This window comes from Rhodococcus sp. JVH1 (assembly GCF_000280725.2).
Taxonomy (GTDB): domain Bacteria; phylum Actinomycetota; class Actinomycetes; order Mycobacteriales; family Mycobacteriaceae; genus Rhodococcus_F; species Rhodococcus_F jostii_A.
The window spans coordinates 7,060,001-7,287,685 of record NZ_CP166289.1 but is presented as its reverse complement, the minus strand read 5'-3'; the positions used below and the strand labels follow the sequence as shown (position 1 = coordinate 7,287,685).

At 67.0% G+C, this 227,685-nt stretch carries 212 protein-coding genes, 2 tRNA genes, 2 rRNA genes, 18 pseudogenes and 1 riboswitch (2 of these 235 only partly in view); of the genes and pseudogenes, 95 read left to right on the top strand and 139 right to left on the bottom strand.

Annotation, left to right across the window (positions count from 1 at the left end):
* The 4 genes from JVH1_RS34190 to JVH1_RS34175 form a co-directional block, all read right to left on the bottom strand.
* Positions 1-60, bottom strand: partial view of a MaoC/PaaZ C-terminal domain-containing protein gene (locus JVH1_RS34190; protein ID WP_009473379.1) — the 5' portion only. Its footprint begins 351 nt before the window's first position; 60 of the gene's 411 nt are visible here — the first part of the coding sequence; the start codon lies at positions 58-60; its stop codon lies beyond the left edge, outside the window.
* Positions 61-609 carry a MaoC family dehydratase N-terminal domain-containing protein gene (locus JVH1_RS34185; RefSeq protein ID WP_009473380.1) on the bottom strand — a complete coding sequence of 183 codons (549 nt, stop codon included), beginning with the start codon at positions 607-609 and terminating at the stop codon, positions 61-63.
* Positions 593-1,765: a CaiB/BaiF CoA-transferase family protein gene (locus tag JVH1_RS34180; protein WP_009473381.1), complete on the bottom strand. Its 1,173-nt coding sequence runs from the start codon at positions 1,763-1,765 to the stop codon at positions 593-595. The genes JVH1_RS34185 and JVH1_RS34180 overlap by 17 nt, the downstream gene beginning before the upstream one ends.
* Before the next feature lie 521 nt (positions 1,766-2,286).
* The gene (locus JVH1_RS34175; protein WP_011594009.1) at positions 2,287-2,841 is read right to left on the bottom strand and encodes a 2,4'-dihydroxyacetophenone dioxygenase family protein; all 555 of its coding nucleotides are present in this window, start codon (positions 2,839-2,841) and stop codon (positions 2,287-2,289) included.
* Positions 2,842-2,976: 135 nt separating this feature from the next.
* On the opposite strand from JVH1_RS34175, the gene JVH1_RS34170 reads away from it, so the two are divergent.
* Positions 2,977-3,717 carry an IclR family transcriptional regulator gene (locus JVH1_RS34170; RefSeq protein WP_009473383.1) on the top strand — a complete coding sequence of 247 codons (741 nt, stop codon included), beginning with the start codon at positions 2,977-2,979 and terminating at the stop codon, positions 3,715-3,717.
* Between the two features lie 60 nt (positions 3,718-3,777).
* Here the strand turns inward: JVH1_RS34170 and JVH1_RS34165 are convergent, their stop codons facing one another.
* The 3 genes and pseudogenes from JVH1_RS34165 to JVH1_RS34155 all read right to left on the bottom strand — a co-directional run.
* Complete coding sequence (locus JVH1_RS34165; protein WP_009473384.1) at positions 3,778-4,422, bottom strand: TetR/AcrR family transcriptional regulator; 645 nt, start codon at positions 4,420-4,422, stop codon at positions 3,778-3,780.
* A gap of 125 nt (positions 4,423-4,547) precedes the next feature.
* Positions 4,548-5,132 carry a hypothetical protein gene (locus JVH1_RS34160; RefSeq protein ID WP_043777921.1) on the bottom strand — a complete coding sequence of 195 codons (585 nt, stop codon included), beginning with the start codon at positions 5,130-5,132 and terminating at the stop codon, positions 4,548-4,550.
* A gap of 26 nt (positions 5,133-5,158) precedes the next feature.
* A pseudogene (locus JVH1_RS34155) lies at positions 5,159-5,392 on the bottom strand (TetR family transcriptional regulator); the annotation flags it as partial.
* A 140-nt stretch (positions 5,393-5,532) separates the two neighbouring features.
* Between JVH1_RS34155 and JVH1_RS34150 the strand changes: the two are divergent.
* The 8 genes from JVH1_RS34150 to JVH1_RS34115 all read left to right on the top strand — a co-directional run bounded on the left by JVH1_RS34150 (position 5,533) and on the right by JVH1_RS34115 (position 14,941).
* Positions 5,533-6,666: a VOC family protein gene (locus tag JVH1_RS34150; protein ID WP_009473387.1), complete on the top strand. Its 1,134-nt coding sequence runs from the start codon at positions 5,533-5,535 to the stop codon at positions 6,664-6,666.
* Positions 6,663-7,601: a fumarylacetoacetate hydrolase family protein gene (locus tag JVH1_RS34145; protein ID WP_009473388.1), complete on the top strand. Its 939-nt coding sequence runs from the start codon at positions 6,663-6,665 to the stop codon at positions 7,599-7,601. Before JVH1_RS34150 ends, JVH1_RS34145 begins: the two co-directional genes overlap by 4 nt.
* Positions 7,598-9,487 carry an acyl-CoA synthetase gene (locus JVH1_RS34140; RefSeq protein WP_009473389.1) on the top strand — a complete coding sequence of 630 codons (1,890 nt, stop codon included), beginning with the start codon at positions 7,598-7,600 and terminating at the stop codon, positions 9,485-9,487. The genes JVH1_RS34145 and JVH1_RS34140 overlap by 4 nt, the downstream gene beginning before the upstream one ends.
* The gene (locus JVH1_RS34135) at positions 9,484-9,840 is read left to right on the top strand and encodes a DoxX family protein (RefSeq protein ID WP_009473390.1); all 357 of its coding nucleotides are present in this window, start codon (positions 9,484-9,486) and stop codon (positions 9,838-9,840) included. The genes JVH1_RS34140 and JVH1_RS34135 overlap by 4 nt, the downstream gene beginning before the upstream one ends.
* Positions 9,837-11,375: a bifunctional 3-(3-hydroxy-phenyl)propionate/3-hydroxycinnamic acid hydroxylase gene (locus tag JVH1_RS34130; protein ID WP_009473391.1), complete on the top strand. Its 1,539-nt coding sequence runs from the start codon at positions 9,837-9,839 to the stop codon at positions 11,373-11,375. The genes JVH1_RS34135 and JVH1_RS34130 overlap by 4 nt, the downstream gene beginning before the upstream one ends.
* A 281-nt stretch (positions 11,376-11,656) precedes the next feature.
* Positions 11,657-12,892, top strand: coding sequence for a fatty acid desaturase (locus JVH1_RS34125; RefSeq protein WP_009473392.1), 1,236 nt, complete (start codon positions 11,657-11,659; stop codon positions 12,890-12,892).
* Positions 12,893-13,298: 406 nt separating this feature from the next.
* Positions 13,299-14,126 carry a hypothetical protein gene (locus JVH1_RS34120; protein ID WP_009473393.1) on the top strand — a complete coding sequence of 276 codons (828 nt, stop codon included), beginning with the start codon at positions 13,299-13,301 and terminating at the stop codon, positions 14,124-14,126.
* A 569-nt stretch (positions 14,127-14,695) separates the two neighbouring features.
* Positions 14,696-14,941 carry a hypothetical protein gene (locus tag JVH1_RS34115; RefSeq protein WP_237735102.1) on the top strand — a complete coding sequence of 82 codons (246 nt, stop codon included), beginning with the start codon at positions 14,696-14,698 and terminating at the stop codon, positions 14,939-14,941.
* Between the two features lie 210 nt (positions 14,942-15,151).
* Here the strand turns inward: JVH1_RS34115 and JVH1_RS34110 are convergent, their stop codons facing one another.
* Positions 15,152-15,445, bottom strand: coding sequence for a hypothetical protein (locus JVH1_RS34110; RefSeq protein ID WP_009473395.1), 294 nt, complete (start codon positions 15,443-15,445; stop codon positions 15,152-15,154).
* A gap of 212 nt (positions 15,446-15,657) precedes the next feature.
* Between JVH1_RS34110 and JVH1_RS34105 the strand changes: the two are divergent.
* Positions 15,658-15,881 (top strand): annotated as a pseudogene (locus tag JVH1_RS34105) (phosphatidylserine/phosphatidylglycerophosphate/cardiolipin synthase family protein); the annotation flags it as partial.
* 405 nt (positions 15,882-16,286) lie between these two features.
* Here the strand turns inward: JVH1_RS34105 and JVH1_RS34100 are convergent.
* The 5 genes from JVH1_RS34100 to JVH1_RS34080 form a co-directional block, all read right to left on the bottom strand.
* Entirely contained in the window at positions 16,287-16,469 is a 183-nt protein-coding gene (locus JVH1_RS34100; RefSeq protein WP_009473397.1) for a YidH family protein, read from the bottom strand.
* A gap of 150 nt (positions 16,470-16,619) precedes the next feature.
* The gene (locus JVH1_RS34095; protein ID WP_009473398.1) at positions 16,620-18,635 is read right to left on the bottom strand and encodes a hypothetical protein; all 2,016 of its coding nucleotides are present in this window, start codon (positions 18,633-18,635) and stop codon (positions 16,620-16,622) included.
* A 35-nt stretch (positions 18,636-18,670) separates the two neighbouring features.
* Complete coding sequence (locus tag JVH1_RS34090; protein ID WP_051004113.1) at positions 18,671-19,942, bottom strand: acetyl-CoA carboxylase biotin carboxylase subunit family protein; 1,272 nt, start codon at positions 19,940-19,942, stop codon at positions 18,671-18,673.
* 284 nt (positions 19,943-20,226) lie between these two features.
* Positions 20,227-20,952: a LuxR C-terminal-related transcriptional regulator gene (locus JVH1_RS34085; RefSeq protein WP_009473401.1), complete on the bottom strand. Its 726-nt coding sequence runs from the start codon at positions 20,950-20,952 to the stop codon at positions 20,227-20,229.
* Positions 20,949-21,296 carry a hypothetical protein gene (locus tag JVH1_RS34080; RefSeq protein ID WP_009473402.1) on the bottom strand — a complete coding sequence of 116 codons (348 nt, stop codon included), beginning with the start codon at positions 21,294-21,296 and terminating at the stop codon, positions 20,949-20,951. Before JVH1_RS34080 ends, JVH1_RS34085 begins: the two co-directional genes overlap by 4 nt.
* Before the next feature lie 224 nt (positions 21,297-21,520).
* Here JVH1_RS34080 and JVH1_RS34075 point away from each other — a divergent pair, with 224 nt between their 5' ends.
* Entirely contained in the window at positions 21,521-22,762 is a 1,242-nt protein-coding gene (locus JVH1_RS34075; protein ID WP_009473404.1) for a UPF0158 family protein, read from the top strand.
* 5 nt (positions 22,763-22,767) lie between these two features.
* On the opposite strand, the pseudogene JVH1_RS34070 reads toward JVH1_RS34075, so the two are convergent.
* Positions 22,768-22,935, bottom strand: a pseudogene (locus JVH1_RS34070) (ABC transporter ATP-binding protein); the annotation flags it as partial.
* Positions 22,936-23,114: 179 nt separating this feature from the next.
* Positions 23,115-24,035 carry a LysR family transcriptional regulator gene (locus JVH1_RS34065; protein WP_009473406.1) on the bottom strand — a complete coding sequence of 307 codons (921 nt, stop codon included), beginning with the start codon at positions 24,033-24,035 and terminating at the stop codon, positions 23,115-23,117.
* A gap of 435 nt (positions 24,036-24,470) precedes the next feature.
* Between JVH1_RS34065 and JVH1_RS34060 the strand changes: the two genes are divergently transcribed.
* The 3 genes from JVH1_RS34060 (at position 24,471) to JVH1_RS34050 (ending at position 28,079) form a co-directional block, all read left to right on the top strand.
* Entirely contained in the window at positions 24,471-25,868 is a 1,398-nt protein-coding gene (locus JVH1_RS34060) for an SLC13 family permease (protein ID WP_009473408.1), read from the top strand.
* A gap of 206 nt (positions 25,869-26,074) precedes the next feature.
* Positions 26,075-27,190: a PrpF domain-containing protein gene (locus JVH1_RS34055; RefSeq protein WP_081437406.1), complete on the top strand. Its 1,116-nt coding sequence runs from the start codon at positions 26,075-26,077 to the stop codon at positions 27,188-27,190.
* A gap of 43 nt (positions 27,191-27,233) precedes the next feature.
* The gene (locus tag JVH1_RS34050; protein ID WP_009473410.1) at positions 27,234-28,079 is read left to right on the top strand and encodes a CoA ester lyase; all 846 of its coding nucleotides are present in this window, start codon (positions 27,234-27,236) and stop codon (positions 28,077-28,079) included.
* Between the two features lie 19 nt (positions 28,080-28,098).
* Here JVH1_RS34050 and JVH1_RS34045 read toward each other — a convergent pair whose 3' ends face one another.
* Entirely contained in the window at positions 28,099-29,019 is a 921-nt protein-coding gene (locus JVH1_RS34045; protein WP_009473411.1) for a LysR family transcriptional regulator, read from the bottom strand.
* A gap of 211 nt (positions 29,020-29,230) precedes the next feature.
* Between JVH1_RS34045 and JVH1_RS34040 the strand changes: the two genes are divergently transcribed.
* Both JVH1_RS34040 and JVH1_RS34035 read left to right on the top strand, forming a co-directional pair.
* Positions 29,231-30,499: a CaiB/BaiF CoA-transferase family protein gene (locus JVH1_RS34040; RefSeq protein WP_009473412.1), complete on the top strand. Its 1,269-nt coding sequence runs from the start codon at positions 29,231-29,233 to the stop codon at positions 30,497-30,499.
* The gene (locus JVH1_RS34035) at positions 30,499-31,290 is read left to right on the top strand and encodes a CoA ester lyase (protein WP_043777909.1); all 792 of its coding nucleotides are present in this window, start codon (positions 30,499-30,501) and stop codon (positions 31,288-31,290) included. The genes JVH1_RS34040 and JVH1_RS34035 overlap by 1 nt, the downstream gene beginning before the upstream one ends.
* Positions 31,291-32,144: 854 nt before the next feature.
* On the opposite strand, the gene JVH1_RS34030 is transcribed toward JVH1_RS34035, so the two are convergent.
* Positions 32,145-33,050, bottom strand: a complete 906-nt coding sequence (locus JVH1_RS34030) for an AraC family transcriptional regulator (RefSeq protein ID WP_009473416.1) — start codon at positions 33,048-33,050, stop codon at positions 32,145-32,147.
* A 476-nt stretch (positions 33,051-33,526) separates the two neighbouring features.
* On the opposite strand from JVH1_RS34030, the gene JVH1_RS34025 reads away from it, so the two are divergent.
* Positions 33,527-34,033, top strand: a complete 507-nt coding sequence (locus JVH1_RS34025; protein ID WP_009473417.1) for a cupin domain-containing protein — start codon at positions 33,527-33,529, stop codon at positions 34,031-34,033.
* A 504-nt stretch (positions 34,034-34,537) separates the two neighbouring features.
* On the top strand, positions 34,538-35,299 hold the full coding sequence (locus JVH1_RS34020) for an NADP-dependent oxidoreductase (protein WP_237735104.1): 762 nt from the start codon (positions 34,538-34,540) through the stop codon (positions 35,297-35,299).
* A gap of 210 nt (positions 35,300-35,509) precedes the next feature.
* Here JVH1_RS34020 and JVH1_RS34015 read toward each other — a convergent pair whose 3' ends face one another.
* Positions 35,510-36,124, bottom strand: coding sequence for a maleylpyruvate isomerase family mycothiol-dependent enzyme (locus tag JVH1_RS34015; protein WP_041811033.1), 615 nt, complete (start codon positions 36,122-36,124; stop codon positions 35,510-35,512).
* 58 nt (positions 36,125-36,182) lie between these two features.
* Between JVH1_RS34015 and JVH1_RS34010 the strand changes: the two genes are divergently transcribed.
* Positions 36,183-36,752: an ABATE domain-containing protein gene (locus tag JVH1_RS34010; RefSeq protein ID WP_009473421.1), complete on the top strand. Its 570-nt coding sequence runs from the start codon at positions 36,183-36,185 to the stop codon at positions 36,750-36,752.
* A 469-nt stretch (positions 36,753-37,221) separates the two neighbouring features.
* Here the strand turns inward: JVH1_RS34010 and JVH1_RS34005 are convergent, their stop codons facing one another.
* Positions 37,222-39,543 (bottom strand): LuxR C-terminal-related transcriptional regulator, encoded by a 2,322-nt coding sequence (locus JVH1_RS34005; RefSeq protein WP_009473422.1) that lies wholly within the window; start codon positions 39,541-39,543, stop codon positions 37,222-37,224.
* A 595-nt stretch (positions 39,544-40,138) separates the two neighbouring features.
* Between JVH1_RS34005 and JVH1_RS34000 the strand changes: the two genes are divergently transcribed.
* Together JVH1_RS34000 and JVH1_RS33995 are read left to right on the top strand one after the other, a co-directional pair.
* Positions 40,139-41,221, top strand: coding sequence for an anti-sigma-D factor RsdA (locus JVH1_RS34000; RefSeq protein ID WP_043777914.1), 1,083 nt, complete (start codon positions 40,139-40,141; stop codon positions 41,219-41,221).
* Positions 41,222-41,225: 4 nt separating this feature from the next.
* A pseudogene (locus JVH1_RS33995) lies at positions 41,226-41,414 on the top strand (dihydrofolate reductase family protein); the annotation flags it as partial.
* Positions 41,415-41,450: 36 nt separating this feature from the next.
* Here JVH1_RS33995 and JVH1_RS33990 read toward each other — a convergent pair.
* The gene (locus tag JVH1_RS33990; RefSeq protein WP_009473426.1) at positions 41,451-41,753 is read right to left on the bottom strand and encodes a hypothetical protein; all 303 of its coding nucleotides are present in this window, start codon (positions 41,751-41,753) and stop codon (positions 41,451-41,453) included.
* Between the two features lie 409 nt (positions 41,754-42,162).
* Between JVH1_RS33990 and JVH1_RS33985 the strand changes: the two genes are divergently transcribed.
* On the top strand, positions 42,163-42,807 hold the full coding sequence (locus JVH1_RS33985) for a dihydrofolate reductase family protein (RefSeq protein WP_009473427.1): 645 nt from the start codon (positions 42,163-42,165) through the stop codon (positions 42,805-42,807).
* 177 nt (positions 42,808-42,984) lie between these two features.
* Here JVH1_RS33985 and JVH1_RS33980 read toward each other — a convergent pair whose 3' ends face one another.
* On the bottom strand, positions 42,985-43,539 hold the full coding sequence (locus tag JVH1_RS33980) for a TIGR03086 family metal-binding protein (RefSeq protein WP_009473428.1): 555 nt from the start codon (positions 43,537-43,539) through the stop codon (positions 42,985-42,987).
* A gap of 45 nt (positions 43,540-43,584) precedes the next feature.
* Here JVH1_RS33980 and JVH1_RS33975 point away from each other — a divergent pair, with 45 nt between their 5' ends.
* Positions 43,585-43,785 carry a hypothetical protein gene (locus JVH1_RS33975; protein WP_009473429.1) on the top strand — a complete coding sequence of 67 codons (201 nt, stop codon included), beginning with the start codon at positions 43,585-43,587 and terminating at the stop codon, positions 43,783-43,785.
* Positions 43,786-43,839: 54 nt separating this feature from the next.
* Here JVH1_RS33975 and JVH1_RS33970 read toward each other — a convergent pair whose 3' ends face one another.
* Positions 43,840-45,201 carry an MFS transporter gene (locus JVH1_RS33970; protein WP_009473430.1) on the bottom strand — a complete coding sequence of 454 codons (1,362 nt, stop codon included), beginning with the start codon at positions 45,199-45,201 and terminating at the stop codon, positions 43,840-43,842.
* 397 nt (positions 45,202-45,598) lie between these two features.
* Between JVH1_RS33970 and JVH1_RS33965 the strand changes: the two genes are divergently transcribed.
* Positions 45,599-46,108: a DoxX family protein gene (locus JVH1_RS33965; RefSeq protein ID WP_009473431.1), complete on the top strand. Its 510-nt coding sequence runs from the start codon at positions 45,599-45,601 to the stop codon at positions 46,106-46,108.
* A 158-nt stretch (positions 46,109-46,266) separates the two neighbouring features.
* Here JVH1_RS33965 and JVH1_RS33960 read toward each other — a convergent pair whose 3' ends face one another.
* Both JVH1_RS33960 and JVH1_RS33955 read right to left on the bottom strand, forming a co-directional pair.
* The gene (locus JVH1_RS33960; RefSeq protein ID WP_009473432.1) at positions 46,267-47,022 is read right to left on the bottom strand and encodes a nitroreductase; all 756 of its coding nucleotides are present in this window, start codon (positions 47,020-47,022) and stop codon (positions 46,267-46,269) included.
* 23 nt (positions 47,023-47,045) lie between these two features.
* Positions 47,046-47,558, bottom strand: coding sequence for a DUF4863 family protein (locus JVH1_RS33955; RefSeq protein WP_009473433.1), 513 nt, complete (start codon positions 47,556-47,558; stop codon positions 47,046-47,048).
* A 188-nt stretch (positions 47,559-47,746) separates the two neighbouring features.
* Here JVH1_RS33955 and JVH1_RS33950 point away from each other — a divergent pair, with 188 nt between their 5' ends.
* The 3 genes from JVH1_RS33950 to JVH1_RS33940 all read left to right on the top strand — a co-directional run bounded on the left by JVH1_RS33950 (position 47,747) and on the right by JVH1_RS33940 (position 50,097).
* Entirely contained in the window at positions 47,747-48,979 is a 1,233-nt protein-coding gene (locus JVH1_RS33950) for an MFS transporter (RefSeq protein WP_009473434.1), read from the top strand.
* 23 nt (positions 48,980-49,002) lie between these two features.
* Positions 49,003-49,644 carry a TetR/AcrR family transcriptional regulator gene (locus tag JVH1_RS33945; RefSeq protein ID WP_009473435.1) on the top strand — a complete coding sequence of 214 codons (642 nt, stop codon included), beginning with the start codon at positions 49,003-49,005 and terminating at the stop codon, positions 49,642-49,644.
* A gap of 264 nt (positions 49,645-49,908) precedes the next feature.
* A complete protein-coding gene (locus JVH1_RS33940; RefSeq protein ID WP_009473436.1) occupies positions 49,909-50,097 on the top strand; it encodes a hypothetical protein in 189 nt (62 codons plus the stop codon).
* A gap of 129 nt (positions 50,098-50,226) precedes the next feature.
* Here the strand turns inward: JVH1_RS33940 and JVH1_RS33935 are convergent, their stop codons facing one another.
* On the bottom strand, positions 50,227-50,796 hold the full coding sequence (locus JVH1_RS33935; RefSeq protein WP_009473437.1) for an alpha/beta fold hydrolase: 570 nt from the start codon (positions 50,794-50,796) through the stop codon (positions 50,227-50,229).
* A 154-nt stretch (positions 50,797-50,950) separates the two neighbouring features.
* Positions 50,951-51,799, bottom strand: a complete 849-nt coding sequence (locus JVH1_RS33930; protein WP_009473438.1) for an NADPH-dependent oxidoreductase — start codon at positions 51,797-51,799, stop codon at positions 50,951-50,953.
* Positions 51,800-51,965: 166 nt separating this feature from the next.
* On the opposite strand from JVH1_RS33930, the gene JVH1_RS33925 reads away from it, so the two are divergent.
* Complete coding sequence (locus JVH1_RS33925; protein ID WP_043777918.1) at positions 51,966-52,712, top strand: SDR family oxidoreductase; 747 nt, start codon at positions 51,966-51,968, stop codon at positions 52,710-52,712.
* Between the two features lie 43 nt (positions 52,713-52,755).
* Here JVH1_RS33925 and JVH1_RS33920 read toward each other — a convergent pair whose 3' ends face one another.
* Entirely contained in the window at positions 52,756-53,526 is a 771-nt protein-coding gene (locus tag JVH1_RS33920) for a FadR/GntR family transcriptional regulator (RefSeq protein ID WP_009473440.1), read from the bottom strand.
* A 164-nt stretch (positions 53,527-53,690) separates the two neighbouring features.
* Here JVH1_RS33920 and JVH1_RS33915 point away from each other — a divergent pair, with 164 nt between their 5' ends.
* Both JVH1_RS33915 and pxpA read left to right on the top strand, forming a co-directional pair.
* Positions 53,691-55,199 carry an amidase gene (locus JVH1_RS33915; RefSeq protein ID WP_009473441.1) on the top strand — a complete coding sequence of 503 codons (1,509 nt, stop codon included), beginning with the start codon at positions 53,691-53,693 and terminating at the stop codon, positions 55,197-55,199.
* Positions 55,199-55,930, top strand: coding sequence for a 5-oxoprolinase subunit PxpA (gene pxpA, locus JVH1_RS33910; RefSeq protein ID WP_009473442.1), 732 nt, complete (start codon positions 55,199-55,201; stop codon positions 55,928-55,930). Before JVH1_RS33915 ends, pxpA begins: the two co-directional genes overlap by 1 nt.
* Before the next feature lie 50 nt (positions 55,931-55,980).
* Here pxpA and JVH1_RS33905 read toward each other — a convergent pair whose 3' ends face one another.
* The 6 genes from JVH1_RS33905 to JVH1_RS33880 form a co-directional block, all read right to left on the bottom strand.
* On the bottom strand, positions 55,981-56,199 hold the full coding sequence (locus JVH1_RS33905) for a hypothetical protein (protein ID WP_009473443.1): 219 nt from the start codon (positions 56,197-56,199) through the stop codon (positions 55,981-55,983).
* Between the two features lie 144 nt (positions 56,200-56,343).
* Positions 56,344-56,727: a RidA family protein gene (locus JVH1_RS33900; protein WP_009473444.1), complete on the bottom strand. Its 384-nt coding sequence runs from the start codon at positions 56,725-56,727 to the stop codon at positions 56,344-56,346.
* 59 nt (positions 56,728-56,786) lie between these two features.
* A complete protein-coding gene (locus tag JVH1_RS33895; protein WP_009473445.1) occupies positions 56,787-57,551 on the bottom strand; it encodes an amino acid ABC transporter ATP-binding protein in 765 nt (254 codons plus the stop codon).
* Positions 57,548-58,483, bottom strand: coding sequence for an amino acid ABC transporter permease (locus JVH1_RS33890; RefSeq protein WP_009473446.1), 936 nt, complete (start codon positions 58,481-58,483; stop codon positions 57,548-57,550). The genes JVH1_RS33895 and JVH1_RS33890 overlap by 4 nt, the downstream gene beginning before the upstream one ends.
* An 11-nt stretch (positions 58,484-58,494) precedes the next feature.
* The gene (locus JVH1_RS33885) at positions 58,495-59,418 is read right to left on the bottom strand and encodes a transporter substrate-binding domain-containing protein (RefSeq protein WP_009473447.1); all 924 of its coding nucleotides are present in this window, start codon (positions 59,416-59,418) and stop codon (positions 58,495-58,497) included.
* Positions 59,415-60,608: an alpha-hydroxy acid oxidase gene (locus JVH1_RS33880; protein ID WP_009473448.1), complete on the bottom strand. Its 1,194-nt coding sequence runs from the start codon at positions 60,606-60,608 to the stop codon at positions 59,415-59,417. Before JVH1_RS33880 ends, JVH1_RS33885 begins: the two co-directional genes overlap by 4 nt.
* 228 nt (positions 60,609-60,836) lie before the next feature.
* Here JVH1_RS33880 and JVH1_RS33875 point away from each other — a divergent pair, with 228 nt between their 5' ends.
* Entirely contained in the window at positions 60,837-62,489 is a 1,653-nt protein-coding gene (locus JVH1_RS33875) for a CdaR family transcriptional regulator (RefSeq protein ID WP_009473449.1), read from the top strand.
* 53 nt (positions 62,490-62,542) lie between these two features.
* Here JVH1_RS33875 and JVH1_RS33870 read toward each other — a convergent pair whose 3' ends face one another.
* The 3 genes from JVH1_RS33870 to JVH1_RS33860 are packed head-to-tail and all read right to left on the bottom strand — an operon-like array spanning position 62,543 to position 65,712.
* Complete coding sequence (locus JVH1_RS33870; RefSeq protein WP_009473450.1) at positions 62,543-63,733, bottom strand: YbfB/YjiJ family MFS transporter; 1,191 nt, start codon at positions 63,731-63,733, stop codon at positions 62,543-62,545.
* A gap of 45 nt (positions 63,734-63,778) precedes the next feature.
* Positions 63,779-64,678: a LysR substrate-binding domain-containing protein gene (locus JVH1_RS33865; protein WP_009473451.1), complete on the bottom strand. Its 900-nt coding sequence runs from the start codon at positions 64,676-64,678 to the stop codon at positions 63,779-63,781.
* Positions 64,679-64,683: 5 nt separating this feature from the next.
* Positions 64,684-65,712: a nitronate monooxygenase family protein gene (locus tag JVH1_RS33860; RefSeq protein WP_009473452.1), complete on the bottom strand. Its 1,029-nt coding sequence runs from the start codon at positions 65,710-65,712 to the stop codon at positions 64,684-64,686.
* A 105-nt stretch (positions 65,713-65,817) separates the two neighbouring features.
* Here JVH1_RS33860 and JVH1_RS33855 point away from each other — a divergent pair, with 105 nt between their 5' ends.
* Positions 65,818-66,687 (top strand): LysR family transcriptional regulator, encoded by an 870-nt coding sequence (locus tag JVH1_RS33855; RefSeq protein WP_009473453.1) that lies wholly within the window; start codon positions 65,818-65,820, stop codon positions 66,685-66,687.
* Here the strand turns inward: JVH1_RS33855 and JVH1_RS33850 are convergent.
* Complete coding sequence (locus JVH1_RS33850) at positions 66,675-67,007, bottom strand: hypothetical protein (RefSeq protein WP_009473454.1); 333 nt, start codon at positions 67,005-67,007, stop codon at positions 66,675-66,677. The genes JVH1_RS33855 and JVH1_RS33850 overlap by 13 nt on opposite strands.
* A 13-nt stretch (positions 67,008-67,020) precedes the next feature.
* Positions 67,021-68,283 (bottom strand): annotated as a pseudogene (locus JVH1_RS33845) (MFS transporter); the annotation flags it as partial.
* Between the two features lie 105 nt (positions 68,284-68,388).
* Here JVH1_RS33845 and JVH1_RS33840 point away from each other — a divergent pair.
* Entirely contained in the window at positions 68,389-69,480 is a 1,092-nt protein-coding gene (locus JVH1_RS33840; protein ID WP_043783116.1) for an IS630 family transposase, read from the top strand.
* Here the strand turns inward: JVH1_RS33840 and JVH1_RS33835 are convergent.
* Positions 69,477-70,395 (bottom strand): annotated as a pseudogene (locus JVH1_RS33835) (nitronate monooxygenase). The gene JVH1_RS33840 and the pseudogene JVH1_RS33835 overlap by 4 nt on opposite strands.
* Positions 70,396-70,815: 420 nt before the next feature.
* Between JVH1_RS33835 and JVH1_RS33830 the strand changes: the two are divergent.
* Together JVH1_RS33830 and JVH1_RS33825 are read left to right on the top strand one after the other, a co-directional pair.
* Positions 70,816-71,463, top strand: coding sequence for a hypothetical protein (locus tag JVH1_RS33830; protein WP_009473459.1), 648 nt, complete (start codon positions 70,816-70,818; stop codon positions 71,461-71,463).
* Positions 71,463-72,104: an RES family NAD+ phosphorylase gene (locus tag JVH1_RS33825; RefSeq protein WP_009473460.1), complete on the top strand. Its 642-nt coding sequence runs from the start codon at positions 71,463-71,465 to the stop codon at positions 72,102-72,104. The genes JVH1_RS33830 and JVH1_RS33825 overlap by 1 nt, the downstream gene beginning before the upstream one ends.
* Before the next feature lie 139 nt (positions 72,105-72,243).
* Here the strand turns inward: JVH1_RS33825 and JVH1_RS33820 are convergent, their stop codons facing one another.
* Positions 72,244-72,606 carry a cupin domain-containing protein gene (locus JVH1_RS33820; RefSeq protein WP_009473461.1) on the bottom strand — a complete coding sequence of 121 codons (363 nt, stop codon included), beginning with the start codon at positions 72,604-72,606 and terminating at the stop codon, positions 72,244-72,246.
* 157 nt (positions 72,607-72,763) lie between these two features.
* On the opposite strand from JVH1_RS33820, the pseudogene JVH1_RS33815 reads away from it, so the two are divergent.
* Positions 72,764-72,925 (top strand): annotated as a pseudogene (locus tag JVH1_RS33815) (IS256 family transposase); the annotation flags it as partial.
* Here JVH1_RS33815 and JVH1_RS33810 read toward each other — a convergent pair.
* The 3 genes and pseudogenes from JVH1_RS33810 to JVH1_RS33800 all read right to left on the bottom strand — a co-directional run bounded on the left by JVH1_RS33810 (position 72,922) and on the right by JVH1_RS33800 (position 73,767).
* On the bottom strand, positions 72,922-73,263 hold the full coding sequence (locus JVH1_RS33810) for a hypothetical protein (protein WP_009473462.1): 342 nt from the start codon (positions 73,261-73,263) through the stop codon (positions 72,922-72,924). The pseudogene JVH1_RS33815 and the gene JVH1_RS33810 overlap by 4 nt on opposite strands.
* Positions 73,260-73,568 (bottom strand): annotated as a pseudogene (locus JVH1_RS33805) (DUF6308 family protein). Before JVH1_RS33805 ends, JVH1_RS33810 begins: the two are co-directional and overlap by 4 nt.
* The gene (locus JVH1_RS33800) at positions 73,465-73,767 is read right to left on the bottom strand and encodes a DUF6308 family protein (protein ID WP_009473464.1); all 303 of its coding nucleotides are present in this window, start codon (positions 73,765-73,767) and stop codon (positions 73,465-73,467) included. Before JVH1_RS33800 ends, JVH1_RS33805 begins: the two are co-directional and overlap by 104 nt.
* Positions 73,768-74,037: 270 nt before the next feature.
* Between JVH1_RS33800 and JVH1_RS33795 the strand changes: the two are divergent.
* Together JVH1_RS33795 and JVH1_RS33790 are read left to right on the top strand one after the other, a co-directional pair.
* Positions 74,038-74,238 (top strand): annotated as a pseudogene (locus tag JVH1_RS33795) (SDR family NAD(P)-dependent oxidoreductase); the annotation flags it as partial.
* A gap of 61 nt (positions 74,239-74,299) precedes the next feature.
* Positions 74,300-74,839: an SDR family NAD(P)-dependent oxidoreductase gene (locus tag JVH1_RS33790; RefSeq protein WP_272943923.1), complete on the top strand. Its 540-nt coding sequence runs from the start codon at positions 74,300-74,302 to the stop codon at positions 74,837-74,839.
* On the opposite strand, the gene JVH1_RS33785 is transcribed toward JVH1_RS33790, so the two are convergent.
* The gene (locus JVH1_RS33785) at positions 74,808-75,107 is read right to left on the bottom strand and encodes a hypothetical protein (RefSeq protein WP_009473467.1); all 300 of its coding nucleotides are present in this window, start codon (positions 75,105-75,107) and stop codon (positions 74,808-74,810) included. The genes JVH1_RS33790 and JVH1_RS33785 overlap by 32 nt on opposite strands.
* Before the next feature lie 116 nt (positions 75,108-75,223).
* Here JVH1_RS33785 and JVH1_RS33780 point away from each other — a divergent pair, with 116 nt between their 5' ends.
* On the top strand, positions 75,224-75,559 hold the full coding sequence (locus JVH1_RS33780) for a hypothetical protein (RefSeq protein ID WP_009473468.1): 336 nt from the start codon (positions 75,224-75,226) through the stop codon (positions 75,557-75,559).
* Between the two features lie 424 nt (positions 75,560-75,983).
* Here JVH1_RS33780 and JVH1_RS33775 read toward each other — a convergent pair whose 3' ends face one another.
* The 8 genes from JVH1_RS33775 to JVH1_RS33740 form a co-directional block, all read right to left on the bottom strand.
* On the bottom strand, positions 75,984-76,289 hold the full coding sequence (locus JVH1_RS33775; protein WP_009473470.1) for a helix-turn-helix domain-containing protein: 306 nt from the start codon (positions 76,287-76,289) through the stop codon (positions 75,984-75,986).
* A 58-nt stretch (positions 76,290-76,347) separates the two neighbouring features.
* A complete protein-coding gene (locus tag JVH1_RS33770; protein ID WP_009473471.1) occupies positions 76,348-76,944 on the bottom strand; it encodes a hypothetical protein in 597 nt (198 codons plus the stop codon).
* A 346-nt stretch (positions 76,945-77,290) separates the two neighbouring features.
* A complete protein-coding gene (locus JVH1_RS33765) occupies positions 77,291-77,572 on the bottom strand; it encodes a hypothetical protein (protein ID WP_157173938.1) in 282 nt (93 codons plus the stop codon).
* Positions 77,573-77,682: 110 nt separating this feature from the next.
* Positions 77,683-78,285 (bottom strand): TetR/AcrR family transcriptional regulator, encoded by a 603-nt coding sequence (locus JVH1_RS33760; protein ID WP_009473473.1) that lies wholly within the window; start codon positions 78,283-78,285, stop codon positions 77,683-77,685.
* 393 nt (positions 78,286-78,678) lie between these two features.
* Entirely contained in the window at positions 78,679-79,545 is an 867-nt protein-coding gene (locus JVH1_RS33755) for an alpha/beta fold hydrolase (RefSeq protein WP_009473474.1), read from the bottom strand.
* Positions 79,546-79,650: 105 nt separating this feature from the next.
* Positions 79,651-80,646, bottom strand: coding sequence for an NADP-dependent oxidoreductase (locus JVH1_RS33750; protein WP_009473475.1), 996 nt, complete (start codon positions 80,644-80,646; stop codon positions 79,651-79,653).
* Between the two features lie 985 nt (positions 80,647-81,631).
* On the bottom strand, positions 81,632-82,540 hold the full coding sequence (locus JVH1_RS33745; RefSeq protein ID WP_009473476.1) for an SDR family oxidoreductase: 909 nt from the start codon (positions 82,538-82,540) through the stop codon (positions 81,632-81,634).
* Positions 82,541-82,883: 343 nt separating this feature from the next.
* Positions 82,884-83,591, bottom strand: coding sequence for a TetR/AcrR family transcriptional regulator (locus JVH1_RS33740; protein WP_009473477.1), 708 nt, complete (start codon positions 83,589-83,591; stop codon positions 82,884-82,886).
* Between the two features lie 176 nt (positions 83,592-83,767).
* Here JVH1_RS33740 and JVH1_RS33735 point away from each other — a divergent pair, with 176 nt between their 5' ends.
* From JVH1_RS33735 to JVH1_RS33710, 6 genes are all read left to right on the top strand, one after another.
* The gene (locus tag JVH1_RS33735) at positions 83,768-84,079 is read left to right on the top strand and encodes an enoyl-CoA hydratase/isomerase domain protein (protein WP_009473478.1); all 312 of its coding nucleotides are present in this window, start codon (positions 83,768-83,770) and stop codon (positions 84,077-84,079) included.
* Between the two features lie 5 nt (positions 84,080-84,084).
* Positions 84,085-84,732, top strand: a complete 648-nt coding sequence (locus JVH1_RS33730) for an enoyl-CoA hydratase/isomerase family protein (RefSeq protein ID WP_237735106.1) — start codon at positions 84,085-84,087, stop codon at positions 84,730-84,732.
* Between the two features lie 8 nt (positions 84,733-84,740).
* On the top strand, positions 84,741-85,688 hold the full coding sequence (locus tag JVH1_RS33725) for an alpha/beta hydrolase (protein WP_009473480.1): 948 nt from the start codon (positions 84,741-84,743) through the stop codon (positions 85,686-85,688).
* Between the two features lie 11 nt (positions 85,689-85,699).
* Positions 85,700-87,169 (top strand): class I adenylate-forming enzyme family protein, encoded by a 1,470-nt coding sequence (locus JVH1_RS33720; RefSeq protein ID WP_043777979.1) that lies wholly within the window; start codon positions 85,700-85,702, stop codon positions 87,167-87,169.
* Between the two features lie 29 nt (positions 87,170-87,198).
* A complete protein-coding gene (locus JVH1_RS33715) occupies positions 87,199-88,443 on the top strand; it encodes an NADH:flavin oxidoreductase/NADH oxidase family protein (RefSeq protein WP_009473482.1) in 1,245 nt (414 codons plus the stop codon).
* Positions 88,444-88,593: 150 nt separating this feature from the next.
* Complete coding sequence (locus JVH1_RS33710) at positions 88,594-89,460, top strand: alpha/beta fold hydrolase (RefSeq protein WP_009473483.1); 867 nt, start codon at positions 88,594-88,596, stop codon at positions 89,458-89,460.
* Positions 89,461-89,669: 209 nt separating this feature from the next.
* Here the strand turns inward: JVH1_RS33710 and JVH1_RS33705 are convergent.
* Positions 89,670-90,341, bottom strand: a pseudogene (locus JVH1_RS33705) (LuxR C-terminal-related transcriptional regulator); the annotation flags it as partial.
* Here JVH1_RS33705 and JVH1_RS33700 point away from each other — a divergent pair.
* Positions 90,342-90,521 (top strand): annotated as a pseudogene (locus JVH1_RS33700) (aldehyde dehydrogenase family protein); the annotation flags it as partial.
* Positions 90,522-90,855: 334 nt separating this feature from the next.
* On the opposite strand, the gene JVH1_RS33695 reads toward JVH1_RS33700, so the two are convergent.
* From JVH1_RS33695 to JVH1_RS33670, 6 genes are all read right to left on the bottom strand, one after another.
* Entirely contained in the window at positions 90,856-91,083 is a 228-nt protein-coding gene (locus tag JVH1_RS33695) for a DUF2332 family protein (protein WP_009473485.1), read from the bottom strand.
* Positions 91,084-91,400: 317 nt separating this feature from the next.
* Positions 91,401-91,874 (bottom strand): hypothetical protein, encoded by a 474-nt coding sequence (locus JVH1_RS33690; protein ID WP_157173940.1) that lies wholly within the window; start codon positions 91,872-91,874, stop codon positions 91,401-91,403.
* Between the two features lie 34 nt (positions 91,875-91,908).
* Positions 91,909-92,043: a hypothetical protein gene (locus tag JVH1_RS33685; protein WP_009473488.1), complete on the bottom strand. Its 135-nt coding sequence runs from the start codon at positions 92,041-92,043 to the stop codon at positions 91,909-91,911.
* Positions 92,044-92,589: 546 nt separating this feature from the next.
* Positions 92,590-93,606: a 4-hydroxy-2-oxovalerate aldolase gene (dmpG, locus tag JVH1_RS33680; RefSeq protein WP_009473489.1), complete on the bottom strand. Its 1,017-nt coding sequence runs from the start codon at positions 93,604-93,606 to the stop codon at positions 92,590-92,592.
* Positions 93,603-94,586, bottom strand: a complete 984-nt coding sequence (locus tag JVH1_RS33675; RefSeq protein WP_009473490.1) for an acetaldehyde dehydrogenase (acetylating) — start codon at positions 94,584-94,586, stop codon at positions 93,603-93,605. The genes dmpG and JVH1_RS33675 overlap by 4 nt, the downstream gene beginning before the upstream one ends.
* Positions 94,587-94,591: 5 nt before the next feature.
* Complete coding sequence (locus JVH1_RS33670; protein ID WP_009473491.1) at positions 94,592-95,422, bottom strand: 2-keto-4-pentenoate hydratase; 831 nt, start codon at positions 95,420-95,422, stop codon at positions 94,592-94,594.
* Positions 95,423-95,572: 150 nt separating this feature from the next.
* On the opposite strand from JVH1_RS33670, the gene JVH1_RS33665 reads away from it, so the two are divergent.
* Positions 95,573-96,337 (top strand): IclR family transcriptional regulator, encoded by a 765-nt coding sequence (locus JVH1_RS33665; RefSeq protein ID WP_009473492.1) that lies wholly within the window; start codon positions 95,573-95,575, stop codon positions 96,335-96,337.
* A 97-nt stretch (positions 96,338-96,434) separates the two neighbouring features.
* On the opposite strand, the pseudogene JVH1_RS33660 reads toward JVH1_RS33665, so the two are convergent.
* Together JVH1_RS33660 and JVH1_RS33655 are read right to left on the bottom strand one after the other, a co-directional pair.
* Positions 96,435-96,635 (bottom strand): annotated as a pseudogene (locus tag JVH1_RS33660) (WhiB family transcriptional regulator); the annotation flags it as partial.
* Positions 96,636-96,772: 137 nt separating this feature from the next.
* Positions 96,773-96,948: pseudogene (locus tag JVH1_RS33655) on the bottom strand (glycohydrolase); the annotation flags it as partial.
* On the opposite strand from JVH1_RS33655, the gene JVH1_RS33650 reads away from it, so the two are divergent.
* Positions 96,893-97,375 (top strand): hypothetical protein, encoded by a 483-nt coding sequence (locus JVH1_RS33650; protein WP_009473493.1) that lies wholly within the window; start codon positions 96,893-96,895, stop codon positions 97,373-97,375. The pseudogene JVH1_RS33655 and the gene JVH1_RS33650 sit on opposite strands and share 56 nt — an antisense overlap.
* Before the next feature lie 262 nt (positions 97,376-97,637).
* Here JVH1_RS33650 and JVH1_RS33645 read toward each other — a convergent pair whose 3' ends face one another.
* Positions 97,638-98,222 carry a TetR/AcrR family transcriptional regulator gene (locus JVH1_RS33645; RefSeq protein WP_009473495.1) on the bottom strand — a complete coding sequence of 195 codons (585 nt, stop codon included), beginning with the start codon at positions 98,220-98,222 and terminating at the stop codon, positions 97,638-97,640.
* Between the two features lie 104 nt (positions 98,223-98,326).
* Between JVH1_RS33645 and JVH1_RS33640 the strand changes: the two genes are divergently transcribed.
* From JVH1_RS33640 to JVH1_RS33615, 6 genes and pseudogenes are all read left to right on the top strand, one after another.
* Positions 98,327-99,562 (top strand): NADH:flavin oxidoreductase/NADH oxidase family protein, encoded by a 1,236-nt coding sequence (locus JVH1_RS33640; RefSeq protein ID WP_043777965.1) that lies wholly within the window; start codon positions 98,327-98,329, stop codon positions 99,560-99,562.
* A complete protein-coding gene (locus JVH1_RS33635; protein WP_043777967.1) occupies positions 99,562-100,464 on the top strand; it encodes an SDR family NAD(P)-dependent oxidoreductase in 903 nt (300 codons plus the stop codon). The genes JVH1_RS33640 and JVH1_RS33635 overlap by 1 nt, the downstream gene beginning before the upstream one ends.
* Positions 100,461-101,294 carry an alpha/beta fold hydrolase gene (locus JVH1_RS33630; RefSeq protein WP_009473498.1) on the top strand — a complete coding sequence of 278 codons (834 nt, stop codon included), beginning with the start codon at positions 100,461-100,463 and terminating at the stop codon, positions 101,292-101,294. The genes JVH1_RS33635 and JVH1_RS33630 overlap by 4 nt, the downstream gene beginning before the upstream one ends.
* Positions 101,295-101,634: 340 nt before the next feature.
* A pseudogene (locus JVH1_RS33625) lies at positions 101,635-102,735 on the top strand (IS256 family transposase); the annotation flags it as partial.
* On the top strand, positions 102,715-104,178 hold the full coding sequence (locus JVH1_RS33620; protein ID WP_371113100.1) for a transposase: 1,464 nt from the start codon (positions 102,715-102,717) through the stop codon (positions 104,176-104,178). The pseudogene JVH1_RS33625 and the gene JVH1_RS33620, both read left to right, overlap by 21 nt.
* Before the next feature lie 217 nt (positions 104,179-104,395).
* Positions 104,396-104,650: pseudogene (locus JVH1_RS33615) on the top strand (transposase); the annotation flags it as partial.
* A 395-nt stretch (positions 104,651-105,045) separates the two neighbouring features.
* Here the strand turns inward: JVH1_RS33615 and JVH1_RS33610 are convergent.
* Together JVH1_RS33610 and JVH1_RS33605 are read right to left on the bottom strand one after the other, a co-directional pair.
* Positions 105,046-105,257, bottom strand: a pseudogene (locus JVH1_RS33610) (ABC transporter substrate-binding protein); the annotation flags it as partial.
* Between the two features lie 417 nt (positions 105,258-105,674).
* A complete protein-coding gene (locus JVH1_RS33605) occupies positions 105,675-106,415 on the bottom strand; it encodes a lipoate--protein ligase family protein (protein ID WP_009473501.1) in 741 nt (246 codons plus the stop codon).
* Between the two features lie 239 nt (positions 106,416-106,654).
* Here JVH1_RS33605 and JVH1_RS33600 point away from each other — a divergent pair, with 239 nt between their 5' ends.
* The gene (locus JVH1_RS33600) at positions 106,655-107,092 is read left to right on the top strand and encodes a cupin domain-containing protein (RefSeq protein WP_005256250.1); all 438 of its coding nucleotides are present in this window, start codon (positions 106,655-106,657) and stop codon (positions 107,090-107,092) included.
* A 21-nt stretch (positions 107,093-107,113) separates the two neighbouring features.
* On the opposite strand, the gene JVH1_RS33595 is transcribed toward JVH1_RS33600, so the two are convergent.
* The 4 genes from JVH1_RS33595 to JVH1_RS33580 are packed head-to-tail and all read right to left on the bottom strand — an operon-like array spanning position 107,114 to position 110,614.
* Positions 107,114-107,857: a cobalt-precorrin-6A reductase gene (locus JVH1_RS33595; RefSeq protein WP_009473502.1), complete on the bottom strand. Its 744-nt coding sequence runs from the start codon at positions 107,855-107,857 to the stop codon at positions 107,114-107,116.
* A gap of 2 nt (positions 107,858-107,859) precedes the next feature.
* Positions 107,860-108,609 carry a precorrin-4 C(11)-methyltransferase gene (cobM, locus tag JVH1_RS33590; protein ID WP_009473503.1) on the bottom strand — a complete coding sequence of 250 codons (750 nt, stop codon included), beginning with the start codon at positions 108,607-108,609 and terminating at the stop codon, positions 107,860-107,862.
* On the bottom strand, positions 108,606-109,841 hold the full coding sequence (locus JVH1_RS33585) for a bifunctional cobalt-precorrin-7 (C(5))-methyltransferase/cobalt-precorrin-6B (C(15))-methyltransferase (protein WP_009473504.1): 1,236 nt from the start codon (positions 109,839-109,841) through the stop codon (positions 108,606-108,608). Before JVH1_RS33585 ends, cobM begins: the two co-directional genes overlap by 4 nt.
* Entirely contained in the window at positions 109,838-110,614 is a 777-nt protein-coding gene (locus tag JVH1_RS33580; RefSeq protein ID WP_009473505.1) for an SDR family NAD(P)-dependent oxidoreductase, read from the bottom strand. Before JVH1_RS33580 ends, JVH1_RS33585 begins: the two co-directional genes overlap by 4 nt.
* A gap of 30 nt (positions 110,615-110,644) precedes the next feature.
* Between JVH1_RS33580 and JVH1_RS33575 the strand changes: the two genes are divergently transcribed.
* Entirely contained in the window at positions 110,645-111,058 is a 414-nt protein-coding gene (locus tag JVH1_RS33575) for a TIGR03618 family F420-dependent PPOX class oxidoreductase (RefSeq protein ID WP_009473506.1), read from the top strand.
* Here the strand turns inward: JVH1_RS33575 and JVH1_RS33570 are convergent.
* Both JVH1_RS33570 and JVH1_RS33565 read right to left on the bottom strand, forming a co-directional pair.
* Positions 111,018-111,776 (bottom strand): polyprenol monophosphomannose synthase, encoded by a 759-nt coding sequence (locus JVH1_RS33570; RefSeq protein ID WP_009473507.1) that lies wholly within the window; start codon positions 111,774-111,776, stop codon positions 111,018-111,020. The genes JVH1_RS33575 and JVH1_RS33570 overlap by 41 nt on opposite strands.
* A 118-nt stretch (positions 111,777-111,894) precedes the next feature.
* Positions 111,895-113,034: a Xaa-Pro peptidase family protein gene (locus JVH1_RS33565; RefSeq protein WP_009473508.1), complete on the bottom strand. Its 1,140-nt coding sequence runs from the start codon at positions 113,032-113,034 to the stop codon at positions 111,895-111,897.
* Positions 113,035-113,070: 36 nt separating this feature from the next.
* On the opposite strand from JVH1_RS33565, the gene JVH1_RS33560 reads away from it, so the two are divergent.
* Positions 113,071-114,027, top strand: coding sequence for a 5'-3' exonuclease (locus JVH1_RS33560; RefSeq protein WP_009473509.1), 957 nt, complete (start codon positions 113,071-113,073; stop codon positions 114,025-114,027).
* A gap of 7 nt (positions 114,028-114,034) precedes the next feature.
* Here the strand turns inward: JVH1_RS33560 and JVH1_RS33555 are convergent, their stop codons facing one another.
* The 8 genes from JVH1_RS33555 to pafA all read right to left on the bottom strand — a co-directional run bounded on the left by JVH1_RS33555 (position 114,035) and on the right by pafA (position 123,476).
* On the bottom strand, positions 114,035-114,724 hold the full coding sequence (locus JVH1_RS33555) for a DUF4333 domain-containing protein (RefSeq protein ID WP_009473510.1): 690 nt from the start codon (positions 114,722-114,724) through the stop codon (positions 114,035-114,037).
* Positions 114,725-114,826: 102 nt separating this feature from the next.
* On the bottom strand, positions 114,827-117,562 hold the full coding sequence (locus tag JVH1_RS33550) for an RNA helicase (RefSeq protein WP_009473511.1): 2,736 nt from the start codon (positions 117,560-117,562) through the stop codon (positions 114,827-114,829).
* Between the two features lie 18 nt (positions 117,563-117,580).
* Positions 117,581-118,621 (bottom strand): twin-arginine translocase subunit TatC, encoded by a 1,041-nt coding sequence (tatC, locus tag JVH1_RS33545; RefSeq protein ID WP_009473512.1) that lies wholly within the window; start codon positions 118,619-118,621, stop codon positions 117,581-117,583.
* A 71-nt stretch (positions 118,622-118,692) separates the two neighbouring features.
* Positions 118,693-118,968, bottom strand: coding sequence for a Sec-independent protein translocase subunit TatA (gene tatA, locus JVH1_RS33540; protein WP_005563470.1), 276 nt, complete (start codon positions 118,966-118,968; stop codon positions 118,693-118,695).
* A gap of 72 nt (positions 118,969-119,040) precedes the next feature.
* Positions 119,041-120,105, bottom strand: a complete 1,065-nt coding sequence (locus JVH1_RS33535) for a 2-dehydropantoate 2-reductase (protein ID WP_009473513.1) — start codon at positions 120,103-120,105, stop codon at positions 119,041-119,043.
* Entirely contained in the window at positions 120,102-121,082 is a 981-nt protein-coding gene (locus tag JVH1_RS33530) for a YafY family protein (protein WP_009473514.1), read from the bottom strand. Before JVH1_RS33530 ends, JVH1_RS33535 begins: the two co-directional genes overlap by 4 nt.
* Complete coding sequence (locus JVH1_RS33525; RefSeq protein ID WP_009473515.1) at positions 121,075-122,070, bottom strand: YafY family protein; 996 nt, start codon at positions 122,068-122,070, stop codon at positions 121,075-121,077. The genes JVH1_RS33530 and JVH1_RS33525 overlap by 8 nt, the downstream gene beginning before the upstream one ends.
* Positions 122,071-122,117: 47 nt before the next feature.
* Positions 122,118-123,476 carry a Pup--protein ligase gene (gene pafA / locus JVH1_RS33520; RefSeq protein ID WP_012687833.1) on the bottom strand — a complete coding sequence of 453 codons (1,359 nt, stop codon included), beginning with the start codon at positions 123,474-123,476 and terminating at the stop codon, positions 122,118-122,120.
* 73 nt (positions 123,477-123,549) lie between these two features.
* Here pafA and JVH1_RS33515 point away from each other — a divergent pair, with 73 nt between their 5' ends.
* Positions 123,550-125,016 carry a phosphatase PAP2 family protein gene (locus JVH1_RS33515; protein ID WP_043778000.1) on the top strand — a complete coding sequence of 489 codons (1,467 nt, stop codon included), beginning with the start codon at positions 123,550-123,552 and terminating at the stop codon, positions 125,014-125,016.
* On the opposite strand, the gene prcA is transcribed toward JVH1_RS33515, so the two are convergent.
* The 5 genes from prcA to JVH1_RS33490 all read right to left on the bottom strand — a co-directional run bounded on the left by prcA (position 125,007) and on the right by JVH1_RS33490 (position 128,980).
* Positions 125,007-125,786 carry a proteasome subunit alpha gene (gene prcA / locus JVH1_RS33510; protein WP_011594076.1) on the bottom strand — a complete coding sequence of 260 codons (780 nt, stop codon included), beginning with the start codon at positions 125,784-125,786 and terminating at the stop codon, positions 125,007-125,009. The two genes, JVH1_RS33515 and prcA, sit on opposite strands and share 10 nt — an antisense overlap.
* A complete protein-coding gene (gene prcB, locus JVH1_RS33505; protein ID WP_037229527.1) occupies positions 125,783-126,667 on the bottom strand; it encodes a proteasome subunit beta in 885 nt (294 codons plus the stop codon). Before prcB ends, prcA begins: the two co-directional genes overlap by 4 nt.
* Positions 126,664-126,858, bottom strand: coding sequence for a ubiquitin-like protein Pup (locus JVH1_RS33500; protein WP_007299058.1), 195 nt, complete (start codon positions 126,856-126,858; stop codon positions 126,664-126,666). The genes prcB and JVH1_RS33500 overlap by 4 nt, the downstream gene beginning before the upstream one ends.
* A 170-nt stretch (positions 126,859-127,028) precedes the next feature.
* Complete coding sequence (gene dop, locus JVH1_RS33495; RefSeq protein ID WP_007299057.1) at positions 127,029-128,528, bottom strand: depupylase/deamidase Dop; 1,500 nt, start codon at positions 128,526-128,528, stop codon at positions 127,029-127,031.
* A 74-nt stretch (positions 128,529-128,602) separates the two neighbouring features.
* On the bottom strand, positions 128,603-128,980 hold the full coding sequence (locus JVH1_RS33490) for a nitroreductase family deazaflavin-dependent oxidoreductase (RefSeq protein ID WP_009473519.1): 378 nt from the start codon (positions 128,978-128,980) through the stop codon (positions 128,603-128,605).
* 82 nt (positions 128,981-129,062) lie between these two features.
* Here JVH1_RS33490 and JVH1_RS33485 point away from each other — a divergent pair, with 82 nt between their 5' ends.
* Complete coding sequence (locus JVH1_RS33485) at positions 129,063-129,611, top strand: NUDIX domain-containing protein (RefSeq protein WP_009473520.1); 549 nt, start codon at positions 129,063-129,065, stop codon at positions 129,609-129,611.
* A 63-nt stretch (positions 129,612-129,674) separates the two neighbouring features.
* On the opposite strand, the gene arc is transcribed toward JVH1_RS33485, so the two are convergent.
* The gene (gene arc, locus JVH1_RS33480; protein WP_009473521.1) at positions 129,675-131,450 is read right to left on the bottom strand and encodes a proteasome ATPase; all 1,776 of its coding nucleotides are present in this window, start codon (positions 131,448-131,450) and stop codon (positions 129,675-129,677) included.
* A 182-nt stretch (positions 131,451-131,632) separates the two neighbouring features.
* On the opposite strand from arc, the gene JVH1_RS33475 reads away from it, so the two are divergent.
* Positions 131,633-132,136, top strand: coding sequence for a hypothetical protein (locus tag JVH1_RS33475; RefSeq protein ID WP_009473522.1), 504 nt, complete (start codon positions 131,633-131,635; stop codon positions 132,134-132,136).
* Between the two features lie 49 nt (positions 132,137-132,185).
* Here JVH1_RS33475 and JVH1_RS33470 read toward each other — a convergent pair whose 3' ends face one another.
* Positions 132,186-133,040: a tRNA (adenine-N1)-methyltransferase gene (locus tag JVH1_RS33470; RefSeq protein WP_009473523.1), complete on the bottom strand. Its 855-nt coding sequence runs from the start codon at positions 133,038-133,040 to the stop codon at positions 132,186-132,188.
* Between the two features lie 94 nt (positions 133,041-133,134).
* Between JVH1_RS33470 and JVH1_RS33465 the strand changes: the two genes are divergently transcribed.
* Positions 133,135-134,040: a RecB family exonuclease gene (locus tag JVH1_RS33465; protein WP_016880756.1), complete on the top strand. Its 906-nt coding sequence runs from the start codon at positions 133,135-133,137 to the stop codon at positions 134,038-134,040.
* Positions 134,037-134,873, top strand: coding sequence for a thioesterase family protein (locus tag JVH1_RS33460; RefSeq protein ID WP_009473525.1), 837 nt, complete (start codon positions 134,037-134,039; stop codon positions 134,871-134,873). Before JVH1_RS33465 ends, JVH1_RS33460 begins: the two co-directional genes overlap by 4 nt.
* Positions 134,874-134,937: 64 nt before the next feature.
* Here the strand turns inward: JVH1_RS33460 and hisG are convergent, their stop codons facing one another.
* From hisG to metH, 6 genes are read right to left on the bottom strand one after another with little or no spacing between them, the layout of a single operon-like run.
* Positions 134,938-135,789 carry an ATP phosphoribosyltransferase gene (hisG, locus tag JVH1_RS33455; RefSeq protein ID WP_009473526.1) on the bottom strand — a complete coding sequence of 284 codons (852 nt, stop codon included), beginning with the start codon at positions 135,787-135,789 and terminating at the stop codon, positions 134,938-134,940.
* A gap of 47 nt (positions 135,790-135,836) precedes the next feature.
* Complete coding sequence (locus JVH1_RS33450; protein ID WP_009473527.1) at positions 135,837-136,118, bottom strand: phosphoribosyl-ATP diphosphatase; 282 nt, start codon at positions 136,116-136,118, stop codon at positions 135,837-135,839.
* A gap of 25 nt (positions 136,119-136,143) precedes the next feature.
* Positions 136,144-137,037 carry a pseudouridine synthase gene (locus JVH1_RS33445; protein WP_009473528.1) on the bottom strand — a complete coding sequence of 298 codons (894 nt, stop codon included), beginning with the start codon at positions 137,035-137,037 and terminating at the stop codon, positions 136,144-136,146.
* Position 137,038: 1 nt separating this feature from the next.
* Complete coding sequence (locus tag JVH1_RS33440; protein ID WP_009473529.1) at positions 137,039-137,896, bottom strand: rhodanese-related sulfurtransferase; 858 nt, start codon at positions 137,894-137,896, stop codon at positions 137,039-137,041.
* A gap of 15 nt (positions 137,897-137,911) precedes the next feature.
* Complete coding sequence (locus JVH1_RS33435; RefSeq protein ID WP_009473530.1) at positions 137,912-138,604, bottom strand: HAD family phosphatase; 693 nt, start codon at positions 138,602-138,604, stop codon at positions 137,912-137,914.
* The gene (gene metH / locus JVH1_RS33430; RefSeq protein ID WP_009473531.1) at positions 138,597-142,166 is read right to left on the bottom strand and encodes a methionine synthase; all 3,570 of its coding nucleotides are present in this window, start codon (positions 142,164-142,166) and stop codon (positions 138,597-138,599) included. Before metH ends, JVH1_RS33435 begins: the two co-directional genes overlap by 8 nt.
* A 51-nt stretch (positions 142,167-142,217) precedes the next feature.
* Here metH and JVH1_RS33425 point away from each other — a divergent pair, with 51 nt between their 5' ends.
* From JVH1_RS33425 to JVH1_RS33400, 6 genes and pseudogenes are all read left to right on the top strand, one after another.
* Positions 142,218-143,159 (top strand): PAC2 family protein, encoded by a 942-nt coding sequence (locus JVH1_RS33425; RefSeq protein WP_009473532.1) that lies wholly within the window; start codon positions 142,218-142,220, stop codon positions 143,157-143,159.
* The gene (locus JVH1_RS33420) at positions 143,156-144,307 is read left to right on the top strand and encodes an MFS transporter (RefSeq protein ID WP_009473533.1); all 1,152 of its coding nucleotides are present in this window, start codon (positions 143,156-143,158) and stop codon (positions 144,305-144,307) included. Before JVH1_RS33425 ends, JVH1_RS33420 begins: the two co-directional genes overlap by 4 nt.
* 90 nt (positions 144,308-144,397) lie before the next feature.
* A complete protein-coding gene (nirB, locus tag JVH1_RS33415; protein WP_009473534.1) occupies positions 144,398-146,893 on the top strand; it encodes a nitrite reductase large subunit NirB in 2,496 nt (831 codons plus the stop codon).
* Positions 146,890-147,216 (top strand): Rieske (2Fe-2S) protein, encoded by a 327-nt coding sequence (locus JVH1_RS33410; RefSeq protein WP_009473535.1) that lies wholly within the window; start codon positions 146,890-146,892, stop codon positions 147,214-147,216. Before nirB ends, JVH1_RS33410 begins: the two co-directional genes overlap by 4 nt.
* A 124-nt stretch (positions 147,217-147,340) precedes the next feature.
* Entirely contained in the window at positions 147,341-149,527 is a 2,187-nt protein-coding gene (locus JVH1_RS33405; RefSeq protein ID WP_009473536.1) for an acyltransferase family protein, read from the top strand.
* Positions 149,528-149,692: 165 nt separating this feature from the next.
* Positions 149,693-150,002: pseudogene (locus tag JVH1_RS33400) on the top strand (carboxymuconolactone decarboxylase family protein).
* 14 nt (positions 150,003-150,016) lie between these two features.
* Here JVH1_RS33400 and JVH1_RS33395 read toward each other — a convergent pair.
* Positions 150,017-150,457, bottom strand: a complete 441-nt coding sequence (locus tag JVH1_RS33395) for a DUF3224 domain-containing protein (protein WP_009473539.1) — start codon at positions 150,455-150,457, stop codon at positions 150,017-150,019.
* A gap of 65 nt (positions 150,458-150,522) precedes the next feature.
* On the opposite strand from JVH1_RS33395, the gene JVH1_RS33390 reads away from it, so the two are divergent.
* Positions 150,523-151,323: an AraC family transcriptional regulator gene (locus JVH1_RS33390; RefSeq protein WP_043778008.1), complete on the top strand. Its 801-nt coding sequence runs from the start codon at positions 150,523-150,525 to the stop codon at positions 151,321-151,323.
* A 16-nt stretch (positions 151,324-151,339) separates the two neighbouring features.
* On the opposite strand, the gene JVH1_RS33385 is transcribed toward JVH1_RS33390, so the two are convergent.
* On the bottom strand, positions 151,340-151,552 hold the full coding sequence (locus JVH1_RS33385; RefSeq protein WP_009473542.1) for a hypothetical protein: 213 nt from the start codon (positions 151,550-151,552) through the stop codon (positions 151,340-151,342).
* Between the two features lie 11 nt (positions 151,553-151,563).
* Positions 151,564-152,145, bottom strand: coding sequence for a helix-turn-helix domain-containing protein (locus tag JVH1_RS33380; RefSeq protein WP_043778011.1), 582 nt, complete (start codon positions 152,143-152,145; stop codon positions 151,564-151,566).
* A gap of 47 nt (positions 152,146-152,192) precedes the next feature.
* Between JVH1_RS33380 and JVH1_RS33375 the strand changes: the two genes are divergently transcribed.
* From JVH1_RS33375 to JVH1_RS33350, 6 genes are all read left to right on the top strand, one after another.
* Positions 152,193-153,044 (top strand): trans-aconitate 2-methyltransferase, encoded by an 852-nt coding sequence (locus JVH1_RS33375; protein ID WP_009473544.1) that lies wholly within the window; start codon positions 152,193-152,195, stop codon positions 153,042-153,044.
* A 171-nt stretch (positions 153,045-153,215) separates the two neighbouring features.
* Positions 153,216-154,337 carry a helix-turn-helix domain-containing protein gene (locus JVH1_RS33370; RefSeq protein WP_009473545.1) on the top strand — a complete coding sequence of 374 codons (1,122 nt, stop codon included), beginning with the start codon at positions 153,216-153,218 and terminating at the stop codon, positions 154,335-154,337.
* Positions 154,338-154,519: 182 nt separating this feature from the next.
* Entirely contained in the window at positions 154,520-155,683 is a 1,164-nt protein-coding gene (locus tag JVH1_RS33365) for a hypothetical protein (RefSeq protein WP_009473546.1), read from the top strand.
* Between the two features lie 302 nt (positions 155,684-155,985).
* Complete coding sequence (locus tag JVH1_RS33360) at positions 155,986-157,437, top strand: TIGR02677 family protein (RefSeq protein WP_009473548.1); 1,452 nt, start codon at positions 155,986-155,988, stop codon at positions 157,435-157,437.
* On the top strand, positions 157,434-158,828 hold the full coding sequence (locus JVH1_RS33355) for a TIGR02678 family protein (RefSeq protein WP_009473549.1): 1,395 nt from the start codon (positions 157,434-157,436) through the stop codon (positions 158,826-158,828). Before JVH1_RS33360 ends, JVH1_RS33355 begins: the two co-directional genes overlap by 4 nt.
* Positions 158,825-162,982 (top strand): TIGR02680 family protein, encoded by a 4,158-nt coding sequence (locus JVH1_RS33350; protein WP_009473550.1) that lies wholly within the window; start codon positions 158,825-158,827, stop codon positions 162,980-162,982. Before JVH1_RS33355 ends, JVH1_RS33350 begins: the two co-directional genes overlap by 4 nt.
* A gap of 39 nt (positions 162,983-163,021) precedes the next feature.
* On the opposite strand, the gene mshC is transcribed toward JVH1_RS33350, so the two are convergent.
* The 5 genes from mshC to JVH1_RS33325 all read right to left on the bottom strand — a co-directional run bounded on the left by mshC (position 163,022) and on the right by JVH1_RS33325 (position 167,480).
* Entirely contained in the window at positions 163,022-164,269 is a 1,248-nt protein-coding gene (gene mshC, locus JVH1_RS33345; RefSeq protein WP_016880769.1) for a cysteine--1-D-myo-inosityl 2-amino-2-deoxy-alpha-D-glucopyranoside ligase, read from the bottom strand.
* 73 nt (positions 164,270-164,342) lie between these two features.
* Complete coding sequence (locus JVH1_RS33340; RefSeq protein WP_009473552.1) at positions 164,343-165,146, bottom strand: SCO1664 family protein; 804 nt, start codon at positions 165,144-165,146, stop codon at positions 164,343-164,345.
* Between the two features lie 3 nt (positions 165,147-165,149).
* Complete coding sequence (locus JVH1_RS33335; RefSeq protein ID WP_005243068.1) at positions 165,150-165,743, bottom strand: DUF3090 domain-containing protein; 594 nt, start codon at positions 165,741-165,743, stop codon at positions 165,150-165,152.
* A 152-nt stretch (positions 165,744-165,895) separates the two neighbouring features.
* The gene (locus JVH1_RS33330) at positions 165,896-166,594 is read right to left on the bottom strand and encodes a histidine phosphatase family protein (protein WP_043778016.1); all 699 of its coding nucleotides are present in this window, start codon (positions 166,592-166,594) and stop codon (positions 165,896-165,898) included.
* Between the two features lie 40 nt (positions 166,595-166,634).
* Positions 166,635-167,480: an undecaprenyl-diphosphate phosphatase gene (locus JVH1_RS33325; protein ID WP_009473554.1), complete on the bottom strand. Its 846-nt coding sequence runs from the start codon at positions 167,478-167,480 to the stop codon at positions 166,635-166,637.
* 234 nt (positions 167,481-167,714) lie between these two features.
* Between JVH1_RS33325 and JVH1_RS33320 the strand changes: the two genes are divergently transcribed.
* From JVH1_RS33320 to JVH1_RS33300, 5 genes are all read left to right on the top strand, one after another.
* On the top strand, positions 167,715-168,644 hold the full coding sequence (locus JVH1_RS33320; protein ID WP_009473556.1) for an aldo/keto reductase: 930 nt from the start codon (positions 167,715-167,717) through the stop codon (positions 168,642-168,644).
* Between the two features lie 96 nt (positions 168,645-168,740).
* Positions 168,741-169,427, top strand: coding sequence for a heme oxygenase (biliverdin-producing) (locus JVH1_RS33315; RefSeq protein WP_009473557.1), 687 nt, complete (start codon positions 168,741-168,743; stop codon positions 169,425-169,427).
* Positions 169,424-170,464 carry a hemin ABC transporter substrate-binding protein gene (locus JVH1_RS33310; RefSeq protein ID WP_043778018.1) on the top strand — a complete coding sequence of 347 codons (1,041 nt, stop codon included), beginning with the start codon at positions 169,424-169,426 and terminating at the stop codon, positions 170,462-170,464. The genes JVH1_RS33315 and JVH1_RS33310 overlap by 4 nt, the downstream gene beginning before the upstream one ends.
* Positions 170,461-171,534 carry an iron ABC transporter permease gene (locus tag JVH1_RS33305; protein ID WP_009473559.1) on the top strand — a complete coding sequence of 358 codons (1,074 nt, stop codon included), beginning with the start codon at positions 170,461-170,463 and terminating at the stop codon, positions 171,532-171,534. Before JVH1_RS33310 ends, JVH1_RS33305 begins: the two co-directional genes overlap by 4 nt.
* Positions 171,531-172,409: a heme ABC transporter ATP-binding protein gene (locus JVH1_RS33300; RefSeq protein ID WP_009473560.1), complete on the top strand. Its 879-nt coding sequence runs from the start codon at positions 171,531-171,533 to the stop codon at positions 172,407-172,409. Before JVH1_RS33305 ends, JVH1_RS33300 begins: the two co-directional genes overlap by 4 nt.
* Positions 172,410-172,419: 10 nt before the next feature.
* Here the strand turns inward: JVH1_RS33300 and JVH1_RS33295 are convergent, their stop codons facing one another.
* The gene (locus JVH1_RS33295; protein WP_009473561.1) at positions 172,420-172,773 is read right to left on the bottom strand and encodes a hypothetical protein; all 354 of its coding nucleotides are present in this window, start codon (positions 172,771-172,773) and stop codon (positions 172,420-172,422) included.
* Positions 172,774-172,957: 184 nt separating this feature from the next.
* Between JVH1_RS33295 and JVH1_RS33290 the strand changes: the two genes are divergently transcribed.
* Genes JVH1_RS33290 through JVH1_RS33280 form a run of 3 tightly spaced genes read left to right on the top strand, consistent with a single transcriptional unit; the run spans position 172,958 to position 175,289 of the window.
* A complete protein-coding gene (locus JVH1_RS33290) occupies positions 172,958-173,968 on the top strand; it encodes a hypothetical protein (protein ID WP_009473562.1) in 1,011 nt (336 codons plus the stop codon).
* On the top strand, positions 173,969-174,208 hold the full coding sequence (locus JVH1_RS33285) for a DUF5703 family protein (protein ID WP_009473563.1): 240 nt from the start codon (positions 173,969-173,971) through the stop codon (positions 174,206-174,208).
* 10 nt (positions 174,209-174,218) lie between these two features.
* Positions 174,219-175,289 carry a quinone-dependent dihydroorotate dehydrogenase gene (locus JVH1_RS33280; protein WP_009473564.1) on the top strand — a complete coding sequence of 357 codons (1,071 nt, stop codon included), beginning with the start codon at positions 174,219-174,221 and terminating at the stop codon, positions 175,287-175,289.
* A gap of 77 nt (positions 175,290-175,366) precedes the next feature.
* Here JVH1_RS33280 and JVH1_RS33275 read toward each other — a convergent pair whose 3' ends face one another.
* Both JVH1_RS33275 and JVH1_RS33270 read right to left on the bottom strand, forming a co-directional pair.
* Complete coding sequence (locus JVH1_RS33275; RefSeq protein WP_009473565.1) at positions 175,367-175,897, bottom strand: YbhB/YbcL family Raf kinase inhibitor-like protein; 531 nt, start codon at positions 175,895-175,897, stop codon at positions 175,367-175,369.
* A gap of 34 nt (positions 175,898-175,931) precedes the next feature.
* Positions 175,932-177,284 carry a M20/M25/M40 family metallo-hydrolase gene (locus JVH1_RS33270; protein ID WP_009473566.1) on the bottom strand — a complete coding sequence of 451 codons (1,353 nt, stop codon included), beginning with the start codon at positions 177,282-177,284 and terminating at the stop codon, positions 175,932-175,934.
* Between the two features lie 111 nt (positions 177,285-177,395).
* Here JVH1_RS33270 and JVH1_RS33265 point away from each other — a divergent pair.
* The 9 genes from JVH1_RS33265 (at position 177,396) to JVH1_RS33225 (ending at position 187,904) form a co-directional block, all read left to right on the top strand.
* Positions 177,396-177,481 (top strand) — tRNA-Leu (locus tag JVH1_RS33265).
* 72 nt (positions 177,482-177,553) lie between these two features.
* Positions 177,554-179,008 carry an SDR family oxidoreductase gene (locus tag JVH1_RS33260; protein WP_009473567.1) on the top strand — a complete coding sequence of 485 codons (1,455 nt, stop codon included), beginning with the start codon at positions 177,554-177,556 and terminating at the stop codon, positions 179,006-179,008.
* 104 nt (positions 179,009-179,112) lie between these two features.
* Positions 179,113-179,529, top strand: coding sequence for a universal stress protein (locus JVH1_RS33255; RefSeq protein ID WP_009473568.1), 417 nt, complete (start codon positions 179,113-179,115; stop codon positions 179,527-179,529).
* Between the two features lie 77 nt (positions 179,530-179,606).
* Positions 179,607-180,014, top strand: a complete 408-nt coding sequence (locus JVH1_RS33250) for a DUF2784 domain-containing protein (RefSeq protein ID WP_009473569.1) — start codon at positions 179,607-179,609, stop codon at positions 180,012-180,014.
* 36 nt (positions 180,015-180,050) lie between these two features.
* Positions 180,051-181,295 carry a trans-acting enoyl reductase family protein gene (locus JVH1_RS33245; RefSeq protein WP_009473570.1) on the top strand — a complete coding sequence of 415 codons (1,245 nt, stop codon included), beginning with the start codon at positions 180,051-180,053 and terminating at the stop codon, positions 181,293-181,295.
* A gap of 262 nt (positions 181,296-181,557) precedes the next feature.
* Entirely contained in the window at positions 181,558-182,523 is a 966-nt protein-coding gene (locus JVH1_RS33240; RefSeq protein WP_009473571.1) for a sulfite exporter TauE/SafE family protein, read from the top strand.
* Between the two features lie 122 nt (positions 182,524-182,645).
* Positions 182,646-184,829, top strand: a complete 2,184-nt coding sequence (locus JVH1_RS33235; RefSeq protein WP_371113060.1) for a malate synthase G — start codon at positions 182,646-182,648, stop codon at positions 184,827-184,829.
* Between the two features lie 136 nt (positions 184,830-184,965).
* The gene (locus JVH1_RS33230) at positions 184,966-186,753 is read left to right on the top strand and encodes a substrate-binding domain-containing protein (protein WP_043778039.1); all 1,788 of its coding nucleotides are present in this window, start codon (positions 184,966-184,968) and stop codon (positions 186,751-186,753) included.
* Positions 186,750-187,904 carry a metallophosphoesterase gene (locus tag JVH1_RS33225; RefSeq protein WP_009473575.1) on the top strand — a complete coding sequence of 385 codons (1,155 nt, stop codon included), beginning with the start codon at positions 186,750-186,752 and terminating at the stop codon, positions 187,902-187,904. Before JVH1_RS33230 ends, JVH1_RS33225 begins: the two co-directional genes overlap by 4 nt.
* Positions 187,905-187,946: 42 nt before the next feature.
* Here the strand turns inward: JVH1_RS33225 and gcvP are convergent, their stop codons facing one another.
* The 15 genes from gcvP to JVH1_RS33150 form a co-directional block, all read right to left on the bottom strand.
* Entirely contained in the window at positions 187,947-190,799 is a 2,853-nt protein-coding gene (gene gcvP / locus JVH1_RS33220; protein ID WP_009473576.1) for an aminomethyl-transferring glycine dehydrogenase, read from the bottom strand.
* A gap of 174 nt (positions 190,800-190,973) precedes the next feature.
* Positions 190,974-191,097, bottom strand: a riboswitch (glycine riboswitch).
* 69 nt (positions 191,098-191,166) lie between these two features.
* Complete coding sequence (locus JVH1_RS33215) at positions 191,167-191,787, bottom strand: MerR family transcriptional regulator (protein WP_005243116.1); 621 nt, start codon at positions 191,785-191,787, stop codon at positions 191,167-191,169.
* Between the two features lie 284 nt (positions 191,788-192,071).
* Complete coding sequence (locus JVH1_RS33210) at positions 192,072-192,545, bottom strand: bifunctional nuclease family protein (protein WP_011594116.1); 474 nt, start codon at positions 192,543-192,545, stop codon at positions 192,072-192,074.
* A gap of 142 nt (positions 192,546-192,687) precedes the next feature.
* Positions 192,688-193,428: a MerR family transcriptional regulator gene (locus JVH1_RS33205; RefSeq protein WP_009473578.1), complete on the bottom strand. Its 741-nt coding sequence runs from the start codon at positions 193,426-193,428 to the stop codon at positions 192,688-192,690.
* Positions 193,425-193,949 (bottom strand): FHA domain-containing protein, encoded by a 525-nt coding sequence (locus JVH1_RS33200; protein WP_370183841.1) that lies wholly within the window; start codon positions 193,947-193,949, stop codon positions 193,425-193,427. Before JVH1_RS33200 ends, JVH1_RS33205 begins: the two co-directional genes overlap by 4 nt.
* A gap of 295 nt (positions 193,950-194,244) precedes the next feature.
* A complete protein-coding gene (gcvH, locus tag JVH1_RS33195; protein WP_005562897.1) occupies positions 194,245-194,649 on the bottom strand; it encodes a glycine cleavage system protein GcvH in 405 nt (134 codons plus the stop codon).
* 42 nt (positions 194,650-194,691) lie between these two features.
* The gene (locus JVH1_RS33190) at positions 194,692-195,438 is read right to left on the bottom strand and encodes a DUF881 domain-containing protein (RefSeq protein WP_005264198.1); all 747 of its coding nucleotides are present in this window, start codon (positions 195,436-195,438) and stop codon (positions 194,692-194,694) included.
* Positions 195,439-195,445: 7 nt separating this feature from the next.
* Positions 195,446-195,808 (bottom strand): small basic family protein, encoded by a 363-nt coding sequence (locus JVH1_RS33185; protein ID WP_005264197.1) that lies wholly within the window; start codon positions 195,806-195,808, stop codon positions 195,446-195,448.
* 32 nt (positions 195,809-195,840) lie between these two features.
* Positions 195,841-196,704: a DUF881 domain-containing protein gene (locus JVH1_RS33180; RefSeq protein ID WP_043778046.1), complete on the bottom strand. Its 864-nt coding sequence runs from the start codon at positions 196,702-196,704 to the stop codon at positions 195,841-195,843.
* Positions 196,704-197,327: a CDP-alcohol phosphatidyltransferase family protein gene (locus JVH1_RS33175; protein WP_009473581.1), complete on the bottom strand. Its 624-nt coding sequence runs from the start codon at positions 197,325-197,327 to the stop codon at positions 196,704-196,706. The genes JVH1_RS33180 and JVH1_RS33175 overlap by 1 nt, the downstream gene beginning before the upstream one ends.
* A gap of 114 nt (positions 197,328-197,441) precedes the next feature.
* Positions 197,442-198,500, bottom strand: a complete 1,059-nt coding sequence (locus JVH1_RS33170; protein ID WP_009473582.1) for an SMP-30/gluconolactonase/LRE family protein — start codon at positions 198,498-198,500, stop codon at positions 197,442-197,444.
* Positions 198,501-198,541: 41 nt separating this feature from the next.
* Positions 198,542-199,159: a CoA pyrophosphatase gene (locus tag JVH1_RS33165; protein ID WP_025432828.1), complete on the bottom strand. Its 618-nt coding sequence runs from the start codon at positions 199,157-199,159 to the stop codon at positions 198,542-198,544.
* A 73-nt stretch (positions 199,160-199,232) separates the two neighbouring features.
* The gene (locus JVH1_RS33160) at positions 199,233-200,753 is read right to left on the bottom strand and encodes a long-chain fatty acid--CoA ligase (RefSeq protein ID WP_009473583.1); all 1,521 of its coding nucleotides are present in this window, start codon (positions 200,751-200,753) and stop codon (positions 199,233-199,235) included.
* Between the two features lie 34 nt (positions 200,754-200,787).
* Positions 200,788-201,909, bottom strand: coding sequence for a DUF5938 domain-containing protein (locus JVH1_RS33155; protein WP_009473584.1), 1,122 nt, complete (start codon positions 201,907-201,909; stop codon positions 200,788-200,790).
* A 40-nt stretch (positions 201,910-201,949) separates the two neighbouring features.
* Positions 201,950-202,753 carry an SDR family NAD(P)-dependent oxidoreductase gene (locus JVH1_RS33150; RefSeq protein ID WP_043778049.1) on the bottom strand — a complete coding sequence of 268 codons (804 nt, stop codon included), beginning with the start codon at positions 202,751-202,753 and terminating at the stop codon, positions 201,950-201,952.
* Between the two features lie 209 nt (positions 202,754-202,962).
* On the opposite strand from JVH1_RS33150, the gene JVH1_RS33145 reads away from it, so the two are divergent.
* Positions 202,963-203,598 carry a TetR/AcrR family transcriptional regulator gene (locus JVH1_RS33145; protein WP_009473586.1) on the top strand — a complete coding sequence of 212 codons (636 nt, stop codon included), beginning with the start codon at positions 202,963-202,965 and terminating at the stop codon, positions 203,596-203,598.
* Between the two features lie 6 nt (positions 203,599-203,604).
* Here the strand turns inward: JVH1_RS33145 and JVH1_RS33140 are convergent, their stop codons facing one another.
* Complete coding sequence (locus JVH1_RS33140) at positions 203,605-204,045, bottom strand: SRPBCC family protein (protein WP_009473587.1); 441 nt, start codon at positions 204,043-204,045, stop codon at positions 203,605-203,607.
* A 152-nt stretch (positions 204,046-204,197) separates the two neighbouring features.
* On the opposite strand from JVH1_RS33140, the pseudogene JVH1_RS33135 reads away from it, so the two are divergent.
* Positions 204,198-205,469, top strand: a pseudogene (locus JVH1_RS33135) (MFS transporter); the annotation flags it as partial.
* Positions 205,470-205,687: 218 nt separating this feature from the next.
* Here the strand turns inward: JVH1_RS33135 and JVH1_RS33130 are convergent.
* Positions 205,688-206,566 (bottom strand): sigma-70 family RNA polymerase sigma factor, encoded by an 879-nt coding sequence (locus JVH1_RS33130; protein ID WP_009473589.1) that lies wholly within the window; start codon positions 206,564-206,566, stop codon positions 205,688-205,690.
* Positions 206,567-206,749: 183 nt separating this feature from the next.
* Here JVH1_RS33130 and JVH1_RS33125 point away from each other — a divergent pair, with 183 nt between their 5' ends.
* Positions 206,750-207,511, top strand: a complete 762-nt coding sequence (locus JVH1_RS33125) for a L,D-transpeptidase family protein (protein WP_009473590.1) — start codon at positions 206,750-206,752, stop codon at positions 207,509-207,511.
* 65 nt (positions 207,512-207,576) lie between these two features.
* Here JVH1_RS33125 and JVH1_RS33120 read toward each other — a convergent pair.
* The 20 genes from JVH1_RS33120 to JVH1_RS33025 form a co-directional block, all read right to left on the bottom strand.
* Positions 207,577-207,653, bottom strand: a tRNA-Pro gene (locus JVH1_RS33120).
* An 86-nt stretch (positions 207,654-207,739) separates the two neighbouring features.
* A complete protein-coding gene (gene der / locus JVH1_RS33115; RefSeq protein WP_009473591.1) occupies positions 207,740-209,167 on the bottom strand; it encodes a ribosome biogenesis GTPase Der in 1,428 nt (475 codons plus the stop codon).
* Positions 209,164-209,853, bottom strand: coding sequence for a (d)CMP kinase (cmk, locus tag JVH1_RS33110; RefSeq protein WP_009473592.1), 690 nt, complete (start codon positions 209,851-209,853; stop codon positions 209,164-209,166). Before cmk ends, der begins: the two co-directional genes overlap by 4 nt.
* The gene (locus tag JVH1_RS33105; protein WP_009473593.1) at positions 209,850-210,911 is read right to left on the bottom strand and encodes a pseudouridine synthase; all 1,062 of its coding nucleotides are present in this window, start codon (positions 210,909-210,911) and stop codon (positions 209,850-209,852) included. Before JVH1_RS33105 ends, cmk begins: the two co-directional genes overlap by 4 nt.
* A gap of 16 nt (positions 210,912-210,927) precedes the next feature.
* Positions 210,928-211,620 carry an SMC-Scp complex subunit ScpB gene (gene scpB, locus JVH1_RS33100; protein ID WP_009473594.1) on the bottom strand — a complete coding sequence of 231 codons (693 nt, stop codon included), beginning with the start codon at positions 211,618-211,620 and terminating at the stop codon, positions 210,928-210,930.
* Positions 211,617-212,492, bottom strand: a complete 876-nt coding sequence (locus JVH1_RS33095) for a ScpA family protein (protein WP_011594127.1) — start codon at positions 212,490-212,492, stop codon at positions 211,617-211,619. Before JVH1_RS33095 ends, scpB begins: the two co-directional genes overlap by 4 nt.
* Positions 212,493-213,497 (bottom strand): ParA family protein, encoded by a 1,005-nt coding sequence (locus JVH1_RS33090; RefSeq protein ID WP_016880789.1) that lies wholly within the window; start codon positions 213,495-213,497, stop codon positions 212,493-212,495. It abuts the gene before it with no gap.
* 58 nt (positions 213,498-213,555) lie between these two features.
* The gene (gene xerD / locus JVH1_RS33085; RefSeq protein ID WP_043778055.1) at positions 213,556-214,482 is read right to left on the bottom strand and encodes a site-specific tyrosine recombinase XerD; all 927 of its coding nucleotides are present in this window, start codon (positions 214,480-214,482) and stop codon (positions 213,556-213,558) included.
* A gap of 1 nt (position 214,483) precedes the next feature.
* Positions 214,484-215,152 carry an NUDIX hydrolase gene (locus JVH1_RS33080; RefSeq protein ID WP_009473598.1) on the bottom strand — a complete coding sequence of 223 codons (669 nt, stop codon included), beginning with the start codon at positions 215,150-215,152 and terminating at the stop codon, positions 214,484-214,486.
* 12 nt (positions 215,153-215,164) lie between these two features.
* Positions 215,165-216,940 carry a CTP synthase gene (locus tag JVH1_RS33075; RefSeq protein ID WP_011594131.1) on the bottom strand — a complete coding sequence of 592 codons (1,776 nt, stop codon included), beginning with the start codon at positions 216,938-216,940 and terminating at the stop codon, positions 215,165-215,167.
* 141 nt (positions 216,941-217,081) lie between these two features.
* Positions 217,082-218,032 (bottom strand): copper transporter, encoded by a 951-nt coding sequence (locus tag JVH1_RS33070; protein WP_009473600.1) that lies wholly within the window; start codon positions 218,030-218,032, stop codon positions 217,082-217,084.
* Entirely contained in the window at positions 218,029-219,213 is a 1,185-nt protein-coding gene (gene steA, locus JVH1_RS33065; protein ID WP_009473601.1) for a putative cytokinetic ring protein SteA, read from the bottom strand. Before steA ends, JVH1_RS33070 begins: the two co-directional genes overlap by 4 nt.
* Before the next feature lie 110 nt (positions 219,214-219,323).
* Complete coding sequence (gene recN, locus JVH1_RS33060) at positions 219,324-221,096, bottom strand: DNA repair protein RecN (RefSeq protein ID WP_009473602.1); 1,773 nt, start codon at positions 221,094-221,096, stop codon at positions 219,324-219,326.
* Between the two features lie 2 nt (positions 221,097-221,098).
* A complete protein-coding gene (locus JVH1_RS33055; protein ID WP_009473603.1) occupies positions 221,099-222,061 on the bottom strand; it encodes an NAD kinase in 963 nt (320 codons plus the stop codon).
* Positions 222,058-222,888, bottom strand: a complete 831-nt coding sequence (locus tag JVH1_RS33050; RefSeq protein WP_043778058.1) for a TlyA family RNA methyltransferase — start codon at positions 222,886-222,888, stop codon at positions 222,058-222,060. Before JVH1_RS33050 ends, JVH1_RS33055 begins: the two co-directional genes overlap by 4 nt.
* A 1-nt stretch (position 222,889) precedes the next feature.
* The gene (locus tag JVH1_RS33045) at positions 222,890-223,117 is read right to left on the bottom strand and encodes a hypothetical protein (protein ID WP_050787244.1); all 228 of its coding nucleotides are present in this window, start codon (positions 223,115-223,117) and stop codon (positions 222,890-222,892) included.
* Between the two features lie 77 nt (positions 223,118-223,194).
* Positions 223,195-224,190 (bottom strand): HAD-IIA family hydrolase, encoded by a 996-nt coding sequence (locus JVH1_RS33040; RefSeq protein WP_009473605.1) that lies wholly within the window; start codon positions 224,188-224,190, stop codon positions 223,195-223,197.
* Entirely contained in the window at positions 224,187-225,155 is a 969-nt protein-coding gene (locus JVH1_RS33035; RefSeq protein WP_011594135.1) for a M48 family metallopeptidase, read from the bottom strand. Before JVH1_RS33035 ends, JVH1_RS33040 begins: the two co-directional genes overlap by 4 nt.
* Before the next feature lie 60 nt (positions 225,156-225,215).
* Positions 225,216-225,332: ribosomal RNA gene (rrf, locus tag JVH1_RS33030) — 5S ribosomal RNA — on the bottom strand.
* 135 nt (positions 225,333-225,467) lie between these two features.
* Positions 225,468-227,685, bottom strand: a 23S ribosomal RNA gene (locus JVH1_RS33025) (it continues 918 nt past the right edge of the window).

The window sequence follows — 227,685 nt, the reverse complement described above, 5'->3', positions numbered from 1 at the left end:
GGGCGTACCCGTGTGCTCGAGCGGTGGCAGCCTGTCTCCGGCCTGGAAGCTGATGGACATTTAGGACTCCTGGAGGGGGTTGCGCAGCACGACGGTGCGCCGGTTCCGGTTGAGGACGGCACCCTCGGCAGACATGAAGGTGTTGATGGTGGTGACGAACACGCAGCTGCCCGCCCGGGTCTGTTTTGGGGTGACCGCCTCGAGGGTGGTCTCGAGCACCACCTCCGTGCCCGCGACCACGGGGTTGACCAACTCCATTTCTTCACCGGCGCCCATCACACGCAGCCCGAGGTCGCCGTCTCCGAGGGGCATGTCCCCGTCGTGCGGGGTTCCGTCGGGCTGGAGCCGGGCCTCGGGGGTGCCGAGACCCCACTCCACGATCGCGGCGAGCATGTTCGGTGGGGCCACGACATCGGCGTACCCGGCCGAGCGTGCGTGCGCCGGATCGTAGTGCTTCGGATCGGTTGCGCCGATGGTCATCGCGTAGCGGCCGATGGTCACCGCGTCGAGCGTGCCGAGGCTGCGCCGTGCGAGAACCTCTCCTGTCCGGGGTTGTGTCTGGGCGTAGTACTCCGCCAGAGGAGTGCCGGATTCAAGCAGTGGGGACATGCTGGGGCTCCTCACCGGACACTTCCGCCAAGATCTCCTCTGTCGACTGACCCAGCAGCGGGGCGGCGCGCAGTGGTCCCACCGGCGAGTCACTGAGTCTGAGCGGACATCCCGGTACCGGCACCCGACCCCTCGCCGGGTGCTCGACGTACCGGATCATGCCGCGCTCGATCAGGTGCTCGTCCGTGTCGATCTCCCGGATCGACTTGACCGGCGCACACGGCACACCGGCGGCCTGTAGGTCCCGCACCAGTTCGGCGCGTGTGCGGGTCTTGGTGCACGCCGACATCTCTTCGTCGACCGCGTCGATGTTTGCGGCCCTGTCGCTCTCCTTGGAGAATCTGGGGTCGTCGACCAGCTCGGGCCGGCCCAGTGCGGTCGCGACACCGCGCCAGTGCCGTTCGGAGATGCAGATGATTGCCAGCCATCCGTCGCTGGCCTCGTAGATGTTGTACGGCGCGAGCGCCATGCCCGAATGCCGATTTCCGGTGCGCTCGGGCAGTTTTCGGTCGGGATTGTTGTGCAGGCCGCCGAGGCTGGAGGCAAGCATGGGATAGATGGTGTCGTGCATCGACACCTCGACGAGCTGCCCCCGCCCCGTGCGTTCACGTTGGAACAGGGCCGCGCTGATCGCCCCGAACAGGTGGATGCCGCCGGAGAAGTCCACGAATGCGGCGCCCGCCTTGGTCGGTGGGCCGTCGGGCATTCCGGTGGCCGCGGCGCTGCCGGACATCGCCTGGACGGTGATGTCCATGGCCGACATGTGTGCGTACGGGCCCGTCGACCCGTAGCCCTTGCCGCGGGCCACGATCAGACGCGGATTATGCTCGAGGAGTTGTTCCGGGCCGAGCTGGAGCCGCTCGATGGTGCCCGGCGCGAAGTTTTCGATGAGTACGTCGGCGGTCTCGGCCAGGTCGAGCAGCGCGTGGCGACCGGCGTCGGTCTTCAGGTCGAGGACCACACTGACCTTGTTGGAGTTGAGCATCACGAACTCGTGGGACTCGACCGGTTGGTGTGAGCGGAAGCGCAATTGCTCGCCGCCGGGTGGCTCGATCTTGATGACCTCGGCGCCCAGCTGCGCGAGAAGAAGTCCGCAGTACGGACCGTTGTAGATTTGGCCCAATTCGAGGACCCGGATGTCGTCAAACGCGGACATGATTGCTTGCCTCTCCGATCAGGAGTTGTTGACCGCGGCATCGCCGCAGTGGTCGTCTCGTCGCTGCGCGCGTCTTCACCGGAGCAGCACCTCCCTGTTTCCTTTTGGCGCCCAACAACTCTGGTGCGCAGAAGTTTCGGTGATTTTGACGATGAAATGTGCCTCGCGGTCCTACTCGACACTGCATACAGGCCAGACATCTGGCGGCGAGCAGCACCCGCACGGCCATGTCCGAGGCCACCAGCCCGGTCAGTTCGACAATTGTTCCTCGACGGGAACCCACGGTGGATCGCGCGCACATCAGGTCGGGCCGAGCCGCTGAGCCCCCGGGCGCCGGCTGCAGCCAGGACGGTAAGCGCAGCCGACGCTGCGACATGTCGTCCGACAAGATCGTGGAGCTGCTCACCTGCACGACAGCGTCTTTCGGCCTTCTTGAACTGCCGTCGCGGGTGGCCCGGGTGGCTCCGCCCGGCGCGGGTGTGATGCCGCGCGCGGGCGGCAACCGTGGAGGTAGGGAGATGTCAGGATTTGATGACGCCGGCGGAGCCGCCGTGGATGTAGCCGACCGGTCCGGTGCCCTGAGCCACCGCCACCGTCTCGGTCACGTGCTGAATGGAGGTCGCGTCATTGATCGAATGCAGCGTGCCGTCCTGGTTGAATCCGATTTGCGCGCCTTCCATCCACAGCAGCACGACGGTGTCCTCGGTGTTGTCCTCGGGGCAGTAGAACGTGTGGACCGAGCCGCCGGGCTCGTAGAGGTAGGAGCCGGCGACCTGAGGCTGATCCGGGTACTCGGCGTACTTCCAGCAGCCTGAGAACGTCCACACCTCGGCTGTACCGGTGTGGTAGTGGACGGGCAAGAGGCAACCGGGCGCCATGGTGGCCATGAGCACCACCTGCCCCTTCTCGGGATCCAGGCGCAGCGGCTGAATGTGGATCCCCGGGCCCATAGCGTGCTCGAGCAGCGGGATCTCATCGATATTCACGGTCAGAAGGTCATCCTGCGGCAGAGCGACCAACGGCAGCGGGACACCGGTCTTGGTGCGGATCATCCCTGGAGAGACTGGTGCGGTCATGGTTTGACCCCTTCGTACGTACGGATTTACGGATGTAGAACCGGATTTCCGGATCCGATTTGAGAGTACTGTGACGCGCGCCTCGCCGCAAGGTGCGGAGCTCATCTGTTTGAGGCGTTTGCTAGGGTCACCGGCATGCCTGCTCGCCCGCATCGCACAGTCGACCGCGTGATCGAGATCCTCGAGACCGTGTCTTTGAGCCCGCGCGGCGTGACGTTGGCCGAGCTGACAACCGCCCTGGACGCGGCGAAGAGCTCCGTGCAGGAGCTGACCAACGGACTACTCGCCCGCGGCTATCTTCTCGAGGAGGAGCGCCGGTTCCACCTCGGACCGGGACCGTTCGTCCTCGCCGCACGCGCGAACAAGCTGGCCGCACTCTCACTCGATCACCAATTCGTCGCCGAGCTGGGCGAGGTCCTCGGATGCACCGTCCTCGTCGCAGTACGCGTCGGGGACGCCATCGTCTTCACCGACCTCGCGGGTGAAGAATCACCCAGCCTCACCTTCGTCGCCCGCACCCACGCACGGCGCCCGTTGTACACGACCGCCGCCGGAAAAACCGTGCTCGCCAACGTCCCCGACGACGAGATGTACCGCCTCCTCGACCTCGCCGCCCCCGAGCAGGCAGGCGAAGTCCGACAATTCCTCACCGAGCTCCCCGAGATCCGCTCCCGCCGACTCGCCTTCAACCGCGGAGTCACGCTCGCAGACGCATACGCCGTGGCCACGCCTCTGCTGGCACCCGACGGCAGTCTGATCGCGGCGATCAGCGCGGCCGTCGACGCGTCGGCGGCGGAGGGTCTCGACGATATCGGCGAAAAGCTCAAGAAGGCCATCGCCAGCCTCGGCCCGCGATACGGGCTCAAACTGGGCTGAAAGCCTGAACACCAGGCGCGCGCCAGGCGAGATTCCGAGCGGCTATGTGGCGGTTGCGCCTCAGGGTTGATCGTCAGCGTCGGGTAAGGGGCGTCGGCAGATTTCGTGGGCTTCGTCGGCCGAGACGCCGAACATGCGCAACAGGTCCTCGGTGACTTGGTCGGTGTCCTCCGCGTCGTCACGTTCGGGGTGCTCGTGCAGCAGTTGACCCAGACAGAGTGCGGCCCCCGCTGTGATCGTCAGGGCCAGTTCGGGATCGCGCACGCTGAACCTGCCCGCACGGGCGGCTGCCTCGATGTCGCGGCGAGCTCTCGACGCCAGGCCCTTGTCCGAGCTGACCAGACTCGGCCCGTCGCGGAGCAGAACTTTGCTCAGTTCTGGATTTCTGCGATGCAGGCGTCCGGTCAGACGGAAGCTCTGCGCAAATATCTGGGCAGGGTCGTCCAGATCGGCGGTCAGTTCGTCGAGTATCGCGCCGTGGCGGTCGAGGGCCTCCTCCACGGCCGCGTGAAAGAGCTCCTCTTTGGTCTGAAAGTGGTTGTAGAACGACCCCATTCCGACATCAGCGGCCTGGGTGATCTCGAGAATCGGGGCGGTCAGCTTCCCGGCCGCCATGAAGGACTGGGCTGCGCGCACGAGTGCGGCGCGGGTCCGCGCTTTGCGCCGTTCCAGACGGTTCGGTGCATCGGTGATCTGCTCGGTCATGCCTGCGTGCCCTTCTCCTGATCCGTCCGATCTTGCCCCACCCTACCCGCGCGTCATCAATATTGACGAATTCCTCAAAATTGGCAGCAACTCCAGTCCGCAAGCAGCAGCCACACACGGACCAGCTAATGGCCGAGGATCTTGATGCCGACCACAAGTACGCCCACACCGACCAAACCTGCGATAGTGAACAGCTGTTGCCACCAACGTAATTGGGCCATTCTCACGGCAAACAGAGCTATGACCCCGAGTTCGACGACGAGGATCCACATCGCGATCCACATCGCCGTGGATAGGCTCAACAGCCCGACGGCGGCGGCGACCAATATCAGCAGAGGCAAGACCGCGGCCTCCACAATCTGGCCGGAGGCCTGCAGCATCCGCAGCGCTGCCCGTCCGCGCGGAGCACTGTGGTGCGCGCCGAGGTGCGCTACCCAGTCGGCCAGCAGGCTCGCCGCCCAGAGCCCGCCGGTGGCCACCGCGACATCGAGGACCCGAGACCATGGGCTCGTCTCGGGAGCCGTATAGCGGACGAGGACGGCGAGCGTCGCCAAACACGTCATCGCGCCGTACACACGCTCCCGCAGGAGCGCGACGACCTGCTCCACGGGAATCTCTTCTTTATTCGCCTCACTGGCAGCACTCACGCCGGTCACCACACGAATCGGTTCGAATCTGCCTTGTCCGAGCAACCGCTGCATCAAACCCATTCCAGCCATCAGCATCCCGCCGACGACGCGTCGTGGCGGCCGAGGGCTTCCTCCACGGCCACGTGGAAGAGCTCCTCCTCAGCCTGAAAGTGGTTGTAGAACGACCCCATTCCGACTTCAGCGGCCTGGGCGACCCCGAGCATCGAGGCGATCAGCTTCTCAGCCGCCACGAATGATTGGGCTGCGCGTACGAGTGCGGCGCGGGTACGCGACTCGCGCCGGTCAAGGCAGTTCGGTGCATCGGTGATTCGCTCGGTCATGTCTGCGTGCCCATCCCCTATCTCGTCTGAGCTGGCCCGACACTACCGCATGTCATCAATATTGACGAATTCCTCAAAACTTCTTGACTGACGATATCCTCTTGAGTGACGATATCCTCACAAATTGAAGGGAGTGGTCAATGACTGCCCACCATGACCCGCATACCGGTCTGCACAGTGAGCAGGGCGCGCTGGCGGGCGAGCACCGGGGTCGGGCCGCCGAGCCGATCATCAAAGTGCATGACCTCGCGTGGCTGGAGTTCGAAAAACCCGACCTCGATCGGGCGGAGGCGTTCGCCCATGCCTTCGGTTTTGCGACAGCGCTTCGCACCGCACACGAACTGCAGTTGCGCGGGACAGACCCCGGTTCGCCCTGCGTGCTCATCCGCCGGGGTCCACGGTCGCGGTTCGTCGGTCCCGCCTTCCGGGCGGCCGACGCGACCGACGTGCTGCGACTGGCGGACGCGGTCGGGGGTGCGGTCGTCCCCCTGCCCGAGAGTCTGGGCGGGATCACTGTCGATCTCATGGATCCCAGCGCTCTGGGAGTGCGCGTCGTGTCCGACACGTTCGAGTTGCCCGCGCTGTCCGACCAGGCTCCGCTTCCACTGAATTTCGGACACGACGGCGGCCGGGTGAACGCTCCCCAGCGGCCGCCCCGCGCGCCGGCCACCGTGCAACGGCTCGGGCACGTCGTGCTCCAGACGACGACGTATCTCGAAACACTCAACTGGTACCTCGAGCACCTCGGACTGATCGTCAGCGACTTCCTCTACTACCCCGGACAACGGGCCCAGGGCCCGATCATGAGCTTCATCCGCTGTGACCGGGGCGCCACGCCCACCGACCATCACACGCTCGCAATGGTTCTCGGCCCGGCCAACCGCTATGTGCATTCGGCATATCAGGTCGCCGACCTCGACTGCCTCGCCGCAGGTGGCGAATACCTGCTCGACCGGGGCTACCGCCGGTCCTGGGGCATCGGCCGACACATCCAGGGCAGCCAGATCTTCGACTACTGGCGCGACCCTGACGGATTCATGGTCGAGCACTTCAGCGACGGCGATCTCTTCGACGACACCCTCGATGCGGGCTGGGCACCGATGACCGCGTCCGGACTGTCCCAGTGGGGGCCGCCCGCCACCAAAGACTTCCTCGGATTGAACCCCGGTCGGGAATCACTCCAGGAACTGCGCGCCATTGTCAATGCGCTGCGCGCCGACAACGAATTCGACCTCCACCGCCTCCGCGGCCTTCTGAAAGTTGCCAGCTCATGACCATCTCCGTCCTCCGCACCGCCGATGCCTGGTGGGTCGACACACCCACGGGTGCCGCACGGGTAGACACCGAGGCCACCACCACCGCCCAACTGCTGGCCGACCGACCGGCCGTCGAGGCCGCGGCGTCCAGCAAGGGCGCCGCGCCCGTCGAGACCCTCTCGTTGCTCTCTCCGGTCACCGCCCCGTGCCGGGTGGTCGCACAGATGACGAACTTCGCCTCGCACGTCGAGGATGCCGGGATGAACCCCGACACCATTCCGTTGACCTTCTTCCGAAAGGCATCCGGTTCGATCAGCGGCCCCAACGACGACGTGATCCGTCCTGCCCATGTCCGGCTACTGGACTACGAGGTGGAGATCGGGCTCGTCCTCGCCCGCGACATCCCGGTCGGGACGGCGATCACCGCAGACAATCTCGCCGATTACGTTGCCGGGCTGGTCGTCACCAACGACATCTCCGCGCGCGACATCCAGCTTCCGAAAACGCAGTTCTACGAGAGCAAGTCATACCCGACGTTCACCCCGGTCGGCCCCGCGCTGGTACTGCTGGACGGCGACGAGCTGAAGCGATTCACCGACCTGCGCCTGCGGCTCTGGGTCAACGGTGAGCCGCGCCAGAACATGACCGTTGCCGACATGATCTACCAGCCGACCGAGACTCTGCAGGCACTGACCCGGTTTCAACGCCTGGATGCCGGGGACTTGCTGCTGACCGGAACACCGGTCGGGACGGCGCTGAGCGCCCCACCGAAGCCGATCGCAATCCTCTCCTCCCTGCTGCCGCCGGCAGTCAAATGGAAGCTCTTCTTCAAGGGGCAGGCCAAGAATTCGAACTACCTGCAGGACGGCGACCTCATCGAAGCCACCGTCGCCACCGACGACGGGACCATCGACTTGGGGCGCCAGCGCACGGTGGTGAGGTACGCGCGATGACCACCGACCTGCTGTGGCCGTGTTATGCGGTTCCCACGGATCTGGCGACGATCGAGGCCGTGCCGCTGCGCGATCGGGGGCTTCCGGAGTCCACCTATGCGTTGCTCACCCGAGCGGCCCGCATGTGGCCGGATCGCCTCGCGCTCACCGTCCTACCGGACGGTGCACGGTGGCGGGAGCCGTTGCAGCGCAGTTTCTCCGAACTACTCGACGATGTTCATCGTTACGCGAACCTGCTCCATCGTGTGGGCGTGCGGCGCCGGGACGCGGTCGCCGTGATGGCGCCCAACTGCGCCGAGTTGATCCCCGCGACTCTCGCCGCACAGCTTGCCGGCATCGCTGCTCCCATCAACGCCGCGCAGTCGCAGCAGCACATCGCTGAATTGCTGCGCCGCTCAGGTGCCCGGGTACTCGTCGCGGCCGGACCGGAACTTGCGCCCGAGACATGGGAGGCCGCGCACCAGATCGCCCTGAGCGGGAAGGTGGACGCCGTGCTGGTCTTGCGGCCCACCGGTGCCGCCGGCGCTCCTGCGGACCTGCCCGAGGTCGACGGAGTGCGGATCGGCTACCTCAGTGTTCTGTCGGCCGATATCGATTCCTCCGGCTTCGTCGGTGATCCCCCCGGCGGGTTCGACATGGCCGCACTGTTTCACACCGGTGGTACCACCGGTGTTCCGAAGCTGGCCGCCCACACCCACGACAACGAGGTCGCCGATGCCTGGATGCTGGCCGCGAACTCGTCGTGGGACTCGGACGCCGTCGTTTTCGCCGCCCTGCCGCTGTTCCATGTCAATGCCTTGATGGTCACGCTGCTGGCGCCGCTGTTCAAGGGTCAGGGTGTGGTGTGGGCCGGCCCGCTCGGCTATCGCGACCCGGCACTGTCCAGCGAATTCTGGAAGATCGTCGAGCACTACCGCATCGCGTCGATGAGCGCGGTGCCCACCGTCTACGCGGCCTTCGCGCAGCGCCCGGTCGATGCCGACGTCAGTAGTCTGCGCTTCGCCATGGTGGGAGCGTCGCCTCTAGCGACCGCGGTTGCCACGAAGTTCCAGGACCACACGGGTGTGCCCCTGCTCCAAGGCTACGGACTGACGGAGGCAACCTGCGCGAGTGCACGCAGCTTTCCCGACGCACCACGACCTGGATCGGTCGGGCTACGGATGCCCTATCAGCAGGTCAAGGTGGTACGCGTCCGCGAAGACGGCACCTGGGACGACCTGCCCACCGGAGCCACCGGAGTGCTGGCGATCAGCGGTCCGACGGTGTTCGCCGGCTATGTTTCCGGCCACGACGAACACGGGCCCGTTCTCGACGGCATGGGCAAACTGGTCGACGGCTGGCTCGACACCGGCGACCTGGCGCGCATCGACAGCGACGGTTTCATCTACCTGGTCGGACGCGCGAAGGACATCATCATCCGGGGCGGGCACAACATCGATCCAGCGGTCATCGAAGACGCTCTTCTAGCCCATCCACAGGTCACCGCGGTCAGCGCGGTGGGACGCCCCGATGCCCACGCCGGCGAAGTGCCCGTTGCCTACGTCACCGTCGTCGCAGACGCCGGTGTCACCGCGCACGAGCTGCAAGCCTGGGCGGGCGAGCGCGTTCCCGAACGGGCCGCGGCACCCAAGGCGGTCACCATCCTCCCGGCGTTGCCCGTCACAGCGGTAGGCAAGCTCTACAAACTCGCTTTGCGCGCCGACGCGACACGGCGCGAGCTCGAGCATGCCCTCGCCACCCTCGCAGGCATCGGCAGCATCCAGGCGTCCGTCGAGGACGGTTCGATCCTTGCCACCGTCGAGATCGACGGAACTGCCGGCGAACCGGCGGTCAAGGCGATCTTGAACCGATATGCGATCAATTGGAAGGTCACGGTGCTCACATGACCACCGCATCACAAGCTCTGGCACTCTGCCTCGCAGTCTTCTACCTCCTGCTCGGCGTCGGCAAAATAGCGGCAACCTCGCCGATGCGGGAACGGGCAGCCCACGTCGGTATGCCCGTCAGCACGTATCGGGGCATCGGTGCGCTCGAAGTCGCCGGTGCCGTCGGTCTCCTGATCGGCGGTCTCGTGCCGGCGCTCGGCGCCGCAGCCGCCATCGGGTTGCTACTCCTGATGGTAGGTGCCGTCGTCGCACACGTACGGAACGGTGACGGACTGCGTGAGATGGCGCCCGCCATCGTCGTCGGCGTAGCGATCGTGGCCTACCTCGTAGTCCTGTTCGGATCGATCCGATGAGCGAACGGGTCGTCCCAGTCGTCATCGTCGGTGCCGGACCCACCGGACTGACCGCCGCCACGCTGCTGGCTCAGTACGGTGTCGAGTGCCTGCTACTCGAGCGCTGGGAGGGCGTCTATGCGCAGCCGCGGGCGGTCCACCTCGACGGTGAGATCCACCGGATCGTCGCGCACCTCGGAATCGCCGAGGAGTTCGCGGCGATCTCCCGGCCTTGCCTCGGGTTGCGGCTTGTCGACCGGAACATGCGCGTTCTCACCGAGTTCCACCGAGACCCCGGTCCGGGCGTCCACGGCTACCCCGAGGCCAACATGTTCGACCAGCCGCAGTTCGAGGAGATCCTGCGCGCCAACCTGACACGGCACCCGAAGGCCTCCCTCCGCGGCAACGTCGAGGTCACCGGGCTGGCCGACGACACCGGCAGCGTTCGCGTCGACTTCACCGACCGAAACACCGGTGTGCAGGAATCGGTCCAGGCCAGATACGTCCTCGGCTGCGACGGCGCAAACAGCCTGGTCAGAAACCAGATTCAGGCCACGATGCGGGACCTGAAGTTCGACCAACGATGGCTGGTTGTCGACGTCGCGACCACCGCCGACCTCGGCGCGTGGGAGGGCGCCCACCAGGTGTGCGACCCGGTGCGCGCGGCAACATACATGCGCATCGGACACACTCGCTACCGCTGGGAGTTCCGGCTCGAACCCGGCGAGACCGCCGACGACTATCGCGACGTGGCTCGACTACGACCCCTCATCTCGCCCTGGACACGGAACACACCGGTCGACGAATTGACACTTGTCCGCGTGGCCGAGTACACGTTCCGAGCCCAAATCGCGGACCGATGGCGCGACCGGCGCGTGTTCCTACTCGGCGACGCCGCCCATCTCACACCGCCGTTCATCGGACAGGGGATGGGGGCCGGGATCCGCGACGCGATGAACCTCGCCTGGAAACTTGCCGGCGTCCTCACCGGAACTCTGCCCGATAGCGCACTCGACACCTACGAGATCGAACGCAAGCCCCACGCGCTCGCACTGATCCGGCGCGCCAAGCTGGTCGGAATGGCCATGACCGAAGGCGGCGAACTCGGTAACCTCATCCGTCGCATCGTCGTACCACTGCTGCACCGTATCCCGGGCCTCGGCGACAAGATCATGGACGGCGAAACCCCGGCCCTTCACCGCTCCACACTGATAGAACGACCTCGACTACGCAGAAGCCGAGCGGGCCGCCTGATCCCGAATCCGGACCTCGACCAGGGCCGCCGATTCGCCGAGGTCGTCGGCGGCCGGTTCGCGGTCGTCACCTCCCTCTCCCCGACCCCGACGCAACGCACCGACATCGAACAACGCGGTGGCACAGTCCTGCTGGCTCGACCCGGCACCGATCTGCACCGCTGGCTACGCCGCGGCCGCGCCCGCGCCGCCATCATCCGGCCCGACGGCACCGTCCTCAGTAGCGGCAACGACCTGTCCGCCCTCGCCGCCGCCCTCCCCCGCTTCCAGACCAACCGCACGCCAACCTTCCTCGCCCAGTGACCCACCCCTGACGAAGCCTCCACTGCTCACGCATGCCGATGCTGCGAGCCACCGGCCCGATGTGTGACCCTCGCATTCCGACCGGGCCCGCAGCGATACGACCGTCCGCGCTGTCCTGCAGGACGGTGCGGTCGGTCGTCGCCGCAGGCCCGGAAGCGCGGCATGTGGCTCGTCCAGCGCACTTTCGACATCGAAAGATGCTGTGCACCAGTCGAAGTGATTCGCATCATAAAATACCCGCCCGTAACCTACGGAGGCGTAACTTACGATACCGTAGGTTCATGGCGATATCAGACATCAAGGAATACGCGCACCTCACGGATGCCGACGTCGAGGCCATCGGCCGCGACCTGGATGCGATCCGACGAGACATCGAGGAATCCCGCGGTGCACGCGACGCCCGGTACCTCCGCAACACCATCCGGCTGCAACGGGGCCTGGAACTCGGCGGCCGGGCGGTGCTCTTCGGCTCCCGCAAGCGCTCGCTGTGGGTCCTGGGCACCGGGATGCTCTCGTTGTCGAAGATCATCGAGAACATGGAGCTCGGGCACAACGTGATGCACGGGCAATGGGACTGGATGAACGATCCCGAGGTGCACTCCGTGAACTGGGAATGGGACAACGCCGATCCGTCGGCGCACTGGAAGCTCACCCACAACTACGCCCACCACAAATACACCAACGTCCTCGGCATGGACGACGATGTGGGCTTCGGCCTACTCCGCGTCACCCGTGACCAGCGCTGGAAGCCGTTCTACCTCGGCAACCTCGCCTACAACGCGATTCTCGCGGCGCTGTTCCAATACGGCCTCGCCATCCAATTGCTCGAGCTGGGCAAAGTAACCCGAGGCCGGGACGAGCGTGAACTCACCAAGACGCGCGGCAAGGAAGTGCTCGCCAAGCTCGGCAGGCAGACCCTCAAGGACTATGTCGTGTACCCGGCACTGACAGGCAAGGCATGGAAGTCCACTGCAAAGGCGAACGCGACCGCTAACCTCGTCCGCAACCTGTGGACCAACGCCGTAATCTTTTGCGGCCACTTCCCGGACGGCGCCGAGAAGTTCACCAAGACCGACGTCGACACCGAGACGCACGCCCAGTGGTACCTGCGGCAGATGCTCGGTTCCGCAAACATCTCGGGCGGCCCCGTCATCGACTTCATGACCGGCAACCTGAGCTACCAGATCGAGCACCATATCTTCCCGGACCTGCCCTCCAACCGCTACCACGAGATCTCGATCCGCGTGAAGCAGCTATGTGACAAGTACGACCTGCCGTACACGACCGGCCCGCTCGCGGTGCAGTACTGGAAGTCGTGGCGGACCATCGCGAAACTCTCTCTCCCCGACAAATACCTCTCCGACACCCGCGACGCCGCACCCGAAACCGCGTCCGAAGCCGGGTTCGGCGGTCCCCCCGCCACCGATCCACTCACCGGCCGCCGCATCGGCCTGGCGACGACGATCAAGAAGACGCGCAAACGCGGTCCCGTCCGCCGAATCCTCGGAATGCGCTGACCGGCAACTATTCCGGGCTGCTACGGAGAACGCGGTCGGCTAATCGTCACGGAGCATGTCGATTAGCCGAACCGTTCTGCTGCTTGCGGGGGCAGCGGTGAGAATGGTCCGGTGCGGTCGCCCACATGCACGGCTACCAGCCCGGCGAGATCGTCCCGACCACCGCATTATTGTTGTCCCCCAAGCATCCCCAGGACCACGCACGTGGCGCGGTTTCTGGAACGGATGATCAGCGCCTCCGGTACATTCGCAGCCCAGGAAGGCTTGCCGCACTCGCCGAACCCTACAGTTCGCGCCGATCACCGATGTCGACCCCTCCGCCTTCCCACAGGAGGGAGATGCGGACCTGTTCAACGGGTCGACCAACGCCCGCGTCTCGCTGGTCCGAGACGGACACATCGGAACCTTGACCGTCGATGTTCAGGCCTGGGACCGCCCCGTCCTGCCGTGCGTGGCAGGAGCGCTGGATCGACGCGACACCCGCCCGGACGGCACGGTGCTCGACTTACTGGACACCTGGTACGAGATCAACGGTGTCCGCACGCTCGAACGCACCGTCGTCGCGTACTTTCCCGACGGCACCCGGATCGTGGCCACGGCCAATGACGCCGACAACACCGACCCAAGGACGGGCAGCCGGCACAGCGGACAGATCCCGTTGACCCTCGACGAGTTGACCGCGATCGCGACAACCCCGTCCCTGGCGGTGACGGCACCCGTCATCCCGGCCGTGCCGCTGATGCGATCCTGTGGGGCCTACACCGATTGGAACGGCCCGGAGCTGACCCGGGACAAGGTGACCCGGCTCGACCGGGCACTCGAAGCCCGGTGGGCGAGCATGCCGGGGAATGCTGACCTCACCCTGGATCGGCCGATCAGATCACTCCGGTTGACCGACTTCGGCAAGGACACCGTCTGTGAGGTGGTCACCGTGACATCGGCTGCCGGGGAAGGGCGCCTCGAGATCGTCGTCGTCAGTGGTCAACCCGCATCCTCACGACAGGACGAGTACCTGAACGAGATCGACCCGAATCGTGTCACGACGGTGTCAGCAGACGGGTCCACCGTCACCCGCGGGTTCTACCCCGCTCACGGCAGCGCCTACTTCTCGCTAACTCTCCCCTCCACCCAACAGATCCTCATCAGCACCACCCCTATGAAGGGTTCCACCGTGCCGATCACGTTGGAACAGATCGAGTGCATCGCCACCGCACCCGAATTCGACCTGAACTGATCACCGTCGGAACGGGATTCGCACGCACGGTGGCAGCCAATGCGACTGGCTGACTACGACCGTCGGTTTTGTTCCCTGACGCGCCGGAAGACGGATGTCGGCGGGACAAGCCGGCTGGAGAATTGAGCCGGTGAACAGGGCATACGAAGCCAACGCCCTGCAGTTCGCCGAGCTCAAGTTGAGTAGCTGGTGGGCGCTCAGCGAGTACGCTGACACTGCAGCAGGGTCGGGACAGGTCCCACATTGGAGGGCGCACCATGCGGTGGGTTTCGCTTCCTCGTTCGTCCGTCGCCTGGACTGTGGGGTCCGTGGCCATCCTCGCTGCGCCGCTAGTCTCGTCCGCTGCGGCGACTGCGAACCCGCCGCCGGTCCCGGCGACGACGACGATGTTTCAGGCCCCGGTGACGTTCGTCTCCGCATGTAGCACAGTGGGATTCAGATGCTGGGTACCGTACCTGCTGGCAACCGTGACTCCGTCCGCAACCACGGGTGCACCTGGCGGGGTGACTCTTGCGGCAGAGCCCTCGACCACGATCGCGATCACCACGCTCGACTGTATCGATGTGTCGGTGAACTGGCGAAACCTGACCACCGGCGCCACCGGCACCACCGTGCTCCAAGCCGTGCGGCCCGGCGACTTCAGTGGCCCCATCGCGCCGGATGAGAGGTGCCGATATACCCCGGCGACAGTGGGCACCGGCAGCGGAACGGTCGTCGCGACCGCCGATGTCAACGCCCACGTCCTGCCGCCCGCGAGCGACCGATGGCCTCAAGTACCGGTCAACCCTGGGTTCGGATCCTTCCCGGTTCCCTAGAGCGAGTCGACAACTGTGTGGGTCGGTAGCAGCTCACTCCGGACAATCCCCACGTGGTGGCCGGCGCGTAGTACACGGGCGAGTTTTCCCCTGCTACGTACCGCATCCGTACCTGCCGGGCGCTGACGGTATCCACTGGATCCGTAGAAGAGGATGAGCCCAAAAAATCACTTCTACCTGGACTGACGACACAGCGGAGGCTGCTGTCGGTTAACCGCGTGAGAGTCCGGGCTGGGTCTGGATCTGCCCGAGGCTGCCCTTGGTCTTGCCGACTGACCATTCACCGTCCGCACCGCACACCAGGGCGCCATTGCGATCGCCGGGGTTGCCGTACGTCACCGTCTCGTTGCCTTGGGAGTCCGTGTTCACGATCGGACACGGACCACCGGCGGGACCGTTCGGACCGATCGGCTCGGCCTGAACGACGGACGCCGCCCCGACCGCGCCCAGAACCGATGAGGCAGTGAAGGCGATAGCGGCAACCGTTCGGCGGGCGTTGATCATTCAGTTCTCCTGAGGATGTCGGGGGAAGTGCGTCGGTGACAGGTACAACTCTGCCCACTCCAGCGCCCGATCTGAAGCAACCCCAGGGGTCCGTTCGCCCACCCCAGGAAGGTCAAACACCCCACCCCAACACGAAGTTAGAAGTTGACCGGTCGATACCGAATCCGGATACACCAAGCCGCGCGTGCATACCCGCTACCGTTTCCGGGTGTATGGCGACCACCTTCCACGGGCCGAGCCCATGGCCGCACATCACCCGCGCCATCCGCACCCGCGGACCCCGGCACGCCACGATTGCCCACCTCGGCCAAGACGCACCGCTGTGCTGCCGCTTCGGGCCGGGGACGTCCTCGTCGTCAACGCCTCCCGCGCCGCGGGGCGCGCCCACCTGACCTCCCCGATCGCGCTCGCCTACCACGGAGAGGCCGGGGTTAGGCCCGGCGCCCATCATTAAGGTGATCAATTCGACGGGAGGCAAGCAGCAGGTTACCTGCGAAAACAATGTCGGGGTGGCGGACAGGGACTCCGGCGATCCGGTCGATCGTGACCGTGCGTGAGTTGTCGGTCAGCAGTGTCAACGACGGCCGAAAAGCGATCCACGCGACGAACAAAAATCAACCACCCTGACTTTGGTCAGTCGTTGCTAGCTCGGGTGTTCTTGCCGAGCAACTCGTGCCGTTGTCTTGTGCGGTAGGAGTCACCGGTGAGGGTGAGGACCTCGGCGTGGTGGACGTGCCGAAGCGCGCGGGTTCGCCGATTCTCGCCGTTTGAAACTGCGAAACCCGCGTGTGCTCAGGCGTTCTTCGGCCGGTATGGGGCGAATTCGGACTTGGGCCAGCGGTCAACCAGCGGAACCCGCGAGCATTCCGATCACCAGCACCGTGTGGACCGTCGGGCCGACCAACTCGGCCCCAAAGGCTTGGAACCCTACGGCGGCCGCGAGAAGCCCTAGCGACGTCCGGATCCAGGCCAGAAACGTCCGCTCGTTCGCGAGGGTGAAACGTGGATCCGGATCTGTACCCACGCGGAAGGCTCGGGGTCGCCATCTGCCCGCACGAACCTAACTCAAAAACAGACACGGCGTCAGCAGGCCGGTGAGCGCACGCCAAAGAGCTGATCCGTGCACGCCCGGGCATCGTCCGGACCGGCACCATGATTGCGGCGTGAAGTCGAGTCAACAGTCTGCGTGTGTCTCGAGTTCCGGCAGCCGATCCGCACCCCAACTGCGGTGGATGTGCCCCACCACGCGATCGAGCTCGCCTCGGGTGACCCCAGCTACTTCGCCTGGCTCCAGTGGATCGAAGTGGAATATGTACAGCCGGGAGGCAAACTGCTCGAACGGTAGCGAAGATTCGCCGAATCTTTCGCCGTGACCTGCGGTGCTCACGACGACGCCGTCACCCCAGTCCTGTCCGCTGTCGTTGTTGGGGTTGTAGAAGTAGACGCGCATCACCTCTTGCGGGTCCAAATTGACCCGCAGCACGGTGATCGCATGCCAGCCGATGAATCGGGCGGCGCTGTCGGTGACAGCGATACCGGCCGGTTGGGGGTGAATGAGCGGTTGGTTGCCGTTGTAGAAGGGGTGATAGCTGGCATAAAAATGACGCAGGAACTCGTCGAGTTCGGTCAGTTTGCCGGTTGGCACGTCCACGTTGATACGGAACCCGCGGCCCGACCACCAGCCGTGGAACTCCGGGTTGACCCAGCGGTGCGGGTCGCCTTCGCGGTCGGCGCACCGCCTCCCCATCTCCGCGTAGATGCGGTCGAGGTGCGGCACGACGAGCAGCGATACCGGGTCGAGGTCGACTGGCAGCACGGTCGCAACACCGGACGCACTGTCGCGAGACGATATCGGTTGCCCTTCGAAATGCATGACGATCTCGTCGTCTCGTGCCGCCCACACCAGGGTCTGGAGCAGGTAGTCCGGATCGTTGTACGCCCACATAGACAGCGCCCTCGCCGACTGGCACGTCGGGTTGTCGCCTTGTCCCACTCCCAGCGGCAAGCCCAGGATCGACAGCATTCCGGACAACAGCCAAGCCCGAGCGTCCAGCGTCGGCCCGAAGGTCTGGGTCAGGCGTTGCCGCGAATACGCCGACAGTGGTTGCGCCAGTTGGCGCCACATGGCGGGGGCGACGGCCGGTTGATAGAGAATGCCCCGTTCCAGCATCAACGCGAGACCGTAGATGCATTGGGCGGTCTCGATATGGACCGCATTATCGATGAGGCTGCGCACCAGGTCGTGGTAGCAGAGCAGGCAGTCGCGGCCGGTGCTGGACAGCCCCAGGGCTTCCCCGATCAGGTACTCCCCTTTTTCGAGCAGGTACCGCAGCAGTACGGCGTGGTACGGCGAGACCAGTCCGGTGTCGTGCATTGCGCGCGCGAATCCGGCCGCTTCGTACTGGAGGCCGCTGCTGTCCATTGCTTCCAGGCGACTGCGGTAGACGTCGACGCCCGGGTCTTCCCGGCAGGCATCCGTTGTGCCGAAAAGACTGCTGATCAGACGATCGGCGCCGACCCCGCTGGCACCCGGTTCGATGTCCGGACTGTTCCTGTATACGGCGATCTGTGTGATCATCTGCTTGACCTGATCGACCTGTATTGGCCGCTGCCGCAGGATCCTCCAGATCTCCTCCACGAGGTGTTCGAGGATGTTGTCGTACCCGACACCCTGTCCCAGATGACGGAACAGTGCCCGGGTCGCCTGCGCCAGGCGTCCCTGTTGTTCACGCTCCGCTTCACTGGGGGGTGTCAACAACAGCGACATGTTGACGGCCAGGACTTGCGAAAGATGTTGCCTGGCTTGCTCGGCGGAGATCAACGGGTGCGCATACTCGCCCTTGGCGACGGCCAGCAGGCGCAATTCGTTGACGGCCTCCAGTACCACCGTGTCCGCATTGGCGCTGCTCAATGCTCCGGTGCTCAGCGCCGGGATGAGAATCTGTGGTTCGGCCCAGTCGGTGCCGACGAACAGGCCCGCTTCGTCCAGGTCCGCCGCGCGGGCCTGCACCGCTGCGGCGCCCCCCGGCTGCAACAGAACCAGACGCAGGGCGTCCAGCACCGGGCGTAGCTTGACGTGTTTACCGAAATCGCGGGTCACTGCCAACGATCGGGTGGCATCGTCGAGCCCGGCCAGACGTTTCTCCAACGTCGTGCTGTCGGTATTCGTATCGCTGCTGGTCGATTTCAACCGGGGATCCTCACGTATGAACGGACCTGCTCGACTCAAACGTAGAAGTCGAGTTCTTCCTGTTTCTTCAGTAGATCACGCATCTCGTAGGGATCGTCACCGAAGAAGTGGAGGAGTCCCCAGTGCGTGCCGAATGCAGTTCGCTTGGTGACCGTCTCTTCCAAAGGCGCTGTGAGCTCGTGGGATTCGAAATAGATGTGGTCCTCGGTCTCCTCTGGCATACACAGTTGGCTGACGACGCGTCGTCGTGGATAGACACCGAAACAGCCGGCATGCCCCTTGGCGTCCACCACTTCCTTCGGGAAGAAGTCCTCGATTTCTTCTTCCGTCGTCTTGGGATCGAATGCCAGCACCAGGCCCTGATATGCGTTGAACCCGTAGGCACGTTCCAGCAACTCGAACACCTTGAAGCCCGGCGGACGGTACGCGACCTCTCCGAAGTACATCTCTCCGTCGCTGGTGACGAAGTACTCGGGATGAACGAACCCGAATTCGATGTCGAAGGTCTTGATCAGTTTCTCGATCTGACGAGTGATCTCCGGACGGTACTTCTCCAACTCCGGTGTGGCCGGGACGAACACGGAGTATCCGAGGGTCACGTACTCCGAGATGTTGAGGAAGCGGATCTTTCCGTTGTGAATCCATGCCTCGACTGCGAACTCCCACCCGTCCAGATGAGACTCCATCAAGACCGGGAACTCCTCGTCCGGGATGGTGTCGACCTCATCCGGGGTGCGGATCACCCGGTGCCCGAGACTGCCGGCCTTGTCGAAGGCTTTGAGATGGATCGGATCGTTCGGGTCGCCGTCCAACTTGAGCAATGTCTGGTTGACTCGCTTGAGGAATCGGATGACGTCGTCGCGTTCGTGGGCTTCCTCGAAGATTCCCACGCGGATGCCGCCGAGTTGGGCGCGACGTTTCATCAAGGCCTTGTCGCGCAGCAGCAGAGACTGGCCGAAGAGTCGTGGATTGTCGAGAAGAACGGAGTTGATCGCGCCCGCCCACTCGACGGTCTCCTCGAACAGTGGGATCGCGACGTCGACACCTTTCTCCTTCAGCGTCTCGGCGATCTCCATGGAACGATCGTTCAATCGCTCGAAATTCCACGGCACATACGGAATTCCGTGTTCCTTGCAATAGTCTTCGGCCCAATCGGGCGCGACGACGAGATATCGCCTGTCGAAACGGTCAACAGCTTCGATAGCATTCAAACTCCAACCCAGAAGGGCGACATACCCTTTCTCTGGGTTTCTGGTTTTCGATTCGGGCTTCGATACCGACAACTCTCTGCTCCTCTCGAAAGGCATTCGGAACGCATGAGCGGGCAGACGAAATTCGGGCGTGGCCGCAGCGTCGTTGGCAGCGCGGTAACGCTCGATTGCGTCGATCTTCACCGCATCCATGCAGTGAAGGCTACCTGCAGGCGGTTTTCGGCCCGTTCCCACACCGGTTCAGTACCGTCTCACACCGGCCTGACCAGCCGAGACGTTGTTTGGGTTGTTTCAGATCGATGCACGGGGTGTGCTCGGTGAGAGGGGTATCGATGCGGCGGTGTCGGTGTGTGTGGTCACTGCATGGCAGCAGGCGGTGACTACGTTGTGGTGTAAGGCACCACCTGGTTGCCGCCGATGCCTCCGTTTTCCAACGGCCGAGGACGTTTCCGCTCTCGTCGAAGACGAACACCAGGGTCCGACCACGGAAGGTTTCGACCGCGCGGTCGCCGAGCGACACGGTTCCTACTGCATTCGAGGGCAGTGTTTCGATGTTCGCATCCGTGTACTGCGGTGCGGTGCTGCAGGAGGCAGCGGCCATCATCACCGCCACCAACGCCGCAACATGGGCCACAGAATCTTCTCTGCGTGTTTCGACGACCCATGCCGCGACCTGTGCGCGTGAAGTGAATCCCAACTTCGTAAGTAGGTGTTCGACATGGCCCCTGAGCGGTGCGAGGGGAAATTGCCAAGCGAGCAGCGATCTCCTTATTCGTCAGGCCCTCGGCAATCAGATCAGCAACCTCCAGCTCACGCTTTGTCAGGTGTGCGGCGGGACCGCAAGGGATCGCCTCCGGAGGATGAAGTTGCTCACCCAAGGCATAGGCGACCGCGGCGTCGAAACCTAACGCCGCGCCGTCACGATGCGCAGATGCATAAGCCTCCGTACTCGAGGCACGCTGCGTCGCGCCTTCACAGGCTTTCTGGTACTCGCTCAAAATTGGGCAGTACCACAATCGGGCTTCCCACAGACCGGCTGAGCTCCTCCGATGCCCGATCCATGCCAGCGCCTGCAGACACAGGCGTGCGTTGAACCGGTCGTTCACTTTGAGGTCGATTTGCAGCGCCTGTTCGAGCAGCTGGACGCCTCGTTCACCATCGCCGCGTCGCCACACGGCGACCGCCACTCCGGGACGATGGGGGTCGACTGGAAGTATCCCTTCGGGGCGAATTCGAGCATTGTCTCCAGCTCCATCGAGGGATGAGCCATCGCACCCGTGACACGGGCGATGTCCGACCAGCGCAGCCACCGCGTATGCCCGCCGTCGTCGACCGACTGCACCGGGTACAGCACGCGGCCATAGGCTTCGAACCGGGCGGGCACGAGTGAGACCACCGTGGTTTTCCGCATCACCTCGACTCCGTCGCGAACCCAGTACCCAGCTGACATGTCGTTCCGAATCCTGCCATTCGCTTGCCATACAGCCAGTCTCCGCAGGCGGCCGAATCACCACACGTGTTTGCAGGAACCCGCACCGGGACGAAGTCACGTCCCAGAGCATGCTGGCGGCAGTCCGCCTTCGTTCCGTAAGCGGATCCGTTAGCGGTGAACCGCTGTGCGCGGTTTGCGGCTGTGAGCAGGCGGCGCCGCGGCCCGCATGCCATCCTCGAGGAATGGCACGAACGTGGTGGTCGGTGACGGTGGAGCTGCTCGGCGGGCGCGGCGAGGAACTGTGGCCATGGCCCGGCCGCGTCTTCGCGGTCGGACCGTCGCATACCTTCCTGGATCTCACGAATGCGATCAACGACGCCTTCGCCCGGTGGGACCGCTCGCACCTGTCGATGTTCACACTTGCCGATGGACGAATGGTCACCGACACGGAGACTGGGGCCGAGATGGTGGAGTCGCTCGGCGGGCCCATCACCGAGGCGGTGAACATCGAGTCGGCCAAAGTCGCCCGGCTCCTGAAGCCCGGGGCGGAGTTCCAGTTCACCTTCGACCTGGGTGATGACTGGACCCACCGCTGTCTGATCGGCGGCGACAAGGTCGACCCCCTGGAAGTGCTGGGGATCACGCCAGGGAAGCCTCTGCCGTACTGGGGGTGGGGCGCCATCCCGGATCAGTACGCGCGCCGGTGGTCCGACGACGACGGGCAGAGCCGAGCACCGCGCAGACCGAGCCATCCGCACCCGATGCTGCTGCACGCGTGGCCCGCACAGGACCAGGTGCCCGCACTCGAGGTGTCCGAGCTGCGCGCAGCTATCGCGACAGCAGATGCCGCCCGGTTCCTCACCGCGGTGCGGGGACATGACGTCGACGACGCACTGCAACAGGTAGGGGCCGGAATACCGATGGCACTGAAGCAGCGACGGGAGCAGGCCGAGCCGGTGGCGGTGTCGGTCATCAACCGGCTGACCTGGCGCGCCGGCGCGGGTGACGGGGTGCTGGCCGAGGACCTGCTCGCGTGTCTGCGCGGCGAGCCGCTGGCCGGGCGGGTGGTGCCAGTCGACCTCGAGATGCTCGGTGCCGAATGGGAGGGGGATCTGGGCATGTCCACCGGTGGCTACCTCGACCTGCGCACCGGACAGGTGTACGACGCCAGCAGCACTGATCCGATGATGGTCGGCGAGGACGCCGCCGTCGACGTGGAGACCGAGCCCGACCGTTGGCTCCGGTTCGACCGCACCGGCTCGCGGGATGGCTGGCGGGACATGGCGGCCTTCGCCGAGCGGCAACAAGATTCGGCGCTGCGGGAGCGGCTGGAGCGGGCGATCGAGGGCAAGGGCGCGTTCGGCCGATTCCGCGACCTCGTCCACCAGGAGAGCCTCACCGACCCGTGGTACACCTTCGCCACCGACCGTCAACTGGGTCGTGCCCGCGAGTTCCTCGCCGACAACGGCATCCGCGTGGGCTGACGGGCACCACACAGGAACTGCTTGACCACCGGCTCCTCACTGGTGAGCAGCACCTCCCGCGGACCGAACATCACCAGATGACGACGGAACAGCATGCCGATGTTGTCCGGCACCGTCCGCGCGAGGTTGATGTTGTGCGAGACGATCAGGATCGTCGCGACGATCTCGGCGGCGGTCCGCAAGATCGGGCGAGAACTCGTAGGATCTCGGGCAGGGGCGAGTTCGCTCCAGATTCTCGTGCGCTGGCGCGCAGGTATACAACGCGGACGACGTCCTGGTGATCCCGGCTGGACTGGCTCGGCTGGTCGATGCTGCATCGATACCTGTCCTCACTCCAGGGCGGAGACGAAAGTCAGCGTCGCGCGGTGATGGTGTCGGCGGCGTCGTGCAGCGCCCGGGAGACGGCATGCATGCTCGGGGTGTACTGCCGACGCGCGAGCGAAGCGATGTAAATCGATCGTGTCGGAACCCGGTCGGTGGTAAGAAATCGCACAGCGTGGACGTCCGGGCGATGGTGTGCGACGGCCAGACGCGGAACCATGGCGATGCCCACCCCCGCGGCGACCATCGCTTCGATCTCTTGGTAGTCATGGGCCTCGTAGACGACGTTCGGGGTGAACCCTGCCGTCTCGCAGCTACGGTAGAGCACTTCGGCGGCCGGGTGGTCTGCGTTGCGGATGATCCACTTCGCCGATCGCAGCGATGCCACCGCGACATTGTCGATGTATGGCCCCTCGAGCGGGACGAGCAGGACCGTTTCGTCCTCCATCAGCGGTATGAGGGCCAGGGATTTCTCGGTCTCCTCGGTCCAGTCGTAACTCCAGAGCAACGCCATTTCGACCTCGCTCGAATGGAGCATTTCCAACAGTCGCGGGCGAACCGCGGATTGGACCCGCACGTCGATGCCTGGCCAGTGGGCGTGATAGTCCTTCAGCGCGTCCGAGAGCAGTGAGGCGCTGACGGTCGGGAAGGAACCGAGTCGGACGGTGCCGCGCTCGAGCCCCAGCAGAGCTTCCAAGTCACCACGGGCAGCGCGCATTTCCTGGCGGAACAGCCGCGCACGCGTGACGAGAATTTCACCGGCCTCCGTCAACCGGACGCCGCGAGGCAGGCGGGTCAGTATCGGCTGCCGGATCTCCTGTTCCAACTTGGCGATGCGTTGCGACGCGGCGGATGGCGTGACGTTGGCGCGTTCGGCGCCGCCGGTGAGGGATCCGGCCTCGGCGATGTCGAGGAGCAGGAACAGCGTCACCACATCGAACGAGTTGCGCATCGATACCTCCCACAAGCCTTTAATTCTGCTAAACCCCGCCGTAGAAATACGACATTGTCATAAACATAACCCGCTCATAGTGTGATCTGGGTAATGATCAAGCGAAGGATGTGACATGCAGACGATCGCAACTCCCTCACCACCCGGGATCACAGCACCGAATCGCCCTGTCGATCCCGTCGGTCGCCCAGCGCGCTCACTTCGGCGCCCCTCGGCCGGCATCGATGAGGTACTGCAACCCGGTGCGGGGTGGGCGGCCGACGCCGTCGACAGTCACCTCGGGCGGCGGCGATATGCACCGTGGAGTGCGCCGGCGGGAGTGACAGCTCCCGATCCGTATCGCGTGGCTCCGAACCGTATTCATGTCTGTCCGTCGCGACCGGCCGCCGTCCAGGCGCCGTTCGACCGGCCCCGCAGCGAACCGAAAGTACGCCCATGACTTCCATCGAGATACTGCCACTGATCGCGTTGGTGGCAATGTTCGTGATAGCCACCTTCTTCCCCATCAACATCGGCATCCTGGGGTTTATCGGCGCGTTCGTCGTGGGGTACTTCCTCCTCGGCTACGACGACAAGGAAATCCTCGCCGAGTTCCCCAGTTCGATCGTGCTGACGATCATCGGCGTCACCTACTTCTTCGGTATGGCGAAGAAGAACGGGACTATCGATCTGCTCGTCAACGCCTGTATACGTGGCGTTCGCGGACGGGTGACGGTCATCCCGTGGGTGTTCTTCTTCTGCGCCTCGGTGCTCACCGCCCTGGGCACGTTCAGCCCGGCCGCCGTCGCTCTGATCTCACCGGCCGCGATGTCGTTCGCCGCCCGGACCCGGATGAGCCCGCTGGTGATGGGCATCATGACGATCAACGGGGCGCACGCTGGCGCGTTCTCGCCGATCTCGGTCTCCGGCGTCCTCGTCCGTGACATCGTCGAGTCGAGCGGCCTGACGATCGCCCCCTGGACCCTGTTCTTCGCTAGCTACGGCATCAACCTGCTGCTCTCGGTCCTGACCGTGGTCGGCTACGGCATCCTCGCCCGGGTACGAAACGACCTCGAATTCACCGCTACCGGCTCGAGCGCCGGCATCGAGCCCGACGGCGGCGGGAGCGCGGCCGGCACCCCGATCGCGGGACCCGGGGGAACCCCGGCCGGTGGCTCGTCCGGCACGGGTGGTACCCAGGTACTTATCCGGACACCGCGCACCGAGGCCGTCACCGATCACGACGTGCTGCCGGTCACCGGGGTCCAGAAGCTCACCCTCGTTTTGATTGGCGCGGTGTTGGTGCTGGTCCTGGTCCTGCACATGCCGATCAGCTTCGTTGCCATCGCGGCCGGTGCAATCCTCGCCTTCACCGATCTGTCCAAGCAGAGTGAGGCCATCGCCGGTATCAGCTGGTCCACGGTCCTGCTCGTCGCCGGCATGGTCACCTACATCTCGCTGATGGAGGAGATCGGCACGATCGATCACCTCGCCGAGATGGCGATCACGATCGGCGCACCGCTGCTGGTCGCCGTCGTCCTCTGCTACGTCATCGGCGTCACCTCGGCGTTCGCATCGTCGACAGCGCTTCTCACCGCGGTCATCCCGCTCGCGCTTCCACTGCTGCAAACCGGAGCACTGCCGGTCGTCGGACTCGTGGCCGCCCTCGCCATCTCCGCCACCGTGGTCGACGTCTCCCCGTTCTCGACCAACGGCGCACTCGTCCTCGCCAATGCCCAGAACATCGAGCGTCCCCGGTTCTACCGCCAGCTGCTGCTCAACGCGGGGATCGTGGTCGCGATCGCGCCGGCTCTGTGCTGGCTGGTGCTGGTGGTCGTCCCGACGCTGGTCTGACGCGTCGACAGCCCGCGAGGGTTTAGCTGAAGTTAACCCTCATCGACTTATTCGCCATTGTTCTCCACCCTGATGTCAGTCAGGGTGGGTAGTGGGACACCGCTGGGAAGCACGCTCCCCATCCGATCAGAGCCTCCAGCGGTGCCTCACAGACTCTTCAAACCCGAAAGGTGGGCCGGACCGTGTTCACACTTCATGGAACCTGGATGCGGGGAGGAACCAGCAAATGCTGGCTGTTCAACGCCTTCGACGTCGATCCACTCATTGCCCAGGCCGGCGGCCTGGATGCCATCTTGACCTCCGCGTTCGGCTCCGGTGATCCGCGTCAGCTCGACGGTGTCGGCGGCGGCAGCTCGACCACCTCGAAGGCGGCGATCGTGCGCCGCTCCAGCGAACCCGGAATCGACGTCGACTACCTGTTCGCGCAGGTCGCGATCGGTGACCGCCGGGTCGAATGGGGCAGCAACTGCGGCAACTGCGCCACCGCGATCGGGTTGTACGCGCTGCAGTCCGGGTTCGTTCCGGTCGATCCCCGGGCGACGACCGTGCGGATGCGGAACCAGAACACCGGCGCGATCCTGCACGCCGAGATCGCCACCCCGGGCGGGATGATCCCCACCGAGGGTGACGCGGCCGTACCCGGTACCAGCGCATTGGGGGTTCCGGTTGGTCTCACTTTTACCGGTCTCGCCGCCGGTGCGACCACGCTCCTGCCCACCGGCGCCGCCGCCGACCAGATCTCGATTGCCGACCACACGTACCGAGCCACGATGGTCGTCGCCGGAGCCCCGGCGGCGTTGTTCGACGCCGCCGACCTCGGGCTGACCGGCGCGGAGGACAACCAGACCATCGCCGAACACCTGCCGTTGCTGCTCCGGCTACGACAGGAATCATCGTTGCGGATGGGACTGAGCAAGCCGGGAGATCCCATCTCCCATGCGATTCCGAAAGTTGGTGTCGTGGGCCCGCCGGCTAACTACCGCACCAGCGCCGGCGTCGACATCAGCGCCGACGACTACGACGTCTCGGTCCGGATGCTGTCGATGCTCGCCCCGCACCCGGCGATCGGGCTCACGTCCGCGGTCGCCGTCGCTGCGGCGTCCACCGTGGCCGGTGTCGTCACCGCCAACACGCAGGTCCGGTGGCCGGGATCGCTGCGGGTGGGAACACCTGCCGGAGTCCTCGATGTCGACCTCGCCACCTCGGCCGACGGAATCCTCGAATCGGTCACCCTGCACCGGGCGGCCCGCCGCATCGCGTCGGCGGAACTATTCGTCACCGCCCCGGCACCGGCTCCGGCACTGGTCGGGTCCGCGCGGTGAGGACCCCGCACCGCACCGGCCCCGTGATAGGTGAGGACACCTGATGCCCGAGAAGATCGCGATCGCGCCCCGGCCGGTCGACACGCGGATCGCCCGATCCTGGCTCCTGGTCAACGGCACCCGAACGGACCTGTTCGACCAGGCCGACTGCTCCTGCGCGGACCAGATCGTCCTCGACATCGAGGACGCGGTCGATCCCCAACTCAAATCCGCCGCGCGGGAGGAGGTCGCCGCCTGGCTCGAGCACACCTCGGCCTGGGTGCGGATCAACGACCGGTCCTCGGCGTACTGGAGCGATGACGTCGATCGCCTCGCCGGCCTTCCGGGACTGGCCGGGGTGATGCTCGCAAAAACCGAAGCCGCCGAACATGTCACCGAAACCTTCGACCGGCTCGGCGGATCCACCCCGGTGCTCGCGTTGGTCGAATCCGCCCTCGGCATCGACCGGGCCGGTGATATTGCCTGCGCCCGCGGCGTGTTCCGGCTAGCCTTCGGCAGCGGCGACTATCGCCGCGACACCGGCACCAGCGCGGACGACCTCGCCATGGCCTACCCTCGCTCCCGGCTGGTGGTCGCCAGCCGAATCGGCGATCTGCCGGGACCGATCGACGGGCCCACCGTCAGCAACAGCCACACCGTGCTGCGCGAACAGTCCGCGGTATCCGTGTCCCTCGGCTTGACCGGAAAGCTGTGCCTGGACACCGATCAACTGCCGGTGATCAACGAGGCCATCAGCCCCACGCCCTCGGACGTGACCTGGGCGCGGGAATTCCTCGACGATTTCGACGCCCGCGGCCGGGTTGTCCGCGACGGCAGCGACCTGCCCCGGCTCGGCCGGGCCGAGAAGATCATCCACCTCGCCGACGCGTTCGGCATCTCCCGAATCTGACCGACGATCGGCTCGGGCACTATCCGGCCTCGAATCCCTCCTGCAGTTGGTGGGCGGCGGCAGCGCACACCGCGATCCCTTCCTGCGCCGCCGGACTCAGGCGCCGCTCGGTCAGATGCGCGACCAGGATCCGCCGTTGCGGCGGGCGGGTGGCGAGGGGAATCGACCGGACATCGGGCCGGAGATTGAGCACGGCCAGCCGCGGTGCGATGGCCACACCGAGTTCGACGGCTACCATCGCCTGCACCTCACCGTAATCGTGCGCGAAGACACTCGTGCGTGGCGTGAAACCACCTTGCTGACAAAGTTTTTCGAGGGTCTGTGCGACCGGATGATCGTCGGCGCGGACCACCCACGATTCGTCGCGCAATTCGGCGATCCGGATCGAGTCGCGGTCGGCCAGGCGGTGCCGTTCCGACACCAGCAGCACGGTCGGATCGTTCATCACGTGGTGGTACGTCAACGTGGGGTCATCGACCCGGTTCCACTCGTAGTCCCACAGCAGCGACAGTTCGGTCTCCCGGCGACGAAGCGCATCGACCAAATACGCAAACCTCCCGCTGAGCACCTTCAGCTCGACCCCCGGGTGCCGGGTCTTGAACTCCTTGACCACCAGTGGCAGCAGTGACGATCCGGCTGTAGGGAACGTGCCGAGCGCCAGCACACCCGCCCGCAGTCCCTTGATTTCCGCGAGTTCGGCATCGGCGGCCTCGAGTTCGATCAGGATCCGCTCGGTGTGCTTGACCACTGACCGCCCGGCCTCGGTCAGCACGATGCCGCGCGCGTGCCGCTCGAGGAGTGGTTGCCCGGCCTCCTTCTCCAGCTTGGCGATTTGTTGGGAGACAGCCGAAGTGGTGTACCCGAGCGCCGCCGCTGCCGCGGTGATCGAGCCGTGCTCGGCGACCTCGCGCAGCGTGAACATCCTGGTCGTGTCCAGCACCCGACCCACCTCCTGACTTTAGAAGAAGTTAACGCCTGTCGACATACCCGTGATTGTAGTTGAAGCGTGCGAGTGTCAGTCTGAAGTGGCGGTAGCGGCGGCTGGACTCTGCCGACCGCATCGTGACACCGCTGGGACCCACCTGTCGGGCGGCACTCGTTTGCGGCGAGCGCCGCACCCGTATCGATTCCCCACCACGCGAGGACAGCCTATGACTGCACACCCGAGCGACATCCACTCGCCCGACGACCAGGCCGACGAGAGCACGGGCGTCGGCTCTACTCCGGCGCGCGGTCCCTTGCACGGCATTCGTGTCCTCGACATCAGTACCGTCTATGCGGCACCGATCACTGCGATGATGCTCGGTGACTACGGCGCCGACGTCATCAAGATCGAGCACCCCACCGGCGATCCCGCCCGCACACACGGAGCACGCAAGAATGGCCACGGACTGTGGTGGAAGGTCTCCCGGAACAAGACATGCATCACCCTCAACCTCGGCACGGCCGAGGGCCAGCAGATGCTCCGCGATCTCGTCGTCGATGCCGACGTGCTGGTGGAGAACTTCCGCCCCGGCGTACTCGAGAAGTGGGGCCTCGGCCCGGACCGGCTCCGTGACCTCAACCCAGGACTGGTCATGCTGCGGGTCACCGGCTTCGCTCAGTCCGGACCCTACGCCGAACGCCGAGCATTCGGCACCCTCGCCGAGGCAATGAGCGGATTTGCCCACCAAACCGGAAGCGAGGACGGTCCGCCAACGCTGCCGCCGTTCGGTCTCGCCGACGGTGTCGCCGGACTTGCCGGCGCCTTCGGCGTGGTGACCGCGCTGCTGCACCGCAACAGTCCGGCCGGCGACGGCAAAGGTCAGGTCATCGACCTATCTCTGCTGGAGCCGCTGTTGGGGATCCTCGGCCCCGGCCCCACCGCGCACGACCAGCTCGGCACCATCGCCGGCCGCAACGGCAACCGCTCCCCGAACAATGCCCCGCGCAACACCTACCTCACCAAGGACGGGCGGTGGGTCGCCATCTCCGCGAGCGCCACCTCCGTGGCCGCGCGGGTCATGCGCCTGGTCGGCCGACCCGACATCGTCGAACAACCCTGGTTCGAGTCCGCCGGCGAACGCAGCCGCAACGGTGACCTGCTCGACGAGGCGGTCGCCAAATGGATCGCAGACAGACCGCTGCACGAGGTCACAGCCGAATTCGAACGCGTCGGCGCCGCACTGGCACCGATCTACGACGTCGCGCAACTGATGAACGATCCGCACGTCCTCGACCGCGACTGCATCACCACCATCGACGACGAGGACCTCGGCCCGATCAAGATGCAGAACCTCATGCTCCGCATGCTCGGAACACCCGGTGCGATCAACTTCGCCGGCCGCCGACTCGGCCAGGACAACGAGCAGTTCTACCAGAACACTCTCGGCATCGACCCGGACCGACTGACCGCACTCACCGAGAAGGGCGTCCTGTGATGGACCGCAGCTACCTGTTCGCGCCCGGCCACAACCTGAAACTGCTCAGCAAGGTATTCGACGCCGGCGCGGACGCCGTCATCCTCGACCTCGAAGACGCGGTACCTCCTACCGAGAAGGAGACCGCGAGAGCGAACGTCGCATCCGTCATCACCACCCGAACCGCATGGGTGCGGATCAACGCGCCGGGGACCGAATTGGCGGACGCTGATCTAGAGGCCGTCGCCACGTCCGCGCACGGCATCCGCATCCCCAAGGTCGAAACACTCGACGACATCCGCTGGGTCACGGACCGGGCGCCCGGAAAGCCACTGATCTGCGCCATCGAGACCGCGAAAGGTGTTGCCAACGCCTTTGCGATCGCCGGCCACCCGGCGGTCACGCATCTCGCGCTCGGCGGTATCGATCTTAGAAGAGACCTCGGCACGGGCGACGGCGACATTCCCATGCAGTACGCGCGCTCCCACCTCGTCGTCGCGGCCCGCGCGGCCGGCATCGCCCCACCGATCGACAGCGTCTACCCGCACATCCATGACACCGACAGACTCGTCCGCCAGGCCGCCCACAGCCGTGACCTCGGCCTTTTCGGCAAGTCCGCCATCCACCCCGCTCAGCTTCCAGCCATCCACACCACATTCAGTCCGCGACAGGACGAAATTGACTGGGCACGAAAGGTTGTCGACGCATTCGAGCACGCCGGCGGCGCTGCGGTGCGATTGTCCGGAGGCGAATTCGTCGACCTCCTCGTCGCGGAACGGGCACGGAAAATACTGGCTTCCGCCCACGCCTGACGAACCGGGCGGTACCCCCGCCTGTGTGCCGCCGGACTTCACGGCAGGACACACTGTTTGCTGAGATGAGCCCGGCGGCCGAGTACCACCTGCGGCGTCGCAATCTCACCAGCCCTCCCGCCGATGTCCGCGGCCGTCCTGAACGGCAAAGACGACTGCAACACCCGAAACTCCCGCAATCCGCCTCTGTCTATCTCGAGGCGGCGATCCTGATCGCATCCAACCGTGGAGTCGAAGGTGCCGTGCACGGAGGCTGTGCCGATTAGTTGCAGCTCGACCTACGGTCGTCATGGGAATTGTCCCGGGATCTCTGAACAGCGTCGAGACCTCCGGGTATCTGCGACGCAAGCGGGCTCGGTGGGGTCGCCGAACATTTCGAGTTGCCGATCAAGACCGTTCGTCCCTACGACGTGGTCAGCCAAGTTCGGGTCGAACGCAGGCAGCCACCAGCTCGTCGGCCGCAGCTCAGTCGGAGGAATGGCCGACCAGCCCCAATCCGCATCTGCTCATCTCGACGCACGGTGCGCACGCGGAGAACATCCCGCCCCTCGCGGTGCGCACGATTGCGCTCGTCTTTCGTGGACTGCAACTGTAAGCGCACGGCATTCGTAGTGACCGCTCTTGTACGAGGCATCCATCACCGAAGATCCCGTACTCTTCACACGTGTCTCGGATCATCAGCCCCGCCGCGATGCATCGTGCACACCGACTCCCTGTACCGAACCTCGATCCCGGGGCATCGGCGACGCCGAACACCGCGACATTGACAGCTTCGTGGATTTGGCTTGGGTGGCACTGTTCCTACAGATTGTGCAGCGCCCGCAGGCCGTCGGTGAATTACGGGCAACCCACCTTCATCGCCGGAGTGTTGCCGGGGGCGTCTCGCCGAACTTCTCTCGGTACTGCACGGAGAAGCGTCCGAGATGCACGAATCCACACCTGCTCGCCGCATCGGAAACCGTCGTCGTCGACGGATCGGCGTCGAGTAGCCAGGCGCGTACAGCCTTCATGCGAACCTCGCGCAGATATCCCATCGGGGTCGTGCCGTAGTACTTCTTGAAACCGTCTTGAAGCGCCCGAACGCTGATGCCCGTAGCCGATGCGACATCCTCGACAGTGAGCAGTTCGTCCGCGTGGTGTTCGAGTATTTCGACCGCGCGGCGAATCGTTCGAGGCGCCGCCGGCACTGGCCGCTGCAACGCCTCTGTGTAGTTATTGGGCTGGGCCACAATGAGTTGACTGAGCAGAAGCCGCTCGAACTCTTTCATAACGATCGGCTCGTTCGGCAGTGAGCCACCGTTTTCCATTTCGCCCCGCAAGAGCTCGAGCACGCCGCGCCAAGAGCGAATGCCGGTTCGCTCCAGTTCCATTCGAAGGTCGAACCGGAGTGGCTCGCGGAGCGGGGCCCCGAGCGCCTCTTGTACTTGCCGCTCCAGACCCTGGCGATCGATCCGAACAATCAGCTGCCGGTTCCCCTTGCGCCATTCCATGGTCGTCGACCCTCCCGGTTGGAGGATCGATGCGACAGCCGGTGTTGACTCGAATGTTTCTGCACCCCAATTTATTTCCGCCACTTCAGAGAGGGGAATCTGAACGAGATAGAAGTCGTCGAGATCGCTCGGGCGAATGCGCATACCGGTGCCGTATTCCAGGTAGTGCAGGCCGATAGTTCCGGCGGTGGCCGAGTGAAACCTGCAGGACGCCGCACCGTCGCCACCTGTGGGTTCGAGCGTATGCGGTAAGAAGGCGGAACCGACCACCGATCGCACCTGGTCCAGATCGACGCACCTCGACGCCCAATTCGTCGAGTAGTCCTCGAAAGGCCTCCAGCAGTCGTGCAGAGCCTCCCTCGACCACAGGCAGACCGAAACCGTGGACCGTTGCCGCCAGCACCGAAATCATGAAGCCGCCGGAGGCATTATCCGGCGACAGACCTCACGTCAAGTTGTCCACGGACGGCCTGTTCGTATGGTTCGAAGTCATCACCACCGGCGGCACTACGCTGTTCTGGTCGGTTTGCCAACAGCGACCATGTCGCGTACGAAAGTCGACTGGAGCTGGACCGTCTGTGGATGGCGGACTCTGCGCCGGAAGCGAGGCGGATCGCCGCGCAACCGTTGTGCCTGAGCGGACCCGATGGAGCGCCCCGCGAACGTTGACAATGCCTGCGCGTCGGCGGAAAGTTGAGCAGGGATCTTGTGACCCGATCTGTCAAGTCGGTGAGTAGGTGAGAAGCGTGAGCGCAACCGATCCCCCACCGCTGGTCGTCGTGCCGCCGGGGGCCGGGCAGACCGGTGACCTGGGCCCGATCGGGGTCGAATTCAAGCTGTGGGGCCGTGACACCGGTGGGGTGTTGTCGGTCGTCGAGCACCCGTTCCCGGTCGGTGCGCTGGTGCCGCCGCATCTGCATACGCGGGAGGACGAATTCTCGATAGTTACTCAGGGTGTGATCGGATTCCGCTCCGGTGACCGGGAGGCCGTTCTCGAACCCGGCGGATACATCACAAAGCCCCGGGGTGAGATGCACGCCATGTGGAACGCCGGCACCGTCCCGGCGCGCATGATCGAGATCATCAGTCCGGCAGGCTTCGAACATTGCTTCCTGGAAATGTCCGAACTGGTCGCCGCCGGCGAACCGGATGTCACCCAGATCGCCGCACTTGCCGAGCGCTACGGTCTGCAATTCGGCGAACCCGACTGGTTGCCCGACGTGATCGCCCGATTTGCCCTGACACCGCCGTGAGCCCCGCTCGAGCCTCGACGCATGCAGTGTCGTTCACTGGTCGGGGCTGCTCAGCTCGGCCAGTCGATGAGCCGAAGACAGCTTCGGAGTAGGACGGCCACGGCCACCGGAAGGCGCCCGGCTTCGGCGAATAGTGGATTCGTTTGTGGGCGAGGCGTCCTCGTCGTTCGCAAGGAAGGGTCAACGCGCGCCTGCGGTGGTTCTGGTTTGTCTCACGGTTCGGCCACCGCATTTCTGTCTGAGATTCCTGACATCTCTTCTGTCGTCCGTCACCGGCGTGACAGAGGCCGGAGAGGTAGAGGAACATGGAAGAAATGAAAGTGGTACGGCTCCACGCCTATGGCGGACCGGAGAATCTGGCCTACGAGGATGCCCCCGTCCGGAGCCTGCCGGGGACGAACTCATGGTGCGGGTGCATGCTGCAGGGGTCAACGTGTTGGACTGGTTGCTGGGCGAAGGCGGGTTGGAACACTTTCCCGATGTTCCGCTGCCCTGGATTCCGGGGTGGGACATCTCGGAGTAGTGGAAGTGGTCGGTAACGGCGTCAGCGGGTTCCAGCAGGGCGACAGCGTCTACGGAATGGTTCGGCTGCCCGAACCCGGCAACGCCTACGCCGAGTACACGGCGGTCCCCGCCAGTCAGGTCGTCGCCAAGCCGCCCATCCTGGACCACATACACGCGGCGGCGGTGCCGATGACCGGATTGACGGCGTGGCGTGCCCTCGTCGACGAGGCCGGTCTACAACGAGGGCAGCGCGTGTTGATCCATGCCGCCTCGGGCGGTGTCGGCCATCTGGCCGTGCAATTTGCGAAGGCCTTGGGAGCGCACGTGGTCGCAACCGCGTCCGGCTCCAACCGGGAGTACGTGAACTCGCTCGGCGCCGACGAGTTCGTCAACTACCGCGAGCAGCGGTTCGAGACGTCGGTGGCTCCGGTTCATGCCGTGATCGACACGGTCGGCGGCAAAGTCCAACAGCGGTCCCTCGACGTGCTGACGCGAGCCGGGGTTCTCGTCGCCCTGCCGGCAGAGGTCCCGGACGTGGTCAAGGCCGAAGCCGAGCGACGCGGTATACGAACGCGACACTTCAGCGTCGAACCGAATTCTGACACGCTGACCATGATCTCCCGGCTCGTCGATGACGGCAGAGTGCGGCCCACGGTCAGCTCGGTGTATCCCCTCGCCGAGGCGCAAGCTGCCCACGAAGAGGGCCGGGCAGGACACGTCCGAGGGAAGCTGGTCCTCGACGCGACCACGGTTGCTTCCTGACCAGCGTGCTTCGAAAAGGGCGCCGGCTGCTGCCCGCAATGCGCTGTGCGCCTGTCTCGCCCGGTGAAGGTTCGGCTGGCGGACAATCCGGGATGAGCAACAGACAATTGATGCGGGCCTGTCGATACCTCACCCGGGTCCATCGTCATCGCGAACGCGGACCGCGGCGCGGACCTGTCACAGGCCATCGGGGCGCTGTCGGCCAGACCGTCACGTCAGCGCAGATACTCCGGGGCCGTCGAGATCGCCCAGCGCCGACTTGCGCCCCGATATTGCCATGAGCAGTGATAGTGCCGGGCCACAGACTTCTGGGCCATCGCCGATCGACACGTCTGCGTCGGTGGCCCGCAACTGGACCGAGTCAATGAGTTGCTTCGCACCCCCCAGGGATACCGGGGTGCGCGCCTGATACCGCAACGATCTGACGACCGCCTCCGACGGATATATACGGTTGATGCCCAGCGGCCGCCGGATGTCTTCGCCATGGACGACCTCTTCGACCAGTCTGCTGTCGAGCGGTGCTGGCGGCGTCGACGTACGTGTTGCTACCTGCTGAAGCCGGGCAAGCGTTTGGCGGGGTGTGGCGCCGCGTTCGCGTTCGACGCCTTGGGCGTTTTGGCGATCGAAGTTGAAGCGCGCCCGGGCCATATTGCGCACGATGCCGAGGCGGGTTGTCTTCGCGTTGTTGATCAAGTGTGCGGCGACGTCGTGCACGGTCCAGTCACCACAGAGTGAGGGGTGGTCCCACTGGTCGTCGGTGAGGTCGGTGAGGTCATCGATCAGCGCCGCACGCTCCGCATGCACGATCGGCCAGACATCATTCATGAAGCCAGTGTGACAAATTCTGCCCGCCACCGACTGGATTGGACCCGAACGAGCTGCCGTGACCACCGCCACGGCCCGGGTCGAGGACCACTTCATCGCCGGTGACGCCGCGCTCGACTTCGCCAACACCGTCTACCGCCGCACGCCCGAACTCGGCGCCGACCTGTTCACCAACGCCGAAGCACTCGTCACCTGGCTCGACCGGGCCCACCTGCTACCTGCGACGGAGCCTCCGGAACGCGCCTTCGCCGACACCGCGGCCGCCCTGAAGGAGGCTCGCGCATTGCGTGCGCTGTTCTGGACAATCTTCGACGCGCAGAAGGACGGCCACAACATCCCCGCGGACGCCTTCGCACGGCTACTCGGCACCGCCCGTCGCGGCAGCGACACCATCAACCTTGCGTCCGACGGCTCCATGACTCCACTGGCCGCTGAGGGCGTGTTCGCGATCCTGGCGCTGCGCGCCATCACCCTCGTGCTCGCCCCACCACCGCAAGGAGTACGCGCCTGCGACAGCTGCGGCTGGTTCTTCATCGACTCCTCCCGCAGCCGCCGTCGCCGCTGGTGCAGCATGAAGACCTGCGGCAACCAAGCCAAAGCCGCCCGCTACCGCTCGACCCACCCGTGATGAGTATGTCCAGCATCTGGTTCTCAGCGTCGCACGGCCCGAGGCCCAGCCGCGTCGCCGATGCTCAAACCCTCACGCACTGCCCGCCGAGCAGCCCTCCGAGTCACGTCTCCGCCAACCCAAGTTCGCAGCGAGTCGACAGCCGGGGACTCGCTCCCCAGCGCTTGGGCGCTACCGCATCGGGCACTGCCAGTCGGATTGAGAACCCCGCATGAAAACGCGACTCGCCACGTTCAGCGTCCACCAGAGCGATCTGCAGCAACACCACCGTTCGCCAGTGGTGTGCAACGTGCCCGCAGCAAGTGAAATCGGGGGTGGTGAGAAGCAAGCCCCTCACACCGCCCCGAGCCCGAGCCCGTCAACGCCGACTGACCCACCCTACCGGAGCCCCGCGGTAAGACTCCGCCCTCCATGCGAGGCCGAACGACCTGTGCCGGAACTTGTTCCGCGGACCCGGTGGCATGAAAGATCAGGACTCGCCCTGCCTGTGTTCGATGACCCAGGCCGCGATCTGAGTCCGGGAGGTGAACCCCAGTTTGGACAGAATGTGCTCGACATGGCCCTGAGCGGTGCGCTGGGAAATGACGAGTTTGTCGGCGATCGCCCTGTTGGTCAATCCCTCGGCGACCAGCTCGGCGACCTGCCGCTCCCGCCGCGTGAGAGGCGTCGACCCCGGCCCGACCGCCGCGGCGGTCGGACCACTCTCGTCGAGGGCGTACCCGGCGGCCTCCTCGAACCGCATCCCGAGACCGCGCCCGAACTCCGCCTCGAACGCGCGGTCACCGATCGCTCCGCGGGCCTTCTCCTCGCACCGGGCGTGGTGGACGAGCAGCCTCGGGTAGAGCATGCTGGGGCTGCAGCCGGCCCGCGCGAGGGCCTCAGCGGCACCCATCAGCGTGGCCGCCCGCCGAGGAGCACCCTCATCCACCGCGACCCACGACAGGACCTCGATGCACCCCGCGCCGCCGGTGCGGTCATCAACTGACCGGGCGAGCTGCAGCCCCTGCATGACAAGCTCTTTCGCCCCGGAATACTTGCCGCGCCGCCACGCCCCTATCCCCGCACCCCACAGCGCCCAGCCCCGGTACATGAACTCGCCGCGCGATTCGGTCAGCGCAAGCATCGCCCGCTGACACTCCTCGCTCCGCGCCCAGTCTTCGGCCGCGTCACTGGCCGCCGCGAGCCCGGACAGGGACCAGATCATGTACAGCACGTTGCCGTCGTCTCGGAACACTGCGAGCGAGGATTCGAAGTGCTTACACGCTGCCCGGGCATCCAGGGTGATCAGTGCGTGCTGGCCGGCGGCATCGTCCATCAGTGCCGCGGCGGTGCGATCGCCGAGCTGCGCCGCCAGGGCACTGCCGCGCTGAACATAGATTGCCGACGCGTCCGCGTCACCGTGCAGCCCGGACAGCACACTGAGCACGTACAACGCCGTGATCTGTTCGAGCCCGGGTTCGTCGCCGCGCACCGCGAGAAGCTGCGCCAGCCACCGCATCCCCTCGCGCAGCTTGCCCCGCACCCGCCAGTACGGGTACATCGCGCCCGCCATCCGAATCCCCGCGTTCGCCTCGAGCGGGCCGGTCAGGCAGAACTGCAGAGCCGCAACGACGTTGGACTGCTCAGCGTCGAGGCGCAGGGTCCAGGACAGCTGCCGCGAACTGATCCAATCGGACTCCGCCCGCAGCACCAGGCGTGCGTACCAGTCCCGGTGCCGCCGCAGCAATGATGCGAATTCGCCGGTCTCCTGCAACCGTTCCACCCCGTAGTCACGCAGCGTCTCGAGCATCCGGTACCGCGCCGCACCTCCCGTCTCCTCCCGGAGCAGGATCGATTTGTCGATCAGCGACGCCACCACGTCGACAACCTGTTCCGGCGTCATGCCGCCGGAACAGATCCCTTCCGCCGCGTCGAGCTCGAAGCCGCCGGCGAACACCGTCAGCCGTCCCCACATCTCCCGCTCCGCCCGGGTACACAAGTCGTAGCTCCAGTCGATACTCCCCAGGAGAGTCTGCTGGCGGGACGGCGCCCCGCGGCTACCCGTCGTCAGCAAGGTGAAGCGGTCGGTCAATCGGTGCAGGATCTGCTCGACCGACATCACCCGCAGCCGCACCGCCGCCAACTCGATCGCCAGCGGCAGACCGTCCAGGCGCCGGCAGATCGCCGCGACAACGCCCTCGTTGCTCTCGGTGATCTCGAAACCCGGCACCGCCGTCGCCGCGCGTTCGGTGAACAGGGTCATCGCCTCGTAATGGCCAAGCCCCCCGCCGGCCACCGACCGCTGCCTCGCCTCCGGCAGCGTCAGCGGCGGCACCCGCAGCACGGCCTCGCCCCCTATTCCGAACGGCTCCCGGCTGGTCGCGAGAATCCGCACGTCCGGGCAGCTGCGCAGAAGGGTTTCCGCGAGGTTTGCGACCGGGCCGACGAGGTGCTCGCAGTTGTCCAGCACGAGCAACAACTTCTGCGGCGTCAGATACTCGACTAGCTGCGTTTCCGGGGCGCCGGGGCCCTCGCGAAGGTTCAACGCCGAGAGCACCGCGTCGACGACCGCGCCCGGGTCGTACAGTTCCCCCAACCCGACCGACCACACACCGTCGTCAAACGCACGAGACGAATCGGCGGCGACCCGCAGCGCGAGCCTGGTCTTTCCTACACCCCCCACACCGGTCAACGTCACGAGCCGCGACACGGACAGTAGACGGCGGATCTCGGCGATCTCATGACGGCGGCCGACGAAACTCGTCAATTCGTAGGGGAGGTTCCCCACGTTCGCCGTGCCGCCGGAAGGCATGAAACCGTCACTTTCATCTCACATCCCCTTGCCGACCACGGTACCTTCGTCGCCACGACACGATCCGGTCCGCGATTACCCTCTCGCTACTGTCTCGTGGCTCTGCACGGATGATCACCGTGCTGAGCGCACCCACCTCGCCCGCGGTGGGTGCGACAACTGCTGGGCCTCGCCGAATACCGGCCGCCGGTGGGATAATCCACCTAGGAGGATCGTCCACCCAGGAGACGATGTCCTTGCAAAAACGTCGACCCCGGCCCAGGGCCTCAGGACCGCCCGAGTGCGCCGGGGTCGGCCCACAGAGGACGGGTGTCATCCGGCAACCGACGGCGTGCGGACAACACCGGGGAACCCACAACCGACTGCAGGGTTCCGATTTCGTGCCGCTCTTCTCTGACATGCGGTAACAAGTCGGAGCCCGTCACCGACGTACTAGGTGTCGTAGTCAACGATGACGGACCCGAACAGCGGGCGCTGGACTCGAAAGGCGAGCAGGCAGATGAACGAACTGCCGAGAAAACGACCCCGGCCGTGGGTACTACCACGGGAGCTGTCCGCGTGGCTCGACACGAGCCAGCGCGGGTAACGAGGGCAGGTGAGAGGTTTGACTAGGGGCATCAAGCGCAACGGCGATCCCGATGCCGATCCCCCAGGAGACGACGCACCGGTGGACGTCGCGGCGGTGCGCCGCGACGACGCTTTGATCGACGCGATCGCCGGCGGCGGTCCCGTCGCAACGGATTCGCCGGAACAGGACCAGCTCGCGCTCCTGCTGACCAATTGGCGCGCCGACATCGTGGCGACACCGATGCCGACCGGGCCGTTGCTCGACGACGTGATCGCGGCGATCGACGCCTCGGACGCCCGTTCCGCACGCAGCGCCGCCCGCGGCAAGCTCCGGCTGTTGCGACCCATCGCAGGCGCCGCCGCCGCGATCGCGGTCGTCATGGGTGGCGCCACCATCTTCTCGTACAACGCCGCACCCGGCGATCCGCTGTGGAGCGTCAAGTCGGTCGTGTTCAGCCAGCAGGCCGATTCGACCGTCGCGCAGATCGACACCACGTCGCAGCTGCAGGAGGCCGAGCGGCTGATCGCCGCGGGCGACGCGGTGGCGGCGAAGAACCTGCTCGAGGACGCCGCCGACCGTTCCGGTGGGGTACGTGACGCCGACACGCGCAACGAACTCGACGTGTGGCGGGCGAAGCTCGCCGCGGAACTCGAGAAGATCGCTCCCACCACGCCGCCTGCGACGACGACGCCCGGAACCACCACCACCGGCACGCCGACGCAGACCATCGAATTGCCGGCTACACCCGGTTCCACGACGGCGCCGGGAGTCGAGCCGTTGCCGGGAACCCTGCCGACCGACCTGCAGCTTCCCGGACAGCCGCCCACGTCACTGCCGCCGCTACCCACGCCGACGCTCCCGCTCCCGCCCGAGACATTGCCGTCCACCAGCCCTGAACCCACCATCACGATGGTCCCGCCTCCGCAGCCGCCCCTGCCTCTGCCGTCGGACAACCCGACCACACAACCGCCCCCGCCTGTTCCGTCGGACAACCCGACCACACAACCGCCCCCGCCTGTTCCGTCGGACAACCCGACCACACAGCCACCCCCGCCTCCGCTGTCGGAGCCTTCCTCGGCGCCGCTCCAGCCGCCAGTCCCGACCAGCTGAGGCGGGCAGCATCACGCTGACCCACACCCTGATCGTCTCCGGCCTGGTCGACGGGTACCGGATGTTCGTGTACCCCACCGTCCAGGGTCGGGGACGACGGCTGTTCCCCGACGGTTACGACATGCGGAAACTGCAGCTGGCGCAGGCCCGCGGCTTCGAAAACGGCGTCTCTCTGCTGCGCTTCACCCTCTGAGCGCGGCGGTGCCCATACCGGCGGCGGATAGTTGTCCTACTTATGCCGGCTTTCGGCGATCCGCGCCTGAGCAAGCGCGGTCATCACCCGCTCGGTCATCTCCGGCCATGGCGGTCGCCGCAACACCGCGATCGTGCCGATGACGGCCGCCGCGAAACCCGTGCAGACCCCGATCAACGCGTGCCAGCTCGCATCGACGGCGGGCGTCCACGTAACACCCTCCGCACCGACTGTGTAGATGCCGACCGGACGCTCACCTCGTCGACCCCAACCTGTCCGCGACACAGTGATGATCACCGTGCCGTTACTCGCCTCGTACGGCTCGCCGAAGACCAGCATCGAGTCCTCCTTGTCGGGGCCGTCAGTCTACTGCGCGAAGCACGGCGATCGCCCCGATCCGCCCCTTCGGCCGGGCGACCGTGGTGGCGTCGGGCGCGCGACTCGCCAGTGCACCTCGGTAGGTATTCGGATCACGGCTCTGGTCATTTTCGGCCTTCGTCCGGCTCCTCAGAGGGAACCGCGTCCCTGCTGTCGATGTCGTCACTGGGCTTCGACTGTTCGTTGCGTAGTGGTGTCAGCCCTGAGTGCAAAGAAATGCCAGACTGGGCTGACCGCCTTTGGCGGCACTGCACCATTCGGAAGCGGATCGGCCGACGGGACACGATTTCGACGTTCGCGATGAGTCCAGCCATCTCTTCCGGTCTGTCTATTTGTATCCCGGTCCATCCGATCATTGGAGGAGGCGCCCATGCCCCGCACCCGCATCCACAACATGAACATCTCCCTCGACGGCTACGCCGCCGGCGAGCACGTGACTTTCGACGCCCCGATCGGCGGTGCGCAACGGCTATTCGACTGGTTCGACGGACGCGTCATCCACGGGGTCGACCGGGTAGACGCCCCGATCACCCTGGACCGCGCCGTGACCAGCCTGTGGAGCCAGGGCATCGGCGCGGAGATCATGGGGCGCCGCAAGTTCGGACCCCACAGCGGCGATTGGCCCGACGACGGGTGGCGGGGCTGGTGGGGCGACGAACCGCCATTTCAGACACCGGTGTTCGTCATGAGCCACTACCCACACCCGAGCATCGACTTCCCCAACGGAACCAGCTTCCATTTCGTGGACGCGCCACCCGATGAGGTGCTGCGCATGGCCCAGGAAGCAGCGAACGGTCAGGACGTCCGTATCGGCGGAGGACCCTCGATCGTGCGGCAGTTTCTGCAAGCCGACCTGATCGACTTCATGCACCTGGTGATCGTGCCCATCACCCTCGGGCGCGGCGTATCCCTCTGGGAGGGCTTGGAGGGCATCGAAGACTGCTTCACAGTCGAGACCGTCACCTCACCCAGCGGTCTCACCCATCAGCTCTGGAACAAGAACGGCCACGACTGAATCCGGACCCCTCGGTGGGGTGACGGCGCCCTGATTGACGGGGAAGAAGGCCTTGTCGTCGTCGAGCATTGTCGGACCTAGGGCGGGGACGCGTTGGAGTGGCCGACAGCGCGCCGAGGGACAGGCGGTTCCGCACGCGGATCCTCGGCGGGAGGTCCTCGATCGCTTGGCGTTGGGCTAGGGCCGTCGTCCGAACCAATCGAGGAGTCGGGTCTGCTGCGAAGCGTCGGGAGGCAATGTGTCGCTCGGGCCCTCGCCGTACGCACCGAAGGCGAGCATGTCGTCCAGATGTGGTTCGACCACGCGCGACAGGCCGGCGACCACAGGCGGATCAAGAGTTTCATCGAGGCCCGCCGCGCGGAGGAGGTCCCACGCGTGGACCACGAGGTCGACGAGCCGGAAGCGCAGGAACGCCTCGGCGGGGACGTCGCCGTTCGGGCCCGGAACTGGCTGTTCCGGTGGTGCGGCGGCGAAGGCCTCGGCCTGCTGTCGTGACGATTCGGCCACCGCGGCGACCGGGTCGTCTCCGAGCTGGTCATCCGTGAGCATGTTCCGGGCCTGTTCACGACCGACGCCGGCAAGCAGGAGCGAAGTGAAGCGGTTCCCCACCACGACGTGCTCGACCAGGTCGCGCACCGAAATCTGTGACGGTGTGGGCAGGTCCCATGAGTCCACCGGCAGTTGGCGCACCACGCGCTCGAATTCGGCCGAGGCAGCGAGAATGAGTTCCATTTTTCGCACGGTAGCGGTCGTGGACTGGTTCCGGACAGGTGCGTCGTGGCGGATGTCCTCCGCGGGAACGGCGTACGGCGATTCCGTGGAACCAGTGCGGCACGCCGAGCCGGTCACCCGTCGGGGATCGGATCGGCGATCGAGACGGTCCGGTGGACTCTGACAGCCACGCTGCCGCTCGCGGCGGGCATGTCGTGGGCGCAGATCGCCGAACGTTCCCCGGTCACGGCCCCCACGACATACTGAACGGCAAGCGCCCGCTGTCGATCGAGATTCTCTGGCTCCCGCTCGGGCACGTCGTCAGGCGCGAGAGCGACGTTCGAGCATCAGGACGCTGATACTGGCGACGACCAGAACCGCCGCCAGCGCGAAGAAGACGTCGCGTGGGAGGAAGCCGGCGCCGAGGGCAGACCCGACGATCAACGGGCCGGCGATTCCACCGAGGCGCCCGATCCCGAGGGCCCAGCCGACTCCGGTGGACCGCATGCCGGGTGGATACAGCACAGTTGCCAGGGCGATGACGCTCATCTGCCCGCCGGTCACACACGTGCCCGTCAGGAAGGCGGTTCCGAGAAGTGCCCAGGTGCTGCCGCCACCGATGACCCACCCCAGTGCCGCGACGAAGGCCGCACCGCCGAGATAGACGATGCCGAGAGTGCGGAACGGGTTGGTCTTGTCCATCGCGGGACCGATGATGATTGCTGCCAGAATCCCGCCGATCGTGGTCAAGACGGTCGAGGCGATAACGACGCGTGACGGCGCTCCCAGCGAGCCGACGATCGTCGGAAACCAGCTTTGAATTGCGTAGAAGGCCGCCAGATTTGCCGCGAATGCAGTCCACAGCAGGAGGGTGCTCAGGAACCACCTGCCGCGTACCAGATCGACGACCATCGGAACCTTCCCACGGCCGGGTTCCTCGGCACTCGAGTAGTCGGTCCGAATGACCGTATCGGCGGGCAGGCCGGGGTCGATGCGGCGCAGGGTGGCATGTGCACGGGTGGGAGCGCCGCGCATCAGTAGGTAGCGGGGTGAATCGGGGAAGTAACGCAGCAGAGGAACGAGTAGCACCAACGGCACGATGCCTCCGATGACGAACATCGCGCGCCAGCCCCAGTGTGGGATGACCACGCCGGAGACGATTCCCGCGGCCACGAAGCCGAGTGCGAACCAGCAGTAGATGAACATCACGAAGGATGACCGTCGCCGGGCGGGGGCGAATTCGCTGGTCAGAGCGACAAGGCTGGGGATGGCTGCGCCCAGTCCGGCGCCGGTCAGGAAACGCAGGGTGGTGAGCTGAATCGGGCCGGTCGTGAGAGCGCAGAGCAGGGTGAGGATGCCGAACAGTGCCGTGCATGCGATGACCGTGCGCCGGTGTCCATACCGATTCGCCACGGGCGACAAGAGCAGGTATCCGAACATCAAACCGACGATCGCCGCGGAGAAGATCGGGCCGAGCGAGGAGACGGGTAGTTTCCATTCCCGGGCTATCGCCGGCGCGACGAAGCTGATCGCCTGGGTGTCGAAGCCGTCGAGGAACATGACGGCGCCGGCAAGCGCAAGCAGGAGGTAGTGGAAGCGGCCGACGGGCCGTCTGTCGATGACATCACTGACGAGAATCCCGTGGGCAGGGCGCACTGGGGAGCGGGAGAGTTCCGAGTCCATTACGACTTCTTTCGCGTTGGGGCGAGTCCGGTTCGGGGTAGGCATCGCGTCCCCGTGGTGTCCGAGAACGGGACCGCCTCGTTGCCCGATGACGAAGACCCTAGGAGGTGGATTGCGTTACAGTCAATAGCTGTAACCTAACTTTGGCGCTACGCTCCAACCCCTGAGAAGGCCCATCCAGGCTGTTCCAGTACTTCTCCACCAAGGAGTGCACAGCAATCGCCAAATTCCCCGGTCAGGACCTACTGGCTGGTCAACCATAAGGAGAGCACGTGAATGTGCAAGCGGCACTGGTCGGATCGACAGTGCGAAAAACAGGTCATCCCGCGCCGATGAAGCCAGTGCGGAGTGCGAGCACAGGTTCGACGACGGACGTCGTCGGCGGGAGGGATCGTCGATGAGTTCATTCGATTTCGCGGTACTGGTGCTGCGAGTCAGCCTCGGCGGCATCATGGCCGCTCACGGCTATCACAAGATTTTCCTCGGTGGCCGGCTGTCCGGAAACGCCATATGGTTCGAGCGGCTGGGGATGCGGCCCGGCGCCTTCCACGTCCACGTGGCGGCAGGAACCGAGATCCTGGCCGGGGCCGCTCTGGCCCTCGGCCTGTTCACCTCGCTCGCCGCCGCAGCCTTCGTGGCACTCATGCTCGTCGCCGCCTGGACAGTGCACCGCCCCAACGGCTTCTACATCATGAGCTCAGGCTGGGAATACACATTCGTCCTCGCGGTGACCGCCGTGTGCATCGCCGTTCTGGGCGCCGGTGAGTTCAGCGTCGACCATTGGATCTTCGGCAGCACTCCGTTCGACGGATGGACCGGACTCGTCGTTGCGGTAGCCGTTGGCGCCGTGGGCGGGATCGGTCAACTGGTCGCGTTCTACCGGCCGGCGAAGGCCGAAGCCGCGTAGTTCGGCATCGATCCGGGGCCCGCACGCGAAAGTGTTGCGGGTCCTGGCCTTTCCCGAGTTCACTCGCCCGGCGCCGCCGAAACGAGGCGGAGAACTCTCCCCGGATACGCGGGCTACCCGCTCGCCCGAGATGGGCGAGCGGGTAGAGAGCTGCCGTGCTATTGCGCGCTGTCGTCGCCGTAGAACCTGGTGAAGGACGTCACCGGCTCCCGGCTGGTGCTGTGACCGTTCAGTTTGTGTTCGCGGTCCGCGTAGCCCAGCGCGAGGCCGCAGACGACGATGTGATCCTCCGGAATGTCGAGCTGCTGCCGCAACACCGGATAGAAGTCGATGAAGGACGCCTGTGGGCAGGTGTCCAGTCCGATGCCGCGCGCGGCGAGAATCAACGCCTGAAGAAAGAGACCGGCGTCGACGAGAGCACCGGCCAACGGGTGCCGACTCACGGTCACGATGAGACCTACAGGCGCGCCGAAGAAGTCGTAGTTTCGACGATGGTGCGCCAGTCGTGCCTCCGCATCCGTCGGCGCGATGCCGAGCGCGCCGCCGTAGAGGCCTTCACCGAACTGTCGGCGCCGCGTGTGGAAAGGCTCCGGCCACTCATCGGGCTTCGGCTGGTAGTCGTACTCCCGCGTCCGCACTCGACCGTCCGCGTCATGGGCGGCCAACAGGGCCGCCGTGAGTCGGGTCTTGACCGATCCCGTCACCACGTGAACCTGCCATGGCTGGGAGTTGGAATTGCTTGCCGAGCGCGCCGCCAATTCCAGGAGCCGTTCGACGACCGAGCGCGGAACCGGCGTCGTCGAGAACGCTCGAACGCTCCGCCTGCTCAGCAGAGCCTGCTCGACCGTCAGTTGTCGCCCTTCGTTGTTCGACTCCGGGAGCGCCGCGGGCGCGGGGGTGATTGTGTGGTTCATGAAACACCGGACCTCTTCCAACGTCAGCCGACCGCGGCCGGGGTGATGTCGTACGAGATGCGTCCCGCGGGGAGATAGAACAGCGCGATCAGCGCTCCCCCCCTGACCTCCGGGTAGTGATGACTGCCAGGTCCCGGCGCAGTCCACCCTGCGCCCTGCCAGCCGCGCGGACCCGCCAGCTCGGCGCCCGGATCGAGCGGTACGACGAGGTTCAGTTCACCGTAGGGATGCTGGTGGTACTGGCCGCGGTAGCGGGGCACGCTGTTCATGTAGACCGCAGTAACGCTGAAGTAATTGAGGACGTCGCTCGGTTCGGCAATGCGACTCCGCCGATAGCGCGGCCCGTCGACTTCGACGTTCGCGGCCCACCCGTCTTCGACGCCGTTCGTGATCATGCGGGCAAGGTCGTCGTACAGAGCGGTTCCGGGGCCGTACGTGCTGTTGAGCCAGTCTTCCAGTTCGCCGCCGGCAGTGCGGTTCTTCACCTCTTCGAGGAACGGAATACTGCGCTCGATCAGGGCTTGGCTGGGCTTCATCTTGACTCCTACGAATGAGACTCACACCACTCTTGCGGCTACCCGCACAGTAGGACGGAATTAAGTTACAGTCAACATCTGTAACGTAATTGCTAATTTCCAGGAGTAATCGAATGCCTTCCTCGCCCTCGTGGAGAACCCCTTCCCGAGAAGTCCGCCGCCGACGGCCTCACGCCGCGGCCTTCACCATGGTCGCTGCGATCACTGCCACACTCGTCGGAGCCTCCGCGGTGCCGACGCCGCCCCACGCGGTCTACCAGGAGAGATGGGCGCTCTCCACGTCGCAGTCGACACTCACTTTCGGCGTGTACGCCGTCAGTCTGCTGCTCGCCCCGCTAACCGTCGGTTCGCTGTCCGATCAGATCGGCCGGCGCCCCGTCATCGTCGCCGCGCTCCCGCTGGAGGCAGTGTCCATGGCGACCTTCGCCGGGGCCACCGGCCTGGAGTTGCTCCTCGTCGCGCGCGTGGTGCAGGGATTCGCCACCGGCGCAGCAATCAGCGCGCTGGGTTCTGCGCTCGTCGATTTCGAAGCCTCCCCAGGCCACGGCGCCCGGATCAACAGCAGCGCCCACCCGATCGGACTTGCACTGGGAGCACTCTTCTCGAGTATCGTGAGCGAGCACTTCCCCCGACCCACCAGTACCGTCTTTCTGGTTCTTCTCGTCGTGTTCGTGGTGGAAATCGCAGCGGCACTGATGATCCCGGAAACCGTGCCGCGCCGACGCGACCGTCCCGTATCCATTCGACCGCGGGTGACAGTTCCGAGGCCCGCACTCGGGGCGTTCCTTCTCACCGTTCCGTACGTTGTCGCGGTGTGGGCCCTCGCCGGCTTCTACCTTTCCCTCGGCCCGTCGCTCGCCCGCAACGCATTGCACGTACACACGTCGCTGGTCGGCGCCGCGATGGTGGCGACACTGACCGGAACCGGGGCGGTGTCCATCTTCGTGCTGAGCGCCGTCGGACCACGGACGATCCTGCTCGTGGGCGCGGGAACCCTCGTTGCCGGAGTCGCGACAACTCTGTACGGCTCCGAACACTCTTCCGCAACAGCGATTCTGACCGGGACGGCCATCGCAGGAGTGGGCTTCGGAGCAGGTTTTCAGAGCGCGATCCGCGCGGTGATGCCCCTGGTGCAACCCCATGAGAGGGCCGCACTCCTGTCGAGCGTCTACACGGTCGCCTACCTCGCCAATTGCGTTCCCTCCCTGGTTGCGGGACGTCTCATCGACCGCCTCGGCTTCATCGCCACCACGAGAATGTATGCGGGCCTGGTGGCATCGCTCGCTACCACAGCCTTGGTCGGACTCGCCTTCCGGCGCAATCGAGCCGAAGCGCCTCCTATGGTTGGCTCGCACGTGAGCACTGCCGACTCACCGCTACGTGCAACCCATACCAGAAAAAGTTACAATCACCGCCCGTAACCAAACTCGACAAGGGGTGAACGATGGCTGAGAAGCCGACTGGGACGGCACCATCGGACACCACGGATGCACCGAGTTCGCGTGGTGGCAGACCTCGTGATCCGGCCCTGGACGACGCGATCATCGAAGCCACACGACGACGCCTGGTACTGGACGGGTACTCGCAAATGTCCATGGGAGACATCGCCTCCGACGCAGGAGTCACCCGGCCCACCATCTACCGTCGATGGCCCGGCAAATTCGAGCTGGTGGTGGACGCCCTGGACTACGGATTCCGCGCTCAGCGCGCGTCGTACCCAGGCCTCGAGCTCGAAAAATTGCCACCCTTCGACGCCTTCGTCGAAGCTGTCCGCAGGGTCGACCCCTGCTATTTCAATCCGGATGCGATGGTCCTGATGGGCAATTTCATGGGCGAGAAGCTACGGACACCAGCATTGCTCGAGATAGTGCGCGAGCACGCGGTCGAACCGCGAGTGAATCTGGTCGAGCGTGTTCTCGAGAACCTGCGCGACCGCAAGGCAGTTCGCGCCGACGTCGATACCCACACCGTTGCGACGTTGTGCTTCGGCGCCTACTACGCGGCTTTCCTCCGCGGGGACACCGACACCGCAGATCTCGCCCACCGCGTCGCTTCGACCATCTGGTCCGGCATAGCCGCGCCCTAGCCGGGTGCGGAAGGCTCCGGTGCTCGTCGAGTGGAGCTTGAAGCGCCGATGGAGGCACGTGGCCACGGCGAGAACCGTGCACGCTTGCGCCGCCCGACCCCACCGTTTCCGATATCCGCTATTGACGAAACCGCCAGCTCCAGGTGATGATTTGGGTATCCCACCCGAGGTGGGGAGAGGGCCCGCCCCTCTGTTGGAGATCACTCATCGGGCAGCACCAGAACGGTCGCTGTCGTCGTGTGTCCACAACAGAAAGGGGTCCACATGGTCCAGCCCGAAGTCCTGATCGCCCTGCTGATCGCCGCCTGCTTCATCTTCTTCGTGAGCGCCTGCTTGGTCACGGTCATCGTCATCGTCATCGTCACCGGCAGCACCGCCGGCCTCCGTGACTTCGCGAAGGTGCTCGCTGCATTCGGACGCGTAATCCGCCTCCGGTTCCGGTTCGGCAACTGACCACAGCGCGAAACCCTCGCACAGGAGGGAGTCCCCGGTATCGGTCCGGGGACTCCCCCGGGGTCTGTGTCCATCAATCGAGAAACTGTCACCGAAGCCCGAACACCAGAACTACGATGCTGGTCGCCGCTAACTGACCTCGAGCGGACCGAGGTGTCCGATCAGATGGTGCGAGAAGAAATCCTTCAGGCCCCGCGCCGATGCCGTCGGGTTTTGCACCATCAGTAGGTGCCCGGCCCCCGGCACGGTGAGGCGCTCGGCCCGCGGGAACCAGCGCTGCACGAGCTCGCTTCCATCGACGAACCGCGCGCAACTCTCGGCACCGAGCACATTGAGCACCGGCCGCGTGATGCGCCCGGCCTCCCCTGCCCCGAAACTCCACTGCTGCACGGCCGGCATCTCAGCTCGGCAGAACGAGTCAGCCTCGTCGAGCGCCTCGTCGAAGGCGTGGGGAATCACCCGGTCCAGCACGGCACGGTAGCCATCGCCGCACACATGGCGCAGGAACCCGTCCACCGCGGCGGCCTTGTCGCCTGATCTGTAGGCAGCGATGACCCGCAGGGTCGAATACTCCATCAGCTGCGCGACCAGTGGGTCGTACCACGAGACGAAGGCACCGGCGTGTAGGAGCACGACGCGCTCACCGCCCTCGCGCAGCTTATAGGTCAGTGAGACGTCACCGAACCGGGCACTGTCCACGGCGTCCTCTACGGATCCGCTCCATGAAGTCAGTTCTAGTGGAATGGCTCACGAAGTCAAGGGCTGCGGCAGGTGACCTGGGTGGTCCCGCAGAGCCACCCACCGGGTTTCGAACTTCGAACGGCCACCGTGCACCGGCGGCCGCGTCACACCTCTAGCGAAGGGGGAACCCGAGACGAACGAGCGATTCCTTCAGCCGATCCCGCCCGTTCAGCCGCGTCGCGGACGCGAGTCGGTCCAGAACCCTTTCGATCCAGGAATGTTCGAGCTGCTGCGCCGAGTAGAAGGCAGCGATTCGCCCCTCGTAGGCGTCGACGTGGTCGCGCTGGGCAGGCAGGTCGTACTTCTCGTGGTGCAACACCGCAGCTCGGGGCAGGCGCGGCTTGATCTGGGCGTCGGCGTCCGGATGGGGCTGCCCGACGACGAGCCCGAACACCGCGAACACGTGGGGCGGCAGGCCGAGTTCCGCCGCGACTTCCTCGGGCTTGTTGCGCAGCGCCCCGATGAACACCGTTCCCAGCCCGAGCGACTCCGCCGCGGTCACGGCGTTCTGCGCCGCCAGGGCGGCATCGATGAACCCGATATAGCTGCTCTCGAGGTAGTCGGCGCCCTCGATCGGCGCGCCGCGGTCGCCGGCGAGCTGGCGGACACGGGCGAAGTCGGCGAGCCAGACCAGCAGGACGGGGGCCTCGATGATGTGGGCCTGGTTGCCCGCGAGTGCGGCCAGACGAGCCTTGCTGTCGGGGTCGCGGACCGCGACGACACTCCACGCCTGGAGGTTCGACGACGTGGCGGCCGACTGCCCGGCCGACACGAGCACGTCGAGCGTCTCGTCGGTCAGCGGATCGGGTAGGTAGCGGCGGACCGACCGGTGCGTGTGCAGGGCTTCCAGGACCGGATTCCACTGCGCGGGTTCGGTGAGGGCGGGGTCCCAGTAGCGCTGCTGCAGCGCCGTGCGGGGTGCGATGTCTGCGATGGTCACCCGGACAGGAAAGCCGACCACCGCTCCCAGCTCCAGTGTTAGGCGCACCGTGATTCCTGAGATCCCCCGGCGTTCTCGTCGACACCCGCGAACGGAACGCGTGAACAGCCGCAGCGACGCCGCCGATCGGCGACAATTCGGGGGCCTCCGACAGCTGTTCGGGACTAGGTGATGCACGCGAAAGGGAGTGGACGTGACGGAACGGGTGATCGTGGTGACGGGTGCCGGCTCGGGAATCGGGCGGTCCATGGCGACCGGACTGCTCGACGCCGGGCATCACGTGGTGCTGACAGGACGGGCGCGGGAAAAGCTGGACGAGACAGCGCACGGTCGCAAACACGCAGTCGTGGTGCCGGCCGATGTCTCGTCGCCGCAGTCGGTGCACAGCCTCTTCGCCGCCGTAGCTGAACGATTCGGCCGCCTCGACGTTCTCGTCAACAATGCGGGCACCTTCGGCCCCTCCGGCGCGGTGGACGAGATCGAACCGGAGGACTGGGACCGGACGGTCGCCACAAACTTGACCGGGGTCTTCCTCTGCTCCCGGGAGGCCGTGCGGATGATGAAAGCCCAGACACCGCGCGGCGGACGCATCATCAACAACGGTTCACTGTCCGCCCACACGCCACGACCCGCGAGCGTCGCCTACACGGCAACCAAACACGGGGTGTCGGGGTTGACCAAGTCGATCGCGCTCGACGGACGCGACCACGACATCTGCTGCACCCAGATCGACATCGGGAACGCCGCAACCGCCATGACCGAAGGCATCGGCCAATCCGCCCGCCAACCGGACGGATCAATGCGAGCGGAACCCACCTTCGACCCGCGGTACGTCGCGGACGCGGTGACCCGACTGGTCGAACTCCCCTTGGAAGTCACCGTGCCGACGATGACGATCATGGCCACCGGGATGCCGTACATCGGCCGCGGCTGACCGGGCGGCTGTTCGGTCACGTTGTTCTGGAAGCAGGATCCCCTTACGCACCCGCGATGTCGGAGATCCGCACGTCGTCGGTGTTCAGGTCGCGCAGCACCTCCCTGCGTACCGAATCGAGATAACCGATGTGAGTCGCGAATGCCTCGCGGGCCTCTGCCGGGTCACCGGTGGCGATCGCCTGATACATGCCCTCGTGCTGTTCCATCACCAGGCGTCGATCCAATCGATCGACGAAGACACGGTTGGTCACCGGACGGATCAGGTGCACCGAGGTCATCGCCAACTCCAGGATCGGGTTGTGCGCGGCCCGCGTGATCGCGGTGTGAAATTCCAGGTCCAGGCCGAGCCACTCCTCGATATCCATCTCGAAGTCTCGCGACGCCAGCACCGGCCTCCGAATGGCCTCGAGGTCTTCGTCGGTGTGGCGCTGCGCCGCCATCGCCACACTGAACTCCTCCAGAACCCGGCGCGCTTCATCCACGTCGTGCACCGTGACGTCGCCGGCACGGAACCAGAGGCGGATGGCGTCGCCGAGCAACTCGGCGATGTCGTCCGAGTCCGGGACCGCCACATACGTGCCTCCTCCGACGCCGCCGCGAACCGACGTGAGCAGCCCCGTCGCGGTCAGCAATTTGAGGGCCTCGCGGGCGGTGTTGCGTGACACGTCGAACGTGTCCGCGAGATCGAGTTCGGTGGGCAGCCGCTCCCCAGGGACCCAGACGCCGTCGGCGATCGCCGATCTGAGCTGCCTGGCGATCTGCCCCGAGGCGTCCTTACGGGTCAGCGCCTTCGGCCTGAACGCTCGATCCATTTCGGGACACCTCTCCGTTGCCTGATGTTGTGCTCTGCATTACAGTAACGCCCAACATCCAATGTCCAACATTGAACGTTGACCGAAATCCCGCCCACACACCTCGACAACCAACCCAACCGCCGCCCCGGCCCGCGCGCCGGGCACCACGGAAGTGACCACAGATGAGCCTCGCCTGGGATATCCAAGAAGCCACCATCGACAGCGTTCAGCAGGCCTATCGCAACGGCACCGCAACGACGCGCGACGTCGTCCAGGCGTACCTCGACCGCATCGCGGCTCTCGACCAGGACGGGCCGCGGCTGAACTCGGTCATCACCGTGTCCGGCACCGCTCTCGACGACGCCGACGCCCTCGACCGCTCCTTCGCTCGGACCGGGGAGCTGGCAGGGCCCCTACACGGAGTGCCCGTCCTGGTGAAGGATCAGGCCGCGACCGCGGGGATGCGCACCACCTTCGGCAACAAGAACGCCGCGAACTACGTGCCCACCGAGGACGCAACCGCGATCAAGAAGCTCAAGGCCGCCGGCGCGATCATCCTGGGCAAGACGACGATGCCCGACTTCGCCACATCATGGTTCTCGACCTCCTCGGTCTCCGGGGTCACCAAGAACCCATACGACCTCACCCGGGATCCGGGCGGATCCAGCAGCGGTTCCGGAGCCGCCATCGCGGCAAATCTCGCCCTCGTCGGCATCGGAGAGGACACCGGCGGCTCGATCCGCCTCCCCGCCTCGTTCTGCAACCTCGTCGGCTTCCGCGTCACACCCGGCATGATCAGCCGCAACGGCATGTCTCCCCTGGTGGTACCGCAGGACACCGCCGGCCCGATGACCCGCACCGTGACAGACGCCGCCAAACTTCTCGACGTCCTGGTCGGCTACGACCCCACCGACGATTTCACCACGGTGGCTCGCCATCACCGCCACTCCGGTTCCTTCGCCGAGAACATCAAGGGCGCCACTGTGGTCGACAAGCGGATCGGCGTCCTGCGCAGCGCATTCGGCGACGCGAACGATTCCGCTGGAGCAGCCGTCAACGACGTCATCGACAACGCGCTCGTCGAGTTGGACGCCGCCGGCGCCGAACTGGTCGACATCGAGATCCCGAAGCTCGACCACTACGTCTCGTTCACCTCGCTCTACTTCACCCGCTCCCGCAACGACATGAACCGATTCTTCGCCGAAAACCCCGATATCGGGATCGCCGGCGTCGACGAGGTTCGCCGAAACGGCACGTACGACCCGCACCTCGACCTCTTCGAAGGCATCACCGACGGCCCCGCGGACCCCAAGTCCGATCCCGACTACCTCGACCGCGTCCTCGCACGCGAAGAGTTTGCGCGAATCGTCACGGCGCTGTTCGTCGAACGCGCTCTCGACGCCATCGTCTTTCCCGACGTGAAACTCCCGGCGCCCACGCACGACGACGTGCTCGGCGGCCGCTGGACCTGCCTTACCTATCCGACCAACACCGTCATCGCGTCCCAACTGCACTTCCCCGCAGTCTCGGTCCCTGCGGGATTCACCGCAGACGGACTCCCGGTCGGCCTGGAGATCATGTCCACCCGATTCGAAGAAACGACGCTGCTCCAGGTCGCCCGCGGGGTCGAACGGGTTCGCGACGCGCGCAGGGCCCCTTCCCTGGACGCTCCCACGGCAATGGGCGTCTGATGTCCATCACTCTCAACTCGGACATGGGCGAAGCGTTCGGCATTCACACTTTCGGGAACGACACCGCCCTGCTCGACTACGTCGACACCATCAACGTCGCCTGCGGGATGCACTCCGGAGACCCGAGCACCATGGCACACACTGTCAGAGCCGCGCTCGACGCGAACGTCACTATCGGCGCTCACCCCGGGCTACCCGACCCGGTGGGTTTCGGTCGTCGAGAAATGACGTTGACCGCAAACGAGATCCGGGATCTGATCCGCTACCAAGTTGGTGCCCTGACTGCATTTCTCGATGCAGTGGGCGCCCCGCTTCATCACATCAAACCGCACGGCGCTCTTTACGGGATGCTCTCGCGCAGCGAAGAGTTGATGGAATCCGCCTGCGATGTCGCCGAACAATACGGCGTCCCGATCCTCGGACTCCCCCACACCGCCCACCAGCGCGTGGCCGACCGCCGCGGCGTGGAATTCGTCGCCGAATTCTACGTCGATCTCGACTATAACGACGACGGCACCATCATCGTCAACCGGACCGCCGCCCCCCACGACCTCGTCCACATCGAGGCCAAAGCACGCCGGGCACTCGTCGACGGCAAGACGATGTCGATCCACGGCACCGAGATCGACGTCACCGTCGAGTCACTCTGTATCCACTCCGACCTGCGCAACGCACCGGACGTCGCGTCGCGACTTCGCACGCTGGTCGACCAGCACGCAGGCAGTACCTGAGCGCTCCCCTCGGAACGCACCGTGCAGGCGGCAACGGCTTCTTGCGAGCCTCACCTCGCCCAGTCCACCCGGGCGGCCAGTGCGTGCAGCGACCGTTTCCTGCTCGCGTTGGATTCCCCGACCCAGGCGATGCGTCCGTAGACGTATTCACGGAAATGCGGTCTGCCGTCACGATTCTGCGAATCGGGTGCGTAGCGAGCGCAATTGAAGAGCAGGGCTCTCAGGGCGTCGTATTCGGCGCGCGCCGCCTGCGGACGGGTGTTGACCACCAGGCCGGCGAACCAGCCATACCACTCTCACCTCTGCACCGTCGCACCTCGTGAGAATGCCACATGATCTCGGCCGTGCGGGCCCCTGTCGGTCTTGATGTCGAATCGAGCGACTCCGTCAGTCGGAGTGCGCAATCGACCCAGTCAGCGTGGGCACAGGGCGACGACGTCGACTTCGACCAGGAAGTCACCGAGATGCGATCCGACGGTGGTCCGCGCCGGGTACGGGTGCGAGACGAACTTCTGATAGGTCTCGTTGAAACCGGTGAAGTCTCGCGCCGGATTCTGCAGGTGGACGGTGGCTTTGACCACGTGTGAGAAGTCCGAGCCACACGATTCGAGTACGGCTGCCAGATTGCGCATCGCCTGTTCCGTTTGTTCTTCGATGGTGGTGCCGACGAGTTCCCACGTATCCGGGTGGTGGGGCGTCTGACCTGCCGTGTACAGGACCCCGTCGGCAATGATCGCCTGGGAGTAGTGCCCTGCAGGGCTGGGTGCATGTTCTGTGCTGACCTGTTGCCTGTTCATGTGGTTTCCTCAGTCCTGAATGTTCGTTGTTCTCGATCTCGGGCGGGCGGGTGAGGTGTTCACAGCACCTTCGAGAGAAACGCGCGGGTCCTCTCCTGTTGCGGGTTCCCCAGAACCTCGGACGGCGGGCCCGCCTCGACGACGACACCCTGGTCCATGAAGACGATCTGATCGCTGACCTCGCGGGCAAACCCCAACTCGTGGGTGACCACGACCATGGTCATACCGGCTTCCGCCAGGGACTTCATCACGTCCAGCACCTCACCGACGAGTTCCGGGTCGAGCGCTGAGGTCGGCTCGTCGAAGAGCAGCAACTTGGGCTTCATCGCCAGTGCGCGAGCAATCGCGATCCGCTGTTGCTGTCCCCCGGAGAGCTCCCGCGGGTATGCCTGACCTCGGTTCCCCAGCCCGACACGATCGAGAAGCACGTGCGCCTCCGCTGTCACCTCGTCGCGGGGTCGGCCGAGAACGTGGATCGGGGCTTCGACGATGTTCTCGAGAACGGTCATGTGCGGAAACAGGTTGAAGCGCTGAAACACCATCCCGGCATTCAGCCTGGACCGTGCCGTCTGCCGTGGCTTCATCTCGTGAAGCCGGCCATCGCGTTCCGAGTAGCCGATCAACTGTTGATCCACGTACAGGCGGCCCGCATCAACCTTCTCGAGGTGATTGATGCAGCGCAGGAACGTTGTCTTCCCGGATCCGGACGGTCCGATGAGGCAGGTCACCGAGCCGCGTTCGACACTGAGGTCGATGCCCTTGAGGATCTCGGTGGCACCGAACCTCTTCCGGACACCCTGTGCTTTCACCATGACGGTGTTCATTTCGCCCTTCCCAGTGCAAATCGACGGCGTGCGGGGGCTATCGACGCGGTGAAACCACGCGCGTAGTGTTTTTCGAGCTTGTCCTGGAAGAAGCTCAGTATGGTGGTCATCAGGAGATACCACAGGCTCGCGACGATGAGTAGCGGAATCGTCTGGTAATTCAGCGAATAGATGATCTGCGCGGAGTACAGCAGATCGGAGATCGCCAGAACGCTGACGAGGGTTGTCCCTTTCAGCATCGAGATCACCTGGTTCCCCGTCGGCGGGAGCACCACACGCATGGCCTGGGGAAGAATGACCCGGCGCATCAGCTGAGTCTTGTTCATTCCCAGCGCCTGAGCCGCGTCGTACTGGCCGTTGTCCACCGATCCGATGCCACCGCGGATGATCTCTGCCATGTAGGCCGCTTCGTTCAGCGACAACCCGAGGAGGGCGGCCCCGAGTGGCGTGATCAGCGTGTTGACGGAACCGATCATGAATTCGGGTCCCCCGAACGGGATTCCGATCAAGATGGTGGGATACAGGGCTGCGATGTTGTACCAGAAGATCAGTTGGACGAGGAGCGGAGTTCCCCGGAAGAACCAGATGTAGCCCCGGCTGATCGAATTGACGATCGGGTTGTCCGACAGTCGCATGACAGCAAGAAGCGTTCCGAGCGAAATCCCGGCGGTCATCGAGACTATCGTCAGGATGATCGTCAGAACTACGCCTCGAAGTATCTCCGGGGCAAAGAGATAAGACGACACGACAGTCCAATGGAATCGGTCGTTGGTTGCGACGTTCCACGTCACCGCCACGGCGACGATGAGCAGCGCCAGTCCGAACGTCTGTCGCACAGGATGTTTGAGCGGCACAACCGGGATGGACGTGTCCGGGGACGCCGATACCGCGGACGGTGGAGGAAAGGCGTCTCGCGAGGCCAATTGGTGCATGGTAGGTCTCCTTATTGAGCCGCGTTGACGCGTGCTCGAGTGATCATCGCGGACTCCGAACCGTATTTTCCGAGGACTTCCCTGTACGCATCGCTGGCGATGACGGCGTCGAGTGCCGCGGACACGGCGTCGACGAGTGCGGGTTCCTTGGTCACGCCGACGGCGACGGGGGCGTAATCGAATGTGTCCGACAACTCGAGGGCGGGATTGTTCGCCGTGGCGTACGAGAGGATCGGGGAATCTGCCAGGACGGCGTCCTGCCGGCCACTGGTCAACGCAGAAATCGCCTGCCGCGTGTCCTGGAACTGGCCGGTCTGGATCGGCGGCTTACCGGCGGCCGCGCAGTCTTGCTCATAGGCCGGAATGTTGACGGTGAGCTGATACGAGCCCGTCAGGACGCCGACCCTCTTGCCGCACAGGGTGTCCTTCGTGACGGGCTCCCCTCCCTTCGCGACGACGATGGCGTTTCCCACCTGCATGTAGTCGACGAAATCCATTGCCGCCATCCGCTTGGTGGTGGGCGTCATCGAGGACACCGTCATGTCGTAACGTCCGGCTGCGATCCCGGGAATGATCGAGTCGAAATTGACGACCTTGATGTCGACGTCCAGGTTCAGGGCCTTTCCGATGAGTCTCGCGATGTCGGGGTTCGTGCCCGTCATGTAGCGGGTGCCCTCCGAATAGAACTGGGTGGGAGGTTCATTCGTCGGGATCGCGACCCGCAGTGTGTGCCGTGCGGTCACCGAGCCGGGCAGCAGTGCGACTGCCGCTTCGTTCACCGCGAGTGACGGCGTGCTGCCGTCCTCGACAGGAGCCGAGGCCGGCGGGTCCGCAAATTCCTCGAGCCGGCCGCAGCCGATCGTGGAGAAGAGGAGGGCGGCGAGTGCGCCGGCACACAGAAGCCGGTGAGAGTAGCCTCCGGGAGTCCTCGTCATGACGAGGACTTCTGCTTCGGTGTGGCCGCGTGCGGTCCGGTGGATGCGTGCGTCGAGCGGGCGAACGCGGCATGGCGGTTCCGAACGAGGGACGGCCCGTTGTCCTGCAGTTCCTTGATGCTCGAGACCCCCAGCAGCATCATCGTCCGGGTCATCTCCTCCGCGAAGATCCGCAGCACGTGCGCGACACCCTCCTGGCCCGCCGCCGCGAGGCCGTAAAGGTACGGGCGGCCGATCGCACACGCATTCACCCCCAGCGCCAGCGCCTTGATCGCGTCCGAGCCGCGGCGGATGCCGCCGTCGACGATGATCTCGACCCGACCGTTCACGCGTTCGACGATCTCCGGCAGCACGTCCATCGGAGAGGCCATGTGATCGAGTTGCCGTCCACCGTGGTTGCTGACCTGGATGGCGTCGATCCCGATGTCGGCGGCGATCGCCGCGTCGTCGGCGCTGACGCACCCCTTGAGGACGATCGGACCGCTCCATCGGGAGCGCAGGTCGCAGAGGGTGTCCCAGTCGGTGGGCTCGTAGGAACCCGACAGCAGAGTTCGCCACATATCCGGCGTGCTCGCCAGCGGCCCCGCCGCGATGGTCCCGTCGAGATTGGGGAAGGCGATCGCGTCGTTGCGCAGAAATCTCCACGCCCACACGGGATGTAGTGCCCCTTCGATGACCGTCCGCGGTTTCAGGGACGGGGGTGCCGTGAAGCCGTTGCGGTAGTCGCGTTCGCGATGACCGATCGCTCGGCAATCGACGTTGACCAGCAGGGCCTCGTATCCCGCGTTCGCTGTCCGGTCGAGCATCGCCTGGAGCATGCCCTTGTCCGCCATCGGTTCGATGTTGAACCAGCGACGAAGGCTCGGGGTCTGCGCGCTGACCAATTCCATCGGCGTCGTACTCAGGTGCGCCAGACCGTATGGGACATTCGCGGCGAGAGCAGCACGCGCCGCACCGATTTCGCCCTCCGGGTGAAAGAGGCGTGTTCCCCCGGTGGGCGAGAGCATCAACGGCATGGCAACCGGCTTGCCCAGGAGGGTCGACGCCAGGTCGAGGTTCTCCACCGCGCCCCACCGGGGCACGAACGACCAGTCGTCGAACGAGGAACGATTGCGGCGGACCGACGCTTCGTCTTCGCCGCCGCCCTCGATGTAGTCGAAGATGCTCAGCGGGAGACGCGCGGCGGCCATCTTTCGTACGTCTTCGATGCTGTGGCATCGCCGTGCAAGCCGTTGCGACGCGGACCGAGCGGGGCCCTCGACATTCACTAACGACCTGATATCTCTGAGTTTCATCGGGACTCCTCGAAGTGGTGCTGACACCCGGTGCGCGGGGTGGAACCAATAGTGATCCAGACCTCACCCGGTTGATATGGAGGAGTTTCCAATCTGTGAAGTGATGCTTGTAAGATCTTCCAAATGCACCCATCGGAGGAGTTGGCGCGGCACGGCGACGCGACACCTGTGCCGATCGCGCTGTCGGCGTGGACAGACTTGGTGCAGGAAGATTTACTGCACGCGAATCCGACGGCAGAGAACCTTCGCCGTCCCGTCGCCGACGTGCAGCTCTACGACGCACTCGACGACCAGGCGAACGTGAGGAACACCGTCGTCCTTGCGATGGGGGTGTCCTGCGGGTCGGCCGGATTCGAGCGAGTGCTCGTCCACGCCGCCGACGGCGAGGCCGCCGCCGTGATCGTCAAAGCACGAGGAACGCCGATCGAGGACCTGCGGGCCGCGTCCAGTCGTCACGACGTTCCCGTGCTCGTCGTCGGCGACGACGCGGATTGGACACGACTGATCGCGATGGCGCGCACAGCGGTCGCGGGTGCTGCGGTCGATTCGGTGTCGGGCGTGCGTCTGGGCGATCTGTTCGCCTTCGCCAACGCCGTGGCCTCGATAGCCAATGGAGCGGCCAGCATCGTCGATCCTTCGGGCCGCATCCTCGGATACTCGACGGTGCCGGGCCAGCCGATCGATGACCTTCGGCGCGAGACGACGCTGACCCTGCAGGAGCGGACACCTCCAGCCCTCGACGCCGATTTCAAGGTCGTCTACTCCTCCACTGCCGCACTGTTCGTGCAGTCGCCCAGCGGGATCGCGGACCGGCTGGCGCTCGCGGTCCGGGCGGGCGGGGAACTGCTCGGATCGATCTGGATCATCGATCCCGGAAGTGAACGCCGCCAACCCGCCCTCGATGCGCTCGACAGGCTGGCTCCACTGGCCGGACTGCACATGCTTCATGCCCGATCCGCTTCCGATTTCACCGAGCGACGAAACGCCGATCTCATGCGCACGTTGATGGACGATCCGGCCCAGGCCTCGTTCGCTGCCGCACAACTCGGTCTAGAGTTCACCGACGGATTCGCCATCGCGGCGTTCGCCCTCGCCCACCCGAACGCCGGCAGCCTCGACGCCATGCGCGAGCAACATCGGCTACTGCAGCTCGTGACCGTCACGTGCAACGTCCAGTTCCGCAGTGCGTACAGCGCCCTGATCGACTCGGTTGTATATGCCCTGCTGCCCTGCGCGGGCGACTCTCCCCGTGCAGCCCACCGTCGCGTCATTCGTGACATCGGCTCCTACGCAACGACGATCAGCGCGCATCCCGTCGTCGCGGCAGTGGGCGGAATCGCCGCGCAGATCAGCGAGTTACCTCGATCCCGGACCGAGGCGGTGCGCACATTGCAGTATCTGATGCACCAGCAGTCGGTCACGCGAGAGAATCCGACACCTCGAGCCCCGGCAGCGGCTGTGTTCGAAGACTATTGGACCGAGCTCAACCTCCTGGAGATCGGTAAGTACATCGCCGAGAAGCATCTCGACAAGTTCGACGTCATCGATGCGATCCGGGCGTACGACGCCACCCATCACACCGACTTTCTGATCACCCTGCGTGCGTACTTCGATTCGAACGCGAACGTGTCCAAAGCGGCGGACCGAATGCATGTCCACGGCAATACCATTCGGTACCGGATCACCCGTCTCGCCGAAGAGTTTCAGATCGACTTCGACAATCCGACCACGCGGCTATGGCTGTGGCTCCGACTGGTTTCGACAGACCTGAGGTGAGTGGACGCATGCGGGTCGGGTCCCGCCTCGCACACCTGCTTTCGACGCCCTGCTCATTCGACCGTCGCTCGCTGACGAAACCGGGCGGTGAGTAGCGCGGCGGCGAGTGCTGCCGCCAGAACGATGCCCGAAGCGACGAGCAATGCCAGGTGGTAGCCATCGGAAAGCAGTGGCGTGACGATGAGCGGGCCCGCGATCTGACCGAGGCTGTATCCGGTTGTCAGGATCGCGACCGCGCGTGGGAACTGGAGGTGAGCGCCGATCGTCAACGACATCTGACTGATGCCGAGGAATGTTCCCCCGAACAGGAAGGCGGAGACCAGGGCGGGCCAGATGCCGTCTGCCACCGCGGGCAACGCGATGCCGGCGGCCTGAACGACGAGGGCGATCACCAGCAGGATCGGGCGGGACCATCGTAGGCCGAGCGACGCCCAGAGTGGAGCGGACGGTAGCGCCGCCAGCCCGACGATCACCCAGGCGCCACTGCCGGCGAAGCTGCCTGCGGTGTGGTCGATCGCTGCGACGAGAAAGGTGCCGGCAATGATGTATCCGACGCCCTCGAGGGAGTAGCTGATGAAGAGCGCACTGAACCGGCGGTGCCCCTGCGTGCGCGACCGTCTGCGCTCGGCCGCCGGCGCCGTCGGAGCGCGTTCCGGTGTGAGAGTCCACGCCGCGAGGGTGCAGATCAGGGTCAGCAGTGCGGCCGCCCACCACACGGATCCCCACGTGCTCATCGACCGCAAGGCGAGGACCACGAGCCCGGAGAGGGCAATACCTGCTCCGATTCCGCCGAACGCCCAACCCGACAGGTGTGCCGCGTGCCCACTCAGAGTGGAATGTATGGCGCTGACAGCGATGACGAAGACCATCGCACTGGTAGCACCCGCAACACAACGCAGTACGGCCCAGGCGGTTTCGTTCGATGTCACCGGCATGAGCGCCAGCGTGGCGGTCAGGATCAGCAGCGAGACACGCATGACTGCCGCCGAACGCACCAAGGCGGGTAGGACGATTCCGGCCAGCGCCCCGACGAGGTAGCCGAGATAGTTCGCCGTCGCCAGAGCGGCGCCCGCCGACGGTGTCAATCCTGCCTGGGCCTCCATCAGAGGGAGAACAGGTGTGTAGACGAACCGTCCGATGCCCATGCTGGCCGCCAATGCAGCCCCGACCTGGCCGACCGTCACCCACGGCGACGTCGGCGTGGGGCATGCGACGAGCTCCTCGGCACCGTGTACTGCGTTCATGCGTTCTCTCTCAGAAATATTCGGTCGGCAGGCGTGCGGGCCGCTCTAGCGAGCCACGGATTTCAGGGAGGCCGGGCGGCTGGACTCGTGGGTGTGGAACAGGAAACGCGACATGGCAGGGGTCATGGTGGAGTCCGCGCGGCGGATGAACAGGGTTTCCGCGCGCGAGTCGGCCGGCGCGAGGTGGTGCACCTTCAAGGCCGCCGTCAGCGGCGACGTGGTCACCACGCCCAGCGGCAGCAGGGTCACGCCCATTCCCGCAGCCGCGCACCCGAGGATGCCCTCGAGAGTTCCGAACTCGAGGATGTCCGGGCCCGGCACTCCGTGCTGCTCGAAGAGCCGCTCGAGGCGGGCCCGGTAGGCGCAGCCGGCCCGGAGGACGAGAACCTTGTGCCGCCGGCCATCGGCCATGATGGAGTCCAGATCGGCCACGCGAACGCCGCTCACCAGCACGAGTTGCTCGATGAAGACCTGCTCGGAGACCAGGTCCGGGTGCCGCACCGGTCCACAGACGAAAGCGCCGTCGAGTCGATGCTCGATCACCTGGGTGGTCAGCGCGTCCGTGGTGTCGGTCGCCAAGGTGAAGTCGACTCGGGGGCACTCCTCGCTGAACGCTGCCAGCACCCCGGGAAGCCGCAATCCCGCGGTGGTCTCCATGGAGCCGATCGCCAGTCGTCCGCCCGGATCTCGATCGTCGCTGACGACCTGCGTGACTTCCCGCACGAGCTGAGTGATCTGTTCGGCATAGGGCAGCAGACGTTCGCCGGGGTTCGTCAGGGTCACCCCACGGGCATGGCGGCGGAACAGTTCCACTCCGAGTTCGTCTTCGAGCGCGCGGATCCGCGAGCTGATGTTCGACTGAACCGTCAGAAGTTCCTTCGATGCCCGGGAAATTCCGCCGGCGCGGGCCACGGCCAGGAAGAAGTTCAGATCGCCGATGTCCATGAGAATTACCGTGCTTCACTCCACAGGTCCCGAACGATCTCCCCTGCCGGGGCCGAACGGGCACTGCGATAGCCGACACCGGCCCAGAGGGCGAGTCCGTGCGGGTCGCCGGCGGCGCCTGCTGCGGCTCGCAGCCCACTGGTCAGCAGGTGTACCTGTGGATATGCCGCCACCGCGTGAGCATCGAAGTCGGTGATGAAATCGTTGACCAGGCCACGCGCGGGACGACCGGAGAACGCGCGGGTGACGACGGTGTCGGTGAAGCGGGCGTCGTGCAACGCGGCGCGGTGCGCGGGTTTGGTCCCTGCCTCGTCGGCGTCGAGGAGAGCGGTGCCGATCTGGACGGCGGTGGCACCGGCCGCGAGTGCCGCCGCGACGTCTGATCCGGTCGCTATCCCGCCCGCCGCGATGAGGGGAAGGTCGATTGCCGAACGGGCCGCCTCCACCAAGTCCCTCGTCGAACGTGGGTCCGGCTCGGCGTCGGGGTCGAGCGTCGCTCGGTGCCCGCCCGCGTCCACTCCTTGCAGACCTATCGCGTCGACGCCCACCCGAGCGGCCGAGCGCGCCTCGTCGACATCGGACACCGTGGCCACCACGGCGCTGCCGGCGTCGTGTAACCGATCGACGACGTCCCGCGGCGGAAGCCCGAAGGTGAACGACACCACGGGAACGGCCCGCTCGACCGCGAGGTCGACCTTGGTGTCGAAGGCGTCGTCGTCGAAGTCGACGACCTCCGGCAGCGACACCTGCCTGCGTTCGGCGAGCGGCTGCAGCAACGACCGGTAGGCTTCCACCGCTGCACGGTCGGCCAGGGGGTGGCCGGGCACGAAAATATTGAGTCCGAACGGTGCACTCGTCAGCGCGCGGACCGAATCGACCTCACGTCGAACCGCATCGACGGTCTTGTACCCGGCCGCAAGGAAACCGAGGCCACCGGCGGACGAGACCGCGGCAACGAGCTCGGGTGTGCTCGGTCCTCCTGCCATGGGCGCCCCGATGATGGGAATTCGGAGGCCGTCCTCGAGATCGAACACCAGGATCCTTTCGGTCGATGTGTGCGTGGTCTTTCCGTTCCTCATCGTGCACCGCCGCATTGCGGAGCGGAAATGCCTAATCGGCCGGATCTATGCTTGGGAGTTATGTCCATCGAACTGCGGCATCTGCGGGCGGCCGTCGCGATCGCCGAGGCAGGCTCGTTCACCGCCGCAGCGAACGCACTCCACATCACCCAGCCGGCGCTCACCCGAACGGTGCAGCAGCTCGAGACCTCGCTCGGCGTGCGATTGTTCGACCGGACCTCGCGGGCACTTGCCCTCACCGAGGACGGTGCCGGGTTCGTCGAGAAGGTGCGCGTCATCCTCGGCGATCTCGATTCCGCGGTTGCGCTGTACACCAACCGATCCCTCGTCCTCGGCTTCAGTTGGCTCCTCCCCGATCCGTGGGCGCAGCAGGTGATCGACGACGTCGAGAAGAATTCCCGCGCCACCGTCGTTCCGCGACGCTACGACGACCCCGTTGCCGCACTGAACAACGCCACCGTGGACGCTGCCGTCGTCCGCCGGGATGTTCCCGGCGACGAGTTCGTGCAGCATCCGCTGTTCGAGGAGCAGCGGATCGCGGCGGTCTCGACGGCGTCGCCGCTCGCGACCCGAGAATCGATCGACTGGGCCGAGTTCGGAACGCTTCCCCTGGTCATCAATACCCTCAGCGGCACCACATCCGAAGACCTGTGGCCGAATCACGACGGCCCGGTGGTGACGTGCTCGAACTTCGACGACTGGCTCGAGTTGATCGCCGCCGATCGGGGTGTCGGCACGGTTCCCGAAGTTGCCCGCAGGCGGGTAACCCATCGGAACGTCCAGTTCATCCCGCTGGTCGGTGCGCCGCCCGCGGTCGTGAGGTTCGTGTACCGCCGCAACCGGGTGACACCGCTGCTGCGGGCACTGCGGGACGCCGCGATCCGGCACTCTCCGCCACCCGGCAGTGCCGCCGTCGGTCAACACGACTGATCGTCGTCGGTGTGCAGGCGTAGCCGGGCGACTTCCCGCTCCAGTTCTGCATTGCGGGATCGCAGGACTTCGATCTCTTCTTGTACACCCTTGCGGGCCAACGCGAGCGACTCCTGCATCCGGGCCTCGCCGTACTTCGGCGGGATGTTCTTCGTGCAGTTCCGGTCGAGGGCCTCGACGTGGATGACGAACGCGCGATCGCATCCGGCCGTACCTGGCCCGCCGGGTGTGGTGAGGAGCCGGGCGATGAGATCCGGGTCGTCGGGTTCGGCACGTGCACGAAGCCGGGCGGGCCGCCTCGGTGTTGGATATAGGGCCACCCGGAGGGCGTCACGGTAAGATCAGCCCGGCGAGGACGTTCCCGGTCGCGGAGTTGAGCGAGAGCGCCACCAGAGGGGTGAAGCCACCGAACATGCCGGTCCCGATGTGGTACGCCAGCGACAGTCCGGTGTAGCGGATCTGTGGTGGGAACAGCTCGGACAGGAATGCCGCGGTGGGCCCGTAGACCATGGTGACGAAGATGACCTGAAACCGTCAGCGGCACCATCATCTGGATGTGGTGGCCCTCGACCGCGGCGTCCCGGATCCACAGGAACAGCGGGAGGTAGCCGACTGCCGAAAGCACCAAGCCGCACAGGATGATCCGAGTCCGTCCATATCTGTCGGACATCTTGCCGAAGATGACGAAGAACGGCGTCGCGATGACCAGGGCGATTCCGACGGAGACATTCGCGGTGAGAAAGTCGGTCTTCAAGATCGTCTGCAGGAAGTACAGCGTGTAGAACTGCCTGGTGTACCAGGCAACTCCCAGCCCGGCCGTGACTCCGAAGAGCACCACGAGCAGCAACGCGAAGGCCGGCTTGTGCGCAACCGCATCCTTGATCGGTGAACGCGAGAGGTTTCCACTTCGTCGCATCTCCTCGAATACCGGCGATTCGTGCATCTTCATGCGGATCTTCAGCGAGAACAGCACCAGGACCGCGGACAGGAGGAAGGGAATTCGCCAGCCCCACACACTGAATGCCTGCTCGCCCAACCCGACCCGGCAGAGCACGATGACGCCGATCGACAGGAGGAGGCCGCCGGTCGCGGTGGTCTGGAGAACACTCGTGAGTGCTCCGCGCTTCTTCTCCGGTGAATTCTCCGCGATGCAGACGACTGCGCCCCCGTACTCTCCGCCGATCGCGAGACCCTGCAGCAGCCGCAACGTCACCAGCAGTATCGGCGCCAGAATCCCGATGTGGTCATAGGTGGGCATCAGTCCGAGCATCGTGGTGGCGCCACCCATGATGAGCAACGTCGTCATGAACGTCTTCTTACGTCCGAGCGGTCCCCCATTCTGCCGAACACCATGGCGCCGATGGGTCGTACGACGAAGCCCGTCCCGAAGACAGCAATCGTGACGAGAAGTGCTGCGGTTCCGTTTCCTTCGGGAAGGAACATCCCGGAGAACACGACTGCGAGACTGCCGTAGATGTAGAAGTCGTACCATTCGATCAACGTTCCGACGCTCGACGCGCTGATGATCTTGCGAAGGCTGCTGTTCGCAACCCCGCTCGCGAGAGCGGGTGGTGAAACGGACTGGCTGGTGGTCATGGGGAATCCTTCTTCGGGACGCGCGGGTTGAGGGTTTGCGAGGTAGCACCGATGAGGCGCTAGTGTCCTGAGTCATAAATAAGCCATCGGTTGTTAAGATTGGTCATGGCAACTCGTGGTCCGCGACCGACGGAGATTGTGCTGACCGAGGCCGAACGCGTAGAACTCGAGGGGTGGTCGCGGCGACGCAAGACCGCTGCAGGTTTGGCAGTAAGGTCGCGAATCATTCTCGCTGCCGCCGATGGTGGATCGAATACCGAAGTGGCGCAGAGGTTGGGGTTGAACCGAGGCACGGTGCGGCGGTGGCGCGACAGGTTCGTCGAGGACCGATGCGACGGGTTGCTCGACGAACCACGCCCGGGCCGTCCGCGGACGATCGACGACGACAAGATCAAGGATCTGATTACCTCGACCCTCGAAACGACACCGAAGAATGCCACACACTGGTCCACACGATCAATGGCAGAGCATCTCGATATTTCGCAATCGACGGTCTCGAGAGTGTGGCGCGCGTTCGGTTTGGCCCCGCACAAACAAGACTCGTGGAAACTGTCGAAGGATCCACTGTTCACCGAGAAGGTCCGTGACGTCGTCGGCCTGTACATGAACCCGCCCGAGCGGGCTCTGGTGCTCTGCGTCGACGAAAAAACTCAGATCCAAGCACTGGACCGGACCCAACCGATATTCCCGATGCTTCCCACCACCCCGCAACGCGCCAGTCACGACTACGTCCGCAATGGCACCTCGAGCCTGTACGCTGCTCTAGACATCGCCTCAGGGAAGGTGATCGGATCACTCCATTCACGCCACCGCGCACAAGAATTCATCGCATTTCTTCGCAAGATCGACGCTCAGGTGCCCGACGATCTCGATGTCCACCTCGTGATGGACAATGCATCGACCCACAAGACTCCCGCGGTCAAACGATGGCTCCTCGCGCACCCGCGCTTCGTCATCCACTTCACACCGACCAGCTCATCGTGGATGAACCTCGTCGAACGCTGGTTCGCCGAACTGACCACCAAGAAGCTCCAACGCTCCACCCATACCTCGGTCCAACAGCTCAACAAAGACATCCGAGCATGGATCGAGACCTGGAACGACAACCCCAGACCTTACGTCTGGGTCAAGACCGCCGACCAGATCCTCGACTCCATCGCACACTACTGCGCCAGAATTAAAGACTCAGGACACTAGGAGCCGATCGCCGCCAGGTCGTGGGAAGTGCGTCCCAGGATGGCGGCGGCGGTCTCGACCATGTCATCGACGATCGACGCCTTCACTGCTGACCGGAACTGCTCCTGCTTCTCCGGAAGCACGCCCCGGAGGCCGGACTCGTCGCCGTGCCATCGACGGATGAAGTCGTTGTGCAGGACTCGGCCCGTGTATCGAGTCGGCCAGGGGCTTCTCACGCACGATGTCGAAGGCGCTCTGCCTGATCGTGTCGTCCCCACTCGCCCGGGGGGCACGGTGCTGGGCCGCACGGGGAATCGCCGCCTCCTCCGCCGCCCAGAACCTGGTCCCGACGAGGGCACCGGCCGCTCCGAGCGCGAGCACGGCCGCCAGGCCACGGCCGTCGCCGATTCCACCGGCCGCCAGCAGCATCACATCCGGGGCCTCCCGCCCGAGAAAGTCGGAGATCTCCGGCACCAGAGTGAACGTCGATCGGGTTCCTGTTCCATGGCCACCCGCCTCACCTCCTCGAGCAGCGATGACGCTCGCACCTACCGCCACCGCGCGGCGCGCTTGTTCGAGATTGTGCACCTGGCAGATCAGCGGGATTCCCGCGGCACGAATCGCAGGCGCATGCGGTGCCGGGTCGATGAGGGAGAGGAATATGGCCGCCGGCCGGAAGCCGATCGTCTTCTCGAGGAGTTACGGTTGCTACGCCATGGACCAGGTGATGAAGCCACAGCCGACCGCGCCGGTCGTCACGCGGTCGAACTGATCGCGGAGCCAGGACTCGTCGCCGTATCCGCCCCCGATCAATCCCAGCCCACCCGCCTCGGCCACGGCAGACGCCAATCGCCAATCGGAGACGTAATCCATCGGTGCAAGGACGATGGGGTGTTCGATTCCGAATTTCTCGGTCCGACGGTTCCGTAAGCGCATGCTGGGCTCCTCCACAAATTTCCGACGTGTCGCAGTGGTGTGCACGTGCTGCACGTCACACCGCGGTCCGACCATTGGTAGCGCCGCGGTCGGGCAGAGGTGAGTGAACCTCGGCAACTCAGCCGGTCGCCGGGCCAGGCCGCGCGAATGCGCGTCTCAGATGGTGTCCGAGGACCTCGCGCGGGACTCGACTGTGAGCGCGGGTGCGACGAACAGCGGGATCACCGTCCCGCATCAGGTACAGAGGCCACGGCAGCTCTCCGCCGCCGCTGATGTTCCGTGCAGGTTCTCCGTCCGGGTCTTGCCTGGTCCCGGCGTCCCGATCGTGGTGGATCGCAGCGGGCCATGTCAGTTCCGGGCCTCCGGTAGCCAAGAGATCAACACTGAATTACACTGTTAGTGAGCGTTAGGAGATCACTTGTGACTGTCGCAGACGATCGTCAGGCCCGCGCTGCCGCAGAGCAGTACGCCGCCGGCGCGCTGTCATTCGAGGACGCCTTGACCCGCACCATCGGACACCCGATCGACAGAGCAACGGTCGCCACGGCTCTCAGCTACCTCGCGTCCCTGGGCGCCCTGCAACCCCAAGGCGCGCTCTCGCGTCACGACGCCGACCTCCTCGACGAAGCCGGCTTCACCGACGACGGCGAACGAGCCAGCTTCTCCGTCGCACTGGGACGGGCACAGACCATGAGCGACCTCCGTCGCACCGCCCTCACCGCCGCCGAGGTCGCCGACCTGCTGACAGTGAAGGCGCCCCGGGTCCGCCAACTCACCTCGATCGAACACAAACTCTGGGCCCTCGACGACGTCGATCGACGAGGACGCCTATACCCGAAGGTGCAATTTACCGACACGGGGATGGTGCCGTACCTCGACCAGATCCTGCCCCAACTCCCCGCCGACCTGCACCCCCTCACCGTCAACGCGGTGCTGACCCTGCCCCGGTTTGACCTCACCGTCGACGGTCACCCCGCATCGGTCGTCGAGTTCCTCACCTCCGCCGCAGCAGAGCACGACCTACCCACCGTCCTCGAGGTCGTCGAACGCGCGACGAGCCTCGGCTAGTGGCCACGACCACCCCACACCCGATCGCGGACATGCGCGATCAGGGGATCCGCGACGACGAACTGGTCACCATCGCGGCCACCACACGCCGTCTCTGGCGTATCCACCCCACCGACGGCGCCCACGTGGGGCCGTGGCACGGCTTCCGCACACACGGGCCACTGCTGCGCTTCGACCATCACCCACGGCCGAGAGCCGACCACCCCAAGTACGGCATCTGGTACGGAGCCAGTAGCCCGCGCGGCGCCCTCGCCGAGGTCTTCCAGGAAACCCGAGTGATCGACCGATTCCACCGCGCCCCCTATCTCTCAGCACTGACCCTGGACCGCCCCCTCACCCTGCTCGATCTCGGAGGGTTCTCCGGCGGCACCTGGCCGACCCGGCTCGGATGCAACCACTCCCTCGACTCCGGCCCGCACTCCCAATCCCACGCGTGGGCCAGGACGATCCACCGCGCCTACCCGAACCTCGACGGGATCGCGTACCGCGGCAGATTCGCCGGTGAGCTGTGCGTGGCGCTGTTCGAGCACGCCGCGGACGCCTTCCCCACCAACCCAGCGCTCTCACTGCCACTGTCCCACGTTGGACTCGCGCGCCGTATCGACGGCGCGGCAGTGGAATTGGGATACCAAGTTGTCTGACCGTCGGGCACGGGGATCTTCAGCTACAGCCACGACGACACCGAGCCTCCACACGATTGCGTGATTCGAGGTACCTGTCGGTGGCGTCGACGCCGGTTCGGGCGAGGTTCTGGTCGACGTTCTCGGGGTTGCCTGCCGTCTACCGCTTGGCGTAGTCGGCGACGCCGGTCCAGTCGATGACCACGCAGGGCTCATCACCGAGGATCCAGGCGTCATGTCCGGGCGGGCAGATCATGAGATCACCCGGGCCGAACTCCATGTCCTCCCCGTCGTCCATGACGATCTTCATGCGACCCGAGATGACGTACCCCATGTGAGCGGCTTGGCAGCTGTCCGTCTTGGCTATCGGTTTGACGTGCTTGGACCACTTCCAGCCGGGCTGGAAGGTCGCCCTCCCCACAGCGCCGGACGTAACACTGACGAGTTCGAGCTTGCCCATCTCGCCCTCGAAGGGGCGGGTTTCCTCGGGTGAATCGAGGCTCTTGCGGATCAGACCGGACATCGGTTGTCCTCCCACATCGTTGAGGCGGCACCCACCGATGCGGCGGACCTCCGACCGGCCAAATCGGGAACCGCGGGTTGAATCGAATGTTCTGATACTTCAATTCTGGGCGGGCACTATCGTGTGCCGCAATACCGAGCGGCGGCCCGTAGGTGGGAGGGCGAGGGGCCACTTCCCCAGCGAGCAGTCCGCGCTCAAGTGTCTCTACCTCGCCACCCGGTCGCTGGACCCCACAGGAAAGGGAAGAGCACGATGGGTGACGAGGTGGAAGCCTCCCGGAACCATCGACGTAACGGCGGATGAGCCGTGGGGCGGCTAGGACACTTCCTCGACCTGCTTGTTCGATTCGGGTAACTCGGCTTTGGCCAGTGTCCGAGCGTTGGCCTCCGCGTCGCGGACGAACCGGAGGCGGGTCACCAGGCCGGCGGCGATGACCAGAGTGATGCTGACCGCAGTGAGGCCCCAGTAGATGCTTCCGGTGGCGGTTTCGAGGGCGCCGAAGCCGAAGGGGCCGACGAAGCCGCCGAGGTTGGCGAGGGAGTTGATCGAGGCCAGGCCGACGGCTGCGGCGGGTCCGGTCAGGAACAGTGAGGGCAGCGCCCAGAACGGGCCGTAGGTGGCGTAGACGGCGACGGTGATGACGACCAGCAGGATCACCGAGAATCACAGGCTGTCCTGGACGAAGACCATCGAGACGAGTCCGGCGGCGGCGACGAGCAGCGGGATACCGAGATCGGGTTCAGCCGGGGGCGTTTGCGGGCGATCAGCTTCGTCGCCTTCGTTCGTCCGATCCCCGGCAGCACCCACAGCGCCGTTTCCAGGTCTCAGGCGGGCCATCCCGGGGTCAGCGGGTCCGGTTCATCGAACCAGTCCCCATCCGGGCCTATCGCCGCCAGAAGAGCGTTCAGCGCCTCCGCCTGGGTGTGCAGGATCGCCCGCGCCGCTTTCGGGGGGACCTGCACGGACAGGAACACCCGCCGCGACCAGGTCGTCCGCGGTGAACCGGTCCGCCTCCCCCGCCCGGTCCCCGGTGCTGGACCAGGCGTCGAAGTGCGCCCCGACGTAGGCGTCGTCGCCAAGGTACGGGCGGTCGTAGTACTTCGTCAGGGCCGCGATCGCCGCCGCGTCCGAGTCGGTGGCGAGGGTGGTCGGCAGCCGCAATGTCTACCCCGCACACTCTCACCCTTCCGGCGCCGGCCGCCGGGAACCGAGCCGGAGTGGTCGCGACGTGCAGGGGCGGCAAGGGCAAGTGCCTCGTCGACCAGCGAGCTCGTCTCGGATCCGTGCCCGTTCCCGCACGCTCAGCCGGTGCAGGTACGGATACAGGTATTCACCCCCTGAGTGATCGGTGAGTCATGAACGCACGATGATGCTCATGAGTTACCGACAACAGGGTCAGTGTGACCAACAGGAACACCGCGTGGGTGTGCGATGAACAATCTCGACGGCAAGGTCGCCATCGTCACCGGCGGCACCGGCGGAATCGGCAAGGGTGTCGCACTGCGGCTCGCCGCGCGCGGTGCGACGGTCGTTGTCAACGGCAGGGACGAACGCAAGGCCGAGTCGGTCCTCGCGGACATCGAACGCCTCGGCGGCACCGGGGGCTTCGTCGCCGGCGACGTGCGCTCAAAGAGCGACATGGACGCGGTCACAGCGCAAACCGCTCGCCGCTTCCGGGGGTGTCGACATTGTGGTGCCCAACGCCGGAGGCAACGACGACGAAGCCCGCTCACCCGACGTCCGCGGCCCCTTCCCCGACATCGACCTCGGCCGCGTCACGGCCTTCATCGGGCAGGCCGTGGCAGCGAAACTCCTGGTGGTGCAGTCCGCTGTGCCCTACATGCGGGAGCGAGGCGGCGGCAGCGTCGTCTTCGTCACGTCCGAGGGCGGCAGGGTGCCGACACCGGGACAGACCGCGATCGCCACCTTCTCCGGCGGATTGATCATGGCGAGCAAACTGTTGTCCAAGGAGTTGGCGCGACACCAGATCCGAGTGAACTGCGTGTGTGTGACCGTGGTCCGTGATTCGCCGTCATGGGAGGCGGCCTTCCAGCACGAAGGTCGCGTATCCGACCATCACCGAAAGCAATACGAGAAGATCATCGACCGCAGTCCGCTGGGAGTCGCAGCGCCACAGGACATCGGCAACGTGGTCACCTTCCTGGCCTCCGACGATGCCAAGTACCTCACCGGAACAGTAGTCAGCCCCACCGGCGGCTTGACCATCCACTGATCGGCCGGACGAGACAAGGGCGGGCGGAACTGTTCAGGGCGCCCGAATCAGTGCTCTCGGGCAGGTGCGTGCGGACCTTCTCCGCCAGATCCGGCAGGCCCAGCGCACCCCGCCACTCACCGTAGGCCCGCGCCGAGGCGGCTCGGGCCAGTTCCTCGTCCACCAGCACCACCGGGCTGGTGGGATACGCAACCCGCGCCACGAGCCGGGCGATCTCGTCGGCCGTCAGGATCTTCCCGAGCGGCAGCGTGGATGCTGCATCGGTCATGGCGTCTCCCCCGTCTGAGCTGACTGGACGTGGTGTGGACAGTATCGCGTTGCGGGCGTGACCGTTCGGCCGTCACAGGGACGTGTCATCTGCCCGTTCAGTGATAGGAATGCGCGGTGATCGATGCGCACAAAGGATGGCCTGACGGCGAGTGCACCACCACTGGCTTCTTCGACGGCATTGACCGCTGGAGGACTGCGAACCGGCCGCCCGGCCCCCGAGTTCGTGCCGCGGCGCGTCTGCAGCTCGGCAACTTCAGGCGCCCGCACGAGGCTCGCTGGTGGGAGGCTCTGGCACTGACAATGCTCCTCGCCATCGCGGCGGCGGCACTCACCACCGTCGCGCTCGATGACGTCCTGATGGTCTTGCTCGTGGCGATCGCACTCATGCTGGTCGGGATATTCGTGTACGTCATCTACGCGTTGGCACTGGCGACTCGATCCCGCGCCTAACCCGTCACCCGGTGGCGGCACCGGTTTCAGGTGATGTGGCTGACAAAACGGCACCAGCACAGTCGGGGCGCCGCTCACCGTCTACGTCCGCCGAGGCGGCGCAGTGACCTTCCACAACCACTTCCGATGGCCCGCAATCACACCCCAGCGGCCGCCGGTCGCGCACCAGCTACGGCTCGAACTACTGACCACTGCCGCCGAGGCCGACCAAGTCGTCATTACCTTCACGACAGATAAACACATCGCCACCACGTACAACAGGGACGGGTGGCGGGAACCCACCCCCGCCGAACGTCACAAGTACACGATCCCGACAACGACGAATCGATGGGATCTACTGTTCGATCCTCACGACGAACAATGCACAGCCAGCCTCACTGCTTCACGGGCCAAACTCGCCACCTGAGACGGCAGCTGTCAGTGGCTATGCGCCGCGGCGGGCGCGGGCGCCCTCGACCACGGACCGCCGCAGCACCCAGGTACCGCCCACACGGGTGGCCGGCAACACCTTGCCCTTGATGGCCTTCAGCACGTCCTGCCGGGTCATTCCGAGGCCGTCGGCGGCCTCCTGCACCGACACCAGCGGCGGGAGGTCCATCGCGTCGGTGAGGCGGTCGAAATCGGCGGTGATGAGCACTCGCAGCGACCGCAACGACCATGGGTAGGTCCCCAGGACCGCCAGGGCCGTCGAGGTGGCCTGCCGCACCAATTCGGCGGAGATGGTGAACACGACCTCGGCGTGACCAAGTTCCGAGCGCCCGGCCCCGCCGGGTAGCTCAGCACAAACGTTAAGAAATCGGCTCGGGGTCGAAGAGCCCCGCTGACCCAGCGAGGATCTCGGCCTCAAACTTGTTGATGGCCGTGCCCCTTTCGTCGTGGTAGAAGCTCATGCTGGTGACCAAGGCCAGATCCGGAGCTAGCGGATGATCGATCTGAACAAGGGAAGACCGGCCGAAGGGTGTGTTCGAGTGGAATTTGATTGTGCCGCCCTCACGTTCCACCTCTTCCACATCGGTTAGCAGGGTGGGACGCCCATATGCAACAAGTTGCCCGAGCATCCGTAGGGAGACCCAGTCAATGAGTTCATCGACCTTCTCAAAAGCGATGGCGTACTCTCTTGCAGATTCCGACAGCTCATCGATCACCGTGGCGACCTGCTGACGTCGGTAGTCCTCCCGGCGAACCATCCGCACGGGTTCATAAGCATCGATAGAAGCCGATGAGAGAAGCGTGCGGAGTCGCTTGCGCGCCTCCACAAGTTCTTGTCGAGAACCTTCTGTGAGATCGGTCCACAGGGACGCAAACGTTGCCCACTCCTTCGTGCTCTGCAGCGCCTTCGCTGATGCATGGATCGCCTCGTTGTATGAGCGCTGCTCAAGGCCCATTGGCGACGGCCATCGCATCCGAAAATGCCACGAGCATCGTTACGGTTTGCTCGTGCGTACCAGGTACCGGTGCCGTGCCGCGGCGGCTGCGGTCGAGCTGCGCGCGCAGCCTGTGAGCGTGGAGCGGGTCCGTTTGCAGGCTGTCGAGTGCGGCGTACGATCATGCGGCAGGAGGACCTGATTCCGTGACCGCACTGCACGTTTCGGGGTCATGACCGCCGACAGGATCTGCTGGTCCGCAACTCTACTCCGGATAGGCAGGGGCGGCGTCCTACTGACTCAGTTCGATTCGATCGATCCCGCTCGCGTCTACCTGAATGCCGATTCGGAGTTGGCGTTGATTAAGCTATGCTGCAACTATTTTCTTGGAATGAGTGAGTATTATGTTGCCCACTCCGTCCGGTTCGAGTGCGAATGAGACGCGAACTGGGCTGCCTTTGTCACTGTATTCATTCCAGCTCAAACGCCTCGGCGCATCGACTTCTACGACATGACATGTGACTTCTTGCTTCCCGTTGTCCCGCATCAGTCGGAAACGTGCGTCGATCTTCAACGAGTCGACAGAGCTATCGCGCTCAACTACGTCCCATCCTTCATACCATCCGGGTATTTCGTCGACCGTCGTCAACAATGTCCACGGCTTCGGGTGTCGTCGCGATTGTGATCGATTGGGTCAGAGCATCAGACATCAGAGCCTCCGCGGCGTAGTAGCCGGTGTGTTCGATTCTGTACGAGGTTTCAGTGCCGTAGGAGGACACGAACCTGGTGTTCGATGTCCTGCACTATGTCGTCGACGGTGCTGGCGATGTTGGTCGTGGCCGCCATGCTGAGGAGCATGATCGCGGATACGATGTGTGCCAACGTGGCTGCATCGCGTGCGCTGACACTCTCGTCGCGCTGCAGGACGGCAGCGATTGCTTCCTCGGTCTGCACGGTCAGGGCAAGCGCGTCACGGTGATGGGGTTCCTCAGGGTCACCGAACACGATTTCCCGCAAATAGGTTCGCCCGTTGTCGATCTGGGTTCGGTTACATTCCACGACCGGATGGACGATCGCGATCACCGCCTCGAGCACGTCGGTCGTGCTCTCAGCGGCCACCCTGCCTCTGGTGAGCGCGTCGGCATAACTGGAGTTCTGCACGAGCAGAAGAAGCTCACTCTTGGTCTTCGCATAGAGGAACAGCGTCCCGGTACCGATGTCGGCTTTGTCCGCGATCTGCTGAGTGGTGACCTCGTCGACCCCGTGCTCGGTGAAGAGCTCGCGAGCGGCCGCGGTGATGCGGTCGAGCTTTTGCTGCTTGTTCCGCTCGCGACGACCGACCGACTGGGGTGTGACTGACATGACGGGGAATCCTTCGGATTAGATTCTGACTACGCTCGGTTCTGAGTATAGTCACCCGGGTCTGGAGATGCATCGCCCTCGCGCACCATTCCTCGTCGACGTGGATGGCGTAGCATGCTCGACTCCAGTCTGCGGCGACCTTCCTTGACCGATCGACGTAAACGATCAACCCTCATGTGACCAGTTTCCCACTCTGGCAGCCGTTCACACTCGGCGGCGTGGACGTGCGGGCTCAGTCATGGCACCTGGTCGGTGAGCTCGCCACGCTGAACCTGGCGTACCTACACATTCACCACATCGGCGACGACCAACTGCTCCGCTCGTCCCGCGATGTATGGCCAACCGCGCTGCTTCGTAGTTTCTCGTGCGCACGAACACGATGCACGTGCCCGGTCAGTGGGCGAGGAACTCGAGCACTGCGGGGACGAACTTATCGTGGTTCTGGAAGATACCGCCGTGACCCGAGTCGGGGTAGATGATGAGCTCGGAGCCCTTGATTCGGTGGTGGAGGTCGTCGGAGAGTACCGAGGGCACCATTCGGTCGTTATCGCCGTTGGCGATCAGGGTGGGCTGAGTGATCGTCGACAGATCGACCGGCGTTGCCCGACCCCACTTCTTGATCGCTTTCACCTGTGTTTGAAATGCTTTCACTGTGATGGATTCGTCGCGGTCGGCAGTGCGCTCTTCGAGGCGCTTCACAAACGCTTTCGCGGCGCGTTTGCCGGTGGCGTTGCGGTTGAAGAACAGGAACTCCTTCGGGTCCGACCGAGTCAGGGTCGCCCGCAGCGTGTCGTAATAGGTGGTGCCTGCGACCTTGTCGATGCCCTTCCCACCGGCAGGGCCGGTGCCGGTGAGAATCAGCTTGCGCACCAGTTCAGGGTGTTTGACGACGAGGTCCTGGGCGATCATGCCGCCGAGGGAGAACGAGAAAATGTCGACCTTGTCGAAGCCGAGGGCGTTGATGAACGTCACGGCATCGTCGGCCATCGCCTCGATGCTGTCGGGAACGGTGCCGGTGGAGGCACCGACGCCACGATTGTCGAAAGCGATGACATGGTGGTTCTTGGCAATGGGATCGATGATGCGGGGATCCCAGTTGTCCAGGGTCGCGGCGAGGTGGACGAAGAAGACGACGGGGATTCCGCCCTTCGGTCCCAGCTCGCGATAGGCGTAGGTGACACCGCCCGCGGTGACGGTGCGTGCCGGAGCGTCTTTGTATGTGGTGGTGATGTTCTCGGGTGTGTGGTTGCTGGTGTTCATGACGTTCCCTGCGCTGTCGACTGTCGTTCGTGTTGTGGGGTGGTGTTATTCGTGCTGTGAGGTTGGTGTAAAGACGGGGATGGTTGTTCCGGTCGGTGCGTACGGTCAGGTGTTGCTGATCACGGATTTGCCGCGGATGCCGCCTTGCTCGAGCCGCCCCAGAGCCTCGATGGTCTGATCGAATGGGGAGACACGTCCGACGACTGGACGTAGCGCCCCGGTGTCGACCAGGTGCGCGATGCGGCGTAGCTGATCGCCGTCGGCGCGCATGAAGAGGAACTCGTAGTTCACGCCCAGCTTTCGCGCTTGGCGGCGAATGTGGTTGCTGAGGGCGGTGGTCGCCAGGCGCAGTATCGGGTTCAGGCCGGCCTCACGGGCAAAGGCCGGGTCCGGGGGTCCGGCGATCCCGATCGCCGTGCCACCCGGCTTCAACACACGCAGCGACTTCTCGAGGTTCTTCCCGCCCAGGCTGTCCAGCACCAGGTCGTAGCCACCCAGGACCTGCCCGAAGTCTTCGCTGCGGTAGTCGACGACGGTGTCGGCACCGAGTTCGCGGACAAAGTCGGTGTTGGTGGCGCTGGCAGTGGTCGCGACAATCGCACCCAGGTGCTTGGCGAGCTGGATCGCGATCGTCCCGACTCCGCCGGCACCGGCGTGGATGAGGACCTTCTGCCCGGGCTGTACGTTGCCGCGCTCGACGAGCGCCTGCCACGCGGTCAACGCCACCAATGGAAGCGAACCCGCCTCCTCCATGCTGATCGATGCCGGTTTCAACGCCAGATCGGTCTCGGCGACGGCAATACGTTCGGCGAACGTGCCGATGCGGTCCTTGTCCGGCCGGGCAAAGACCTCGTCACCGGGCTTGAATCCCCGTACCCGCGCGCCGACCCGGATGACGGTGCCGGCCACGTCGTTGCCGAGGATCAGCGGCAGCGTGTACGGCAGGATCTGTTTGAATTCGCCCGCCCGGATCTTTTCGTCGAGTTGATTGAGTCCGGCGGCCTGCACTTGGACGAGCACATCACCCTCCCCGACTACGGGCTCGGGCACGTCCCGCTCCTGCAGTGGACCCTTGTACTTGTCGACGACGAACGCTCTCATAGCGTGATACTCCTTCTTCGGTGATGGACCCGGGCTGACGCAGGGCACGCTGCTCACGGCAGAGGAAGTCCCTTGCGGCGGCGCCGAACTCGCGGTGAGTTTGGAAAGTCGACCCCAATGACCGGAATCTGGGTGCAACCATGTGTGCGCCCGGCAGACGGCGCGCCACCTCGATGGCATTCGCGAACGGCACCATCCGGCCACAGTCGCCGTGAACGATAAGCACCGGCCTTGTCCATCTCCTGAGTCTCACTCCCCACCTTAGCCGAGCATACTCAATTATGAGTGTGCTCATAAACCTTGTCAAGGTCTGGCCTCGAAGCCGCTCCGATGCCGGAAACGAACCGGCCAGGCTGAAATCGCGCAAGTTCTCTCAATCCCGCTATCGAGCCGCACGATCATCTTCCGCTCCCTCGCCAGCACAGTCGCGCAGCCGCCGACATCACCGACCTGGAGAAGACCCAGAAACCCGTCTCGAACATGACCGCGGCCGACATGGATCAGAACCTTCTGCCCCGCTTGCAGGTTCGCCCTCTCGATCAGCGCCTGCCACTCGGTCAAGCCTGCCCAGAGGGATCGACGCCGCCTCTTCCATGGTGAGTGCTCGTGGCGTGATCGCCACGTCAGCCTCGTTCACGGGAACGAATCCGGGAATGTGCCGATCCGATTTTGCCGGCGCCGCGCGTAGAGCTCGTCGGCGGGCTCGAATCGCCGCACCGCGGGTCCGACACGGGCGATGACACCGATCAGGTCGTTGCCGAGGACGCCCGGTAACGATACGACAGAATAGGTTTGAGCGTCCCCTCTCGGATCGTCAGATCCAAGGGCTCCATACTCGCAATACGGTTTTGAACCGGTAGGTCATCATCTCGCAACTACGGTGTGGGCATCTCGCCGTCCGCACAGCGTTGTTGTTCCCATACCGGTTGAGAACGACATCATTCGCCGTGTTTCTATCTCCACGTGCGGACCACGGAGGCTGTGGCTAGATGCGCGCCGGGCTGCGTTGATCGTTTTCGCTGAGGTGCGGCAACTCTGGAACGAGTTGGTCGTTCCTGCCCAAGGCGGCAACTTCGGTCTCGAGGGCGGGAACCGTCGCGGCGGAAAATCGCCGCGTCCACGGCCAGACCAGCGGTGAATTCAGCAGCGCCTTGGCCCAGTTGGCGACGGCGACCGCCCGGGGAACGTAGACGCGACTGCGCCGGTGGGCGAGCCCGTCCACGATGGCAGAGGCCGCTCGGTCGACACTGGTCGTGACGTTCCCCGGATACGGCAGGCGCCGGCGCATCTTCTGGAAGGAGGGAATGTCAACCTCGGCGCCTCGTACGAGGTCGGTGTCGATCCAGGACGGATGGACGAGACCGACGGTGATCCCGAGGTGGGCCACTTCCGCGCGATAGGCAAGTGCGAGCGACTCGACGCCGGCCTTGCTCGCGCCGTAGGAGGCGAGACCGCCAATCGAGGTGAAGGACAGTGCGGATGCCACGATCAGCACGTGACCCCGACTGCGTTGCAGGTGCGGTGTCACATGCTTGAGGGTGCGGAATACGCCGTTGAGGTTGATGTCCACGACTCGCTCGAAGGACCTCTCGTCCGCATGTCGCACCGTTCCGTATGCGGCCACTCCGGCGTTGGCGACGACCATGTCCACACCGTTCATGACATTGGCGCACTCGTCGATCGCGGATTGCAACCCCGCGCTGTCGCGCACGTCCGCCTCGCACCAGTGCGCCGATGGCCCCAGTTCGGCGGCCACGGCGCGCAGTCTGTCCGGTTCGAGTCCGATCAGGGCGACGCGGGCTCCCTGGGCGGCGGCGAGCCGTGCCACTTGCTCACCGATGCCGCGCGCGGCCCCGGTGACGATTACCTTGCGGCCCACGAGTTCACGTTTCATGCCCCGACTGTAACTTCGTTATATCGCGAATGCAATGGTCCTCCGGCATCTCCCCCCGGATTCTCCGGGTTTCGACCTGGCCGCCCGTCCTCGAGTTGCCGGGCCGCTGAGTTCGACGCGGCGGCAGGGTCGCGATTCGGCGTCCATACTGACCAGGACACCTGCACCCCTGGACGAACGAGCACTGCCAGGCACAGGTTCGGGGATCCTCGTGGTACGCCATGAGGCACTGTGGGACCCTCGACGACTGCGACGGAACCCGCTGGGCCAGAGCGCCCCTGGGCACCCGGAGCGTAAGCCTCGGGCTCAGCTCGCCGCGTGCGCGGGGCGCCGCGGTCTCGGCTCAGGAGCCGGTCGGGCTCTTCGTTGCCGGCCGAGCCGAGTCGTACAGGCGCACGGCTCTCTCGTGTGAAGCCTGGGCGAGTTCGCGGGTGTCGCCGAGACCGACGGCAAAGTTCACGCCCATCGGCAGCAGGACCTGCACCGCCGCGTCGTCGAACTCGGCGAAGTGCTCACCCAGCTCCAGGGTGATGTAGCCGTGGACGTAACTCCACAGCTGCGCAGCGACCACCTCCGGGTCCTGTGGTCCGACCCTGCCGGAGCTCACGAGACGTGCACACGCGTGGATGACGCGTGCGTAGGCTTCACGGAAGGCTGGCGAATGTCCGCTCAACCGAACGTCCGACTCGAGGGGTCGGTAGGTAGCGCGAGTGGAGAGTCCGAACATTAGGTCATAGAGATGAGGGTTCTCGCGCGCCACTTGCCGACACGTCAATGCCAGCGCGAACAGATCCACGACCGGATCCTCAGTCTCCGGCACCCGGGAAAAGGCGGTGCCGAGTTCGGTGAATCCATGGTCTGCGACCGCGCGGACGAGCTCGGGGATGCCGCCGAAGTGGTGGTAGACGACCATCGTCGACAATCCGGCGGCGGACGCCACCGTCCGGGCCTTGATCGCGGCCGGGCCCTGTTCGGCCAGCAGGCCGACCGTGGCCCGAATCAGCCGCTCCGGCACACCCTCGGGCGACGGGGCCGGCGACGTCTCTCCCATATCTCCACCTGACTTTGCATTTCCGCCGGCGGGCACCTCAGTGCCCGAGTGACTCTTGCCACTGCGACATAACATGGTTATAGTAGCCCATAACGAAGTTACCGCGCCGTCCGGGCATTGACTCAACGCTCGCCGTACGTACTTCCCCTTCGCACCATTCACGGAAGTGAAATCTCATGACACACAAAACCGAGGGACACCTCGAGGTCGAGGACCGCGGGGACGTGCTGATCGTCCGCGTGAACGGCGGCCCGCACAGCCTGTTCGGCCTCGACATCGCCACCCAACTCGAAGAGTTGGTGGACCGCGTCGACCGCGACCCGGGAATCCGTGCGGTCGTGTTCACCGGGACACGCCCCGGCCGGTCGTCAGCCATGCGGATGTGCGGTGGCTGCAGGAAGAGGGGGCGGCGGTCCCGCCGCTGGGCCGTCGCGGTGCCTCCGCGATCGCGCGGGTCGCCCGAGGCGCTGCTCGCGCACGCGCCCTAGAGCCCGTGGCGCGCAGGACCCCGCTGTGGGGGGCCGTCCAGCTCGACCGGCTGCATGCGACGTTTCTGAAGATGAACGCCAGCGGCGTCATTTTCGTTGCCGCCCTGAATGGTTCGGCGCTCGGCCTCGGCGCGGAATTCGCCTGGGCGTGCGACCTGCGGGTCATGGCCGACGGGGACTTCTTCATCGGCCAGCCCGAGGTGCTGCTGGGAATCAATCCGGGCGGCGGCGGCACCCAGCGCCTGACCCGACTGATCGGCACCCACCGATCCCTGGTCGCCATCCTCGAAGGCAAGCCGTTCACTCCCGCGCAGGCCCTCGCCAACGGCGCCGTCGACGACGTGGTGGCTACGGGCGACGTGATCACGCGGGCGACCGAACTTGCCGAATACTTCGGTGCCCGCCCGAGGGAGGCCATCGCGGCGGTCAAGAGGTCGGTGTATTTCGGCGGCTCGATGTCGCTGACGGAGGGTTTGCACGTCGAGCGCACCGAATTCCTCGGCACCGACCAATCCGAGGACGGTCAGCAGCTGATGCTCGACTACCTCGCGACCACCGACGCCACCGGTGAGCTGCCCCTCTACAACCCGGACACCTACAAGCAGGCACTCGAATCGGGCCGCGTGCCCGGCGGCTCGACGAACGGACGATGAGACCAGCCATGGCCACCAAGAAGCCCTACACCCGCCACGACGTCCTCTTCTCCTCCGGCGACAGCTCCTGCGCCGCATGGCTGCATCTGCCCACCGGCGTCACCTCACCACCCGTCGTCATCCTCGGACACGGCCTCGGCGCCACCCGCGATATGCGCTTGGATGCCTTCGCCGAACGCTTCGCCAGGGCTGGCATCGCCGCCTTCGCGTTCACCTACCGGCACTTCGGCGACAGCGGCGGCCATCCCCGTCAGCTGCTGTCGATCAAGCGCCAGCTCGCCGACTGGGACGCCGCCATCGCTTGGGTCAAGGCTCGCGGCGGTCTCGACAGCACACGCATCGCGGTCTGGGGCAGCTCCTTCGGCGGCGGACACGCCATCACCGTCGCCTCCCGGCATCCGGAACTGCGAGCGGCGGTCGCCCAGTGCCCGTTCACCGACGGGTTGGCCTCCGCGCTCGCGCTCGGCCCAGCCGCCTCAGTGAAGGCCTCCCCCGTGGTCGCCCGGGATCTGGTGGCCAAGGTTGGTCGGCGCGCACCGGTCATGATTCCGCTCGCCGGGACCCCCGGTTCACTGGCACTGATGAACGCCCCGGACGCCCTGCCCGGTTACCGGGCGATCGTGCCGGCCGGGACGACGTTCCGGAACGAGGTAGCGGCACGGGTGATTCCCAGTCTCGTTACCTACCGGCCCGGGCGCGCGGCCAAGAAGATCGCCTTCCCGATTCTGTTCTGCGTGAGCAACACCGACACCGTCACACCGCCCGCCCAGACCCTCCGCTACGCGCGGACCGCACCGCAGGGCGAGATCAAGACCTACGACGCCGGCCACTTCGACTTCTACCTCGGCGAACCCTTCGAGGCCTTGGTCCGTGACCAGATCGAGTTCCTCACCCGCCAATTCGACTCGGCACCGGTCGCACCGTCACCGGGCCGGGCCGCACCACACCGAAGGTGAACACGACCACGATGAACTTCGCTTCGCTGCCCGACCGCCGCGCCGATCTCGACCCGCACGGACCCGCGGTCTCCGACGCCACCGGATCGCTCACCAACGCTCAGTTCCTCGACCGAGTTCGCGCGGCCACCCGCCACCTCCACTACCGGGGAATCGGGCCCGGAGATGTCGTGGCCCTGAGGCTGACGAACCGCACCGAGTTCGTGGTGCTGCTGTTCGCGACCTGGCGGCTCGGCGCCACCATCACCCCGGTCAACCCGGCCCTGACCGACGTCGAGGTTGCTCGGCAGCTCGCCGACTCCGCCGCACGGCTGCTCGTCGTCGAGGACGGCACGACCCTAGTGGGTGGCGTTGCCACTCTCGCCGTCGACGAGCTGTTCCAGGAGGCGACCGAGTCCGATCCCACACCACCTGCGGACTCGTCCGCACTCGCCCTGCTGATTTACACCAGCGGCACGACCGGGGTGCCGAAGGGCGTGATGCTCGACCACACCAACATCGACGCCATGGCCGAGATGGGTGTGCAGGCGCTGCAGTTGGGTCCGGCAGACCGATGCCTGCTGATCCTGCCGCTTTTCCACGTCAACGGCATCGTCGTCAGCGTCCTCACCCCGCTGCTCGCCGGCGCGAGCGTCGTCATCGCCGGCCGATTCGATCCCCGCACCTTCTTCGACCTCGTCGAATCCGAGCGCCCGACCTTCTTCAGTGCGGTGCCGACGATCTACAGCATCCTGGCGGCGCTCCCGGACGAGGTTCGGCCCGACACGTCCTCAGTGCGGTTCGGCATCTGCGGCGCCGCACCTGCCTCAGCGGAGTTGCTGGCCCGGTTCGAGGACCGGTACGGGTTTGCCCTCCTCGAGGGTTACGGGCTGTCCGAAGGGACCTGCGCCTCCACCCTCAACCCGGTCTCGGGACCTCGGCGCGCCGGAACGGTGGGGATCGCATTCCCGGGCCAGGAGATTCGCATCGTCGACGAGAACGGCGTCGAACTGGGCCCCGGTGTGGACGGCGAGGTCGTCGTGCGCGGCCCCAATGTGATGCGCGGCTACCTCGGCCGTCCGGAGGACACCGCACGGACCGTCATCGACGGATGGCTGCACACGGGCGATGTCGGCCACCTCGATCCGGAGGGCTACCTGACACTGGTCGGGCGCTCGAAAGACATGATCATCCGCGGCGGGGAGAACATCTACCCCAAGGAAATCGAAGACGTCCTCGCCGGTGACCCGTCCGTGCTCGAGGCCGCCGTCATCGGCGTACCCGACACCATCTGGGGTGAGGTCGTCGTCGCCTATGTCCAGCCGACACCGGGTTCGACCGTCGATCCCGCTGCGTTACAGGGGCTCTGCGCACGGAAACTCAGCCGCTACAAGCGGCCGACGTCGATCGTCGTCGTTGATGCCATCGCCAAGAACGCGGTCGGCAAGATCGACAAGGTTGCACTGCGGGCCGCCCACACCACCGCCCCTGCGACGTCGTAACCACCACTCCCCGCGAAAGGTACCGCTCCATGGCATCCCTGCACGACCCACTGCCGCTGCCCTGCGGCCAGGTACTCCCGAACCGCATCATGAAGGCCGCGTTGAGCGAAGCGCTCGGTGATAATCGGAACGCTCCCGACGGCCGCCTCGAACAGCTCTACACCACCTGGAGTCGAGGCGGCTACGGCCTGCTGGTCACCGGCAACGTCATGATCGACCGCACCCAGCTCGGTGAGCCAGGCAATATCGTCATCGAGGACGAACGCAACCTCGACGCACTGACAAGCTGGGCCAAGACCACCAAAGATGCCGCCGTCCCGATCTGGGTGCAGCTCAACCATCCCGGACGCCAGTCGAACCCGCTCGCGCTCGGACACACTCCCGTCGCCCCCAGTCCGGTCCCGCTCGATATTCCCGGCGCGTCCACCCCGCGTGAGCTGACCCCCGGCGAGATCGAGGACATCATCGAACGTTTCGCCGCCGCCGCTCTCGTCTGCGAGACAGCAGGTTTCGACGGCGTGCAAATTCACGGCGCGCACGGCTACCTCGTCGCCCAGTTCCTCTCACCGCTGGCGAACCGGCGCGACGACGACTGGGGCGGTGACCCGGAGCGGCGGATGCGGTTCGTCCTCGAGGTCGTGCGCCGCATCCGCGCGAGGGTGTCACCGGGCTTCGCGGTCGGCATCAAACTCAACTCGGCCGACTTCCAACGCGGCGGATTCACCGAGGACGAGTCGCGCGGCGTGGTCGCGGCGCTGGCCCAGGAAGGTCTCGACCTGATCGAGGTCAGCGGCGGAAGCTACGAGTCTCCCGCCATGATGGGCACCGCCGCGGCCAGTACCCGCGCCCGCGAGGCCTATTTCCTCGAGTACGCACGCACGGTCCGCGCGCTGGCAGGAAATGTCCCGCTGGCCGTGACCGGCGGTTTCCGCTCCCGCACCGCCATGGAGGCAGCGATCGGTGCCGGCGAATGCGATGTCGTCGGGATCGGCCGGCCCACCGCGACGACCACCGACGCCGCCTCCGCCATCTTGACCGGGCGCGCCGACACTCTCACCACTCATCAGTCGCGATCCGGGATGCGCGGCGTCCTGGGCCGGGTGGTCGACATCAAAACCCTCGACGGGATCCTCGACCTCGGCTGGCACACCGACCAGCTGCACCGCATAGGCGCCGGCCTCGAACCCGATCCGAATCGGGGTCGCCTCGCCACCACGGTCGCACTGTTGCGCCGCAACGGCCGGACAACTCTACGCCCCAAACGCGGCGGCTAGGGCAACTGCACCTCCCCCACTCACCCTGGCGGCTACGCCCCCGTGCGCGGCCCACCCCAATGCCCACGGCTGTCATGGCAGCAGGGCAGACGTCGGTCGAGAAACGCTCAGGTCAAACCCGGCAGAACATGCCGATGTTCAGGAGAAACGATGAACCAGCAAGCCCCGCCCAGAACTGCGAACACGTCTCCGACCCTTTCCGTCGACGTCGACGGAAAGCGGTTCGCCTATCGCGAGTTCGGGCCGAGCACCGGTGTGCCCGTTGTCTTCCTGCATCACTTCACCGCGGTCCTCGACGACTGGGACCCGCGTGTCATCGACGGAATCGCATCGAAACGTCGCGTAATTACCTTCGACAACCGCGGTATCGGCGCAAGTGAAGGTCACACGCCCACCACCGTCGCGGCCATGGCCGACGACGCAATCGCCATCATCCGAGCACTCGGCCTCGAGCAAGTCGACCTGATGGGATTCTCCCTCGGGGGATTCATCGCGCAGGTGATCGCGACGCAGCAGCCTGCGCTGGTCCGCCGGATCATCCTCGCCGGCACAGGCGCAGCCGGCGGTAACGGCGTCGGCAACATCACGCTGAAACTTCTCGGCGACACCGTGCACGGGCTGCTCACCCGCACAGACCCCAAGCGCTACCTCTTCTTCACCAGGACCGCCAACGGCAAGGCAGTGGCAACGGCCTATATGGACCGGCTCACCGAACGCACCCACGACCGCGTCAACCCCACCTCATCTCGGTCAGTCGCCGCGCAGATCCTCGCGATTCGGCGATGGGGAGCGCAGGATCCCATGGACCTGGGCTCGATCGAGCACCCCGTGCTCGTCGCGAACGGAGAGGACGACCGAATGCTCCCGACGCGGGCTTCGTTCGACCTCGCCCACCGCCTCCCGAACGCCTCGCTCCGGATCTACCCGGACGCCGGTCATGGCGGCGTGTTCCAACACCACGAACAGTTCGTCCAGGAGGTGCTGAAGTTCCTTCGCTCACCGTACGGACCTACCTAGAGCACCCGGTCACACCCGCGCTATCGCGGTGGCCGCCGTACCGGTCTGGCCGAAACGAAGATACCGAGATCATCGCAGGACGGATTTGAGCCGCCGAGGCCGCCCGGATCACCACTCAGCCGTGGTAGCGCGGTGTCGCAATTGAATTATCGGTAGATACGGTCCGGTGTGACACAGGGCCCTCATAGCCCATAGAGGGTGACCTCCGGTTATGCGTTCGGCGCGGGATGTACGTCTCCAGGCACGATTCCGGCCCGTATTCCGATCGCGCTGGCTTCCCCACGGTTGGCGACGTCGAGTTTCTTGAGCACGCTGGCGACTTGAAACTTGATCGTGCTCTGGCTGATTCCGAGTTCCTCGGCGATGGCGCGGTTACGTTTTCCCATCGCGAGCTGCGCGAGAACTTCGAGTTCGCGGGGGTTCAGGGTGGACAGAAGGTGCTCGTCCGGTCGGACGGTCGGCGGGTCCAGGGGAATGGTCAGGGTGACCCGGCTCCCCCACCCGGCAATGGACTCGATGTCGATCCGACCACGAAGGGTCTGCAACCGTCCGGCAAGCTGGCGTGTGAGGGCAGTTCGGTCGATATCGCCGGGTCCCTGGTCGCGGACCTCGATGAGGACGTTGTCGCCGTCGCAGTCCCACGCGATCCGCATTCGGGTCAGCACCGGTTGTGCGCCGAAGGCGAGCACGATGGCGCGGACCATCGCGCGTGCCGCGTGCGCAACCTCTCCAGGCAGGGGGCGGCCGTCGGCGGGCGGGTCGACGTAGTCGACGTCGACGTCGCGGTGTCGCAGCAGGGGGCGTAGTTCGCCCTGCAGTCTGGCGAAGGCGGTGGTGACCGCTTCCTCAGAGTGGGCGCGATCGGCAGCGCCGGCTGAGCGGTGTCCGCCGCACAGCGCGACCGGTTTCTCGGCTACATTGAGGCCGGCCGCGCCGACGGCCACCGGATCACCGCCGGCGGCCGAACCCCGACGTCACAGCCGCTCGGCTGGTTCGTCGAACCCACCGTATTCGAGGGCGTCGACAACTCCGCGCGCATCACGCAGGAGGAAATCTTCGGCGTCCGACATGACGAACTCTCAGCGCACAGCGACCTGGTCGCAAGAGCGCTGCCTCTGGGCTGCCCCACGCCTGTTCACAAAATCTCCTCGCGAGCGATTATCCATCCCATTCTAGGTGCTGCCGGCAGTGGTCGCGCAAAAGGTCATCAGAGCACGTAAAGCTCCGGGCGGACGGAGCGTCGTCGATCAGGACGACGGATTCGGCGTGGTTGAAGGGCATAGCTGCCATGTTTCAACCTTCTCGTCAGAATCTCGGTCTACGCTGGATCGATCCTGCGTAGCTTGCCAGGCCAGCCGACTACCCCACCGTCCGCACACGAGCGACAGGACGGTGTCAGGTTACCCAGTCGAGGGATTGCCCATGGCCGCCGGCGGGTGCGCCGAGGTGCCAGCTGGCGCCGAGTACGGGATTGGGTTGGCGCCAGGGTTCGGGTAGACGCTCGATCAGCGCGAGCACGTCCGTGTCGTCGGCAATGGCCGTGCACCACTGCTGGTAGGTGGCGGAGTTCCTCCCCTTCGCCTCTACCTCTGCAAATGTGCGGTATCTGAGCGAGGTGTCCACAGTTGCCCTCTACTCGCTTCGCGCCTCGGCGAAAGCCTTTCGATCACACCGAACACCGATTGTTGGTGATCGGCGACTGGACAGCGATCCTACCGCGAGGGAACAGCGGTGCCCAATCTGACCACCCGGAGCGTCGGCGGAAGGTTCCCCGGCTCGGCCGTGTTGCAGACCTCCTGTCCGGATGGCGCCACCGGAATGTGGTGACCGTCGACCACCCCGCGCTCTACTTGAAACGTGGCGAGGCCGCCCTTGATGACGGGCACTTCAGCAGCGATTGTTGCGCGCCATGAATTCCCGGTTCGCACCGCGTGCAGCGGTCAAATCATCGTCACGGTCGGCCAGCTGCCGTTGAAGATCGGAATTTTCCTGTTCGAGGTGATTGACGCGCTCTCCAATGCATCGCGATCGGGAGGCCCGCCGAGTCCGGATTGCCGCCACACCTGATCGCCCAGTACGTCGGCGAGTCGTTGTTCGAGCTGGCCGAGGTAAGCGTCTTGGCGGCGGACGCCGTCGGTGAGGTTGGCGATGTCGGTCAGCAGCGACTGTTTGCTCGCGCTGGGACCTGTCGCCGCGATGGCGGGTGGTTCGGCGGCCTTGGTGATGACGGCGGTGTGCGGGTCGGGGTGACGGTAGATCAGGCTGCCGTGGACACCGGCGGTCCGCGAGACGGCGGAGACGGTGATCTCCGCACCGCTGTTGGCGAGTTGGTCGAGCGCAGCGACGACCCTCTTGCGGCGTCGCTGCCTATCAAGGCGTCGGGAGTCGGTCAGGGACATACTGTTGCGGGTCATGAGCCGACGTGGCTTGGGTGTGCTGCCAGGTACGTTAGCCGTTGCGGTCGAATCGTGCGGTGAGGCTCTGGATCATCACCGATCCGCCCCACTCGGGAAGTTGGGACGCGGTGTTCGGCCCTACCTGCAGAGATTGGTGGGCGGCGACCTTCTCGACCGCCTGACGCATGCGCTGACCGGTAATCCGGTAGTAAATCTACGTAGTTCGCATAGTTTTGCGCCCCATCGAATCGCGCAGGACATCGGGGGGAACGCCTGCGTCGGAATGTACAGTGGTGTGCCACCAGCGTGACTTCGCAGGCCGCTCGTCTCGCTACTCGTCGGCGAGGTGTTCGCCGCGGGGCGGCTATGGCTCGCCGAGCCGGGGAATCCCTCACTATAAACATGATGAACTGTTACACGCCGACGCTCCTCCCCTGAGCACCCCAACGGAATGCTCTTCCGTTCGTTCGGCGAGATCGGGAAGGAGCTGCGCACTCGCACGTACCACTTCGTCGGACAATCGAACAGTCTTCGATACCCCTGTGAACTCGTTTGTCGTGAACCCTCGACTCCGCGTCTGGCTTTGGTATCGCTTCCACTGCTAAAGCCGCTCCACGCCGACTCCCTTAGGGACGACCGCAGGCAGGCATGAGCGAGTACATCGAGGGCCACGCAATCGGCGTCTTGAACGATGCGGAGACGACAGGGCAAGCCCCGTCGAACTGGGGCGGCTTCAGTGTTTCGCGGAGTTCAGGTCGAGGGCGATGTCGACGATGAGGTCTTCCTGTCCGCCGACGAGGCCGCGGCGTCCGACCTCGAGGAGGATGGTGCGCACGTCGATGCCGTACCGCTGGGATGCGGCTTCGGCGTGCCGGAGGAAGGACGAGTACACGCCGGCGTAGCCGAGGGTGAGGGTTTCCCGGTCGACGCGGACGGGCCGGTCCTGGAGCGGCCGGACGAGGTCGTCGGCGGCGTCCTGGAGGGCGAACAGGTCGCTGTTGTGCTTCCAGCCCTGCAGGTCCGCAACCGCGATGAACGGTTCGATCGGGCAGTTGCCGGCGCCGGCGCCGTGCCCGGCCAGCGAGGCGTCGACCCGGGTGACGCCCTCTTCGACGGCAACGACGGAATTGGCGACCGACAGCGACAGGTTCTCGTGGGCGTGGATGCCGATCTCGGTGCCGTCGTCGAGCACGTCCCGGTAGGCGCGGACCCGGTCGCGGACGCCGTCCATGGTCAACCGGCCACCGGAGTCGGTGACGTAGACGCAGTGCGCGCCGTAGGACTCCATGAGCTTGGCCTGGGTGGCGAGCTCGGGTGCGGTGGTCATGTGGCTCATCATGAGGAAGCCGGAGACGTCCATGCCGAGTTCCCGGGCTTTTCCGATGTGCTGGGCGGCGACGTCGGCTTCGGTGCAGTGGGTCGCGACCCGCACCGACCGCACGCCCAGGTGGTAGGCGTGTTCGAGTTCGGCGATGGTGCCGATGCCGGGCAGCAGCAGGGTGGTCAGCCGGGCGTGGGTGAGGTTGGCGGCGGCGGCTTCGATCCATTCCCAGTCGGTGTTGGAGCCGGGCCCGTAGTTCAGCGATCCGCCGGCGAGTCCGTCGCCGTGGGCGACCTCGATGCCGTCGACACCGGCGGCGTCGAGCGCGGCCACGATCTTGCCGACGTCGTCGGGGGTGATGCGGTGGCGGACGGCGTGCATGCCGTCGCGGAGGGTGACGTCTTGGATGAACAGTTGCGTGGTGGTCATCGGGTGGCTCCCTGGGTTGCCGTCGGGGCGGCGATCGTGTCGGCGACGGACTCGGCGTAGCGCAGTGCGGCCGAGGTCATGATGTCGAGGTTTCCGGCGTAGGCCGGCAGGTAGTGGGCGGCGCCTTCGACTTCGAGGAACGCCGTCACCTGATGGGTGGGGGCCGCCGTGTCCCCGGAGGCGAGCAGGGTGTGCACGGGTTGGCCGTCCGGGACCGGGGTGATCTGGACCTGCTGCTTGAGTCGGTAGCCGGGCACGTACGTCGCGACGTGCTCGACCATCGTCTGGATCGAGTCGCGCACCTTGTCGTGGGTGGCCGGGTCGGGGGCGGAGATCAGGCACAGGACGGTATCGCGCATGATCAGCGGCGGGTCGGCCGGGTTGAGGATGATGATGGCCTTGCCGCGGCGGGCGCCGCCGACGGTTTCGATTGCGTGGGAGGTAGTTTCGGTGAACTCGTCGATGTTCGCACGGGTGCCCGGTCCGGCGGACTTCGAGGCGATGGAGGCGACGATTTCGGCATAGGCGACCGGTGCCACGCGGGAGACGGCGGCGACGATCGGGATGGTGGCCTGACCGCCGCAGGTGACCATGTTGACGTTGGCGGCGTCCCGGTGTTCGTCGAGGTTGACCGCCGGCACCACGAAGGGGCCGAGGGCGGCCGGGGTGAGGTCGATCAGCCGTTTGCCGAGCGGTTCGAGCAGGGCGGCGTTGGCGGCGTGTGCCTTGGCGGAGGTGGCGTCGAAGATCACGTCGATGTCGTCGAAGTTCGGCAGCTGAAGGAGGCCCTGGACGCCGTCCGAGGTGGTGGGGACGCCGAGCCGGCGGGCGCGGGCGAGCCCGTCGGAGTCGGGGTCGATGCCGACCATCGCGCCCATCCGCAGGACGTCGGAGTGGCGGATCACCTTGATCATCAGGTCGGTGCCGATGTTGCCGGATCCGATCACCGCGACGGTGACCTTGCGGGTGTTCTCGCTCATGGTTCTCACTCCTGGGTGAAGGTTGCGGTGACCGATCCGAGACCGGTGATGTCGGCGCGGACGGTGCCGGCGGTGTCGATGACGGCCATCGGCCCGAGGGCCCCGGACAAGATCACCTGGCCGGCGAGCAGTGGTCGGCCGAACTCGCGTGCCGTGCGCGCGAGCCAGGCCAGCGCCCGCAACGGGTCACCGAGACAGGCGGCGCCGGTTCCGGTCGACACCTCGGTGTCGCCGATGAACATCTGCATCTGCGCGACGACCGGGTCGAAGGAGTCGAGGGTGCGACGGTCGCCGCCGAGGACGAACAGCCCGCTCGACCCGTTGTCGGCGACGGTATCGCCGAAGGTGATGTCCCACCCGGCGATTCGGCTGTCGACGATCTCGAGCGCGGCCACCGCGTAGTCGACGGCGGCGCGGATCTGGGCGTCGTCGAGCGGCCCGTCCACCAGGTCGTGTGCGAGGACGAACGCGATCTCCGCCTCGACCTTCGGCTGCAGCAGGCGCGACAGCGGGACCGGGCCGGCCTCCGCGCAGTGCATGTCGTCGAGCAGCACCCCGAAGTCCGGTTGGTCGACGCCGAGCTGCAGCTGCACCGCCGGCGAGGTCAGGCCGATCTTGCGGCCGACGACACTCGCTCCGGCGGCGATCCGGCCGGCGACGATCCGTTCCTGGACGGCGTACGCGGCCGCGGCGTCGTCGGTACCGATCAGGTCGCGGACCGGGATGCATGGCGTGGAAGTTGCGGCGGCGGTGCTCAACCGCTCGGCGGCGGCGACGATAGCCTCGGCGGTGGCTCGCGCCGTGGGGGGCAGGCTGGTGCCCGGAGGTGTGCTCATCTGACTTCCCGATGTGATCGTGGGGAATGGACTGTCGTTCCACTGTCGCCGCGGGGTGATCGCCGGCCAAGCATTGCGTTCCACTGAGCCGAACGCACGCCGGTATCGTGGACGAAAGCCGCCGGTGGCAGCGGAAGGGAGGAACCGGCAGTGTCCGATCAGGAGTTCGACCGCACGACGGTGCTGGGCAAGGTCATGATGGTGCTGCACGCGTTCACCATCGACGACTCGACCCTGTCGCTGGCCGAACTGGTCCGGCGGACGTCCATCCCGAAAGGCACGCTGCACCGAGTCCTCTCCGACATGGTGGCGGTGCGAATGCTGGACCGCACAGATGCCGGTTACCGGCTCGGCGGCTCGTTATTCGAGCTGGGCATGCGCGCATCGGTCGAGCGCAGCCTGCTCGAGGTGGCGATCCCCTTCATGGAGGACCTGTATGTGCGCACCCACGAGACGGTGCACCTGGGGGTCCTCGACGGGACCGAGGTCGTGTACCTGTCCAAGATCGGCGGCCATCGGCAAGCGAGCGCACCATCGAGGATCGGGGGCCGGATGCCGGTGCACTGCACCGCAATCGGCAAGGTACTGCTCGCCCACGCCGACAATGCCCTCCGAGAGCAGGTGCTGTCCGCTCCACTGGCTCGCTACACCCCTCGCACCGTCGTCCTGCCTGGCCCGTTGAGCGCTCAGCTCGACCGCATCGCCGCCGACGGTGTGGCCTACGAATACGAGGAATCCGCAACCGGAATCGTGTGCGTGGCCGCCCCCGTCGGCGACGGCGAGGACATCGTCGCCGCGATCAGCGTGACCGGTCCTTCACATCGTTTCCGCCCCGAAACCCACGCCGCGTCTGTTCGCGCGGCAGCTGAAGGAATAGGGGTCACCCTTGCTCGCCGAAATCGCCTGCTGGCATGAGTGACCGAGTCGGCATTACACACAGGGCTTGCCGGTTAGCACGAGCGAACTCCGCGGAATTGCCCTGTCGGCAGAGCGGTGCCAGAAGAGAGTCCGCTCAATCAGGGATCGGTGTGCCTTCGTGCTCAGATGTTCCGCCCCATACTCCGCAGCGTTCATTGGCCTGCTCGGCGTAGGTTCGGCAGTGCGCAACAGCAGAGCAGGTGCTGCAGATCCGTTTTGCTGCGCGTTCACGGCGTTTCCGCGGTCCGTAGTGCTCGTTTACGGGTGCGAAGAATACGTCGGCATCAGGGGTGCGGAAACGGGCATGAAAACGTTAGTGCCGGTGCCGTTCTGGGGAAGTCAGGTCCGGTGGATACACGGGCGCGGGGAATCGTCGTTTGCCGTTTTCCTCAGAGGGTCATTGGTCGGAGTCTGAACGAGATTTCAGATGTATCAGTCGGTGGCACCGACCGAGGGTCGTGCTGCGGTGACGAGCTCCTCGGCGTAGCGGGGCCCGAATTCAGGTGTCAAGCCCGCGGCGGCCCAGTAATTCTTCTCGGGGTGGCGGAGCCGATGACGCCGCCGGCGATGCAGGCGATGGAGTCCGAGTCGCCGTTGCTGGTGGCCGCTCAGGCGAGCGCTTCGAGCCCGTGTCCATCTGGATCCGGACCGGCCCGGGCAGCTGACCAGCAGACACTGAAGGATTTGATCGACTCCAAGTCGGTCGTCGGTGTCGCGACCAGCGCAATCACACCCCAGCGGCCGCCGGTCGCGCGCCAGCTACGGCTCGAACGACTGACCATTGCCGCCGAGGCCGACCAAGTCGTCATTACGTTCACGACAGATGAACACATCGCCACCACGTACAGCAGGGACGGGTGGCGGGCGCCCACCGACGCCGAACGTCACGAGTACACGATCCCGACAACCACGAATCAAAACGGCGAGCTCACGCGCTGGGATCTGCTGTTCGATCCTCGCGACGAAAAATGCGCAGCGACCCTCACTGCCCGCGAGCCGAACTCGCCACCTGAAACCGCGGCTGTCGGTGGCTAGGTGCACTGACCACGGACGATGACTCCGCTCAGCACACTCAAAGGCCTGGCACCGATCAACCGACTTCCGCTGGCTGAAGGAAGAAGAGGGTGCGTCGGTCCCACCGTTGGGCCGTCGCGGTGCCTCCGCGATCGCGCGGAGTCGCCAGAAGCGCTGATCGCGCCCGCGCCCTCGAGCCCCTGGTGCGCAAGACCCCGCTGTGGGGCGCCGTCCAACAAGACCGCACTCCGGCCGACGCAGCCACCTGACTCGAACTACCGCATCAGGAGGCCAGGAGCGCTCGGGCGTTCTCGAGCCCGGCCGTGAGAATCTGCTCCACCGCCTGCTCGCCGGTCATCGCTCGCGCCAGCTGCATGCTCGAGATGAGGACAGTCATCAGTCCGACTGCTCGCGTCCTGGCCAGAGTGGGATCAAGGGACCAATCCCTTGCCAGTCGATGCGCAACCTCATCAACGATCGCGGCAACGCCGCGCTGATAGGCCACACCTACTTCTCCACCCTGTCGCGCGATCTCGTCGAGCAGCGCGGCGGAAGGGCACCCGTTAGCAACGTCATCGCGGTGATCCAGCGACAGGTACCGGCGGACGTAGTCGGTGAGGGCTTCGCGTCCCTCGGGGAGCTGGGTGATGGTGGCGGCCTGTGCTTCGAGCTGGTCAGCGACGACGGCAGCGATGAGATCGTCCTTCGATGCGAAATGCGCGTAGAAGGCTCCGTTGGTCAGTCCCGCATCGGACATCAACGCGGTGATGCCGGCACCATCGATCCCGTCACGCTTGAGGCGACGACCCGCTGTCTCAATGATGCGCCGTCGCGTCGCCTCCTTGTGATCACTGGCGTATCTGGCCATCAGAGCATCCCTTCCTCATCCACCTCTTGATTGTATGACGACCATCATATTATGATCGTACTCCAATCAACTTCTGGAGTAACCGTGACCATCCGACAGCGGCCCTGAGCGACCCGCTCGACCTTCCCTGCGGCCTGCGCCTGCCGAACCGCATCACTAAAGCCGCGATGAGCGAGGCACTCGCCGGCAGCGACAACGCTCCGAACGAGCAGCTGGCACACCTCTACCGCCGCTGGGGCAGCGGAGGCTACGGACTGCTCATCACCGGCAACGTCGCAGTGGATCGCACTCAGCTCGGGGAGCCCGGCAACGTCGTCATCGAGGACGACCGCGACCACGATGCCCTGGCTTCGTGGTCCAAGGCCGCCCACGACGGCGGCACACCCATCTTCGTCCAGTTGAATCACCCCGGCCGACAGGCAAACCCACTCAACCTCGGCCACACCCCCGTCGCTCCCAGCGCTGTCGCACTGGCGATGCCCGGCGCGGCGACACCACGCGAACTGACCGACACCGAGATCGAGGACATCGTTGATCGATTCGCCCGCACTGCGACCATATGTGAGGCCGCCGGATTCGACGGCGTTCAGATCCATGCCGCCCACGGCTACCTCGTCACCCAGTTCCTCTCGCCCCTGGCGAACCTACGCACCGACAAATGGGGCGGCGACCCCGAGCGGCGCAGGCGATTCCTGCTCGAGATCATCCGACGCACCCGCAAGGCAGTCAGCCCCGGGTTCGCTGTGAGCGTCAAACTCAACTCGGCTGACTTCCAGAAAGGCGGCTTCACGGAGGCCGAGTCACGCGACGTCGTTGCCGCCCTCGTCAACGAAGGCGTCGACCTCATCGAAATCAGCGGCGGCACCTACGAGTCCCCCGCCATGTCGGGACCCGCAGCGGCGAGCACCCGCGCTCGCGAGGCGTACTTCCTCGAATACGCAGCGTCCGTCAAGGACATGGCAGGCCACGTGCCGATCGCCGTCACCGGAGGCTTCCGCACCCACGCGGGCATGGACTCGGCCGTCAGGAGTGGCGAGTGCGACCTCGTGGGCATCGCACGCCCCTGCGCCACCAACCCCGAGGCTGCTGCCGACATCTTCGCCGACGAAGACGCTGAGTTGAAGACACACGAAATCAAGTACGGACTTCGCCCATTCCTCGGCCGGGTCACCAACCTCAGGCAGCTCGACGGACTTCTCAACATCAGCTGGAACACCGACCAACTGCACCGACTGAGCCGCGGCCAGGAGCCAGATCTCAAGCGCGGCCCGATCAAAACCACTCTAACGATGGTGCGCCGCAACGGACGCGTCGCGTTCGGAAAGCGTCGGGGTCTGTGATGAAGTTCCGGTCCCGCCCCAAGACCTACGACCTCAGGGGCAAGGTCGTCTTGATCACCGGCGGTAACGGCGGGATCGGAAGCGCTACCGCCGAGGAGTTGCTCCGCAGGGGTGCGCGGGTCACCATCGCCGATCTCGCACCAGATACGCCTGAACGCGCCTCCCGACTGCACTCCACGCATGCACTCGGGGTGGTTGCCGACGTCCGACACCGTGATGCGCTCGCGGTCGCGGTCGCGGCATCCATTAACCGTTTCGGCCGCGTGGACGTGGTGATCGCCAACGCCGGTCTCCTGCCGAAGGCAGCAACGCTTCGAACGACGCCAGAATTCGACGTCGACAATGCCTTGGCGGTCAACGTCTCGGGCGTGGTCAACACCGTCGATGCAGCCTTGGAGCAGGTGCTGACCCACCAGGGCCAAGTAGTCCTGATCTCGTCGGTGTTCGCCTTCGTCAACGGCATGGGCACCATCCCCTACGCCATGAGCAAGGCAGCAGTCGAGCAGCTCGGCCGCGGTCTTCGCATCGAACTCACCGACGCCGGCGCATCCGTCCTGACCGCCTACTTCTCCCTGGTCGACACCGACATGATCAAGCACGGCGTCGATGAAGACCAGGTGGTCCTCGACCTACTCGGAGCACTCCCGCGGCAGATGATGAAACGCGTCACGCCGAAGTCGGCAGCCATCGCTATCGCCGACGGGCTCGAACGCCGCGCACCCCGCGTCGTCCACCCCTTACGGTGGGCCATTATCTCAGCTGCACGCGGCGTGATCGGACCAATTCTCGACAAGAAGCTGACCTCCGACCGCACCGTACTCGACACCCTCACCCACTTGGATCAACGCGGCCCACAACCCCAGACCTCCACACCCACCACTCCGCGAAAGAAGATTTCATGACCACCTGGAAAGATGTCCCGAACAGCAACATCGACGTGGACGGCGTGCGCTTCGTCTACCGCGAACTCGGCACCGACACCGACGTCCCGGTGATCTTCCTGCACCACTTCACCGCGACCCTCGACGACTGGGACCCCCGCGTCATCGACGGCATCGCAGCCCAGCACCGCGTCATCGCCTTCGACAACAGGGGCGTCGGCGGCACCGGCTCCAAGGCGCCCACCGACCTCGAACAGATGGGCGCCGACGCCATCGCCTTCATCCGGGCACTCGGCCACCAGAAAGTCGCCCTCTTCGGCTTCTCCGTGGGCGGAGCCGTGGCTCAGATCATCGCCCTGCAGGCACCCGACCTCGTACGTCGCATGGTCCTTGCCGGCACTGGACCACGCGGCGGCGGCGGAATCTGGAAGATGCCGTTCATCGTCGGCGGCGCCTACGCCAAGGCGGCACTGGCTCGCAAGGATGCCCGCCACGTCCTCTTCTTCCCCCGCACCCTCGAGGGCAAGAAGGCCGCCAACGCCTACTTTGACCGCCTCGCCGAGCGAACCACCGACCGCGACAAGCCGATCTCAAACCAGGCCCGACTCGCGCAGCTCCGCGCCATCACCACCGGCGGACTCCACGCACCGGACGACCTCTCAAAGATCACCGCACCAGTCTTCGTCGCCAACGGCGACCACGACCTCATGGTCGCCAGCGAACACTCCGAGGACCTGGCCGAACGCCTGCCCAACTCCACGATCACGATCTACCCCAACTCGGGCCACGGTGGTGTCTTCCAGTACCACGAGACCTTCGTCCCTGACGTCCTGAAGTTCCTGGCTGACTGACGAAAATCCAACCGTGGGAACAGTTCGCCCCCAAGTGAACGGTTCCCGGTTTCCCGGAACAACCAAGGAGCCAGCTCGATGTTCAACCTATCCGTCCTCCTCGAAGACTCTGCCCGCAAGTACCCTGAACGCGATGCGCTGGTTCTCACACAGATCGCGCCGCACCGACCAGCCACGCCTGCGGCGGACGGTGTGGGCCGAAGCCCCTCCATCACACCCCGTTCCCTTCAACGCAATACGAGAAATGTTCGAGTCCATCCCCGCAGCCGGGACTGTCCGGTAATCGGTTGATCTGAGTCTGGCCGACACGCCGAGCTTTGCTTGGCGGGAAGGCGGAATCATGACCGAGACACTCGATCCTATGGATCAGACGAAGATCGATCACCAGAAGTTGGCGCAGCAACTGCTGGCGCAGGCCAAGGCTGACGGCGTGGAACTGGTCGGACCGAACGGACTACTCAACCAACTCACAGCGAACGTGCTCGAAACCGCTCTCGAAGCAGAGATGGAGGAGCACCTCGGCTACGAGAAACACCAGATCGAAGGAAGAAATGGAGGGAACTCCCGCAACGGCAGACGAGCGAAAACGGTGCTGACGGAGATCGGACCGGTCGAAATCCAAGTACCCCGTGATACCGATGCCTCGTTCGATCCCCAGATCGTCAAGAAACGACAGAGACGGCTCACCGGTGTCGACGAGATCATCTTGTCGCTCTCATCGAAAGGCCTCACCACAGGTGAGATCGTCGCCCATTTCGATGACGTCTACGGCGCCTCGGTGTCGAGGGAGACGATCAGCAAGAACACCGACAAAGTCCTCGCGGAAATGGCCGAATGGTCCGTCCGGCCCCTAGACCCGGTGTACCCGGTGATCTTCATCGACGCCATCCATGTCAAGGTCCGGGACGGTCAGGTCACGAACCGGCCGATCTATGTCGCGATCGGCGTCACCGTGAACGGGGAACGCGACATCCTGGGGCTATGGGCCGGTGACGGTGGAGAGGGCGCGAAGTTCTGGCTCGCCGTCCTCACCGAGCTCAAGCATCGAGGTGTCGCCGATGTGTGCATTGTGGTGAGTGACGGACTGAAGGCCTTGCCGGACGCGATCACCGCGGTGTGGGATCGAACGATTGTCCAGACATGTGTGATTCATCTGCTCCGCAACACGTTTCGGTACGCGTCCCGCAGATACTGGGACGAGATGTCACGGGATCTGCGACCGATTTATACCGCTGCCAACGAGGCTGCCGCACGGGAGCAGTTCGACGAGTTCACCGGCAAGTGGGGCTCGCGGTATCCGGCGATCATCCGGCTCTGGCAGAACGCCTGGACGGAATTCATTCCCTTCCTCGACTATGGAGCCTGTTGCAGAATGCGTGTCGTCGGGACTGATCGTGACGCTCGTCTGGGAAAATTGGGTATGGCCAAGGGATATCGTCCGGTGTTGCGCGATCAGGTGTTCCTTTTGCCTCCGGATATGCGGGAATGGCTTCCTGCGGATCATCTTGTCTGGTTTCTGTTGGAGGCGATCGACGTGCTCGATACCCACGAGTTCGACCGGCGTCGTCGCCGTGGTGGGGTGGGCGCGGCCGGTTACGACCCGCGGATGCTGCTGGGACTTCTGATTTATGCCTACTGCAGAGGGATTCGATCCTCGCGGCAGATTGAAAGGTTGTGCTCGACCGATGTCGCGTTCCGGGTGCTGTGCGCGCAAGACGTCCCCGACCATTGCACGATCGCCCGGTTCCGCGCCGAATGCCAGGACGCGTTCACCGGGTTGTTCACGCAGGTACTGATGATCGCCGGCCACGCCGGTCTAGGGCACTTCGGAACGGTCGCAATCGATGGCACCAAGATCGCCGCGAACGCATCGATCGACGCCAACCGCGGGCATGAGTGGCTGAGCGAGCAGGTCACTCGCATGGTTGCCGAAGCCGAACAGACCGACGCCACCGAGAACATCCGCGCTGCACAGCGTGCACATGATGACGATGATCGGGTTCCTGCCCGGCTGATGGACCAGAGCAGTCGTGCACGGCGAATCCGTCAAGCGGCCGACGAGGTGGCCGCACAATTGAAACGCCAGCGCAACAACGAAGATGAGCGCGATGCAGCGGCACGGGCACGGTTGGCGAAATCTCGAGCGGGTGAACCTGTGGTCGGTCGTATCCCTGACGGACCGCACCGGCTCGCGGAAGCACGCGCCCACCTGGCACGTGAAATCGCTACTCACCAGTCGAAACTCGAACGGCGTGCCGCACTGATCGCCGCGGGGAAGAAACCGATGGGCGCCCCACCTGTTCCATCGGAACAGCACTCACGAATCATCCGCGCCCGACGAGTCGTCGAAGCCGCACTGGCAGCCGAACACACCGCTTCCGCCACGAAGCCGGCCAAACGTGTATTGCCGAAGACGGTGGCCAACACCACCGATCCACAATCACGGTTAATGCCGACCAGGCGCGGATTCCTCCAGGGCTACAACGCTCAACTCGCCGTCACCAGCGATCAAATCATCGCGGCCGTACAGATTGGTCAGAGTCCCAATGACATTGCATCCCTTGTACCGATGATGGAGGCAAGTGGGCGCGCCGCCGCGATGCTTCACACCGATACCGGCAGATCCGAACACATCATCGGTGTCGTCCTCGCTGACGCCGGGTACTGCAGTGACAGCAACCTTTCTGCGCCCGGACCAGAGCGGTTAATCGCGCTGAACAAGACACGCGACCACGCGAAAGCGGTCATAGAACAGCCCGTGACAGGACCACCTCCGGAAGGCGCGAGCCCGAGACAGGCGATGTCGCACCGGCTACGCACACCAGAAGGATCCCGTCTCTACAAACGCGCGGGGCCACCGTCGAACCCGGCATCGGCAACCTGAAGAAGGTCCTCGACCGATTCTCCGGCCGTGGTCTAAACAGCGCCCTCGGCGAGCTCAACCTCGCGGCCAGCGCATTCAACCTGATGAAGATCCACCGAGCAACAGCCAGCTGAACGCGCCAGCCGGAACGAGTCGGCCACCTCAGAATCGGCAGCAAACGAGAAAATCGACTCGACTGCTCCACCCGTTCTCTCAACGCGCATTCTGCGACGGGCTCTATGACGTCGAGATCAGGCGTGTCATCTGCTCGACGACGAATGCCATCGCGAGCCTCAATGCCCGGTACCGGCGGGCGATCCGGGCACGCGGGCACTTCCCAACGGACCAATCGGCTCTCGAGTGTCTGTATCTCGCGACCCGGGCGCTGGACCCGACCGGGAAGGGCAGAGCACGATGGGCAATGAGGTGGAAGCCGGCACTGAACGCATTCGCGATCACGTTCGAGGGCCGGCTCACGCCGAGTGAGAACTAAATCGATGTGCCAGAGTCAGATCCACCGAATATCTGATAGTCCCACGCGTCCGCGACTGGTGGCCGGAATGGCGGGTAATCCGAGGAGGGCGTCGGCAATCCCGCACAGGTTTCGATCAATGCCGCACTGCTGGCCACCGAGCTATTGGACACTCTCAGCGGTTAGTGCGGCCCAGGCACCGGTCGTTGTGGTGGGTGCCCCGGACGGAGAGACGATCTGGCGGGGGGCGGGGGTGTGCAGCCACCGCGTGATCCGCGCGCAGTGCACGATCTTCATGTAGATCGGATCGAAATGCCCGCGCGGGTCTCGTCGGTCGGCAGCCTCAGGCGGGTTTGAGCGTCATGCCCGGGGAGGTGCCGGGCGAGGTCGCCGCCCGGCACCCACACCGCGAGTGCCTAGGCGGTCGCGCGTGCGGTGCCGACGAAGTCGCCGATCCACGGAACCACGGCGTCGCGCACCTGAATCCGTCGTGCGAGCACCCGTTCGACAGCAGCAGGTCGGCGGCACGCTGCTGTTCGTCCAGAAATTCGTCGATGACCGGGTTGATGCCGAACGACCGTCCGCGCAGCGCCGCGTCCCACGCGTCGAGACTTTTCGTCCGATTCCTGCAACGCCTCGATGATCGCGCAAGTTGATCCGCGCCACAGCCGAGGGCCCGCCGCCGCTGATGATGTTGCAGACCAGCCGGCCCCCAGTGGCGTGTTGCAGGCGCGCGGGCATCCTGGCCGCCTGCAACGGGTCCGTGGCCTCGGCGGTGTGACCTGCAACGTTGATGTCTAGCGTGCTTCTTGATCGGTACGCGGCTTCCTGCAGGTCCCCAGTTGATCGTGAGCGCGGTGAACACGATCGCGATGCTGGATCTCGGCTTTGCGACAACGCTAGAACCCTCAGAACAGCGGTCCAACAGTTTGTACCGATACCTGCGTTCTCCAGAACAGAACGCTCGCGCGCGACCCGGCGGACGTATGAAATTCACTGTCCGGCAATGCACTAGGCCAATGGGTCAACGCCCGCGCGGTGACCCTCACACCACATGTGCGTCGCGCAGGGTCGCGGCCTCCTCGAGTACGTCGGGGTCTGCGGTCAGTTCGCGGACCACACCGACCTCGGCGAGGACCGCAGCCCGGACCCGGTCGAGGGTGACGTCCGGGTTCAGGTCGGTCAGGGACGCCGCCGTGCCCGGGTCGAACTCCAGCTCGAGCGCGGCGTTGACATCGGTGAGCACCGCCCGCACCGGGTCGGAATCGGACACCACCAGTTCGAAGCCGAAGAGCCACGCCCCGGCGACTATTCGCTGCGCGGTTCCTGCGAGCTTGACGCGGCCCGAGCCGTTCACCGTCCAATCACCGGGGCAATACTCACCGGGCACCGGTCCGATGCGCGCGTCGACCCCGAGCTTCCTCAGCACCTCCACGAGTCTCGGAGTGATGCGCTGGAAGCGGGGTCGGGCCCCGACCATGCCCTCCGTGTCGCTCGAGAACATCTCCACGACGAGGGTCTGCTCGTGGTAGGCCGCCGCCCGACCGCCTGCCCCTCGGACGACGGGGGTGAATCCGTGTCGCCGCGCCTGCGCGGCGGCGGCCGGAAACTGCGGTCGAACAGCGTCCAGCCGCCCGAACGATAGAGTCGGCGCAGGACTGTAGATGCGGATCAGCGCAGGGGCATTCGGCTCTCGCGCGGTGCGACGCAGAAGTGCCGTGGCGAGCGCCGCGTCCAACACGGGATCGTCCGGAAAGTGCGTGGTCAGCAACTGCTCGATCGTCATGCTCGTCCCGTCGGTCCACTCCGCAACACCACAGCCACGACATTATCGCCGCAACCGGCACGCCCGTACAGTGTCGCTGAGGGCGACGACGAGAGCACCCTGAGGTAGGTGACCGGGATCGGGTTCGCGGATATCCCCGCGGCCGCTCCCTCCGGACCCCTACCCTGGACACGCCGAAATGCACTCCCCTGGATGCCTGCGCGCAGTGTGCAGGACCAGCGCGCCGAGAGGTCGTCACGATGCTCCTCAGATCGAGTGTGGTCGTCTTGTCCTGTGCCGTAGCCGCGGTGCTGTCCGCTTCCCCCGCCCAGGCCACGCCGTCCTCGGGAGTGACCGCGCAGGTTTTGTTCGAGACGACGGTTCCGGCGGTCGCCGGAAGCTCGGCGGGCACCGATCTCACGCTGCGGCGCATCGAGATCGCCCCCGGCGGAACGACGGGATGGCACTACCACGACGGTCCGGTGTATGCGTTCGTCGAATCCGGTGTGCTGTCCCGCACTCTGCAGGACTGCACGAAAGCGGTGACGACAGCCGGTCAGGCGATCACCGAGGACCACGGCAGCGATCACGTCCACGAGGGCTCGAATCTGGGAACCGAACCGCTGGTGTTGCTCGCGTTCTACACGGAACCGGAGGGCAAGCCCCTGTCCGAGGACGCGCCGGCGCCGGCCTGCTGACGGGTCAGCGCGCCCGCCTCCTCATCGGGTGACCGAGTCGATCCACTCGACTGCTCCCGCAACGTCGTCCACTGTTGCCGTCGCCGACGGCAACAGTGGGCGGCTGATCATCAGTACCGGAACGCCCAGTGCACGGGCGGCGTCGAGTTTCGCGTCGGTCTGACCGCCGCCGCTGTTCTTGGTGACCAGGACGTCGATGCGGTGCTCCCGCATCAGCGCGATCTCGTCGGTCACCGCGAACGGCCCACGGGCGAGGAGCAGCGTCGACCGCGGCGGCGTCGCCACGTCGGGCGGATCGATCGCGCGGATGAGAAACCACAGTGCGTGCAGGCCGGCGAACGCGTCGACACCCTGCCTGCCGATGGTGAGGAAGACTCTCGTTCCCAGGTCGGGCAGCAGTGCAGCCGCGTCGGCGAGGTCGGCGGCGCGGTGCCAGCGTTCGCCGGGACGCGGAGACCATTCGGGGCGCCTCAGGACGACGTGCGGTATTCCGCGACGGTGCGCGGCGTCGGCGGCGTTGCTCGTGATCTGCGCCGCGAACGGGTGCGTGGCGTCCACGATCGCGTCGACGGGATGCGCGCGCAGCCACTCGTCGAGCCCGTCCGCTCCACCGAATCCGCCGATCCGCACGTCACCGACGGGCAGGCGCGGATCGCGGACCCGGCCGGCGAGGGAGGACACGGTGTCGACACCCGGAACGTCCGCGAGTGCGGCGGCGAGCGCTCGGGCCTCCCCGGTGCCGCCGAGGATCAGGATCCGTGCCACGCTCAGTGGGTGGTGCGCTCGCGGGTGGCGGAATACAGGTAACTGTCCGGAAATCCCTCGGCAGCAAGCACTTTCCCGACGATCACCACGGCGGTCTTCGTGACGCCCGCCGCCTTCACCTGATCGGCGATCGTCGCCAGGGTGCCGCGGAGCACGATCTCGTCGGGACGCGAGGCGAACGCGACAACGGCGGCGGGACAGTCGCGGCCGTAGTTCTCGGTGAGCTCTTCGACGATCTGATCGATCCGGTGCGCACCCAGGTGGACCACCATCGTGGCACCACTGCGGCCGAGGGAACGCAGGTCCTCGCCCTCCGGCATCGCGGTGGACAGCGTGGACACCCGGGTCAGCACGATCGACTGCGAGACACCGGGAACGGTCAGCTCCCGCCCCAGCGACGCCGCCGCGGCGGTGAACGCGGGCACCCCGGGCACCACGGTGTACGCGATGCCGGCGGCTTCGAGCCGGCGCACCTGCTCGGCGACCGCACTGAAGATCGACGGGTCACCCGAATGCAGGCGCGCGACGTCCTGACCGGCCGCGTCCGCCTCGATCAGCAGGGCGACGATCTCGTCGAGGCTCAGCCGCGCCGTGTCGATCACCCGCGCACCCTCGGGGCATTCCGCCAGGAGTTCCTGCGGGACGAGACTGCCCGCATACAGGCAGACGGGGCTCGCCGCGATGATCCGCTGCGCGCGGACCGTGACCAGGTCGGCCGCGCCGGGACCTGCCCCGATGAAGTACACCGTCATGCCGCATCACCTTTCGACTGCTTCGTCACCGACCACTGCGCCACCGGCAGTTGCGGCCGCCACGCGGTGAACCCGCCGAGTGGCTCACCGCGATACACCTGGAACTTGCGGAGCTGCCCGCCGCATTTCGAGAACCACTGCAGCAGAAGTGCTTCCGATTCCGCCGTCACCGCGTTGACCACCATCCGGCCGCCGACCCGGAGCCGCGACCAGCACTCGTCGAGCAGGCCGTCCTGCGTGACGCCACCGCCGACGAAGATCGCGTCCGGTGTGGACAGTTCGGGTGGTACGTCCTCGAACGCTGCGGGCGCGTCGCCGAACACGGCGAGGGACGGCACCCCGAGCGCGGCCGCGTTCGACTCGATCTGGTCGACGCGTGCCGCGCTGCGCTCGAAAGTCACGGCCCGACAGAGGGGGTGGGTACGCATCCATTCGATCGCGACCGTGCCGGACCCGCCTCCCACGTCCCACAGCAACTCCCCCGCCGCCGGGGCGAGGGCGCACAGCGTCAGGGCACGGATCTCGTGTTTGGTCATCTGCCCGTCGCCCGTGAACGCGATGTCGGGCAGTCCGGGCATCCGGGTCAACCGGAGGGTGCCGGAGTCGGCCCGGCAGTCGATCGCGATCACGTTCAGCCGGGCCCCCGGTTCGTGCGACCATGCCGACGCCGTTCCGGCGAGCCTCGACTCGTCGGGTCCGCCCAGTTCGCCGAGCACACTGAGCCGCGACGGCCCGAACCCGTGTTCCGTCAGGAGTTCGGCCACGGCGGCGGGGGTGTTTTCGTCGCGGCTCAGCACGAGCAGTCGGGTGTGATCGCCGAGTGCAGGCAGGAGCGTGTCCACGTGCCGGTTCACGAGACTGACCACGGGCGTCTCGTGCGCCGCCCAGCCCAGCCGGGCGCACGCCAGGGTGGCCGAGGACGGGTGCGAGATCACCCGCACCCGATCCGCGCCGAGCAGGTCGACGAGGGTGACGCCGATGCCGTGGAACATCGGGTCTCCGCTGGCCAGGACGCACACCCGCCGGCCGTGGTGCTGTTCGAACAGGCCCGGCAGCGCGGGAACGAGCGGCGACGGCCAGGCCACTCGCAGTGCCGGCGACTCCGGGAGCAGGCCGAGCTGACGCCCCGAGCCCATCACCACGTCGGCGTCCTCGATCGCGCGTCGCGCGGACGGCGACAGACCGTCCCACCCGTCGGCCCCGATCCCGACGACGACGATCGGGTCGGTCATCGCGGCATCCGGCGCCAGATCGCCTGCGGCAGCAACCTCATGACGAAGAACACCGGGCGCAACCGTCCCGGCACCCACACCCGGCTCGCACTGCGGTGCAGACCGCGCACGACCGCGTCCGCGACCTGCGCCGGTGTGCTCGACATCGGCGCCGGCGACATCCCCTCGGTCATCCGGCCGATCACGAAACCGGACCGGACGAGCAGGAGGGAGACACCGCTGCCGTGGAGGGCGTCACCGAGACCGGAGGCGAATCCGTCCAGGCCCGCTTTCGCCGACCCGTACACGTAGTTGGCGCGGCGCACGCGCACACCCGCGACGGACGAGAACACCACGATCCGCCCCGACCGCTGTTCCCGGAGCAGGGTGGCGAGATGCGTGAGCACAGCGACCTGCGCGACGTAGTCGGTGTGGACCACGGCGACGGCGTGCCGTGCGTCCCGCTCGGCGCGCGCCTGATCGCCGAGAATGCCGAACGCCAGCACCGCCACCGACAGCGGGCCGTGCGCGTCCACCACGGACCGCAGCAGCTTCTCGTGGCTGTCCAAGTCGTCGGCATCGAATTCCACGCAGTCGACGACGGACGCGCCCGCGTTCAGGAGCGCCTGCCGTTCGGCGGCGAGTTCGGTGCTGCGGCGGGCCGCGAGGACGATCGTGCGGCCGGGCGCGAGCCGGGAGGCGATCTCGAGGCCGATCTCGCTGCGACCACCGAGGAGAAGTACCACCCCGTCGTTGGCGGACTTGCCGCTGTTCTTCTTCGATCCCAGGCTCACCCGTCCAGTGTCCTGGATTACCGTCGGGGCATGGACCGCACCCCCTCCACCCCGATCCGCCTGACCGACGCGGCGCTCGCATTCCTCGGCGAATACCACCTCGGGACGCTCACCACGCTCCGCAAGAACGGCACCCCGCACGTCGTCGCCGTCGGCTTCACCTGGGATCAGGAGCACGGACTGGCGCGGGTCATCACCAACGGCTCCTCGCAGAAGGCCCTCAACGCCGAACGTGGAGGATACGGCGCGGTGAGCCAGGTGGACGGACCGCGCTGGATGACCCTCGAGGGCCCGGCCCGGGTCCTGACCGACCCCGAGTCCGTGGCCGACGCCGTCGCCCGCTACGCCGCCAGGTACCGCCAGCCCCGGGTGAACCCGACCCGGGTGGTCGTGGAGATCGCCGTCAGCCGCGTACTCGGCTCGGCTGCGCTGCGTCACCACTGAACCGCAGCTTCCACGGGACCAGCGCGGACTCGATCTGCACAGCGAGGCTCATCTTGGACACGCCGTCGGTGCGCTCCTCGAACCGGATCGGGACCTCGGCGATGGTCATGCCGCGCTGCACCGTGCGGTAGTTCATCTCCACCTGGAACGCGTACCCGTTGCTCTGCACACCCTCGACGTCGATGGCCCGCAGGGTGTCCGCGTGCCACGCCTTGAACCCGGCGGTGGCGTCCTTGACGCGCAGCCGCAGGATCGCGTTGACGTAGAAATTCGCCCACGCCGACAGCGCCTTGCGATGCCAGGGCCAGTCGCTGGCGACCGCGCCGCCCGCCACGTAGCGGGAGCCGAGCACGACGGCAGCGTCCGTCGTCGCCAGCGTCTCCACCATCCGCGGAATGGCCTCGGTGGGGTGCGACAGGTCGGCGTCCATCTGGATCACGATGTCCGCGCCCTCGTCCAGTGCCCGGGTCATCCCCGCGACGTAGGCCCGTCCGAGGCCGTCCTTCACGGTCCGGTGCAGGACCCCGACCGGGATCGGACCGCTCTGCGCGAGCGTGTCGGCGACCGCACCGGTGCCGTCCGGCGAGTTGTCGTCGACGACCAGCACATGCAGGTTCGGAATTTCCGACGCCGCGAGAAGCTCGACGATCTTGGGCAGGTTGTCGCGTTCGTTGTAGGTCGGTACGACGACGGTTACCTTCGGGGCGACGCTTTCCATGACACCTTCGCGTGATCTGTGATCCCGACTCTCCGCAGACGTGCAGCGGCGAGTGCGGTCGTGAACAAATGGAAGATGTTACTACCCGCGCCGCACCGCCCCCGCACGCTCCCGGTGCTCAGCCGGGGAGAACCGTCAGCCCGTGCGGCCGGGTGTTGACCGGCTCACAGCCGTCGGCGGTCACGATGACTATGTCCTCGATCCGTGCACCCCACTCCCCGCGGAAGTAGATGCCGGGCTCCACGCTGAACGCCATCCCCTCGGTCAGTTCGATCGCGTTACCCGGCACGATGTACGGCTCCTCGTGCACCGACAACCCGATTCCGTGCCCGGTCCGGTGTACGAACACCTCGGCCAGCCCCTGCGCGGCCAGCAGGTCGCGGGCGGCCGCGTCGACCGCCTCCGCGGTGACGCCGGGACGCACCAGGTCGACGGCCGCCGCCTGCGCCTCCTCCAGTACCGCGAACTTGGCAGCCACACCCGGATCGGGCTCACCCATGCTGTACGTGCGGGTGGAGTCGGAGTTGTAGCCGGGTTCGACGGGTCCGCCGATGTCGATGACCACGACGTCACCCGATTCGACGACCCGCTCGGACACCTCGTGGTGCGGGTCGGCGCCGTGCGGCCCCGAGCCGACGATGACGAACGCCGCCTCGGTGTGCCCCTCCGCCAGGATCGCGGCGGTGATGTCGGCCGCCACCTCGGCCTCGGTGCGGCCGACCTTCAGGAACTCCCCCATGCGGGCGTGGACCCGGTCGATGGCCTGACCGGCGCGGCGCAACGCGTCGATCTCCGCGTCGTCCTTGACCATCCGCAGCTCCCGCAGCACCCCGGTGGCCAGGACCGGCAGCGCACCGAGCGCCTCCGACAACGGAATCAGGTGCAGCGCAGGCATCGCATCGGTGACGGCGGTCCGGGCAGGAGACGGCAGCAGTCCCGACACCAACGCGTACGGGTCGACCCCGTCGACCCAGTCGCGGATCGCCAGACCGAGTTCTGACGCGGCCGACTCGGTGAGCGACGCCAGTTCGAGCCGCGGCACGACCACGGAGGCGGTGTCGCCGTTCGCGGGGATCACCAGGCAGGTGAGCCGTTCGAACGACTCCGCGCGCGAACCCAGCAGATACCGCAGGTCGGGTCCGGGGGTGATGAGGAGGCCGTCGAGTCCGGCGTCGCGGGCCAGTGCGCCTGCGCGAGCGATCCGGTCGGCATAGATGGTGGTCGGGAAGCGTGAAGTCGATGCGCCGAGGGAACTCATGGCTTCAGGCTAAACCGGTTTGGCAGGATGAGGGTCATGACAGGGCCTCTGCTTCTCCTCGACGGTGCCAGCCTGTGGTTTCGCGCCTACTACGCGCTACCCGACTCGATCACCTCCCCCGACGGTCGATCCGTCAACGCGGTGCGCGGGTTCACCGACATGGTGGCCGCACTGATCACCAAGCACCAGCCGTCCCGGCTCGCGGTGTGCCTCGACCTCGACTGGCGGCCCGCGTTCCGCGTCGAGGCGGTGCCCACCTACAAGGCGCACCGGGTCGCCGAAGACACCGGCGGGGCGGAGGAAGAGGTTCCCGACACCCTGTCGCCGCAGGTCCCGATGATCCTGGATGTCCTGGCCGCCACCGGAATCGCGACCGCCGGTGCCGAAGGGCTCGAAGCCGACGACGTGCTCGGCACCCTGGCCGCCACCGAGACCCGCGACACCACCATCGTCGTCACCGGCGACCGCGACCTCCTGCAGGTCGTCACGGACGCCCCGGTCCCGGTGCGGGTGCTGTACGTGGTGCGCGGCCTCGCCAAGGCCGAACTGCTCGGGCCGGACGAGGTGGCAGCCAAGTACGGGGTGCCGGCCGACCGTGCCGGTGAGGCCTACGCCGAACTCGCCCTGCTGCGCGGCGACTCGTCCGACGGGTTACCGGGAGTGAAGGGGATCGGTGAGAAGACCGCGTCGAGCCTGATCATGCAATACGGATCGCTCGCCGCCCTGCGGGCCGCCGCAGTCGATCCCGAATCCGACATGGCGAAGGGTGCGCGCGCGAAATTCGCCGCCGCAGCGGACTATCTCGACGCGGCACTGCCGGTGGTGCGGGTGGTGCGGGACGCGGAGGTCGAACTGTCCCGCGAAGACACGCTGCCTGCCGAACCGGTCGACGCGGACCGGCTCGGCAGGCTGGCGGAGGAACTCGGAATCGAGAATTCCGTCGGCCGCCTCACGGCGGCGATGAAAAAGGTGGCCGCCGCACGGGTTCCGTGAGGGCCGTCTAGCTGGGGCGGCTCACTTCGTACGTGCCCTTGTCGTCGGTGAAGGTGAGAGTGACCTGCTTCTTCTCACCGTCCACGGTGAGACTGCACGTGAAGCTGTTGCCCTTCTTCACTTCCTGATCCGCGGGGCACGTGACACCGGACACGTTCTCGGCGCCGTACGAATCGGTGACGATGCGCTCGACACCGTCCTCGGCCGCCTTCTGATCGAGTGTGTCCGTGCCGAACACCGTGAACGCGAGCACCAGGGCGATACCCACGATCACCAGCAGAGCCACCACACCGCCGATGATCAACGGCAGCTTCGACTTCCCCGACGAGGGCGGCTGCCCCCACTGCTGCTGGCCGGGGGTCGGGCCCCACTGCTGCGGCTGACCCGGTTGCTGACCCCACTGCGGCTGCCCGGGCTGCTGACCCCACTGTCCCGGACCGGGTTGCCCGAGCTGACCGGGTTGCGGCTGCTGACCCCATTGCGGTTGTCCGGGCTGCTGGGGGTGCTGACCCCACTGCGGCTGCCCGGGCTGCTGAGGCTGACCCGGTGTCGGCTGTCCCCACGGCTGAGCGGGCGGCTGCTGACCGTACTGCGGCGCCCCGTACTGGCCGCCGGTCTGGTCAGGGTTACCCTGGCCCGGTTGCTGTCCCTGGGCCCATTGCCCGTTCGGGTCGTTCGGTCCGTAAGGGCCGCTCATCGTCGCCTCCCGCTCACGTGTCAAGTTTTGTACCTACCGTAACGCCCCGCCATCGGATTCGGGCCTTCGGACGGCGTGCGAATCCAACCACACGGGGTCGGGTCACGCAGCATCCACGGCGACGACACCGCGGCGGATCGCCGCGACCGCACGACCTGCGGCCTTACCGACCTGCGGATCGGGGGACGTCGACCGGACCTGTTCGAGCAGGTCGATCACCTGCCTGCACCACCGCACGAAGTCGCCCGCCGACAGCGCACGCCCCTGATCTCCGGCCGCGATCAGCGCCTCGACGAGCGAATTGTCGCTCGCCCAGTGGAAGATCGCGGCAGCGAAGCCGAGGTCCGGCTCACGGGTGGGCGGCAATTTGTGCCGGATCTCGTCCGCCCGCAGCTCCCGCCACACCCGCACGGTCTCGTCGAGGGCGTGCCGCAGTGCTCCCGGACCGCCGCCTTCGACGGTGTCCCCTTCACGGCGCGATTCGAAGATCACGGCGGACACGACGGCGGCGAGTTCCGCGGGCCCGAGACCCTTCCACACACCCTGCCGGAGGCACTCGGCCACCAAGAGGTCGCTCTCGCAATAGATTCGACTCAGCCGTGTGCCGTGTTCGGTGGCGTCGGGGTGTTCGCCCGGCGAGATGTAGTCGCGTTCGGCGAGCAGCGACAGGATGCGATCGAACGTGCGCGCCAACGAGTTCGTCGTGGCAGCCACCTTCTGTCGCATCGTCTCCGTCTCGCGGGCCAGCCGGTTGTAGCGCTCACCGATCCGGCTCAGCTGTTCGCGGTCCGGCCAACTGTGGCACGGGTGCTGCCGGATGGCGCGCCGCAGCCGTGCGATCTCGGCGTCGTCGGTGGCAGCACCCGACTTCTTCCGCTTCCGGCGTCCGGGCGCGACGATTCCGGTGCTGCGCAACGCCGATGCCAGATCGCGTCGCACCCGGGCGGTGTGGTGATCGAAGCGCCGCGGCAACCGCATCGATCCCAAAGACCGTGCGGGCTCCGGGAAGTCGCCGGCCGACACCCGGCCCGCCCACTTCGCCTCGGTGAGGATCAGCGGTTTCGGATCCGTGGGGTCCCGGTCCGGTTCCAGCACCACGGCCAGACCCGAGTGCCGTCCCACCGGGATCGCGATCACGTCGCCGCGCCGCAGTGCGACAAGCGAGGCGACGGCGGCGTCCCGGCGTTCGGTTCGACCTGCCCGTTCGAGTGACCGTTCCCGGCTGCTCAGCTCCTCCCGCAGGCGCGCGTACTCGAAGTACTCGCCGTCCTCGCCGCCCAGCCGTTCGCGGAGCGTGGTGAGCGCGGCCTCGTTGCGTTCGATGCCGCGCGTCAGGCCGACCACCGACCGGTCGGCCTGGAACTGGGCGAACGACCGCTCGAGCAGGGCCCGTGATTCCGCCGCTCCCATGCGATCGACCAGGTTGATTGTCATGTTGTAGCCGGGACGGAACGAGCTGCGGAGCGGGAACGTGCGCGTGGAGGCGAGCCCGGCGACATCCACGGGTTCCACCCCGGGCTGCCACAGGACCACCGCGTGACCCTCGATGTCGATGCCGCGACGTCCGGCCCGGCCGGTGAGCTGCGTGTACTCCCCCGGGGTGAGTTCGGCGTGGGCCTCGCCGTTGTACTTGACGAGGCGTTCGAGGACGACCGTGCGGGCGGGCATGTTGATGCCCAGCGCCAGCGTCTCGGTGGCGAACACGGCCCGGACCAGTCCTTTGACGAACAGCTCCTCGACCGTCTGCCGGAACGCGGGCAGCATCCCCGCGTGGTGCGCGGCGAGGCCCCGCTCGAGCGCCTTACGCCATTCCCAGTACCCGAGGACCTCCAGATCGGCCTTCGGCAGTTCGGCGGTGTGGGCGTCGATGATGGTCCGGATCTCGGCGACCTGCTCCGGCGTCGTCAGATCGAGGCGGGACCGCAGGCACTGTGCCAGCGCGGCGTCGCACCCGGCGCGACTGAAGATGAACGTGATCGCCGGGAGGAGTCCCTCGTCGTCGAGGCGGGAGATCACTTCCGGTCGGGGCAGCGGCCGGAAGTCGCTGGAGAACCCGCGGCCGCCGCCGCGGCGTCCCCTGCCCCGCGACTCCCACGAGTCGGCCCGCTCGAGGGCCTGCCGCTGTTTCACGTGACGGACCAGATCCTGGTCGACCACCAGATCCTGGAGGGCGTCCCCGCTCCGCGCCCTGGTGTCGAAGAGGTCGAACAGCCGCTTGCCGACCATGATGTGCTGCCACAGCGGGATCGGGCGGTTCTCGTCGACCACCACGGTGGTGTCGCCGCGCACCGTTTCCATCCACGCGCCGAACTCCTCGGCGTTGCTGACGGTCGCCGACAGGCTGACGAGGCGGACGTCCTCGGACAGGTGCAGGATCACCTCTTCCCACACGGCGCCACGGAACCGGTCCGCCAGGAAGTGCACCTCGTCCATGACGACGTGGGACAACCCGCGCAGCGCCGGGGAGTCGGCGTACAGCATGTTCCGCAGCACCTCGGTGGTCATGACGACCACCGGGGCGTCCGAGTTGATGCTCGAATCGCCGGTCAGCAGCCCGACGGTGTCCTTGCCGTACCGCCGCACCAGCTCCGCGTACTTCTGATTGCTCAGCGCCTTGATCGGCGTGGTGTAGAAGCACTTGCGACCGGACGTGAGCGCCAGGTGCACGGCGAATTCGCCGACCACGGTCTTTCCCGCGCCGGTCGGGGCGCAGACGAGGACGCCGTGGCCGCCCTCGAGCGCGCGGCAGGCGTTGATCTGGAAGGGGTCGAGCACGAAGCCGAGCTGCGCCGAGAACACGTCGAGTTCGGTGCCGCCGGTCGTGTCACCTGTTGTCACTGCCACCCCGTCAGATTGTCACAGGGTGTCGGAGAAGTCCTGACCCGGTGTGTTGCTGCCGGTCGTGCTCGCGTCGTCGTTCTTGTTGGCACCCGCGGGCTTGCCGGACTTGCGTGACCGCCGGAACCGGCCCGCCGGCTCGGGGACCGGTGTGGCGGCGACGTCGAACGCCTCGTTCAGGTCCGACGGTGCGGCGATGGTCGACGCCTCGTCGTCGTCGAGGGCACCCCACTCCTGTTCCGTGCGACGGGCCTTGCGGCGGTCGTTGATGCGGGCGATCTGCACGGCGACCTCGAACAGCAGGGTCAACGCGAACGCGAGCGCGAGCATCGAGAACGGATCCTGCCCGGGGGTCGCGATCGCGGCGAACACGAACAGAGCGAAGATCAGGCCGCGGCGCCACGCCTTGAGCTTCGCGTACGGCAGAATGCCGACGAAGTTCAGCGCGACGATGAGCAGCGGTATCTCGAAGCTGACACCGAAGATGATCAGCAGGTTGATGATGAACCCGAAGTATTCCGCGCCGCCGAGTGCGGTGATCTGAACGTTGTCGCCGATCGTCAGCAGGAAATGCAGCGCCTTCGCGACGACCACGTAGGCGAGGACGGCGCCTGCGATGAACAGCGCGGCACCGGACACCACGAAGCCGATCGCGTAACGGCGCTCCTTCGCGTAGAGACCGGGCGTGATGAACGCCCACAGCTGGTACAGCCAGATGGGGCAGGCCAGGACGACGCCCGCGGTCAGCGCGACCTTGAATCGGAGCATGAACTGCTCGAACGGTCCGGTCGCGAGGAGGCGGCACGACCCGTCGTTGCTCAGGTCGGCGCGACTCGACGCGGGCAGCGAACAGTACGGCCCGCGGAGAAGCTCACCGAGACTCTCGATCCCGAGAATCTGGTGGGAGTACCAGAAGAAGCCCACCGCGGTGGTGACCACGATGGCCAGCACCGACAGGAGCAACCGCGTGCGCAGCTCGTAGAGGTGATCGACCAACGACATGGTGCCGTCGGGATTGGTCCTCCGCTTGCTGTGGCGCGGATCGAACGGAATTCGCACTGTTGTTCGCCCTAGTCTTGGTCAGCAGGCAACCGGGGTGAAGAATCACCCCGGTTGTCAGGCGGCTCGGGCTACGCCGACTTGGGCTCGGTGTGCTGCGGCTGCACCGGCGCCGGAGGGGTGACCGGTGCGGTGGTGGTGTCCGCCACGGGCAGCTCGGCGGGCGCGCTCTGCTGCGCGGTGGGCGCCGGCGTGCTGTTGTCGTTCTGCATCTCCTTGACCTCGCTCTTGAAGATGCGGAGCGAACGGCCGAGTCCGCGAGCCGCGTCGGGCAGCTTCTTGGAACCGAACAGGATGATGACGACCAGCGCGACAATGGCCCAGTGCCAGGGGCTCATGGCTCCCATGATGAAACCTCCAAAAGATCAGGTGACCCTGATGCTACCGGACATACTCGGCACCGGTCCGGTCGAAACCGGCTAGTTGCGCTGCCGTTTACCTGTCGGTTTCCCGGGTGCCCGCTGTGAGCGCAGATCGGCGAGCAGGGCGTCCCCGGACCAGTGCCGGTTCCCGCCCGCCTCGGCCTCGCGGATCAGTTCGACCAGCCTCGCGTTCACCGGTGCGGCCGTGCCCGACGACGCGGCCAGGCGCACGATCTCCCCGCTGATCCAGTCCACTTCGGTGCGCCGGCCCGCTTCGAGGTCGTCCCACATCGAGGACCGCGCGTGCGGGTCGATGGCCAGCATCCGGCTGCCCGCCACCCGGAACACCCCGTCCGGGACGGTCAGCAACCGGGGAATCCACTGCGGCGGCAGCGGTGTGAGTTTGGCGACAGCGATGCCGCGGGCGGTCAGGAGAGTCAGTGCTTCCCGCTGCGCCAGCGCGACCGCGCGCCGGAACGACCGCTGCGACAACTCCTCGCGGAGCGGCAGGCTGGACAGGGCGTTGACCGCGTTGTTCAGGTTGAACAGCAGCTTCGCCCACTGCACCGAGCGGAAGTCGTCACGTGTGTGGAGCGGCAGCCCGGCGTCGTCGAAGACCGGTGCGAATGCGCGCACCGCCGGATGCTGCTCGATCTCGAGGTCGCCCTCGGAGCCCTGGTGGAAATGCCCGTCGCCGCGGTGCACCACATTGAACGGCACCATCGCCGCGAGAACGACCTGCTCCGGCAGGGCCGCGCGGAGGGTGTCCGCATTGCCCAGCCCGTTCTGCGCACTGACTACGACCGTGTCGGAACCGATCGCCGACGCCAGCGCGGCACCCGCCTCCGGTGTCCCCGCCGACTTCACCGACACGACGACGAGATCGGCGGTGGCCGCCGACTCCGGGCCGGTGGCGAAGGCGATGCCGGGGGCACCGACCCGGACGTCCGCTCCGTGCAGGTCCGTCAGCCGTAACCCGTGTTCGCGGATCTCCGCCCCGACGCGCTCCCGCCCGATCAGGGTCACCTCGGCACCGGCCGCGGCGAGCCGGCCCCCGACATAGCAGCCGATGCTGCCCGCGCCGAAGACGCTGATCCGCAGCGGACGCCCGTCGCCGCTCATGCCTCGACGGCGTCGTAGGCGGACAGCGCCTCCACGGCGCGGCGGCGCACCTCGTCGACCAGTTCGGCCGGTTCGAGCACTCTGATTCCGGAGCCGAACCCGAGCACGAGCCGGGCCATCCACTCGAGCGCCCCGTAACTCATGCTCGCCTCGACCGAGCCGTCGGCGTCGACCGTCCGGACATCCATCGGGTAGTAGTCGAGCACCCACACGCAGTCGGCGCCGATGTGCAACCGGGCCTGGGGAAGGGACGCGTCGCCGCTGAACAATTCCAGGTTGGAATCCCGGACGAGAGCCTGCGCCGGCGGTGTGGACGCCTCGTCCAGCTCGGTGGCGGCGTCGATCCGGTCGAGCCGGAACAGCCGGACCCCCTCGGCCTGCCGGCACCACGCCTGCAGATAACTCTGATTGTCGACCAGCACGACCCGCACCGGATCCACGGTGCGCTCGGTGACGCGGTCCCGGGACGCCGAGTAGTACGTCAGGTGGAGTGCGTGCCGATGATGGAGCGCGGACCGCACCGTGGCGGCGATGGGATCTTCCGCCACGTCCTCCACCGCCTCCCGCTCCGACGCCGGCGTCACCGCCGCGCGGGCCGCCGCGGTGCCCGCGGCGTCCTCGATCTTCGCGATCGCGCTGTGCGCCGCGGACGGATCGACCATGCCCGGCATCTCCACCAGCGAACGCAGGGCAATCAGCAGGGCCGTCGCTTCCGTGGACGTCAACCGCAGCGGTCGGTCGATGCCCGCCGAGAACGTCACCTCGATGCTCTCCTCGGAGAACGAGAGGTCGATGAGGTCGCCGGGACCGTAGCCGGGCAGGCCGCACACCCACAACTGGTTGAGGTCGGACATCAGCTGCGTGGTGGTGACGCCCAGTTCGGCGGCGGCCTCGGCCGCGCTCATCCCGGGATTCGCGATGAAGTACGGCACCAGGTTGAGGAGCCGGGACAGTCTCGACGACAGCCTGTTACTCACGACGTCCCCCTTCCCCTGCGGCGTCCTTCAGCTTGGTCAGCACATCGTGGCGTAGTTCGGGCGGATCGAGAACCAGGGCGTCCGCCCCGTGGCCCGCGACCAGCCGCGCGATCCAGTCCCGGGAGCGGACCGGGATCCCGAGCACGGTGCCGGCGCGCTCGTTCACCCGCTTCGCCTCCGCCGTGGTCGCCAGTCGGCGCAGTTCCTGGGCCCGGCCCTCGGCCACCCATACGGTGGCGGTCCCGGTGACCTCCCCCGAACCGGTGACCCGGTCGACGATCTCCCGGAGGTCCACGCCCGCCGGTTTGTGGACGACCCCGGAGGGTCCGAACTCCGTCACGTCGTCGCCGATCCGCGACAGCCGGAACGTCCGGACGGCCCCCCGGTCGACATCGTGACCGACGAGGTACCACCGGCCGTGCGCTGTGACGACGCCCCAGGGTTCGACGGTGCGCTCGGTGTACGGCTCGTTGAGGGCGCCGCGGTGCGGGAAATGCACGGCGCGGCCGGCGTCGACCGCCGCCAGCAGCTTGCCGAGCGCCGGTTCGGAGCCGCGGGTGCGGGCGGGCACCGCCGTGATCGGGGTGGCCGCCGAATCCGGATCCACCTGTACACCCGCCGCGCGCAGCTTGAGCAGCGCCCCCTGGGCCGCGGACGTCAACTCCGGCGACTCCCACAGCTGGACCGCCACCGCGACCGCCGCTGACTCCTCCTGGCTGAGGTCGATGTCGGGGAGCTCGTACGCATTGCGGTTGATGCGGTAGCCCTCGACCGTCGAGAAGCGCGACGCCTGTCCGGTCTCGAGCGGAACACCGAGATCCCGGAGCTCGTTCTTGTCGCGTTCGAACATGCGGCTGAACGCCTCGTCGCTGGCGGAGTCGGCGTACCCGGCAACGCTCTCGCGAATCTTCTCGGCGGTGAGGAACTGCCTGGTGGACAACAAACAGATCACCAGGTTCATCAACCGCTCGATCTTGGAAGTCGGCACGCCCGGAAGCCTAGTGGGTGAGCCCGTTACGGACCCCCACAGCGCCGCTACATCGAGGCAATCAGGCGCTCCACCCGCTCGTCGACCGACCGGAACGGGTCCTTGCACAGCACCGTCCGCTGGGCCTGGTCGTTGAGCTTGAGGTGCACCCAGTCGACCGTGAAGTCGCGTCCGGCCTCCTGCGCCGCGGTGATGAACTCGCCGCGCAGCTTCGCCCGGGTGGTCTGCGGCGGAGTGTCCACCGCCGCCTCGATCGTCTCGTCCTCGGTGATCCGCTTCACCAGCCCCTTACGCTGCAGCACGTCGAACACGCCGCGACCGCGTTTGATGTCGTGGTACGCCAGATCCAGCTGCGCGATCTTCGGGTCGGCCAGCTCGAAGCCGTGCCGGTCCTGGTAGCGCTGGAACAGCTTGCGCTTGATCACCCAGTCGATCTCCGTGTCGACCTTCGCGAAGTCCTGCGTCTCGACGGCGTCGAGCATGCGACCCCAGAGGTCGACCACCTGAGTGACCTGCGGATCGGGATCCCGGTTCTGCAGGTGTTCCACCGCGCGCGCGTGGTACTCCCGCTGAATGTCGAGGGCGCTGGCCTGCCTGCCGCCGGCGAGCCGCACCGGGCGGCGTCCGGTGACGTCGTGACTGACCTCGCGGATGGCGCGGATCGGGTTGTCGAGCGCGAAGTCGCGGAACGACACCCCGGCCTCGATCATCTCGAGCACGAGCGCCGCCGTGCCCACCTTCAGCATGGTGGTGGACTCGGACATGTTCGAGTCGCCGACGATCACGTGCAGGCGGCGGTACTTCTCCGCGTCGGCGTGCGGCTCGTCACGGGTGTTGATGATGGGCCGCGACCGCGTGGTCGCCGAGGACACGCCCTCCCAGATGTGCTCGGCGCGCTGCGACAGGCAGAACGTGGCCGCCTTCGGCGTCTGCAGGACCTTGCCTGCGCCGCAGATCAGCTGCCGCGTCACCAGGAACGGGAGCAGCACGTCCGAGATCCGGGAGAATTCGCCGGCCCGGGCCACGAGGAAGTTCTCGTGACAGCCGTACGAATTGCCTGCCGAGTCCGTGTTGTTCTTGAACAGGTAGATGTCGCCGCCGATGCCTTCCTCGGCGAGCCGCTGTTCGGCGTCGATCAACAGCTCCTCGAGAACGCGCTCCCCCGCCCGGTCGTGGTTGACCAACTGGATGAGGTTGTCGCACTCGGCTGTGGCGTATTCGGGGTGCGAGCCGACGTCCAGATACAGGCGGGCACCGTTCCGGAGAAACACGTTGGAGCTCCGGCCCCACGACACCACCCGCCGGAACAGGTAGCGCGCAACCTCGTCCGGGCTCAGTCGCCTGTGACCATGGAAGGTGCAGGTCACACCGAACTCTGTCTCAATTCCCATGATTCGTCGCTGCACACCTCGACAGTACAACGCCGATCACCCGGCGGAGCGGTAAAACCGTCCGGCGACACCTCGCGCATACGCTGAGATGGTGAACCGACACTTACGCCGAATCCACCGGGCCGACGAGATCGTCTTCGACCGCAGCGCCGATCTGAGTCCCTCCGGGCTCGACCGGGCCATGCGCTTCCTCAGCCGCGCGGCCGACAAGGGGCTCCTGTGGTGGTTCGTGGCGGCGGTACTGGGACTGGTCGGCGGGCACGCCCGCCGCGGTGCTGTGCGCGGACTGCTGTCCCTCATGATGGCGAGCGGTCTGGCCAACGGCATCCTCAAACCGCTGTTCCCCCGGCGGCGCCCGCCCGCCCGCGTCTGGACGAACGTGCTGCGCGGGGTGCCGATCCCCCGGTCCTCGTCGTTCCCGTCGGGTCATGCGGCGTCGGCGGCGGCGTTCACCACGGGCGTGGCCCTGGAATCGCCTGCGGCCGGTGCCGTCGTGGCCCCGCTCGCCGCCGCGGTCGCGTACTCCCGCGTGCACAACGGCGTCCACTGGCCGACCGACGTTGCCGCCGGGCTGATACTGGGCGGGGCCGTCGCGTCGGGCACCCGCCGCTGGTGGGCGGTGCGCACGGAGGAACCGGCGGAGTTGGGCCCCACCGTCGACGCACCGGCACTTCGGGGCGGTGAGGGCCTGCTCGTGGTGGTCAACCCGGAGTCCGGGCCGGACAGTGTCGATCCCAGTGAGGAGATCACGACCGCACTCCCCAAGGCCGACGTGCGCGCCCTCGACACCGACCGCGATTTCGCAGAACAACTCGACGCCTGGGTGGCCGACACGGATCCGCGCGCCCTCGGGGTGTGCGGTGGAGACGGGACCGTGGTCGCCGTCGCATCCGCGGCAACGCGTCACGCGCTGCCGCTGGCGGTGTTCCCGGGCGGCACGCTCAATCACTTCGCGCGGGATGCCGGCGCCGCCGACATCTCGGACACGGTGAACGCCGTCGAGACCGGGCATGCGGTTCTCGTCGATCAGGCCGTCGTCCACACCGATGTCGCGGAGCCGGCGCCGTTCCTCAACACCGCCAGTCTCGGCGGCTATCCCGACGCGGTGCGACTGCGGGAGAAGTGGCAGCCGCGGTACGGGAAGTGGCCCGCGGCATGTGTGGCGATGATTCGGATTCTCTCCGCGGCAACACCGCTCGCCGTCACCATCGACGGCAGGCCCGTGAAGGTGTGGATGTTGTTCGTGGGGAACGGTCGGTATTCCCCCGGCGATCAGGTTCCGATGTCGCGTCCCGCCATCACCGGCGGACTGCTCGACGTCCGGTACGTGCGGGCCGACCGGCGAGCGTCCCGGCCGCGGCTGCTGTTCGCCGCCGCCACCGGGACGCTCGGAAGCAGCCGGGTGTACGTGCGATCCCTGGTGCCCCGGCTCACCGTCCGCGTGGACGGCTCGCCGGTCGCGCTGGCCACCGACGGTGAAGTGGTGGCCGACGCCCTGCGGTTCGACTTCCGGACGGTGCCCGGAGGGATCGCGGTGTACCGGCCTCAGTCCTGAGGGTCGGCGGGCTTCGTCTCGGTGTCCGGCTTCGACTCCGGAGCGGGCTCCGAGGCGGGCGCAGGTTCTGCGGGGATCAGCTGTTCGAGCGCCGGTCCGGTGATCCGCCGGAACGCGCGGCGAGGACGGGACTGGTCGAGCACGGCCACCTCGAGGCTGGCCACGTCGACGTTCCGCTTCTCACCTTCCCCGGCACCGCCCTGACGCAGGGCGTTGACCGCGATACCGACCGCCGCCTCGAGATCGAGGTCGGCACGGTACGACTCGCGCATGGCGGTCGCGATCGGCTCGGTCGTGCCACCCATCACGACGAAATGCTGTTCGTCGACGATGGATCCGTCGTAGGTGATGCGGTACAGCTGGGGAGCCTTCGGGCTGCCCACGCGCCCGACCTCCGCGACGCAGATTTCCACCTCGTACGGCTTGGGCTGTTCGGTGAAGATCGTGCCCAGGGTCTGTGCGTACGCGTTGGCCAGCGATCGGCCCGTCACGTCACGGCGATCGTAGGAGTAGCCGCGCATGTCGGCGTGGACGATCCCGGCGCGCCGCAGGTTCTCGAACTCGTTGTACTTGCCGACGGCCGCGAACCCGAGACGGTCGTACAGTTCGCTGACCTTGTGCAGCGCGGTGGAGGGATTCTCGGCAACGAACAGCACGCCGTCGCGGAACGTGAGCACCACGACGCTGCGTCCGCGGGCAATTCCCTTGCGCGCCAGTTCCGAGCGGTCCCGCATGATCTGCTCGGCGGACGCGTAATACGGCATGGTCATCGCGCAGACCCCCCTTCTTCGGTGCGCTCGGCGACGATGCGCCGAGCCAACTCGGACGTCGTCTCCTCGGACACGTGCACGGCACCGGCCTGGGTGATCGTGACCGCGGTCGGGTAGATGCCGCGGGTCAGGTCGGGCCCACCTGTGGCCGAGTCGTCGTCGGCCGCGTCGTACAGCGATTCGATGGCCGCCCGCAGGGCGGTCTCCTCGTCGCTGTCCGGCGAGTAGATCTTCTTCAGTGCCGACTTCGCGAACAACGATCCCGAACCGACCGCGTGGTATCCGGCGCGTTCCTCGTACCGGCCGCCGACGACGTCGTACGAGACGATCCGGCCCGCGTGCGCCTCGTCGTCCGCGTCGAGGTCGTAGCCGACGAGCAGCGGGACGACCGCGAGACCCTGCATCGCCGCCCCGAGGTTGCCCCGCACCATCGACGCCAGGCGGTTCGCCTTGCCGTCGAAGGTCAGCTGAACGCCCTCGATCTTCTCGTAGTGCTCGAGTTCGACGGCGAACAGGCGGACCAATTCGATGGCGATACCCGCGGTGCCGGCTATGCCGGCCGCCGAATATTCGTCGGTGACGTACACCTTCTCGACGTCCCGGCTGGCGATCAGGTTGCCCTGGGTCGCGCGCCGGTCGCCGGCGAGCAGGACGCCACCCTTGTAGGTGAGCGCCACGATCGTCGTTCCGTGCGGTGCGAGATCACCGCTCTCCATCCCGTCACCACCCCGTGTCGAGTGCGAACGATGGCCGATCCGATTCTCCGGCAGCAATTCTGGTGCGTGACCACGCAGATACTCGGTGAACGAGCTCAGATTCGAACCGAAACTGAGCCTCGTTTCACCGTCGCCTGTCCGCAATGCCGGTCGATCCGCCGTCACTGGCCGCCCTTCTGGACATAGGCCCGGACGAAGTCCTCGGCGTTCTCCTCGAGTACGTCGTCGATCTCGTCGAGCAGGTCGTCGGTGTCCTCGGCCAGCTTTTCGCGACGTTCCTGACCCGCGGCACCGTCAGCGCCCGGGGTGTCGTCCTCGTCGCCGCCACCAGTTCGTTTGGTCTGCTCTTGTGCCATCGCAGCCGACCTCCTTGTGTGAAGGGAGCTCTTCTTCCGAGCGTCCTGTCCTGCCAAGCAGTCTGACTACATCATCCGCTCGGACCTTCACCCTACCGAGCGTCGCCGCCGCACGTGTGCCGACGCGACGGCGAGTTCCGGCGCAGATCCGTCCGCGACCGGTCGACGGGTCAGTTCGTGAGCTCGTCGACGAGTTCTTTCGCGGTCTCCACCGACTCCAGCAACTCCCCCACGTGCGCCTTGCTGCCCCGCAACGGCTCGAGGGTGGGGATACGGACCAGGGAGTCGCCACCGAGATCGAAGATCACCGAATCCCAGCTCGCGGCCGCGATGTCGGCGCCGAACTTGCGCAGGCACTCACCCCGGAAGTAGGCGCGGGTGTCGGTGGGCGGGGTGTCGACGGCGTCGAGCACCGCCTGCTCCGACACCAGCCGTTCCATCGACCCGCGGGCGACCAGCCGGTTGTACAGACCCTTGTCCAGGCGGACGTCCGAGTACTGCAGATCGACCAGATGCAGTCGGGGCGCGGACCAGTTGAGGCCCTCGCGGTTCCGGAAACCCTCGAGCAGCCGCAGCTTTGCCGGCCAGTCCAGCAGGTGGGCGCACTCCATCGGGTCCCGTTCGAGAAGGTCGAGCACCATCGCCCACTTCTCGAGCAGATCGGCCACCCGGGGGTCGTCGTTGCCCTCGGCGGACATGAACTTGTCGACTCGGTCCAGGTAGATCCGCTGCAACGCAAGCCCGGTCAGTTCCCGGCCGTCGGCCAGCGCGACGGTGGCGCGCAGCGTCGGGTCGTGGCTGATGTGGTGCACGGCGGTCACCGGGCGGGCCAGCTGCAGGTCGGTGAGGTCGACACCGGCCTCGATGAGATCGAGGACCAGGGCCGTCGTCCCGACCTTCAGGTACGTCGACATCTCGGCGAGGTTCGCGTCGCCGATGATGACGTGCAGACGCCGGTACTTGTCCGCGTCCGCGTGGGGTTCGTCGCGGGTGTTGATGATGCCGCGCTTGAGTGTCGTCTCGAGCCCGACCTCCACCTCGATGTAGTCGGCCCGCTGGGACAGCTGGAAGCCGGCCTCGTCACCGGACTGGCCGATGCCCACCCGGCCCGACCCGCAGATCACCTGACGGGACGCGAAGAACGGGGTCAGCCCGTTGATCACCGCGGAGAACGGCGTGGCCCGTGACATCAGGTAGTTCTCGTGGGTGCCGTACGACGCGCCCTTGCCGTCCACGTTGTTCTTGTACAGCTGCAGTCGCGGGGCGCCGGGGACGCTCGATGCGTGCCGGGCGGCCGCCTCCATCACCCGTTCGCCTGCCTTGTCCCAGATCACGGCGTCCAGGGGGTCGGTGACCTCCGGGGCCGAGTACTCGGGGTGCGCGTGATCGACGTAGAGGCGGGCGCCGTTGGTGAGGATCATGTTGGCCGCGCCGACCTCGTCGGCGTCGATCACCGGCGCCGGGCCGCTCAGCCGGCCCAGGTCGAATCCGCGGGCATCGCGCAGCGGGGATTCCACCTCGTAATCCCATCGGGTGCGCTTGGCGCGCGGCACTCCCGCTGCCGCCGCGTAGGCCAGCACCGCCTGGGTGGACGTCAAGATCGGATTGGCCGAAGGCTCGCTGGGTGAGGAGATTCCGTACTCGACTTCGACACCGATGATCCGCTGCATGCTGCCGAGCCTATGCGATCACCCACATCACCCGGCGGCACACTCCTGCCGCGCGAGCCGTCCGCGCCCGGCGACTAGTCCGGCGAGCACTCCAGGTACTGGTCCGCCGAGATCGCCCGGAGTACCGTGCGGACCCCGGCGGGAGCCCAGGAGTGGGTGCTGTCGGTGACGACGCTCGGGTCGGTCAGGTGTACCGTCCGGCGCCGCGTCACGATGGTGCATCCGCCCGCCGCCACCACGTTTCGCACCCAGTCGCTCTGCGCACCGTACGTCAGGGCGAACCGGTAGCGGCCGTCCACGACGAACACGTTGACGGGTGTGCGATAGGTCTTGCCCGACCTGCGGCCCCGGTGCTCGACCATGGCGAACCCGGGCAGGATCGTCGCGACGTGACGGCTCACCTGATTGGTGACGACCCGGTTGAATCGGGCGACCGAACGCGGCAACGCCATGACCTCTCACCCCTTCGGCACCGGAACGAGCAACCGACCTCGACAGTACCGACGTCCGCCGGGGTGCTGGCAGGATCGACACATGGATTCCGCACCGAACACCCCACCCGGCACGGACGAAGTGGTGGCGGTGTTCGACAGTGCGGGACGACCGGTGGGGTCCGCTGCGCGTTCCCGCGTCTACGCCGAGGGGCTGTGGCACGCGAGTGCCGGCGTCCTCGTCCGGTCCGGCGACGGGAAGCGCCTCTACGTCCACCGACGCTCGGACACGAAGACGGTGTTCGCCGGACATCACGACTGCCTGGCGGGCGGGGTGGTCGATCCCGGGGAGACCCCGGAGGAGGCGGCGAGCCGGGAGCTGGCGGAGGAACTGGGCATCACCGGAGTGGGCCTCACCCCCATCGCGAGGGTGGCGTGGGACGGGCACTGGCGGGGTTTGCGGCTGCGCTGCCACCTATACGCCTACGAGACGCACTGGGACGGGCCGATCGTCCACCAGGCCAGCGAGATCGCGTCGGGCTGGTGGTGGACGCCCCACGAACTGGTGACGCATCTGCACGACCCGCAGTGGCCGTTCGTTCCGGACACCCGGGCGCTCCTCGAGGACTACCTCGTCACACGGGACCGCTGACGCAGACGCCTGCGCGGCGGGAACCGTGTTCGGGTTCCCGCCGCGCAGGTGATGCCGGACGGCCTACAGGTACTGGCCCGTGTTGGATTCGGTGTCGATGGCGCGGCTCGCGCTCGCGTTCTTACCGGTGACCAGCGTGCGGATGTAGACGATCCGCTCACCCTTCTTGCCCGAGATCCGGGCCCAGTCGTCGGGGTTGGTGGTGTTCGGCAGGTCCTCGTTCTCCGAGAACTCGTCGACGATGGAGTCGAACAGGTGCTGGACCCGCAGACCCGGGGCACCGGTGTCGAGCACCGACTTGATCGCGTACTTCTTGGCGCGGTCGACGATGTTCTGGATCATCGCACCGGAGTTGAAGTCCTTGAAGTACAGGACCTCCTTGTCGCCGTTGGCGTACGTGACCTCGAGGAAGCGGTTCTCCTCGCTCTCGGCGTACATGCGGTCGACGACCCGTTCGATCATCACCCGGATGCAGGCCGTGCGGTCGCCGCCGAACTCCGCGATGTCGTCGCTGTGCACCGGCAGCGTCTCGACAAGGTACTTCGAGAAGATGTCCTGTGCCGACTCCGCGTCGGGGCGTTCGATCTTGATCTTCACGTCGAGGCGGCCGGGACGCAGGATCGCGGGGTCGATCATGTCCTCGCGGTTGGATGCGCCGATCACGATGACGTTCTCGAGTCCTTCGACACCGTCGATCTCACTGAGCAGCTGCGGCACGACGGTGGTCTCGACGTCGGAGGAGACACCCGATCCGCGGGTGCGGAAGATCGAATCCATCTCGTCGAAGAACACGATCACGGGGGTGCCCTCGGACGCCTTCTCCCGGGCCCGCTGGAAGATCAGCCGGATGTGCCTCTCGGTCTCGCCGACGAACTTGTTCAGCAGCTCGGGGCCCTTGATGTTGAGGAAGTAGGACTTGGCTTCCTTGCTGTCCTGCCCCCGCGCCTCCGCGATCTTCTTCGCGAGCGAGTTGGCGACCGCCTTGGCGATGAGCGTCTTACCGCACCCGGGCGGACCGTAGAGGAGCACACCCTTCGGTGGCCGCAGCTCGTATTCGTGGAACAGGTCTTTGTGGAGGAACGGCAACTCGACGGCGTCGCGGATCTGCTCGATCTGCCGTCCGAGGCCGCCGATGTCGTCGTAGTGCACGTCGGGAACCTCTTCGAGGACCAGATCTTCGACCTCGGCCTTGGGGATCCGCTCGAACGCGTACCCGGCCTTGGTGTCGACGAGGAGGGAGTCGCCCGGCCGTAGTTTGCGGGTGGGCGATTCCGCGTCGTACGCGATCGACTCCCTCTCGCTGTCCTCGTACACGGTGGCGAGGGGTTCGGCCAGCCACACGATCCGCTCCTCGTCGGCATGGCCGACCACGAGGGCGCGCTGACCGTCGTCGAGGACCTCGCGCAACGTGCTGATCTCACCCACACGCTCGAAGTTGCCCGCTTCCACGATCGTGAGGGCCTCGTTGAGGCGCACGGTCTGGCCGAGCTTGAGGGTCTCGGCGTCGACGTTCGGGGAGCAGGTCAACCGCATCTTGCGCCCGGAGGTGAACACGTCCACGGTCTGATCGTCGTGCACTCCGAGCAGCACGCCGTACCCGCTCGGCGGCTGGCCGAGGCGATCGACCTCTTCTCGAAGGGCGATGAGCTGCTGACGGGCCTCCTTGAGGGTGTCCATCAGCTTGGTGTTCCGGATGGACAGCGAATCCACTCGCGATTCCATCTCACGAAGCTGTTCCGGCGACTCCGCGAGCTGCCTGCGCAGTGCCGACGCCTCTGCGCGCAACGCCTCGAGCTCTCGTGCGGCCGCAACCGAATCGGGGTTCTCTGTCGAGCTCATGTGCGTCTCCTCCCAATGAGATCTATCAACGCTACCGGCACTGCCCGAATTCTGCGCCGTGACACGGATTCTGCCGATTGCGAATCGGCATACGTGACGCCCTGGGCCACCGAACCTCTCATGTTAGCCTTACCTACCTGTCGAGCAGTTTCTCTCTGTTCTGTGTAACGAAAGGGTTCGTCGTGATAATCCGCAAGCCCCTGAACGGAACATCCTTCATCGGTAGGTCCGTGGTTGCCGTCGGCGCGGTGGTCTTCGCGCTCGGGATGTCGGCCTGCTCGTCCGACGACGCTTCCGACACCGCGGCAGCGACGTCCGCGGCCACGTCGTCCGCGGCAGGCGAGGCGGTTGCCGCGCCCACGTCGGACGAACTGCTCGGTACGCTCCAGGTCCTCGTGGACCCCGCCCGACCGGTCGACGAGAAGACCGTCGTGGTCGTCGACGGCGACGAACGCCGCCCGAATCTCGAGGCCATGACGGCGGCGATGGCCAACTACCCGGTGTCCTTCACGGTCACGGATGTGCAGGTAGAGGGCGATACCGCGACGGCGAACGTCGCGATCGTCAGCCCGCACGGCACGGCCGCTCCGACCGCGTGGACGTGGGAGAACGTCGACGGCACCTGGAAGGTGTCGGACGAGAGCACGTGCACCCTGCTGGGCATGGCACGCGCCGGCTGCAGCTAGCTTTCCCTCCTTCGGCGGCGCCCTCTCCGGTCGCCGCCGAAGGCGTGTCTCAGCCCTTGCCCGACCGGCGCTGCGGCTTGGGGGTGACGGTTCCTTCGGCGAGACGCCGGGCGCTCACCAGGAACGCGGTGTGGCCCTGCATCCGGTGTTCCGGGCGCACGGCCAGCCCGACGACGTGCCACCCGCGAACGATCGATTCCCAGGACCGCGGCTCGGTCCAGCACTCCTGCTCGCGCATCGCCTCGACCACCTTCGAGAGCTGCGTCACAGTGGCGACGTAGACGATGAGCACACCGCCGGGAACCAGCGCCTTGGACACCGCGGGCAGCGCGTCCCAGGGGGCCAGCATGTCGAGGACCACCCGGTCGACCTGACCGCCCGCCGCGTCGGCGTCGAACTCGGCAACGTCGGCGATGGTCAGATCCCAGTTCTCGGGGCGTTCCCCGAAGAAAGTCTCGACGTTCCGGACCGCGTGTTCGGCGTGGTCGTCGCGCACCTCGTACGAGATGACCCGGCCTTCCGGACCGACCGCCCGCAGCAGTGAGCACGTCAGGGCACCCGAGCCGGCACCGGCCTCGAGCACGCGGGCGCCGGGGAAGACGTCGCCCTCGTGCACGATCTGCGCGGCGTCCTTCGGGTAGATGACCTGCGCCCCGCGGGGCATCGACAGGATGTAGTCGACGAGCAGCGGACGCAGCGCGAGATATGGGGTGCCGTTGGTCGACTTGACCACGCTGCCCTCGTCGGTGCCGATCAGGTCGTCGTGCAGGATGCCGCCGCGGTGGGTGTGGAACTCCTTGCCGGCCTCCAGGTTGACCGTGTAGTGCCGGCCCTTGGCGTCCGTCAACTGGACTCGATCGCCCACCCGAAACGGTCCGCTCGGTCGCGTTTCGCGTCCCACCATCGTCACCGACTCCTCAGCCTGTTCGTCCGGCGCCGTCCGACGCCCACACCGCGCCCCGACTCGACTGTCGGACCGGGGGCTTACCCTGCCAGGTGTGAGCATCTCAGAGTCGCCAGCCCCCGTCACAAAGGGTTCCCCGTCACAGCCCGGCGACACTTCGGCCACCCGCAGGCGCCCCGCCCTGTCACCGTCCCGCGCCGGCGACTTCAAGCAGTGCCCGCTCCTCTACCGTTTCCGCGCGGTCGACCGGCTTCCCGAGGCGCCGTCGCGCGCACAGGTGAAGGGCACGGTCGTGCACGCCGCACTGGAGACCCTGTTCGGGCTGCCCGCGGCCGAACGCGTTCCGCAGAAGGCGGTCGATCTGATCCTCCCGTCCTGGGAGCGCATCCTCGCCGAGGCCCCCGACCTGATCGACCTGGTCCCCGACGAGGAGCGAGACGCGTTCCTCGACGAGGCGCGTTCCCTCGTCACCGCCTATTACGAGCTGGAGGATCCCACCCGGTTCGAGGCCGAATCGTGCGAACAGCGCGTCGAGACCGAACTCGCCGACGGGGTGCTGCTCCGCGGATTCGTCGACCGCATCGACGTCGCCCCCACCGGTGAGGTGCGGGTGGTCGACTACAAGACCGGCCGTGCGCCCCGCGAGATGTCCGAGTCCAAGGCGCTGTTCCAGATGAAGTTCTACGCGCTGGTCCTGCTCCGCACCCGCGGCATCGTCCCCGCGCAGTTACGGCTGCTGTACCTCGCGTCCGGCACGGTCCTCACCTACGCACCCGACGAGGACGAACTGCTGCGGTTCGAGCGCACGCTGTCGGCGATCTGGAAGGCCATTCTGGCGGCCGGGGTCACCGGCGATTTCCGACCCAAGCCGAGCCGGCTCTGCGACTGGTGTGATCATAAGTCCCTGTGCCCCTCGTTCGGTGGAACGCCGCCTCCCTACCCGGGATGGCCGGAGGGGCCCGCCGAAGACGCACCGGGTTTCGAGGAGATTGTCGAATGAGTTCCGAGTCCTATTACGTACCACTCGGTTCGGAAGCACTGAGTGCGCCGGAAGTGGACTCGGACCAGAAGATCACCGTCGAGCGGTTCGACAGCACGGATCTGACGATCAGCGTGTGGGCCGAGACGATGCAGCACGGCGCTCCCCCGTCCGCGCTGCTCGTGCGAGCACTCGAGCGCTGCGCCCCACGCGACGATGTGCGTCTCACGCGGGTCGTGGTCGAGATCCTCGGTCCCATCCCGATCGCCGAGCTCGAGGTCCGGTCCTGGGTGCAGCGACCGGGACGCCGGGTGGAGCTGGTGGTCGCCGAATTGTGGACCGTCGGCGACCGGCCCCGTGCCGTGGCGCGGGGCTCGGCCTGGCGGATGGAGACCGTCGACACCAGCGACGCCGTCCACGTCGTCGACCCGCCACTCGAACCGCGGTCCACCGGGCGGGACGGCAAGTTCAGCGAGGCCTGGAATTCGGGCTACCTGACGACCCTCGACTGGCGGTGGATCGCCGAGATGGGATGCGAGGGCCCGGGCAAGTTGTGGGCGAAGCCGAGGCCCACACTGGTTCTCGGCGAGACCATGACGCCGCTCGAGCGGCTGTTCGCCATCGCGGACATCGCCAACGGCGTGGGATCGAAACTCGACCCGGCAGACTGGACGTTCCTCAACACCGACCTCACCGTGCACATCTTCCGGGTCCCCGAGGGCGACTGGGTGGGGGTCAGCTCCGAGACCTCCATCGGACCCGACGGAGTGGGCATGTGCGCGGGCGTGCTCTACGACGAGACCGGCGCCGTCGGCCGGATCGCCCAGACCGTACAGGTCCGCGCCCGCCCCTGAGCGGAGCGAGCGCGGATCGTGTTGCGGGCGGGGCGAACGCGGATCGTGTTGCGGTGGAGCAAGATCAGAGTGCGCGGCAGGACCGGATGTTGGACGCGAGGATGGCCTTGGCGCCGAGGTCCGCGAGTTCGTCCATGACTCCGTTGTGGCCCTTGATCGGGACCATCGCCCGGACCGCCACCCAGTTCTCGTCGGCGAGCGGCGACAGCGTCGGCGACTCGAGGCCCGGGGTGATCTTCAACGCGTCGTCGAGGATCGACTTGGGGCAGTCGTAGTCGAGCATCAGGTTCTGCTGCGCGAACACGATGCCGCGCACCCGCTCGACCAGCTGGTTGCGTGCGGAATCGTCGTCGGGCGAGCCGGCGCGCTCGATGAGCACACCCTCGGAGTCGCACAGGGTGTCGCCGAACGCGACCAGGTTGTGCTGGCGCAGCGTGCGGCCGGAGCCGACGACGTCGGCGATGGCGTCGGCGACGCCGAGCTGGATCGAGATCTCCACGGCGCCGTCGAGGCGGATGACCGAGGCCTCGATGCCGCGTGCGGACAGGTCGTCACGCACCAGGTTGGGGTAGGACGTGGCGATCCGGAGCCCGGCGAGGTCCTCGACCGTCCAGTCCTTGCCCGCGGGGGCGGCGTATCGGAACGTGGAGCGGCCGAAGCCGAGCGACAGCCGTTCGGCGACCGGGGCACCCGAGTCGCGGGCGAGGTCGCGGCCGGTGATGCCGAGATCGAGTTCACCGGAACCGACGTAGATCGCGATGTCCTTGGGGCGCAGGAAGAAGAACTCGACCTGGTTGGACGGGTCGAGGACGGTCAGGTCGCGGGAGTCGGTGCGACGACGGTAGCCGGCCTCGCTGAGGATTTCGGCGGCGGACTCGGACAGCGAGCCCTTGTTGGGGACTGCGACGCGCAGCATGGCGGAGGGTTCCTTTCGGGAGCGGGTGGAGGAGTCTCGATCACCGATCACAGATGTCGGTAGACGTCCTCGAGCTTCAGGCCCTTACCCACCATCAGCACCTGCGTCCAGTACAGCAGCTGAGAGATCTCCTCGGCGAGCGCCTCGTCGCTCTCGTGCTCGGCGGCGATCCACACCTCACCCGCCTCTTCGAGAATCTTCTTTCCCTGCGAATGGACGCCGGCGTCCAAGGCGGCAACGGTGCCGGACCCCTCGGGGCGGGTAGCGGCACGCTCGGTCAGCTCGGCGAACAGGGATTCGAAGGTCTTCACGAGGACCCATTGTTTCACGCCGCCGCGGACCTCTCCGAACCGGTCACCACCCGAGTGTGCGGCGACTCTCGAACCGGCGGACCTCACCCGAACGGGGATCGGTGAACTCGATGGCCCGCGCCAGCAACCGCAACGGGGTCGAGAAGTCGCCGGGCTCGGAACGCCGGAAGTCCGGGTAGTAGTTGTCGCCCTCGATCGGCAACCCCAGCGACGACATATGCAACCGCAGTTGGTGTGTCCGGCCGGTCTTCGGCAGCAGGCGGTACCGCGCGCGGCCGTCGCGGGTATCGAGCAGGTCGACGACGGTCTCACTGTTCGGTTCGCCCGGTTCCTCCGTCGCCGTCATGATCCCGTGTTCCTTGACGATGCGACTGCGGATGGTGCGCGGAAACGCGAGCGCGGGGTCGTGCCCGGCGACGGCCTCGTATTCCTTGGTGACCTGCTGGGAGACGAACAGTTCCTGATACGGCCTGCGGTCTTCCCGCCTGATCAGGAACACCAGAACGCCGGCCGTCATCCGGTCGAGCCGGTGCGCCGGCGTCAGGTCGGGCAGGTCGAGCGCCCGCCGCAGCCGCACGACCGCCGTCTCGGTGATGTGCGCGCCCCGCGGGATGGTCGCGAGGAAATGGGGTTTGTCGATAACCACGAGGTGGTCGTCGCGGTGCAGGATGTCGATCTCGAACGGAACCGGGATCTCCGGTGCGGGGTCGCGGTAGAAGTACACGAAACGGGTCGGGGCATAACGGGTCCCTCGGTCGACCACCCTGCCGTGTTCGTCGACGACTTCCCCGCCGTCGATCAGCGACAGCCAGTGCGCGCGTTCGTCCGGGTACGTCTCGACCAGGAATTCGGCGACCGTCTTCGTGCCGACGCCCGCCGGCATCCGGATGCGGTCGGGTCCGAGGCCGTTGCGGACCGGCAGGGGCGCCCCCGCCACCTCAGCCCGCCCTCTTCTCGGTGCAGTCGGCGCAGACGAGCACGAGTTCGCGGCCCCGGTCGTCCGGCATATTCTCGTACCGGGACGTCGGACCCCCGCACGTGCTGCAGCGCCCCAGGGTCTTGGCCTGATCGCTGAACTCGATGCTCATCCGCTTGTCGAAGACGTACAGCGACCCCTCCCACAGGCCCGTGTCGCCGAATGCCTCGCCGTAGCGGACGATTCCGCCGTCCAGTTGGTAGACCTCACCGAACCCGCGCGAGCGCATCAGCGAGGACAGGACCTCGCACCGCACTCCCCCGGTGCAGTACGTGACGACGGCCTTGTCCTTGAGATGGTCGTACTTGCCGCTGTCGAGTTCGTGCACGAACTCGCGCGTGGTCGACACGTCGGGCACGACGGCGTCCCGGAATCGGCCGATCTCCGCCTCGAAACCGTTGCGCCCGTCGAAGAAGACGACGTCGTCACCGCGGCCCTCGACTAGGCGGTGCACCTCGTCGGGCGCCAGGTGGGTACCGCCGCCGACGACGCCGTCCGCGTCCACCTTCAGCTCGCCCGGCGCACCGAACGTCACGATCTCCGGCCGCACCTTGACGCTCAGCCGCGGGAAGTCGTCACCGAGCCCGTCCGACCACTTGATGTCGGCGTCCTTGAACGGCGCGTAGCCGCGGGTCCCCTTCACGTACCGCTTGACGTCGCGGATGTCGCCGCCGACCGTCGCGTTGATGCCGTGCTCGGAGACGAGGATCCGTCCGGTCAGGTTGTTCGCCTCGGCGAGTGTGTACTGCCACAGCCGTATCGCCTCCGGGTCGGCGAGCGGAGTGAACACGTAGAACAGCACGATTTTCGGAACAGCCACGGGAAACCAGACTACCTAGAGACGGACACCACTCTGCTGCGCCCACACCTCGGCGAGGTCGGCACCGGTGAGGCCCTCGAGACTGTCCCGGAACACCCGCCCGGGGCCGTCGGCCACCGCGATCTCGCACGGGACGACCAGGACGACGCAGCCCGCGGCCTGCGCGGACGCCGCACCAGTGGGCGAATCCTCGATGGCGAGGCACTGCGACGGATCCAGCCCCAGCAATTCCGCGCCCCGCAAATACGGGTCGGGATGCGGTTTGCCTGCCGGCACCTCGTCGCCGCACACCGAGTGGTCGAAGTGGTGCCTGCCGAGCGTCTCGAGTGCCCGCTCGGTGAGCCGGCGCTCGGTGTTGGTCACCAGCGCCGACCTCAGGCCGTGCGCCCGGACGGTCTGCAGTGCGGCGTGGGCGCCCGGCCGCCACGGGATCCCGTCACCGAACAGTTCCTCGACGCGGGTGAACATCCATTCCTTGGCCTCGGCGAGCGCCACCGGGTCCCGGTCGAGCCCGAGGGCGTCGAAGATGACGCCGAGAGCGTTGGCGCTGGACGCACCGATCGTCTTCAGCCGCGTCTCCTCGGTCATCGGACCGCCGAGGTGCAGCGACAGCTCGCGGACCGCGACGTCCCACATCTTCTCGGAATCGAGCAGCGTTCCGTCCATGTCCCACAGAACACCTGCGAGACCGTCGAATGCGTCAGACATTGAAGTACTTCGCTTCGGGGTGGTGCAGCACGAACGCATCCGTGGACTGCTCGGGATGCAACTGCAGTTCCTCCGACAACTTCACACCGATCCGTTCGGGTTCGAGGAGGGCGACCATCTTCGCGCGGTCCTCCAGGTTGGGGCAGGCGCCGTACCCGAAGGAGTACCGGGCACCGCGGTAGGCGAGGTCGAAGAATCCGGACACCTCGGACGGGTCCTGCTCGGCCACGTTGTGCCCGCCGGGCAGCACGAGTTCCTCGCGGACCCGTTGATGCCAGTACTCGGCCAGCGATTCCGTCAGCTGCACGCCGATACCGTGCACCTCGAGGTAGTCGCGGTACGCGTTGGCGGCGAACAACTCGTTCGCGAAGTCCGCGATCGGCTGCCCCATCGTGACGAGCTGCATCGGGAACACGTCGACCTGACCGGTCTCCTTCGCCTCGGTGCGGGACCGGACGAAGTCGGCGACGCACAGGAAGCGGTCGCGGTGCTGGCGCGGGAACCTGAACCGGAAGCGTTCCTCCGCGTCGGGTGTCGGGTCGGTGAGCACGACCACGTCGTCGCCCTCGGACACCGCGGGGAAGTAGCCGTAGACGACGGCGGCGTGCGCGAGGATTCCCTCGGTGCTCAGCCGGTCCAGCCAGTACCGCAGGCGGGGGCGGCCTTCCGTCTCCACCAGTTCCTCGTACGTGGGACCGTCGCCGGAACGTTGCCCGCGCAGACCCCACTGCCCGAGGAACAGGGCCCGCTCGTCCAGCAGCCCCGAGTAGTCCGACAGCGACACACCCTTGACGATCCGGTTGCCCCAGAACGGCGGGGTCGGGACCACGATGTCGGTGGCCACGTCGGATCGCTCGGGCACCTCGATCGGGGTCTCGGCGGCCTTGCGCTTCTCCGCGATCCGCTTGGACCGCTCGTGGCGTGCCTTGCGTTCGGCGGCCTTCTCGCGGGCCGCGATCGCTTCCGGGCTGTCCGGGTCGGGTCCGCCGCCACGCTTGACGGCCATGATCTCGTCCATCCGGTGCAGGCCTTCGAACGCGTCGCGCGCGTAGCTGACGTCGCCCTCGTACACCTCGGCCAGGTCGTTCTCCACGTACGAACGGGTCAGCGCGGCGCCGCCGAGGAGGACGGGGAACTTCTCCGCGACACCCTTGGCGTTGAGTTCCTGCAGGTTGTCCTTCATCACCACGGTCGACTTCACGAGCAGCCCCGACATGCCGATGACGTCGGCCTTCTGCTCGATCGCCGCGTCGAGGATCGTCGCGATCGGCTGCTTGATGCCAAGGTTCACCACGTCGTACCCGTTGTTGCTCAGGATGATGTCGACGAGGTTCTTGCCGATGTCGTGGACGTCGCCCTTCACGGTGGCGATGACGATGCGGCCCTTGCCGTCCTCGTCGGTGGCCTCCATGTGCGGTTCGAGGTACGCCACGGCCGCCTTCATCACCTCGGCCGACTGCAGCACGAACGGCAACTGCATCTGCCCGGATCCGAAGAGTTCGCCGACGGTCTTCATGCCGGACAACAGGGTCTCGTTGATGATCGCGAGTGGCGGCTTCTCCTCCATCGCGGCGGTGAGGTCGTCGTCGAGGCCGTTGCGTTCACCGTCGACGATGCGCCGTTCCAGCCGCTCGAACAGCGGCAGCGCCGCCAGTTCCTGGGCGCGGGATTCACGCGCCGACGCCGCGGAGACGCCCTCGAACAGTTCCATCAGCTTCTGCAGCGGGTCGTAGCCCTCGCGGCGGCGGTCGTAGACCAGGTCGAGTGCCGTTTCCCGCTGTTCGTCGGGGATCCGTGCCATCGGCAGGATCTTCGACGCGTGCACGATCGCGGTGTCCAGGCCGGCCTCGGTGCACTCGTGCAGGAACACCGAGTTCAGGACCTGCCGGGCCGCCGGGTTGAGACCGAACGAGATGTTGGACACACCGAGGGTGAAGTGCACCCGCGGATGCCGCTTCTTCAGCTCACGGATCGCCTCGATCGTTTCGATGCCGTCGCGGCGGACCTCTTCCTGACCGGTGGAGATCGGGAACGTCAGCGCGTCGATGATGATGTCGGACTCGTCGAGGCCCCAGTTCGCGGTGATGTCGTCGAGCAGGCGCTCGGCGATGCGGACCTTGTGCTCCGCGGTGCGCGCCTGGCCCTCCTCGTCGATGGTCAGCGCGACGACGGCGGCGCCGTGCTCCGTGACGAGCCGCATGATCTTCTGGAACCGCGAGTCCGGGCCGTCGCCGTCCTCGTAGTTGACGGAGTTCACGGCGCACCTGCCGCCGAGATGCTCGAGTCCGGCCTGCAGGACCGCGGGCTCGGTGGAGTCGAGCATGATCGGCAGCGTCGACGACGTCGCGAACCGGCTCGCGAGGGCGGCCATGTCGACGGCACCGTCGCGTCCGACGTAGTCGACGTTGAGGTCGAGCATGTGGGCGCCGTCGCGGGTCTGGTCCTTCGCGATGTCGAGGCACTTCTGGTAGTCCTCGGCGATCATCGCCTCGCGAAATGCCTTGGAGCCGTTGGTGTTCGTGCGTTCACCGATCATCAGGATGCTGGCGTCCTGCTGGAACGGCACCGCCGTGTACAGCGAGGACGTCCCCGACTCGTGAACCGGGTTCCGCTCGGCCTTCTCGACCAGACGGACCGCTTCGGCCACCTGCCGGATGTGCTCGGGAGTGGTGCCGCAGCAGCCGCCGACCAGACCGAGTCCGAACTCGGTGACGAAGCCGCTGAGCGCCTCGGCGAGCTCCTCCGCGGTGAGCGGGTACTCGGCGCCGTTCGGGCCGAGCTGCGGCAGTCCGGCGTTGGGCATCACCGACACCGGAAGGGAGCTGTACTTGGACAGGTGGCGGAGATGTTCGCTCATCTCGGCGGGACCGGTCGCGCAGTTGAGGCCGATCATGTCGATACCGAGCGGCTCGAGCGCGGTCAGCGCGGCACCGATCTCGCTGCCGAGGAGCATCGTGCCGGTGGTCTCGACCGTGACGTGGGTGATGATCGGCAGCCGCGAACCCAGCGTCTCCATCGCCCGCTGACTGCCGAGGATGGCGGCCTTCACCTGCAGCAGGTCCTGGCAGGTCTCGACGAGGATCGCGTCGGCTCCCCCGTCGATCATGCCCATCGCTGCCTCCGCGTAGGCGTCGCGGAGGATCGCGAACGGCGCGTGGCCCAGCGTCGGCAGCTTGGTTCCCGGTCCCATCGAGCCGAGGACGAAGCGGCCCATGCCGTCGCGTCCGGGCCCCATCTCGTCGGCCACGTCACGCGCCAGCCGGGTGCCCTTCTCGGCCAGTTCACGGATACGGTCCGAAATGTCGTAATCGGCGAGGTTGGGTAGGTTGCACCCGAACGTGTTGGTCTCGACGGCGTCGGCCCCGGCCTCGAAGTACGCGCGGTGGATGTCTTTCAGCACGTCAGGGCGGGTGTCGTTGAGGATTTCGTTGCAGCCTTCGAGCCCGAGGAAGTCGTCGAGCGTGAGGTCCGCGGCCTGCAACATGGTGCCCATGGCTCCGTCGCCGATGACAACGCGCTGGTTCAACGCATCGAGCAGGGCAGAGTGAAATGGCGCAGACATGCCGTCCAGACTAGTGGGCGCGCGAACCAATGCTGGCCGTAGGCTGGGTGGGTGAGTTCCAGTGAGTTCCCCGTCACGCCTGCGGGCCGCGACGACGACACCCCCGACACCGAGGACGCCGGTGCGACGGACAGTGGCGTGCCCGTACTGCGTGACCCTGTCCTCGTCGCCGCCTTCGAGGGCTGGAACGACGCCGGCGATGCCGCGAGCGGAGCCGTCGAGCACCTCGAGTTGACCTGGGACGCCCAGCCGCTCGCCGAGCTGGACTCCGAGGAATACTACGACTACCAGGTCAATCGACCCACGGTGCGGCAGGTCGACGGTGTCACCCGGGAGATTGTGTGGCCCGCCACCCGCCTGTCGGTGTGCTCGCCTCCCGGCAGCGACCGCGACGTGGTTCTGCTGCGTGGGATCGAACCGAACATGCGCTGGCGCAGCTTCTGCGAGGACCTCCTCGAGCTGATCGACCAGCTGCAGATCAACACCGTGGTGATCCTCGGGGCGCTGCTCGCGGACACCCCGCATACGCGGCCGGTCCCGGTGACGGGCAGCGCATACAGCAGTGAGGCCGCCGAGCGGTTCAAGCTCGAGCAGACCCGCTACGAGGGGCCGACCGGGATCACCGGGGTGCTGCAGGACGCGTGTGTCCGGGCCGGTGTGCCTGCCGTGTCGTTCTGGGCGGCCGTGCCCCACTACGTGTCCCAGCCGCCGAATCCCAAGGCCACGGTGGCGCTGCTGCAACGCGTCGAGGATGTCCTGGACATCGAGGTTCCCCTCGGAGAACTCCCGGCCCAGGCCGACGACTGGCAGGAAGCCGTCACCGAGATGACCGCGGACGACGAGGAGATCGGCGAGTACGTCCGTTCCCTCGAGGAGCGCGGCGACGCCGAGACCGACATCTCCGACGCCATCTCGAAGATCGACGGTGATGCGCTCGCCGCCGAGTTCGAGCGATATCTCCGCAGGCGTGGGCCCGGCAGCTTCGGGCTGTGACGAAGAACTCATCCGAGTCGCTTCGTTCCTCGCTCCAGCGCACGGCGCTCTACGCCGGCGGTTTCCTCGGTCCGTTCGGCGGCGGGGTCGTCGCGTCGATCCTTCCCGAGATCGGGGACGACCTCGGCGTGAGTGCGTCCGCCGCGGCGGGCTCGCTGACGGCGTACCTGCTGCCGTTCGCGTTGCTGATGCTCGTCTCGGGCACGCTGGGCGCGCGGTGGGGGCAGACGCGGACCGTGCGGATCGCGTACGGCGTCTATCTGCTGTCGTCGCTGGCGTGTTTCGTGGCGCCGACGCTGCCGCTCTTCCTCGGCGCCCGCGTGCTCCAGGGGTGTTCGAACTCGTTCACGACGCCGCTGCTGCTGGCGGCGCTCGCCGCCTCGACTCCGCAGAAGCATCTGGGCCGGGCACTGGGGGTCTTCGGCGCCTTCCAGGCCGCAGGAACGTCGAGCGCGCCGCTCGTCGGCGGGCTCGCGGCGGAGGTCGACTGGCGCCTCGCCTTCCTCGTCATCGCCCTCGTGGCCGCGGTGCTGGGTCTGGTCGGCGTTCCCGACAGCGCTCCCGCCGAGCCGGGGGCACCGCGCCCGCGACTGCGCGACGCCCTCACCCCGTCGGTGCTGAGAATCGGGGTGGTGGCACTCCTCGGCTGGGGTGCACTCGGTGGGCTGAGCTTCCTGGTGGCGTTCCGCGCCGAGGACGCCTTCGGGCTGAGCCCGACCCAGCGCGGGCTGCTGCTCACCGGGTTCGGCGTGGCAGGCATCCTCACCGCCCGCCTCGTCGGCGGTGTCATCGACAAGATCGGGGCCCGGGCCGCCGTTCTGATCGGCGCGGTCGGCGGGGCGATTCTCGTCGCGGTCGCCGGGACCGTGTCTCTCCTCGCGGTCGTGGCCGTGGCGTGGTTCGCGGCCGGAATCGCCGGTCAGTTCGTCCTGGTGGGTGTCAACGCCGCCGTGCTCGGGTCGCCGGGCCCGAACCGGGGCGGCGCGGTGTCCGTCGTGCAGGCGCTGCGGTTCATGGGCAACGCGCTCGCCCCGATCACCCTCACCCCGGTGTATTCGGTGTCGCCCGCGGCCGGCTTCCTGCTGCCCGCCCTGCTCCTCGCCGTGCTGGCCCCGCTGCTCATGCCCCGCGACCGCGCACCCGCCTGACACGACTTCCGGGAGGACTGTGAGGTGTTCCTGATTCCCACGTAACGTGCGCGCAGCCGTTACGACACTCCCGAGGCGGAGCCTCGACGCATGGCCAACACACCGAGTTCGAGCAAGCTGCTGGTCGTCGGCAACGGTATGGCCGGCGCACGCACCGTCGAGGAGATCCTGAACCGCGGCGGCGGCGAGCGTTTCGAGATCACCATGATCGGCGACGAGCCCTACGGCAACTACAACCGGATCATGCTCTCGCACGTGCTGTCCGGGGAGGCGGCCGCCGACGACGAGGACCTCATCCTCAACCCCATGGGCTGGTACACCGCCAACGGCGTCAAACTCCACGCCGGCGACCGCGCGGTCGCACTCGACCGGTTCGCGAAGACCGTCACCTGCGAGAGCGGCCGCGTCGTCGACTACGACGTGCTCATCATCGCCACAGGAAGCAACACGTTTTTCCCCAACATGGACGGGTTGCGCGAGCACGACGGGCGCCTGGCCCGCGGGGTGTTCGGATTCCGGAACATCGCCGACACCAACGGCATGCTGCAGATGGCGCAGGCCCGCGACGACGTGTCCGCGGTGGTGATCGGCGGCGGCCTGCTCGGTCTGGAGGCCGCGTACGGGCTGCGCACACAGGGGCTCACCGTCAACGTCGTCCACTCCCCCGGGCACCTGATGAACCAGCAACTCGACGAACGCGGCGGCAGCGTCCTGCGCGCCGAGATCGAGAAACTCGGCGTCGGCGTCCACACCTCGATGCGGACCACTGCCGTGCTGCGCGACGAAGCGGGCCTGGTGACCGGGGTGTCGTTCGTCGACGGCTCCACCCTGGACGCCGACATGGTCGTCGTCACCGCCGGAATCCGGCCCAACACCGAGCTCGCACGGGCCGCCGGGCTGGTGGTCGAACGCGGCGTCGTGGTGGACGACCAGATGCGCTGCGAGGACGAGGGTTCCGTGTACGCCGTCGGCGAGTGCGCACAGCACCGTGGGGAGACCTACGGCCTCGTCGCCCCGGTGTGGGAGCAGTCGGTCATCCTCGCCGAAGTCCTCACCGGCTCCAATCCCGAAGCGGCGTACGCCGGTTCGCGCACCACCACCACATTGAAGGTCGCCGGTGTCGACGTGGCCGCGATGGGCGTCAAGGGACCGGAGACGGCGGACGACGAGTTCGTCCAGTACTACGAACCGCGCAGCGGCACGTACAAGAGCCTCGTCGTCCGCGACGGCAAGCTGATCGGCGCCACCCTGATGGGCGACATCAGCAAGGCCGGTTTCCTCACCCAGGCGTTCGACGGCAAGGTACCGCTGCCCGAGGAGCGGATCAGCATGCTCTTCGACGTCGGATCCCCGAGCGCCGCGACGAGTGTCGCCGATCTCCCCGACGACCTGCAGGTGTGCAACTGCAACGGCGTGAGCAAGGGCGATCTGGTGGCGTGCGTCCATTCCGGCGCCAAGACCCTCACCGACGTCTGCGCACAGACCCGGGCCGGCAAGGGCTGCGGCTCGTGCAAGGGACTCGTCGCCGACATCGTGGCCTGCGCCGCGGGCGGCGAACTCGAGGCCGACCCCTCCGCGGACTGGTATGTGCCCTGCATCCCGATGACGAAGCCCGAACTCATCGCGACCATCCGGGAACGCGATCTCCGCGCCGTGTCCCAGGTGTTCGCCGAGCTTGCGACGGACGCGAAGGAGGACGCGTCCGCGAAGATGCCCTTGGCCTCGCTGCTCCGCACCATCTGGGGGCCCGACTGGGTGGACGAGCGCGGCGCGCTGTTCATCAACGACCGCGTGCACGCCAACATCCAGCGCGACGGCACGTTCTCGGTGGTCCCGCAGATGAAGGGCGGCGTCACCACGCCTGAGCAACTCCGCACGATCGCCGACGTGGCCGACAAGTACGGCGTGCCGCTCGTGAAGGTCACCGGCGGGCAGCGCATCGACCTGCTCGGCATCAAGAAGGAAGACCTCCCCAAGGTGTGGGGTGACCTCGACATGCCGTCCGGGTTCGCGTACGGCAAGAGCATGCGCACGGTGAAGACGTGCGTCGGAACCGATTTCTGCCGCTACGGTCTCGGCGATTCGACGAGCCTCGGCATCGCGCTCGAGGAACGATTCCAGGGCCTGGAAACGCCCGCGAAGCTGAAACTCGCGGTCGCCGGGTGCCCACGTAACTGCTCGGAGGCCCTGTGCAAGGACTTCGGTGTGGTCGCGGTCGGCGACGGCCGATGGGAAATCTACGTCGGCGGCGCCGCCGGAGCGCACATCCGCAAGGGCGATCTGCTGGCCACGGTCGAATCACCCGAAGCCGCAGTGGAACTCGGCGGCCGGTTCATCCAGTACTACCGCGAGAACGCGAAATGGCTCGAACGCACGTACGACTTCGTGCCGCGGGTGGGACTCGAACATCTTCAGGCGCTACTGGTCCGAGACGAGGAGGACATCGTGACGGGATTGGACGAGCGGATCCAGACGGCGGTGGACGGCTACCGGGATCCCTGGAAGGAGCGCAGCGCGCCGAAATCGCCCGCACAGTTCGCTCCGTCGCTCCCGCTGCTGCCGCTGCCCCAGGTGCCGGTCCGATGACCGCCCTGATCGAGGGGCCTTCCGAGGTCGCGGTGGGGCCGGTCAGCGACCTGACGCCGGGCGAAGGCCGGACGTACGTCGTGCTGAACCGTCAGGTGGCCGTATTCCTGTTGTCGGACGGCACCGTTCGGGCGATGGACGCGGTGTGCCCGCACAAGGGCGGTCCCCTCGCCGACGGACAGATCGACGCCACCGGCGTGATGTGCCCGCTCCACCAGTACACGTTCGCCTTCGACACGGGCGCCTGCCTATTCGAGGGTGTGGGCTCGGTCCGCACCTACTCCGCGTCGGTTCGCGAAGGGTCGGTGGTCGTGCACGTGTGAGAGGCCGCTCACCGGCGCTGGGTCCTGATACGGCGTGCCTTTCGGGAAAGTCCCGGCACCGCTGTCATCATGAGCTCAATGCTGCAGCTGAAGGAGCGCGTCGCATGGACAGATCGCTGGTCGCGTGAATACCGTCGCGAGTCCGGAACGGCGACGCCGATCCGGTAACCGCCCTCCGGTCGGTGTCCAGCCGGCCGAGACGAGGTTCCGCGCGGACATCGAGGGGCTGCGGGCCGTCGCGGTGCTGGCCGTGGTCCTCTTTCACGCGGGCGTACCCGGAATCGGCGGAGGGTTCGTCGGCGTCGACATCTTCTACGTCGTCTCGGGGTTTCTCATCACCGGGCTGCTGTGGCGGAACGTCGCGACCACCGGCCGCGTGCGGTTGGCCGAGTTCTATGGTGCGCGGGCCCGCAGGCTGCTGCCCGCCGGGTGCATCGTGCTGGTGGCCACTGCGATCGGTGCGGCCCTGCTCCTGCCCCCTCTGCAGGCCCGCGCGGTCCTCGGTGACGGGATCGCCAGTGCACTGTACGTCGGCAACTACCGGTTCGCCCTGCACGGCACCGACTATCTGGCCGCCGACGCGCCCCCGTCACCGTTCCAGCACTACTGGTCGCTCGGCGTGGAAGAGCAGTTCTACCTGCTGTGGCCGGCGCTGATCATCGGGGTCGCCTGGCTCGTCCGGCGCAGGACACGGCGCCTCGACGCGGATGAAACACCGTCGACGACCCCGTATCTGATCGTGCTCGCCGTGGTCGCGGCAGTGTCGTTCGCGGTCTCGCTCGACTGGACCAGCACACTCCCGCCGTGGGCGTTCTTCTCGTTGCCCGCCCGCGCCTGGGAACTGGCCGCAGGCGGGTTGGTCGCCCTGTCGGTTCGGCACTGGCAGCGGCTGCCGTCGGTGGTCGCCGCCGCAGCCGGGTGGACGGGTTTCGCGCTGATCGTCGTCGCCTGTTTTCGACTCGGTGAGACGACGCCCTACCCCGGAACCGCCGCGCTGGTGCCGGTCGCCGGCACGGTGCTGGTGATCGGGGCGGGGTGTGCCGCGCCCCGGCTGGGGGTCGGGCGGAGCCTGTCGCTGCCGCCGATGCGGGCGGTCGGTCGGGTGTCCTATTCCTGGTACCTGTGGCACTGGCCGGTGCTGCTGCTCGCGCCGATCGTGCTCGGCCGCTCGCTCGACCTGACCGATCGTCTGGCGATGGTCATGGTGTCCGCGGGTCTGGCCGGACTGACACTGGTCCTGGTCGAGAATCCCGTCCGCTTCGCTGCTCCGCTGCGTCGTTCGGCCTCGCGCAGCCTCGTACTCGGCGGCGCCGTCACCGCCATCGCTGTCTGTGCGGCACTGGTGCTGCTGATCGCGCGGCCGGTTCCGGTCGGACACGGAGCCGCGGCCACAGCCCTCACCGTCTCTGCGCCGACCGAATCGGCGCCTACCGCAGTCGATCCGCGCGACGCGGCGGTGCAGGACATGACCGCGCAGGTGCAGACGGCGGTCGCGGAATCGGCAGGGCTGCAAGCGGTCCCGTCGAATCTGTCTCCACCGCTCGCCGACGCGCCGGCAGACAAGCCGGAGGTGTTCGTCAACGGCTGTGTGCGGTCGTGGCTCGAAGTGGGTCAGGGCGAGTGCGCGTCGGGGGACGTGGCGTCTCCGACGACGGTGGCGCTGGTCGGCGATTCGCATGCCGCGATGTGGGCCCCGGCATTCGAATCGGCCGCCGAGCAGAATCATTGGCGGCTCGAGACGATGGGCAAGGTCACCTGCCCGCTCCTCGACCTCCCACTCACCAGCCCCTACCTCGGGCGGGAATACACCGAGTGCGAGCAGTGGCGCGGCGAGATCGTCGATCGGCTGCGGACCGAACGGCCCCGGTTGGTCGTGCTGAGCATGTCGCGGCGGTACGGCGCCGATTTCGGTTTCACCGTCTACGGTCAGGCATGGCTCGACAGCCTGACCCGGCTGGTCACGGAACTGCGGGCCACGGGTGCGGCCGTCCTCGTCCTCGGACCGATCCCGGATCCGCAGTCGACCGTGCCGACGTGCCTGTCCGCCCACCTGGACGACGCGACCGCCTGCTCGCCGCCCCGGCCTGTCGCGGTGAACGACGCCGGCGTCGCGGCCGAGGCGGTGGCCACGGCGGCAGGCGGCGGACGGTACGCCGACCTCACCGCCCTGTTCTGCACCACCGAGCGCTGCCCCGTCATCGTCGGCAACGACCTCGTGTACCGCGACGACAACCACCTGACCCTCGAACACGCTCAGGCACTCTCGCCCGTCGTCGCCGCGCTGGCCGACCGGGCACTCGCACCGGGCTGAGCGGTAGCGAAAGTTCCTGCAATCACATCCGGTTCGGGTGACACATTCGGTTCCTGGCCGGTGTCTCATGCCGAGAGCACAACGACTGGAGGAGGAATTGTAGCCGGCAATACCCGGATCCCGAAGGCCGAGCTGACCGGCATCTACGGCGCGGTCGTCAAGCGGATGTCCCGCAAGATACTCGGCGAGGTGGCCGAGCCGGTCGAGGCCGATGGCGCCAATCGGACGTGTTCACGCCGCTGAGCGAGACGTGCTCGAGTACGCCGAAGCGATGACCCATACCCCGCCGACGGTCACCGACGAAACGTCGGCCAGGCTGCTCGAGGCGCTCGGCCCGGCCACGCTGGTGGAACTGACCGCGTTCATCGCCCTGGCGAATCTCATGACACGCACCAACACCGCGTTCGGCATCGAATCACAGGGCTTCGCGACGGCGTGCGGCCTGAAGCCCCTCGCCGCACCCTCGACAACGTGAGCGACGTCGAAATGTCAGCCGACGTCGTACGACAGTACGAATTCGTAGCCGCTGTCATCGGGCCCCGCGATGGACAGGTCCGCGCTGCCGCGTAGGTCGACCAGACCGCCGGTGCCCATACCCGGCACCACCTCGATCCGGGCCGACACCGAACCCTGATCCTGGCTGCCGATGTGCTGGAACACGCACGTCCCGTCGTGCCCGCCGATCGAGCCCTCGAAACGCTCGAGACCGAGCACCGGCGCGGCATCGGCCTTGTACGCGATCAGATAGACCACGGTGCTCGTTCCCTCGATGTCCCCGGAGTACGAGTACGCGACGGTCGCTCGGTTGGCTCCGCGCGTGGGGTAGTAGGCGTCGCCGGCGGTCGTGCCTTCGCCGTCGATGTCGACGATCATTGATTCCGACCACGCGGCGATGGAGAACTTGCCTCGTGCAGTGTGTGAGTAGCTCATGACACGTGACTCTAGGTACGCGACAGCGTGCGGTTCTTGAACATTCGCGACACTAGGATGAGCGAATGCCGACTGTGCCGGGACACCCCGAGGCGATCGTCCGCCCGACGGCCGCCGCACCGGGGTTCGAGGTCGAACGGGTCGCTCCCCGAGAGGCTTTGGCCGAGTTCGTCGATTACCACTGGCTGGTGAGGTGGTCGGTGCCGACGCCCCATCGACAGCAGGTGGTGCCCCAGCCCCGCGTTCATGTCGCTGCCGAGGACGGACAGTTGCTGGTGCACGGGATCTCCCGGTCGCCGTTCTACCGAACATTGACCGGGAACGGTCACGTGCTGGGAGCCGCCTTCCACGCCGGAGGGTTCCGGCCTCTGCTCAACGGCAGTGTCGGCGCGATCTCGGGAACCGTCCAGCCCGGTCGGCACCTGCTCGCCGGTGACGATCGCCCGGTCGCGGAGCGGATCCTCGCCGGCACGGACAGCGCGGAGATGATCGCCGCCTTCGAGCGATACCTTCTCCGCACCGATCCCGTTCCGGATCCGACGGGACGGGAGATCACAGCCCTGGTGGGCGACGCCCAGTGCAACCGCGACATCGTCCGGGCAGACCAGCTCGCCGCACATGCCGGCTGCAGTCTGCGCACCCTGCAACGGCTGTTCACCGAGTACGTCGGTATCGGCCCGAAGTGGGTGATCCAGCGATTCCGCATCCTCGACGCGGCCGGCGCCGCGCACTCGGGCGAGAGGATCGACTGGTCGGCGCTCGCCTACGAACTGGGGTTCAGCGACCAGGCTCACCTGACCCGTGTCTTCACTCACGTGGTCGGGACACCACCGGCCACCTATCAGCGCACTCACGGCCTGCTGTAGCGCGGCCGGGCTCGGTTCACTTCGCGAAGCCGAGCCCCCGTTCCGCGAGTTCCTCCTCGAGGATTCGGATCGCCTTCGGTCCGACGCCGTGGATCTTCAACAGTTCCTTGGCGGTGACCGTCGTCAGTTGATCGAAACGCGTATAGCCGTGGGACGCGAGCTCACGCCGGGAGACCTTCCCCATGCTTGCCGGAAACTCTGTCTGACCTGTGGTGTCGGAAGTCGACATGTCCGTCCTTTCTACTCGTTGTGCTCGGCGTGCAGGTGGGCACGCTCCCCGTCGTGGTCGAAGATCGTGAGGATCTCGACGGGACCGTCGTGGGCGCCGATGGAGTGCGGCACCATGGTCGAGAACTCCGCTGCGGCACCGGCTTCGATAAGTATGGTTCGCTCACCGAGCTGCAGGCGGGCCGTCCCAGACAGCACCGTGAACCACTCGTGGCCGGGGTGCACACTCACATGCTCCGGGCCGGCGGGCCGATCGGGGGTGATGCGCATCTTCGCCACGGTCGCACCGTGGAGCGCGCGTTCGCGGGACAGCAGCCAGATCGTCAGGCCTCTCGTGTGTTCGGGCTGCGGCCGGATCACCACGTCCTCGTCCTCGACGGACTCGACGAGCTGATCGAGCGTGGTGCCGAGGGCCCGCGCGATCGGGACCAGTTGGTCGAGGGCGATCCTGCGGTGGCCGGTCTCGATGCGGCTCAGCGTGGACGGACTGAGAAAGCAGCGCGCAGCGAGCACGTCCAGTGACCAGCCGCGGGCCAGCCGAAGCCCCCTGATGCGTTGACGGATCACGCTGTCCAACCCGACTTCTTGCGTCATAGGCAAGAGTGTATGCGTGCAACGCAGGGTGTGGCTAGCCTGGAGCCATGACACAGCATTCCCATCACCACAGCAGTCACCACGGCGGGCACACTCCCGAGCACGAGGCGGCGCTCGCGGATCTACTGGACCTGGACGCCGAGGTGCTCGGGTCCTACCTGGATTCGGTGGCCGAATGGGTCGGACAGCGCACCCGAGACACCCCGCGGCGGGTCGTCGACGTGGGTGCGGGCACGGGCGTCGGCAGCCTGACCCTAGCTCGACAATTCCCCGCGGCAGAGGTGATCGCGATCGACAGGTCGGAGATGATGCTCACGCGCCTGCGCACGGCCGCGCACGGGCAGGGGCTGGCCGGCCGAGTGAGCGTCGTGCACGCCGATCTGAATGTCGCCTGGCCGGCAGTGGGCGCGGCGGACGTCGTGTGGGCAGCCTCCTCGCTGCACGAGGTCGCCGACCCCGACCGGGTGCTCCAGGACATGTACGGCGCGCTGAACACCGGCGGCGTGCTGGTGGTCGTCGAAATGGACGCGCTGCCGCGCCTCTTGCCGGACGACCTCGGCCTGGGCCGCCCTGGCCTGGAGACGCGCTGCCACGAAGCCTTGGCGCGATTGGACTGGAACGCGCACCCGAACTGGCGGACCCACGTGGAACGGGCCGGTTTCGTAGACGTCGAGGAGCGCAGTTTCACCAGCGAGGCAACCCCGGCCCCGCCGAGCACCGGACTCTATGCACAGAATTTCCTGCGCCGCATTCGCTCCGCGCTCGACGGACAACTTGCCGCCGACGACCGCGACACTCTCGATCACCTTCTCGCGGACGACAACCCCGACAGCGTCCTGCACCGAGGGGATCTGACGGTGCGGGGCAGCCGGACCGTCTGGATTGCCCGACGCCCCTGAACCGCCGGACGGAGTGGAACTCCCTCACGCCGTCCGTGCCTGCGGGGACCGGCTCACCTGGAAGTGGTGAGTTGCGGCGGGATCGGACCCCTCGGCGAGGCTCGGAACCTTGCCGAGATCATTCGGTGTATTTTGCGGTTCCGTCTCGGACCGATTCAGTAGACTGACGATGTGCCGAATCAGGAAAACGCCGAATTCGCAGGCAGCGAGCCGAAGGTGCCGTTCCCCAAGCCGGAACGCGACATCGATCTCTACCGCCGGGCGATCGCCACCCTCCAGGCCGCCCTCCCTCACGGCTGGACGTTGACGTCCGGAAAGTCCCGCTCCCTCGCCGACGCACCGGAACGGTTGCTGGTCGGCGCACCCAACGGCGAGGTGGCGTCCTTCTCCGTCATCCCCGCCCGGGGGGTGCTCGCCGGGGACGCCGCCCGGTTCGCCGACGGATTGTCCGGATCCGATCGCGGATTCGTTTGCGCCCGTTACCTTTCCGAGCCGGTTCGCCGTCAACTCGACGCCAGGGGTCTCTCCTACGCCGATGCGACGGGCAACACCTCCCTGGCGGCGGACCGGCCTGCGATCTGGGTGCGCGACCGCGGCGCGGACGCCGACCCGTGGCGTGGCCCCGGCCGTCCGGCCGCCCAGCTGACCGGCGATCCCGCCGCCCGGGTCGTGCGCGCCCTCGCCGATCATTCGGGTCAGCTGACGGTTCCCGAACTCGTCCGACTGTCCGGCGCGTCCACCGGCGCGACCTATCGGGTGGTGGAAACCCTGGAGGAACGCGATCTGCTCGAACGACTCCCCCGTGGCCCCATCACCAGCGTCCGGTGGCAGCAGATGCTGCGCGCCTGGAGCAGTGACTCGAGTTTCAAGGACTGCCCCACCGTCGGCTACTTCGCACCCGAGGGAGTGCAGTCGTTCGTCGCGATACTCGGAAAGGTCTCCGGCCACCTCTACGCGGTGACCGGGTCACTCGCCGCGGCGGCGTTCGTCGAATACGCGCCGGCGCATCAGGTCCAGATCTACGCCGACCACGGCGAAGCGCTGGCCGGCGCACTCGAGCTACGCCCCGTCGATCAGGGTGCCAACGTCCTCGTCGCCACGCCCCGATCGGCTGCGGTCTTCGAGCGCACCCTGTTCCGCGACAACGTTCGTCTGGTCGCCCCGGCCCAGGCCTTCGCGGATCTTCTCGCCGGCACCGGTCGTCATCCGCAGGAGGCGGAGCACCTCCTCGACTGGATGACCGAGAACGTGACCGAGTGGAGAACAACCCTCGGCGCACCGACCGTTACCTGACCGATCACTCGCCGCGGGCGAAAACGCCCGAGTGTGCGCAACACGACCACGCCACGCCGCGCGTGATGGCGCGCACAAGCGTGCTCGGGTAGCAGGATGTACATCTTGTGGCCTCACCGAGTGAGTCGGAACGGGCCTGACGGAAGTCGCGATCCGTTCGCAAAACGAATAGGGGTACTTGCATGTCCATGGGAGTCGGGCTCAGGATCGGCAGTGTCGTGTCCACCGCGGTGGTGGCGTCGAACGATCCAGGATCCCCGGATCCGGTCGTCATCGTCCGGGACACCGTCCTGCACATGTGCCCGGACGGCACCGCAATTCTCGGCGGGTCGGCGCCACACACGATCGGCGACATCCACACCGTGTCGGGGTTCCTTCCCCGCGTCGGCGACCCGGCCGGTGTCGCGGTCGGCGACGGATCGCGGTACCGCGCCGAAGACCTGGTCGCGGGTGCGATGCGGTGCCTGCTCCGGGAGTGCGAACCTCTCCCCGACCACGGCGGCCGGACCGGCGGCGCCCCCGACATCATGGCCGCCTACCCCACCCGCTGGGACTCGGCCGCCGTCGCGGCGCTCCGCGACGCCCTGGACTACGCCGACATGTCCTACCTGTCCCTCGTCTCGGACGCCGAAGCCGCCGCAGCCTGGTTCGAATCCGAGATCGCGGAGCGTCCCGGGCAGCTGGTCGGCATCTATCACGTCGACGACACGGGCGCGACCGTCGCGCTGATCCGCTCGGGCGTCGAGGCAGGCAAGGCGTTTCGCTTCTCCTCGGGGGGTTCTCCCACGGCCCAGATCGCCACCGCGCTCGGGGCGTTCGGCTGGCTGCCCAGCAACCTCGATGCCGTGGTCGTCACGGGCGACGGCCTGATCGCGCGGGACTCCGCGGCCATTCACGGGTTCGCGAACACCGTCGGTGAGAAGTTCGGTGTGCGCTGTGTCGTCGGCCCGGGTCCCGAGCAGACCGCAGCGCTCGGTGCCGCCATCCGCGCCGCCGGATTCAACCCGACCACTCACAGGGTCACCCCGATCGGGCTGCCGCCGTCGTACGACGTCACCGAGGTGATCGACGCCGTAGTGGGCGAGCCGGTGCCCTCGACCTCGACAACCGCGAGCCGGCCGGCGACGCGCACGCACAACCCCGCGTCGGCCGCGGCGGTGGGCGCCTCCCCTGCCCGGGTGTCGGGCGGAACGGCGGTTGCGACACCGCCGGAACCTCGCGCGGTCGCGCAGTCCGGCGACGAATCCACCGCCGACTCGACGTCCCGGGCGTCCTGGCTCGTCGCCGCGGCAGTCGGACTGGCTCTCGTGCTGGTGGCGATCGTCTTCGTGCTGTTCGTCCTCTGAATGCCTGCCTCCCGGCATCGGTGCAGCGGCGGGGTGAGGCAGTCGAATCGCGACGATGGAACATCGGTGACGCGGGGTGGTTGGTACGCGACCGAGCACCTGAATTCGGTAAATTACAGCGTTCCGTCAGGTTCCGATTCAGATTCCAGCGGTGGTGGTGCGCGTCGGCACGGCGTTCGCTCGACGGCTGGGCGACCGCATAACCTGTCACGGTGAGTGAATCAGGCAGCGATCCCGGTCGGTCCCCCTCGGGGCTGCGCGCAGCGCGCCCGGCGGTTGCTCCCCCACTCCGGGACGACCGGTTGAAACTGTTCGCCTTCACCACGGCGGAGAAGCGCGCGGAGTACCTGTGGGTGCTGCGGGCCTTCGACCACGCCCGCGCCAACTACGTCGTCCTGCTCCACGCCGGCGACGTCGCCCGCATTCTGGACGGTCTCGCGGTCGGCGATCCGGCCGGACAACTCGGCGCCGGCGACGTCACCCCCCTGCTCGAGCAACTGCACGTCTGGGAAGTGCTCGAACGCAGCTACGACGGAACCCGCGCCGCGACGCTGGCCGAATACCGGAACCGGCACTTCGTCTATCAGTTCAGCCAGGCCGGCTACCAGGTGTTCCGAGCCGTCGAGGACGCGCTGGCGGCCCGACTCGACGACGCGTCGCTGTCCCGGCTGGCGCTGCCCGACCTCCTCGCCGACATGAACGACCTGGCCGCCGCGAATCGTGCGGCCGACAACGACCTCGTGTACCGGAAACTCAACCGTCTCGACGCGACGCTGTCGGACATGGCCGGACGCGCCGCCCAGTTCTACCTGACCCTCGGCGACCTCGTCCGCACCACGGAGATCACGCCCGAGACGTTCATGTCCCACAAGGACGCTCTCCTCACGCACATGCGCGAGTTCAGCTCCGACCTCTCGCGCTATGCACCGAAACTCGCGGCGGCCATCGCGCTCGTGGAAGACACCGGCGTCGAGACGATGGTGGCGCGGGCCGCCGCCAGCGACGAGCGGGTGTTCCTCGGCATCGAAGAGCGCGAAGCCGATTGGCGCGCGCGGTGGGCGGGATTGACGCATTGGTTCGTCGGGAGCGAGGCCGGTCTCAGCGAGTCGGAACGCCTCCGCGAGGGCACGATGAGCGCCATCGCCGCCGTCCTGTCGCTGCTGCGCCGCGTCACCGAGACCCGCAAGGGCGGTGTCAGCAGGGAGAGCCAATTACGCCACCTCGCAGGCTGGTTCGCCGCCACTCCGACCGAGGACGCCGCGCATGCGCTGTTTCAGGCCGTGTTCGACCTCGGGCGTCCGCGCCACCTGTCGATGGTGCATCCGGACGCCGACATCATTCCCGACACGCGGTCGTGGTGGGAGGCCCAGCCCGTGGAGATCTCCCGCACGCTCGCCGAGACGGGACGTCCCCCGTCGCCCGGCCTGCCCGCACGGGTGCAGCGCAACGAGGGCAGCGTGCGCCGCCTGCGGGAGGAACAGCTGACCGCGCAACGACTTCGCGCCGCCGCCGCCCAGTCGCTGGCCCGGGGCGGGGTCTACGAGCGGGAACTCGACGAGGCCGAAACCGACGTGCTGCTGAGTCTGCTCAACGCCGCGCTGACGGCGCGGGTTCCGGTCAGCGGCCGTGTGAAGAGCAGCACAGGATCGGAGAACGGCGTGAAGCTCACCCTCAGCCCGCACAGCGAATCGACGGTGGTGCGCACCGCCCGAGGACGTCTGCACCTCGACGGACTGCAGGTGAGCGTTCGGTGAAGGCACGGGAGATCTCGCCGCTCGCCCTCGATTCGTATCAGCGCGCCGCCCGCGTCATTCTGTCGAATCACCTGGTGACACAAACCTATCCGGATCGCATCGCACTCCCCCTGCTCCGCCGGTGGGCCACCGAATTACGCGACGATCTGATGACGCTCTTCGGGTACCGACTCGAAGTCACGGAGACGACCGCCCGGCTGTTCACGGTCAGCGACCGACTCGACGCCGGGACCCCGGCCAAGACGGCCACCGACCGCACGTTCGACCGGTACCGCTACGCCTACCTCGCGTTGGCGTTGGCCGCGCTCGGCCGCGCCGGAAACCAGATCACCCTGTCCGAGCTCGCCGATCACGTGGCCGCCGACGCCGCCCAGGTCGACGGTGTGGACCTGTCCACGGAACGCGCGTCCGACCGGGATGCGTTCGTCGACGCCGTCGGCTGGCTCGCCGCCCGCGGCGCGATCGCCCTCGCCGACGGCGACGCGGGCGGCTGGGCCGCCAATCCCGATGCAGGAGAGGCGCTCTACGACATCGACAGGTCCGTCGTCATCGCCCTGTTCCGGCCGCCGCGCGCACTGCAGCACCTCCGGTCCATCCGCGGACTGCTCGCCGGTGCGGACGCGGTGACCGAGGACGACACCTCCGAGTTCGGGACCGCCCGGCCGGTCGACGTGAAGGAGACCGCGCGGCGGGTCCGGCGTGCTCTCGTCGAACGGCCCGTGGTCTACGCCGCCGACCTCGACGATGACGAGCTGATGCAACTCGCACTCCCCCGCACCGCAGCCGATGTCGAGTTGCTCACCGGACTGGTCGCGGAGCGGCGTGAGGAGGGTGTCGCGATGATCGACTCCTCCGGACGCCTGTCCGACGTCCGGTTCCCCGGGACGGGAACGGTCGCGCAGGTCGCGCTCCTGCTCGCCGGCGAGATCGCCGATCGCGTACTGGATCCGGACGCTCCGGAGACGGCCCTGATTCCGCTGCCGCGGGCCCGGTTCGACGACCTGATCGAACAGGTCGACAGCGCCATTCCCCAGTCCGGGATCTTCGACAGCCTCGCCGGCCACGACGGATTCGAACCCGCAGACCCCGCCCCCGCGGACCGGCTGTTCCCGGTCATCGAGGACGACTGGATCGCCGGCACCGTCCGGACACTGACCGAACGATTCGGGCGCACGTTCGCCGCCGGCTGGCAGGCAGACCCGGACGGTCTGGGACGCGCGGCGCTGGCGCTGCTCGAGCGGTTACGCCTCACCGCGGCCGTGCCGGGTGGCGTGCTCGCACTCCCGGCACTCGCCCGCTACCGGGGTGTGGTGGTCACGATCCGCGACCGCACACCCGAGATCGACCTGTTCCAGAGCTCAGCGAACGACAGCGAGGAAGTCACAGCATGACGAGTGCGCGTTTCCGGCCCACCCGCGCCGGGATCATCAACCTCTGGGACTACCGCGATCAGGAGTTCTCCTTCGCCGACGGTCGCCTCGTTCTCCGCGGTCCCAACGGTTCCGGCAAGACGAAGGCCCTCGAAGTGCTGTTCCCGTTCGTCTTCGACGGCCGGATCGAACCCCGGCGGCTCAATCCGTTCGCCGGCGAGGAACGCACCATGAAGTCGAACCTGCTGTACCGCGGGCAGGAGAGCGCGTACTCGTACGTCTGGATGGAGTTCTGCCGCGGCGCGAAGGACGACCCCGAGGCCGTCACCGTGGGCATCGGCATGCGCGCCACCCGCACCAACGACAAGGTCACACGCTGGTACTTCGTCGCCGACGGTCGCGTCGGCGTCGACTTCTCCCTACTCGGCAGCGACGACCGTCCGCTCACGAAAAAGCAACTGGGCGAACAGATCGGCACCGACTCCATCACCGACCGGCCGCTCGACTACCGCGCCGCCATCGACGCCCGGATGTTCGGGCTCGGCGTCCAGCGCTACGACCAGCTGATCAACCTCATCCTCACGCTCCGGCGGCCCCAGCTCGCGAAGAACCTCGACCCCAAGGGACTGTCGCAGGCACTCACCGACGGTCTGCGACCACTCGACGAGCAACTGGTCCTCGAGGCGGCACGCTCGTTCAGCGACATGGAGGAGGTCGGCCGGGCGCTCGAGGGGCTGGCCGCGGCGGACCAGGCGGCGCAGAGCTTCGTCGGCGTGTACGCGAAATACCTGCGCCAGCAGGCGCGTACGGACGTCGACCACCTCGCGACCCGTCTGGAGGCCGTCCGATCCGGTATCGCCGCTCTCCATGGGGCGGCAGCGGACCGGGCGCGCAGCCAGGAGAGCCGAGCGGCTGCCGAAGAACGCTTCACCGCCGCCGAACGCGCACTCGACCAGGCCAATGCCACTCTGGACGCGCTGAAGCGGTCGACGGCGTACGAGGGGCGGACACAACTCGACGACCTCGCGCAGGCCGTCTCGACGCTCGAGAAGTCGACCGAACTGCAGGCCGAGAAGGCACGCAAAGCCAAGGTGACCCTCGAACAGCGATCCGAGGAGCACGACAAGGCCGGTGACGCCGTCGCCCGCGCCGTCGAGGCGCTCACCCATGCCGAAGACGAGCTTCACCTCGCCGCCGAGGACGCGGGAATCACCTGGACCGCACTCCCCGAGAACGCGCGCACCGACCAGCTGACCGCGGCGCTGCGCGGGCACACCGAAGAACGCGACGGCGACATCCGCGCGGTCCGGGCCGCACTCGCCACCGTCGAGAGGGCGGTCACCGAACGGACCAGGGCCGACGAGGCGGCACGCCGAGGCCAGGAGCAACTCGACACCGCGACGGTCGCCGTTCTCGAAGCCGAGACGGCGGTCGAATCGGCCCGCAGCCGCTGCGCCGGCGAACTCCGATCCTGGTGGACGGAACAGTCGGCCCTCTACGCCGAGATCGACGCGCCCGCTTCACTGTTCGACGTCCTGGACGCCGCCCTCGGCCGGATCGGCGACGACGACGCCGCCACCCTGTCGGAGACGCTGACCGAACAGACGACGGACGCCGTCGACGCGCTCCGGTTGCGTCGTCAGCAGTACGACCGCGACGCCGCCGCCGCCGAGGAGGTGATCGCCGCACACGAATCCGCTCGCGCGGCCATCGAATCCGAGCACGACGACGCCCCGCCGCTCTCGACCGCCCGGCAGGACGCCCGGTCCCGGCTGACCGGTGCACCGCTGTGGCGTCTGGTCCGCTTCGCCGACAGTGTCGACGCTGCCGCGGCGGCAGGAATCGAGGCCGCACTGCAGGCCGCGAATCTCCTCGACGGCTGGGTGCCCGTCGACGACGCACTCCCCGACGTCGAATCCGAACAGTTCCTCGTGGCCCTTCCGGCCGGGGATCGGCCCACCGGCACGACCCTCGCGGACGTTCTCGAGGTCGAACAGGACACGGGCGTTCCCGACGATCGCGTGCGCGGGATCCTCGAATCCATCGCCCTCGAATCCCTCGACCTGTCCGAAGGTCCGGTCGGTGTTGCCGAAGACGGTGCGTACCGGCAGGGAATCCAGCGGGGACGCCACACGAAATCGGACGCGGAGTACATCGGAACCACCGCACGGGCCCGCAGGCGCGCCGCCCGTATCGCCGAACTCGACAGGATCCTCGAGGAAACCCGGGCAACGCTCGACGAAGCCCGGGCGTCCGCGGATGCGGCGGCGGCGCTGCTGTCGCGGACCACCGCGGCGGCGCAGGCCCTGCCCCGCACCGGATCGATCCTCACGGCGCTGAAGAAGGTCACCGAATCCGCAGGCGCACTCCGCAGCCGCTCCGACACGGCGACAGCGGTCGGTCGCGAACTCGACCAGGCCATCGCCGACCTGTCCGCGAAGGAGAAGCAGCTCCGGGCCACTGCGTCCACGCACCGGACTCCCCACGTCGCCCGCGAGATCGACTCGCTCGCCGCGGCCGTCCGGCATTTCGAGAAGCAGGGCGAGATGGTGCAACGGTGCAGGCGCGAACACGCCAAGGAGGTGGAGCACACCCGCGAGTCCGAGGTCCGACTGCACGAGGCGCGCGGCAGCGCGGAGGAGTTCGCGGAAGAAGCTGCCATCGCCGAAGAGGTTCTCGCGCAACAGGTCCAACGCCTCGAGACGCTGCGCGACACGCTGGGATCGGGGGCCGAGCAGTTGGACCGCCAACTCGAGGAGGCGCACGCGCGGATCGAGGCGTGCAAGAAGGAGCAGCGCGACGCCCGCAAGGCGGACAAGGACGCGGGTGAGGCCATCGGTAAAGCCGAGGGCGCGTACAACACCGCCGTCCAGACGCTCCGGCTGGCGCTCACCGAAACGCACGCCGACGCCGCCCGCCTCGCGCCGTATGCCCGGCGCGACCTACTCGAACTCCTCGGCGTCGACGGCGGCCACACCTGGCCGGCGAGCTCGGCGGCGTGGATGAGTGCCGAACAGCTGGTGTATCGGATCCAGAACGCCGACGACGACACCCAGATCCTGCCGCCCGAAGTGGATGCCCTGTTCCGCGCACTGGACGGCGCCACCGAGTCGGTGCGGGTCAGCGACTCGGCGCGCAAATCGACGCGCACCGCGCTCACCACCGCGCTGCAGGACTTCGACGCACAATTGGCGGCCGCCGGCCAGGACTACCGGTTGCAGTGGGACGCCCCGGACGGCGTGACCGTGGTGCAGGTGCAGGACGACGAGGGGTACTCGTCGATCGGCGAGTTCGCCGCCCGCATCGCGTCCGCTCGCTCCGATCAGGAATTGCTGCTCACCGAAACCGAGCGTCGCATCCTGGAGGACGCGCTGCTCACGGGTCTCGCACAGCAGATCCACGAACGGACCGTCGACGCACGCGAACTCATCGCCCGGATGGGCACCGAGATGCGGGAGCGCCGGATGTCGTCCGGCAACACCATCGGCGTCCACTGGGTACTCGCCGACAACCTCGACGACAGCGCGAAGGCGATCTCCAAACTTCTCGAGCGCGACACCTCGGCGCTGGGGCCGGACGAGCTCGCCACAATGCGCGCCCACTTCGCCCACCAGATCAGGACTGCCCGCGCCGCCCACCCGGAGCGTTCGTACCCGGAGATCCTGGCGTCCGCCCTCGACTACCGGCGGTGGCGGGTGTTCTCGTTCACCCTGATCAGCGGCAACGGCAACGAAGACCGGCTGACCGTCGCCCGGCACAGCGCGCTCTCCGGCGGCGAGCAGTCCGTCTCGCTGCACCTGCCGCTGTTCGCCGCAGCGCACGTCATGCTCGATTCCGCCGACCCCCATGCGCCGCGACTGCTGGCGCTGGACGAAGCGTTCGCCGGCGTCGACGACAACGGCCGGGCCGAACTGCTCGGCCTCAGCGTGCAATTCGACCTCGACCTGTTCATGACCGGGTTCGACCTGTGGATCACGTACAGCGGCGTGCCGGGGTGTGCGCACTACGATCTGGCGCACTCGACAGCCGAGCAGAGCGTCAGCGCCACGCTGCTCGTGTGGTCGGATGGCGAACTACTCGCCGAACACGACGGCACCGACCTGGCGCAGGCGCTCGGTTCGCCCCTCCGCAGGCGCGTCCCGACGCCCGCGGAGGGTGCCCTCGAGTTCGCCTGACCCGTGAGTACTTGTTAACCGCGGGCGGTTAACAAGTACTCACGGGCGCCGGAGGCGCACACCGAGGAGGGCGTCCACGGCGGCGGCGAATTCGCTCGGCGCGTTCGTGTCCGAGCCACCGTGGTCGAGGGCGCGACGGGCCCAGCCGTCGAGGGCGTCGAGCGCCTTCGGGGTGTCGAGATCGTCCGCGAGATGCTGGCGCAGCCGGGCGATCGTGTCGGTGGCCGACTGCGCCGACTCGAGTGCGGCGGCATCCTTCCACAGCTGCAGCCGGGTGTGGGCGTCGGCGAGAACCTGCTCGGTCCACGGACGGTCCTGCCGGTAGTGCCCGGACAGCAGTCCGAGGCGGATGGCGGCCGGGTCGACTCCCTCGCCGCGCAGCTTCGACACGAACACGAGGTTGCCGCGGCTCTTCGACATCTTCTCGCCGTCGAGACCGATCATGCCGGTGTGCACGTAGTGGCGGGCGAAGCGACGGTCGCCCGTGGCCGACTCGGCGTGCGCCGCGGAGTACTCGTGGTGCGGGAAGATCAGGTCGCTGCCGCCGCCCTGCACGTCGAAACCCGAACCGATGCGGTTGAGGGCGATGGCCGAACACTCGATGTGCCAGCCGGGACGCCCGGGACCGAACGGAGACGGCCATGACGGCTCCCCCGGGCGGACCGCACGCCACACCAGGGCGTCGAGGGGATCCTCCTTGCCGGGGCGGTCGGGGTCGCCGCCGCGCTCGGCGAAGAACTTGTCCATCGTCTCGCGGTCGTAGCCGGACTCGTACCCGAACTGCTCGGTCGCGTTGGCACGGAAGTACACGTCGGGGAATTCGGGGTCGTCGACGACGTAGGCGGCGCCGGACGCGACGAACTTCTCGACCATCTCGATCACTTCGCCGATCGACTCCACCGCGCCGATGTAGTCGCGCGGGGGCAGCACCCGCAGGGCTTCCATGTCTTCGCGGAACAGCGCCGTCTCGCGCATGCCGAGGACCACCCAGTCCTCGCCGTCGCGGTTGGCGCGCTCGAACAGCGGGTCGTCGACGTCGGTGACGTTCTGGACGTAGTGCACGTCGTGCCCGGCGTCACGCCAGATCCGGTTCACCAGATCGAACGTCAGGTACGTGGCCGCGTGACCGAGGTGGGTGGCGTCGTAGGGGGTGATACCGCACACGTACATCGTGGCCGTGCGTCCGGGAGTGACGGGACGTACCTGCCGGTCAGCGGTGTCGAACAACCGCAGCGGAGGCCCCTGGCCTGGAACGGACGGGACAGCGGTTTCGGACCAAGACTGCATGAGAGCGAGCCTAGTGGACCCGCATTTCCGCCTCGGAGGGAGCCGCCGCCCCCACGGGCGCCGAACGGCTCCGTCAGAACGCCGGCCACGGAATCGGCCGGTGACCGTTCGGCCGGGGCATCACCGGCGCCGCGAGGAGGTCCACGGAACGCTCGTACAGCGCGGCGACCTCGCCGGACGTGATGTGCTCGCCCAGTCGCGCACCGAAGTCGCCCTCGAGCGAGGAGATCAGTTCCGCGATGTCGACGACGAGGGCGCCCGGCACCTCCGTCCCGGCCCACCCCCACAACACGGTCCGCAGCTTGTTCTCCGTGTGCAGGCAGATGCCGTGGTCGACGCCGTAAACGGAACCGTCGAGCCCCTCGAGTGCGTGGCCGCCCTTGCGGTCGGCGTTGTTGATCAGCACGTCGAGGACCGCCATCCGCTGCAGCCGCGGGTCGTCGGCGTGGATGAGCGCGACCGGTTCGCCGTCCATGTCGGTGGCGCGCAGGATCTCGAACCACCCCTCGGGGACGGCGTCGGGAGCGCAGATGTCGACCAGGTCGAGACCGCCGGTGTCGTCGGCGTGCCGGTCGGGGGTGTCGACCCACCGCTGCACCATGCCCGGGCCGAACGGACCGTCCCGCAGGAGAGTGCGGGGAATCACACCCCACCCGAGCTGTTCGGACACGAGATACGACGCGTATTCACGTCCGGCGAGCGTGCCGTCCGGGAAGTCCCACAACGGACGCTCCCCGCGGACGGGCTTGTACACGCAGCGGACGGTGTTCTCACCCTCGACTGCGTCGCACACGAGGGTGGCGTTACTGGCGTGGGTGATCTGGCCGATGAGGGTCAGATCGCCGGACTCCAGAGGATCGGACTCCTCGGCAGGCACCCGTCAGTCCTCCTCGTCCATCTCCGGGGTGAGGCCGAAGCTCTGGCCGCGGCGGTACCCGTTGGTCCGGATGCAGATGTGCCCTTCCGGGGCCAGTGGCTCACCGCACAGTGGGCACGGCGCGCGCCCGGCGGCGATGACCCGTTCGGAGCGCAACGAGAAGTCCCGCGCCTGCAACGGGGTGAGGAAGACGCGCACGGCGTCCGGTCCGTCCTCGGAGTCGTCGAGAACGACGGACTCGTCGAACTCCGTCTCACTGACGGCGAGCAGTTCCACCACCACGGCTCCGGCGTCCGCGTCCCAGCCCAGGCCCATCGTGCCGACCCGGAACTCGGCGTCGATCGGGGTGACAAGGGGGCTCGCGTCGTCGAGTTCGGCCCCCTCCGGGGGAACCTCCGTCCCGAACCGGCGGTGCACTTCCTCGAGGAGGAGCCCCATCCGGTCGGCCAGTACCTGCACCTGCTGTTTCTCCAGCAGGACGCTGATCACTCGCGCCTCGTGTACGGCCTGGAGGTAGAACGACCTGTCGCCGGGCTCACCCACCGTCCCGGCAATGAATCGGTCAGGAGTGCGGAATACGTGAATTGCGCGTGACATTGCACCTCCTTCAGCTGGAGCCGGGCCCTACTGCGGCGCTGCCCACTCGTTGTTCCGTCTCGGACTGTTCCTCGCAGCATGTTGCGTTCATTATCCGTCAATCGTCACCGGCGGGGTCCGCCTAATCGTCACCGGCGGGGTCCGCCTAATCGTCACAGGCGGACCTCCCCGCCGGGCACCGATCCGGATACTTCGGCGCGGGCCCCGTCTCCGGAGACGGGTGGCGTGTTGACTCCGGACAGATCGGCGCCGGTGTCGTTCATCTTCAGCACGTACGGACGGGTGGAGGTGTACCGGACGACGCTGATCGAGGCCGGCTCGGCGACGATCCGCTGGAATCCGTCGAGGTGCGCGCCGAGGGCGTCGGCGAGGACCGACTTGATGACGTCGCCGTGTGAGCACGCCACCCACACGACGTTCCGGCCGTGCAGTTCGGCGAGCCGCGCATCATGCTCCCGGACCGCGGCGACGGCCCGGGCCTGGACCTGCGCCAGCCCTTCTCCTCCCGGGAACACTGCGGCGGACGCGTGCTGCTGCACGATCTTCCACAGCGGCTCCTCGAGCAGGACCTTCAGCTCACGACCGGTCCACTCGCCGTAGTCGACCTCGACCAGCCGATGTTCCACCACCGGGGTCAGGCCCCGGGCCCGGGCGAGCGGCTCCACGGTCTGCTCGCACCGCACGAGCGGCGAGTGCACGATCTCCTCGATCGCAACGTCCGCGAGCCGGGACACGATGGCCTGCGCCTGCTCGCGGCCGCGGTCGTCGAGTTCGACTCCCGGTGACCGGCCGGCAAGCGTGTGTGCGGTGTTCGAGGTCGACCGCCCGTGGCGCAGCAGCACAACTGTCATTGGCCCAGCCTAGTGTCGTGCACTCCCCGGCCGCCCGATCTCAGGTGGCCGACACGACGCCGGTCGCGAGAAGCGACAGGACGACAACGCCGAGGATGATGCGGTAGCCGACGAACCAGTACATCGAGTGGTCGACGACGAACCGCAGCAGCCACGCGATCGACGCGTAGCCGATGGCGAACGCGATGACGGTGGCGACGAGGAGCTGCGGGCCGCTCGCGTTGAGGCCTTCACCGGCCGGTTCGAATGCGTCGGGCAGGCTGAACAGCCCGGACGCGACGACCGCGGGGATGGCGAGGAGGAACGAATAGCGCGCGGCGGCTTCGCGGGTGAGTCCGAGGAAGAGTCCGGCACTGATCGTGCCGCCCGACCGGGATACGCCCGGGATCAGGGCGAGCGCCTGCGCCGAACCCATGATGATGCCGTCCTTGGCGCGCAGGTCCTCGACGGGACGCACCTTCCGCCCGTAGTACTCGGCCGCCGCGATGACCAACGCGAACACGATCAGCATGGTGGCGATCAGCCACAGGTTGCGGGCGCCCGTACGGATCTGGTCCTTGAACAGGAAACCGAGGACACCCACCGGGATCGTGCCGATGATCACATACCAGCCCATCCGGTAATCGAGGTCACCGCGATGCTCGGGGTGGAACAGTCCCCGGAACCACCCGGCGATGATCCGTCCGATGTCGCGGGCGAAGTAGATGAGCACCGCGGCTTCGGTGCCGAGCTGGGTGACGGCGGTGAAGGACGCACCGGCGTCGTCACCGAAGAAGACCTCCGACACGATCCGGAGATGGCCGGACGAGGAGATCGGCAGGAACTCGGTCAATCCCTGGACCGTACCGAGGACAATCGCCTGGAGCCAGGACATCGCCTCGCCCATCACTCACCGGTCCCGAGGTCGAATGTGCCGCTCTGACGCCAATTTCCCATGTCGCGTTCGTAATTCACCGGCGCCACGGTACCGGGGAGGGCGACCTCCGGCAGAATCCGGCGTGGCAGGACCCCTGCCCCGCGATACCCCACTACTCTGCACCTGTGGTGACCGGTCCCGGGGGGCACCAGCATCTTCGGGGGCGACGCCGGGTTGCAGCTACGGTACGAGACGCAGGCGGTTATGGAACAGAGATCGGTCGGAGCAAGCGGGCTACGAGTGTCACGACTCGGCCTGGGCACGCTCACCTGGGGTCGGGACACCGACGGCGACGAGGCCGCGGCGCAGATCGCGGCGTTCGTCGATGCGGGCGGAACGCTCGTCGACACCTCGCCCGCGTACGGCGACGGTGTGGCGCAGCGGATCCTGGCGGAACTGCTCGACGACGTGGTGCCGCGAACGGAACTCGTCCTGAGCTCGAGTTCCGGGATCAACCCGTCGGGTCCCTCACGGATCGACTGCTCGCGACGGGGTCTCGTCGCCCAGCTCGACGCCACCCTGCGCGAACTCGGCACCGACTACCTGGACATGTGGCAGGTCGCCACCTGGGATCCGTTCACGCCGGTCGACGAGGTCGCCGCCACACTCGATTTCGCGGTGGCGAGCGGCCGGGTCCGGTACGTCGGGGCGCGGGGTTACCTCGGGTGGCAGCTGGCCACCGCGGCAGGGGCGTCCCGCGGCACCACGCTCGTCGCCACCCAGGTGGAGTACTCGCTGCTCGCCCGGGGAGTCGAGGAAGAACTCGTTCCGGCCGCGGCGCATCACGGTATCGGTGTGTTCGCTGCGGTGCCGCTCGCCCGCGGGGTCCTGACCGGCAAATACCGCAACGGCATCCCCGTCGATTCCCGCGGTGCCGACGACGCGCACGCGCAGGACGTCCAGAGTTACCTCGGCGACTCCTCCGTCCGGGTGGTCGACGCGGTCGTGACCGCGGCCGACGGGCTCGGCACGTCCCCGCTGGCCGTCGCGCTCGCGTGGGCGCGCGATCGTCCGGGTGTCGCGAGCGCGGTCGTCGGGGCGAGGGACATCGCACAGCTGACCGGAGTGCTCGTCGCGGAGGAGCTGGAGTTGCCCGCCGCGATCGCAGCGGCGCTCGACGACGTCAGCGCCTAGCGTGTAGGAGCAGGCAGACGTGCACCTGCAGTTCACGTGCAGGGCAGGCTAACCTGGTGCCCACCGGCCGACGCCCGTAGATCTGCAGGAGAGTCCATGACCACGCTGAACGAGGCCGACGCGGCCGATCGCCGAATCGTCGGCTTCGCCGAGCGCATCAAGGCCGGGACGGACGCCGCTCACCGGGAGACGGAGCAGTCCCGCTTCGTCGGGGCCCTACTCGCCGGTGAACTCACCTCGGACGGCTACGCCGAACTGCTCGCGCAGACGTACCTCGTCTACCGCGAACTCGAGGACGCCGGACGCACCCACACCGGCAACCCCGTCGCGTCGCCTTTTCTCCACGACGAACTGCTGCGGGTTCCGTCACTGGAAGCGGATCTCGAGTTCCTGCGCGGGCCGTCGTGGCGCGAGACGGTGTCCGCGCTGCCCGCCACCACCCGCTACGTGGAGCGGCTCCGCGAGGTGGCGTACGAGTGGCCCGCCGGTTTCGTTGCGCACCACTACATCCGGTACTTGGGAGATCTGTCCGGTGGGCAGATCATCCGGCGCATGCTCGAACGCGCCTACGGGTACACCACCGACGGCCTGCAGTTCTACATCTTCGACGAGATCCCGAAACCGAAGGTGTTCAAGGACACCTACCGCGCGAAACTCGACGCCGCGCCCCTGACTCCGGAGGACCAGCAGCGGGTGATCGACGAGGTCAACCTCGCCTACCGGCTCAACGGCGACCTGTTCGCCGCCCTCGAAGCGGACATCGACCGGTACCTCGCACGATGAGATCGGTGCTCCGGACCCGCACGGACAGGTCGCTGTTCGCCGTTCTCGTCCTGCTTCTCGTGTCCGCGGTAGCGGTGACGGCGTGCACATCCGGCGCCGGTGACAGCGCAGGCGGCACCGGCGGTGCGCGCACGGCGGTCCTCGACGACCTGAATCCCGAACCCCTCGAGTCCCCCGCCACACCCGTGCTGCCCGTCACGGTCCGCAGTTTCGACGGGGTGGACGTGACGATCACGGACGCGAGCCGGATCGTGACCGCGGACCGCTACGGAACGCTCACCGAGACGGTCTTCGCACTCGGACTCGGCGACAACGTGGTGGGCCGGGACATCGCCTCCGAGTTCCCGGCCGCGCAGGACGTCCCGGTGGTGACACCGGGCGGGCAGTCCCTCAACGCCGAGGCCATCCTCGACCTGGCGCCGACGGTGATCCTCACCGACACCAGCATCGGACCGCAGGCCGTGCAGGATCAGCTGCGGGCAGCCGGTATTCCGGTCGTCTTCTTCGATCCGACGCGGACCCTGGAGGGCGTGCCCGATCAGATCACGGCGGTGGCGAATGCGCTCGGCGTGCCCGAGCAGGGTCGCGAACTCGCGGCCCGCACCGAGAGTGAGATCGCGGCCGCCCGGAGTCGCGCGCCCCAGGGCGACGATCCCCTGAAGATCGCGTTCCTCTATCTGCGCGGCACCGCGATCACCATGATCGGCGGCCCCGGGTCCGGCGCCGACTCGCTGATCGACGCACTCGGCGCAGTCGACGCCGGCACCGCATCGGGCATCACGCAGCAGTTCGCGCCGATCACCAGCGAGGCTCTGATCGCCGCCGCTCCCGACGCCCTCCTGATGATGACGGGCGGGCTCGAATCGATCGGCGGCATCGAAGGACTCGAGAAGATCCCCGGGGTGGCGCAGACTCCGGCGGGCAAGAACCAGCGCGTCGTCGACATGCAGGACGGGGTGCTGCTCAGCTTCGGCCCCAACACGGGCCGTGTACTCGGCGCGCTGGCCGACGCCGTCTACCCGACCGACAATCCATGACCGTCGAAGACCTCCACGCTCCGGGTAAGCCCTCCTCACGCACTCGAACCGGTGCCGTCCTCGGCGGTCTGCTGATCGCCCTTGCTGTCGCCGCCGTCCTGTCGGCCTGCATCGGACAGGTGCCGACCGGACCCGGAGAGGTTCTCGGCAGCATCCTGCACCGCGTCGGATTGGATCTCGGGCCGATGCCTGCGCATCCCAGCGGTGAGGTGACGCTGTGGGAGGTTCGGTTCCCGCGCGTGGTCCTCGCCATCCTGGTCGGGGCGGCGCTCGGATGCGCGGGAGCGCTGCTGCAGGGTGTGTTCGCCAACCCGCTCGCCGAACCCGGCGTCATCGGGGTGTCGGCAGGAGCCGCGGTCGGCGCCAGCGCCGCCATCGTGGTCGGCGGCGCGTTCGCGGCCGGGTGGACGGTGGCCGCGGCCGCCTTCGTCGCCGGACTGATCACCACCGTCGCCGTGTACGTCCTCGCCCGGCACGAGGGCCGCACCGAGGTGGTCACCCTCGTCCTCACCGGTGTGGCGGTCAACGCGTTCGCCGGCGGCCTCATCGCCTTCTTCACGTTCGTCGCGTCCCCCGCGGCGCGCGATCAGATTGTGTTCTGGCAACTGGGCAGCCTCAACGGGGCCACCTGGAACGCGGTCGCGGTGGTGGCGCCGATGACCGTCGCCGGGATCGCCGCCACGATGATGATCGCCGGGAAACTCGACCTGCTGTCTCTCGGCGAGAGCGCGGCCCGGCACCTCGGCCTCGACGTCGAGCGGCTACGTCAGATCGCCGTGCTGATCGTCGCCCTGCTCGTCTCGTCCAGCGTGGCCTTCACCGGCATCATCCTGTTCGTGGGCTTGGTGGTCCCGCACCTGATGCGCATCGCCGTCGGGCCGGGCCACCGGGCCCTGATCCCGGCGAGCGCGCTGTGCGGTTCGCTCGTGCTGCTCCTCGCCGACCTGGGCGCCCGGTCGCTCGTGGCGAACGCGGACCTCCCGCTCGGCATGCTGACGGCCCTGGTCGGCGGGCCGTTCTTCTTCTGGTTGCTGCGCCGCACCCGGGCCAGTCAGGGCGGGTGGGCATGAGTCCGGCATTCCACCCGCTCCGCACCCGGGTCGGCGAGGCCATCGAGCAGAGCCTGTTCCGACGGACCGACCCGGTGCCTCCGCCGCGCCCGTCGGGGGCGGTGACGCTGCGGGCGGACGGCATCGCGGTCGCCCGCGGGGGCAGGCCCGTGCTCGACGACGTGTCCGTGGACGTGCGGATCGGCGAGGTCCTCGTTCTCGTCGGCCCCAACGGGGCGGGCAAGTCGACGCTCCTCGCGGCGCTGTCGGGCGATCAGGACGTGCACACGGGAACCGTGCACCTCGACGACCGGGACCTCGGCGAGTGGACGGCGCTCGAGATGGCCCAGCGCCGGGCGGTCCTTCCCCAGCAGAACACGGTCGGATTCTCGTTCACCGCACGTCAGGTGATCACGATGGGCCGCTCACCGTGGGCACGCACCCCCCGCTCCGACGACGACGCCGTCGCGATCGCCGAGGCCATGCGGATCTGCGACGTCGTGGCGTTCGCCGACCGGCCGTTCACCGCGCTGTCGGGTGGCGAACGTGCCCGGGTGGCTCTGGCGCGGGTGCTGGCGCAGCGCACCGAGACGATCCTGCTCGACGAGCCCACCGCCGCCCTCGACCTCGGGCACCAGGAGACCGTGATGCGTCTCGCCCGCTCCCGCGCGGAGCAGGGCACCGCGGTGGTGGTCGTCCTCCACGACCTCGCGCTCGCCGCCGCGTACGCGGACCGGATCGTGGTCCTCGAGCAGGGACGTGTCGCCGCGGACGGCCCTCCCGCCGACGTCTTGTCCGAGGAATTGCTGACCCGGGTGTACGGGCACCCCGTCGAGGTCATCGAGCACCCGGTGACCGGTGCGACCCTCGTCCTCCCCCGCCGCGATCAGCGCTAGACCGCGGGGGTCACAACCCGTCGATGACGGCCCCGAGACGGCTGAGTACCGCACGGACGGTGATCCCGTCCTCCGGTCCTGCCACGTGGGAATCGGGATCGGACACGGCATCTCTCACGACGGCGACGATGCTGCGTTCATCGGTCAGGTCGATCTCCCGGACCGAGCGTCGCGCAGACGCCACGATGTCGTCCGGAGCCGGGACCTCGGTTTCCACGTCGGCGCGGTAGACCTCGACGTGCATCGTGCTTTTGCGCACCCGGAATGCGTAGGAGTTACCTTCTGCGGTCCGGCCGAAGCCGTGTGCGTGCGGTCCTACCGTGACGTCTTCGACGGTGAACGTCGGTGTTTCGGGTATTTCCACGGTCTTCTCCTCGATGACCTGGGCCGGCGATCGGGAGACCGCCGGGCGCGGGGTCGATGTTTCTCACGGTATCGCCTCGGCACCCGCTCGGCACCGACCGCATTCGTGGGCGTTTCGCCGATCAGGGATGCTTGTTGGCAGTTGTACAGGTGTAGGTCGATGAGAGAACCCCGAGGAGCAGCACATGGGTAGACCGGGAGCGCGCTTCGTCGCCTCGTGTATCGGAGTGGCATTTCTACTGGTCACGGGCTGTTCTTCGAACTCTGACGAGGATCAGGCGATCACCATTGCGCCCGCGAGTGCCGCGCAGTCGCCGGCCCAGAACACCACGCCTGCCGGTGTCGTCCACCCTGTCGGTCTGCCGATCGAGTCCACCACCTTCGACCCCGAGACCCGCACGACCGTCGTACTGGGAGGCGAAGGCAACCAGATCCTGCTGTTCCCGGCCGGCGATTTCGCGGCGGCTGCGCGGGTGATTCCGTTGGACGCCACCGTCGCGCAGGTCTCCCTCGCCCCCGGTGGTGTGGCGCTGCTCGCCATGAACACCCAGGTAGGACGCCTGGACCTGCGCACCGGCGAGGTGACGTTCGTCCCCGCCGACGGCGACGTCCGGTCGGTGGCCCAACTGCCCGACGGACGGCTGGCCATGGGCCTGGGCAATGGCGAGATTCACATCGTGAACACCGAGACGAACGAGTCACAGGTGATCGGCGGTCTCACGTCCGTCGACGGACTTGCCGTCGTCGGCGACTCGCTCACCGCTCTCGACCGAGGGCAGACGTCCGTCACCGCCATCGACGTCCCCGGTGCCGCGCTCGGAGTCGCGCTGCGCGCCGGTGAAGGCGCGACTCAGCTCACGACCGATCACTACGGACGAATCCTCGTCACCGACACCACCGGCGACGAACTGCTCGCCTACACCACCGACACACTGATGCTCCGCCAGCGGTTCCCCGCCGGGCTCGCGCCGTACGCCGTCGCCTACGACGACACCGCCGACCGCGCGTGGGTCACGCTGACCGAGACCAACGAAGTGGTCGGATTCGACCTGTCGAGTGGTGTCGGCGTGGAAACGGCGCGGTATCCCACCGTCCGGCAGCCGAACTCTGTCACTGTGGATACCGTGAACGGTGACCTCCTGATCGGTTCCGCGACGGGAGACGGCCTACAGCAGATCCCGACGAGGAGTTCGTAGATGGCATCGCATTCACGTCGACTCCCCTCCGGGTGGGAGATCGAATCCGAGGACTACGAGTACGTGCCGCTTCGGCTGCCACCCGACGTCACCCGCATCAGCGCTTCGATGAGGTTGGCCATCCAGGCGGAATTCGGTGGCTGGGAGCTGTCCCGGGTCCGCCTGTACTCCGACGGAAGCCGCCGTGTGCTGCTCAAACGAAGGAAGACCGCTCACCATGTCCCCGACCCCGCAATTTAGGGAGACCTCCTTGTACCACCTGCTGTTACGGGTGATGTTCCGCCTTCCTCCGGAGCGGATCCATCACCTGGCCTTCGCTGCGATGCGCCTGGTCACGCGGTTCTCGCCACTGCGTCAGCTCGTCGGCAAGGTCCTCGTCGTGGACGATCCGGTACTGCGGAACACCGTGTTCGGACTCGACTTCCCGGCGCCGCTCGGGCTCGCCGCCGGGTTCGACAAGGATGCGACCGGCGTCGACGCGTGGGGCCCCCTCGGCTTCGGGTTCGCCGAGGTGGGCACCGTCACCGCCCAGGCGCAGCCCGGCAACCCGGCGCCCCGCCTGTTCCGGCTGCCCGCGGACCGCGCCCTGATCAACCGGATGGGTTTCAACAATCACGGCGCAGGCAATGCCGCCAATCATCTCCGTCAGCGCCGGGCCGGTGTCCCGATCGGCGCGAACATCGGCAAGACCAAGATCGTCGACGCCGCGGACGCGCCGGCCGACTACACGGCGAGCGCGCAACTGCTCGGCCCGCTGGCCGATTTCATGGTGGTCAACGTCAGCTCCCCGAACACCCCGGGACTGCGGGACCTGCAGGCCGTCGAATCTCTCCGGCCTCTCCTGCGTGCCGTTCTCGACTGCGTGACCGTCCCGGTTCTCGTGAAGATCGCACCCGACCTGTCCGACGACGACGTCGACGCGGTCGCGGATCTCGCGCTCGAACTCGGCCTGGCGGGCATTGTCGCGACCAACACGACGATCCGCCGAGACGGGCTGAACACCCCGGACGCCGAGGTGTCGGCGATCGGCGCGGGCGGGTTGTCGGGACCTCCGGTCGCCGAACGATCCCTCGAGGTCCTCCGCCGCCTGCACGCGCGGGTGGGTGATCGCCTGGTGCTGATCTCCGTCGGCGGCATCGAGACCGTCGACCAGGCATGGGAACGGATCCTGGCCGGGGCGTCCCTCGTGCAGGGTTACACCGGATTCATCTACGGCGGGCCGTTCTGGGCGCGCCGCATCCACAAGGGGCTGGCCCGGAAGGTGCGCGAGGCCGGCTACTCCTCCGTCGCCGATGCGGTCGGCGCCGGCGCCGTTCGCTGACACGGACCGCACACAGACCGGTGGCCGGCGAATCCAGAGGATTCGCCGGCCACCCGTGTCTTTCCGGAGTTGCCGAGCTACTGCTCGTATGTCCCCTGGATCGTCGCGCGAGCGATCGCATGCGAGAACAGGTTGAAACCCAGGAATGCCGGTGTCGAATCGGCCGTGACCCCGTCGAGGGTCTCCACGTCGAGCGCGTGGACCGCGAAGATGTAGCGGTGCGGACCGTGCCCTTCCGGCGGGGCCGCGCCGAGGAAGCGACGCAATCCGGCGTCGTTCTTCAGCGTGATCGCACCGCTCGGGAGCCCGGTTCCGTCGTCGTCGCCTGCACCGCTCACCAGCGTGGTCGTGTCGGCCGGAATGTTGGCAACAGCCCAGTGCCAGAATCCGGACGCCGTCGGCGCGTCGGGGTCGTACACCGTCACCGCGAAGCTCTTGGTCTCGGCGGGGAACCCCGACCACGACAGCTGCGGTGAGTTGTCGTAGCCGCCGGCGCCGAAGATCCCGCTGACCTGTTCCTTGTTCAGCGGCTGCCCGTCGGTGACGTCGGTGGAGGTCAGCTCGAAACTCGGCAGGTCGGGAAGTGCCTCGTACGGGTCGTGTGACATGCGGTTCCTCTCTTGTCGCGTATCGGTTCTCGGATCAGCTGTGGAGCAGAAAATGTTCCAGCACGCGTGTACCGAACAGTAGTGCGTCGACCGGTACCCGTTCGTCGACACCGTGGAACAACGCGCTGAAATCCAGGTCGGCGGGCAGCTGCAGCGGAGCGAACCCGAAGCACCGGATGCCGAGCTTCGCGAACGCCTTGGCGTCGGTTCCACCCGACAGCATGTAGGGCACGGTCCGGGCACCGGGATCGTGCGCGAGGATCGCGTCGTTCATGGCGTCGACCAGATGCCCGTCGAAGGTCGTCTCGTAGGAATCGAGCTTCGTGATCCATTCACGCTGGACGTCCGGTCCGATGAGCTCGTCGACAGTCGCCTCGAACTCGGCCTGCCTGCCGGGCAGGATCCGGCAGTCGACGACGGCCTCCGCGGTCTGCGGGATGACGTTGGCCTTGTAGCCGGCCGAGAGCATGGTCGGGTTCGCGGTGTCGCGGAGGGTGGCGCCGATGATGTTGGCGATGGTGCCGAGTTTCGCGAGGGTGCCGTCGAGGTCGGGCGACTTCGGGTCGAAGTCGAGTCCGGTCTCCTCACCCGCCGCTTCGAGGAATTCGGCCACCGAATCGGAGATGACCAACGGGAAGGTGTGCGCACCCAGCCGGGCGACCGCCTGCGCCAGGATGGTGACGGCGTTGTCGGTGTGCAGGAACGAACCGTGCCCGGCCCGGCCCTTTGCCGTCAGCCGCATCCATCCGAGACCCTTCTCAGCGGTCTCGACGAGATAGAGCCTGCGGTCGGTGCCGTCCGGTCGCGGAACGGTCAGGGAGAAACCGCCGACCTCACCGACCGCTTCCGTCACACCCTCGAACAGATCGGGACGATTCTCGACGAGCCACTGGCAGCCGTACTTGCCACCGGCCTCCTCGTCGGCGACGAAGGCGAACACGAGGTCGCGGGGAGGAACGATTCCCTCGGCCTTGAACTGGCGGGCCACCGCCAGGATCATCCCGACCATGTCCTTCATGTCGACGGCGCCGCGCCCCCACACGTATCCGTCCTCGACGGCTCCGGAGAACGGGTGGACGCGCCAGTCGGCCGGCTCGGCGGGAACGACGTCGAGGTGGCCGTGCAGCATGAGGGCGCCACGGTCGGGGTTCGAGCCCTTCAGCCGCGCGAACACGTTGCCGCGGCCCGGCGCACCCGACTCCACGTACTCGGTCTCGTAACCCACTTCCTGCAGCTGGGCCGCCACCCACTCCGCACACTCGCGTTCGCCCTTCGTCGTGGCGAGCTCTCCGGTGTTGGACGTGTCGAAGCGGATCAATGAACTGACGAGATCCACGACTTCGGCTTCGGCGCGACCCTGGCCTGCGGTTTCCTGTGTAGTTGGCACTCCACTTTCCTACCACCGCAGCAGCGGAAACGCTCAGGTGAGAGGGGCGATTTGGGCCGTGGCGGTTCATCGGTTAATCTTTTGCAGCACCCAGGAAATGGGGGCAGGCAAGTCCGAGTGGCGGAATGGCAGACGCGCTAGCTTGAGGTGCTAGTGTCCTATTAACGGACGTGGGGGTTCAAGTCCCCCCTCGGACACTCTGAGTTGAGACAGACGAAAAGGCCCCGGTTCATCGAACCGGGGCCTTCTTCGTGAGAGGGCGAAGTTCGATGGGTGAAACAGCGACGACGATCGATCCGGCGGATCTCGAAATCTGCCTGAAGGTTCTCGATCAGGCGGCGGAACTCGACGACGCGGATCCCGATGCCGTCACGGTCCAGCGCGCCGTCGGTCACCTCTTCAAGAAGTTGAAGAAGCGCAGGCGGATCGCGGCCCGCGACGCCGTCTCCGAGGCCGACCGTCAGGTCGTCGCCGCGACCGCCACCGGTTCACCCGATCGGATCGACGACGAGACCGCGGGCATCCCCCTCACGTCGAACGCCGACGGCGCATCCGCGGGCACCCTGATCCGGCCCCGCCCGTGCTACATCTGCAAGCAGCGGTACACCCGGGTCGACGCCTTCTACCACCAGCTGTGCCCCGACTGCGCGGCGAAGAGCCGTGCCAAGCGGGACGCGCGCGCCGACCTCACCGGACGCCGGGCGCTGCTGACCGGCGGTCGCGCCAAGATCGGCATGTACATCGCGCTGCGGTTGCTCCGCGACGGAGCCCACACGACGATCACGACACGCTTCCCCAACGACGCCATCCGCCGGTTCAAGGCGATGGAGGACAGCAGCGAGTGGATCCACCGGCTGCGCGTCGTCGGTATCGATCTGCGCGACCCGGCGCAGGTCGTCGCGCTGGCCGACTCCGTAGCCGCGCAGGGCCCGCTGGACATCCTGATCAACAACGCCGCACAGACGGTGCGACGTTCCCCCGGCGCCTACAGCGCGCTCGCCGATGCCGAGTCCGGCGCCCTTCCCTCCGGCGACCTGCCCGACGTCCTGACGTTCGGCAAGACGAGCGACGCCCACCCGGCGGCACTCGCCGGTTCGCTGTCCGACGTGTCCGCGATGGCGGGCGCCGCACTGTCCCCCGACGCGGTGAGCTCACTCGCACTGGTCGCGAAGTCGGCATCCCCCGATCGCATCGACCAGGGTCTGGCGATCGACGCCGGCGGACTCCTGCCCGACCTCGCGCACACGAACAGCTGGGTCCAGACGGTCGAGGAAGTCGACCCGATCGAGCTGCTCGAGGTGCAGTTGTGCAACTCGGTCGCCCCCTTCATCCTCGTGTCCCGACTGCGGCCCGCGATGGCGGCCGCAGGCGCCCGACGCAAGTACGTGGTGAACGTCTCCGCGATGGAGGGCCAGTTCAGCCGCGCCTACAAGGGTCCGGGGCACCCGCACACCAATATGGCGAAGGCCGCGCTGAACATGCTCACCCGCACCAGCGCCAAGGAGATGCTCGACGACGGCATCCTCATGACCGCGGTGGACACCGGATGGATCACCGACGAGCGGCCGCATTACACCAAGATGCGCCTGGCCGACGAGGGTTTCCACGCCCCCCTCGACCTCGTCGACGGCGCCGCCCGCGTCTACGACCCCATCGTCCAGGGCGAGCAGGGCGTCGATCTCCACGGCTGCTTCCTGAAGGACTACGAACCCTCACCCTGGTGATCGAGCACCGCTCGGGTCCGCCTACGAGAGCATCGACACAGCCGGAGCACTCTCCGGCACGGGGATAATAGGGTCGTACCGATACCTGCAAATGGAGGCGCTTCATGGCGATAGCCGTTGTCCACCGAGACAGCCCGGAAGGCCGGGCGGCCATCGTCCACGCCGCCCGCGAGGCTGTGCAACGACGGGAACAGCTGCTCGTCCTCCACGTCCTCGACGACGACCCCGGGCAGGACGCCGAGTCCGACCGGTCCGCCTTGCGCGCCGAGATCCAGGCGACGCTCGAGGGCGGCGGGGTCGGCGAGTCGTCGTGGGAACTGCGCACCAACGAACACGACGGCGATCAGGTGAGCGCACTGTGCGCGCTGGTCGACAGCAGCGGTGCGGATCTGCTCGTCGTGGGTACCCGGCGGATGTCCCCGATCGGCAAGTTCCTCCTGGAACGGTGGCTGCAGCGCCTCCTGCTCGAGGTCGACATTCCGATTCTGGTGGTCAAGGAAGACGTGCGCGGCACCGCCTGAGCCCGTTACCCGGCGGATCCGGCCGGGCGACGCCTACGATGGCGTAGGGGGGAACTTCGGATGTCAGGGGTGCATCGATGGGGAGCGTCTTCTACGAGGTCGTCGCCGACGCCACTGCCGTCGCGCACCTGATCTTCATCCTCTACGTCGTGTGCGGCGGGTTTCTCGCCTGGCACTGGCCGCGCACCATCGCCCTCCACCTCGCTGCGGTGGCCTGGGGATTCACCGGTCTCCTCGTCGGCATCGACTGTCCGCTGACGCATGTGGAGAGCTGGGCCCGGGTCCGCGCCGGGCAGGACCCACTCCCCTCGTCCGGGTTCATCTCCCACTACCTCACCGGGGTCGTCTACCCGGAATCCGCCGCGGGAGCGATCCAAACTCTCGTCGCGCTCGGCGTCGTCACCTCGTGGGTCGGCTACGTCGTCCTGCGACTCCGCACCCGGGTGCCCCTCGCACCCACCCATCCGGGCGGTACCGGAGCCTGAGCGCGTCCTTACCCTACCGCCGAGTAGGGTCGTGCCATGACAGACAGCGCACGTGAATTGGACCTCGTCGTGTACGGGGCCACCGGCTTCGTCGGCAAGCTTCTGGCCGACTATCTCGCACAGCACGCACCAGAAGGCGTGCGGATCGCGCTCGCGGGGCGCACAGCCGCCAAGCTCGAAGCGGTGCGGTCCTCGCTCGGACCTCGCGCGGCCGAGTGGCCCGTCATCGTCGCGAACTCCGACGACGCCGCGTCACTCGCAGCGTTGGCGGCACGCACCCGCGTGGTCGCGACGACGGTCGGGCCCTACGCCAAGTACGGTCACGCCCTCGCCTCGGCCTGCGCCGAGGCGGGCACCGACTACGTCGACCTCACCGGGGAGGTGTTGTTCGTCCGCGAGAGCATCGACGCCAACCACGAACGGGCCCGCGAGACCGGCGCCCGCATCGTCCATTCCTGTGGATTCGACTCCATTCCGTCCGATCTCGGGGTGCACGTCCTGCACGAGAAGGTCCGGGAGGACGGCGCCGGCGAACTCACCGACACCACGCTGGTGGTCACGTCCGTGCGGGGCGGCGTCAGCGGCGGCACGATCGATTCGCTGCGCACGCAGGTGGACGTATCGAAGAAGGATCCGGCGCTACGCCGTCTCGCGGCTTCGCCGTACTCCATGAGCCCCGACCGCTCGAAGGAACCGGACCTCGGCAAGCAATCCGACATGAGCGTGGTCAAGGGCGAGGACATCGCGCCCGGTCTGAAGGGGTGGAAGGCACCCTTCTTCATGGGCCCCTACAACACGCGCGTCGTGCGCCGCAGCAACGCGCTCCGCGACTGGGCCTACGGCCGGAAGTTCAAATACCGGGAGGTCATGAATGTCGGGAGCTCCCCGATCACACCGGTGATCGCGGGTGCGGTGGCCGCGGGCCTCGGCGGGATGATCGTCGGAATGGCCCTCCCGCCCACCCGGTACGTCCTCGACCGCGTTCTGCCCTCACCGGGCGACGGTCCCAGCGAGGAGGCGCAACGCAAGGGCCACTTCACCATGGACGTGTACACGACCACCAGCACGGGCGCGCGCTATACGTCGCGGGTGAAGGCGGAGGGCGACCCCGGATACAGCGCCACCGCGGTGATGCTCGGCGAGTCCGCGTTGAGCCTCGTCCTCGGCGGGGATGCACTGCCGGACGCCACCGGTGTCCTCACCCCCGCGACGGCACTGGGCGACGTCCTGGTGACACGGCTGCGCGACGCGGGCTTCGAGATCTCTGCACGCAAACTGTGAGCGGTTGGGCGCGTGTGAAGATGACACGCGCCCACCCCTCCCGCTAGTGTCGACCCTTGTGCGCGGACAGCCGCGCACGCGACGAGAGACACGGGAGTCCGAGTGAACGGCACGAGCGCGCAGGCAGGCCCCGCGGCCTCGCTCGCCCTCATGCCCTTCTGGCCCTCCCGCCGAGGCCATGCCTTCGACCAGGGATGTTGCTGACCAGCCTGCTCGCTGGTCTTTGCTGCCCTGACGGTTCGCTCTCTCGGTCGGAGTCTCGATGTTCAAGCTCTTGATTTTCACGCTGGTCGGCGTGGGTGCCCAGCTGGTCGACGGCGCTCTCGGCATGGCCTTCGGCGTGACTGCAACCACCCTGCTCGTGTTCAGCGGCGTCGGACCGGCACACGCCAGCGCAGCAGTGCATTTCGCCGAGGTCGGCACCACGCTCGCCTCCGGCGCGTCGCACTGGCGGTTCCGCAACATCGACTGGTCCCTCGTCCTGCGCCTCGGCGTCCCCGGCGCCGTCGGCGCGTTCCTCGGTGCGACGGTGCTGTCCCAGTTGTCGACGGCCGCCGCCGTTCCCGTGACGTCGACGATCCTGCTGGCGATCGGTATCTACGTCCTCCTCCGCTTCTCCATCCGTCCTCCCGCCGTCAACGACGCCCGGACGTCGCCGCACACGGCGAAGTTCCTGTCACCGCTCGGACTGTTCGGTGGATTCATCGACGCGAGCGGCGGCGGCGGCTGGGGGCCGATCACCACCAGCACGCTGCTCTCGCGCGGCAAGACCGCACCGCGCACCGTCATCGGTTCGGTCAGCGCGTCGGAGTTCCTGGTGTCCGCCGCGGCCAGCATCGGTTTCATCTTCGGTCTCGGCAGCGACTTCTTCGACAACATCCCCATCATCGCGGGGCTGGCCCTCGGCGGCATCATTGCCGCCCCGCTCGCGGCGTGGCTCGTCAGCCGGGTGCCCGCGACCCTTCTGGGTACCGGTGTCGGCGGCATCATCATCATCACCAACGCGCAGAAGCTGTTCAAGACGTTCGAGGTGACCGGCGTCGCCGCGACCCTGGGGTACCTCGCTCTCGTTGCGGTGTGGGCCGGACTGCTGGTCGTCGCCTGGCGCCGCTCGCGTCTCAGCGCGGCAGAGGCCGCGGGCGATCTGCACCGGATCGACTCCGAGAACGACACGCCGATCGAGTCGGAAGCCCCGTCGCTGGAGCCGTCCACCGGCGAGAAGGCCTGACCTCACCTCCCACCCTCCCCTCCGCAGGACATCTGCCACACCGCATCCTTACCAGCGGGTAACATTGGTTGCGGTTCGTGGCACCCGTCCGGTGCTCCAAGTGCGGAACAGTGAGGCATTTCATGACTGAGCGTGTTGAGGTCGGCGGTCTGCAGGTCGCGAAGGTGCTCTACGACTTCGTGAACGAGGAGGCGCTGCCCGGGACCGGAGTGGACGCCGACGGGTTCTGGTCGGGTGCGGCCACGGTGATCGACGAGCTGGCGCCGAAGAACAAGGCCCTGCTGTCCACCCGCGACGACCTGCAGGCCCGGATCGACGGCTGGCACCGCGACCGGACCGGGACGGCGATCGACGCGGCCGAGTACAAGGCGTTCCTGACCGAGATCGGGTACCTGGTGCCCGAACCGGCCCCCTTCGAGGTGTCCACGGCGAACGTGGACACCGAGATCGCCGCCACCGCCGGCCCGCAGCTGGTGGTCCCGGTCCTCAACGCCCGCTTCGCGCTGAACGCCTCCAACGCCCGGTGGGGGTCGCTGTACGACGCCCTGTACGGCACCAACGCCATCCCCGACGACGGCGGCGCGGAGGCGGGCGCCACCTACAACAAGGTCCGCGGCGACCGGGTCATCGCCTGGGCCCGCACCTTCCTCGACACCGCCGCCCCCCTCGCGCAGGGGTCGCATGCCGACGCCGCCCGCTACACCGTCGACGGCACCGCGCTGACCGTGCAGCTCGCCGACGGCACCGTCACCGGGCTGGCGGAGCCGGGTAAGTTCGTCGGCTACCTCGGCGACCCGGCCGCCCCGACCAGTGTGCTGCTGCGCAATCACGGGTTGCACGCGGAAATCCAGATCGACCCCACCTCCCCGATCGGGTCCACCGACGCGGCCGGGGTCAAGGACGTGGTGCTCGAGTCCGCGGTCACCACCATCATGGACTTCGAGGACTCCGTCGCCGCCGTCGACGCCGACGACAAGGTGATCGGCTACCGCAACTGGCTGGGCCTCAACCGCGGCGACCTGACCGAGGAGATGACCAAGGGCGGCACCGCGTTCACCCGCCGCCTCGACCCGGACCGCACCTACACCGCCCCGGACGGGTCCGAGCTCACCCTGCACGGGCGGTCGCTGCTGTTCGTCCGCAACGTCGGGCACCTGATGACCACCCCGGCGATCCTGCACGGCGACGGCACCGAAATCCCCGAGGGCATCCTCGACGCCCTGATCACCTCCCTGTGCGCCGTCCACGGGCTCAGCACGTCCGAGGCGACGGGGCCGTTGGTCAACTCCCGCACCGGGTCGATCTACATCGTCAAACCCAAGCAGCACGGCCCCGACGAGGTCGCGTTCACCACCGAACTGTTCGGCCGCGTCGAGCAGGTCCTCGGGCTGCCCGCCAACACCCTCAAGGTCGGCATCATGGACGAGGAACGCCGCACCACCGTCAACCTCGCCGCCTGCATCAACGAAGCCCGGGAGCGGGTGGTGTTCATCAACACCGGGTTCCTCGACCGCACCGGCGACGAGATCCACACCTCGATGGAGGCCGGGCCGATGATCCGCAAGGCCGAGATGAAGAAGCAGACCTGGATCACCGCCTACGAGGACTGGAACGTCGATGTCGGGCTCGCCTGCGGGTTGCAGGGGCGGGCGCAGATCGGCAAGGGCATGTGGGCGATGACCGAGCTGATGGCCGAGATGCTCGACCAGAAGATCGGCCACCCCAAGGCCGGCGCGAACACCGCATGGGTGCCGTCCCCGACCGGGGCCACCCTGCACGCCACCCACTACCACCAGGTCGACGTCGTCGCCGTCCAAAACCAGCTGAAGGGCACCCGGCGGGCCGGCCTCGACGAGATCCTCACCATCCCCCTCGCCCCCAGCACCGACTGGTCCGACGCCGAGAAGCAGGAAGAACTCGACAACAACTGCCAGTCCATCCTCGGCTACGTGGTCCGCTGGATCGACGCCGGCGTCGGCTGCTCCAAGGTCCCCGACATCCACGACGTCGCCCTGATGGAAGACCGCGCCACCCTCCGCATCTCCTCCCAGCTGCTGGCGAACTGGATCCGGCACGGCGTGGTCACCGCCGACCAGGTCGTGCAGTCACTGCAACGGATGGCCCCGATCGTGGACCGGCAGAACCAGAACGACCCCACCTACCGGCCCCTGGCCCCGGACTTCGACACCAACATCGCCTTCCAGGCCGCGAAGGAACTCATCCTCGACGGCACCACCCAACCCTCCGGCTACACCGAACCGATCCTGCACCGCCGCCGCCGCGAATACAAAGCAGCCAACGCCTGACCGGTAGTTTCCCCACGTGAGTGGCGAAGCGTCCCGCGGGACGCTTCGCCACTCACGTGTCAGGCCGGGGTGATCCTGCGCATCACTACACTGCGAGGGTCAACGTCGAACTCGTCGGACAGGGGCTGGATAGCACGTGGGGCAGCATCGCGGCGAATCGCGCGCCAGGGGTATCAGCAGGGGGCCTTTGATCGTGCTCGGTCTCGTCGTCGTGATCGCGGCGGGTGTGGTGGGCTGGTTCCAGTTGCGTGACCGGATTACCGATCAGGGCGAGGCTGCCGCGGGCGCCTGCGTCGAAGGCGAATCCGTGCTCGCGGTCGCGGCGGATCCGGACATCGCACCCCAGCTCCAGACTCTCGCCGACCATTTCACGGAGACTGCTCCGGTGATCCGCGATCAGTGCGTGTCGGTGACGGTCACTGCCGTCGCGTCCGACACCGTGCGCGACGCCTTGTCCGCGGGGCCGGACGGCCCGTGGGACGCAGCGGCACTCGGGCCTCGCCCCGCTCTGTGGATTCCGTCGAGCTCGCATTCCGTCAAGCAGCTGTCGGCGACCGGCGTCATCAGCGGCGAAGCGCGTCCCGTGGCGACCAGTCCCGTCGTGCTCGCGGTCCGGACGGCGTTCGCGAACGCGCCGGGCACACCGGCGATCGACTGGAAGGACTTGCCGTCGCTGCAGACCGGCCGCGACTCCCTCGCGACTCTCGGCCTGCCGGGCTGGGGCAGCCTGGGCATGGCGCTCCCCGTCGGCCCCGGCGCCGAGAGCACGGAGACGGCAGTCGAAGCGGTCGCAGCCGCGGTCACGGGAAGCCCCACGGGTCCGGTGACGGAGGAGCAGGCTCGTTCCGCTCCCGTCACGTCGGCACTCACCGGTCTGGCGCTCGGCTACGAGGCGTCGTCGGGGACGAAGCCCGCGACGACGCGGGAGGCGCTCACCGCGCTGGCCGAGCAGGGCGATCCCGCCACCTCCGGCATCCACGCGGTTGCGGCCACCGAACAGCAGGTCTACCAGGCCCTGCGCGCCGCACCCGGAGCAGACATCACCACATCGATGCCGAAAGGCCCGACACCCGTGGCAGATCACCCGGCGGCCGTCCTCGCGGGCCCGTCCGTCGACGAGACGCAGAGCCGCGCCGCCGCACAGTTCGCGGAGTTCGTCCGTCGACCCGATCAGGCGCAGGTCTTGGCCGACGCCGGGTTCCGGGTCGAGGGACTGGCCCGGCCCGACGACACCGCGCTGGCCTTTCCCGGTTTCGAATCCACCCTCGTTCCCGCGGACGCGGCCGCTGCGGCCGAGCTGATGCAGGTGATCCGGAATCCGATCACCCCCCGCACCTCCACCGTCCTGCTCGACGTTTCCAGCTCGATGGGAGAGCGCGAGGGGACGGCGACGCGCCTGGCGAACACGACGGCAGCGCTCGCAGCCCACGTGGACCGTTCTCCGGACTCGTCGAACCTCGGGCTTTGGGAGTATAGCACGACGCTCGACGGGTCGCGGCCGTACACGACCGTGGTCGCGACCGGCCCCCTATCGGCGGGCGGTTTCACGGAGGGCACCCGCAGGCAGGCACTCGACGCCCGGCTCGCCAAGGCGACACCCGCTACCGGGTCCTCGACGTACACGTCGCTCGAAGCGGCCTACAAGAGCGCGGTCGACGGATACTCGCCGGGCCGGACCAACTCGGTGCTGCTCGTCACCGACGGCGCCAACGACGACTCCGTTGCGCGCGCGGATCTGCTGTCCGCTATCGCGGCGGCCTCGAGCACGTCGAAGCCGGTGCGCATCGACGTCGTGACGATCGGCGAGAACTCCGACCTCAACACGTTGCAGGCGTTGGCCGATCGCACCGGCGGGTCGCTGGAGAAGGTCGCGTCCTCGGACGGCGCGGCACTGCCGACCGCGATCAGTAAGCTGCTGTCGTGACGAGGCTCCTGGTCTTCGCGGTCTTCCTCGCACTCGTCACGTGGTGGCTCCATCGGCGACTCGTGCGGGCCACCGGGCTGGGCCGGCCCTGGTCGGTGGCCGTCGACGTGACCCTCGTGGTCCTGTGGGTTCTCGCGGTCATCGGCGTCGGCAGCGGCGAAGCCTTCGATCCGGGATGGGCGCGTCCCCCGGGGTGGGTGGGCTGGGTGTGGCTCGGCGCGATGTTCTATCTGGTGCTCGGGCTTCTCCTGGTCGCGTTGGTGTCGCTGCCGACGCGGCTGTTCGGCCGTCTGCGCGGCACCGGGAACGACGAACAGGTCGATCTGTCGCGGCGGCGAAGCCTGCGCATCGCCACCACCGTCGTCGTGGTGGGTGCCGTCGGCGCCGCCGGTTACGGGGTGTCGGAGGCCGCGCGGCCTCGGATCGTGCGGGTTCGGGTGCCGCTGAAGCGTCTGCCCGCCGAGTTCGACGGTGTGCGTGTGGCGCTCGTGTCCGACCTTCACGTCGGCCCGGCGCGAGGAGTGGATTTCACCCGGCGGGTCGTCGACCTGGTGAACGCGGAGCAGCCGGATCTCGTCGCGATCGCGGGCGATCTGGTCGACGGGACCGTCGCCAAGGTGTCGCCCGATCTGCAACCGCTCGGCGACCTCGAGGCCCCGCTCGGGGTGTTCGGTGTCAGCGGCAATCACGAGTTCTACGCCGACGACGGTGGCCGGTGGCTGGACGTGTGGGACCGGCTGGGCATCCGGACGCTACGCAACGAGCGCGCGACGATCACCCGGGGCGGCGCCACCCTCGACATCGCGGGCATCCACGACTATTCCTCGCCGACCCCGTACGAACCCGATCTTCCGGCCGCGCTCGCCGGACGCGACCCGTCGACGTTCGTCGTGCTGCTCGCGCACGAACCGCGGCAGGCACTCGAAGCGTCCGACCTCGGTGTCGACCTGCAACTGTCGGGGCACACGCACGGTGGGCAGATGTGGCCGCTGCGTTATATGGTGCCGCTGCAGCAGCCGTCGGTGACGGGACTGGACCGCATCGGGAACACCGTCCTCTACACGACCCGCGGTGTAGGCACGTGGGGTCCGCCCGTGCGGGTGGGCGCCCCACCGGAGATCACGATCCTGGAGCTGGTGCGCGAGGACTGAGCGAGCGATGCCCGCCCCGCGTGAGCGGGACGGGCATCTGTGTCAGGCGCCTTCGAATGCGGAGATCGGCGGGCAGGAGCACACGAGGTTGCGGTCGCCGTGTGCACCGTCGATGCGCCGCACCGCCGGCCACACCTTCGGCCGTGCCTTGCCCCGGGGGAACACCGCCGTCTCACGGGTGTAGGGGTGGTTCCACTCCGCGACGAGGCAACCGGACGTGTGCGGGGCACCGCGCAGCGGGTTGTCGTCCACCGGCCACTCCCCCGCGCCCACGCGGTCGATCTCGGCGCGGATCGCGATCATCGCCTCGCAGAAGGCGTCGATCTCTTCGAGGTTCTCGCTCTCGGTGGGCTCCACCATGAGGGTGCCCGCCACCGGGAAGCTCATCGTCGGTGCGTGGAATCCGTAGTCGGCGAGGCGCTTTGCGACGTCGTCGACGGTCACACCGGTGTCCTTGGTGATCGGCCGGAGGTCGAGGATGCACTCGTGGGCCACCATTCCGCCCTCGCCGGTGTAGAGGACGGGGAAGTACTCGTCCAGGCGGCGCGCGATGTAGTTGGCCGAGGCGATGGCGGTCAGGCTTGCGCGGCGCAGCCCGACGGCGCCCATCATCCGGATGTACGCCCACGTGATCGGGAGGATCGACGCACTGCCGTAGGGGGCCGCGGAGATCGGTCCGGCCGTGCCGAGTTCCGGTGCGAGCGGATGCCCGGGCAGGAACGGCGTGAGGTGGGACCGCACACCGATCGGACCGACGCCGGGGCCACCGCCACCGTGCGGGATGCAGAACGTCTTGTGCAGGTTGAGGTGGCTCACGTCGCCGCCGAACCGGCCGGGACGGGCCAGGCCGACAAGGGCGTTGAGGTTGGCGCCGTCGACGTACACCTGGCCGCCGGCGTCGTGGACGGCGGCGCAGATGTCGGCGATCTCGTGCTCGTACACACCGTGTGTGGACGGGTAGGTGATCATGATCGCCGCGAGGCGCTCGGCATGGTCGGCGATCTTCGCGCGCAGATCGTCCAGGTCCACGTCACCGTTGGGGCGGCACGCCACGACCTCGACGCGCATCCCGGCCATGACCGCGGATGCGGCGTTGGTGCCGTGGGCGCTCGACGGGATGAGGCAGGTGTCGCGGTGGTCGTCTCCACGGCTGAGGTGGTAGTTGCGGATCGCGAGCAGCCCCGCGTACTCGCCCTGGCTACCGGCATTCGGCTGCAGGCTGACTGCGTCGTAGCCGGTGACGGCCACGAGCCAGTTCTCGAGGTCCTTGATGATGCGGAGAATTCCCGGTGTGTCCCCGGTCGGCGCGAACGGGTGCAGTCCGGCGAACGCGGGCCAGGTGATCGCTTCCATCTCGGCGGTGGCATTGAGCTTCATCGTGCAGGAACCGAGTGGGATCATGCTTCGGTCGAGTGCGATGTCCTTGTCGGACAACGCCCGCAGGTAGCGCAGCATCGCCGTCTCGGTGCGATACCGGGTGAAGGCCTCGTGCTGCAGGTAGTCGGATCCGCGGAGCTGCGCGTCGGGGACGGACGTGCCCACCTCCTCGGTCACGGCGCCTTCGCCGCCGAACGCCGCCAGAACCTGGGTGACGTCGTCGGCGGTGGTGGCCTCGTCGCACGCGATGGCGACGTGATCGGCGTCGACGAGCCGCAGGTTGATGCCGGCGTCCTTCGCCTTCGCCACCACGTCCGCGGCTCGGCCGTCGACTCGAACGAGGATCGTGTCGAAGTAGTGTTCGTGGACGACGACGGCCCCGGTCTTGCGGAGCGCGGCGGCCAGCGAGTGCGCCGTGTTCGCCACGCGCAGGGCGATCGCCTTCAAGCCCTCGGCGCCGTGGTAGCTGGCGTACATGGCCGCCAGAATCGCCAGCAGCACCTGAGCGGTGCAGATGTTCGACGTCGCCTTCTCGCGGCGAATGTGCTGCTCGCGGGTCTGCAGCGCCAGCCGGTACGCCTTGTCACCGTCGGCGTCGACGGAGACGCCCACCAGACGGCCGGGGAGCTGACGTGCGTGCTTGGTGTGCACGGCGAGGTAGCCGGCGTGCGGGCCACCGAAGCCCATGGGGACACCGAACCGCTGGGTGGTGCCGAAGCAGGCGTCGGCCCCGATCTCGCCGGGCGGGGTGAGGAGGGTGAGTGCCAGCAGATCCGCCCCGACCGCGACCAGTGCGCCGCGCTCGTGGGCGGCGGCGATCACGTCGGTGTAGTCGACGATGCGGCCGGACCCGCCGGGCATCTGGGCGAGGACGCCGAAGAAGTCACCGTCCGGAAGGCCGGCGGACAGGTCGGCCACGACGATCTCGATGCCGAGCGGCTCGGCCCGGGTCTCGACGACGGCCAGCGTCTGCGGGAACAGGTCGGCGTCGACGACGAACCGCGGGGACTTGCTCTTGCTCGCCCGGCGCAACAGCGTCATCGCCTCGGCGGCGGCGGTGGCCTCATCGAGCATCGACGAGTTGGCGACCTCCATGCCGGTCAGGTCGGCGACCATCGTCTGGAAGTTGAGGAGCGCTTCGAGCCGGCCCTGGCTGATCTCGGGCTGGTACGGCGTGTAGGCCGTGTACCAGGCCGGGTTCTCGATGATGTTCCGGATCAGGACCGGCGGGGTGAGGGTGTCGTAGTAGCCGAGACCGATCATGGAGGTCGCCACGGTGTTCTGCGCGGCGAGTGCGGACAGTTCGGCGAGCGCTTCGTGCTCGGACACCGGCGCGGGCAGTGCGTCGAGGCCGTCGGCGATGCCGCCCGTGACCCCGTCCAGGATGACGGCGGGGACGGCCTTCGACGCGAGGTCGTCGAGCGAATCGGCTCCGACCAGTTCGAGAATGTGCGCGAGTTCCGCAGCGTTCGGGCCGACATGACGATCGGCGAATGTACGGCTTCCAGCGTCGATCACGACAACTCCCAAGCAGTTCGGAGGATCAGGACACGCCCCGCGTAGCGGAACGTCCCTCCCCCTCTGTCGCCTGCTCGAGTCGAGCGCCTGAGAGATTCGGTACCGTCGTTCGCGGTTGAAGACGGCCCTTTCCCCGTGGGCGGGTGGGTGCTCCCACCGCTTTCCAGAGACGTCGGAGCCCGCACGGTCCTGTCTGCCTGAGAGATTGACGGGGAGGTGTTGCTCCTTCGGCGCCCGAACTCCTGCACACACGATGTTTCTGTGCTTGCAGTGCCCGGAACTCTCCCGCACGGCGTCGACGCACCGCCAGTCTATGTCACGGCTGCGGATGGCGGCGCAGGCAGCGCTGCGCTCCGATGGAGGCGGGCTAGCCCGTCTTGCGGCTCGCGCGGTTCTTGCGCCGCGACGCCAGTTCGTCCTCGGGGCTCTGCTCGCTCGCGCCGCCATCGGCGCGCTCGGCCGGGAAATCGGCGATGGTGCCGGTCAGTTCGCGCATCGCACCGCTCACCGCGATACCGAAGACGCCCTGCCCGCCCTGGAGCAGATCGACGACCTCTTCGGGGGACGTGCACTCGTAGACCGTGGTCCCGTCCGAGAAAAGTGTGATCTTCGCCAAGTCCCGCACTCCGCGCTTACGGAGGTGGTCGACGGCCACGCGGATGTTCTGCAAGGATATTCCGGTGTCGAGCAGACGCTTGACGATCTTGAGGACGAGGATGTCTTTGAACGAGTACAGCCGTTGGCTGCCCGAACCTGCTGCGCCACGAATGGACGGCACGACGAGCGAAGTGCGAGCCCAGTAATCGAGCTGGCGGTAGGTGATTCCCGCGATCTGGCAGGCGATGGGGACGCGGTATCCGACGAGGTCGTCGGGCACGGAATCGTCCGGGAAGAGGCCCGGTTGGATCTCCTCGGAGCTGAATTCGGACTCGGCAACGTTGTCGCCGGGCGCAAGATTCAGCGCATTCTCCTGCGGCCGATCTCCCACTGACTACTCCCTCTCGCATGTTGCACTGAACCCGACGATCAGTGCGCCTGTGACGCGCGTCGCCAGTGCCCGCGGCACAGCCACAGCACATCGAGCGGCGCAAGCGCCACCAGTGACATCGAGCAAGTCCGTACCCTGAACCTACTCAGCGTACGCCCGATAGAATCTGCAGGGCAGAAAATCACTGCACTGAACGCTATGACTCCGAAGAGACGGGGTCAACGCAACGCGCCGGAGGAACCTCAACCGTTACTCCGCGCCCGAGGCTTTTCCGAGGGTGCAACCTAGCCGTCGGTGGCCTTGAAATCGTCCGGCGACACGGACTCGAGGAATTCCTTGAACTTCTCGACCTCGTCCTCGCGCTCGTCGGGCATGACCAGACCGGCCTCCGTGAGCACCGATTCCTCGGCGAAGATCGGCACCCCGATCCGCAGTGCGATGGCGATGGAGTCGGACGGGCGGGCCGAGACGCGGGTGTTCTGGTCGAACACGAGGTCGGCATAGAACGTGCCCTCGCGCAGGTCCACGATGCGAACTTCCTTCAAGGTGCGACCGAAGGCTTCGATCAGGTTCTTGATGAGATCGTGGGTCAGCGGACGCGCCGGCTCGACGCCCTGCTGTTCGAGTGCGATCGCGGTGGCCTCGGTCTGGCCGATCCAGATGGGCAGGTACCGCTCGCCGTCGGTTTCACGCAACAGCAGAACAGGTTGACTTTGGGGTTGCTCGACACGAACTCCGATCACGTGCATTTCGCTCATCGCGTCTGCCTCCACCCTGCAATGGTCCGTCCGCGGCACACAATGCCGTACCAGGATTCTATTCGATTCGTGTCTGCTCTTCGACCGTACAGCCGTTCGAGCGCAGCGTCGTTGGGAAGTGGGGACGGTCGGCGAGTTCACCTCACCGATCGAGCGCACCCCGGACTGCCGACTTCACCAGGCAGGTGTGCAACGTCAGAGACAAGGCGGCCAGTTCGCGCACCATCTCCTCGGCGCGATCACGTGCGCCGGCGTCGCGGCCCTTGGCGACGGGCCCGGCGATCTGCGCGACCAGCCCGGCCTCGCGGTCGGCCGCCAGCTTGAACGCCCTCAGGTGCCGCACCTCGAGTCCGAACTCGGACATCGCCCTCGCGGTGCGCGCCAGTGTCACCGCGTCTTCGTCGAAGAACCCTGCCGGCCCGGGAACGACCAGGCCTCCGCGGGTCAGTTCGCCGAGGAACTTGTCGTCGATCCCCGCCCGGGCGATCAGATCGTCGCGGCTGATCCGCACCTCGCGGTCGGTGAGGAACTCCTCCGGGGACACCTCGCCCGGGGCCACCGTGAGCGTGCGCGGCCGGCGCGGCGAAGAATCGCCTGCGCCGACCGTGGCCACACCTCTGTCGATGGCCTCGAGCTGCTCCTTGATGACCTTCAGCGGCAGATACTGATCCCGCTGCGCAGTGAGGACATAGCGCAGACGTTCACAGTCGGCGATCGAGAATCGCCGATACCCCGAGGGAGTGCGCTGGGGGCTGATGAGACCCTCGGCTTCGAGGAATCGGATCTTCGAGATCGTCACATCAGGAAAATCGGGGCGGAGACGATCCAGCACGGAGCCGATCGACATCCCCGATTGCGCCTGCTGCTGCCGCACCGCGGTCATTGGCTACCCGCACCAGCTGACGTCTCACCGATCTGCGAGCCACCGGCAGTGGTCCGGGGTCCGGTCAGGAAGACCAGTCGGAACTTGCCGATCTGGACCTCGTCACCGTTCGCCAGGACGGCCGAGTCGACCGGTTCCCGGTTGACGTAGGTGCCGTTGAGGCTGCCGACGTCGACCACCTGGAACTCGTCGTCCTCCTGACGGAACTCCGCATGCCGACGGCTGACGGTCACGTCGTCGAGGAAGATGTCGCTGTCGGGATGCCGTCCCGCGGACGTCGTCGGCTGGTCGAGCAGGAAGCGCGACCCTGCGTTCGGTCCACGCTTGACGACGAGCAGAGCAGAGCCCGCGGGCAGTCCCTCCACACCCGACACCGGAGCTTCCGGAGCCTGGGTTGCCGAGGAGTTGTCGAGCTCATTGAGAAAGTCCGCGCGGAAGACCGACGTGGTTTCCGCCGGCGTCTCCCCATAGACCGCGTCGTTGCCGTTCTCGCTCACCGTTTCTCCTCCTAGTTCGATCATCCAGCAAGATTCGCTGGACTACGCAATGCCACTCGGTACTACATAATTCGGTTCCCGTGCACATTAACTTCTGTGCAAACTCCCACGATCACATTCAAACTACGGACCTGCGCCCCGACACGGCACATGCGTTCAACATCGACCGTACCCTGCGCACGCCGGTGCGTGTAGTGAGACAGGCCGCCAGCACATTACGAACCGGTATTCCGACAGCGGATTTTCCCGGCAACCCGGTTTCCGGGCTGTCGGCACCTTCCAAAACTATCCGATTACCGCTTCGCGTGTTCTCGGGAAATTATCCTGCCGTGATGTCTGCATAGCCGGCGGCGTCCAGCATTTCGGCCAGTGCCGCGTCGAGGGTCGCCTCGTCGTCGACACCGAGGTCCACCAGCCACCCCTGCCCGTAGGGCGCGGAGTTCACGAGTTCCGGGTTGCCGTCCAGATCGGCATTGGCGGCAACGACTTTCGCCGTCAGCGGGGCGAAGATGTCGGAAACGCTCTTGGTGGATTCCACCTCGCCGAACGATTCGCCCGCCGTTACGGCCTCGTCGACCGCCGGAAGCTGGACGAACACGACGTCGCCGAGCTGGGACTGCGCGAAATCGGTGATGCCGACGCGTACCGTCGTGGGCCCCGTCCGCTCGACCCACTCGTGTTCGGCGGTGTACCGACGATCGGCGGGGATTTCGAGCTCACTCACAGTGGCTTCCTTTCGATGGCAATCCGCGGGCGGATGCGAAGATCAATTTCCGGGCTGAGCGTATTGGCGAGGTTTCGCCTCCCGCAAGGCGGAGATCGTGACCTGCTGCGATTGTTCGATCGTCAGCTGTCCGCCGCTGCGCGCGACCGTGTCGACCACCCCGCCGGGAATGTTCAGGGCCGCCGCCAGAGTCGGCGGATCACCGATGGCGACCACCCCGTAGGGGGCGTTCACCTTCCGGCCGTCCACCGACACGCCGCCGGCCGAACCGGACACCCAGGAGTCGACGCCGATCCGGATGGGCGGGCCGTCCGCACCCTGGATCTGGACGGCTTCGGCACCGGCGGCACGCAATTCCTGCACGAGGTCGAGCAGGACCTCCGAGCCGACTCCCTTGTTGGGGTCGGTGATGCGCATCGTCACCCCGGGGCCGGTGGCCGGTGCGCTGCCGACCTGGATCGACAGCGCCGTCAACCGGGCCTGCGCCTCGTCGAGTGCCGCCCCGGAACTGCCGCTCTGTTGCAACGTTGCCAAGGTCTGTTCCAGCGATGCGATCTCCTGCCGCAGGGCCGCCTCCCGCTGGTTCAGCGTATCCAGGACGACCAGGAGATCGGCCGGGCTCGCCGAGTCGAGGGTGTCGCCGGACCCGGTGTTCTTCACCTGCGTGACGATCGCGATTCCCAGCCCACCGAGCAGGAGCGCGGCCAGCAGCGCGAAGACGACGTGCGATCGCTGCGACGTCGCCGGTTCGTTCCCGTGCAGTTCGTGTCTGCCCTCGTGTCCGCTCACGCCGCGATCACGCCCCGAACAGACGTCGCCGGAGCGCGGCCGCGTTGCCGAAGATGCGGATTCCGAGCACGACGACGATCGCGGTGGACAGCTGGGTTCCCACACCGAGTTGGTCACCGAGCCACACGATCAGGGCGGCCACCAGGACGTTGAACACGAACGAGACGACGAACACCTTCGAGTCGAAGATCTCGTCGAGGTACGCGCGCAGTCCGCCGAACACCGCGTCGAGCGCGGCGACGACGGCGATGGGCAGGTAGGGCTGCACGGCGTCGGGCACTTGCGGGCTGAACACCACTCCCAGCACGATGCCCACGATCAGGGCGAGCACCCCGTAGATCGCGGATCCGCCCTTCAGTGCTGCCTTCATTCGTGTGACGCCTCCATTCGACTCCGCCGTTGTCATCGTGTTCCCACTTCCCTGGCTGCCCGCACTTCCCGCGCCGGGGCGGCGGGCAAGTGGAGATCGTCGGCCTCCGCCACCGCGAAGCCGATGCCGTACAACTGCGCCACGCTGGACATCCGCAGATAGGCGTCGCTCACCACGAATCCGGTCTGCATCGGCCCCTGCGGTCCGATCGCCGAGACCACGTACGGCGAGAACACCGGCTGATTGTCCACGAGCATCGCGCCACCCGCCTGGCGGATCGTCACCGACGGGCCGATCCGCACGTCGCCGACCGCGATGGCCTCGGCGCCGCTCGCCCACAGCGAATTGACCACCGACTGGAGGTCGCGGTCGAGCACCACGGCCTTCCCCCCGACACTGCGCTGGGACGAGTCGGACAGGTTGGGCTTGGCTGCGGGGTCCGTCAACGTCACGGTCAGGCCGGGACCGTGTACGGCCTCGACTCCGGCGTCCCCCTCGAGGCCGCGAAGCTCGTCGAGCAGTGCCGCACCTCGGGCGTCACCGGCCAGCGCGGTGGCGCGCGCGTCGTCGGTCTGTGCCGCCAGCGTGTCCCGGGTTGCGGCAAGGGCGCCCGCCCGATCCTGGGCGTCCTGCACCTTGCTCAGCAGTTCGGTCCGCACCTGCTCGGTGCCGGGGATGCGTTCGGTGGCCTGCCGGTAGGCGACCGACAGCACCAGCCCGACGAGCAGCGCGCCGATCGCGATCCACACCTGCTGACCGACCCGCGTCTGTCGTGAATGTCCCTGCTCACGATCGTCGGCCGCACCCTCGTACCCGGGGTCCAGATGGTCGTTCATCAGGGACCGCAGCAGGGACGGCACCGGATTCCTGCGAATGCCGGAATCTGTCCGTTTCATCACTGGACCTCGCGTTCCTCGCCGCCCGGTCCTCGCACGGGAACGGTGCGCGCGACGGTCAGCGCGTTCACGGTGTAGAGCAGCCCGGTCCACACGTAGAGCACCGTGCCCCAGATCAGGAGCGCGGCGCCGAGCGGCTGCGCCACGGTCGCGATGCTCCAGTCACCGTGCGCCGCGAGGGTCATCGGCAGCGCGAACATCAACAGGAACGTGGCACCCTTACCGAGGTACATCACGTCGGGGGGCGGCAGACCGCGCCGTCGGTAGATGACCAGCGTGAGCGCGAGAACGGCGTCGCGGCCGATCAGGATCGCCGCCACCCACCACGGGATGAATCCGCGCAGGACGAACGTCACCAGCGTCGTGACGACGTAGAGGCGATCGACGAAGGGGTCGAGCAGCGCACCCAGCTTCGACGACTGGTCGAGGATCCGCGCCAGCTTGCCGTCGAGCCAGTCGGTGAAGCCGCTGATCATGAGGATCGCGAGTGCCCACCCGTCGGAGTGGGTGACGAGCAGCAGGTACACGAACAGCGGCACGCCGAGGAGTCGAACCACGCTCAGGAGGTTCGGGACGGTCACGATCCGGTCCGACCGCGCAGTGTCCCGGTCCACCGAATTCACCAAAATCTCCCCAGCGTCGAGTGCGGACCTGTTTTCGGGCGCTCGTCGCACCGCTCCCGCCACTCTTCCACAACAGGGATGGTGTCAGTCGATCCTCTCGTCCGTCCGGCCGTGTCACTCGCCCCGCGCAACGTCCGGTCGTGGTGGGGCCGGTACGCGTGCGACGGCGTCCGCGGTCAGACTTCCCAGGTACAGCCACCCGTCGTGCTCCCGCACACCTGTGACGGGGGAATAGCTGCCCTTGCCTCCGCGCAGGCTGTGCACGATCTCGCCGCGGTGATCGAGGGCGATCACCCAGCCGGCGTGCTCCGGATTCGGTTGCACCGCCTCCGGCAGGTTCGCCGCGACGATCCGCAGCGTCGGGTACGGCGCGAGCAGGTCGAGCAACCGCATCCGCGGGCTGTAGAGCGCCACCCAGAACAGGCCGTCCCGTGTCTGGGACGTCATGTTGTCCGGTATGCCGGGCAGATTCGCGGCCCACACCGACGCCGCACCCTGCGACGGGCCGGTCAGGTCGACGCGGGAGATCTGGTACGAGCCGGTCTCGGCGACGAGAACGAACGACTCGTCCGAGGCCAGTCCCACGCCGTTGGCGAACTGCAGCCCCTCGGCCAGGAGGTCGGTCTCCCCCGTCCACGGGTCCAGACGCAGCAGGCGGCCGGTCCCGCGGTGCTCGAGAAGGTCGTAGCGGTGGTCGGCGATCGTGAAGTGCGCCGAGGAGTCGGTGAAGTACACGATGCCGTCCCGGCCGACCGCCGAGTTGTTGCACGCCACGAGCGGGCGCCCGGCCGCGGCGTCGGCGAGCACGTCGACGCGTCCCTGGTCGTCGACTCGCAGCACACCGCGCTCGGCGTCGCAGATCAGGAACCGGCCGTCGTCGAGTATCTCGACCCCGAGAGGCCGCCCGTGGGTGTTCGCGAGTTCGGTGGCGTGTCCGTGGCCGTCGAACCGCCAGATCCGGCCGTCGTTGCCTCCGGTGACCACCCGGCCGTCGTGATCGACGGCGACGTCCTCCGGGCCTTCTCCGGCGGGGAGCGTCCAGCGGTGCGCGTCGTCGAGCATCCCGTTGGGCGCGAGCACTCCCGTCGGTGGTGGTGGCGGCGGGGCGTGCCAGACGGTGGGGTCGACACCGGTGTGGTCGAGCTTGCGGGCGAGAGACTCGAAGAAGGTCACGAACTGTGAGATTAGTCGCGTCCCCGCTGGACGTGGTTCCGCTAACGCCAGGCGAAGACCGGCTGGTCGAAACCGTCGATCCGGGTGTGCCTGCCGTGCAGTGCGACCTCCCGGAACTGGTATACGACCGCGCCGGTGGGGGCGTGCACGAGGTGACGGCGGAACGGCCATTGGATCACCGGTTTCGACGATTCGGGGATCTCGACGAACCGCGGCTCCGCGTCGATCTCGGGAACGCCCACCGAGAACACTTCCGCCACTTCCTCGCGATTGGGGACGAGCGACGTGATCGGCTGGTCCGACCACACGACGAACGGGGTGATGACGTACCCGGAGCGGGTGACGTAGTCGTCGAGCCTGCCGAGCACCGCGGACGGCTCCACGTCGAGTCCGAGTTCCTCGTGCAGCTCGCGCCGGGCGGCGTCCTCGCCGGTCTCCCCCGGATCCACTCCGCCGCCGGGCAACGCGAACTGTCCCGGATGCGCGCGCATCTTGCTCGGGCGCATGGTCAGCGGAACGGCCTGACCGTCGGCGCCGTCGTTCATCACGGCGATCACGACCGCCGCGGACCGCCGATTCGTCGGGTCCACGATCCGTGGTTCGAAGCGTGCCAGCGCGTCGGCGAGCCGTTCCCTGCTCAGTGCGTGCCCATTCACCATCACCCGACAGTATCGCCAGTCGCGGCGAAACCCACGCTTCGATCCCCCCGCGTTTCGAACCCCGCGCCGGCCGTCAGCCGAGCAGTTGCTGCCTGATCTCGTTCTTGAGGACCTTCCCCAGTTTGGAACGCGGCAGATCGGGCCAGACCAGGATTTCCTTCGGGGTCTTCACGCTGCCGATGCGCGCTTTCACGAACGCCGTGAGTGCGTCGGCCTCGACCGGTGTTCCGGCTCGGGACTGGACGACGGCGACGACACGTTCACCCCATTTCTCGTCCGGGAGCCCGATCACCCCGCAGTCCTGGATTCCGGGGTACGCCATGAGCGCCTGTTCCACTTCGACGGAATAGACGTTGAATCCGCCGGTGATGATCATGTCCTTGGCCCGGTCGACGATGTGCAGGAAGTTGTCGTCGTCGAGGTACCCGATGTCGCCCGTGTGATGCCAGCCGTGCGCCGACGCCTCCTGCGTCGCAACGGGATTCTTGTAGTACCCCGTCATGACGAGCGAGCTGCGCACGACCACTTCGCCTCGCTCACCGGAAGGCAGCAGCGTCCCCTGCCCGTCCATGATGGCGACGGTGACCAGCGGGGAGGGCCTGCCTGCGGAGCTCAGCCGGGCGGTCGCGACCGAGCCGTCGGCGTGGAAATGGTCTTTCGGCGCCATCGTCGCGATCATCATCGGCGCCTCGCTCTGCCCGAACAGCTGGGCCATCACCGGCCCGATCCGGGTCAGCGCTTCTTCGAGCCGGGTCGGCGAGATCGGCGCCGCGCCGTACCAGAAGCATTGCAGCGAACTCAGGTCCGTCGTCGCCAGGTCTGCGTGGTCCAGCAGCATGTAGATCAGGGTCGGCGGAAGGAAGGTGTGGGTGACGCGGTCCCGGTCGATGTGCGCGAGGAACTGCCCCAGGTCGGGGGTGGGCATGATGACCACCTGTCCGCCGAGGGCGAGGATCGGAAAACACAGGACACCGGCCGCGTGCGTCAACGGCGCGAGGGCGAGGTAGACCGGCCTGCCGTCGAACGGGTAGCTCATCAGGGTCAGCGCAGACATCGTCTCGATGTTCCGGCCGGTGAGCATCACACCCTTCGGCCTCCCCGTCGTGCCGCCGGTACCGACGATCAGCGCGAGATCGTCGACCGGCTCGACGTCGAGACGTTCGGTACCCAGCCAGTCGTCGAACGGGTGGGCGTACTCCTCATCGCCGTCGAGACACACGAGCGTCGTCAGCAGCGGCAACTGCCGACGGATCCGATCGACCAAGGGCGCGAACGCCTTCTGGAAGATCAGGCAGCGACAGTCGAAGAGGGCGAGCAGGTCCCGATTCTCCGCCGCCTCGTTCCGCGGGTTGATCGGGCACCACACCGCCCCCGCCAGGCTGATCCCGAAGACGCAGGAGAACGCAGTCGGATCGTTGCCGGACAGGACGGCCACCTTGTCGCCCGCGGCGATCCCCGACCGTGCCAGCGCGGCCGCGACGCGCCGGCTCAGGTCCTGGACATCGGCGTACGACAGCGTCCGGTCGCCCATCGTCAGGCACGGCGACGACGGACCGAGCGAGGCACCCTTGTCGAGGTAGTCGGTCAAGCGCATGGTGTGGTCCTCCTCGAAGTCGCGGCCGGGACGATCAGCTCTGCACGGTGAGAACCGGCTCCATCACGAGGCCGAAGCTCCGAAGGATTCCCAGGAGTTCGCGATGCCCGAACGCCTGGCACGCCGACGCGAGACCCGTCCGCTTCGGAGGCTGCTGCAACAGGGAGTACGCGGCGTACGCCTGCAGGAGACCCGTCTGCTTGTAGTTGCAGTTGCCGTGGATGACACAGTGCGCCCGCCCCAGCGGCCCCGACGCGTACACGGAGTCGAGCGATGTGTTGACCCGTGGGTTCTCCCGCGGCGGCATTCCCGCCTGCACGGAGCCGGCGATCTCCGCGAGCGCCGCGTCCTGCTCGTCCGCGGGAAGGGTCTTGATCTGTTCCTCGACCATCTTCTGCGTCGCGACGACACCCTCCATCACGGAACGGTCGAACACGCCGCCTGCCGCTTTCACGTTCGCCACCCGCGGATCGTCCTTGAACCACACGGGATGGCTGGTGCCGCCCCACGGCAGCGCGAGGGCCATCTGGTGCTGTCCCGGCACCACGACCTCGAACGTGGTACCGGGGTCCCACTTCTCGTACCGGTTCTGTTCCAGGTAGTACCAGTCGGCTTTGAGGATCGTGAAGATCGTCTGCGTGGACGCGTAGGTGGGAAAACCCTTCCACAACACCAGGATGTCGAGAGTGTCCAATCCGGGCGTCTCCAGCGCGATGTTTGCGGCGATCTCGCCGGTGGTGTACATCTGCGCGACACCGGGTGACAGCAGCAGCCCTTTCTCCGCGAACTTCTCGCCGAACTTCGCCTGCACGTCCAGAACCCAGTCCTGTTCACCGGTCGTGTCGGTGTAGTGACAGCCCGCGGCGAGAGCCGCCTCGACGACGCTGGCGCCGTGCTTGATGAACGGGCCGACCATGTTGCTGACAACCCTTGCGCCGCTGAACAATTCCGTCAGCGCCGGGACGGTGTGCTCGACCTCGACCACCTCGTGGTCGACGGTGTCCAGGCCGGGAATCCGGTCGAGCACTTCCTGGATCCGCTTCTTGTCCCGCCCCGCGGCGATGAACGGAATGTTGAACTCGCGCAGGTATTCACACACGAGGCGCCCGGTGTAACCGGAGACTCCGTAGACGATGACGGGCTTCTTGTCGGTCATGAGATGCCTTTCAGAATGTGGGAGAAGTTCGGGAGATCGGTCACATGCCCATGCCACCGTCGACCGGCAGGCCGATTCCGGTGACGAAGCGGGCGGCGTCGGAGGCCAGGAAGACGACGGTGTCGGCGATGTCCGCGACCTCGCCGAGTCGCCCGAGAGGCGTCAGGCCGATCACGTCGGCGACCGCGGCGTCGGCACTGGGCCACAGTCCGAGCCGCTCCATGTCGGCGGCCAGCCCGAGTCCCATCTCCGTGGCGACCAGCCCGGGGTACACGCAGTTCACCCGGACGCCGTACCCGAGTTTGCCTGCCTCCTGGGCCGCGACCCGGGTCAGCCGGTCGACGGCCGACTTGGTGGCGGAGTAGCCGGCGATGCCCGGGAACGGGATGGTCGCGGCGACCGAGGAGACGTTGACGATCGCCCCGCCCGATCCCGCTGAGCCTCCGGGACGCATCGCGCGCAGACCGTGTTTCAGACCGAGCGCGACGCCGAGAATGTTGACCTCGCACATCCGTCGGATGTCTGCGGGGTCGATGTCGACCACGAGCGACGAGATCTCGATGCCCGCGTTGTTGACGAGGAGGTCGAGTCCGCCGAGTTGCTCCACGGTGGCAGCGACGGCGCGCTCCCAGTTGCCGTCGTCGGTCACGTCGAGTTTCACGAATCCGGTGTCGACGCCGGTCTTCCCGACGGAATCGGCAGTCGCGCGCCCTTCCTCCTCGAGGACGTCGCCGATCACGACCGCCGCACCGGCGTCGGCGAGGGCGGCAGCCATACCGGCGCCCAACCCCTTCGCACCACCGGTGACCAGTGCTTTCCGTCCTGCAAGATCACTTACGCTCATTCCGACCTGCCTTCGTACGAGACGATTCGCGGAAACCACGTCACGAGACCGAGTCCGCAATGTGGTGTGGATCACAGCGTATTCGACTTTGGACGACTGTCAAGAATTCTCTTGACGACTGTCAAGTTTTTGTTACACAGTCGTCAAGGAACGCGGGCTAGACTGATGCTCACCGTGCTGGACCATGCGCGCCGAACAGGAAGAATGCCGTGACACCCGTCGCCGAGAAGAACGCCGATCGAGTCTCGCGCCGCCAGGTCGACAAGTTCGCCGAGCGCCGGGATCAGCTCGCCGAGGCCGCGTTGCAGACCCTCTCGGAACTCGGCTATGCCCGCACCAGCCTCCGGGAGATCGCCCAGAACTCCGAGTTCTCCCACGGCGTCCTGCACTACTACTTCAGCGACAAGGTCGATCTGATCACGCACTGCGTGCGGCACTACAAGGCCCGGTGCGTCACGCGATACGACGGCGTGGTCGCCACGGCGCAGACTCCCGAGGAGTTGAAGGCGGGATTCGGCCGGGTGCTGGGGGATTCCCTCCGCGACGAGGCCACCCTGCATCGCCTCTGGTACGACCTCCGCTCGCAGTCGCTGTTCGAGGAGTCGTTCCGGGCAGACGTCGCCGCGATCGACAAGAGTCTCGAAAACATGATCTGGCGCATCGTGTCCCGGTATGCGGAATTGGCGGGGCGCACGATCACCATCGCCCCGGCCACCATGTATGCGGTCCTCGACGGACTGTTCCAGCAGAGCCTCGCACGGTATCTGTCGGGCGACGACACCGCCGCGGACAGCCTCGCGGACAACGTCGATCAGGTACTGGCGCTCGTCATTCCGGCACGGTAAGGCCGGTCACTTCTCCGCGGCAGCCTTGATCCGCTGCGCGAAATCGGGTGCGTCCTTCCGGGCCGCCCGAAGGGCGAGAGGTGCGATCAGCTTTCCTATTCCGTGCCCCTCCAGCACGTTGAAGATCGTCACCTTGGTGCCTGCGCCCGCGGGTTCGAGGTCGTAACCGCCCTCTTTCGCGGTGATGGAATTCTTCGAACGCTCCGCCCAGCGAATCTTCCGTGGTACCTCGAATTCGGTGATCTCGAACTCCCGCTTCGTGGTCATCCCGGCGTCCTTGACGGTGCTGACGAAGAGGGTGCCGACGCCCGGCGGACCATCCGTCTTCTTCACGATCTCCTGCACCCGGGGACTGAAGTCCCGGTCGTTGACCCCGGCGGCGAGGTACTCGAACACTTCCCCGATGGGGCGATTGATCACAACAGTGCCTTCGAACCGTCCAGCCATGCCAGCCTCCCGTTTCCGTGACCTGCCGGGTTCCGACAGTACTCGCGACGGTCCGGCGGCGCGGTCACATCGCCGCCGGACCGCCGGTCATAGAAGTGACGGCCGACAACGCGGCGTCTTCTGCAGGACTCCGAACACAGGAAGGCTCGAACATGGACATCACCTCGATCACCGACAGTTCCCGGGCCGGGCGATCGACCCCGGCACGCCCGTTTCTCTCCACCGCCCGCGGCACACTCACGCTGACGCTGTTGTGCGCTGTGGCATTTCTCGATTTCGTCGACGCATCCATCGTCAACATCGCCCTGCCCGACATGCGCAGCGACCTGGACATTTCGGTACAGGAACTGCAGTGGGTCCCGAGCGCCTACCTCCTCACCTACGGCGGTTTCATGCTGCTCGGCGGCCGCCTGGCCGACCTGCTCGGTCGCCGTCGCGTGCTCGTCACCGGCACCGTCGTGATCGGGCTGTCGTCGCTGATCGGCGGTTTCGCCGGAAACGCGGAGGTCCTGATCGGCGCACGACTCGCGCAGGGTGTCGGTGCGGCACTGATGCTTCCGGCCGCGCTGTCGATTCTGACGACGACCTTCGAGGAGGGCCCCGAACGGCATACCGCACTCGGTGTCTGGGCCGGGGTGGGCGGTCTCGCATCGGCTGTCGGTGTCTTTCTCGGCGGTGTGCTCACCGAGGGGCCGGGCTGGCGATGGGTGCTGTTCGTCAACCCTGTCGCGTGCGCGCTCGTGCTTCCGGCGGTCTTCGCGCTCATTCCCGGCGACCGGCGCCGCGCCCGGTTCGCGAACTTCGACGTCGCAGGCAGTGTGCTCGGCACCGGCGGGATGCTGTTGCTCGTCTACGCCCTGGTGGAGGCACCCGACCAGGGATGGAGCAGCGCCCGCACGATCGCCGGGTTCGCCGGTGCGTTCGTGCTGATCGTGGCGTTCGTGATCAACGAGCAGCGCAGCCGGCACCCTCTCCTGCCGCTGTCGATCTTCCGCGTCAAGGGCCTTGCCGCCGCGAATGTCACAGGGCTGATCGCCTTTGCGGGTCTCATCGCGATGTTCTTCTTCCTGACTCTCTACATGCAGAACGTTCTCGGCTACTCCCCCATCCAGACCGGTGCGGCCTACCTCCCGCTCTGCCTGGGGGTCGGGGTCGCCGCCGGGGTGTGCTCCCAGTTGCTGACCCGGACCGGAACCCGTCCCGTCGTCGTCGTGGGAGCGCTGGTGGCCTCGGCCGGCCTGTACCTGCTGTCCCGGATCCCCGTCGACGGCTCCTACCTCAACGATCTGCTGCCCGGACTGATGATCGTGTCTTTCGGTCTCGGCGCCGTCTTCGTCGGCGTCACGACCGCGGCCAACACCGGTGTGCCTGCCGGCGAGGCAGGGCTCGCGGCAGCGTTGTTGAACGCCTCCCAGCAGGTCGGCAGCGCACTCGGACTCGCGATCTTCGCCGCGATCGCCACCTCGCATTCCCAGCATCTGCTCGCGGCGAATTCGCCTGTGCCCGAGGCACTCACCTTCGGCTTCCAGCGAGCGCTGCTGACCGGCAGCATCTTCCTCGTCGCCGCGGCCGTGATCGGCCTGCGCACCGGCAACGCACACGGAGACGGCGAGCACCGCACGAACTGACCCCGGCGGGCTCGTCAGTCGAGGTTCTCGACGACGAGCCCGGCGAGGCGCTCACGGTCGGCGAGGATGTCGATCTCGACGATCTTCCCGCGCCGAATCGTGACGCCCATGACCGACAGCAACTGCCCGTCGGAGATCGCGACCACTCCGGCGGCACCGTTGACGAGCGCCGGATGCGCGAACCGAGCCAACCGGGCGAACCCCAGGACCCGGCCCGCGACGGTCGCCGAGCCGCGCACCATCGTGGAGGCGCCTGCAGGCACTGCTCCGGTATCGGCGCGGAGCACGACATCCGGGTCGAGCACCGCCACGAGGGCGTCGAAGTCGCCGCTCCTCGCGGCCGCCAGGAACGCGTCGACGACCGCACGCTGACGGACCGGATCGGTGTCGGGAACCGGGGCTCCCTGCAGACGCCGGCGTGCGCGACTGGCCAGTTGCCGGGCGGCCGCGGGGGTTCGCTCCACGATCGGGGCGATGTCCTCGAAGGGCACCGCGAACATGTCGTGGAGCACGAACGCCAGTCGCTCGGCGGGGGCGAGCGTGCCGAGAACGACGAGCAGTGCAAGACCCACCGAATCGGCCAGCACCGCCTCGTGTTCGGGGTCGCTGCCGTCTGCCCGGGTCACGATCGGGTCGGGCACCGCCGCGTCCAGTGGATCTTCCCGCCGTGTCCTGCGTGACTGCAGCATGTTCAGGCACACCCGCGCCACCACCGTGGTCAGCCAGCCGCCCAGGTTCTCGACGGTGTCGGCGTCGGTGCGGCTCAGTCGCAGCCAGGATTCCTGCACGGCGTCCTCGGCTTCGCTGAGCGAGCCGAGCATCCGGTAGGCCACTGCGCGCAGGTGCGTGCGATGGGCCTCGAACTGCTGCGCCAACACGTCGTTGTCGTTCATCGGTCACATCCCCTCGGTCTCGATCCGTCAACTGTGTGACCGGCGAAACGCTGCCGATGTGACGACGGCGCGTCGTCCGTGTCCCTCTGATGCGCGCAATGCATCCAGTTTCCCTGGTTCCGCTGTCCGATATCGCCGTGGTTAACTGAAATGACGCTCACAGTCTCTGAAGGGCTGGACGGCATGTGGAAAGCGCAGCAGGTCGGACGTCTGTTTCTCGTCTCGGTACTCGCGGCACTGGCCGTGTGCGGGGTGAGCGCCACCGCGTCGGCGCATGCCCCGGCAGTCACCGGGAAGGTCGTCGCGCCGACACTGTCCCCCGCGAGCGGGCACGTCGTCGGCGTCGCGCATCCTGTCGTCGTCCGGTTCGCGTCACCGGTGCCCGATCGCGCGCTCGCCGAGCGTGGTGTCCGGATCACCCCGTCGAGGGCGGTGCCCGGGCAGTTCTCCTGGATCGACGACCGCACCGTGCAGTGGACTCCGGCGCACTTCTGGCCGGCCCACACCCGGGTGACCGTCGAGGCGGCGGGCGCGAGGTCGCAGTTCCAGGTGGGTGACGCACTCGTCGCCGTCGCGAACACGACGACGCACCAGTTCACGGTCAGCATCAACGATCAGGTCGTGCAGACCATGCCGGCGTCCATGGGCAAACCCGGATACGAAACACCGCTCGGGACGTTCCCCGTCATCGAGCAATTCCGCGACATGATCATGGATTCGTCGACGTACGGCGTCCCGATCGATGACGAGGAGGGCTACCGCCTCTACGTCGAGTACGCCACCCGCATCACGTGGGGTGGGATCTTCGTGCACGCCGCACCGTGGTCGGTGAACTCGCAGGGATTCGAGAACGTCAGCCACGGCTGCATCAATCTCAGCACCGAGAACGCGCGGTGGTTCTACGACAACGCCAAGATCGGCGACCCGGTCATCGTCACGGATTGAGTACCGGCCCCGAGACACAGAAAAGGCGGTTTCCCGTTTCCGGGAAACCGCCTTCGCTGATCATCTGGTCGGGCTGACAGGATTTGAACCTGCGACCACTTGACCCCCAGTCAAGTGCGCTACCAAGCTGCGCCACAGCCCGTCCACACCCTCGTTCAGGTGCTCGATGAGATTACATCAGGGGCAGTCCGTAACGCTAATCGCCTGGTCAGAGCGCATTCTGTCGGATCAACGATTCCGCCGCTCACGCTTTTCCCGCACCCGCACCGAGATGCGGACGGGGCTGCCGTCGAAATTGAACTCCTCGCGCAGACGTCGCTCCAGGAACCGGCGGTAGCCCGCCTCGAGGAACCCGGTCGTGAACAGCACGAACGTCGGCGGGCGTGTTCCGGCCTGCGTGGCGAACATCACGCGAGGCAGCCGGCCACCACGCATCGGCGGCGGAGTGGCGGCAATGACTTCCTTGAGCCAGGTGTTGAGCCGGCCCGTGGGAATGCGTTTGTCCCAGGACTCCAGCGCGGTGTCCAGGGCGGGGACGAGCTTCTGCACCGCGCGCCCCGTCTGCGCCGAGATGTTGACGCGCTGCGCCCACGGCACCCGCACCAGGTCCCGGTCGACCTCTCGATCGAGCTGGAGGCGCCGGTCCTCGTCGACGAGATCCCACTTGTTGAACGCGATGACGAGGGCCCGGCCGGCGTCGGCCACCATGCTCAGCACGCGCAGGTCCTGCTCCGAGATCGGCTCGGACGCGTCGATCAGCAGAATCGCGACCTCGGCCGCCTCGATGGCGCTCTTCGTCCGCAGCGACGCGTAGAACTCGGCGCCGCTGGCGTGGCTGACCCGCTTGCGCAGACCGGCGGTGTCGACGAAACGCCACGGCCTGCCGCCGAGCTCCACGATCGAGTCGACCGGATCGACGGTGGTGCCCGCGATGTTGTGGACCACCGACCGCTCGTCGCCCGACAGCTTGTTCAGCAGGCTCGACTTCCCGACGTTCGGCTTCCCGACCAGAGCCACGCGTCGCGGCCCGCCGCCGGGGATGCCTTCACGTGGGGTCTCCGGGAGCGCGGCGAGCACCTCGTCGAGGAGATCACCGGTGCCGCGGCCGTGGGTCGCACTCACCGAGTGCGGCTGCCCGAGACCGAGCGACCACAGTGCGGCCACCTCGGATTCGGTGCGGCCGTCGTCCACCTTGTTGGCCACCAGCAGAACCGGGGTCTTGGACCGGCGCAGCACCTTGGCCACGGCCTCGTCCGTTGCGGTGGCGCCGACGACGGCGTCGACCACGAGGAGGATCGCGTCCGCGGTCTGCATCGCCAATTCCGCCTGACGGGCCACCGACTGCTGCAGGCCCTTGGCGTCGGGTTCCCAGCCGCCAGTGTCCTGCACCATGAAGCGGCGGCCACTCCAGTTCGCCTCGTAGGAGACGCGGTCCCGGGTGACACCGGGAATGTCCTCGACCACGGCTTCGCGTCGGCCGATGATCCGGTTGACGAGCGTCGACTTGCCGACGTTCGGGCGCCCGACCACTGCGAGGGTGGGAACCGGGACGTGGGACTCTCCGTCGCCACCGTCTTCGAGGTCCAGGACCTCCCAGTCGGATTCCTCACTCCAGGTGCCGTCGCCTGCGAACTCGGTGGTGAATTGTTCGGTCACTGCCCTGCTCCAGTTCTTTCGCTTACCACCAGCAGCAACCTGCCGATCACGTCGTCGATTCCGAGTTCGCTGGTGTCGACAAGCACAGAATCGTCGGCCGGCCGCAGCGGCGACACGGCGCGCGTGGAGTCGAGGTGGTCACGACGCTGCACGTCGGCCAGCACGGCCGCGTAGTCGTCGCCTCGCCCCTCCGCGAGATTCTGCGCATTCCTGCGCTGTGCCCGGGCTTCCGCCGAGGCAGTGAGGTAGATCTTCACGTCGGCGTCCGGGATGACGACGGTGCCGATGTCCCGGCCCTCGACGACGATCCGTTCGGCCTCGCCCGCGAGGCGACGCTGCGCCGCGACGAGCAGTTCACGCACGGCCGGTACGGCGGAGACCGCCGAGACGGCCTTGGTCACCGCGTCGCCGCGGATCTCCTCCCCCACGTCCTCCCCGTCGAGCAGGACCTGCTCACCCGCCGGGTCGGTGCCGATCGACCACGGCAGCCCGGCGGTCGCGTCGGCGATCGCGGCGGGATCGGTGAGGTCCACGCCCTTGCGCAGCGCATGCAGCGTCGCGATCCGGTACATGGCGCCGGTGTCGAGGTAGCGGGCGTCGAGCCGCTGCGCCAGCATCCGCGAGACGCTCGACTTCCCGGTTCCGGAGGGGCCGTCCATCGCGACGACCAGCTTCGAGGTACTCACAGGCCCACCGCCCCGTAGAGCCCGCCGACCTCGCCTCGACCGAGTACGCGGAGTGTGCCGGGACGCTGGTCGCCGAGAGCAACCGCGCCGATGTCCGTCCGGACGAGCCGGATGACGGGGTGTCCCACGGCGTCGAACAGGCGCCGCACGATGTGCTTGCGGCCTTCGTGCAGGGTGACGCGGACGAGCGACTTACCCTCGTTGATGTCGAGGAGCGTGAACGTGTCGACCTTCGCCGGTCCGTCGTCGAGCTCGACACCCTCCTTGAGCTTCTTTCCGACGCCGCGTTCGAGGGCACCCGAGACGGTCGCCAGGTACGTCTTCGACACCTCGAAGGACGGGTGCATCAGCCGATGCGCCAGGTCACCGTCGTTGGTGAGCAGCAGCAGCCCCTCGGTGTCGGCGTCCAGTCGACCGACGTGGAACAATCGCTGACCTGCGGCGACCCGCTCGGAGACGATGTCGCCGACGCACGGGCGACCCAGGTCGTCCGACATCGTCGACTGCCAGCCGCGGGGCTTGTTCAGCGCGAGGTGGACCAGGTCCTTCTGCACGACGACGCGGACACCGTCCACGCGCACCACCGCGTTCTCGGGGTCGATGCGCAGTCCCTGTTCGATGACGATGCGGCCGTCGACCTCGACGCGACCCTGCGAGATCAGTTCCTCGGCCGCACGGCGCGACGCGACACCGGCTTGGGCGAGAACCTTCTGCAGTCGCATGCCGTCGCCCTGCGGCGGGCCCGCGGGCCGATCGGCGGCGTCGGCGTACTGGTGCCGGGCCGGCTTGGCATTGCTGATCTTGGGCGCGTGGGCCTGGGCGCGCTGCGGCTTGGCCGACTTGGGCTTGCCGCGTTTGTTCTTCGCGGCCGCGGCGTCAGGCCTGGCCGGCTTCCCCTTGACGGCGTCCGACCTGGACGGACGCCGATCGGTCTCGGAGCGGCTCGGTCGCCCTCCGGCTTCCGATCTGTCCGAGCGACCCCCGGCCTCCGACCTGGTGGGGCGCTGCTTCTTGTTGTTGCGATCCGGTGTGCCATCTCGGCGAGCGGGTTTCTTCACTTTTGTACTATCCCTGTCAGTCTTCGGTGTCCAGCCCGGTGTCCAACTCTTCTGTGGAAGCCGTAGCTTTATTCATTCTCGCAAATCGTGGATCAGATTCCAGACTGTCACTGATGTCATCTATCAGATCCACGTCCGGCAACAGCGGAGCCAAGGCGGGAAGATCGGCGAGAGACGCCAAGCCGAGCCGTTCCAGGAAGAGCTCCGTCGTCGAATACTGCGTGGCGTTGGTATCGGGATCGACGCCGGCTTCGGCGATCAATCCGCGAGCGAGAAGTGTGCGCACCACACCATCCACGTTGACGCCGCGCACCGCACTGATCCGTGCGCGGGTCAACGGTTGACGGTATGCCACCACGGCCAGAGTTTCCAAAGCCGCCCTCGTCAATTTGGACCGCGCGCCGTCGAGCAGGAGTCGTTCCACGTAGGGCGCGTACGCGGTGCGCGTGTAGAGACGCCAACCGTCACCGGCATATCGGAGGTCCATCCCACTGCCACGGGCGGTGAGCTCGGCGGACATGCGGTTCAGCACGTCCGTGATGCGATTCACAGAAGCGCCGGTCGCGGAGGCGAGCTGTTCGGCTCCGGCGGGAGAGTCGACGATCAGCAGCAGCGACTCGAGAACAGCTTCGAGTTCGGTGTCCGACAGCTCGGGTTCTCCGTCGACGGCGCCCAGGTCGTCCGACTCGTCGAACGGGGCCGAACTCATCCGTAATCCTCCTCGGTCACCGGGGCGTGTGTGCCCTCCCCGGTCCAGCTCACCAGCAATTCCCCGAGCGGCTCGGGCTGTTCGAACAACACCGACTGCTCGCGATACAGCTCGAGCAGCGCGAGGAATCTTGCCACGATCAGGGTGGTCACCTCGCACTCCGAGACCAGGTCGCCGAACGTCGCCCACTCCCCGGCTCCCCGTTCGCGGAGCAGTTCCAGCATCCGCGCCGCCTGTTCGGGCACCGAGACCGCGTGCATGTCGTGCAGATGGTCGAGTCCCACGGTGGGCTTCGGGCGGGGTGTGAACACGGTCGCGGCGATCTCCGCGAACCGCTGCGGGTCGACCCCGAGCAACACTTCCGGCAGCAATTTCGTGAACTGGTCCTCCAGTGCCGCCGAACGCGGGTACCGGCGCAACGCGGCCGCCTCGAGCTCACCGAAGAGTTGCGCCACCTGCTTGTACGCGCGGTACTGCAGCAGCCGGGCGAACAGCAGGTCGCGCGCCTCGAGGAGCGCGAGGTCCTCGGCGTCCTCCACCTGGCCCGCCGGGAGCAGACGCGCCGCCTTCAGGTCGAGCAGCGTCGCCGCGACCACCAGGAATTCGGTGGTCTGATCGAGACCCATCTCCGTGCCGAGCGAGCGGGTGTAGGCGATGAAGTCGTCCGTCACCTGGTGCAGCGCGACTTCCGTCACATCCAGCTGTCGCTGGTTGATCAAGGTCAGGAGCAGGTCGAACGGTCCCTCGAAATTCCGCAGCGTCACCCGGAAGCCGGGCTTGACCGCGGGCGCCTGCTGATCCTCGGCCTGCGTTACCCGGGCCTGCGGGTCCTCGGTCTGCGGTGGAGCCGAAATGTCTTGCGTATTCACCACTTACCGGCCGGACCGGTGAATGACCTCGCGTGCCAGAGCACGGTACGCCTCGGCGCCGGTCGATTTCGGCGCCCAGGTGGTGATCGGCTCCCCGGCGACCGAGGTCTCGGGGAAGCGCACGGTGCGGTTGATCACGGTGTCGTAGACGAGATCCCCGAACACCTCCACCACACGGGCCATCACTTCACGGGCGTGCAGGGTCCGCGAGTCGAACATCGTCACGACGATGCCGGCGAGTTCGAGCCGCGGGTTGAGCCGGTCGTGGACCTTCTCGACCGTGTCGTTGAGCAGGGCCAGGCCGCGCAGGCTGAAGTACTCGCACTCCATCGGAATGATCACCGAGTCCGCGCAGGCCAGCGCGTTGACCGTGAGCAGACCGAGGGACGGCTGGCAGTCGATCAGGACGTAGTCGTACCGGTCGAGCACCGGATGCAGCACGCGTCCGAGCGTCTGTTCGCGCCCGACCTCGGTGACGAGCTGGATCTCCGCCGCCGACAGGTCGATGTTGCTGGGCAGGAGGTCGAGGCCCTCGACCCGTGTCCGCATCAGGACGTCGTCGATCGCGACGCGGGGTTCGACGAGCAGGTTGTGGACGGTCAGTTCGAGGTCGTGATGCGCGACGCCGAGGCCCGCGGACAGCGCCCCCTGGGGATCGAGGTCCACGAGCAGCACACGTCGGCCGAATTCGGCGAGCGACGCTCCCAGGTTGATCGTCGACGTCGTCTTGCCGACGCCACCCTTCTGGTTGCACATCGCGATGATCTTGGCCGGGCCGTGCGAGGGCAGCGGGGCGGGTTCCGGCACCGCACGTGTCGGCCGTCCCGTGGGCCCGAGCTCCTCCTCCACGACCACGGCAGCGTCCTCGAACAAGGCTGCGGGTTCGGATTGCCGCACGTCGAACATGTCGCCCTCCTGTTGCGAGTGCTCTGACTCCGCCGCTGGCGGCTGCGGTGTCACCACGGTCCGATGATCCCCTGTTCTCTCGATGATCGCTGCCGATCCCACATCGTTATGGGAACGCTACCGCCTCGTACCGTGAAATTTCCCCTCGACACGCTTTCCGTCACCTCGCCCGGGGGTGCGCTCCGGCCCACACCTCGCGCAGCGCACCCACTGTCACCAGCGTATATATCTGGGTGGTCGTCACCGAGGCATGCCCCAGCAGCTCCTGGACGACGCGGACGTCGGCGCCGCCGTCGAGCAGATGCGTCGCGAACGAGTGGCGGAGCGTGTGCGGTGACACCGCCGACGAGATGCCCGCCGCGTCCGCCGCGGTCTGCAGCACCTTCCACGCGCTCTGGCGGGACAGGCGTCCGCCGCGGACATTGAGGAACAGCGCTGGTGTTGCGCGTGATGCCAGCGCCGGCCGGCCCCGGATCAGATAGGCGTCGAGGGATTCGACGGCAGGCCGGCCCACCGGCACCATCCGCTGCTTGCCGCCCTTGCCCCGCAGCAGCACCGACCGGGTCTCGGTGTCGACGTCGTCGACGTCCAGGCCGACGGCTTCGGAGATGCGGGCGCCCGTCGAATACAGCAGTTCGAGCAGCGCGCGGTCGCGGACCGCCCGCGGACCGTCGGCGGGTCCGCTGCCGCCGACCGCCTCCAGCAGCGCCAGCACCTCGTTGACCGGCAGCGACTTGGGGAGCCGTTTCGCCGGCGACGGCGGCCGCACGTCCCGGGCGACGTCCACTGCGGTCATCCCCTCGGCCGCGGCGAACCGGTGGAATCCGCGCACCGCGATCAGGGCGCGGGCCGCCGAGCTCGCGGCCAGCGGCGGCTGTTCGCGATTCGGATCGCCGCTGCGCAGAGCGATCACGAAGTCACTGACATCCTGTTCGCGGATCCGGCCGATGTCGGTGAGCTCCCGGTCGGCGAGGAACTGCGTGTAGCGCGCGAGGTCGCGGCGATACGAACCGAGGGTATTGCGGGCGGCTCCGCGCTCGACAGCCAGGTGGTCGAGGTACGAATCCACCTGCCTCGCAATTACCACGTCATGCCCGCGCGGCCTCGTCCCCGCCGGCGCGCGAGCGTTTCCTCTCGCTGAACCTGTCGGGGCGATCGACCCAGGGCGCGGTCACGTCGCGGAGTTCGCCGACACCGCCCGGGCGGGACCGGGCAGCGGCGAGCGCCGTGACCCCGGCCACGGCCGTGGCGTTGACGATGGTCCCGTTCAGCACCATCGACACGACCTCGTCGAGCGGAATCCGCTCGATCTCGAGGTCGGCTTCCTCGTCCTCCGGGGCGGGCCGGTCCACCTCGTACAGGTCCTCGGCGAGGAACACGCGCACCGACTCGTCCGTGAACCCGGGCGACAGAACGACATCCACGAGAACGGACCAGCGACGGGCCCCGAGCCCGGTCTCCTCCGCGAGCTCGCGCCTGGCCGCGTCGACCGGGTCCTCCCCCGGCTCGTCCAGCAGGCCCGCCGGGATCTCCCACAATCGGCGCCCCACAGGGTGCCGGTACTGGTGGATCAGGACGACCCGGTCCTCGTCGTCGAGCACCACGACGGCAACGGCTCCGTGGTGCTCGACGACCTCACGTTCGGCGGTCCGGCCGTCCGGCATCGCGACGTGATCCACGCGCAGGGCGAGGATCGCGCCGCTGTAGACGGCGCGCGAGTCGAGAGTCTCGAATTCGTGCCGGCCGGTGTCGGTCATGGCGGTCTCGCCCTATCCCGCGCTGTCGACGGACGCGACCTCGTCGCGGTCGGCGGAGTCGGCGAGTTCGTCATCGGTGGCGACGGCGGCCCGCTCCTCACCGTGCACGTCGACGGGAAGCCGCTCTTCGAGCTTGTGCTTCAGCGCCGCGTCGACGAACGCCGCGAACAGCGGGTGCGGACGCGTCGGACGGCTCTTCAGCTCGGGGTGCGCCTGCGTCGCGACGAAGAACGGGTGCTGGTCGGCCGGGTACTCGACGAACTCGACGAGGTGACCGTCGGGCGAGGTTCCGCTGAACCGGAGTCCGCTCTTCGCGATCCGGTCGCGGTACGCGTTGTTGACCTCGTAGCGGTGACGGTGCCGCTCGGACACCTCTTCGCTGCCGTACGCGCGGGCGACGACGGATCCCTTCGTCAGGACGGCGGGGTACGCGCCGAGGCGCATCGTGCCGCCGAGGTCCGCCTCGCCGGCGATGACGTCTTCCTGGTCGGCCATCGTGGAGATCACGGGGTGCGTGGTCTCGGGCTCGAACTCGGCGGAGTTGGCGTCGTCGAGACCCACGCTGCGCGCAGCCTCGATCACGACGCACTGCAGGCCGAGGCACAGTCCGAGCAGCGGGATCTTCCGGTGACGGGCGTACCGGATCGCACCGAGCTTGCCCTCGATACCGCGGATCCCGAAGCCGCCGGGAATCAGCACGCCGTCGACGTCGCCGAGGGCGGCCTGCGCGCCCGCCTCCGTCTCACACGCGTCGGACGGCACCCAGGAGATTTCCACCTTCGAGCGGTTCGCGAAACCACCGGCACGCAGCGCCTCGGTGACGGACAGGTAGGCGTCCGGCAGGTCGACGTATTTTCCGACCAGGGCGATCCGCACGGTCTCGCGCGGCTGGTGGACGCGCTCGAGCAGGTTGCCCCACACGGTCCAGTCCACGTCGCGGAACGGCAGACCCAGCTGACGCACCACGTAGGCGTCGAGGCCCTCGCTGTGCAGCACCTTCGGGATGTCGTAGATCGAGGGCGCGTCGGGTGTCGAGATGCACCCGTCGACGTCGACGTCGCACATGAGGGCGATCTTGTTCTTCAGCGCCGGGGGAACCTCACGGTCGCAGCGCAGGATCAGCGCGTCGGGCTGGATACCGATGTTTCGCAGTGCCGCGACCGAGTGCTGGGTGGGCTTCGTCTTGAGCTCGCCCGATGGCGCCAGGTACGGCACCAGGGAGACGTGGAGGAAGAAGACATTGTCGCGACCGACGTCGTGGCGCACCTGACGGGCGGCCTCGAGGAACGGCTGCGACTCGATGTCACCGACGGTGCCACCGATCTCGGTGATGACGACGTCCGGCTGGTGTCCCTGGAGGTCCGGTCCGCTCATGGCGAGGATCCGGCTCTTGATCTCGTCCGTGATGTGCGGGATCACCTGGACGGTGTCGCCGAGGTATTCGCCGCGCCGCTCCTTGGCGATGACCGTCGAATACACCTGGCCGGTGGTGACATTCGCCTGACCGGACAGGTCGCGATCGAGGAAACGCTCGTAGTGGCCGACGTCGAGGTCGGTCTCGGCACCGTCGTCGGTGACGAAGACCTCACCGTGCTGGAACGGGTTCATCGTGCCCGGATCGACGTTGAGATACGGATCCAGTTTCTGCATGGTCACGCGCATTCCTCGCGCGGTCAGCAATTGCCCGAGGCTCGAGGCTGTGAGGCCCTTGCCGAGTGAGGAGGCGACGCCGCCGCTCACGAAGATGTGCTTGGTAGCGGTACGCGAATGAGTGCGTGACTGTGGCAAAGGGGCTCCCGTGACGACTGTGCAGGGCTTGGTCTGTTCGAGCAATGCTGGGGCCTGCCGACCCACGGGACTTCACGGTAACACCTTGTCGTACGTCCCGGAAACAACGCGCCGCGATTGCCCGCCCCGATGTGACGCGCGCTACGCCGGAGTGGCCCCGACGGTGACTCCGGTCGTGCCGGGCCCGGTGCCGTACCGGCCGGCGCCGCCGTTCAGTTGCTCCTGCAGGGCCAGCGGAACGGTGATCTTGCCCGCTTCCCGGTCGATGTTGTCGATCGTCGTGAGCGCCGCGGAGAGGGCCGCGTCGGCCCGCGCCACGGCGACCGCGCCGTTGCCCTGTGCCGACGCCGGACGCCCGGCGAGAACCGCCCCGGCACCGCGCGCATCCAGCGCGCCCGCGAACCGGGCCACCACCGCACCACGGTTGCCGCTGACGCCGTCCTCCACGTCGCGGTCGCCGGTCAGCACCACCGCGACCTGTGCCGGTTGGACCGCACCGTCGTCGTAACTGACGAATCCGGCACCGCGGAGGGTCTCGAGAGCGAGCGCCATCTCCTGTGCGGAACTCTGCGGCTGGCCCGTTTCCTTGCCGAGCATCAGGACCGAGCCGAGCAGGTCGCCTGCGAGGCTGCCCTGGTCGACGGCCCCGGTCTTCAGCGTGACACCCGCAGGGATCACGTTGTTGACGACCGTCCGCAGCCGGTCACCGCCCGTCGCGTCCACGAACGAATCGGTCAACGACACCCGGCCGGTCACCGACCCGCCGGCCTGCGCGATCATGCGGTTGACCCCGTCGAGGTCGGCGGGGTCGGCATCCGGGGTCGTCACGACCATCACGGTGCGTTGCGCGAGAGAGTCGGCCACCACGCGGCCGCCCACGGCGGAATCGAAGCCGTCCGCCGAGTTCAGCTGCTCGGTCAGCTGGTTGTTGCGTTCGTTCGCCTTCTCCACGTCGGTCTGCAGGTCGGCCTTGTCGTCGCGCAGCCCCGACACGAGACCGCTCGACAACAGGCCGGAACCCATCACCACGCCGATTGCCAGAGCCAGGAAGATCGCCGCTATGGAAATGGCATGGTGACGCAGAGAAATCACTTGAAGAACCCCTGAACCCACAACGCGAAGCTGTTCCACGTCGTGACGGCCCAGTCCAATGCCTCACCACCGATGTTCGACACCACCAGGGCCACGATCACCGCAACCAGTGCGGCCAGCACCAGCAGCGCGATCGCGCCGCCCGACACCCGGCTCCGGTACAGGGTCGCCACGGCCTTCGCGTCCACCAGTTTCGGCCCGACCTTAAGCCGGGTCATGAACGCCGACGGGTTGCTGTCGCGGCGGCCGCGGTCGAAGAACTCGTCGAGGGAGACCGTGCTCCCGACCGTGACGATCAGCGACGCGCCATGATGATCGGCCAGCAGTAGTGCCAGGTCGGACGGGGACCCGGACGCGGGGAACGTCATCGCTCCGATGCCGAGGTCCTGGATCCGTGACAGACCGGGTGCGTGACCGTCCTGGTCGGCGGGGAGAACCACCTCGGCGCCCGACTTCAACGTGGCGCTCGTGATGTCCTCGGGGTCACCGACGATGAGGTCGGGGCGGTAGCCCGCCGACTTGAGGACGTCGGCGCCTGCCCCGACGCCGATGAGGATCGGCGAGTACTCCTTGATGAACGGCTTGAGGTTCTTCAGGTCGGACGCGTGGTCCGGTCCGTCGGACACGATCACGACGTGCCGTTCCTTCATGTCGACGTCGACGTCGGGGACGCCGACTCCGTCGATCAGCAGCGGACTTTCGGTGCGGATGAACTCGATGGTGTTGCCGGAGAACGCCTCGAGGTGGTCGACCAGACCGGTCTTCGCCTCGATCATCCGGTCGGAGATCTCCGCCTCGGTCTGTTCCTCGCCCTTCGCGATGCGCCGTTCCCCGGAGTAGACACCTCCCCCGTTCACCCGGACCTTGCTGCCGTCCTTGATGCTCTTGAAGATCTCGGTGCCGGCCGAATCCACCAGGAGGATCCCGTTGGCGACGATCACCTCCGGTCCGAGGTTGGGATAGCGCCCCGAGATGGAGGGCGACGCGTTGATCACTGCGAGAACGCCGGCCTTCACCAGGGCGTCCGCGGTCCCGCGATCGAGGTCGAGCTCGTCGAGAACGACGATGTCACCGGGTCCGACGCGTCGCAGCAACTTGGCCGTGTTGCGATCCACCCTGGCGATGCCGCTGACCCCAGGCAAAGTTTCGGTGTTACGTGACAGCAGTGCCGGCATCTTCATGAGTTCGATGATGGACCGGAAGCCGGACCGACCTGTGGAGGCGCGCCGAACCGTTTACCACATCAGTCACACCATTACCACGGGTGCGGCCGGCGGTCCGCCGGGCCGGTTCAGACGGAACGCTCGGCGTTGGCGGTGGCCAACAGTTCCTCCGCGTGGGCGCGGCCGGTCTCGGTGTCGTCGAGTCCGGCGAGCATGCGCGCCAGTTCCACCACCCGCTCGTCGTCGGTGAGCGGGTGCACACCACTGCTGACGACGCCGTCCGCGTCGTCGACCTTGTCGACCACCAGGTGGGTGTCCGCGAACGCCGCGACCTGCGGCAGGTGCGTCACGACGATGACCTGGTGTGTCCGCGCGAGCCGGGCGAGTCGCCGGCCGATCTCGACCGCGGCCCGACCGCCGACGCCGGCGTCGACCTCGTCGAACACCATCGTCGCGCCGGAGTCGGATCCGGCGAGGACCACCTCGAGGGCCAGCATCACGCGCGAGAGTTCACCGCCGGACGCGCTCTTACTGATGGGCAGCGACTGTGCGCCGCTGTGCGCCGACAGCCGGAATTCCACTTCGTCGACGCCGGACGATCCCGCGTGCAGTTCCGTCCCGTCGATGGTGAGCGGTGCCGTGTCCTGAGGTCCGGCGATCCGGGGCCGGACCGACACCTCCAGCGCGGCCCGGCCCATCGCCAGACCTGCGAGTTCGGAACTGACGGCCTTGGCGAGCTTGGCCGCCGCCTTGACGCGGGCGGCGGTCAGCTTCGACGCGGCCTCCGCGGTGGACGCCGCCGACTCCTCGACCTGCTTCGTCAGCGCCGCCAATGCATCGGAGGACACGTCGATCTTCTCGAGCCGCGCACGGGCGTTGCCTGCCCATTCCAGTACGCCGTCGACGTCGGCAGCGTACTTGCGGGTGAGGTTCTTCAGTTCCGCCTGACGCGACAGCAAGGAGTCCAGCGCCCCCGGATCCGCGGGAAGTCCGGCGAGATACGTGGTCAGGTCGGCGGAGACGTCCGTGATCACCGCGATCGCGTCGGCGAGGCGCGGTCCGAGCCCGTCCAGTTCGGGGTCGGTGGCCGATTCGATCCGGGCCCGCGCCTCGGACAACAGATCCAAGGCGGGTGCGCCGACTCCGTCGCCGTCCATGTCGTCGCCGCCGGCGAGCGCGGCGTGCGCTTCCTCGGCCGCAGAGCGCAGCGAGTCGAGTTCACTGAGCCTGCGCACCTCCGACACGATCGACTCGTCCTCGCCCGGGGTGGGCGCGACGCCGTCGATCTCGTTGAGGGCGAACGTCAGTTGGTCGGCTTCCTGCGCGAGTTCCCGGGTGCGCCCGGTGCGTTCGATCAGTTCGGTTCGCGCGGTCACCCATTCGTCGCGGTGCTTGCGGTACCGCGCCAGCAGCGGGCCGACCGTCTTGTCCGCGAACCTGTCCAGGGCGGCGCATTGCTGGTCGGGGCGCAGCAGCCGCAGCTGATCGTTCTGCCCGTGGACGGTGAGCAGTGGATCGGTGAACTCGGACAGCACGCCCGCCGGAACGCTGCGCCCGCCCAGGTGGGCGCGGGACCGTCCGTCGCTGCCGACGGTCCGCACCGCGATGATGGTGCCGTCCTCGTCGCGCTCGGCGCCGGTCGATTCGAGGAGCCGGGACACGGCACGTTCGACATGCTCCGAGCCCTTTTCCGTCATGAACCGGCCCTCGACGACGGCACGGGGCGCGCCGAGACGCACCCGGCCCGCGTCTGCCCGCGCACCGCTGAGCAGGTGCAGGCTCGTCACCACCATCGTCTTGCCCGCACCGGTCTCACCGGTGAGCACCGTCAAACCTTCGTGGAATTGCGCCGACGCCTCGGAGATCACACCGAGGTTGTCGATCCTGATCTCTGCCAGCACGTCTAGGGCTTCCTTCCTCGCCACCCGGTGACGGGCAGCTCGAACTTTCGCACCATCCGGTCCGCGAACGGCGCCGAATCCAGCCGTATCCACCGAACGGGTTCCTTGCCACGCACCACTTCGACGCGGGCGCCCGCGGGCAGCTCGAGGGTCCGGCGACCGTCGCAGAACACCAGACCGTCGTGGCTGCCCGCCACCGTTTCCACCGCGATCAGCGAATTCGGGCTCGTCACGAGTGGGCGCGCGAACAGCGCGTGCGCGTTGCTCGGGACCACGAGCAGGGCCTCCAGCTCCGGCCACACCACGGGGCCGCCTGCCGAGAACGCGTACGCCGTCGACCCCGTCGGGGTGGAGATGAGGACGCCGTCACAGCCGAAGGCCGACACGGGGCGGCCGTCCACCTCGAGCACCACCTCGAGAACACCGAGCCGGGACCGGTTCTCGATGCTCGCCTCGTTGAGTGCCCAGCCGCGTTCGATGATCTCGTCGTCCACGCGGACCAGCACGTCCAGCGTCATTCGGTGTTCGATGCGGTATTCACGACGCACCACCTGGGCGAGCGCCTCGTCGAGGTGCTCGGCCTCCGTTTCCGCGAGGAACCCGATGCGGCCCAGGTTGATGCCCAGAACCGGAATGGAGGCGGCCTGGGCGAGTTCCGCTGCCCGCAGGAACGTTCCGTCGCCGCCGAGGACGAGCACCATCTCGCAACCGAGGGCGGCGTCGGGGCCGGCCTGCACGATGGTGACTTCCAGCCCGGGGACCAGGAATTCGTCGGCGGCCATGCCGTCCATCGGTTCGATGCGGGTGCTGTCGACCTCGTCGACGAGGACGCGCAGTCCGATTCCGGCCCGCTCGAAGATCTTGCCGACGCGTCTCGCGGTCTCCGTGATCTCGGCGCGGCCCGGGTGCGCGACGAGCAGGATCTCCCGCTCGCGTTGCTGGGTGCCGCTGCTTCCCCCGCTCACTGTGGTCCCTCCTGCACCGCGGTGCGGATCAACTCTTCTATCGACTCGACCGGTACATCATCCGTCCCGGGTGTGACATCCGCGCGGAGCCACAGGAAGTACTCGACGTTCCCCGACGGTCCCGGCAGCGGACTGGCCACTGCACCGACGGTACGCAGTCCCAGCGACGCTGCCGCCTTCGCGACATCCAGTACCGCGGCGACGCGTAACTCCGGGTCACGCACCACACCACCGGAGCCCACGTGGTCCTTGCCGACCTCGAACTGCGGCTTCACCATCGGAATCAGATCTGCGCCGTCGGCCACGCAGCCGACGAACGCCGGGAGGACGAGCTTCAGGGAGATGAACGAGAGGTCCGCGACCACCAGATCGACCGGGCCGCCGATCTGCGCGGCGTCGATGGAACGCACGTTGGTCCGGTCGATGACGTGGACGCGGTCGTCGGATTGGAGCCGCCACACCAGCTGGCCGTAGCCGACGTCCACCGCCACCACCTCCCGCGCGCCGTGGTGAAGCAGCACATCGGTGAAGCCGCCGGTGGACGCGCCTGCGTCGAGGCAGCGCTTGGCCTCGACCTCGAGTCCGCGGGGGCCGAACGCCTCGAGCGCACCCAGGAGTTTGTGGGCTCCGCGCGATGCCCAGGACACTTCGTTGTCGACCTCGACCACCCGCAGCGGAGTTCCCGCTTCGATTGCGGTGGCGGGTTTGGTCGCTGCCGCTCCCGAGATCAGCACTCGGCCGGAGGCGATGAGTTCTTGCGCGTGTTCGCGGGACCGGGCCAGTCCCCGCCGAACGAGTTCGGCATCCACCCGTGCTCGACGGGCCACGTCAGATCTTGTCCACGGTGGCCAGCGCCTCCACCAGCACGTCGTGCGCCTTCTCGAGAAGATGGGCTTTGCGTGGGATGACTCCGACGCCGTGCTCGTCGTCAGGATCCGGTTCGACGGCTCCGAGCCGCGACAACAATCCATCGACCTCCGAGTGGATCTTCTCGGGGTCGACACTCTGAGGAGGCCCAGGTAGATGGGCTCCCGGGCGCGGTATTGGCGTGCTCATCGGGCACAACGCTAGTCCATCGGGTTCCGATACGCATACAGCGAATCGCGTGACGAACAACGCGGGTCTGCCGGGTTTCAGGCACCCCAGTCGGAGGCGACCGCGCTCACCGCGGGCGTCGTCGACGTGATTCGCGCGAAGTCGGGGAACTTCCAGGCGGCGACGGCCACGGCGCGCAGCAGAGCGGCCGAATCCACCCGCGCGGCGGAATCGATGGTCGGTTCGATCACCAGGTCTGTGCCGTCGAACTGGACGGACCAGCGGCTGTCCTCACCGATGAGGGATTCCTCGGCGGGGCGGTTGAGCGCGTCCAGTTCGGACGCCAGATAGGTGGGCCTTTGCTCCGGGGCCGCACGCAGCACGTCGACCGCGGTGCTCACTCCGGTGAGCACCAGCAGCGAGTCGAGACCGACGTTGTTGGCGCCTTCGATGTCGGTGTCCAACCTGTCGCCCACGACGAGCGGGCGCGCGCAACCACTGCGGCGCATCGCGTCCTCCATCAGCGGCGCGGCCGGTTTGCCCGCCACGAGTGGTTCGCGGGACGTCGCCGTGCGTAGCGCCGCGACCATCGATCCGTTGCCGAGGACGAGGCCGCGTTCGGTGGGGAGGGTCGAGTCCAGGTTCGCCGCCACCCAGACCGCGTCGGCCCGGATCGCGAGGGTCGCCTCGGCGAGTATCGCCCAGTCCGTCGTCGGCGAATGTCCTTGGACGACAGCCGCGGGCGCGTCCTCGAACGACCGCACCGGGCGCAGTCCCACGTTTCGGACTTCGTCGGCGAGCGCTTCGGTGCCCACGATCAGGACTGGCGAATCGGGGGCGACGTTCTCCGCGAGCAGCCTGGCCGCGGACTGGGAACTCGTCACCACAGTCGACTCGTCGGCGTCGAACCCGAGTTCGGTCAGGTGTTCCGCGACCTCGCCCGGGCTGCGACTGGCGTTGTTGGTCACGTAGTAGCAGGACTGCTCCCCGGCCGCCAAAGCCTCTCGCGCACCGGGGATTTCCTGCGGCCCCTGATACAGGGTGCCGTCGAGGTCGAGCAGCAGGGCGTCGTAGCCGTCGCGCAGAACCGTCACTGATCGTCTCCGGTCAGCTCGGCCACACGCTCCTCCGCGTCGGTGTCACCCTCGAGATCCGCGGCGGCGGAATTGAGGAACCACTTCAGTCCGTCCTCGATGCGGCCGGCCGCCACCAAGGCGTCCGCATACGCGTAGAACAGGCGAGCGGCACCGGGGCCGGTCCGCGAAGCGTCGAGATCGGGGGTCTGCAACGTGACCACGGCCTGGTCGAACTGACCGAGGTCCATGCGCGCTCCGGCGACGACCATGCGCAGCTCGGCTGCCTCGTCACCGGACAGCGCAGCAGCTTCCTCGCTCCGACCGAGTTCGATCGCACGCTCCGGGCGGCCGAGTCCGCGTTCGCAGTCCGCCATGACCGCGAGCAGCCCGGGACCACCGGCCATGCGACGAGCGGCGCGCAACTCCGACAGCGCCTCGGCCCATTCGCCGGCGTGGTACGCGGTGATACCCGCGGCCTCACGCACGATGGCGATGCGGCCCGCACGCTGACGCGCGGCGCGGGCATGCGCGAGCGCAAGTCGCGGATCGTCGTCGACCAGCTTGCCTGCCATCACCAGGTGACGCGCAACCGTGTTCGCGTTCGTCTTGTCCAGGCTCAGCAGGTCGCGGCGTACCGCGGGATCGAGCTCGCCGGCCTCGACGTTCTCGGGCAGATCCGGTTCGTCCGGACGCGCCTGCTGCCGCTGCGGACGGTCACCTTCACGTCCACGGGGCGCGAAACCGCCCTCGCCGCCACGACGGGGTCCCCCACCGCGACGATCGCCACCGGCCCCGCCACGGTTGTCGCGCGAATCGCGACGGGGGCCACCGGTCGAGCCACCCCGACCCGAACCGCCGGCGCCGCCCCGATTGCTGTTGGAGGCGCCGCCTCGATTGCTGTTGGAGGCGCCGCCTCGATTGCTGTTGGAGGCGCCGCCTCCGCGGAAGGACCGACGTCCGTCGTCACTCTCCGACACAGTCATTCCTTTCACACAAACCACGAAAGGGGACCCAGTATATTGGGTCCCCTTTCGGTAACGGATGTTCGGCGGTGTCCTACTCTCCCACACCCTGTCGGGTGCAGTACCATCGGCGCTGGAGGGCTTAGCTTCCGGGTTCGGAATGGGACCGGGCGTTTCCCCTCCGCTATGGCCGCCGTAACTCTATGAAACTGTCACACGGAACATCAGCGAAGACACACATCCCATCACCGTGGGTGGTGGGGTGTTCTTCTTTCTTCTGTTCTGAAACGTGTGTGTTGTTTCAGATACTGCACAGTGGACGCGTAGCTTCTTTGTGGTAAGTCCTCGGCCTATTAGTACCAGTCACCTGCATCCGTTACCGGACTTCCAGTTCTGGCCTATCAACCCGGTGGTCTGCCGGGGGCCTTACCCCCTCGAGGGGGTGAGAAACCTCATCTTGGAACAGGCTTCCCGCTTAGATGCTTTCAGCGGTTATCCCTTCCGAACGTAGCTAACCAGCGGTGCTCCTGGTGGAACAACTGGCACACCAGAGGTTCGTCCGTCCCGGTCCTCTCGTACTAGGGACAGCCTTCCTCAAGTTTCTAACGCGCGCGGCGGATAGAGACCGAACTGTCTCACGACGTTCTAAACCCAGCTCGCGTGCCGCTTTAATGGGCGAACAGCCCAACCCTTGGGACCTACTCCAGCCCCAGGATGCGACGAGCCGACATCGAGGTGCCAAACCATCCCGTCGATATGGACTCTTGGGGAAGATCAGCCTGTTATCCCCGGGGTACCTTTTATCCGTTGAGCGACACCGCTTCCACTTGCCGGTGCCGGATCACTAGTCCCGACTTTCGTCCCTGCTCGACCTGTCAGTCTCACAGTCAAGCTCCCTTGTGCACTTGCACTCGACACCTGATTGCCAACCAGGCTGAGGGAACCTTTGGGCGCCTCCGTTACATTTTGGGAGGCAACCGCCCCAGTTAAACTACCCACCAGGCACTGTCCCTGAACCAGATCATGGTCCGAGGTTAGAGGTCCAATACGATCAGAGTGGTATTTCAACAACGACTCCACACTCACTGGCGTGAGCGCTTCACAGTCTCCCACCTATCCTACACAAACCGAACCGAACACCAATACCAAGCTGTAGTGAAGGTCCCGGGGTCTTTTCGTCCTGCCGCGCGTAACGAGCATCTTTACTCGTAATGCAATTTCGCCGAGTCTATGGTTGAGACAGCTGAGAAGTCGTTACGCCATTCGTGCAGGTCGGAACTTACCCGACAAGGAATTTCGCTACCTTAGGATGGTTATAGTTACCACCGCCGTTTACTGGGGCTTAAATTCTCAGCTTCGCCACCGAAGTGGCTAACCGGTCCTCTTAACCTTCCAGCACCGGGCAGGCGTCAGTCCGTATACATCGTCTTACGACTTCGCACGGACCTGTGTTTTTAGTAAACAGTCGCTTCTCACTGGTCTCTGCGGCCCCACCCAGCTCACACTGCAAGAGTGATCACCGGACGAGGCCCCCCTTCTCCCGAAGTTACGGGGGCATTTTGCCGAGTTCCTTAACCATAGTTATCTCGATCGCCTTAGTATTCTCTACCTGACCACCTGTGTCGGTTTGGGGTACGGGCCGTGTGAAAGCTCGCTAGAGGCTTTTCTCGGCAGCATAGGATCACTGAATTCGCCTCATTCGGCTATGCGTCACCTCTCAGGCTGTATGAACGGCGGATTTGCCTACCATTCGCCCTACAGGCTTACACCAGTATTACCACTGACTGGCTCAGCTACCTTCCTGCGTCACCCCATCGCTTGGCTACTACCAGATCAGGTCCCATGCATCCACATCCAGGGCCCCCGAAGGGGCGTAAGGACGCTTCAGGATGGTTAGTATCACTGATTCACCAGGGGCGCGTTCACACGGGTACGGGAATATCAACCCGTTGTCCATCGGCTACGCCTGTCGGCCTCGTCTTAGGTCCCGACTCACCCTGGGCGGATTAACCTGGCCCAGGAACCCTTGGTCATTCGGCGGACGAGTTTCTCACTCGTCTTTCGCTACTCATGCCTGCATTCTCACTCGTGTGGCCTCCACGGCTGGGTCACCCCGCCGCTTCCATGGCCACACGACGCTCCCCTACCCATCCACACCACTGCCCAAGACTCCGCAGAATCAAGGGGGTGCATTGTGTGAATGCCGCAGCTTCGGTGGTGTACTTGAGCCCCGCTACATTGTCGGCGCAGGATCACTTGACCAGTGAGCTATTACGCACTCTTTCAAGGGTGGCTGCTTCTAAGCCAACCTCCTGGTTGTCTTCGCGACCCCACATCCTTTTCCACTTAGTACACGCTTAGGGACCTTAGCTGGCGATCTGGGCTGTTTCCCTCTCGACTACGAACCTTATCGCCCGCAGTCTCACTGCCGCGCTCTCACTCACCGGCATTCGGAGTTTGGCTGATTTCGGTAAGCTTGTGGGCCCCCTAGACCATCCAGTAGCTCTACCTCCGGTGAGAAACACGCGACGCTGCACCTAAATGCATTTCG

Bases quoted from the DNA above. Each gene is read 5' to 3' on its own strand.
- JVH1_RS33160 (WP_009473583.1), bottom strand. From the start codon at position 200,753: ATGCGCTTGACCGACTACCTCGACAAGGGTGCCTCGCTCGGTCCGTCG.
- JVH1_RS34055 (WP_081437406.1), top strand. From the start codon at position 26,075: ATGCGGGGAGGAACCAGCAAATGCTGGCTGTTCAACGCCTTCGACGTC.
- scpB (WP_009473594.1), bottom strand. From the start codon at position 211,620: ATGAGTTCGGCCCCGTTCGACGAGTCGGACGACCTGGGCGCCGTCGAC.
- JVH1_RS33740 (WP_009473477.1), bottom strand. From the start codon at position 83,591: ATGGGAGAGACGTCGCCGGCCCCGTCGCCCGAGGGTGTGCCGGAGCGG.
- JVH1_RS33755 (WP_009473474.1), bottom strand. From the start codon at position 79,545: ATGAACACCAGCAACCACACACCCGAGAACATCACCACCACATACAAA.
- JVH1_RS33185 (WP_005264197.1), bottom strand. From the start codon at position 195,808: ATGAAGGCAGCACTGAAGGGCGGATCCGCGATCTACGGGGTGCTCGCC.
- JVH1_RS33895 (WP_009473445.1), bottom strand. From the start codon at position 57,551: ATGAACACCGTCATGGTGAAAGCACAGGGTGTCCGGAAGAGGTTCGGT.
- JVH1_RS33150 (WP_043778049.1), bottom strand. From the start codon at position 202,753: ATGAGCGTAAGTGATCTTGCAGGACGGAAAGCACTGGTCACCGGTGGT.
- JVH1_RS34065 (WP_009473406.1), bottom strand. From the start codon at position 24,035: ATGCGCAACTCGTTCGATGTGGTGACGCTGTTCCTGCTCCTCGACATC.
- JVH1_RS33725 (WP_009473480.1), top strand. From the start codon at position 84,741: ATGGCCACCAAGAAGCCCTACACCCGCCACGACGTCCTCTTCTCCTCC.
- JVH1_RS34170 (WP_009473383.1), top strand. From the start codon at position 2,977: ATGCCTGCTCGCCCGCATCGCACAGTCGACCGCGTGATCGAGATCCTC.
- JVH1_RS33990 (WP_009473426.1), bottom strand. From the start codon at position 41,753: ATGCTGGTCTTCGGCGAGCCGTACGAGGCGAGTAACGGCACGGTGATC.
- JVH1_RS33435 (WP_009473530.1), bottom strand. From the start codon at position 138,604: ATGTCTGACGCATTCGACGGTCTCGCAGGTGTTCTGTGGGACATGGAC.
- steA (WP_009473601.1), bottom strand. From the start codon at position 219,213: ATGAAGATGCCGGCACTGCTGTCACGTAACACCGAAACTTTGCCTGGG.
- JVH1_RS34140 (WP_009473389.1), top strand. From the start codon at position 7,598: ATGACCACCGACCTGCTGTGGCCGTGTTATGCGGTTCCCACGGATCTG.
- JVH1_RS33500 (WP_007299058.1), bottom strand. From the start codon at position 126,858: ATGGCACAAGAGCAGACCAAACGAACTGGTGGCGGCGACGAGGACGAC.
- JVH1_RS34180 (WP_009473381.1), bottom strand. From the start codon at position 1,765: ATGTCCGCGTTTGACGACATCCGGGTCCTCGAATTGGGCCAAATCTAC.
- JVH1_RS33180 (WP_043778046.1), bottom strand. From the start codon at position 196,704: ATGAAACGGACAGATTCCGGCATTCGCAGGAATCCGGTGCCGTCCCTG.
- cobM (WP_009473503.1), bottom strand. From the start codon at position 108,609: ATGACGGTGTACTTCATCGGGGCAGGTCCCGGCGCGGCCGACCTGGTC.
- JVH1_RS33235 (WP_371113060.1), top strand. From the start codon at position 182,646: ATGACTGAGCGTGTTGAGGTCGGCGGTCTGCAGGTCGCGAAGGTGCTC.
- JVH1_RS33045 (WP_050787244.1), bottom strand. From the start codon at position 223,117: ATGAGCACGCCAATACCGCGCCCGGGAGCCCATCTACCTGGGCCTCCT.
- JVH1_RS33585 (WP_009473504.1), bottom strand. From the start codon at position 109,841: ATGACCGACCCGATCGTCGTCGTCGGGATCGGGGCCGACGGGTGGGAC.
- JVH1_RS33555 (WP_009473510.1), bottom strand. From the start codon at position 114,724: ATGAGCGGCCCTTACGGACCGAACGACCCGAACGGGCAATGGGCCCAG.
- JVH1_RS34080 (WP_009473402.1), bottom strand. From the start codon at position 21,296: ATGTCAGCTGGGTACTGGGTTCGCGACGGAGTCGAGGTGATGCGGAAA.
- JVH1_RS34185 (WP_009473380.1), bottom strand. From the start codon at position 609: ATGTCCCCACTGCTTGAATCCGGCACTCCTCTGGCGGAGTACTACGCC.
- JVH1_RS33245 (WP_009473570.1), top strand. From the start codon at position 180,051: ATGACAGACAGCGCACGTGAATTGGACCTCGTCGTGTACGGGGCCACC.
- JVH1_RS33330 (WP_043778016.1), bottom strand. From the start codon at position 166,594: ATGACAGTTGTGCTGCTGCGCCACGGGCGGTCGACCTCGAACACCGCA.
- JVH1_RS34090 (WP_051004113.1), bottom strand. From the start codon at position 19,942: ATGCCTTTCGAGAGGAGCAGAGAGTTGTCGGTATCGAAGCCCGAATCG.
- JVH1_RS33915 (WP_009473441.1), top strand. From the start codon at position 53,691: ATGAGCCTCGCCTGGGATATCCAAGAAGCCACCATCGACAGCGTTCAG.
- JVH1_RS33535 (WP_009473513.1), bottom strand. From the start codon at position 120,105: ATGAGCGGCGACGGGCGTCCGCTGCGGATCAGCGTCTTCGGCGCGGGC.
- JVH1_RS34015 (WP_041811033.1), bottom strand. From the start codon at position 36,124: ATGAATGATGTCTGGCCGATCGTGCATGCGGAGCGTGCGGCGCTGATC.
- JVH1_RS34075 (WP_009473404.1), top strand. From the start codon at position 21,521: ATGGCACGAACGTGGTGGTCGGTGACGGTGGAGCTGCTCGGCGGGCGC.
- JVH1_RS33165 (WP_025432828.1), bottom strand. From the start codon at position 199,159: ATGGTGAATGGGCACGCACTGAGCAGGGAACGGCTCGCCGACGCGCTG.
- JVH1_RS33275 (WP_009473565.1), bottom strand. From the start codon at position 175,897: ATGTCACACGACCCGTACGAGGCACTTCCCGACCTGCCGAGTTTCGAG.
- JVH1_RS34165 (WP_009473384.1), bottom strand. From the start codon at position 4,422: ATGACCGAGCAGATCACCGATGCACCGAACCGTCTGGAACGGCGCAAA.
- JVH1_RS33255 (WP_009473568.1), top strand. From the start codon at position 179,113: ATGGCGATAGCCGTTGTCCACCGAGACAGCCCGGAAGGCCGGGCGGCC.
- JVH1_RS33650 (WP_009473493.1), top strand. From the start codon at position 96,893: ATGACGCCGCCGGCGATGCAGGCGATGGAGTCCGAGTCGCCGTTGCTG.
- JVH1_RS34060 (WP_009473408.1), top strand. From the start codon at position 24,471: ATGACTTCCATCGAGATACTGCCACTGATCGCGTTGGTGGCAATGTTC.
- JVH1_RS33920 (WP_009473440.1), bottom strand. From the start codon at position 53,526: ATGGATCGAGCGTTCAGGCCGAAGGCGCTGACCCGTAAGGACGCCTCG.
- JVH1_RS33890 (WP_009473446.1), bottom strand. From the start codon at position 58,483: ATGCACCAATTGGCCTCGCGAGACGCCTTTCCTCCACCGTCCGCGGTA.
- JVH1_RS33605 (WP_009473501.1), bottom strand. From the start codon at position 106,415: ATGACGATCGAGCAGTTGCTGACCACGCACTTTCCGGACGATCCCGTG.
- JVH1_RS33900 (WP_009473444.1), bottom strand. From the start codon at position 56,727: ATGAACAGGCAACAGGTCAGCACAGAACATGCACCCAGCCCTGCAGGG.
- JVH1_RS33375 (WP_009473544.1), top strand. From the start codon at position 152,193: ATGACACAGCATTCCCATCACCACAGCAGTCACCACGGCGGGCACACT.
- JVH1_RS33240 (WP_009473571.1), top strand. From the start codon at position 181,558: ATGTTCAAGCTCTTGATTTTCACGCTGGTCGGCGTGGGTGCCCAGCTG.
- JVH1_RS33290 (WP_009473562.1), top strand. From the start codon at position 172,958: ATGGGTAGACCGGGAGCGCGCTTCGTCGCCTCGTGTATCGGAGTGGCA.
- JVH1_RS33310 (WP_043778018.1), top strand. From the start codon at position 169,424: ATGAGATCGGTGCTCCGGACCCGCACGGACAGGTCGCTGTTCGCCGTT.
- JVH1_RS33285 (WP_009473563.1), top strand. From the start codon at position 173,969: ATGGCATCGCATTCACGTCGACTCCCCTCCGGGTGGGAGATCGAATCC.
- JVH1_RS33690 (WP_157173940.1), bottom strand. From the start codon at position 91,874: ATGACCCGCAACAGTATGTCCCTGACCGACTCCCGACGCCTTGATAGG.
- JVH1_RS33485 (WP_009473520.1), top strand. From the start codon at position 129,063: ATGGATTCCGCACCGAACACCCCACCCGGCACGGACGAAGTGGTGGCG.
- JVH1_RS33600 (WP_005256250.1), top strand. From the start codon at position 106,655: ATGCTCCTCAGATCGAGTGTGGTCGTCTTGTCCTGTGCCGTAGCCGCG.
- JVH1_RS33155 (WP_009473584.1), bottom strand. From the start codon at position 201,909: ATGACCGACAAGAAGCCCGTCATCGTCTACGGAGTCTCCGGTTACACC.
- JVH1_RS33885 (WP_009473447.1), bottom strand. From the start codon at position 59,418: ATGACGAGGACTCCCGGAGGCTACTCTCACCGGCTTCTGTGTGCCGGC.
- mshC (WP_016880769.1), bottom strand. From the start codon at position 164,269: ATGCAGTCTTGGTCCGAAACCGCTGTCCCGTCCGTTCCAGGCCAGGGG.
- JVH1_RS33945 (WP_009473435.1), top strand. From the start codon at position 49,003: ATGGCTGAGAAGCCGACTGGGACGGCACCATCGGACACCACGGATGCA.
- JVH1_RS33840 (WP_043783116.1), top strand. From the start codon at position 68,389: ATGGCAACTCGTGGTCCGCGACCGACGGAGATTGTGCTGACCGAGGCC.
- JVH1_RS33940 (WP_009473436.1), top strand. From the start codon at position 49,909: ATGGTCCAGCCCGAAGTCCTGATCGCCCTGCTGATCGCCGCCTGCTTC.
- JVH1_RS33335 (WP_005243068.1), bottom strand. From the start codon at position 165,743: ATGTCACGCGCAATTCACGTATTCCGCACTCCTGACCGATTCATTGCC.
- tatA (WP_005563470.1), bottom strand. From the start codon at position 118,968: ATGGGAGCCATGAGCCCCTGGCACTGGGCCATTGTCGCGCTGGTCGTC.
- JVH1_RS33675 (WP_009473490.1), bottom strand. From the start codon at position 94,586: ATGAGCGAGAACACCCGCAAGGTCACCGTCGCGGTGATCGGATCCGGC.
- dmpG (WP_009473489.1), bottom strand. From the start codon at position 93,606: ATGACCACCACGCAACTGTTCATCCAAGACGTCACCCTCCGCGACGGC.
- JVH1_RS33560 (WP_009473509.1), top strand. From the start codon at position 113,071: ATGACAGGGCCTCTGCTTCTCCTCGACGGTGCCAGCCTGTGGTTTCGC.
- JVH1_RS33570 (WP_009473507.1), bottom strand. From the start codon at position 111,776: ATGGAAAGCGTCGCCCCGAAGGTAACCGTCGTCGTACCGACCTACAAC.
- JVH1_RS33970 (WP_009473430.1), bottom strand. From the start codon at position 45,201: ATGGACTCGGAACTCTCCCGCTCCCCAGTGCGCCCTGCCCACGGGATT.
- JVH1_RS33870 (WP_009473450.1), bottom strand. From the start codon at position 63,733: ATGAACGCAGTACACGGTGCCGAGGAGCTCGTCGCATGCCCCACGCCG.
- JVH1_RS33750 (WP_009473475.1), bottom strand. From the start codon at position 80,646: ATGAGAGCGTTCGTCGTCGACAAGTACAAGGGTCCACTGCAGGAGCGG.
- JVH1_RS33745 (WP_009473476.1), bottom strand. From the start codon at position 82,540: ATGAAACGTGAACTCGTGGGCCGCAAGGTAATCGTCACCGGGGCCGCG.
- JVH1_RS34175 (WP_011594009.1), bottom strand. From the start codon at position 2,841: ATGACCGCACCAGTCTCTCCAGGGATGATCCGCACCAAGACCGGTGTC.
- JVH1_RS33350 (WP_009473550.1), top strand. From the start codon at position 158,825: ATGACGAGTGCGCGTTTCCGGCCCACCCGCGCCGGGATCATCAACCTC.
- JVH1_RS33820 (WP_009473461.1), bottom strand. From the start codon at position 72,606: ATGTCCGGTCTGATCCGCAAGAGCCTCGATTCACCCGAGGAAACCCGC.
- JVH1_RS34040 (WP_009473412.1), top strand. From the start codon at position 29,231: ATGACTGCACACCCGAGCGACATCCACTCGCCCGACGACCAGGCCGAC.
- JVH1_RS33140 (WP_009473587.1), bottom strand. From the start codon at position 204,045: ATGGCTGGACGGTTCGAAGGCACTGTTGTGATCAATCGCCCCATCGGG.
- JVH1_RS33260 (WP_009473567.1), top strand. From the start codon at position 177,554: ATGGGTGAAACAGCGACGACGATCGATCCGGCGGATCTCGAAATCTGC.
- JVH1_RS33315 (WP_009473557.1), top strand. From the start codon at position 168,741: ATGACCACGCTGAACGAGGCCGACGCGGCCGATCGCCGAATCGTCGGC.
- JVH1_RS33720 (WP_043777979.1), top strand. From the start codon at position 85,700: ATGAACTTCGCTTCGCTGCCCGACCGCCGCGCCGATCTCGACCCGCAC.
- JVH1_RS33205 (WP_009473578.1), bottom strand. From the start codon at position 193,428: ATGACCGCGGTGCGGCAGCAGCAGGCGCAATCGGGGATGTCGATCGGC.
- JVH1_RS33460 (WP_009473525.1), top strand. From the start codon at position 134,037: ATGAGTTCCGAGTCCTATTACGTACCACTCGGTTCGGAAGCACTGAGT.
- JVH1_RS33770 (WP_009473471.1), bottom strand. From the start codon at position 76,944: ATGGGCCTTGAGCAGCGCTCATACAACGAGGCGATCCATGCATCAGCG.
- nirB (WP_009473534.1), top strand. From the start codon at position 144,398: ATGGCCAACACACCGAGTTCGAGCAAGCTGCTGGTCGTCGGCAACGGT.
- JVH1_RS33965 (WP_009473431.1), top strand. From the start codon at position 45,599: ATGAGTTCATTCGATTTCGCGGTACTGGTGCTGCGAGTCAGCCTCGGC.
- JVH1_RS33980 (WP_009473428.1), bottom strand. From the start codon at position 43,539: ATGGAACTCATTCTCGCTGCCTCGGCCGAATTCGAGCGCGTGGTGCGC.
- JVH1_RS33880 (WP_009473448.1), bottom strand. From the start codon at position 60,608: ATGGCCGCCGCGCGTCTCCCGCTGAGCATCTTCGACTACATCGAGGGC.
- JVH1_RS33515 (WP_043778000.1), top strand. From the start codon at position 123,550: ATGGTGAACCGACACTTACGCCGAATCCACCGGGCCGACGAGATCGTC.
- JVH1_RS33785 (WP_009473467.1), bottom strand. From the start codon at position 75,107: ATGACCGATGCAGCATCCACGCTGCCGCTCGGGAAGATCCTGACGGCC.
- JVH1_RS33565 (WP_009473508.1), bottom strand. From the start codon at position 113,034: ATGAGTTCCCTCGGCGCATCGACTTCACGCTTCCCGACCACCATCTAT.
- JVH1_RS33575 (WP_009473506.1), top strand. From the start codon at position 110,645: ATGGACCGCACCCCCTCCACCCCGATCCGCCTGACCGACGCGGCGCTC.
- JVH1_RS33390 (WP_043778008.1), top strand. From the start codon at position 150,523: ATGCCGACTGTGCCGGGACACCCCGAGGCGATCGTCCGCCCGACGGCC.
- JVH1_RS33855 (WP_009473453.1), top strand. From the start codon at position 65,818: ATGTCCATCGAACTGCGGCATCTGCGGGCGGCCGTCGCGATCGCCGAG.
- JVH1_RS33080 (WP_009473598.1), bottom strand. From the start codon at position 215,152: ATGACCGACACCGGCCGGCACGAATTCGAGACTCTCGACTCGCGCGCC.
- JVH1_RS33645 (WP_009473495.1), bottom strand. From the start codon at position 98,222: ATGGCCAGATACGCCAGTGATCACAAGGAGGCGACGCGACGGCGCATC.
- JVH1_RS33300 (WP_009473560.1), top strand. From the start codon at position 171,531: ATGAGTCCGGCATTCCACCCGCTCCGCACCCGGGTCGGCGAGGCCATC.
- JVH1_RS33320 (WP_009473556.1), top strand. From the start codon at position 167,715: ATGGAACAGAGATCGGTCGGAGCAAGCGGGCTACGAGTGTCACGACTC.
- JVH1_RS33470 (WP_009473523.1), bottom strand. From the start codon at position 133,040: ATGGTGGGACGCGAAACGCGACCGAGCGGACCGTTTCGGGTGGGCGAT.
- JVH1_RS34160 (WP_043777921.1), bottom strand. From the start codon at position 5,132: ATGGGTTTGATGCAGCGGTTGCTCGGACAAGGCAGATTCGAACCGATT.
- JVH1_RS33380 (WP_043778011.1), bottom strand. From the start codon at position 152,145: ATGACGCAAGAAGTCGGGTTGGACAGCGTGATCCGTCAACGCATCAGG.
- JVH1_RS33635 (WP_043777967.1), top strand. From the start codon at position 99,562: ATGAAGTTCCGGTCCCGCCCCAAGACCTACGACCTCAGGGGCAAGGTC.
- JVH1_RS33685 (WP_009473488.1), bottom strand. From the start codon at position 92,043: ATGCGTCAGGCGGTCGAGAAGGTCGCCGCCCACCAATCTCTGCAGGTA.
- metH (WP_009473531.1), bottom strand. From the start codon at position 142,166: ATGTCTGCGCCATTTCACTCTGCCCTGCTCGATGCGTTGAACCAGCGC.
- JVH1_RS33620 (WP_371113100.1), top strand. From the start codon at position 102,715: ATGGCCAAGGGATATCGTCCGGTGTTGCGCGATCAGGTGTTCCTTTTG.
- hisG (WP_009473526.1), bottom strand. From the start codon at position 135,789: ATGCTGCGCGTCGCAGTCCCCAACAAGGGCTCGCTGTCCGAGTCCGCC.
- JVH1_RS33365 (WP_009473546.1), top strand. From the start codon at position 154,520: ATGTCCATGGGAGTCGGGCTCAGGATCGGCAGTGTCGTGTCCACCGCG.
- JVH1_RS33250 (WP_009473569.1), top strand. From the start codon at position 179,607: ATGGGGAGCGTCTTCTACGAGGTCGTCGCCGACGCCACTGCCGTCGCG.
- JVH1_RS34005 (WP_009473422.1), bottom strand. From the start codon at position 39,543: ATGCCTTCCGGCGGCACGGCGAACGTGGGGAACCTCCCCTACGAATTG.
- JVH1_RS34150 (WP_009473387.1), top strand. From the start codon at position 5,533: ATGACTGCCCACCATGACCCGCATACCGGTCTGCACAGTGAGCAGGGC.
- pxpA (WP_009473442.1), top strand. From the start codon at position 55,199: ATGTCCATCACTCTCAACTCGGACATGGGCGAAGCGTTCGGCATTCAC.
- JVH1_RS33875 (WP_009473449.1), top strand. From the start codon at position 60,837: ATGCACCCATCGGAGGAGTTGGCGCGGCACGGCGACGCGACACCTGTG.
- JVH1_RS33950 (WP_009473434.1), top strand. From the start codon at position 47,747: ATGGTCGCTGCGATCACTGCCACACTCGTCGGAGCCTCCGCGGTGCCG.
- JVH1_RS33960 (WP_009473432.1), bottom strand. From the start codon at position 47,022: ATGAACCACACAATCACCCCCGCGCCCGCGGCGCTCCCGGAGTCGAAC.
- JVH1_RS34135 (WP_009473390.1), top strand. From the start codon at position 9,484: ATGACCACCGCATCACAAGCTCTGGCACTCTGCCTCGCAGTCTTCTAC.
- JVH1_RS33715 (WP_009473482.1), top strand. From the start codon at position 87,199: ATGGCATCCCTGCACGACCCACTGCCGCTGCCCTGCGGCCAGGTACTC.
- JVH1_RS33955 (WP_009473433.1), bottom strand. From the start codon at position 47,558: ATGAAGCCCAGCCAAGCCCTGATCGAGCGCAGTATTCCGTTCCTCGAA.
- JVH1_RS33305 (WP_009473559.1), top strand. From the start codon at position 170,461: ATGACCGTCGAAGACCTCCACGCTCCGGGTAAGCCCTCCTCACGCACT.
- JVH1_RS33385 (WP_009473542.1), bottom strand. From the start codon at position 151,552: ATGTCGACTTCCGACACCACAGGTCAGACAGAGTTTCCGGCAAGCATG.
- JVH1_RS33985 (WP_009473427.1), top strand. From the start codon at position 42,163: ATGCCCCGCACCCGCATCCACAACATGAACATCTCCCTCGACGGCTAC.
- JVH1_RS33035 (WP_011594135.1), bottom strand. From the start codon at position 225,155: ATGACTGTGTCGGAGAGTGACGACGGACGTCGGTCCTTCCGCGGAGGC.
- JVH1_RS33490 (WP_009473519.1), bottom strand. From the start codon at position 128,980: ATGGCGTTGCCGCGTTCGGTCGCCCGATTCAACCGGGTCGTCACCAAT.
- JVH1_RS33130 (WP_009473589.1), bottom strand. From the start codon at position 206,566: ATGAACGACAACGACGTGTTGGCGCAGCAGTTCGAGGCCCATCGCACG.
- JVH1_RS33865 (WP_009473451.1), bottom strand. From the start codon at position 64,678: ATGGACATCGGCGATCTGAACTTCTTCCTGGCCGTGGCCCGCGCCGGC.
- arc (WP_009473521.1), bottom strand. From the start codon at position 131,450: ATGAGCTCGACAGAGAACCCCGATTCGGTTGCGGCCGCACGAGAGCTC.
- JVH1_RS33410 (WP_009473535.1), top strand. From the start codon at position 146,890: ATGACCGCCCTGATCGAGGGGCCTTCCGAGGTCGCGGTGGGGCCGGTC.
- JVH1_RS33125 (WP_009473590.1), top strand. From the start codon at position 206,750: ATGTGGAAAGCGCAGCAGGTCGGACGTCTGTTTCTCGTCTCGGTACTC.
- JVH1_RS34145 (WP_009473388.1), top strand. From the start codon at position 6,663: ATGACCATCTCCGTCCTCCGCACCGCCGATGCCTGGTGGGTCGACACA.
- JVH1_RS33325 (WP_009473554.1), bottom strand. From the start codon at position 167,480: ATGGGCGAGGCGATGTCCTGGCTCCAGGCGATTGTCCTCGGTACGGTC.
- dop (WP_007299057.1), bottom strand. From the start codon at position 128,528: ATGCAGCGGATCATCGGTGTCGAAGTCGAGTACGGAATCTCCTCACCC.
- JVH1_RS33200 (WP_370183841.1), bottom strand. From the start codon at position 193,949: ATGATCGAACTAGGAGGAGAAACGGTGAGCGAGAACGGCAACGACGCG.
- JVH1_RS33395 (WP_009473539.1), bottom strand. From the start codon at position 150,457: ATGAGCTACTCACACACTGCACGAGGCAAGTTCTCCATCGCCGCGTGG.
- JVH1_RS33210 (WP_011594116.1), bottom strand. From the start codon at position 192,545: ATGAGCGAAATGCACGTGATCGGAGTTCGTGTCGAGCAACCCCAAAGT.
- JVH1_RS34125 (WP_009473392.1), top strand. From the start codon at position 11,657: ATGGCGATATCAGACATCAAGGAATACGCGCACCTCACGGATGCCGAC.
- JVH1_RS33760 (WP_009473473.1), bottom strand. From the start codon at position 78,285: ATGTCAGTCACACCCCAGTCGGTCGGTCGTCGCGAGCGGAACAAGCAG.
- JVH1_RS33710 (WP_009473483.1), top strand. From the start codon at position 88,594: ATGAACCAGCAAGCCCCGCCCAGAACTGCGAACACGTCTCCGACCCTT.
- JVH1_RS34050 (WP_009473410.1), top strand. From the start codon at position 27,234: ATGCCCGAGAAGATCGCGATCGCGCCCCGGCCGGTCGACACGCGGATC.
- prcA (WP_011594076.1), bottom strand. From the start codon at position 125,786: ATGACCATGCCGTATTACGCGTCCGCCGAGCAGATCATGCGGGACCGC.
- JVH1_RS34110 (WP_009473395.1), bottom strand. From the start codon at position 15,445: ATGATCAACGCCCGCCGAACGGTTGCCGCTATCGCCTTCACTGCCTCA.
- JVH1_RS33735 (WP_009473478.1), top strand. From the start codon at position 83,768: ATGACACACAAAACCGAGGGACACCTCGAGGTCGAGGACCGCGGGGAC.
- JVH1_RS34130 (WP_009473391.1), top strand. From the start codon at position 9,837: ATGAGCGAACGGGTCGTCCCAGTCGTCATCGTCGGTGCCGGACCCACC.
- JVH1_RS34035 (WP_043777909.1), top strand. From the start codon at position 30,499: ATGGACCGCAGCTACCTGTTCGCGCCCGGCCACAACCTGAAACTGCTC.
- JVH1_RS33670 (WP_009473491.1), bottom strand. From the start codon at position 95,422: ATGAGCACACCTCCGGGCACCAGCCTGCCCCCCACGGCGCGAGCCACC.
- JVH1_RS33630 (WP_009473498.1), top strand. From the start codon at position 100,461: ATGACCACCTGGAAAGATGTCCCGAACAGCAACATCGACGTGGACGGC.